The sequence below is a fragment of the Cetobacterium somerae genome, from assembly GCF_022430525.1.
In the GTDB taxonomy this organism is placed as follows: Bacteria; Fusobacteriota; Fusobacteriia; order Fusobacteriales; family Fusobacteriaceae; genus Cetobacterium_A.
In genome coordinates, this window is record NZ_CP092519.1 from 1,153,430 (window position 1) to 1,384,115 (window position 230,686).

Sequence of the window (230,686 nt, forward strand, 5' to 3'; positions counted from 1 at the left end):
AACAATGAAAGGAACTTTAAACTCTTCTACTTCCATTAAAGGTTTTAAAAATTTTTCTCCTCTAGCTTTAGTTATAATAGCCATATCAAAATTTGGATTTAATTCACAAAACTTTTTTAATACAGTTACATTTAATTGAAAGTCCATACACCATGGTTCTCCTGAAACTAAAAAATTTATTTTTTCTTCAATGTTTTTTACAGTATTGATTTCATCTTCAGTCATAGTTATTCTTGAATAATTTTTAGGAATTCTATCTCTTTCACTTTTTATTCCAGTACCCATAAAAGCATCAAAATTCATTCCTGCTGAATAAAGAGTTTTCATATCCATTAAGCTCACCCCATATTTTTTACTATTTATTTAGTATTTTACAATTTTTATACTCATTCTTTTGACCTAATCTATAAGTGCATGTTCCTGATAAAACTTTACACTTTATAGACATATAATCATCTATCATCATTCCTATTGAATTTTCACATTCAAGAGTTGGATATTTATCTAGTACCTCTTTTTTTTCCTCTATTGTTATAAAATATCTTTCCATCTTTAATCTCCTACCTTTTCATTTTATAATATCTATCTCTTAATAAGAAATAATAAGCTCCACTTAAAATATATGCTATAGACATATAATTTAGAATTCCTCTTCCCAAATACTTTAATCCAAGTCCTACTAAAAGACCTCCACTTATAAAAGAAAGAATATTCATAGCATAATATTTCATTTTCCAAGTTATCTCTCTATTTCCTCTTAAATAATGCCCTATTACAACACCTAAATCAGTTACTGTTCCTGTCATATGGGTAGTTCTAATTACCATACCTCTATAACGTATAAATAGACCATTTTGTAATCCTAAAGAAAAGGCAAGAATAAACACAAATAAAACTTCAGTATCTAAATATATATCTAACAGTTTTAATAGTACTCCAATAAATATGAAAGTATCTCCATATCTTTTTCTAAGCTCAAAATCTCTCCCTGACCCTATAATAATACCTGAAACTATTGCTCCAGCAAAAAATGATATTACTAATCCTATCATTATTTTCAAATGTGGTATATTATAATATGCTAAATCAGTTGATATTCTTGTTACGCTTCCTGTTATATGGCTTGCAGTTAGAGAAAATTCCAATATTGCAAAGGCATTCATACCTCCTCCTAAAAAAGCCAATAAACTTATCCATAAAAACAATTTATTATTGATTTGTTCCATTTCTTCCTTCTTCTTAGTACTTTATCTTAAATACTACTTTCTTTAATTCTTTAGGTTCGTTATTTTTTGCTATTAACGGCATATGAGGTTCATCTGGGAAAACTATTAAAAAGTTATCTTTAGTCATATTTAATCTATACTCTTCAGCACCCTCTAAAACTTGAAAATCACTCTCATCATTATATTCAGTTTTTTCTTTTAATGAATCTTTTAAAGAGTAACCAATTCCCTCTTCACCATCAATCACCACATGAATATCTATATATTTTTTATGTCCTTCAAAGAAACACTCTTCTAAAACTTTAGTTTTACACTCTTGAAGATTAAAAAACACATTATCTCCATCTAATTCATTTTTTCCTACTGCCCCATTTTTATAACTTCCATTCTCAATAGCTTCTATAGCCATATCTAAACCACTAGAAATTCCCTTATAAAACTTTAATTCATTCATTTGTCCAAAGATCATTTAATAATCCCCCTTATTTTTTTATATTCTTCTTTAATGATATTCTAAAAACCTTCATAAAGTCAAGCTATTATTTAATTTAGATTGATTTTTTTTGATAATTCTTTTATAATATAGTGTGAAGAAATATATTTAGAGGAGGATATTGTGTTACAAAAATTTAAAAGAAACTTTTCAATTATAGCACATATAGATCACGGTAAATCAACTGTAGCTGATAGACTACTTCAAGCTACTGGAACTGTTACTGAAAGAGAAATGAAAGAACAACTTCTTGATTCAATGGAGTTAGAAAGAGAAAAAGGAATTACAATAAAAGCTCAGGCTGTTACTTTAAAATATACTGCTAAAGATGGAAACGAGTATGAATTAAACCTTATTGATACTCCTGGACACGTTGACTTTATATATGAAGTTTCTCGTTCACTATCTGCATGTGAAGGAGCTCTTCTAGTTGTAGATGCTGCTCAAGGTGTAGAAGCTCAAACTCTAGCTAACGTTTACTTAGCTCTTGAGAATAATCTTGAAATTGTACCTGTTATCAACAAAATTGACTTACCTGCTGCTGATGTAGAAAAAGTTAAAAATGAAATTGAGGATATTATTGGATTACCTGCAGATAACGCTGTTTTAGTTTCAGCTAAAGCTGGAATTGGAATTGAAGAGCTTTTAGAAGCTATTGTTGAAAGAGTTCCTGCTCCAACTTTTGATGAAGAAGCTCCTTTAAGAGCTATGATTTTTGACTCTTTATTTGACGACTATCGTGGAGTTATAACTTATGTTAAAGTTCTTGATGGTTCTATTAAAAAGGGAGATAAAATCAAAATTTGGTCAACTGGAAAAGAGTTTGACGTTCTTGAATGTGGTATTTTTGCTCCAACTAAAAAAGAGCAACCAGAACTTAGCTCAGGATCTGTTGGATATATCATAACTGGTATTAAAACTATCCAAGATACACAAGTAGGAGATACTATTACTCATGCTAAAAGACCTTGTACTGAGCCTTTAGAAGGATTTAGAGCTGCTCAATCAATGGTATTTGCTGGATTATACCCAATTTCTACAGATGATTATGAGGATTTAAGAGAAGCTTTAGAGAAACTTCAGCTAAATGATGCTTCTTTAACATTCATTCCTGAAACATCTCTTGCATTAGGATTTGGATTTAGATGTGGATTCTTAGGATTATTACACATGGAAATTATTGTTGAAAGACTTAGAAGAGAATATGATATAGATTTAATTTCTACTTCTCCTTCAGTTGAGTATAGAATTACTTTAGAAGGAAAAGAAACTTATGTTATCGATAACCCTTGTGATTTCCCTGAAGGTGGAAGAGCAAAGTTCTGTGTTGAAGAACCATATATAAAAGGAAGTATCCTTACTCCAAAAGATTACGTAGGAAATGTTATGGAGCTTTGTCAAGAAAAAAGAGGAACTTACATTGATATGAAGTATATAGATGATAACAGAACAATGGTAATCTATGAGTTACCTCTTGCAGAAATTGTTATTGACTTCTATGATAAATTGAAATCTAGAACTAAAGGATATGCTTCTTTTGAATATGAAATGATTGGCTATAAAGAATCTTCGCTTGTTAAAGTAGATATTCTTGTTTCAGGAAACGTTGTCGATGCATTCTCATTCATTGCTCATACTGATCATGCTGCATCTAGAGGAAGAGCTATTTGTGAAAAGTTAAAGGAAATTATTCCTAGACAACAATTCGAAGTACCTATTCAAGCTGCATTAGGAGCTAAAATAATAGCTAGAGAAACTATCAAAGCTTATAGAAAGAACGTTCTTGCTAAGTGTTATGGTGGAGATATTTCTAGAAAGAAAAAACTATTAGAGAAACAAAAAGAAGGAAAGAAAAGAATGAAACAAATTGGAAACGTAGAGATTCCTCAAGAGGCATTCGTATCTGTTCTTAAACTTAATGATTAATTTAATTTTGGGTGAGCTAACTAGCTCACCTTTTATTTATTGAGGAGGGATTTTATATTTATGAAGCAGTTACACTTTATTTTAAAAAGGATTTTTCCTGACATTTTGAGTATTTTAATTTTTTTATCTGGTACCCTTATTATATTTTCAAATTCATCAAGATTTGATATAAGATATATTAAGTTTATCTATTCTGTTTTACCTGGAGATATTATAACTTTATCTCATCTTTCATCTAATATAATAGGAACTTTTCTTCTTATACTAGCTTATGGAATTTATAGACGATTAGATAGTGCTTACTATTTATCTATTATAGCCTTTATTTTTGCAATATTTTTTAGTTTTTTTAAAGGCTTTAACTATTTAGAAGCAGCTTTCTTTAGCTTTATTTTAATTTTATTAGTTCCATCTAAAGATCGTTTTTATAGAAAATCTTCAATTTTAAAAGATAGATTATCTATAAAGTGGGTGTTATTCACCTTACTTGTTATTTTACTAAGTATCTTTTTTGGCTTTTACTCTTTCAAAACAGTGGAATATAAAAAAGAAGTTTGGTGGCATTTAGTTTTAAATAGACACTATACCATTTTCTTAAGAAATAGCTTTATATCACTGTCTATATTTTGTATTTTTTTAGTTTTTAATTTTTTCAATACTGTATTAAGTGTAGAGAAAATACCTAGTTCAAAAGTTTTAAATGAAATAAAAAAAATAATTAAATCTAGCGACAATAGTTATGCTTCTTTAGCATTATTACCTGATAAATCTATTCTTTTTGACAAAGGAAAAAATTCTTTCATTATGTATGGAAATACTAATAGCAATCTAATTTCTATGGGAGATCCTATTGGTGATAAAAAACATTTTCGTGAAATTATACAAGATTTTTATAGAATTGGAAAACAAAGTGGAAAAAATATAGCTTTTTATGAAATTTCTAAAGAGCATCTTTCTGAATATTTAGAATTAGGTTTAAAAATAATTAAAATTGGAGAAGAAGCTGTTGTTAATCTAAAAAATTATGATATATCAACACCTCTATATAAAAAAATTAGGTATACATTTAATAAGTTTGAAAAAATGAATTTAACTTTTAAAGTTGTCGATTCCATCGAGGGCATTGAATCTCAATTAGAAGAAGTTTCTAATAATTGGTTAAAAAATAAAAAAGCAAAAGAAAAAGAGTTTTCTTTAGGTAATTTTAATTTAGATTACCTTAGAAATTTTAAAATAGCACTTTTATATAACGAAAACAATGAATTGATTGCTTTCTCTAATTTATTGAGTACTGATAATAAAAGTGAAGTTGCCATTGACTTAATGAGATATGTTGAGTCTGCTCCATCTGGAACTATGGAGTATTTATTTATAAAAATAATCAACTGGTCTAAAGAAAATGAATATGAGCGTTTTAGTTTAGGTATGGCTCCGCTTGCTGGAATTTATGGTGGAGAGTTAGCTCCATTATGGAATAAACTTAGTGTATTTTTATTTAACCATGGTGGGAACTTTTACAACTTTGAAGGCTTAAAACAATTTAAAGATAAATTTGCTCCTCAATGGGAATCTAAATATTTAGCATACTCTGGTCATTTTAATTTAGCTTCTCTATTAAAAGATATTGCTCTTTTAATCTCTGGAGGAATTCTTGGTATATTTAGTAAAAAATAATTTAATCAATATATAAATGAAAAAAAGGAGAGATTAACAATCTCTCCTTTAAAATCTTAGTTAGCTTTCTCAGCGTAAACTGAAACTTGCTTCTTGTCTCTTCCTAATCTCTCGAACTTTACGTATCCATCGATTAATGCGAATAGAGTATGATCTTTTCCACATCCCATGTTGTTTCCAGCGTGGAATTTGTTTCCTCTTTGTCTAACGATGATGTTTCCAGCTTTTACAACCTCTCCATCATACTTTTTAACTCCAAGGTAATTTGGATTAGAATCTCTTCCGTTCTTAACAGAACCTTGTCCTTTTTTCTTCGCAAATAATTGTATATTTAATGTAAATAGCATCTAAATTTCCTCCTTCTCTACAAGCTTTATGTGTTTAGGATAACCCTTAGATAGTTCTTTCAACATCAATACCATTGTATCTAATAATACATGAACCTCTTTTTCTTTGTTAGAAAAATCCATTCCCCTCATATCAACGTCTAAGTACCCATCGGAGTCAATTTCAAATTTTGGAGTAATATCCAAAATCTCTTGCAATCCTCCTAACGGAAATTGCATTGCCATGGAAATTGCGGCACAAACAATATCTTGCCCGTACTCAGCGTATTCAGCATGACCATTGGCTCTGTATCTAACTACTTTACCATTCTTTTTAAAAATTTCAATCTTTGTCATAAATTAATTATGCATTGATTGCAGTAACTTTGATCTCAGTGAAAAGTTGTCTATGACCTTTCTTTCTGTGATATCCAGTCTTTGGCTTGTATTTGAAGTTAACAACTTTAGCTCCTTTACCTTGAGCAACAACCTCTGCAACTACTTTAGCACCTTCAACAACAGGAGTTCCAACTTTAACCTCTCCATTGTTTGATACTAAAAGAACCTCTGTTAATTCTACAGTTGTGTTAACCTCAGCATTTAGTTTTTCAACTCTTAATACTTCACCTACTGCAACTTTGTACTGTTTTCCTCCAGTTTTTATAACTGCGTACATTCTAACACCTCCAAAAGTATAAAGATCGCTAGATTCGGTTGCTGACGACCTTATCCAAGCTTAATCTACTGTTTATCTTATCATTTTTTATATGTTTTGTCAACTAATTTATTTCAACCATTCTTGTGATAACGGTGATCCATTTCTAAAGTTTGTAATTTTTTCTAACTCACCTTTTGGAGTATAACTTCTCCATTCTCCATTTGGTAATCCACCTGCTAGTCTACCTTTTTCTCTAATTTTTCCATTATCCCAATAAGCAATCCATTCTCCATTTCCACCTTTAAAATCTTCTTGGTGAAGTATTTTTCCTGTATTATCAAACCATGTTGCTGGTCCTGATATTCTTCCTCCTGAATATGTTATTCTTGAACGGATATTTCCTGTATTTCTATAGTATGTTTCTTGAACTCCATTTTTAACTCCGTTAACATAAGGCTCTTTTAATCCAACTCTTCCAGCTTCAGAATACCAAACTTTATTACCGTTTAATTTTCCATCTCTATACTCTTCTGTATAATGTTTATGAACACCTACTACTGCTGCGAATGTACCTGTGAAAGGAACAGTTGAATTTCCATTATAAGCTATTTTATTTCTAACTTGCTTTTTTGCTATACTAACTTGGTCTATTCCATTTAAAGTAATTTCTGTTACTGCACTTTCAGCTAAAGATACATTTTGTCCTGTATGAATTATATCAGTTTGAGGAATAAACTCACCTTCAGGCATTGTCGATATACTTACATCATATGCTTGCTTAGGTACTGATGGTAACAATATTCTCTCTTCATCACTTATTTTCTTTTCTAAAGGAGTACATCCTACTAATGCTAATAACATTACTCCTATTACTATTTTCATCTTTTTCATAATAATTTTCTCCTAATAAGATTTTATATAAAAAATAAAGCCAAGGAATTTATATAAAATTTCTTGACTCAGTTGTTTATTATTGATAGGCATTAAATAAGCCGGGTTTTGTATTTGTCAATCATTTATCTAGAGCTATAATTGCTTATAGCTTCAAGCAACTTACCCTGAGAGAGGACGAGCAGCCCCTATTCTCTCCTATTTAGTCTTGCTCCAAAGGGGGTTTACCTAGCTTCTTTAGTCTCCTAAAGAACTGGTGGTCTCTTACACCGCCTTTTCACCCTTACTACAATATTGTAGCGGTCTATTTTCTGTGGCACTTTCCTTAAAGTTTCCTTTAGTAGCCGTTAGCTACCCTTTTCGCTCTGTGGAGCCCGGACTTTCCTCTTGCCAAAGCAAGCGATTAACTCTAATACCTATCACTTTTTAACTTGTATTTTCTCTTTTTTCTTTTTACCTGTATTATTCTAATAGATAATACTAAAAATGTCAACAAAATTCCTAAAAATACTTTAGTACCTAGTGTCATCTGTTCTAAATCTTTACTATTCTCTTGAGAATCAGATGTTGCTACAAATATCTCTTGTAACCCTTCAACTAGATTTGTTGCTATCAAAGTCTCATTTTTTTCGCCTACATACTCCTCCACATTTGTTAACAATAGTGATAAATCTGAGGCCATATCTTCAGGATTTAAATCTTGTGAAATTTTCAACTGTACTTTTAAAACTTCATTTTCATTATTTTTTATTAAATTTACAATAACTGTTTTTTCTTGTTCATCTGCTTCAAAACCTTCATTTTCCTCTAAAGTATTTAAATAAAGTTTATCTCCAGTTTTTTCTTGGAAAGTTTCTACAACTGTCAATAACTTTGACTTATCATCTTCTGAAAAAACATTTCTATAATCATTTATTTTTCCAAGGACCAAAGTAGAAAATATCAATGAACCTACCATAACTTTTTTTAGCATCCTATGTTCTCCTTACATTTTTTGAAATATTGGGCCATCATTATATATTGAAATTTTTATTTCAAACTCTTTTTTTAATAAAATTTCTAATAAATTTGAAAATATCCATTCACTTTCAAAATGACCTATATCAATCAAAGTAAAATTTTCTTCTCTTGCATCCATAGCTTCATGATATTTTATATCTCCTGTAATTAGAACTTGTGCTCCTAATTTTTTAGCTTTTCTCCAATAAGATGCCCCTGCCCCACTGACTAAAGATATCTTTTTAATCTCTCTTTCTTTTTTTGATCTTACTACATTTATACTATTTAAATTCAACTTTTCTTTCAATAAATTTGATAAATTTTCTAAGCTTAACTCTTCGTCTAATTTATAAATTCTTCCAATTCCATACTCTCTTCCATTACTTTCCATTGGATCTAATATTTTTCCATTTTTTAATCCTAGTATGTTTTCTCCTAAAAAATCATTTAATCCTGATTTTCCTGAATCTAAATTCGTATGCATTGAATACACTGAAATTCCATTTTCTATTAATCTTATTATTTTTCGTCCTGCTAAAGTATCATTAGTTACCTTTTTCAAAGATGTAAAGATTACCGGGTGATGCGTTATTATTAGATTTGCACCTACTTCAATTGCTTTATCAATAACACTCTCTGTTAAATCTAATGATAATAAAATTCCTGTTATTTTCGAATCCCTTTTTCCTATTAATAATCCTACATTATCCCAATCTTCAGCTAAAGAAGTTGGAAATTTCTCTTCTAAAAAATTTATAATCTTACTTAGCTTCATATTTTTAAACTTCTTCCCCCTCCTAAAGATATTTTTGTTAGAGCTTCTTCAAATAACTGCTCTCCTTCTCCTCTTTTTAAGTCTAAGGCATTTTCAATTTCAAATAAAGATTCTCTTTTATCTCCAATTAATCCATAATATCTTTTTAAAATTTCTTCTTCTAAATGAGATATTTTTTTCAGAACTGAATTATAGTCAAGTTTTTCAACTTCATTTATCTTTTCTTCGATTATCTCTGATTTTTCATCTAAAGGTATTTCATCAGTATTTTCTTCTTCTAATTCTGCTACAATTTCATGCTCTATTAACTCCTCTTTTCTTTTTGAGAAGTATCCTTTATACATATATTTTTCAGTTTCTACTTTTTCGTCTACAAATAATAACATCTCTCTTCTAGCCCATAATTTAATATATTCTAAAATATCTCCATTTGATGGTCTGTACTCTTCTAAAGCTTTTATTATTCCAATATTTCCCTCTTGAATTAAATCTAAATAATCAATTCCAGCTATTAAATAATCAAAAGCTATATTGGCAACTTCTCTTAAATTACTTTCTATTAATTTATGAGCACTTTCCTCTTCATCTAAAGTTTCTAAAACAGTTTTTAATTCTTCTTTTGAAAGTGGTTGAATATAAGAGATTTCTTCTAAATATTCTGCTACAATACCTTCTACTACATAACTATTTTCTTCAACTTTCTCTTCTTTTCTTATATCTACAGTCTCTAATTCTAGTTTTAAACTTGGATTCTCTTTTAAAAATTTTACAAAATCCTTATCATCAATACAATTTTCTAATATCTCTTTTTCAAATGCTTTTACTTTCATGTTTTCCCCTTTTCTTTTTTAATAATAAAATGGGGGATAGAAATTCTCCCCCATATTTTTTATACTTTAAAATCTTCTAGTTTCTTTCTTCTACTTGGATGTCTTAATTTTCTAAGTGCTTTAACCTCTATCTGTCTGATTCTCTCTCTTGTTACTTTAAATATTTTTCCAACTTCTTCTAGAGTTTTTGGTGCACCATCATTTAATCCGTATCTAAAGATTAAAACTTGTTCTTCTCTACTACTTAAAGTTTTTAAAACATCGTTTAATTGCTCTCTAAGTAAAGTTCTATTTGTTAATTCGTATGGATTTTGCATTTTATTATCTTCTACGAAATCTCCTAATTCGCTATCTTCTTCACTTCCAACTGGAGTTTCTAAAGATATTGGATCTTGGTTCATTTCTTGAATACTTTTAATCTTTTCAACTTCCATTCCTAGTCTATCTGCTAAAACTTCTGGAGTAGCATCTTTTCCTGTTTCTTGAAGGTATATTCTAGCTTCTTTTTTAATTTTATTAATTGTTTCTATCATGTGAACTGGTATACGAATTGTTCTACCTTGGTCAGCTATTGCTCTTGTGATAGCTTGTCTTATCCACCAAGTTGCATAAGTAGAGAACTTATATCCTTTACTATACTCAAACTTTTCAACCGCTTTCATTAATCCTATATTTCCTTCTTGAATTAAATCTAATAGCTTTAATCCTCTATTTGTATGTTTTTTGGCTATACTTACAACTAATCTAAGGTTTGCTTCTATAAGTTGTTGCTGAGAGTATTCGTCTCCCTCTAAAGCTGCTTTTGCATATCCTAACTCCTCTTCATGAGTTAATAATGGAATCTGTCCGATTTCTCTTAAGTACATCTTTATAGGTTCGTCTACTTCCATCTCTCCAGTTATACTGAATAAGTCATCATTTACTAAATCATCTTCTGTTACTTCTTCAATATCATCTGGGTTAAAGTCAAAATCATCTGAATATTCTGTACTAGTACTTTTTTCCTCTTCTTCTTCATCTTCATCTAATTCAACAACAGGTCTTTTTAATAGTGGAGTTATAACTTTTTTTACATCTTTTCTACCATCGTCTTTTCTCTTAATATTTTCCTGTTTCTTTACTTCTTCTTGGGAAATAATTTTTATTCCCTGTTCTGTCATTCCATTTATTAAAAACTCTATTCTTTCTGGTGGAAAATCTGAACTTAACTGGCTATTAATCTCTTCATAGCTTATTACTTTATTTTCCATTGCCTTTCTTAATAAAGCTAAAACCTTTTCATTTTTTATAAACTCCTTCATTAGTTGAAGCCTCCTCTATTGAATAAAATTATCTCTTAAAATTTTAAGCATTGATACTTTTAAATTCTTCATACAATGCACAAAGGTCATTGAACTCAATATGTTGTTTCAATTTATCCTCTATTTTCTTTAGCTTAATATGTTTTAACAAATTACTTCTCTCTTTTAATGCTTCTTTTAATTCTAAAATAAACCACGACATAAAAATAATTTGAAATCCTTTTTCTATATCTAATTTATTTGAGTAATCATCTATAGAAAGTAACGATATATTTACTAACTCTTTTTCTTCATCTTGAGTTAGATTTCCTGTTAATATTATATCTTTTATTATATTAGAACTTTTTTCTTGGTTTTCTTTTAAAAACTCTATATATTGAAATATTTTTTTTCCTAAACTACTACTGATCTCTTTATCTCTAAAATCTTCAAGATACTCATTTTCAGAAAGAACTAATGCTAATGTCAATTTCTCTAGATTATATAGTCCTTTTTCGTCTAAATCCTTACTTTCCTCTTTTTTTTCGTAAGTATTTTTTGTTCTTTTCTTATTATTCGTTATCAGAATAGATTTTAAAACATCTAATTCAATATTTAATGATTTTCCTAATTTATCAATATATAAACTTTTTTCTAAATCACTTTCTAAACACTGAAAAAAATCTTTAAATCTATTTATGAAATTTTGCTTTGACATATGATCTTCTAAACTATACTCAGAAGAATATCTTAAATAAAGGTAGTCAAAAGCTTCTAAAGACTCTTTTACAACTTTTAAAAAAGCTTCTTTTCCATACTTTTTCAAATAATCATCAGGATCTTTTGCATCTTTATATAACAATACTCGTATATTAAATCCAGCTGATTTTAAAATAAGTATAGATCTCTCAGTAGCTTTTTGTCCAGCTTCATCCATATCAAAAGAAAGTATCACATTATTAGTATATTTTTTTAATAAATGTGCTTGTTCCTCTGTTAAAGCTGTTCCTAATGGTGCTAAAGCCACATCAAAACCATAAGAATGACTTGATAAAACGTCCATATACCCTTCCATTAAAATAGAATAGTTTTTCTTTTTAATGTTACTTCCTTTTTGGATAAATCCATATAAGTTTTTTCCTTTTGAAAAAATAGGTGTTTCTTGTGAATTTATATATTTTGGAATCTCTTTACTATCTTCTAAAGATCTACCACCAAAAGCTATAATTTTACCAGAAACTGAGTATATCGGAAAAATAATTCTGTTTCTAAAAGCATCATAAATTCCCTTTTCATTTTCTTTAGCCAAACCTAAATCAAATATCTTCTTTTTTTCAAACCCCTTTTTTATAAGATAATCATAAAGTCCCGTCCATTCATTGGGAGCATATCCTATTTCATTTTCTTTTATTAATTTTGGGTTTATTTTTCTTCTAGATAGATATTCTAAAGCATCTCGAGCTGTATTTTTAAACATCTCCTCTTTGTAATAATTATGAGCCTCTTCCATAATTTCATAATACTCTTTATTTTCATTAACTTTACTATTTCCTACTTTTTTTATTGGAATATTATATTTATTTGCTAACTCTTCTACTGCTTCAACAAAAGATATTTTTTTATACTCTGAATAGAATTTTATAGGATTTCCACCTGCACCACATACAAAACATTTACAAATATTTTTATTTGGGCTTACTACAAACGATGGATTATTATCTTGATGAAAGGGACACAAACCTTTAAAATTAGCTCCTGTTTTCTTCAAGTCAACAAATTCTCCTACAACCTCTTCAATATGTAATTGTTGTAACAATAAATCAATATCTTCTGATTTATATTTCATCAATATTCTCCTAATCTCTTAGATTTTTTAAGTAAAAAATATTTAAGAGCAAACCGCTCTATCCTAAATTATATTATATTTTTGGTAAATATGCAATTTTTTTTTAAAATAAAAGAAGGATTTTAAAAAATCCTTCTTTTTTTCTTAATTTTCTGTATTTTGTGTACTTAACTCAATCTCTTTTAAAGCTTCTTGAGCTTTTGCATTAATATAATCTGTTTTTACTTGATTTTCAAACTCTTGGAAATCAGCTTTTTTCTCATCTGTTTGTGAGTCTTTTTTATAGATTATAAAATCTTTTTGATCTTTAATAAATCCAATATCTCCAACTTTAGAATCATAAATAGCTTTTGCTAGCTCTTCATTGTATCCTAATCCTGGAATATATCCTTCTTTTGTAATTCCATCTATTTTCTCAGAGAAAACTATATCTTTATCATTTTTCAAATCTTCAAATGTTATTGTTTTATCAGTTAAATCTTTAACGATTTGAGAAACTTGAGTATTTTTTGAATTTAATGTTTCTTCTGATGGTTCTGGAATAATTAAAATATGGCTTGCTGTAACTGTTTCAGCTTTATCATCTTTCTCTTGTACAAAAATTATATGATATCCAAATTGAGTCTTTACAACCTCTGGATAAATCTCCCCAGGAGTCCCTGCAAAAGCTGCTTCCTCAAAAGGTTTTACCATATCTCCCTTTTTAAAAGTTCCTAAAGCTCCTCCTGTAGGACCACTTGGCCCATCAGAGAAGTTTTTAGCCATGTCTGCAAAATTATTTTTATTAACCTTCTTTAAAAGATCTTCAGCTTTCTCTTTTGCCTTCTGATCATCACTTTCTGTTGGTTGAACTTTTAAAATAGCAATATTTGCATCAGCACTTTCTAATGTATCATAATTTAATTGATTCTCTTCAAAGAACTCTTTTAAATCATTTTGAGTGTATGTTATTTCTGATTTTAACTTACTATACAGCTCTTTTACAGCATTTGCAACTTGTAAATCTAATGGTAAAATAGTATCTACTTTTATTCCTTTAGCCTCAGATGCTTTTAATAACTTTATCTCTGATTCAATTGACGATTTTGCTAACTCTTTCGCTTGCTCTAAATCACCTTTCGTCATTGTTAAAGTATTTAAAACTCTTTTATCAAACTCAACGTTACTTACTTTTACTCCATCAAATTCAAATGCTTCTTTTTCTACATAAGCATCGAAGTTTTTATCTAAATCTTCTAACCTCATTTTTGCTCTAGCTTCAGATATATCTTTTGCATATACTTCAGCACCTTTTTGTAATTTTAAAGCTTGCTCTATTTGAGCTTTAACATCTTCTAATGGTTTTCCTTGGAACATTGTATATTTGTAATCAGCATAATACTCATCAATCTCTTGAGGAGTTACTTGTACTCCTTGAGTTATAGCTTCAGATGTCTTTTGTAATATTAAGTTTTCTCTAATCTCATTTTCTAAAGTTTTTGTAGTGTATCCTTGACTTAAAAGTGCACTTTTAAACTGCTCTTTATCAGGAAACGCTGCCTTTATTTGATCCATTTGAGCATCAACTTCTGATCCTGAAACTTTTACCTTTAATTTATCTGCCATCTCTAATAAAAGATTTCTATTGATTAACTCGTTAAAAGCTATCGTATTCATTAACTCTGGATCTATATTAGTTCCTAAGTATCTTTTATAATTCTCAGACATTATAGCCATAGATCTGTGTGCTTCTACCATTGTAACTTTTTTACCATTTAGTTTAAAAGCTAACTGTGTATTTGCAGAACTACTTCTAAATGACATTGCATAACCTGCTATCAAACTTATTAAAAAGAATATTGTTACTACCCAGATAACTGGTTTCATATTTTTTCTAAACTTTCTAATTGCCATTTTTAACCCCTCCGAAGAATTTTGTAAATATTATTTTGTATCTAATCCATATTTTCTGATTTTTTCATAAAGAGTTGTTCTTCCAATTCCTAAAAGCTTAGATGTTTCTTGTTTATTCCATCTTGTCTTTTGTAATGCCATTGCAATTACTACCTTTTCAACTTCATCTAAAGCATATATTTCTTGCTCTAATATATTTTTTAAAGGTCCTACTCCAATAACAGTTTTATTTTCAACTGTATCAGATTTCATTTTTATTTCTAATGGTAAATCTTCTACATCAATATTTCTATCGTTACATAAAATTACCATTCTTTCAATCATATTCTTTAATTCTCTTATATTTCCTGGGTAAGAGTACTCCATTAAGTATTTCATAGCATCTCCAGAAATAACTGGTATTTCTCTTCTTAAATCTTTTACGATTTTATTTAAGAAGTAGTTTGCTAGCATAGGAATATCATCTTTTCTGTCTCTTAAAGGTGCTACCTCAATTGGGAAAGCAGTTAGTCTATGGTATAAGTCTTTTCTGAATTTACCTTTTTCTGTTTCCTCTTTTAAATCTTTATTAGTAGATACAATAAATCTAACATCTACTCTTCTTGATTTATTTCCTCCAACTCTTCTAAATTCTCCATATTCAATAACTCTAAGAACTTTTGATTGAGCTTTTAGATCCATCGCTGATATTTCATCAAGGAATACAGTTCCACCATCTGCTTCTTCTAAAATTCCTTTTTTACTTGTAGTCGCTCCTAAGAACGCTCCTCTTTCATAACCAAATAACTCTCTTTCAATTAGATCTTCTGGTAAAGAAGCACATGAAATTGTTATATAGTTTTCTTTTCTTCTATCACTCTTCTTGAATATCTCTTTAGCAATTAACTCTTTTCCTACTCCATTTTCTCCTGTTATTAAAACAGTTAAATCACTTTCTGCTACTTTATCAATTAAGTTTTTTACCTCTTTAATTCTTGTAGACTGTCCAATTATCTCATTTTCATCTTCTGTATCAGAAAGCTTCTCTTCTAATTTTCTCTTTTCTTTTACTATTTCTAAACTTCTTAAAGCTGGTATCATTATTCTGTTCATCTCTTTAACATCTACTGGTTTTAATAGATAGTTATAGATATCCGCTTCCTTCATCTCTTGAATTAAAGCTTCATTTTCCTCATCAAGTAATCCTATTACTACAAAATCTTTTCCTATTCCATTTAACTTTCTTTTAGCTTCTGAAAAGTTAAACCATGTTAAATACTCATCTAATAAAACTACGTCAAAATCACTCTCTCTTAACATATCTAGAGCATCTAATAAGTTATTAAATGTTATTATTTCATAAACTTCTGATAAAGCTTTTCTTACTTGTTTTAATGTTTCTTTTCTTTCTGAAACTACTAATATTGATTTTTTCATCCTTTTCCTCCTACTTTCTATTTTCGATAACAATGTATTATAATTGATATTTTGTTATTTTTCAAGACTTTTTTAAAAAATTCTGTTCTAGATTATTTCAAAGAGTTTCACTCTAAACATTAGTTCAAATTTCTTCTCTTTTTTCCTTTTTATTTTGTCACATTTTCTTAGTTAATGTTTTTTTTCTATATGAATTAATTTAACATAGACTTTAAAAACAGATTATAAAACATTTCAATCTCTCTAGTTATATCAATAGTTGCATATTTTTCAACCATTCTCTTATAGCTATCTTCATCTACTACTTCTATTCCTGTCTGAGTTATTAAATATAATAAAAGAGTTGTTAGTGATGAACTTAGCATTGTTCTAATTTTTTCAATTTCACTTCTATACTCTTCTTTTATGTGTTCTTTGTTGTTATTTAAGAACTCACTAAAGATAATATCTCTTTTCATATACTCATCATATGTTAAGTTTATCTCGCCATTCTCATAAATTTTAGCAAATAAAAACAGATTATATCTATCATCTTTTAAAGTTAATCTTCTTCTAACAATCATTTTTAATTTTTCTTCAAATGGAACTTCTAAGTCTCCAACTTCTTTTAAAAACTCTTTTCTACTTATAACAGAGTTATCCATTATTTCTAACAGTAACTCCTCTTTACTTTTAAAATAGTAGTAAAATCCACCTTTTGCCATTCCTAAAACATTAGCTATATCTTCTATTTTAGTATTTCTGATTCCATTAGCTGCAAATAAAATAGTTGCGGTTCTCTTTATACGATCTCTTTTCGTCACACAATCACGTCCTTATTTTTAATTAAAATTTAAAAATATTAAATATATCGTTAGCTGTTGCAAATATAATTAACCCAAATAACATGATCATACCAATTGTATGAACTCTTTCTTCAAGTTTTTTATCAACTTTTATTCCAATTAATTCTAATATAACAAATATAATTCTTCCTCCATCTAAAGCTGGGAAAGGTAGTAAATTAAATATTCCTACATTTATTGATAAAATAGCTAATAACCAAATTAAAATTCCAGAACTACCACTTTTACTTGCATCTCCTACAACTTTAACTATTCCAACAGGACCACTAATATCCTTAGCTTTTACTTTACCTGTTACAAGCATTTTTACTCCACCTAATGTATCTTCAAATACTCCTATAAATATTTTGAAAGATTGTTTTATTCCCTCTCCAAAACCATATTTTTCAAATTTATATTCAGGAATTATTCCCATTATTGCTGGTTTTTCTTCACTAATTTTAGTCAATGGAACTACCACATCTAAAGTTTTTCCATCTCTTTCTATAACTACATCTAAAGCATCTCTCTTTTTAGAATCTTTTGCTATTGTCTCACCTATCTCAGACCATGTTGTTATTTTTGTCCCATCTATCTCTTTTATAATATCATTTTCTTTCAAAACTGTTGATGCTTTTGCCTCTTTTATTACATTTCCTACTATTGGATTAGTATTTTGAATTGCTTTTCCACTAGCAAATGTTACTCCTAGTATTACTAATAGAGCTAACATAAAATTCATAAATACTCCAGCAAATAAAACTACAAATCTTGCAAATGGTGGCTTACTGTTAAAACCATTTTCAACTTTACTTTCAACTTCCATTCCATCAATATTAACAAATCCACCTATTGGTATTATTCTAATAGAGTATAAAGTTTTTCCAGTATAATAAGAATATAGTTCTGGTCCCATTCCTATTGCAAACTCAGAAACAGGCATTTTAAAAAATCTTGCTGCTAAAAAATGTCCTAATTCATGTATAAAAATTATTAATCCTAGTAATAGTAGCGCTATTATTATATCCATTTTTCCTCCTGTTATAAAATTTCACTTACGAGCTCAAACACCTCATTTGAAATTTCTTCTATTGTTTTTAATCTATTATTTTCAACGCATTCGATCTCTTTCCAAGAGTATTTTTTTGATATTTCACACGCATTTTTATGAGATTTTTTCAAATATTCAACGTTTTTTTCATGAATATCTTTTTTGTCTTCACCAGTTATTTTATTTTTTCTTTCAGCCATTAACTTTTGAGCTGTTTCCGTTGGCATATTTAAAAAAATAACTAAATCTGGTCTTGGTATTTCCATTTTATTATATTCTAAATCTTCTAACCAAGATAAATATATCTCTTTTTCTTTAGAATTATCTATTTTAGATGCTTGGTGAACCATATTTGATGTTGTATACCTATCTGTTATAATTATTCCACCATCTTTATAAAAATTTCCCCAATCGGTTTTATAAGAAGCATATCTATCTATTGCATACATTGTTGAAGCTGGATACGGATTTACTTTTTCCGCATCAGTCCCAAATTCTCCTGCTAAATACATTTTTACTGGAGCACATGCTGGACTATTATAATTTGGAAAAGATATCTTTCTTATTTTCTTAATCTCTTTTGATAACTTTTCAAATAGCATGGCCGTTTGTGTTTCTTTTCCACTTGAATCTGTTCCCTCTATAACTATAAGCTTTCCTTTTTTAATCTCTTCCATAATTATCATAAACCCACTTTCTTGTTTCTTTATCTACATTTTTTATTATCTCTAAAGAATCTACCTCTTTTGCTTCATGAGATTCCATAGCTTTTTCTATAATTTCATATATTTCTAAAAATTTTATTTTACCCTTTAAAAATAGTTCCACTGCAACTTCATTTGCTGAGTTAAATACACACGGCATTGTTTTTCCTATCTTTCCAGCTTGAAAAGCTAACTTTACTCCTTTAAACACACTGTCATCAACTTGAGTAAATGTAAGTTCTCTCAATGATTTTAAATTTAATTTTTCTAATTCTCTACTGCTCTCTCTTTCCGGATACGTAAAAGCATACTGAATAGGTAATTTCATATCAGGTGCTCCTATTTGTGCAATAATAGAGTTGTCTATAAATTCTACCATTGAATGAATTATACTTTGAGGATGAACTAAAACCTCAATATTATCATATTCTATCCCAAATAACATATGAGCTTCTATTACCTCTAAGCCTTTATTAACTAATGTTGAGGAATCAATTGTTATTTTTTTCCCCATAGACCAATTTGGGTGTTTTAAAGCTTGTTCAACTGTTACATCTTTTAACTCCTCTAAAGTTTTACCTCTAAACGTTCCACCACTAGCTGTAATAATCAAATTTCTTACTTCTTCTTTTCTACTACCTTGCATACTTTGAAACAAAGCTGAATGCTCACTATCAACTGGAATTATCTCAGCTTTCGGATATTTTTTTAAAAGCTTATTTATATAATCTCCTGCTGCTACCATTGTTTCTTTGTTTGCTAATGCAATTCTTTTTTCTTTTTTTATCGCTTCAATTGTAGCTTCAATTCCTACAGCTCCACTTATTGCTGTTAAAACTATATCAGTATCTTCAAGAGCTCCCATTGCTTTTAATCCTTCATCTCCAAAATAAATCACTTTTTCTGGATATAGCTTTTGTAGAATTTCAGCATTTTTTTCAGTACCTATACAAAGATATTTTGGGTTAAATTGCTCTATTTGTTCTTTGAATAATTCTAAATTTGAATATGCAGACATTCCTACAACTTTAAATTTCTCTTTTTTGGCCTCTATAACTTTTAGTGCATTTGTTCCAATACTTCCTGTAGAACCCAATATAGTTATATTTTTCATATTCTTTCTCCTCAAAACATTTATATTTCTCTTCTAAAAAAATGGTAGCTTTTTAAGCTACCTTTTTCTCTAAATAAATTTTAACAAATAATATACAACTGGTACAACAAATAACATACTATCAAAACGATCTAATATCCCACCATGTTCTCCTAGTAATTTTCCTGAATCCTTAACTTTAAACTCTCTTTTAAACATAGATTCACCTAAATCACCTATTTGAGCCACTATACTTATTAAAAATCCAAATAATAAAACTACTATTATATTTACATCAGCTCCAAAAATATTAAAATACTTGTTTATCAAATAAATAGTTCCCATTGTAAAAACTATTCCTCCGATAGAACCTTCAATAGATTTTTTTGGACTTATTGAACTAAATCCTTGTTTAAATATTTTTCTACCTATTCCCATTCCTACAAAATATGCAAACGAATCACATACCCACACTAAAATTTGAATTGTTAACAACCATTTTCCACCATTTGGCAAATAATTCATTAATAATAGATGTGTAAATAGTCCTGAAATATAAATAACTCCAAGTAAAGTAATCCCAATATCTCTACTTGAATTTTCAACTTTGTTTTGTAAAACTTTTTTTCCTATTAAAGCTATTGTCAATAGCGTTATTGGCATAAGTATAAGTGTTGAATTATCTACATTTGCAAAATATATTATGTTTGGTATAGCTAATCCAGCTATATATCCTAAATTTACATCTGGTTTTTTCCCACCGATTTCTGCCATTTTATAAAACTCAAACAATCCTACTAAAATAACAAAGTTTACAAACAATAATAGCAAAAACCCTCCTTTTAACAATACTGTCATTAAAAGTGGTATTCCTATTAAAGCTACTAATATCCTATTTAACATCTATTTTACTCCTCCAAAACGCCTATCTCTTTTTTGATAACTTTCTATAGCCTTTATTAACTCATCTTTATTAAAATCTGGCCAATAAGTATCTGTTACATATATTTCAGAATAGGCTATTTGCCATAATAAAAAATTAGAAATTCTCATTTCTCCACTTGTTCTTATTAGTAACTCTGGATCTGGCAATTGATTATATAAGTATTTTTCTACAGTTTCTTCTGTTATTTCTTTTTCGTTATTTTTTACAATCTCTTTTATAGCATCAACTAACTCGGCCCTACCTCCATAATTAAAAGCTATATTCAATGTTATTCCTGTATTTCCTTTTGTTGCTTCTTCCAACTTACTAATCTCTTCAAGAAGATCTTTACTAACACCCTCTTTTCTCCCAGAAACTAAAAACTTAACATTATTCTTCATTAATAATTTTTTTTCATTTTTTAAATAAGTCTTGAAAAGAAACATCAAAGTATCTACTTCTTCCTTTGCTCTTTTCCAATTTTCTGTTGAAAAAGCATAAACTGTTAAATATTTTATACCTAACTCTCCACAAGAAGTTAATATTTTTCTTAAAGTATCTGCTCCAGCTTTATGGCCATATGTTCTAGGCATTCCTTTTTCTTTTGCCCAACGTCCATTCCCATCCATAATTATTGCTATATGATTTGGTACTCTTAAACTCATTATTTTTCTCCTCTCAATAAATCACTAAATTTTACCATATTTAGAACATTTTTTCCATAAAAAAAATGCTTACTAAGTGAACAAAAGAGGTAGTTTTTATGCTACCCCTTTTTACTTTTTGTATAGTTTATTAACTTTTATGAACTCTGCTATCTCTTTTGGTACCATATTCTCTATGGATTCCTCTCTTAAAACAGCTTCTCTCACTCTTGTTGAAGAACAATTCAAAAATGGATTTTTCACCTGTAAAAGATTTGAATCTTTTAACAAGGTAGTATATCCTTCTCGCTGAAGAACAACAACTTTAGCTAATTTTAAAATCTCTTTATAATTTTTCCATTTATGAAAATATGCTCCTGAATCTTCACCAATAATTTCATAATATTCATTATTTGGATATTTTTCAATAATTTTCAACAATGTATCATATGTAAATGAAACCTCTTTTGATTTAACTTCTATATCTGAAACTTCTATTTTCTCTTGATCTTTAAATGCTATTTCACACATTTTTAATCTCATATTCGCATCTGCTAATATATTTTTTCTATGAGAAGGAGTTCCTACAGGTATAACCAAAAGTTTATCTAATTTTAAATAATCTATAATAAACTTTGCCATATATATATGACCATTATGAATAGGATTAAAACTTCCTCCATATATTCCTATTTTCATTTTTAGCCAATCTCCGCAATTGCTTCAATTAAACATTCTGTTGTTGTACTTTCTAAAATACTTTCTCTAATTTTTTTATCTCTAAAAATTTTAGCTAATGATGAAAGTAATTCTAAATATTTTTTACTTTCACCTTTTGGTGCTCCAACTAAGAGTACTATTTTAACTTTTTCTCCGTCTAATGAATCAAAATTTACAGGTCTTTTTAATAATGCAACTGATACCACAATGTCTTTTACTACTTCTGTTCTTGCATGAGGAATTGCAACACCCATTCCAATCCCTGTAGTTCCAACATTTTCTCTCTCTAAAACTTCTTTATAGAATATATCTTTATCAGAAATCAAATCACTATTTTCAGCCATATTAGATACCATTACTTTTAATATCTCATTTTTTGAAACAGATTTATTATCTATAATGTTAATCATTTTTATATTAAAATAATTTAACACCTGTTGCCCCCTTTAAAACTTTATACTATTTAAAATTTCATCTTTAATTTGCCATTGAGTTACTTTATTTTGATTTTTAATTTCATTTAATAACATTGCTCTATATTTCTTTTCATTTTTATATGTATAGCTTTCTAATACCTTTTTATAAGCTAATAAAGATAAATTTTTAATCTCTTCAGAAATTTCTATATTTGAACTATCACTCTCTTCAGAACCTTCTAAACAACTTAAATCATATCTTTGTTTTGTAAAATAACTAATAACTAGATAACCAATTTCATCTATCCATCCAATATTATCCAAAACTTCTTTCATCGCTAAAGCCATTAACGGTTTATAAAAACTTATATTATCCATAAGAGATAAATTAAATAATGTTTTTAGAAACTCCTCTTTATCTTTTAAAGCTAACTCTTTTCCATATTTTTTAGAAAATTCTAATTCACCCTTTATTACTAATTTCATAAAATTTTCTTTTAATTTATCTACAGATATATTCGATAATCTTTCTATTTTTTTCTCTTTAATTCTCTCAATTTTATTGCTCTCTTCTTTTAAAACTCTTTCAAAAATTTCATCACTTTCACAAAATACCATTAAAGGAATTGAAAAATTCATCTCCTTTCTCTTAACTATTCCATCACAATCAATAGTTAAGTAGGCTCTTTTGTCAAGAGTATCCGCATTTTCTATTACTTTTGATACTCTTTTTTCTATTCTACTTTTCATTTATTTCACCAAATCCTTTTAAACTATTATCTTCTAACATTGTAAATTCAATTTTAAGAACAAATAAATTGTCCATTTCTAATCCTTTCGGAAGTTTTACTAAATCTTTTTCTGTTGTTATTATAAAATCTGCATCCATTGCTTTCGCTCTTTTTTTTATAACATCAAAGTCTTTCTCTTTAAAATCATGGTGATCCATAAAATCTACTCTTTCTATGTATTCTGGATTTAAAGAAATTACTGTCTTTTCAAAATTAAGTGGATTTGCAAGTCCTGAAAAAAGAAGGACTCTCTTACCTGCTACCCAAAATAACGGTTTTGCATTTCCTTTTATATCACATAACGAAGTCACTCCGTGTTTAGCAACTGAAACTGACTTCTTAAACTTCACTTTTAAAAATCTTTTCAATGTCTCTAAATCACTTTCTGATATTAAATCGGATTTCGTTATTATAAACTCACTTGCTCTTTCTCCACCTTTTTGAAAGTCCTCTCTTAAAGTACCTTTAGGTAATAACGCACCCCATCCAAAGGGATTTGTCGCATCAATCAATACAATATCTCTATTTCTCTTTAATTTTCTATGTTGAAACCCATCATCTAGTATTATTGTGTCTACTCCAAACTTTTCTACTGCTAATTTACAAGCCTCATATCTATTTCTTCCTACTATAACAGGCGTCTTTAAATTTAAAGCATGAATATAAGGTTCGTCTCCACTCTCTTTAGATGTAACTAATATTTTTTTCCCATCGCTTACTACTAAGGGATCAATTTTTCTTTTTCCTCTATATCCTCTTGATACTATAGCAACTTTTCTCCCCATTTTCAGAAGTTTTTTTGCAAAGAATTGAACTGCTGGAGTTTTTCCAGTACCTCCAACAGTTATATTCCCTATACATAAAATATCAACATCTGGTATCTCATTTATTTTAAGATACCTTTTATCGTAAAGCCAATTTCGTATTGAGGTTATTAAAAAATATATATACGATAAAAGTCTCATTTTTTCCTCTCTTTACTAAATTTTTACTTGAACTAATTTAGAAATTCCTATTTTTTTATTCATTGTTACTCCATATAGAGAATCTGATGCCTTCATAGTTTCTTTATTATGAGTTATTAAAATAAATTGAGATCTATCAGTAAACTCTTTTAATTTTCCAATTAATTTTCTAGTATTTTTTTCATCAAGAGCAGCCTCAATCTCATCTAAAAATGTAAATGGACTAGGTTTATACATAAATATTGCCATTATAAATGCTATTGCAACCATTGACTTTTCTCCACCAGAAAGTAGTGAAAGAGCTTGTCTTTTTTTATTTTTATATTTTACTGATATTTCAACACCACAATTTTGGAAATCTTCTCCATTATGAAGTGATAATTTACCTTCTGAGTTATCCAATGTTTCTATACACATCTCATTAAAGTTTTTATTTATCTCCTCATAAGCCTCATAGAATTTTTCTTCTATTGTTTGATCAATTTCTTTTATTAAAAGAGATAGACTTTTTTCTCCTTTTACTAAATCTTCTCTTTGTAAATCAATAAACTTATATTTATTATCCAACTCTTTGAACTCTTCAATTGAAAGTAAATTTACAGATTCAAAACCTCTTAATTTTAATTCTAACTCTCTTACTTTTGTTCTTGAAGTTTTTATATCTTCCTCTTTTAATGAGTATTCTTCAACTTCTACTAACTCTTCTAATTGAATTAAAATCTCTTCAATCTCTCTAGAAATACGCTCCTTTCTTTCTAGTTCTCTATTTAAAATTTCTTTTTCTTTGAATAAAGTTGTTTCAATTTCTCTTGAATTTTTTATCATATCTTTTGATTTTTCTTCTAAAATATGATCCTCTTTCTTCATATCTTTTAGTTCTTGATTTTCATTTTCAAACTTTATATTTTTATTTTTTATATCTTCTGCTATAGTATGAGCCTTTTCTTCTAATTTTTCAAGTTCTTTTTTTATTTCTATTAAAATATTTGATATTTTATCCTTTTTCTCCTGTTGCTCTCTTTGATCATTCTTTTCTTTTTCTTCTTCTTTTTCAATTTGGATAAATCTATCTTTACTATTTAAATATAGTATTCTTATATCTGAAAATTTATTTCTTAAATCATTTATCTCTGTATTTAAAATTTGAATTGTAGAATTTTCATTATCTAATTCATTTTTTAAATCTGATACTATTTTTTCAGTTATCTCTTTTTCACTTTGAGAGTTTTCAACTCTTTTAGCATACTCTTTACTATAATTTTCCTCTTCTTGAATCTCAATATCTACTACTCTTTTTTCCTTTTCTAGCTTTTCACTTCTTGATTTTAAATCTAAGTATAACTCTTCTGCTATTTTAGATTGTTTTCTTAGACTATCTTCTAGTGCGTCAATTCCACCTATTTCATCTTCGTACTTCTCAAGTTTTTTACTCATAACTTGAATTTTTTCATTCCAATCCTTTAATTTAGATGACATCTCTCTTGTGCTATCTTCTAAAGTTTTAATCTCTTTTTTTCTTTCAAAAATCTGAGCAACAATAGAGTTTGAATTTTCTCCACCTGTTATTCTTCCTCTAGAACTTAATAGTTCACCAGAAAGGGTTACTATATTTCCGCTATAACTATTTTCTTTTAATATTTTTAAAGCAACATCTGCCTCTGTTACAACTAAAATATTTCCTAATAACATATCTAATACTTTACTATATTTTTTATCTACAGTTACTAAATCTGAAGCTCTTCCTATAACGCCCTCTTTTTTAGGAACATCTTTTATTGAACCAACTTTAATTGTATCTAAAGCTAAAAATGAAGCTCTTCCAGCTTTTTTTTCTTTTAAAACTTCTATTCCTTTTTTAGCTACCTCACTTGTTGTTACAACTATATCTTGTAAGTTACCTGGAATTGCAGCTTCTATCGCCTTTTGATAATTTTCTGGTACAGTTATTAATGATATAACTGCCCCTTCTACTCCTGATATCTTAGCATTTAAAACCTCTTTTACACCTTTATAAAATCCTTCATTACTTTCTTGAACTCTATAAAGAGCTTGAAGTTTAGCTGAAGCTCTTTTTTCTTCAAATTCAGCATTCCTTACTAATTCAGCAGCTTTATTCATATCTCTACTTAAATCACTGATCTCTTGCTCTAATTTTATCTGTCTCTCTTCTGTTTCTTTTAATTCTTTTTGCTTTAATTCTTTATTTTTTAAAGCTTTTTCTAACTCTTTTGAGTTTTCTTCTATTTTTTTATCGAATCCCTCTTTCTCCTCTTTTAAAGATGAAATCTTGAATTCACTACCTTTCATTCTTCTTGTAGAACTTTCAATTTCGTTTAAAAGTTTTAACTTTTCAACTTCTAAATCCATTATTTTTCTCTTTTTTAATTCAATACTAATCTCTTTATCTCTTTTATTCGTTTCTTTTTCTTCGATAGATTTTTCAAACTCTTTATTTTTCGTCTCAATATCTAAAACTCTTTCTTTTACTCTCTCTTTTTCTTCTTTTAGTTTTACTAATATTTGGTCTTTAGATTCTATAGTTCTTTCTACAAAAATTATCTCTTCTTCTTTTTGTTTTAACTCTCTTGTATAAGATGTTATTCTTTCTCTAACTCTTATCTCTTCCTTTTCTAGTGCCTCAATTTCTGATTTTAAAGAAGTGTTACTCTCAGAAAAATTTTCTATTTTAGAGTATAACTCTTTTCTTCTATTTTCTATTAGATTAAGTTCTATTTCTAACTTTTTTAACTCATCTTCTAATGTTGAAGTTATTGTTGTTAATCGTTCTTGCTCTTTCTCTCCTGATTTTAATATTTCATCTTTAGAGTTTAAATCAAATGTTAAAACTCCTTTTTGTAAAATATTTTTTTCATCTTTTAGAGATAAATATTCAATGGCTTTTTTAGATTGCTTTTCAACTCTTGTTCTATTTTCACCAATTTCATTTAAAACTAATTCTATTTTCTCAAGTTCATTTTGAACTTTTTCTAATCTTTTTTCAGACTCCATTTTTTTCTGCTGAAACTTCTTTACTCCTGCTGCTTCTTCTATTATACTTTTAATCTCTTTATTTGAAGATGAAATTATTCTTTCTACTTTTCCTTGTCCTATTACAGAATAAGCACTTTTTCCAACTCCAGTATCTAGAAATAGTTCTCCGATATCTTTTAATCTAACTTTTTTGTCATTGATTAAATAATCATTATCTCCATTTTGAGACATTTTTCTTGTAATTTTTATACTATCCGCTTCAATTGGAAAAAAATTATCTCTATTATCTATAAAAAGAGAAACTTCTGCATAATTTGCAGGTTTTTTTCCCTCTCCACCAGAAAATATAATATCTTTACTCTCTTTAGCTCTTATATTTTTATAAGATTGTTCACCTAAAACCCATAATATTCCATCTAATATATTTGACTTTCCACTTCCATTTGGTCCAACAATAGAGGTTATCCCTCCATCAAAATCTATTCTTATTCTTTCACCGAAAGACTTAAATCCATAAATTTCTACACCTTTTAAGTACATCTTATCTCCCTAATAACTTTTGTCTTAAAAAAAGCTAACCCATTAGGTTAGCCTATATTTAATATTTTATCAATTCCATTTTTTAAAGCTTCTAAAGCTTTTGCTCTATGGCTAATTTGATTTTTTATTTCAGGCATCTCAGCAAATGTTTTATCATACTCTGGTAAATAGAAATGAGGATCATATCCAAAGCCATCTTTTCCTCTAGCCTCATCTATAATTACTCCCTCTATTTCACCTCTAAAAGAGTGATACTCTCCATTTGGTTTTCCTAAAGTTATCACAGTCACGAATTTTGCTTTTCTATTCTCTATCCCTTGTAAGTTCTCTATTAGTTTTTTATTATTTGCTGAATCATTTCCATCTTCTCCAGCGTATCTAGCAGAGTAAACTCCAGGCTCACCATTTAAAGCTTCAACACAAAGACCTGAATCATCTGAAATTGTGATCATGTTTGTAAATTTTGCTATTTCTAATGCCTTCTTTTTAGAATTTTCTTCAAAAGTATCTCCATCTTCTATAACCTCAGGAATTTCTATTCCATCTTTTATAGAAAGTATTTCAAAATCTAATCCAGATAAAATTTTTGACATCTCATCTATTTTTTTCTTATTTCCTGTGGCTAAAAATATTTTCATTACTTAGAAAACTCCTCCTCTATCTCTTTTCTTTGGATATCTATTAACTCATAAATCCCTTTTTCAGCTAAATCTAATAACTCGTTTAACTCTTTTCTTGAGAAAGTTGCTTCTTCTCCAGTTCCCTGAATCTCTACAAACTCTCCTTTATCATTCATAATTACATTCATATCTACTTCTGCCTCTGAATCTTCAGTATACATTAAATCAAGTACTGGAGTTCCTTTTACAGTTCCAACAGATATTGCTGCAATGTTAGCTATAATCGGATTTTCTGCTAATAGACCTTTCTCCATAAGTCTTCTCATAGCCATTTCTAACGCTATAAATCCACCTGTAATTGATGTAGTTCTTGTTCCACCATCTGCTTGGATTACATCACAATCGATAGTTATTGTTCTTTCTCCTAATTTCTCAAGATCAATACAAGCTCTTAAAGCTCTTCCTATAAGTCTTTGAATCTCCATTGTTCTTCCACCAAGTTTTCCTTTAGCAGCTTCTCTTTGATTTCTCTCTCCTGTTGCTCTTGGTAACATTGAATATTCAGCTGTTATCCATCCTTTACCTTGATTTTTTAAAAAAGGTGGTACCTTTTCTACAACTGTTGCAGTACAAATAACTTTTGTATTTCCAATTTCTATTAAAACACACCCTTCAGCATACATAGTGTAGTTTCTAGTAATCTTTACTTCTCTTTTTTCATTTGTTTTTCTTCCGTCTAATCTTATCATTTCTCTTCCTCTCTATATATACTGTTCTAACTCTTCAAGTTTTTGGTTTTCAATTAAATCTACTGTTTCTATAGGTTCTATTTTTCCAAACTGAATCTCGTAAAGTTTTCTGTATATTCCGTTATTTTCTAGTAATTTTTGATGTGTTCCTACCTCTTTTATTTCTCCATTTTCCATTACAACTATTTTATCAGCATTTATTATCGTAGATAATCTATGAGCTATAACAAATGTTGTTCTCCCCTTCATCAGAGTATCTAAAGCTTCTTGAACTAATCTTTCAGATTCTGTGTCCAAAGCCGATGTTGCCTCATCAAGTATCATAATACTTGGATTTTGAATTAGTGCTCTAGCTATTGCAAGCCTTTGCTTTTGTCCACCTGATAAAAGAACACCTCTTTCTCCAACCTCTGTTTCAAATTGATTTGGTAATTCCATTATAAAGTTATATGCATTTGCCATTTTAGCAGCATTTATTATTTCATCTTTTGAGACATTATCTTTTCCAAAACCAATATTTTCACCAATAGTTCCACTAAATAAGAAAGTTTCTTGTGGTACTATTCCAATATGGTTTCTATACTTTTGTAACGACATCTCTCTTATATCAATACCATTTATTTTTATACTTCCTGAAGTTATATCATAGTATCTTGGTAATAGATTTACTAAAGTTGTTTTTCCACTTCCACTTTTTCCTACTAAAGCAACTACTTCTCCTGCTTTAACATTTAAATTAAAGTTTTTTAATACTTTTTCATCTCCATCGTCATACCTAAAGTCAACGTTATTAAAGTCAATTGTCTTTATAGTATCTGGTACTTCTTTTACATCTTCTCCTATATGATCTGGCTCTAATTCTACATCCAAAATTTCAATAACTCTATCCGCAGATGGTAAAGCCTCTTGTAATTCACTATTTCTTTTAATTAAAGTTTTTAGTGGTTGCTGCATAAGTCCTATTGCAGTTATAAAAGATATTAAATCTCCTGGTGTCATACTTTGAATAACAATTATTTGATATCCACCATAACCTGCCACTAATAAAATCATTATTGTTGCTAAAACTTCATTTATAGGTGATATCTTAGCTTTTATTTTTGTCGTTTTATATATTTTATCAAACTCTTCTTGAGTTACATCCATATATTTATCAATAATTTTATCACTTCTATTAAAACCTTTTATAACTGATATTCCGGATAAAGCTTCTTGAACAAAAGCAGTTACATCTCCAACTGTATCTTGTCTAACTCTTCCCGATTTTCTAATTTTCTTTGTATATTTTTTTACCATAGAAAGTATTGCTGGTAAAACAGTTAGCGATATTAATGCTAATACAAAGTCAACTTGAAACATTCTAAATAAAAGAGCAACAACAGTTACAAACTCTTTTAACATATCAAATAGCATAAATCCTATTCTTCCAAGAGTTGTTGAATCACCTGAAAGTCTAGCCATCAAATCCCCTAGCTTATTTTGTTTAAAATATGCTATTGGTAATCTTTGCAAATGTGAAAATACATCTATTTTTATATCTCTTCTTATCTTTTCTGTTATATATCCTGATGAAATATCTGCAAAATAGTTTGTTATAACTTTCAAAATAGTAGATGCAAAAATAGCTCCAATAACAATCATCATCATTTTTGCATTTTTCTTTACTAAAACATCATCTATTAAATATTTACTTAGCCACGCAGGTACCGCACTCATCAAAGATGTTACAGTAGATAATAATATTACTCCTAACATAGCTGTTTTATATTTCAAACTATATTTTAAGAAAGTTTTTAAAGATTTATTTTTAAAAAACCCCATTATTTTCCTATCTAATTCATTAATTTTTTCCATTTTATTTTCCTTTCAATAAAAATTCAGCATATCTTTTTGTAATATCTACTCCAGAAAGCTTCTCTCTTATTCGTTGAATTTTTTCTTGAACAGAGTCTAAATTTTCTAAAACAGTTTTCATACTTTTTTCTATTTCCACAGAGTTACATTTTTTTTGTAATAACTCAGGAAAAACCTCTTCATTTAAAGTTAAATTTGGTAAAGATACAAACCCAACTTTTAAGATATATTTAGCTATAAAATAATTTATAAAATTAGTTTTGTAAACAACTATTGTAGGAATGCCCAATAAAGCTAATTCTAAAGTTACTGTTCCCGATGCAGCTATAGCTATCTTACTATCTCTTACACTATTATTCAAAGATATATCATAACAAACTTCTAAGTTAGTTAAATCTGTTAAATTTTCATCAATCCACTTTAAATGTTCTTTTGAAGAAAGTTTTAGAAGATATTTTTCATTTGGATTTCTTTTTACAAGATTTATAAAATCAGGCATTAAAGATTTTATTTCTTGTTTTCTACTACCTGGAAGTAGTAAAATTTTATTTCCAGTTCGATCTACTTTTTTGTATCTTTCTGTAAATGGATTACCGTAATATATCGCATTTACATTATGCTTTTTATAAAAATCAACTTCCCAGGGAAAAATAACCATAATATGGTCAGCTAATTTCAATTTATCAATTCTTTTTTCTCCCCAAATCCAAAGTTTTGGAGGAATATAGTAAAAAATTTCAACGTCTTTAATCTCTCTTTTCAGTAGCTCTAAAAATTTCAGATTAAACCCACCATAATCTACCATAATAACTTTTTTTATATTTTCTCTTTTTATAAAATCAAGATATTCTTCAGCTTTATTTTTTAAATAACTATATTTTTTTATCGCTTCAGTAAATCCCATAATTGCTAATTCATCAATATCTTGTATTATATTGACTCCTGCATTTTTAGAGTGTTTACCGGCAACTCCATAAAACTCTACATTTTTATCTAAATCTTTAGCTTCTTTTACTAAATAAGATAGGTGTAAATCTCCTGACACCTCTCCTGTAGAAACAAATATTTTCATATTTTCACTCCAATAATAAAGATATTATTTTTTTCTGCTAAATCTATGCAATCTTTCATATCTAAAAATAACATCTTATTTGCTTCAGCTACAATTCCCTTAGCTTTTATTTGTATAGCTCTTTTTACTGTTTCTATTCCTACTGCGGGAATATCAACTCTCATATCTTGCTGAGGTCTTGCCATTTTTATAATTATACATCCCTCGCCTGCATACTTTCCAGCTCTTTCTATTGTTTTATCTGTCCCTTCGATTCCCTCTAACGCTACAACTGATGAATTTTTACAAACAACTGTTTGCCCTGCATCTACTTCACTAAGCGCTTTAGCCGCTTCTATTCCAACTTCTATTGTTTTTTTATCTTCTTGAGAAAGTGTATTTCCAGTATAACATTTCTCCTTAAACATCATATCTCCCAACAAATGATTCTGAGGTAATACTTTTATTTTATTTAGTCTTAAAAATGATATTACACCAAACAATAAAGTTTCATCTTTTTTATCTGGTAATTTCTCCATTAATTTCTCTCCAAAGTAATCTAATTTCATTTGTTGGAATAAAATTGATTTTTCTACTTTTCCAAGCATCACAACTTCTTTTATATCATTTAATAATAAATATTTTGTTATCTCTCCTATTTCTCCTATATTGAAGTTTCTATAGTTTTTATGTTTCTTTATATCTTCTTCAATTGTATCAAAAAGTCCTATTAAGTATACCTCTATCCCTTTAGCTTCCGCTTCCTTAAGGAAATATAGAGGTAACTTACCGTTACCTACTATTATTCCAACTTTTTTCATTATCTTGTAATCCCCCTATTACTAGTCTTTATAAATTCTACAAGATACTTTATATTTTTATCCTCAGGGAATTCATTTTCAAGCTCAACTAAAGCATCTTTTAATGGATTTCCATTTCTAAAAATAATTCTATATGCTTTTTTCAAATTTGAACGATCCTCTTCTGTAAATCCTTTTCTTCTAAGTCCTACTGTATTTAATCCTCTTATAACGGCTTTGTTTCCTTCAGCCATAACAAACGGACAAATATCTTGGTTTATTGCACTTCCTCCACCAGTCATAGAGTAAGAACCTATTCTACAGAATTGATGCACTGGTGTTAATCCACCTATTATGGCAAAATCATCAACTGTTACATGTCCAGCCAAAGTAACTCCGTTTGCTAGTATACAGTTATCTCCCACTATTACATCATGAGCAACATGCACATATGCCATTAGCAAGTTGTTGCTTCCAATTCTTGTTTCCCATCTATCATCTGTTCCTCTGTGAATTGTTACAAACTCTCTAATGCTATTGTTATCTCCAATTATAGTTTTTGTTGGTTCACCTTTATATTTTAAATCTTGTGAAGCTTTTCCAATAGAAACAAAAGAATAGATTATGTTATTTTCTCCTATTTCAGTTATTCCTTCAACTACAACATGAGATTGTAATACTGTATTTTTTCCAATCTTTACGTCTTTTCCCACTATACAGAAAGGACCTATCTTTACTCCCGGTTCCAGTATTGCTCCATCCTCAACTATAGCAGTGCTATGAATTTCAGTCACTATTTTTTCACCCTACTCTCTATTTTTCCATTATAGTAAATGTAAATGATGCCTCAGTCACCACTTTATCATCTACTTTTGCTACTCCTGTAGCTTTTACTATATTTCTTCTTAATTTATCAACTTGTACTTCATATATTAACTGATCTCCGGGTCTTACTGGAGCTTTAAATTTTACGTTTTCAATTGCAGCAAAATACGGCACTTTTCCTTCTGTATCATCTAAAACTAAAACCCCTAAACACTGTGCCATTCCTTCTACTATTAAAACTCCTGGCATAATTGGATGTCCTGGAAAATGCCCGTTAAAAAACTCTTCATTTACAGTTACGTTTTTTAATCCTCTTATTTTTTGTGCCTCTTTATCCATTTCCAAAACTCTATCAACTAATAAAAACGGATATCTGTGTGGTATTCTTTTCATTATCTCCATAACATCTAACATATTTTTTCCTCCTGCTTTTTAAGTAATTTTGCAAATTCTATATCTAAAGCATGTCCTGCTTTGATAGCTATTATGTGCCCCTTTATAGGTCTATTCAATACTTTTAAATCACCTATTAAATCTAAAATTTTGTGCCTTACAAACTCATCTTCAAATCTTAAACCATTTGGATTTAAAACTCCATCTTTTTTTACAACAATGGCATTATCTAATGTTCCTCCTAAAGCCAAGTTATTTTTCTTTAAATAATCTATTTCATAATCAAATCCAAAAGTTCTTGCATTTGCTATTTCATTTTTATAAGATTCTACATCTAAAACAATCTCTAACATTTGACTTTTTAAAAATGTATGATCAAATTTAATAGTATAAGTTATTTTATACCCATCATATGGTAATGCTACTATATGTTTATCACCTACAGTTAAATTTATTGGTGTTTTGATTTCAATCTCTTTAACCTCTTCCTCTAACTCTTGAGTTCCAACACTTTCTATAACTTCTAAAAAAACTCTCGCACTTCCGTCTCCTATAGGCAATTCATTTCCATCTAACTCTACAATTAAATCTGTTATCCCAGCTATATAAAGAGCTGATAAAAAATGCTCAATTGTGTAAACTGCTGCACCAAATTCATTTTTTAAGTTTGTTCCTCTAGTTAAATCAAATGTATTTTCTATATCCATAGAAATTATATTTTTACCACTCTCTAAATCTACTCTTTTAAAGACTATTCCACCATTTTTAGCTGGAATTAATTTCATTTTTATCTCTTCACCTTTGTGAAGACCAATGCCATTATATTGAACTTCTTTATTAAGAGTTTTTCTCTTCATAAATTTTCTCTCCTTTTGACCTATGCCTTAGTTAAAAATTTTGTTGCTAAAGCTAAGGCTATATCTTTTTTCCCATCTACAAACTGTACACCTAATTTTTTTTCTGATATCTCAACTACTTTTCCTAATCCAAATTTTGTATGTATAACTTTTTCTCCCATAGCAAATGGTGAGTTCGAAATATTTTTCATCTTTTTTAAATCTTCTGCAGTTATAACATTTTTAAACCCTGTTATTTTTTTATCAGTTGTAGAGAGTTTTGATTTTGGTAATAAATTCTGAACTTTCTCTACTTTATCTAAGACTTCTACAGGAAGTTCCTCTATAAATCTTGATTTCATCTTTGTTAAAAACTCACCATAAACAAATCTACTTTTAGCATACGTTAGATATAATTTTTCCTCGGCTCTAGTAATTGCAACATAACAAAGTCTTCTCTCTTCCTCTAATTCCTCTGGATTGAAAAGCACTTTCTTTGAGCCTGGGAAAATATCATCTTCTACCCCAGTTAAGAAAACAACAGGGAACTCCAAACCTTTAGAGTTGTGGATTGTCATTAATTTTATATAATCCGACTCTCCTTCTAAATCATCTGTTGCACTAACAAGAGATATATTCTCTAAATATTCTCTCAATGTTAAAAAATCCACAGTTTTTTCCAACTCTACTATAGAGTTTTTTAACTCCTCTACGTTTTCCACTCTTCCTTCTGCTTCTGCACCATATGTTGAATTTAAATAAGAGAAATATCCCACTCTTCTTATTAATTCATCAAATACTTCACTTACGCTTCCTTCATGACTTAACTCTATTAAATCATTTAAAATTGTATACAATTCATCTAAGGCTATTTTTACACCTGACGTTAAGCCCGGGATTTCCATTCCTTTTCCAAGAGCTTCAAACATTGAAATATTTGCTTCATTTGCATAATCTCTTATTTTTTCTATACTTTTATCCCCTATTTTTCTCTTTGGAACATTTATTATTCTATTTAAATTTATTGCATCTTGAGGATTATTTATAACTGTTAAATATGCTACTATATCTTTTATTTCAGCTCTTTGATAGAATTGCATTCCACCAAAAACCTTATACGGAATATTATATTTTAATAATCCTTCTTCAAAAAGTCTAGACTGAGCATTTGTTCGGTAAAGAATTGTGAACTCTCTATAACTTTTCCCCATATTTTTTCTTTTCACAATCTCTTCAATTATGTAATTTACTTCTTCTCTTCCATCTAAACACTCTTTTATAGTGATTAATTCTCCTTGAGGTTTTTTAGTCCATAAATTTTTATCTTTTGCTGTTTTATTATTTTTTATCACTTCATTTGCTGCTGTCAAAATTGCAGATGTTGAACGATAGTTTTCCTCAAGTTTAACAACTAAAGCATCTTTATAATCTTTTTCAAAATCTAATATATTCTTTATATTAGCACCTCTAAATCCATATATACTCTGATTTTCATCACCAACAACACATATATTCCTATATTTTGATGCAATTTTAGTTACTATATTGTACTGTATATTATTTGTATCTTGATACTCATCAACCATTATGTATTGAAATTTCTCTTGAAGCTTTTCTAAAACCTCTGGAATATCTAATAACTTATGAAGATTAACCAGAATATCTGAGAAATCCATTCCATTATTTTCTTTTAAAGTTCCATTATATCTTCTATAGCACTCCAATATTATTTTATAATTTGAATCAAATCTGTTCTCTTTCTCATAATCAGACACACTTATACTATTTTCTTTTAATTTTGAGATAATTGAAACTACTGCTCCTTCTGTTAATGATTTATCATTAACAACGAGTTCTTTCATAATTCCTCTTATCACTCTTTTTTGGTCATCTGTATCATATATTGTAAAATTAGCATTATAACCTAATTTGTCTCCATATACTCTCAACAATCTTACACCAAAAGAGTGAAATGTTGAAATCATAGCTTTATGTGCATCTTCACCAATTAAAAGTTCAACTCTCTCTCTCATTTCTTTAGCTGCTTTATTTGTAAATGTAACTGCTAAAATTTTATAAGGAGAGATTCCTTTCTCATTTATCATATGTGCAATTCTATATGTAATAGTTCTTGTTTTTCCAGATCCAGCTCCCGCTAATATCAAAAGTGGCCCTTCAATTTTTTTAGCTGCTTCTCTTTGTTTTTCATTTAATTTATCTAATATACTCATAATTACTCCTTTAAAATTATACCATATAATTATATTACTATTCAAATAAAATACCCGATTTTCCAATAGTTTTTTTGGATTTTATCGGGTATCATAATCAATTATTTTTTATTCAACGTCTTCTTTTGATCTCTCTGTAAAAAACTTTGTTAAATTAACTAGTATATAGTAACAAGTAACTATAAACATGCTATATTTAAGCGTTACTAGAATTAAAACAATAAATGGTATTGTCAGCTTTTTAGGAACAAATCCAAATACTTTATCAGGTGTTTTAAATGGAATTGTACTTACCATTAAAATTGCTGCTAATAGTGTTAATCCTACAAAAACCTCTATTGAAAATAAATTCATTCCAAAATTTGTTTTAACTACTTCTACAAATAGTAAATACGAACATACAACCGATGCTCCAGATGGTATTGGCATTCCACTAAAATCATCTTTTTCACTTGATGCTGTTGTTACTATATTAAACTTAACTAATCTCATAACTCCACACAGCGCGTATATGAATGATATTGGAATAACAAAAGATTTCATTCCATCAGAACTTTTTAGCACTGAATAAACCAGTATACCTGGTGCTAATCCAAAAGATATTGCATCGCAGAAAGAATCAAACTCCTTTCCAAATTCACTAAATGCATCTAGTTTTCTCGCTGTTTTTCCATCTAATCCATCACATACCATAGCTAATATTATAAACCAAATAGCTTTTGAGAAATCCCCCGCTATGGAAGCTGTGATACTTAGATATCCTAAAAACATATTCGCTGCTGTAATTGCATTAGGTGCAATATACTTTCTTTCTACCATTTTTAATCATCTCCCTATTTTTACAAATCTATTTGATTTTATCATATATATGATATAAAATCAATATATCTATACTTTTCAAAATAATCCAGTGAAAGCGAGTAATATATGAATAAAAAATATTTTTTCAATCTATTTCCAAATGAAGATGAATTTCTCATTGCATCTATTTGGGAAGACTTATCATTGTGTTTAGACATCGATTACCCTGTTTATGGTTCTATTTTTTTACCACCACAAATTTGGACAAAACTTTACGATGTTTGTACTTCAATCAATTTAGAGATTTACACTTTAGGATTAACTCCTGATAGTGAAAAGAAATTAGTAATTTTCACCCCAAAATTTTTCGATTCTTCATCTTTAGAAGAAGTTGTTACTTATTTTAAAATTGACGCTTCTAATAAATTTAAAACATTACAACACAAAGACTTTTTGGGGACAATTATGGGACTTGGATTTAAACGAGAAATTTTAGGCGATATTATCGTTAAAGATAATATTGGTTATTGCATAACTACAAAGGATATTTTTAACATTATAAAAAATAATCTTAGCCAAATAAATACCATTCCTATAAATATTAGTACCATCAGTACTTCTCAAATTCCTCAATTAGAATTTAAAGAAATTACAGATACTATTTCATCTTTTAGACTTGATTCTATTATAGCTTCTATTGCAAATTCATCTAGAAACATTAGTACAAATTTAATCGAGAGCGGAGATGTTTTAGTTAACTATAATATTGAAAAAAGTAAAAATAAAATAATTAATATCGGTTCGGTAATTACAATTAGAAAAAAAGGTAAATTTATTTTAGAAAAAAATTTAGGAGAAAACAAGAAAGGTAAATTTAAAATTCTTATAAAACAATACATTTAGGGAGGGTTTTTATGAAAACTGTTAAAACTGTTGATGCTTTAGGTATGATTTTATGCCATGATATCACAAAAATTGTTCCAGGTGAATTTAAAGGAGTAGCTTTTAAAAAAGGGCATATCATAAAAGAAGAAGATATTCCAGAACTTTTAAAACTTGGAAAAGACAATCTTTATGTATGGGAACATCAAGAGGGGACTCTTCACGAGAATGATGCTGCCATAAGAATAAAAAATCATATTGCTGGTGAAGGATTGGATTTTTCAACAATTAAAGAAGGGAAAATAGATTTTATTGCAAAAAATGATGGACTATTAAAAGTTGATGTAGCTGAATTACTAAAAATAAATAGTCTAGGTGAAATTATTGTTTCTACTTTACACAATAACACTCCTATAAAAAAAGGGATAAAAGTAGCTGGAACAAGAGTTATTCCTTTAGTTATTAACGAAGATAAAATTATAGAGATGGAAAGCATCTCAAAAGAAAACATTATTAAAATTTTGCCAATCAAGCCAAAAAAAATAGCCATTATAACTACTGGAAACGAAGTTTTTTATGGACGAATTCAAGATAAATTTGGTCCTATTCTAACTAAAAAAGTTGAAGAATATGGGTGTAAAGTTATTTATCACGCATTTTCTTCAGATGAAAAAGAAATGATAAAAGATAAAATACAAGAAGCACTAGATAGCGATGCAGAACTTATTCTTTGCACAGGTGGTATGTCTGTAGACCCTGATGATAGAACTCCTCTTGCTATAAAAGAAATGGGAGGAGAATTAATCACTTATGGATCTCCTGTTTTACCTGGAGCTATGCTACTTTTAGCTTACCATGGAGAAAGAGCTATTTTAGGTTTACCTGGTTGTGTTATGCACTCTAAAAGAACTGCTTTCGATTTAGTTCTTCCTAGAATTTTAGCAGACGAAAAAATAACTTTTGAAGACATTGCTTCATACGGCCACGGTGGACTATGTCTCGACTGTCCAATTTGTACTTTTCCACATTGTTCTTTTGGAAAATAATTAATAAAAACACTCCTATACAAAAAATAATCTCTGTATAGGAGTGTTTATTTTAATAAAATCTTATTATTTGTGAATATTTTTTTTGCTCATTTGAATTTAATCTCTGAATCTCTTTTTTATTTTCAACTTTATTAGAACCATTTGTAAAATCTGTTATTCCAGCCCATGGCTCTAAACAAATAAATTCACTTGAATCCGTACTTGTCCATAAAGTTAATATTGGTAAATTTTCAAATTTAAATTCAACTCCATGAGAAGAGTTTAAATGTTTTATATCTATTTGTTTATTTTCCATTCCTACAAATACCAATGCATCTTTAGCAAATTTATCTTTCGATAAATTAAACTTCTCACATATTGTTACCTTCTCTGGAATATCAAATAAAAAAGAGTTATTTCTTTCATCAATTTTATATAATTCACACTCTTCTTCTTTTAATTCTAAATAGTAATTCTCAAAAGTTTTGTCATTATTATAGTTACAATAAAACGCTGTATGTCCACCTATATGATAGTACATTTCAACTACATCATTATTTTTAACTATATAATTATGATGTAAAGTATCCTCTACTAATATGTATTCAACTATTAAAGAGAAGTTATACGGATATCTTTCCTTTGTATATGAATTTGGCTTCAATTGAAATCTTGCTATACTATTTGTCACTTCTAAAATTTCAAACTCCAAATCTCTAGCAAAACCATGTTTTGTCATTGAAAGAGTAACTCTTTCATTTTTTCCTAAAGGATAATCTATTTCTCCATTTAAAATATTTCCAATAAAAGGAAATAAATTTGGAGCACTTTTTTTAAAGCTTCCTTCAGTTCCTGGCCAAATATATTCAATTCCATTCTCTTTGTTTATAACACTTTTCAATTCTGCACCAAACTTATTAATTAGTACAGTTAACTTTTCATTCTCTATCTTTACCATGAGAATTATCCCCCTATTTTTAAATTAGTATTGTACTAAATTTGGAAATTGAGAATCTAAGATTTCATCCATTTGAGCTGTGAACTCAGCATTTTCCTCATTTTTTAAGAACTCTTCTACATCTCCTGTAATTTCAATTCTCTCAATGATATCTCCTTGCTTTACTGAGTCTACAACTTTTTGGTCAGCTTCAGATACAACTTCACCAAAAATTGTATGCTTGTAGTTTAACCAAGGTGTCTCAACATGAGTTATAAAGAATTGTGATCCATTTGTTTCTGGTCCAGCATTAGCCATTGCTAATATTCCTTTTTTATCAAAAACTACTCCTTCTTTAAACTCATCTATAAATTGATATCCTGGTCCACCTGTTCCTGTTCCTGTTGGATCTCCACCTTGAATCATAAAGTCTTCAATTACTCTATGGAATTTAATACCATTATAGTATCCTCTCATTGCTAAGTGTGCAAAGTTTAATACTGTTACTGGTGCTACTTCTGGGAAAAGAACTAAGTTAATATCTCCTCTTGGTGTAACTATTTTTGCGTTTAATTTTACTTCTTTCATATTTCTTACCTCCATATTTTTTCCTAAAACAACTCTTGGTTTTGCAAACATCTTTTTCGAAAGAAAAAAGACAATAAATACTGCCAATAAAATCAAAATCTGTTTGAATCCTTTTTCCATTCTTACTAGTCCTCCATTTTAAAAGCTTCTTTATATGTTTCTAAAAGTTCCTCTTCTGAAACAACCCCGTAAATTTCATAAGGCCATTTAGATTCTAACTTCTTTTTTAATTGATTGATATCTTTTTCAACAACTAAGTACTTATCCTCTGTATCTCTAAGTTTTTCTCTCACTGGTTGCAGCTTATAAATTATATCAAATTGTTCCTCTTCTTGTATAGTATCTTTTAATAAGTTTTCTAAATTTTGTTCTTCTGTTGCTAGCTGATTGTATCTGTTAAGTATTTTATCTTTTTTGTCCAACAATCTATTTAAATTATATTTAAAAAATCTTTTTACAACTATAGCTCCAGACTTATCTTTTAACTCCATTCTCTTTTTTAAAGTCTCTTGAATTTTTTCAAGCGGTAATCTATTCTTCTCTCTTATCTCTTCTACCATCTCTTTAAAAGAATTGAATTCCTCTTCGCTCATTTTATCTACTTTCATCTCTAAAAGTGCTCCATATATTTTTTCATAAGGTAATAAAACTTTTTCAGTTAAAATTTCCTCCCCTGAAATATCTCCCATTTCTCTTAATTTATCCAATTGAGTAGAAGTAATTTTTAAAACTGTTAAAATTACTTCTTGAGCATAACTTATAAATTCCTCTTTTTTCATTATTCTCTCTCCTTTTTTCTTATAGATTTTCCAGCTAAAACTCCAGTAGAACATGCTGCTTGAATATTATATCCACCTGTATCTCCATCTATATCTAAAAGTTCTCCAACTAAATAAAGACCTTGAGTTTTTTTAGACTCCATCGTTTTAGCATTTATTTCATCTAAAGAGACTCCACCTCTTGTTACCATAGCCATCTCAAAACTTCCAACTTTTGTTATCTCCATCTTATTTGAAGTTAATAGTCTTACTAAATTCTCTCTTTTCTCTTTTGAAAGTTCTGCTATTTTTAATTCTTCACTTATTTCTAAGATAGATAATATAGTTTTTATAAATCTTTCAGGTAAAAAATAATAAGATAAAACTTTCTTTATAGTTTTTTTACCATCTTTATTCATTTCTTCGATTAACTCTTTGTTTAAAACCTCATACTCTTTTCCAATATAATTAATTTCTAGCTGACTTTCACTTTCAACGAATCTAGAATTATCAAGTATTCCAGGACCACTAAAATTCGTATGTGTCAACAATACAGCTCCTTTTTTTTCTATAACTTTTTTATTTTGTCTCCATATAGTAATCTTAACATTTTGAAAACTTATTCCAGAAAGTTCTTGAAAATAATAATCTCTCACATATATAGGACTTAGTGCTGGTTTTGGGGGTATAATTTTATGACCTAGCTCCTTAGCCATCACATATCCATCTCCTGTTGTTCCAACTCCAGGATAAGATTTTCCTCCTGTTGCTAGAACTAGACTATTACATTTATACAATCCTTTATCTGTTAAAATTGAAAATATTTCTAAGTTTTTTTGAATACTTTCTATTTTTATTCCCTCTATTATTTTAACACCTAGAGTCAACATCTTTCTTTTTAAAAGATCTACAACATCTAAAGAGCTAAATGTTTCAGGAAAATATTTTCCAGTTTCTTCAACTAAAACTAAAGGTAACCCATTTTCTTTAAAAAACGTCTTTAACATCTCTGGAGAGTATTTATTCAAAGCCTCTTTTAAAAATTTTCCATTTTGTCCATATTTATCAGAAAAATCTTTAGGCTTTCCAGTATGAGTTAAATTACATTTTCCGCTCCCTGCTACCAATATTTTATTTCCTATACGTTTATTTTTTTCTAAAAGAGCTACTTTAAAGCCTCTTTCTGCTGCTGTAATAGCTGTAAAAATTCCTCCTGGTCCTCCTCCAACTACTATTAAATCAAATTCATTCATTATCTAGCTCCATAATATTGATAATAGTGACATTTTATTCCACCATTATATAGCTTTCTATTTTTTGTGGCCTTTTTCCCAAATACTTTTTCAAAATTTTCATAAGATGTAATTATATAGTAAGACCATTTTGGGAATCTCATTTGGAAAATGTCTCCCATAAGACCATACAATCTTTCTACAGCGTCTTCATCTAATAAACGATCTCCATATGGTGGATTTGATACTATGCACCCTTTTTCTGCCATTGTTTCTAACTCTAAAAAGTTCATACATTTAAATTCAATCTCTTCTTCTACCCCAGCTCTTATAGCATTTAATTTAGCTACTTCTACTGTTTCAGAGTCTATATCAGAAGCATATATTTTCACTTCTTTATCATAATCTTCCCTTGAAAATGCTTCATCTCTTAAATCAATCCATAAGTTTTCAGGTATTATATCCCACTTTTCAGATGCAAAGTTTCTATTTACTCCTGGGGCTACATTTCTTGCTATCATAGCTGCTTCTATTGCAATAGTTCCTGTTCCACACATTGGATCTAATAGAGGTCTATCTCCACCTTTCCAACGACTTAATAATACTAAAGCTGCTGCCATTGTTTCCTTCAGAGGCGCTTCATTTATTAAGTTTCTGTACCCTCTTTTATGCAATCCTTCACCACTTGTATCAATCATAACTAAAAATATATCATTATGCGCTTGGATTTTGACTCTATAATGAGCTCCTGTTTCAATAAGTCTTTCTGTTTGATATGCTACTTTTAATCTTTCAACTATCGCCTTTTTTACAATTTTCTGAATATCAGATTTTGAAAAAAGTTTGCATTTTACTGAACTTACCCAACTTATTGGAAATTCTCCATCTATTGAAATTATATTTTCCCAAGGTAATCTTTTTATATTTTCAAATAAATTATCAAAAGTTAAAGCTTTAAATTCTCCCATTTTTATAAAAACTCTGTCTGCACATCTTAAGTGTAAATTAGCTTCTACAATGTCTTTCTCATCTCCATCAAATTCAACTCTTCCATTAAATGTTTCAATATTTTCAAATCCTAATTCTTTACACTCATCCTTAACAACGCTCTCTAAACCCATTGTTGCTGAGGCTATTAATCTATACTTCTTACTCATCTATTCACTCCTTTTTTTTAAACACTCTAAATATATAAATTTTATAATTACAAATACTGGCACTCCCAAAAACATTCCTAAGGGTCCAAAGAAACTTCCACAAACCATTACTGCTACAATGGTCCAAAAACTACTCATTCCAACAGACTCTTCCATTATTTTTGGACCAATTATAAATCCATCTACAGCTTGTCCAACTCCTATAGCTATAAAAAGATACACTACTTTTAATGGTGCTGCTAATAATATTAAGAATGTAGCTATAGTTCCAGCTACTATTGATCCCACATACGGAATCATATTTCCTATTCCTACCATAACTCCACTTAAAAGAGCATATGGTACTTTTGCTATAAAAAGAACTAAAAACACTAAAAACCCTACAACTGCTGATGTTAATATTCTTCCTAAAATATATTTTAAAAATACATCATTTACTTTTCTAACAAAATCTACACCATATTTCGCTTTTGATTTCGTAGTAAAAAGCAATAAAATATTTTCTAAAAACTCCATAAAATATTCTTTGCTATACATTAAATAAAGAGAGATAAAAACTCCAATAAAAAAGTTAATCACTCCCATTAAACTTCTTAAAACTCCAGCTCCCAATCCAAATGCTAAATTTTTAAAATTTCCTAAATTAGTTCTTGTAAATTTTATCAAATTATTTTCTATTTCTTTAGGATCAAAGAAAAGCAAATCTTTTTCTTTCAAAAAATTTATTAAATGCTCAGTATTAGAGCTTAGACTTGCTAACATTGTTGGAAATTTATCAATTAAATCAGTTACACTATTTATAATATTCGGAACTATAATCAAAACCAATTCAATTATAACAAGAAAAACTATCATTAAACTTATTCCAATCGCCCATGCTCTTCTCATTTTTACTTTATTTTCAAAAATTTTTACAAGAGGACTTACTAATATAGCTATAAAAATAGCGTAGATAAATGGTGTTATAGAACTTACCATTTGCCCCACCATAGAATTGAAAGCTTCGTTATATTGAAAAAAAGTTTGAATTAAAATTAATAACAATCCAACTATAAAAAAGTGTAGATATCCTTTTTTCATTACTTTACTCCTTTCTTTAAATTATTTTATTATAAAGTCTACATCATCTGATCTTTCATTTGTTTTTCCAACAACCTTAATTATTAATCGATCAGGAACTCCAATTATAACTTCTCCCGGCTGACCTATCCAACCTTGTTTTACATTCAGTTTTAGAGGCGAATTTGAAGTTGTGACTCTTATTTTTTTATCTTTTATTTTTACATTTACTCCACCTATATCAGTCGGAACAAAAATATCTTTTTCTTCTATTTGTAATGGATATACATACTTCAGTTGATTATTTACATAAACTTCAGCACTTGCAGCATCTGAAGCTTTAAATTTTGTTATTTGAAATCCTAGTACAGAAAATATACTAATAAGTATTGTATAAACTATTACATCTCCTTTTCTGAAATATTTTTTTTGTTTTTTCACAGATACACCTACTTAGCTTTTCCTATTTTTTCACCCATATATACTTTAGTTTCTAGACCTTTACTACTATTTTCTAAAATATCTTTGTCAAACTCTACTTTATTTTCTTGAAAAAGCAGTACACACGATGATCCTCCAAAGAAGAAGTATCCTTTTTCTTCTCCTTTTTTTACTAAAGTATTAGGGCTGTATGTTTGCTTTATGCCACCAACCATCGTAGCTCCAATCTCACTTAAAACTATTTCACCAAACTTTTCAGTTTTTAAAATTGAAACTTCCCTTTTATTTTCGCAATAAATTCTAAAGTTCTTTTTTATTGCATAAGGAGAAACAGAATAATAATAGCCATCTATTAATTTAGACTCACCTATTATCCCATCCGCAGGAAAATGAAATCTATGATAATCTACTGGTGCAAGTCTTATAATTACCATTGTTCCACCTTTAAATTTTTTAGCTTCCTCTTTATCCATTAAAAATTCTTCTAATGTGAATTCGTCTCCTTTTAAAAAAAACTTTGTTGTTTCTTTTAAATTATTGAAAATTAGTATTTTTCCATCTGCAGGAGAAACTAACACATTCTCATCTCTAGCTATTTCTCTTGCTCCCTCTTTTAGCTCTCTTATAAAAAAATCATTAAAAGATGTAAATTCTTCAACTCTTTTTTTTGACTCATTCATATTTATAGAATTTTCTTCTACAAAAGGCTTTATTTTTTCTATAGATGATTTTTCAGACATCTTTTTTCCATAATAATCTGTTAAAAATTTTTTTCTAACAACTAAATTTAGAGGTAATTTTCCTAATGGATTATAATATAAAAACTTTAAAAATCCTTCTCCTGGTGGAATTTCTGTTTTTATTTCCCCAGTTTTCCTCTCAATATAATTAATTTTATCAAAATTCATACACTTACTCCTTTTATATATTAATTTTTTATTGTATAATGATTGTAGTAAAACTTATGGAGGTCAAAATGAAAAAAATAGCATTAATCGCTCACGACAACATGAAACCAGAAATGGTTAGCTTTGCGAAAAAATATGAGCACATCTTGGCAAAATACCCTCTTGTTTCAACTGGTACAACTGGACTTAGAATTATGGAGGCAACTAACTTACAAATTCAACGCTTCAAATCAGGACCTATAGGTGGCGATCAACAAATTGGTGCCGAAGTAGCCACTGATAATATCGCAGCTGTTTTATTTTTTAGAGATCCTTTAACATCTCAACCGCACGAACCCGATATCTCAGCACTTATCAGAGTTTCTGATGTTCATAAAGTTCCAATTGCTACAAATTTAGCTTCTGCTGAATTGCTTATTGTTGGTTTAGATAAATGATTATAATAGGCTGACTTATGTCAGCCTATTTTTAATTTATTTGACTTTTAATCTCTTTGATTAAATTATATTTTAATTCAAGCAAATCTTTAGATAAATCTATTTTATATTGATGTGGATTTTCTAATCTTTTTCTTTCATCAGATATTTTATTTAAAGAGTCAAGATAATAATCTCTTGAATTTAATACATCCATAAGCTGAGAGCTCTCTTCCATTACAACACCATTTTTTACAAATTCACGTGTTATCTTTTTATATGTATATTCTCCCTTTTTCAATAAGCTTGATTTAAACTCATATTTTTCATCTCTGATTAATAAATCTTCTCCTCTTAGTAACTTTTCTTTATCAGAATCATTATTTACAAGAGTTATTAAATCTGCGTATGCAAATCCCTCTCTATCATAAATTCTATATACCTCTTTAAATCCAGGGTTGGAAATTTTTATAACATCTTCAGAAAGTTTTATAACGGGTTTATAATCAATTTCTACAATTTTATAAACTCCTCCGAAACACGGATTAGATTTACTTACAGCAATAGCATCTCCCACACCAAATATATCTACACAAGCTCCTTGTTCTTTTAAAGATTTTATTAAAGATTCATTTAAAGAGTTTGTTAAAAATATTTTTGCTTTTTTTAATCCTGCAGCATCTAACTCTTTTCTACATTTTTTTGATAAATATGCCAAATCCCCTGAATCAATTCTTATTCCATAATTCCCTTTATAAGAATCATCTATTCCATTATCTTTAAAACTTTGAATTGCATTTTTTAATCCTATTCCTAACGTATTATATGTATCTATTAATAGTATTAAAGAGTTAGCTTTTCTTTCTCTTCTATGCTTTATAAAAGTATCAAATGCCTTTTTTTCAGCTAAAGCTCCAACACCAAAAGCTTGTATAAATGAGTGAGCCATTGTTCCAACACTCTGAACTCCATATTTATATTCTGTAACTATATTTGAATGTGATAAGCATCCACCTATTATTGAGGCCTTAGTTCCCGATACTGCACTATCAAAACCATGAGCTCTTCTACTTCCAAAAGAACTTACAGGAATTGGATGGGCTGCTCTTGTTATTCTTGAAGCTTTTGTTGCTATAGCTAATTGCATATTCATTAAATTTAAAATTGGTGTTTCTAAAATTTTAGCTTGAATTAACGGTGCTTTTATTGAAATTATAGGCTCGTTTGGATAAACTATTTCTCCGTCCCTCATTGCATAAAGATTTCCCGTAAATTTCATTTTTACTAAATATTCTAATAGATGTTTTTCCTCTATTATCTTAGAGAAATATTCTCTTTTTTCATCCTCGCTCGTTTCATTTAAAATTTCAATTAACTCAATTACTTCTTGTACTCCTGATACAACAGCAAAACCTCCATCTTCAGTTTTTCTAAAGTACATATCAAATATAGCTTCTTTTTCTTCCATGTTTTCCATTAGAAAAATATCACTTTCTGTATATTGATACCTATCAGAATTAATAACTTTTGCGAAATCTGTTAAAACTCTTTCTCTCCCCATATTGTACCTCTTCATAAAATATTAGTTTTTAATTTTTCTTAATAATTATATCACTTTTATGATATAATTACCAATAAAAATAGAAAAGGAGTTGCTTTATGAGAGCTGTTATACAAAGAGTTAAGCACGCAAGCGTTAGTGTTGATAATCAAATCACTGGTGAGATAAAACAAGGATTTCTTGTACTTTTAGGTGTCACTCATACCGATACTGAAAAAGAAGTTGACTGGTTAGCTAAAAAAATAACCGATTTAAGAGTATTTAATGATTCTGATGACAAAATGAATTTAGGATTAAAAGACGTTGACGGTGAACTTTTAATCATTTCTCAATTTACTCTTTATGGAAATTGTATTAAAGGACGTAGACCTGCATTTATTGATGCTGCTAAACCCGATATAGCTAATGAATTATATGAAAAATTTCTAAAAAAATGTAAAGATCTTGGATTTAAAACTGAGGCTGGTATTTTTGGAGCGGATATGAAAGTTGAACTTTTAAATGATGGTCCAGTTACTTTAATAATCGATACAAAAGATTGTTCAAAATAAACATTTTACGGGAGGAAAAAAGTGGATATAAAAGAGATTAAAAAAAATGCAAAGGAAAGAATGAAAGATTTTTGTATATTATGTCCAGAGTGTAATGGTCGATGGTGTGCAGGTAAAGTTCCTGGAATGGGTGGAGCTATTAGTGGTGGAAGCTTTCAAAGATCTTATGAAAAATTAAAAGAGGTCAAAATTGCAATGAGGACTCTACATGGAGTCACTGACCCTAAATTAAAATGTAATTTCTTTGGAGAAGAATTATCTTTTCCAGCTATGATTGCTCCTATAACTGGAACAAAATTCAATATGGGTGGATATGTCAGTGATGAAGAATACTCTAACGATATTGTATTTGGAGCTATCGACGCTGGTACTATAGCTATGATTGGAGATACAGGAGATCCTAATTGTTTTCAAGTAGGAATTGATGCAATAAAGAAGGCTAATGGTAAAGGTATTGCCATAATTAAACCTAGAGAAAATTCTGAAATCATAAAAAGAATCAAACTAGCTGAAGAAGCTGGAGCGATAGCTGTTGGAATTGATGTAGATGGTGCTGGTCTTGTTACGATGAAATTATTTAACCAACCTGTAGGTCCTAAAACTTTAAATGATTTAAAAGAAATTATTTCATCAACAAAGCTTCCTGTTATTATAAAAGGAATTTTAACTGTTGATGAAGCTAAAATATGTGTTAACGCAGGTGCCTCTGCTATTGTTGTTTCTAATCACGGAGGTCGTTGTTTAAATGAAACTTTTGCTCCTGCTGAAGTTTTACAAGAAATATCTAAAGCTGTAGGTAATGATATAACTATCTTAGCCGACGGAGCGGTGAGAGAAGGAGTAGATATTCTTAAATATCTAGCACTTGGAGCTGATGGAGTTTTAATTGGTCGTCCTATAATTTGGGGATCTATTGGAGGTAGACAAGAAGGAGTTAAAATTACTCTTGAAACATTCAAAAGTCAACTTTATCAAAGTATGATACTAAGTGGTGCTGATGATGTTAAAAATTTTAAAAGTTTTTCTTGCATTTTATACACTAAAAAAGTATAATTTAAATACAAAATTTAGGAGGTTTTATCATGGAAAGAAAAGACGTTATTACATTTGGTGGAAGTCCTTTAACATTAGTTGGAAAAGAGGTTATTGTTGGAGATGTTGCACCTAACTTTACTGTTACAAAAACTGATTTATCACCTCTTTCTCTAAATGATTTAAAAGGAAAGACTGTAGTTATTTCAGCTATGCCATCTATTGATACACCTGTTTGTGAAATGCAAACTATCAGATTTAACAAAGAAGCTGCAAAATTAGAGGATGTTATTATCTTAACTATTTCTATGGATTTACCTTTTGCTTTAAACAGATTCTGTGGAGCTAAAGATATTAAAAATGCTATAACTACTTCAGATTATAAAGATAGAGAGTTTTCACATAACTATGGACTATATATTAAAGAACTTGGATTAACTTCAAGAGCTGTAATTATCATAGATAAAAATGGTAAAATAGCTTACACTGAATATTTAAAAGAGATTACTGAAGAGCCTAATTACGATGCTGCTTTAGAAGCTTTAAAAAAATTATAAAATAAAAAAGCCTTTTTAAGGCTTTTTTTATTTTATAAACAACGTTTCTACTATTTGTACTAAAGAAACGATTATTATACCAACTATAAAGTTTAAAGTATAACTTCTATATTTGTTAAGCAGTATATTTATTCCCTTAGAAACTAAAATTAATCCTATTCCTGTTCCTACAGCAAAAAAACCTAATGGTAATATATTAAAACTTTTTATATATCCTAATATATTATAATATTCTCCCATTATCATAAGTAATAAAGATCCTGAAATTCCAGGTATTACCATAGCTCCTGCTGCTATTATCCCACAGAAAAAAAGTTTAATTCCATAAGATATTGTAAAAATAGAAGCTGTTGTTCTCACAACTTCTTCTCCTGCAAACAATTTCGTTATATATATAAAAACTCCTGTAAATATAACGCCTGCGAAAAAGGCAAAAAGATTATCTCTTTTAAAAAATTTTTCACCTTTTAATATTACTGGAATTGACGGAAGTATCAAAAATAGAAAAACAATTGTTGTTCCTCTAGGATATAACGTATACATTTTAGAAATAACTCCTGCAAATGCAACAATTCCAATTACTGCTCCCAACCCTATTTGTGATAAAAATTTAGCATATTCTATTTTTTTTTCCATTGAAGCTGTCAAAAAATTCCCAACTGCTTCTGTTAATTTATCATAAATATTTAACACTACTGCTAGTGTTCCCCCTGAAACACCAGGTAAAACATTTGCAACTCCTATTACTATTCCTTTTAAAAAATTTTTAAACATGCACACTCCTAGTATTTATTTTATTATTTTAGCTTTATCAATAAATATATCCTTCATGTAAACATCAACTCTTTCTATAGAAAACTCATTATAGAATATATCTACAACAGAGCCCTCTTTATCTTTTAACAATGAACTACTATATATATTATTTTTTACTCTAACTGTACTATTATAAACTTTTCTTTTATACTTATGTAAAAAATATAAAAGTTTATATTTCTCTTCACTATTTAAACCTTCTATTTTATTATCTTCTATAAATAAATATTTTTTTATAAACAATGAAATTTCTTTTATATTCTTGGGTTTTTCTTTGTTAAATTCTTTCAAAATATCTGTATCAATATATCTAACGAATCCCATCATATTTTCGTCAGCTTCTTCTTGAATTAGACTTATTTTAGTTTTAAAAAATATTGTTCTTAATAAGTTTTTAGAAACTCCTTGAATTCGTTCATCCAAAGATATATTTTTAGGATAAGCTCCTTCTATTATAATACTTTCTTGAATAAAATTAAATAGTTTTATTAATTCTCTTTTCTCTTCTTCAAAAATAAAATTTATTATTTTATAATTCTCTTTATTATAAAAAATAGTCAAATAAAAAATTTTATTTTTATTATTAAAAAAAGGAATTGGAATCGCTTTTTGTATAATAGCATATTCGTACACCCTATCTTTTTTTACAGATTTTATAGAATTTTGTTTAATATTTTCATCTAAATTGTTTATTATTCTAAAAAAAGTTGGGTAACTTATCATACTATTATAAGAACTGAGGGTATTTTTAGCTTTATCATACAGTTTTGTTACTGGTAGTGTGTGGTATTCTTTATACAAAGCTTTTAAGTGTTCCATTACATCTTCATTTACTTTTTTAAAAGTATTCTTATCTACCCTAGTTTTTTTTACTAATCCTTTTTCTCCTGAATCTTTATATTGACTTACCCATCTTTTTAATGTGGCATAAGAGATTTGAGTTTCTTTTTCTATCTCTCTTAATTTTTTCTCCTTCTTAAAAAAGGGTTCAAGTATCTTATATTTTCTATTTTTTTCATCTGTTTTCATAGATGTTTTACTCCCTTTTAAAAACTTTTGTTAAATTATAACACAAATTATGCGTAAAAAAAAGGCTCATTTATTTTGATAATTTTCTTGACTTTTTTTAAAATAAAATGTATTCTTTTAGTGAATTAAACATTCTTTATTATCAATCTTATGGAGGAGTTTTATGAAAATATTTGCTGAAGTTCAAAAAATCGGTAAAGCTTTGATGACACCGGTTGCAATTTTACCAGCTGCTGGTATATTCCTTGCTGCTGGAAATAAGTTAGGAATACCTTTAATGGAGCAAGCTGGAGGAATAATTTTTGGTAATTTACCACTTTTATTTGCTGTTGGAGCTGCTATTGGTTTAGTAGGTGGAGACGGTATTGCCGCTCTTGCTGCTATTGTTGCACTTTTGATTATGAATACTACTATGGGAACACTTACAGATGCTGCTAATGGTATTGCTGCTGGAAATCCTGCTTTCGCAGAGGTTTTAGGAATCCCTACTCTTCAAACTGGAGTTTTCGGAGGACTTATCGCAGGTATTATTGCTGCTATTTGTTACAAAAAGTTCTATAAAACAGAGTTACCAGCTTTCTTAGGTTTCTTTGCAGGAAAAAGACTTGTTCCTATTATGACTGCTGTATTAGCTTTCTTAGTTGGTTTAGCTATGCCTTATATTTGGCAACCAGTTCAAGCAGGACTTGCTCAATTATCTTACTTAGCTAATGAAACAAATACTAATATCTCTACATTATTATTTGGAATTACAGAAAGAGCTTTAATTCCATTTGGATTACATCATATTTTCTACGCACCTTTCTGGTATCAATTTGGTGAGTATACAAACAACGCTGGTCAAATCGTTAACGGAGACCAAGCTATTTGGTTTGCAATGTTAAAAGATGGAGTTCATTCATTCTCATCAGCTACATATTCTGGAGCTGGAAAATTCTTAACTGGTAAATTCCCATTCATGATGTTTGGACTACCTGCTGCTGCTCTTGCAATGTACCACGAAGCAAGAAATGAAAATAAAAAAATGGCTGCTGGAATTTTATTCTCTGCTGCTCTTACTTCATTCTTAACAGGAATAACTGAACCTTTAGAGTTCTCATTCTTATTCGTTGCTCCTGTTTTATACGGAATCCACTGTATCTTCGCTGGACTATCATTTATGTTAATGAACATGTTTGGTGTTAGAATTGGTATGACATTCTCTGGTGGAGTTATTGACTATATTATGTTTGGAGTTCTTCCTGGAACTGAGGGATTTGAAACTAACTGGCCAATGGTTATTATTGTCGGTTTAGGATTCTCTGTAATCTATTACTTCGGATTCAGATTCTTTATTAGAAAATTCAATTTAGCTACTCCTGGAAGAGAAGTTGGTACTGAAGTTGATGATCAACCTAAAGCTGAAGGTAGTGAATTAGCTACTCTTGTTCTTGCTGCTCTAGGAGGAAAAGAAAATGTTATTTCTGTCGACGCTTGTATCACTAGATTAAGACTTGAAGTTAAAGATACTGCTCTTGTAAACGATGCAGAATTAAAAAGACTTGGAGCTTCTGGAGTTCTAAAAGTTGGACAAAATGGAGTTCAAGCGATATTTGGTGCTAAAGCTCAATTTATAGCAAATGATATAAAAGCTTTATAATATTCATAAAAAAAATATGAGTGCAGAGTTAATTCTCTGCACTCATATTTTTTATATTCATTATTTTACTAAAATAATTATCAATTTCATCTTGAGTTTTTTCATTATAATCTTCAAGTTGTTTCTTTACAAGATTTTCAATATATTTTATTTCTTCTTTAACAGTTGGATAATATAGAGGTGATTCTTTTAAAGGAGTTGAATAAAACTCTAAATTTTTTCCTTTTTTCTTTCCTATATAATTAAACCATGAAAAGAAAATTTTAGAGTTTAAGTATCCTAAAATATAGTATAAATTAATCTCTTCTGTTTTTGCAGTTAAATAATATATATCCGCACTTCCATAAAACTCTTTTTCTGTATAGGCGAAATTATTAGTTTTACATCTTTGTCTAACTATAATTTTAGGTTTTAAAAAAATATCTTCATCCCTAGCCCATTGTAACTCCCACCAATTTATTCTATTATTTATAACCTCTCTTCGCATAGATAGTTTACTCTTATAATCCAATAAATAATTTGTGACTACATCATCTAATTTAGACTTGCCATTTAAATACATAATCCAAAATGGTGGTTTTTTTGATATTTCATATTTACCTATATCTCTATTTTTATAAAATGGTTTTAAATATTTTTTAAACTCCTCTTTATACTCATCAAAAACAAAAACCTTATCCGCTCCACTCACTATCCCTTGATTAATATTTACAAGGTCACCTAAAATAACATTACTTTTTTCTCTAATTTTCTTTATATTTTCTTTCCAAAAAGGAGGAATTAATGCAATTTTACTATGTTCCTCTGTAAAAATATTTTCTTGTTCAATAGAATACTCGATATCATCATCATTTACAGATATCTCTAAGTTTTCTCTATTTTTCTGCCAATAAAAAATTATATTGTGTTGTCCAATAGCATCTTTAAATATTGAATAACTATAATTTTCCAATCTAAAGAAACTACCTTCTAACTTCATTTTTTCTCTTATTCCTTCTGCACTATCAGCTTTTAACCAATAATTAGTAGTTAAATATACTAAAATACCTCCGTCTTTTAATATATCAATACCTTTATCTATAAAGAAATAGAAATAATCCATTTTCGGTTTATAGTATTTTTTTCCAAAAGCGGTTTCTTTTATTGTGTGAAAAATTTCTTTATGATTTTTTTCTCCTAAATATGGTGGATTTCCTATTACTATATCATACTTTTCATCTATTTTTTCATATAATGAATCACACTCTTTTAGATTTAATTTCCCAAATACCCCATATTTAAAGAAAAGAGCCTCAGCTCTTTTTTCTAATAGTTTTAATGCATTTAAATCTACATCAAATCCCGTTATCCAATTTTCACTGTATCTATACTCTCCAAAAATTTCTTTTGAAATTTTTAACAATTCCTCTAATAATGCTAATAAAAGATTTCCAGAACCACATGATATATCTATTACTTTTATATTTAATATATCTTCTTTTGAATTATTTTCTAAATATTTCTTCAAAGCTACTTTACTCATACTACTAGCATATTTTTCTGGTGTGTATATCTTATAATTGTATTCCACTTAATCCCTCCTAAAGAGCTTTAAGTTACCTTCACCCTCTATCAATATAATCCCATCTCTATATAAATCTAATATCGCTAAAAATATATATACCAAATGTGTTCTATTCTCTGCTCTTCGGAAAAGATCTACTACAACCTTTTCGGAAGAATAAAGAATAACCTTTATTCTATCCATCTCTTCTTTCAAGGAATATCTTTTTTCAACTTCAATTTCTAAATATTCCTCATCTTTTGGTAAATATTTTACATAACTATTAAACATATCTTGAAGTTTTAAACTAGTTAAATCAAACTCTTTGGGAATATTTTTGGTTATTTTTCTCCCCTCTTTTCTAGTATAAGAAATATTATATTCACATTCAATACTTGATATCACTTGTGCAACTTCTTTAAATACTTTATAATCTTCTAATCTTCTTTTTAGATCCTTTTCTTTTTCCTCTTCCTTTTCAACACTTAGTATAGATACTGCTTTTATCTCTAATAGTTCCGATGCAATTTCTAAAAACTCCACCTTTACACTTAAACTATCACTTTGTGCTTTCTCTATAAATTGAAGATATTCATCTATTATCTGAGATATTTTTATTTCAGATATTTTCATTTTCTTCTTTTCTATAAGATGTAGTAAAAGGTCTAAAGGGCCTTCAAAGTTATCTATTTTTAATACAATCTCCATCTGCTTTTACCCTTACCTTTTCTTTCCAATTTAAAACATCATTTTTTATTGTTTCTTTTAATTCATCCATTGAATTAAATTTTTTTTCTTGTCTTAAAAACTCTATTAAAGAAACATATATTCTTTTCCCATATATATCTTTATCAAAATCTAATATATGAACCTCAATACTTCTTTCATCAGGTTTCAATGTTGGATTTTTTCCTATATTAATAACTGCATGCCACCAATTTTGTTCACCTTCTATTTTAACTCTTCCTCCGTATATACCAAAAGGAGGATATATTTTATTTAATATTTTTAAATTTGCTGTAGGAAACCCCATTATTCTTCCTAACTTTCTTCCATGAACAACTTCACCAATAATTAAAAATGGTTGACCTAAACATCTATTAGCTATATCCAAATTCCCCGTTGCTAACATTTCTCTTATAAATGTTGAACTTATAATCTGCTCTTTAATTTTTACAGGCTCTATTATATTTACAAAAATTTTATATTGCTTTCCCAATTGTCTTAAATTTTCAACTGTACCTTTTCCTCCCTTTCCAAAAGAAAAGTTAAACCCTACATATATTTCCTTTGCTTTTAATAAATCTGCTAAAACTCTTTCTACAAATATCTGAGGGGTCATATTAGAAAATTCTTGAGTAAAAGGTTGAAGTATTAAATAGTCTACTCCTAAAGATTCTATTATATGAACTTTCTCTTCTAAAGAGCTAATTAATTTAGGTGCTTTTACTCTATTTGTTACTTCCATTGGATGATTTAAAAAAGTAAAAACAACTGATTCCCCACCAGTTTCTTTAGCTTTTTTTACGGCTTGAGAAATTAATTCTCTATGTCCCATATGAATTCCATCAAAAGCACCTATAGCTACATATGTATTTTCAAATTTTTCTTTAGTTAGCAAAATATCCTCTATTATTTTCATTGTACTCCCCTTATGCTTCCCTTTCTTTTTCTAAAAGTTCATTATGTATTTCTTCTAATCTCCTAAATCTATTTCTAATTCCAGATTTAGATATTCCTATCATCTCTGCTAACTCTTGTAATGAAGCCTCTGGATTTTCTAACCTTAAAAATGCTATCTCTTCCAAAACTGGACTCAATTCATTCAATCCAATTTTATATCCAATATAGTTTATCATTTTTACCTGTTTTCTAGCTGTATCCAAAGTTTTAGTTTCGTTGGCAACTTCCCAGTTCATCTCTCTAATAGTTTTATTTTTTAAATCTTTTATCATGGTTGTCTCTTCATAATTATAAAACTCTTTCATCGAACCAATTAAAACTATTATATCCATAATATCCTCTGCATTTCTCATATACACAAGAGGTTTATTTCTTTTTATTGTTTTATAAACTTTTTTTTCAAGTTTCACTAAAAGATTATATAACTCATCTGCTAATTCATCACTATCAACAAAAAAATCTAAAGCATACTCTTTTTCAGGAGATTTTATATAACCACATCCCAAAAACATCCCTCTTATAAATCCTTTTTCAACCTCTTCACTCACTTCATCTCCATTAGATGAATATTTTTCTAAACTTTCAATAAACTTTTTTATTCCAGGTTGTGATGGAATACTTATTACATAAGTGTTATGCTCTCCAAATTTTTTACTTTTAGAAAATTTTATAAAAATCTTTAAGTTTGTTAACTTTTTTAGCATAAAATAAATTCTTTCAGCTATCTCTTTATTTTCTAATTTCAACTCTATGCTGTTTTGATTAATAGCATGTTTTAATAAGAGTATCGCTCTTATCTCGGCGTATTTTTCATCTTCATTCAAGTCGCAACGATGAAGTATTTCATTTTTAACTTTATAAGTATACGACACAATCTCCTCCTACTTTGTTTCAGCCCAATTCTGTCCTATAGAGCTATTTACTTCTAATTTAACTTTAGAGAATTGAATACTTTCTCTCATTATTTTTTCTATTTTTTCCTTGTATTCTAAAACCTTTTCTTTTTCTACCTCAAATATCAATTCGTCATGAACTTGAAGCAACATATGTATATCTTCTTTATCTTTTAATAAGTCATATAAATTTATCATAACCTTTTTTAAAACTTCAGCAGCAGTTCCTTGAATCACTGTATTCACAGCCATTCTTTCTGCTTGATTTTTTATAACTCTATTTTTCGAGTTGATTCCTTCTATTATTCTTTTTCTCTTAAAATATGTCTCAACATATCCATGTTCTTCAGCATATTCAATTATCTCTTTCTCTAAATGTTTAACTGCTGGATACTGTTCAAAATATCTTGTTATATAATCTGAAGCTTCTTTTGGTGTTATTTTTAATTCTTGAGATAATCCAAAGGCTGTCTTACCATATATTATGCTAAAGTTCACTGTTTTAGCAGCATCTCTTTGCTCTCTTGTCACTAAAGCATCTTCTGATAAGTCAAAGATTTTTCTAGCTGTTAAGCTATGTAAATCTAAATTCTCAGAGTATGCTTCTATTAAATTTGTATCTTGTGATATTTCAGCTAAAACTCTTAATTCTATTTGAGAATAATCTATTCCCAATAAAACAGAGCCATCTTTGGCTATAAATCCTGCTCTTATTTTCATTCCCTCTTCAGTTCTCACTGGAATATTTTGAAGATTTGGGTCTGATGATGATAATCTTCCTGTTGCTGTACCTGTTTGATTAAAAGTTGTATGTAATCTATTATTTTCATCAACCATTTTTGGAAGAGGATCAACATAAGTTGATTTTAATTTACTTAATTTTCTAAACTCTAAAATAGATTTAGCTATTTCATACCCTTGTTCAGCCAATTTTTCTAAAACCTCACTGTCAGTTGAGAATCCTGTTTTAGTTTTTTTCACTGGGGGAATATTTAAATTAATAAATAAAACCTCACCTAATTGTTTAGGTGAATTAATATTAAATTCCCCTTCTGCTTCCTCATATATTTTTTTTGTTAACTCATCTATTCTACTTTCTAATTCTAAGCTATATTTAGAGAAATATTCTGGTGATATTTTTATTCCCTCAATTTCCATATCAGCTAATACTCTAATCAAAGGCATCTCTGTTTCTTTTAAAACATTATATAGATTATTATTTTCCAATTCTTTTACAAGCTCTGGGTAAGCAACAAGCATTCCCCTTGTTCTTTTTGTAAGAAACTTTCCATAATCTTCATCAGATATATCCTCTATTTTTGTTTTTCCAAAAACTTCACTATACTTTTCTACGTCCTCTTCTATAACATTTTTTAACATTACTTCAATCTCTTCTCTAGTTTGAGATGTTAATAAATGATAAGCTAACATTGTATCAAAATCCATATTTTTTACAAAATATCCATGTCTTAAAAAGTTTTTAAACCCATATGATATAAATTTATTATTTGAATTTAAAACTTCCTTAAAATAATTTTTACTTTCTTCATCTTTTAACGGCAAAAAGTAATCTTTATTTTTTAAAGATACTGCCGCACCTTTTTCTCCCCAATAAATAGATATTTCACTATCTGAGTTTAATTTTTCTTTTATTTTAATTCCTTCTAATACAAAAAATCCTTTTTCCTCAAGTATTTCAGGTGCCCCTTGAAAACTAAATAATCCTAGCTGCATTCCATTCTGTGAAACTGGTTGAGCTATTACTTGACTTTGTCCATCCTCTAAATTCATCTTTTTTATTAGAGATTTAAATTCTAATGTTTTAAAGAGTTCTAAAAGTTTTTTATCATCTTTTTTATACTCTAATTCATCTGCCTTTATACCTAAATTTAATAGTTCAATTGTTGCTAGCTCACGACTTATAAAAGCTAACTCCTTATCCTCAATTAGATTATTTACTAAAGATTTTCCTATTCCAGGAAGTTCAGTTAAAAAATCTATATTTTCATAAATTCCTTCTAAATTCCCATATTTCTCTAACATTGGAATAGCTTTTTTAGAACCAATTTTTCTTACTCCTGGAATTCCATCACTTGTATCTCCAATTAATCCAAATAAATCTGGAATCATTTTTGGTTTTACTCCTAGCTGTTCAATAACATCCTCTTCAGTAGATAGTATTTTCAATCCTCCACCATCACCTTTTCCTAAAAGAGCTATGTTCACATGCGAATCTAAAATCTGAGATAAATCTTTATCTCCTGTTATTATATAAGATTCAATACCCTCAGCTCCTAACTCTTTAGCCAAGCTTCCCAATACATCATCTGCCTCATATCCATCTATCTTAAATTTTTTTATTCCAAAACAATCTAAAAGCTCTTCTATTCTAGGTATTTGAGCCACTAAATCTTCTGGCGCAGCATCCCTTTGAGCTTTATATTCCTTATATATTTCACTTCTTTTTAAAGTGGCTCTTTTTACATCAAAAGCAGCCCCTATATAATCAGGATTTAATTGATTTATAATACTCATAAGAGTATTCACAAATCCATATACCGCTCCCGTTGGTTCGTTTTTAGTTCTAAAATTTAAATTTCCATAAAAAGCTCTATACATTATTGCACTCACATCTAATAAAACTGCTTTTTTCATTTTTTCCCCTTTCTATAATTTACATTTTTCATAATATTATACCATATTCAATACCTTAGTTAAAAAAATTATTTTATAAATAAATATTATTTTTTTTATTTTTCTGTTATAATCTCTGTGTATAAACTAAAATGTAGGAGGTATTTATGAATCTAGTTGTATTAATTGGACGTTTAACTAGAGATCCTGAACTTAAATTTGGTCAAAGCGGAAAAGCATACTCAAGATTTAGTTTAGCAGTTGATAGACCTTTTTCTAAAGGAGAAGCTGACTTTATTAACTGTGTTGCTTTTGGAAAAACAGCTGAACTTATCGGTGAATACTTAAGAAAAGGTAGAAAAGTTGCTGTTAACGGTAGACTTCAAATGAATAGATATGAGGTAAACGGAGAAAAAAGAACATCTTATGATGTACTTGTAGAAAGTATGGAATTTGTTGAAGGAAGAGGAGAATCATCTGCACCATCTGATTTTGCTCCAACACCATCTTATTCAGCACCTAAAGTTGCTGAGCAATCTTCTAACGATGACTTTGGTGGATCATCTTTTGATGAAGATGAGTTTCCATTCTAATAATTGAATAATATTTTAAACTACTAGGGGTGCCTTTTGGCTGAGATTTACCCTTAGAACCTGATCTAGTTAATACTAGCGTAGGGAAGTAGTTAATTATCACTTTTATTTTATAATTGTGGATATAAGCTATTTTCCTATTTTTTGGAAGATAGCTTTTTTTATTTATAAAAATTTTAATAGGAGGTTTTTTATGTTTTCAAAAGAATTATATAAAAATGCTAAAGAAATTTGGGATAGTTACTATTCTCATCCATTTGTAAAAGGTATTGGTGAAGGATCTCTAGAAAAAGATAAATTTAAATTTTATATTATTCAGGATTATATTTATCTTCTTGATTATGCAAAACTTTTTGCATTAGGTGTTATTAAAAGTAAAAATGAAAATGATATGAAAAAATTTGCCTCTCTTACAGATGGTATATTAAATTCTGAAATGGGTATACATCGAGTTTATATGAAAAAATTAGGAATTACTGAACAAGATATTATTTTAGAAAAACCAACTCTTGATAATACATCATATACTAGTTATATGCTTTCAGTTGCCCATTGTGGTGATATAAAAGAAATAGCAGTTGCAGCTCTTTCTTGTATGTGGAGTTATGAAATGATTGGACTAAAGTTAAAAGAAATTTACGGTTCTAATGATGACTTCTATGGGGAATGGATTGAATGTTACTCATCTTCTAGATACAAAGAATTAACTAACTGGAACATTGAACTTGTTGAAAAGTATTGTCAAAATATATCTGAAGAAGAAAAAGAACACTTAAAAACTATTTTTATTAATTGTAGTATTTATGAATATAAATTCTGGGATATGTCATATAAGGGGTCTTTTTAAAATGTACATACTTGAAGCAAAAAATCTAACTTTTAAATACGATAATCATAACTATATTTTGGATAATCTTTCTTTTAATATTCAAAAAAATGAACTAATTAGTATTGTGGGGGGAAGTGGTTGCGGAAAATCAACAATCATCAAAATATTGGCTGGAATCGAAAAAGATTTTAATGGTATTGTTCAACTAAAAAGTACATCCTATATGCCTCAATCTGACACTCTACTTCCTTGGAGAACTATTTTAGAGAATATTCTTTTACCTATCGAGATAAAAAAGGGAGATAAAAAAAAGGAAAGTGAAAAAGCTAAATCTCTTTTAAAAAGATTTAATTTATTAGAGTATTCAAATAATTATCCAAAAGAACTTTCAGGAGGAATGAAGCAACGTATTTCACTTATTCGGACACTTATGAGTGATAGTGATCTACTTCTTTTAGATGAGCCTTTTTCCGCTTTAGATGCTATTACGCGGGAAGATTTGCAAAATTGGCTTTTAAATACAGTTTCAATATTAAATAAAAGTATGATTTTTATTACTCATGATATTGATGAAGCAATTTTTCTTTCTCATAGAATTTTTGTTTGTCAAAAAAAGCCACTTTCAAAATTTAAAGAATTTTTTGTACCGAAAAATATAACTCTTGAAGAAAAGTTAAAATTACGAAAAGAAATTCTTTCTATTATTAAGGGAGATGATTTTTATGAAAAAAATTAATTTTTCCCTTCTCTCTTTATTTTCTTTTATTATATTATGGGAGATTGTAGGGAGATATATTAATAAAGGATATATCCTCCCTACTCCTTTAAATATACTAAAAAAAATTTGGATTCTTAAGGAAAGCCTTTTCTTTGTTCACTTACCGGCTACACTTAATATTGCAATTATTTCTTTAATTTTTACTATTTTATTAGGAATATTTTTAGCTATTTCTATGGATTTTAGTCATATAGTATACAGCTGTATTCATCCTTTAATTATAACTAGTCAAACTATTCCTATTACTGCTTTAGCACCTATTTTTATTCTATGGTTTGGCTACTCTATTTGGAGTAAAGTTATAGTTTCTGTAATTATATCTTTTTTTCCGGTTACAATAACTATATATAACGGCTTACAAAATATAGAAAAAGATGAGATTAATTATTTCAAGAGTCTCAACGCAAGTAAATCTCAAATTTTTTTTAAATTAAAACTACCTCGAGCTCTTCCCAGTTTTTTTTCTGCTCTTAAAATGAGCATTCCTCTTGTTTTAATCGGAGCAGCCATTGGTGAGTGGCTAGGTGCTACATCTGGTCTTGGATATTTTAGTAAAAGAATGATGTCTCAATTAGACGGTGCGGGAGTTTTTGCACCAATAGTTATAATCTCTTTACTTGCTATCGGTTTAGTGCAAATTATAAATATATTTGAAAATACAATATTACATTGGAGGAATAAATGAAAAAAATACTTACTATTTTAATAATGATTATTTTATTGGTTAGTTGTAAATCAAAAAAAGAAAATAATTTAAAAGAAGTTTCTATAATTTTAGATTGGTATCCTAATGCTGTTCACTCCTTTCTTTATACCGCTATTGAAAAAGGGTATTTTAAAGATGAAGGAATAAAACTAAATATAATTTATCCATCCTCACCTAGTGACTCTTTAACTTTGCCTGCTGCTAAAAAAGCAGATATAGGAATTTCCTATTTAAATAGTGTTATTATGGCAAGAGCTAATGAGAATGTTCCTATAAAATCATTCGGAGCAATACTTCAGAGATCTGTTAATACAGTTATCTCTTTAAAAGAAAAAAATATAACATCTCCAAAAGATTTTCAAAATAAAATTGCAGGTACTAGCGGTGGAGTTCTTTCAGAAACATATTTAAAATCAATGATGAAATCTCAAAATTTAGATCCTAACTCTTTAAAAATTACTGATGTAGGATTTGAACTTTTAACATCTATGATTACAAATCAAGTTGATTTTACAATTGGAAATATGATTAATCATGAAGTTCCTGTCATTAAAGAAAAGGGTATAGAAATAAACTATTTTTTAATTGACAACTTTGGAATACCTCAAGCATACGAGCTTGTCTTAGTCGCTAACGATGAGCTTTTAAATCAAAATAAAGAAACTTATACAAAAGTTCTAAAAGCTATGCAAAAAGGATTTGAAGATGTTAAGAATAATCCTCATGATTCTTTAAATCTTCTTCTTTCAAAACAAGCTGTTGATCAATTTCCACTAAGTGAAACTGTAGAAAAGGAAAGTTTGGAAATTTTATTACCAATAATGGAAACACCTCAAAATAAATTTTTAACTCAAACTAAGAAAATTTGGGAAAATAATGTTAATTGGTTATATGAAAACGGCATCATTCAAAAAAAACTTCCAGCTGAAAATTTTATATATCAATTTTAAATTTTTTAATATATAATACCCTTTAGAAATAAATTTTTGGAGGGATTATTTTGAAACAAATTCGCTCTCTTTGGAGAGAAAATAGAAGTGAAATTCTATCTATTTTTACGATTGCTTTACCTACTATTGTAGATATGTTTGTACAAACGTTACTTGGTTTTTTTGATTTAATTATGGTTGGACGATTAGGACCGGAAGCTATTGCTTCTGTTGGTTTAGGAACTGCTCCAATTCTAACTGTTATTCCAATATTTTTTGCAATCAGTGTTGGGACTACGGCTATGGTCAGTCGTGCATTTGGAGCTAAAAATTATAATGAAGCTAAAGAGGGGATGAGTCAAAGTTTAATCTTAGGAGTTCCTGCTGCTTTTATTGTTACTTTTATCTTTATTATTTTTGGTAAAAATATTCTTGGAATTATTAGTAAAAATCAACCTATCACAGACGCTTTAAGTTATTTAAAAGTTGTCTCTTTAGGAATTCCTTTTTTATGTTTTAATATTATTTTTTCATATGGATTTAGATCTATTAATAAAGCTAAAATCCCAATGATTAATAATACAATTAGTATTTTTTCTAATATATTACTTAATTATATCTTTATCTTTGTTTTAAATCTTGGAGTTTTTGGTGCTGGAGTAGCTACAACAATATCTAGAGGAATAGTTACTTTAATATTTTCTTTCTTAATAATATATAAAAAAAATTATTGTATTGCATTAAGTAAAAAAGATTTTAAAATAAATAAAGAGATTTGTAGACGACTTTTAAAAGTTGGATTACCTTCTGCTGGAGAACAAGGAATATTCAGAATTGGAATGCTTATTTTTGAAGCTATGGTTATAAACTTAGGAACATTACAATATGCAGCACATAAAATAGCTTTAACTGCAGAGTCATTTTCTTTCAATCTAGGACTAGGATTTTCTGTTGCTGGTACTGCTCTTGTTGGACAGCACTTAGGAGCAAAACAGTATCAAGAAGCGAAAAAAGCTGGCTATTTAAACATGTTTTTAGCTATGGGAGTTATGACTGCATTTGGATTTATTTTTATGATTTTTCCAAAATTTGTAATTTCAATGTTTACAAAGGAACAATCTATAGTTCCTATGGCTAGTTCTGCTCTTAGAATCGTATCTATTGCTCAGCCTATTTTAGCAGTTTCAATGGTTTTAAGTGGCGCTTTAAGAGGAGCTGGAGATACTAAATCTGTTCTTTGGATTACATCTATTGGTATGTTTTTAGTCAGAATTCCACTTACATATCTATTCTTATATGTATTTAACTTTGGTTTAAATGGTGCTTGGATGGTAATGATTGTAGATTTAACATATCGGGGGTTAGCGTGTTTGTATAGATTTAGACAAGGTAAATGGAGGTATATTGAAGTATAATTATGATAATACAAATTTTTGGAAAAAAGAACTGTAACGAAACTAAAAAAGTTCAAAGATTTTTTAAAGAAAGAGGAATTAAAACTCAATTTATTGATTTACTTGAGAAAGCTCCCTCAAAAAAAGAATTTGAAAACTTCTTAAAATACTATGATTTAAATGACTTTTTAGATACTGAAGGAAAAGAGTATAAAAAAAGAAACCTAGAATATATGGTTTATGATACAATGGATCTACTTCTAGAGAGTCCTATTCTTTTTAAAACTCCTATTGTTAGGTCAGATAAAGGTGTTATTTTAGGATACAATCTCGAAAAATTAAAAAATATATAATAAAAAATCCTCATTAAAGAAACTATCTTCAATGAGGATTTTTTATTACTCATATTTAATTAAAGCTTTTCTATATTTCTCTTTAAACCACGTTCTTAACTCTAGCGGTTCTAATATTTCAACTTCATCTAAAAAAAAGCTAAAATATCTCTTTGCTTTTTCATGTGAACATTCCAATATATATTCATCTTTATCAATTTTTATAATTTGTGGTCTGTTTGTTTCTATTTCATTAAATATCTTTTTTCCAGCTGTTGTTAATTTAATCTTAATATACTGTCCAAAGGATATAAAAGGATCAAAATTCTCTTTCATTTTATCTATAAACTCTTTATCCCTTAACTTAAAAGATGTATTTTTTATATAAATTGATTTTATATATTTAATCTTATAGTTTTTCCATTTTGCTTCTCTCAAATTATAACAAAATAGATAATTCATAACCTCTAGCTTAGAACTTTCAATCAAATATGGTTCAACTTCAATATTTTTTTCATCTCGAAAAACTATCTTTATTATTCTTTTCTCTTTTATTGAATAATTTATTCTTTCAACTATGTCTTTAAATAAAAAATATTCTCTCTTTTTCTTTCCTAAACTAGCATATTCAATTAAAATTTCTCTAAAAAACTCCGATTCATTTTGAATATTATTTTCCTCTAAAAAATTATAATACCCTTCTAAATTTTTTTTATTTAAATTAAATTGAATAACAGAAGTTTCTCCTTTATAAGGATAAACAAATTTTTTCTGCTGATTTTCCTTTATTTTTTCTGCATATATATAATTTAATAAAGTATTTTTTTTTATAAAAAATTCTTCAATATCATTTTCTAAAATTTCAACTATTTTTCTAGGTAATGTCACTCTTATTTTTTTTTCCATATTTCACTCCAATGAAATCATTATATAGTCGCTATTATATCATGAAAATAACTATTTTTTTATAAATTTATTTATGATATAGTTATAATATAAATATTCTAGGAGGTTTTACTTTGGATATCGTATATGAAATAAAACAAAAATACAATAGTTTTTCTCAAAAAGAAAAATATGTCGCTGATTATATACTTAAACATAAAGATAATATTGAAAATATATCAATTACCAACCTTTCAAAAGCAACAGGAGCATCTACCTCTACAATAACTAGATTTTCTAAAAAAATTAATTGCGATAGTTTTGTTCAAATGAAAATTAAGTTAAATACAACTTTTAACAACTCTCTTCCTAAAGAAAGTGATCTTTTCTCAGCTGTTCATAATTATTATACGGAGGTAATCGAAAAAACAAACCAATTAATCAATAAAAAACTTATTTTAAAAGTTGTTGAAGAGATAAAAAAAGCTAAAAGAATTTATATATATGGAGTGGGAAGCTCTGGACTTACTGCACATGAATTTATGCAAAGACTTTTAAGAATGGGATTTAACGTTTCTAGTATCACTGATTCTCATATGATGATTATAAATAGTGCTATTGTTTCAGCTGATGACCTTGTTATTGGAATATCTATTTCTGGAGAAACAAAAGAGATTATAGATTCTTTGAGAGTTTCTCAAAAAAATGGTGCCCATACAATTGGAGTTACAAGTTTTCCTAATAGTTCTATTAAAAAATTTTCCAACGATTTAATTTTGATTTGTGCTTCAGATTTTATTCATAAAAGAGATTTTATTAACACTCAATTCTCAACTATGTATCTTTTTGACCTAATCTCTACAATTCTTTTATCCAACAAGGATTTAAGAAAAAAAATGCAATTAACAATTGAAGCAATTTTAAAATAAACAGCTTAAAAGCTGTTTTTTTGTTGTAATTTTAATATTTATGTGATATATTCATACTATAATTAATGAAAATTATTTTCATATATGTATATTTGTATGAAAATAATTTATGCAACAGGAGGTTACTATGTTTAAAAATTTACAAAAAATTGGTAAATCATTTATGCTTCCAATAGCTATTTTACCAGCTGCTGGATTACTTTTAGGAATTGGAGGAGCTCTTTCAAACGCAAACACTGTTAATGCTTATCCTTTCTTAAATATACCAATTCTACAAGGTATTTTACAAGTTATGTCTGCTTCTGGAGAAGTTATTTTTGCTAATCTAGCTCTTATTATGTGTATTGGACTTGCTATTGGATTAGCTAAAAAAGATAAAGGAACAGCTGGTTTAGCTGGTGCTGTAGCTTTTTTAGTTATGAATGCTTCTATTAAAGGATTAATTACAGCATTTAAACCTGAAGTAGGGTCTATCGACACAGGTGTTGTTGGAGCTATTGTTATAGGTTCTTTAGTAGCTTACCTACATAATAAATATAGCAATATTAAACTGCCTGCTGTTCTTGGTTTCTTTGGTGGATCAAGATTTGTTCCTATTGTTTCTTCTTTTGCAGCAATCGGAATTGGTATAATATTTTTCTTAACATGGCCAACATTCCAAGGATGGCTAACATCTGCTGGAAAGTCAATTGCCAGTTTAGGAATTTTTGGAACTTTCCTTTATGGTTTTCTTTTAAGACTAAGTGGAGCTGTTGGATTACATCACATGATTTATCCTTTATTTTGGTATACTGAGCTTGGCGGAACTGCTCAAGTTGCTGGAAAAACTATTGTTGGAGCTCAGAATATTTTCTTTGCTCAATTAGCTGATCCTAATCATACTGGTCTATTTACTGAGGGAACTAGATTTTTTGCTGGACGTTTTGCTACTATGATGTTTGGTCTTCCAGCTGCTTGTTTAGCTATGTACCATTGCACACCTCTAAATAAAAGAAAACTTGTTGGTGGATTATTTTTAGGAGCTGCAATTACATCTTTTATCACAGGAATTACAGAACCTATCGAATTTATGTTTTTATTTGTTGCTCCTTGGTTATATGGAGTTCATGCATTCTTTGATGGTTTATCTTTTCTTGTAGCTGATTTATTAAATATATCTATTGGAAATACATTCTCTGGAGGTTTAATAGACTTTACTCTTTTTGGTGTTCTACAAGGAAACGAAGCGACTAATTGGATGTATGTTTTAATAATTGGAGCGATCTGGTTTGCTCTATATTATTTTTCTTTTGTATTCTTAATTAAACGTTTCAACATTGCAACTCCCGGTAGAGAGGGAGATGATGAAGAGATTAAAATAGTAACTAAAGATTCTCTTTTTGAAACATCTAAAGAAGTTTTAGCTGCTCTTGGTGGAAAAGAAAATATTGATGATGTTGATGCTTGTATAACAAGACTTAGAGTATCTGTTAAAGATGTATCTAAAGTTGATAAAGCTAAATTAAAAAGTCTTGGTGCGACTGGAGTTTTAGAAGTACAAGGTGGAATTCAAGCTATTTTTGGAGCTATGGCTGATCCTATTAAACAAAAAATAAATGAGATTATAGAAAATAACAACTAGGAGGATTTTATGAAAAGAGGTCTTATTGTATCATGTCAAGCACTAGAAACCGAACCTTTACACAGTTCATTTATAATGGGTAGAATGGCTGTTGCTGCTCAAATGGGAGGAGCTGTTGGAATTAGAGCAAATGGAGTAGAGGATATTCTTGAAATAAAAAAAGTAGTTGATTTACCAATCATTGGTATCATAAAAAAAGATTATGAGAATATGGTTTCTTACATTACTCCCACTGAAAAAGAGTTAGAAGCACTTATTGCTACTAATATTGATGTCATTGCTCTTGACGCTACTATAAATGCTGATTTAAATCTTTTAAAGTCTTTAAAAGTTAAATATCCTAACCAAAAATTTATGGCTGATATCTCTACTACTGAAGAGGGAGTTCGTGCAGAAGAATTAGGTTTTGATTATATTGGAACAACTTTAGTTGGATATACTGAGCAGTCTAAAGGCTTAAATAACTTTGATGTTCTTAAAGAATTAATATCAAAATGTAAAACTCCTATAATTGCTGAGGGAAATTTTGATACTCCAGAAAAGTCAAAATTAGCAATGGAATTAGGATCTTATGCCGTTGTCGTTGGTGGAGCTATCACTAGACCTCAACTTATAACTAAAAAATTTGCTGATGAAGTAAATAAAGTTAAATTTTAATAAAAAAAGATAGAGTTTATTCTCTATCTTTTTTATTTACAAAATTAATAAATCTATCTATTGCTTCATTTAAAATTTCTTCATCTTTTACTAAAGAAATTCTTATATAATTATCCATTCCAAAGGCTATTCCAGGAACAACTGCAACTCTTTCCTCTTCTAAAAGACTCTTAGCGAAATCTAAAGAGTTTAGTTTTGTAATTCCATCTAAGGATACAAATATATAGATTGCTCCTTTTGGTTTTATAACAGATATTTGTTTTTCTTTTAACTTTTTATATACACTTTCAGCTCTTTTCTTATAAATTTCAACTTGTGAAGATATATCTTTACACTCTTTTAAAGCTATTAATGCTCCTTTTTGAGAAATTATACTCGCTGATGTTACTGCATATTGATGTACTTTTACCAAATACTCTCTCATTTTTTTACTTGCGATTATATATCCTATTCTCCAACCAGTTAAAGAATGTGATTTTGAAAAACCATTAATCAAAATAACATTTTCTCTATACCCATCTTGTAAAAAACTATTATGTTCACCCTCAAATATAATTTCACTATAAACCTCATCGCTTATTATATACAAATGATTCTCTTTAACAAATTTTAATATCTCATCTCTATTTTCTCTAGATATAGTTATACCTGATGGATTTGATGGATAATTTAAGATAATAGCTTTCGTCTGAGGAGTTACATAATTCTTTAAAACATCAACAGTTAATTCAAAATTATCTCTTGATGTATCCATTTTTATTAACTTAGCTCCAGCTAATGTTATTAATGGCTCATACCCAGGATAAACAGGTAAAGGAGTTAGAACCTCGTCTCCTGGCATAATTATAGTCTTTATTGCTGTTGATAATCCTTCTGTACTACCGACAGTTATAATTATTTCATCTGGTTCTATATTTAAACTATATCTTTCTTTATAATATCTTCCAATCTCTTCTCTTAATTCAATCATACCACCTAACTGCGGATAACCTAATTTAGCATCTTTCATGTACCCAATAGTTTCATCTATTATTATTTTAGGTTGTGGTAAATCTGGTTCTCCTATTGTTAGATTAATCAGTGGTTTTTCACCCCCTTCATATTCTTTACAAACTTCTGCTATCTTTCTTATAACAGATATCTCAATTTTATCTAAATTTGGATTTACTTTTAGCATATTTTCTCCTCTAGTTATTTTTTCATTAAAATTTCTGCAATTTGCACTGCATTTGTTGCTGCTCCTTTTCTAATATTATCAGCTACAACCCATAAATTTAATCCTTTTTCTATGCTAAAATCTTTTCTTAAACGCCCCACATAAACTTCATCTGTTTCATTAGCTTCAGTAGCTAAAGGGTATCTATTATTTTTCACATCATCTTCAAGCACAATGCCTTTTGTTTCTCTAAATTTTACTTTTAGCTCTTCTAGATTCGCTTCTCTTTCTAACTCAACATTTATTGATATAGAATGTCCATTTAAAACTGGTACTCTAACACATGTTGCAGTTATTGGAAGATTTTTTTTATTTAAAATTTTACGAGTTTCATTTATCATTTTTTCTTCCTCTTTAGTATACCCATTCTCTAAAAAAGAATCTATATGAGGTAAACAATTATTAACTATCGGATGAGGATATGTTTTTGGTTCTTCTCCTTTTAATCCTCTTTGTAAATCCTCTATTCCTTTTATTCCACTTCCCGATACAGCTTGATATGTTGAATAAACAACTCTTTTTATACCATATAGCTCATCTATTATTTTTAATGGAACAACTGATTGAATCGTTGAACAATTCGGGTTAGCTATTATACCATTATTTTTAAATATATCCTCTGGATTTACTTCTGGTACAACTAGTGGAACATTTTCGTCCATTCTCCAAGCACTACTATTGTCAACCACTATTACACCTTTTTCACTTGCAATTGGAGCAAATTTCTTACTAATATCTCCTCCAGCTGAAAATAGTGCTATGTCTATCTCTCTATCAAAACTATTTTCTGTAAGCTCCTCTATCACTAAAGTTTTTCCTTTAAAAACAACCTCTTTTCCAGCTGAACGAGCCGAAGCAAAAAGATATAAATTTTTTATTGGCAAATCTCTCTCCTCTAAAACTTTTAAAAAAGTTCCACCTACCAATCCGCTTGCTCCTACTATTGCTATATTATACATTTTAGTCCCTCCATTATATTGAAAATACTTCTGCTAATTTTTCTACTACTTTTATTGTATCAGATTCTTTTATAATTAACGAGATTGAAATTTCTGATGTAGTACATTGATAAAATGATGAATCAATCTCTGCTAATACTTCAAAAACTTTTGCTGCTACGCCAAAATTACTTATCATTCCTATTCCTACTAAAGATATTTTTACAACTCCTGTTCTTTTTGTAACCTCTATATCTGGAATCTCCTTAGCAATCTCCTCTAATGATCTATTTAAAAAGTGCTCATCTGTCAAAGGACAAGTAAATCCTATACTTCCCTTAACGTTTTCAACTTCATTTTGTGATATCATATCAACATTAACACTATGCTTAGCTAAATTATTAAAAATGATTGCTACATTTTTAGGAATTGCTAAAAAGTTTTCTAAATTTACCATTATAACATTTTTATTTATAGATATTCCTGTTACAGCCTTTTTTTCAATTATTTCACTATTATCACATATATATGTTCCTGTTTCAACTCCTAAAGTTTGTCCAACGTAAATCTTAACACCATACTTTTTCCCTATTTCAACTGCTCTAGTTTCCATTACTCCTGCACCTAAATTTGCCATCTCCATCATCTCCTCGTATGAAATTTTTTCAAGTTTTTTAGCATTTTTATAAACTCTAGGGTCTACACCATATATTCCTGTAACATCTGTATATATCTCACAATCACACTTTAATGCTGCAGCTAAGGCAACAGCACTCGTATCAGATCCACCTCTTCCTAATGTTGTTATGTCGCCATCTTCATTTACCCCTTGAAATCCAGCAACAATTACAATTTTTCCATCTTTTAAATGTTTTTCTATTCTATCAATTTTTATACTTTCGATTTTATTTTTAGTATGTGTTCCACCTGTTCTTATTCCTGCTTGAGCACCAGTTAAAGAGATAGCCTTACGTCCAATTTCTTTTAATGCCATACTTAAAAGAGAGATTGATTTTTGCTCTCCTGTTGATAATAATGAATCAAGTTCTCTTACATCTGGAGTTTCTGAAATCTCTTTAGCTAACTTTATCAACTCATCTGTTGTTTTTCCCATAGCTGAAACTACAATTACAATTTCATCACCATATTTATAGTTTTTAGATATATCTTTAGCTATATCTTTTATTTTTTCTATTGTTGCAACTGAGCTTCCTCCAAATTTTTTTACTACTCTCATTAGTTCCTCCTTAGATGATTTTAATAATAAAAAAAGCGATAGTCAAAAAAATAACCATCGCTTAAAACTCTCATTTCAACTATGTTAGCTTAAAATAATCCACGATAGCACAACACCAATTTGGTGACAGTTACATAAATATTCTTTATGTACCCAGCTTAAATTTTTAGTAGAAAAACTTAAACTTCGGCAAATTTTCCTTTTAACAAACATCTTTGATCTACTAATCTCAGTTTATTTACTAATAAAATTTGCAACCTCTATCAAAATATTAATTTAAGGCAGAATATCACATTTTTTTTCAAATGTCAAAAGTTTTTTCTTAAAAGTGCTTCTATTTTAATCGGTAATCCAAAAAGATTTATAAATCCTTCTGCATCTTTTTGATTATAAACACTATCTTTTTCAAAAGTTGAATACTCCTCTGAATATAATGTAAATGGAGATGTCGTTCCTGCTAAAATAATATTTCCTTTATATAATTTTAGCTTTACTTCTCCCGTCACGAACTCTTGAGTTATGTCTACAAAAGCTGTTATAGCTTTTCTTAAAGTTGTAAACCATTGCCCATTATAGACTAATTTTGAAAAATCATGTGATAGTTTTATTTTTTCTTGATACGTATCCTTATCTAAGCATAATCTTTCTAACTCTTCATGAGCAAAAAATAAAATCGTTCCTCCTGGAGTTTCATAAACTCCTCTTGATTTCATTCCAACCAATCTATTTTCAACCATATCTAAAACACCAATGCCATGATTTCCACCAATTTTATTTAATTGTTTTATAATTTCTACTCCACTCATTTTTTCTCCATTTATCGCAACAGGAACTCCTTTTACAAATTCAATATTTATATACTCAGATTTTTCATTTGCTTCTTCTAGAGTCTTAACCCATTGTAAAACATTCTCATAGTTAGGCTCTTTCGAAGGACATTCTAAGTCAAACCCCTCATGACTTACATGGAATAAATTCTCATCTCTACTATAAGGAGATTTTTTATGAAACGGAAGTGTAATTCCATTTTTTTCTAGGTATTCAATCTCTTCCTCTCTTGATTTTATATCCCAAATTCTCCAAGGAGCTATTATTTTCAAAGATGGATCCAAAGCTTTTATAGCTAATTCAAATCTTACTTGATCATTCCCCTTACCCGTTGCTCCATGAGCTATATATTTCGCCCCTTCTATATGAGCCACCTCAACTAAAGCTTTTCCAATAACTGGTCTTGCCATTGATGTTCCTAATAAATATTTATTTTCATAAATAGCACCTGCTTTTAGTGTTGGAAATATATATTCTTCTACAAATTCATGAACTTTATCTACCAAATAAAATTTACTTGCACCTGTTAAATATGCTTTTTCTTCAATTGCTTTAAAATCCTCTATTTGTCCTACGTTTACTGCCACTGCAATGACATCATAATCATAATTCTCCTTCAGCCACGGAATTATAACTGATGTATCTAATCCTCCTGAATATGCTAAAATAACCTTTTCCTTCATCTCTCTCCTCCTAATTAAAATGTTTTATTATTAATTCATCATAAATACCCTCTGCTTTTATCTCTTCCAAAGCTTTATTTACTTTTTTAATAAGGTTTTCATTATTTTTTTCTGCTGCTATTGCATATTTTTCAACTTCACTACCTATTTCTATTATTTTTAAACCTTTATTTTTTGCCACATAACTTTGGGCTGGAGCTGAATCTAATATCATTGCATCAATATTACCACCTTTTAAAGCCATAATAGAAGATGGTGCTGAATTGTACTGAACTTTGTTAACTCCTTGAATTTTAGATACTATTAAGTCCCCTGTGTATCCAAGTACCACTCCTACTTTTTTATTTTTTAATGAATCCATATTGATTATAGTACCTTCATTTTCTGGAACTATAATAACTTGATTAGCTACAAAGTAATCATTTGAAAAATTTACAAACTTCTCTCTTTCTTTTGTTACTGTCATTCCTGCAATTATTAAATCTATTTTATTTGTTTGAAGTGCTGGCAATAATCCATCAAAAGCTATATTCTTTATTTTTATCTCTTTTCCAATTTTTTCACCAATTTTATTTATTAAATCAATATCAAACCCTACAATCTCCCCATTTTCCATATACTCAAAAGGTGCAAACTCTGCATTTGTTCCAACATATAAGACTTCTTTTGATAATACAATTGCTCCCATTAAAATAAATAATAAAGTTCCTAATATTTTTTTCATAATACCCTCCTAAATATTTTTTTGTATAAAAAAAGCCAGTGCTTTAAAACACTGGCTCAAATAACATAAATTTATAGAATAATAAAAAAATTAAACTATAATAAAATACCTTAGATTGCTTTCTTGGCACACAAAAATTCTATTCTTTTTGTTATAGTTATTGTGTGTCCTTAAAACTCTTCTCATAGTCATTTTATTCCCTCCTATTTTTTTATTTGAAATGATAATAGCAAATTTAATCCCTTATTGTCAAACTTTTTTTCAAATTTTATAAAATAAATTGCTGAATTTTTTTAAAAATACTATAATAATACTAAAATAAAAGAAAATAGAGGTATTTTATGAACTTAAACAAATTGTTACTCATTAATCTTTTTAGTAAATTAAAATCAGAATCTCTTTTTTTAATAGCAACTTTTTTTGCTATTATTACAAGTTTTATTATTCTTCCTAAGTTTTCATATATTGATACACATGTATTAATGATTCTTTTTAACCTAATGGTTGTCGTAGAACTTTATAAAAAAGAAAATGTTTTAGATTTTATAGCTATTAACTTTTTGAAAAAATATAATAGTCAAAGAATTATATGTGCTGCATTAATTATTTTAGTTTTTTTCTTTAGTATGTTTTTAACTAATGATGTTGCTCTTATAACTTTTATTCCATTAACTATTATAATTGGAAAGAAATCTAATTTTTCAACTTTAAAAATAGTTATTTTAGAAACTATTGCAGCCAACTTAGGAAGTGCACTAACTCCTATGGGGAGTCCTCAAAACATCTATTTATATTCTAAATTTGCTCCAGCTCCAATTGAATTTTTTAAAATTACTTTTGGTATATCTACCGTTGGTCTTATTATTTTATTACTTATTAATTTTTTTACTCCTAAAGATGAGTTAATTTTTGAACTTGAAACTCCTATATTCAAAAAAAATATTAATGTTTTTGTTTCAACAGCTATATTTGTCTGGGTTTTATTAAGTATATTTTTTAAACTTCCAATTATTTTTATCACAATTTTTAATATTGGGTATTTAACTTATAAAAAAGAAAATATTTTTCAAAAAATAGATTGGATTCTTTTAGCTACTTTTATTAGCTTTTTCATTTTTGTTGGAAACTTATCAAATATTGAATTAATAAGATCCTGGATGTTTAATTTATTATCTGAATCAACACAGGTTTATTTCACAGGAATTATTCTAAGTCAATTTATAAGTAATGTTCCTGCTGCAATTTTAATATCTGAATTTACAACTAAATGGCAACCTCTTTTACTTGGAGTTAATATCGGTGGTCTTGGAACTTTGATCGCTTCTTTAGCTAGTTTAATTTCATATAAACTTTATATTAGTGAGTTTCCAGAAGAAAAAAGAAAGTTTTTCATTCTTTTTTCTATTTTAAATTTTTCTATTTTAATTCTTATGGGAAGTCTATTTACATTCTTTATTTAAATAAAAAAACTAGCTTTAAGGCTAGTTTTTTTAAAATTCTAATGATTCTCCTTGAGTTGGAAAATAATATTTTACACCATGTATATTATTATTTAATAGTTCTTTTTTTATATTCTCTCTCGTGTTCTCACTCTTTTTTAAACTAGGTTTTATATGAGTTATAACCACATTTAATCCTTTTAACGTTCCCTTACCTGAATATTTTTCTAAAACCTTAAACTCTTCATTTATCCATCTTGGTGATAGGTGACCAAATAGTCCTTTATCATCTTTAGAGTTATCAAAAGATGATTCTATCATTATTACTTTCAATTTTTTATCTTTTATCAAAGGTCCTAATACTTTGAAACTTTCTTCTAATCCATTACTATTTTCCACTTTATCTGGTCCAACGTCTCCATAATATGCCATGTATTCCCCATTATTTTCCAATAAAAACATTGTTGATTCATAATTACTATGACTTAATGGAAACGCAGTAACATTTAAATTTGTATCATTTAGATTTTTAATTTTATTCGGTTCTAATACCTGATATTTATACTGATTTAATTTAAATCCCTCACCTTCATTTGAAAAATTTGGCCAAAGTTTCCAATTAAATACATTGTTTTTTAAAGTTTCAATTGTACTATTCAATCCATAAATATCCTTTGTAGTATCTTCTGTTGATGATATTACTAATCCTGATATATGATCTAAATGTCCATGAGATATCAGATATCCTTTTATTTTCTCTCTAAAAATATATCCAATATCACTCCACTCTGTATCTTGAGGTATAGTTATATTCTTAAAACTCTCTTTTTCTAATCCACTTTTTATTCCAGGAAGTACTGTTCCTGCATCTAAAGCTATAAAATTTTCCTCATTTTTATCTCTTATAAGATATCCAGAAATATTTCCATCCATTACTCCACCATCACTTCCCAAAGTAATAATTTGAAACCCTTCAGCATAAGACACTAATGATGAAATAAAAAAAATTGTTGATAATAATTTTTTCACTAAATCCCTCCAAAATATTATTAATAAAAATATTATAAATTTATTTTAACATTATTAAAGGAAATTTAAAACCTAATAAGAAGAATAAATTAAAGAAAATTGAAGAGGTGATTTTTATGTCAAAATGTTGTAACAAGCCTAAAGTTGAACTTCCTAAAACATGTGTATGCTCTACTCAAAAAAAAGAGACTCCACCTGCTCCAGATATATTAGATCCAAATATTGAAGCTGAAGCAAGTGAAGTTAGAGGCGAAGAAGATCAAGAGAAAAATGATTAAAAAAGAGGACACTCGTCCTCTTTTTCATTTATACTGTCTTCAAATAATTAGCTGCATTTATTCCTGCTATTGTTCCATCTGAAACAGCTGTTGCAACTTGTCTTATATCTTTACAACATATATCTCCTGCTGCAAATACTCCATCTATATTTGTTTTCATTTGAGAATTTACTTTTATAAATCCATTTTCTAATTCTAATTTATTATATTTTTCTGTATTTGGAGTTGCACCAGCATAAATAAATACTCCTGCTCCACCACATTTTATCTCTTTTACTTCTTTTGTCTTCTCATCAGTAATCTCTAAACTTTCAATTTTATCTTTACCTTTTATTTTTGTTAATCTTGAATGTAAATATAACTTTACATTTTCTAGTTTTTCTAATTTATTTTTAAATTCAGCTATTGTTCCTAATGAATCTTCAAAATGAATAATTGACAACTCTTTTGCAAATTGAGCTAAATAAATAGCTTCCTTTATAGCTCCATCTGCGCCTCCAACTACAAATATATCTTTTCCTGCATATTCTTTTCCTTCTTTCCAAGGATTTGAACAAACACCCTTTCCTTTTAATTCATTTTCTCCTAAAACTCCTAATTTTCTTGGTGTTGTTCCATTTGCAAGAATAATTGTTTTACCTAAATAAATATTTCCAGACTTTGTTGACACTTTTTTTAACAAATTATCTAAATCTATTTCTGTAACATCTTCTTTTAATACCTCTATATTATAAACTTTTAATTGACTTTCTAATTTATTTTTAAAAGAATCTCCTGTTTCACAATTATCCACAGATAAGTAGTGCGTCACTGAAGAAACTTTTCCTACTGTTCCACCAATTTCATCTTTTTCTAAAATTACAGGTTTATATCCACGACTTGCAATATATACTGCAGCACTTACTCCAGCGGGTCCTCCACCAATTATAATTGCATCATAGAAATTTTTTGTTTCATTTGTCATTTTCAACACTTCCTTTTAATCTCTTTTGTAAAAATATCTTTCTTAAGTTATTTATATCACATTTTGAATCATGAGTCAACTTTTTTAAAAAAATTTGTATGGTTAAAAAAACCATACATTTAATAATATAAATCGATAATATTTATTTCGCTAGTACTGTTTACTCTGTATGGTATTAACCACGAGCTAAATCCTGCACTTACTATTGTATGAGTTATCCCAAATACTTTATATCCGTGATAATTTTTATACATCTTTTTCACTATTAAGTTATAAGGAAAAAATTGTCCTCTATGAGTATGTCCACAAAGCTCTAAGTCAATTTTATTTGTAATTGCCTCATTTATTGAATTTGGATTGTGATCCAATACAATTGTTGGTAAATCTGTATCTATCCTTTTTCTCAAATATGCTATCTTTTTTCTTTTTTTATTTGTTATATCATCTCTTCCAATAATATTTATTCCTTCAATTTTTAAAACACTATCCCTCAAAATTTTTATTCCTAGATTTTCAATATATTTTATATTTTCCTCTATTCCTCCGTGATATTCATGATTTCCTAAAATCGCGTACATTCCGTACTTAGGCTCAATCTCTCTAAAACTAGCTGTAAAATCTGCTTTTATATCTTTACAACTAAAATCAACTAAATCTCCTCCGATTAATAATATATCCGGTTCTTCCTCATTCATTCTTTTTAATGAGTTTTCTATATTCTCTTTATTAGTTAGAGCTGATAGATGTACATCTGATATAAATGCTATTCTCAATTTTTTACCATTTTTATATCTTTCCAATCTTATCTCACTTTTTATTACTTTTGCCATTGAAAAATTATAGTACGCATATATAAAAAATATTGGAAGTACTATAAATGCTATAGTTACTATATTTAATTTGCTTAATCGATAAAAGTAGTTTACTACACCTAAAATTACTAATAAAAAAAATATATAATGAGCTATAAAAATATAGTTTCCTAAAAATCTACCTAAAAAAATATTTCTCCTAAAAAAAGTTCTTCTAATATAAAAAATTGGTAAAATTGCCAATAAAAATATAAAGTTTATTAAAAACAATTGTTCCATAATTTCTCCTTATAGAAAATGACTAATAAAAGCTTTAAGTCCCATTAAAACTAATATTCCTCCTCCTAGATACTCTGTTTTATAACTTATTAAATGCCCTACTTTATGCCCTAGATAAACACCTAAAGAGGCTATCAAGAAAGTTATTACTCCTATTATTTCTATAGAGTAATATATATTTAAATTTGGAACTAATGAAAAGGAAAAGCCAACAGCTAAAGCATCTATACTTGTTGCAAATCCTAATAAGAGTAAGTTTGAAGCCATATCACACTTTCCTTCTTCTTCACACTCTTGCTCTTTCCAACCATCAAAAATCATTTTTCCACCAACAAATAATAATAATATTGTTGTTATTATATAATCATATTGTGATATTTTTTCTGCAAAAACACCACCTATCCTCCACCCTATATACGGCATTAAAGCCTGAAATCCTCCAAATACAAGTGCAATTTTAAAAATATTTCTTTTTCTTAACTTTTTCATTGCTAATCCTTCAGTTAGAGATACAGCAAAGGCATCCATAGCTAATCCTATAGAAATTAATACAAGTGATAATATATCCATCATTTCCTCCAATAAATTTTTTCAATTTTTATATTATACATTTTCTTTTGATTTTTCTCAATTTATTTAATAAAAAAAGAAGAGAGTACCCTCTCTTCACAAATTTATACTATTAAATTTAAAATTGATAATCCACCTATTACCCATAAAGCTATATTTATTTTTTTTATCTCTCCTGCTGCAACATGAGTTATTATATATGCAACAAATCCAAAACTTAAACCTATACTAATACTATAAGTTAAAGGCATCATTACAATTGTTATAAAAGCAGGAATTGCTAGTTTCATATCTGTAAAATCTATATTTCCAATAGATTTAAACATAAATACTCCCACCAATACTAAAGCTGGAGCTGATGCATATCCTGGTACTATTCCAACTAATGGTGTAAATAATAAAGCTAATAAAAATAATCCACTTGTTACTAAAGAGGCTAATCCTGTTCTAGCTCCAGCAGATATTCCTGCTGCTGATTCTGCAAATGAAGTTACTGTACTCGTCCCTAAAACTGCTCCAATTAATGTTGATGATACATCAACTTGTAGCATCCTCTTTAAACCTTTAGCACCTTCATCCCCTTGTACTAATCCCATATTTTTGTAACAAGCCATCATAAATCCAAGAGAATCGAATAGGTCTATAAACATAAACGAAAATATTGAACCTATTAAAGATATTTTTAAAGCCCCTAATATATTTACTTTCATAAAAATTGGACTTATTGATGGAGGCATTGAAATAATTGCTTTTGGAATATCAACAATTCCAAAAAACATCCCTATAAGTGTTGTTGCTGCAATACTTATTAAAATACCACCTCTTACCTTTTTTATTTCACAAATAGCCATAATTGCTAACCCTAAGATCCCTAATACAGTTGGTATTGAAAAATCTCCTAAACCTACAAATGTAGCTTCATTTGCAACTATTATTCCCATGTTTTTTAAACCTATAAAAGCTATAAATAACCCAATCCCTGAAGTTGCTGCTGTAGAAACTACACTAGGAATAGCATTAGCTATTTTTTCTCTTATTCCACCCAATGTCATAATTAAAAAGAATAGTCCTGATATGAATACAACACCCAATGCATCTTCCCAAGAAACTCCTTGTCCTAAAACTAATGTATAAGTAAAAAATGCATTTAATCCCATACCTGGTGCTAAAGCAAAAGGGGCATTTGCCCATAAAGCGGCAATTCCTGTTCCAATAGCTGTTGCTAAACAAGTTACTGTTATAAGAGCACCTTTATCCATCCCAGCTGCAGAAAGAATTGCAGGATTTACAAAAACTATATATGCCATTGTTAAAAATGTTGTAAGACCACCTAAAACTTCTGTTTTTATTGAACTTCCTCTTTCTTCAATTTTAAAAACTTTTTCTAATATATCTAATGAAATATTTCTTTTTATTACTATTTTTTCCACTTTATAATCCTCCAACTATATTATATCTACTACAGGAAATCTATTTGGTAAAACTATTTTTGCCTTAGTCTTTATCTCCTCAGATTTTATTTTCACTTGCTCAATTAAATCACTCTCGTTTAAAACTAAAATTTCTCTATTTTTCATTAACCATTTTCCATTACACATTGTAGATTCAACATTTTCACTTGACATTGTATAAACAATATTAGCTATTGGATCATGAAGTGGTAAAGAATGAATTGTATTTGGATTTAAAATTATTAAATCTGCTTTTTTACCTACTTCTAGACTTCCTATTTCTCTTTCTAATAACGCGCACTTAGCTCCATTTATAGTAGACATTTCTAATACTTGTTCTGCTGGTATAACTTTTGGATTTAATGTTCTCCCTTTATGAATTAAAGAAGTTAGATACATCTCTCTCATCATATCCATTCTATTGTTTGAAGGTGCACCATCTGTTCCAATAGATACGTTTAACCCTTTTTCAAGCATTTCTGGTATTCTTGCAAATCCTAATACAACTTTCATTGCCGCTGCTGGATTATGTGATACCTTTACATCATATAATCTAAATAAATCTATCTCTCTATCTGTTAACCACACTGTGTGGACAGCTAATAAATTTGGTCCTAATGCCCCTAACTTATGAAGGTGTTCAACAGTTGAATTTCCTCTATTTATTTTCACATAATCATTTTCTGCTGCTATTTCAGCTATATGCATATGAATTCCTGTATTCAATTCATCTGCTATTTTTTTAGTTTTAATTATTAAATCATCTGAGTTATTAAAAATAGTTCTTAAACCAAACCAAATTTTTATTCTTCCATCTGCTGTATTATTATATTTATCAAATAGTTCTTTTTGTACTTGAATCTCTTCATCCGCTGTTTTTATCCAATTTGTAGGTAATCCAATCCCTTCATCCATAACTGATTTTGATAAAGCTGCTCTTATTCCTGTATTTTTTACCGCCTCAGCCATTGCTTCTACATACTGACCTCCTGCCTCTAAAAATGTTGTGACTCCAGACTTTATCATTTCTACACAACAAGCAGTTGAAGAGATTAATGAACTCTCATAATCAAAGTTACTCTCATAAGGCCAAACTCTTTCTCTTAGCCAAGTTAAAAGATCTACGTCATCAGCTATTCCTCTTCCTAGTTGCTGAGATAGATGAACATGTGTATTTATTAAACCTGGTAATATAATTTTCCCTTTTGCATCTATAATTTCTGCAGTATCTAGAATTGATTTTTCATCAACTTTTCCAATTGCCTTTATTAAATCGTTTTCAATTAAAATTGAACCATTATTATATATCTCTCTTTTCTCATTCATTGATACTACATATGCATTTTTTATTAAGATTTGTTTCACAAAAAACCTCCATTTTTTAAATAAAAAAAGTGTAAACTCTATCTGGGATAGAATTTACACTTAAAATTAAATTTAAAATATTTAACATATTTTAAAAAATTATAGTATAAGCTCTTCCCATAGCGTCCTGATTTAAGGTTAGGACGTAGAAACTTTTGGACCATATTACCAAAATATATGAGTAAACTTTTTATTTTAATAATACCATATTTGTATTTAAACTTCAATATTCTTGTGAAAAATTATCTATTATTTTTTTTGTTTTATATATGTTATAATCTAAATACATTTTTATATTAAAAATAAAGGAGATTTTTATGAAAAATTTATCTTATATTAAATATATTGGTATCAGTTTTATTTTAAGTTTTCTTTTAGGCTGTAGTGCTATAATGACATCTATTGGGAATAATAAAATTTCTAATGCTATAAATATATATAACTCTCGAGGAACGACAACAGACGGAACCTTAGAATTAATATCTGGATTAGACTACTCTTCTGAATCTCAAATTGGAATATCTCAGTATCAAAAACAATATTTTGAAATAACAAATACAAAAAACAATATTTTAAAAAATAAATATTTTACTAAACAAGATATAAACACACTTAACTTATATCTTCTAACTATTGAAGAGTTTAAAAAGATACATACTAAATTTCCTACTATAAAGATTGATTATAATGATTTTAATAATTCCAAAGCTAAAATTACTAAAATTTTTGAAGATTTTGTTTTAAAAGATGAAAAGCTCTACATAAGTCGTAATCAAAAAATTCAAAATATAAATTTTTATAAAAAAATAAATAAGTATATAAATAGTTATATCATTAATAGTACTATTTCAAATTTAGAAAATGATGTAACTGTAAACCTTTATGTAGGATCATCTTTTAGAGGATTTTCTCAGCTTGATTATCTTCTTACAAACACCTTGATGCATGCCTCTGATATAAATATAAATAGAAACCTTGGTAATTATATAATTTTTAGAGGTTTTAACTCTTTTTTAAAACCTAATTTTAAAAATTATTTTATAGATTTTAACTTTTCTAATGTATATACAAGAACTCTAGAAACAAAAGAGGAAATCAAAGAAAAAGAAAAACTTTTTATTGTTCGAAAAAAAATTACAGTTAGTGGTTATTATAAAATTTACAGTCAAAATTCAGCCCCACATACTAAATATTTTGAATTTAGTGAAAATTATACTCTTAAAATGAGGGAATATAATAATTCTACTTTTTACGATGACGAAAGAGATATTTTAAAAAATATTTTAGAAGATAAATTCTCAAATATTATTCGTTATGATTTAGATAATTTAATAAATATCAATTAAAAAAACCAGATTTCTCTGGTTTTTTTTTACTAATATATTGGAAGATAAATCTCCTCATACTCTTTTTTTATTTTTAAACTTTCTATAGTCCCTAAAATTTTTTGTTTTAAATATTTAGAATCTATATTTAATATCTCTATATCTTTAGATACTTCATCATAGTTATTTAAAGAATTCTCTAAGACTTGAATCGCACCTTTATAATTTTTATTTCTCCAATGATATAAACCCACAGCTATTAACAAGAGATTTATTGATACATGTTTTCTTGTCTCACATTTAGTTTCTTCTATCCAAATTTCTTCTAGGATTTCATGACATTTAAAAAAATCTCTTTGAATTTGAAAAGTATCCATAAACTCTCTATATTTTTCTTTATTTTTCATTTAATATTTCACCAAAATTATTTCTTATCCATACTTCTAATTTACTTTTTATTTCTTTAAGCATAAATATTTCATCTAAAGGTAAGCCAACAAATTTTCCATCAACAATTGCGCTACTTTTTACGAAATCATAATCTTCAACTTCTGTAAATCCAACTATATTAGCATTTCTTTTAACCAAAGCGTCATATACTGGTTTCATTCCATTAACAAAAGTAGCTGCATAAAATCCTTGATTTCCTCTTCCTATAATTCCAACTGATTTATTTTCAAAATTAACTTTTGAAATAACCTCAATTCCATCTTTCCAATCTTCATGGGGTTCTCCAAAACCATAAGTTGGAACTATAAAAATTAAAGCTTTATATTTTTTTAAATTTTCAATAATCCCTGTATCTGCTATCTTGTATATATCACAATTTTCTTTTAATAAATCTTTTATCAAAGTAGCTGTAAACTCACTCTTTCCTCTAGCGCTACTATAAAATACACCTATCTTCATTTATCACACCTCCATCTACACTTTATAAGTATAGTATTTTAAATGTGATTTTTCAATAGTTTAATTTAAATTTTTTCACTTTTTTCTTTATTTACTTTAAACTCGTTTAGAACTTCATTAAATAATTCCTTATTAGTGATTAAATCATATGCAGTTCCAGCTAAAATTTTTGCTCCTAATATTATAGCATTATGAGCTTCTTCACTTTTTCCTGCACACAAAAATTCATCTGAATGAGATGAGGTTCCTCGAGGTACAAAGGCTACTCTTATACAAGATCCAGGCACATGATACATTACGTTTCCAAAATCTGTAGACCCTGTTTTCTCTCTAGGGGGAGATAATCTAGGAGCATTAACCAATTCGGCATTATCCATAAGGATTTGATTAAGCTTCAAAACAGGTATTTTATTATTTAACCTTTTTGTTTCTATAATCTCATAATCTGTTTCCGTCATAAGAGATGCACCTTGTACCACTTTTTTGAACCTTTCAATAACATGATTTAAATAAGCTCTATCATAAGATCTTATACTAAACTTTGCTTCAGCATATTTAGGAACAACATTTGCAGGTCCTCCTGCATTTGTTATTGTATAATGCATTTTTACATCTTCTCTTACATGCTCTCTTAAAAATTCAATACCTTGAAATAAAAGAATTAATCCATCTAATGCACTTCTACCTTTTTCTGGAGCTAAAGCTGCGTGAGATCTAACTCCATGAAATTTAACTGTAAAATTTGAAAGCGCTAGTGATTTTACATCTGTTGTTGTATCTGGAGCACCATGCATCATTAAAGCAACATCTATATCATTAAAACAACCATTTTCTAACATTTTTACTTTTGCGCCTATTGTTTCTTCAGCTGGTGTTCCATAAACTACAATTTTATAATTTTTATCTTTTAATTGATTTTTTATACTTAAAGCAGCTCCAACTATACTTGGTCCTTGCATGTGATGAGCACATGCGTGTCCCATTCCTTCTAAAGCATCATATTCACATAATAAACCAATAGATGGTCCATTTTGTCCAACTTCATAAACCGCTCTAAAAGCTGTTTCAAATCCACCTATTCCAGTTTCTATTTTAAAGTCATTCATTCTTAAAATATCAATTATCTTTTTTGAGCTTTTATATTCTTCTAGTCCAATTTCTGGATTATCAAAAATTAAATCCCCTAAATCAATTAAATTACTTTTTAACTCCTCAACATTTTGTAAAATCTCTTGCTTCATAACTTTCTCCTTTAATTAAAATGGACCATATCCTATCCAATTTGCGATTATTATAAGTATTGATCCTGTTACTATCCATATTAAAAATAATTTTCCCATATATTTCATCCAATCTTCATAAGATACATTAGCTATTGCTAAGAATCCCATCAATGCTGACGATGTTGGAAGAACATAATTACTAAATCCATCACCGAAATTAAATGCTAACACGGCTGTTTGTCTTGTCATTCCTATCATATCTGCTACTGGTAGCATTATTGGCATTGTTACTGCTGCTTGTCCACTTCCTGAAGTAACTAAACCATTTATAAATAATTGCATTAAGAACATTCCAATAGACTGTAATACGTGCGGTAAAGATGCCAACATATTTCCTAAATAATAAACAGCTGTATCTAAAATTTTACCATCATCTAATATTATAGAGATTGTTCTTGCTATTCCTATTATTAAAGCACCAAATACTAAAGCTTTTGCTCCACTTACAAACTCTTTTGCAATTGTACTAGGTGAAAATCCATAAGCTAATCCTCCTAGAATAGCCATCCATATAAATAGTGCCGCACTTTGATTTAGTCCCCAATGCCATGCTGCTCCACCATATATTAATAATCCAAATAATCCAATTACAATTGCCAATACTAAATAGTGTCTTTTTTCTATTTCTGGCATAACATTTCCACCATTTTCAATGTTATTTTCTAATTTTTCTAAATCTCTAACAACACTTAATTCTGGATTTTTCTTAATTTTTTTAGCATAATTTAATATATAAATATTTGTTACAACTAAAAATACAACTAAACAAAAAATTCTATAACCTAATCCAGAAAACATTGGTAATCCTGCTAAGGCCTGAGCTACACCTGTTGTAAAAGGATTAAATGTTCCTGTACTAAATCCAATTGCTCCTCCTAAAGCTACCATAGAGATTCCTACTATTGCATCATACCCCATAGATCTTGCTAAAATTATTGCAACTGGTGCAAATCCAATAAATGTATTAACTCCCATACTCATACATGCTACTGCAAACACTGTTGTAAAAGCTGGTATTAATAACTCATCTTTATTAGAAAACACTTTAGTTACTTTAGCTGTTAATGCTTGGAACATACCTGTTTTTATAATTACATGGAATGCTCCTCCAACTATTAAAACTAAAAATATTATACTACTTGATTTATTTAGTGCATCTACAATTTTAAATGGAATATCTAAAAAACTAACTGGTGTATTTTCTATAAAAGCAAATTGATCTGCAACAATAACAGTCTTTCCTGTTACAGCATCCTTTATTCTTGGGAAATGTCCTGCTGGAACAACCCAAGTTAATAACGCAGCAAAAATAATTAATCCAAAAATAATTACATACGTATGTGGAAAGCTCATTTTACTTCCACTTTTTTCTTTTTTACTCATTTTACCCTCCAAAATGTTTTTTAAAAATTATTTTAAATAAAAAATGTTTATTTACAATCATAAATATACTACGATATTTTTTTATAGTCAAGTTTTTTTTGAACTATATGTTCTATTTATTCGTATTTTTTTCAGGATTTTACATATTTATATATTTTAAAAAATATGGTAAGCTATATTATAAATATTTTTTAAGGAGATTCCTATGATTGATTCTTTACAAAAAAGAGTTGCAAATAAAAGTTTAACAAAAACTGAAACTATTATTGCAGATTTCTTTTTCCACAATGAAAATAGAATATATTTTCTAACATCTAGCGATATTGCAAAAGAATTACAAATAAGTGATACTTCAGTAATTAGATTTGTTAAATCTCTAGGATTTAATAATTTTAAAGAGTTTAAAGATAGTTTAAAGCAACAAGTAAGCGATAAAATTCTTACTCCATCTGAAAAATTAAGTTTAAACGAAGAACTTTTAAAGAAAAATAATTTAATCGAAACATTTACTAACTCAATCTTTAAAAATATTGAAGAAACAATAAATATAAATTCCTATGATAAAATTTCAAAAATAATTGATATACTTTTTAACTCTAATAAAAAATATATTATAGGTTTTAAAAGTGTCTCTGGAGCCACATCATTTTTCGGCTTACGTTTAGGTTTTATATTAAAAAATGTTATTACACATAATCAAAATAATTCTGAACTTATAAAAAATATAGTTGATATTCAAAAGGATGATTGTTTGTTTTTAATTGCTCATCCTAAATATTCAAAAACTTATCCACTATTAATTGAAATTGCAAAAAAAGCTGAAGCAAAAATTATTATAGTTACTGATAAATCAACATCACCTGTTGCTAATACTGGAGATATAACTGTATTTACAGATATACGAGGTATTAGTTACTTTAATTCAATTATTTCTACTCAAGCACTACTAGAATTTATACTAACTTCTATGAGTAAAAATTTAGATGATGACTCTAAAAAGCGTCTAGCTTATATTAATGAACTTTTAAATGAAAATAAATAATTTGGAGGATATATGAAAAAATTAATACTTACAGGATTTTTGCTTAGTAATTTAGTTTATGCTAACTCATTACTTATAAATCAAGAACAATTAAAAGAACAACTTATCCCTTCTTTAAGAAATAGTATTGTTTTTGAAAAATTCAAACCTATTTTAGCTAGAGAAGGAAAAATAGGAGAAACTATAAAAACATTCACTAAAGATGGGTTAGAAACAATAAATCAAGTTACAGTTCCTAGCTATATTGTTAAAAATACAACAGATGCTAAAGAGGAATATATTGTAACTAAAGAAAAATTTGAACAAAGATATACTTTTTTAAAAAAAGAAAATAAAACTTGGAGCTTTTTTAAACCTGTTGGAGAAATTAAAGTTGTTAAAATTAAAAATAATAATGATTTTTTTATTATAGCTCCATGGGGAGAAAAAATGATTGTTAAAAAAGATGACTTTTTAGTTTCTCCTCTTGATTATTCTGAGATATATAGAATTGCTAATAAAGAATTCTTTGAAACATATAAACCAAAAGATATTTTACAAAAATAAAAATTATAAAAGGATTTTTTTCTTTTTTTAGTATTTCATTATATAATTTAATTTTAAGAGGTGATTTTTATGTGGAAAAATTTAGGACCTATTGTCGCTTTATATCCTACTCCAACCGTTATTGTTGGTATGATTGATGAGTATGAAAAAGTTAATTGGATCAATATTGCTCATATTGGTATAATTGGAAATGACTCTATTTTATTAAGTGTACATAAAAATCATTTTAGTAATGAAATTATCAAAGATAAGCTTGCTGTTTCTGTTAATATTGTAACAGAAGATATGCTTGAAGCTGCTGATTTCGTTGGAATTGTTAGCGGTAGAAAAGTGGATAAATCAAATGTTTTTGACTATACTATAGGAATAAGAAACGTTCCTATGATAAATATTTCTCCTATTGTTATGGAATGTGAAGTTACTGACAATTATGAAACAAAGGAACATAATCAATATATTTTAAAAATCAGACATACTCATATTAAATCTGAAGTTCTTGATTCTGAAGGAAATATTAATTATGATATTTTGAAACCTATTCTTTTTGAAATGCCTACTAAATCCTATTATAAATTAGGAGAAAAAGTTGGTAAGTGTTGGAAATTAGGAGAAAATTTTTCAAAATAAAAAGCCCTTTTGGGCTTTTTTTATTTTTTAAATGTATCTTTTTTAGATTCAAAAGCTTTTAGAGTATTTCTAAGCTCTCCGTTTACACTATTTGCATGAAATGTTGACCCTGCTAAAGAATCGATTGGTAACTCCTCTGCATTTTTTCCTTTATATTTATTTATCCATTCTTTATCATGGACATTTTGATGTTTATCATTTGCATCTGGTAAATAAAAACCTAAAAGTTTTCCTTCTGGTGAAATAATTGTTATTAATGCCTCATGTTTATTGTATGATTTTACATGTGTTAATCCTGCATATGCAACTACTTTTCCACTATTTTCGATTGTTGTAAAATTATAATACCCTAGGTTTGGTGCTTCATAAATTTCTCCTAATTTATCATATTTTACTCCCGAATCTTTAATAGCTTTTTGAATTTGAAGATTATAGTTCTCTATTGAATACTTTGATAAATCCTCTGATTTAGCTTTATATGCAAAAGCTAATTGTGACAAACAAAAAATCATAAACAATACTTTTTTCATTTTTTCCTCCCGTTTTTAATATGATCTGATCTATTATAACATAAAAAATATAATGTGTAATTTTTATATCTCTTTTTCTTAAAAGCTATTTTTATAAAATAGTTGAATTAATATTCAAAAAGTTGTAAAATACTAAAATCGGATATGTTCGAATAAAGGAGATAGAAAATGGAAAGAATCACAAAAAAACTGAACGAAATTGAAAATCAATATTTAGAACTTGAAAACGGTATTATCGATTATACTAATAATATCATTAAGTCACCTGATTTAAAGAAAAAAGGTTCTAAATTTGGAATTTACGAACAAAAAGGTAAAAAAATGATGTTAAGACTTAAAGCTGTTGGTGGAGAACTTTCTACACAAAATTTTAAAGATTTAGTAGATATTATGTTTAAACAAAACATCCCTTTTTTACATCTTTCAACAAGACAAAATTATCAACTACACGAAGTTGATTTTGATAAAGTTAAATCTACTATTGAGCTTTGTAATAATAAAGAGATGTATTTCAGAGGTGGTGGAGGAAATACTTTCAGAAGTATTTTAGTCTCTACATATACAGGTGTTGATAAAAAAAGTAATTTTGATGTTATTCCTTATGCTAAAATGATTGAAAATGAAGTTTTTTTTATTGATAAAGCTTTTGATTTTGGAAGAAAATTAAAAATTGGATTTTCTAATAGTTCAGATGATGAATTTGTAATGGCTGTACAAGATATGGGATTTGTAGCTAAAGAAATTAATGGTAAAAAGGGATTTAAAGTTTTTGCTGGTGGAGGTATGGGAAGAGGAAGTAAAATTGGACATATTTTACTTGAATTTTTACCTGAAGAGGATTTATTAAAAGCAGTTAAAGCTATGATTGAACTTTTTTACGATCGTGGTGATAGAGTTAATAGGATGCAAGCTAGACTTAGATTTTTAGTTGAAAAGATTGGAATAGATGGATTTAGAAAACTTTTCTTAGAATACTTTAATAAAGAAACTACTGAAAATGGTATTATTAAAACTATTGATTATGCTAATTTTATTCCTAATTTAACTAAATTTGAAATAAATAATACTGATGAAAACTATAACCAATGGATTGACCTATGTGTAAAAGAAACTAAATTTAAAGATATTGTTTCTTTAGTTCTTTATGTAAAAAATGGAGATTTATCAAAAGAGCATGCTCAAAAATTAGCTAATCTTTTAGATAATATAAATTCTCCTATTGTTAGAGCTACTATTAATCAAAATCTAGTTGTTCCTATGGTACATAAGTCAGCTTTACCATATATTTATGAGTTTTTAAATAATGAAATTCCTGAAATTGTAAGTGAATCTTTTTCAATAAGAGGTCAAATTAGAGCTTGTGTTGGATCTACAGTTTGTATGATTGGAGTTCAAGATTCTGTTTCTATAGCTGATTCAATTGCTGTTGAATTAGATAATTTAGCTAATCTTTATCCACAATATAGAAAAATTATATTTAAAGAAGCTAAGAACATAAGAATCTCAGGATGTCCTAGTTCATGTGCTGGTATTCCCGTTGCTCCTTTAGGATTTATTGGTTTAAAAAAGAGAATAAATGATGTTTTAACAGACTGTATGCAAGTTTATATGGGTGGAATTTTAACTGAATCTATTCAGTCTCTTGCATTTGAAATACCTAACTTAATTATTCCTATTGATGAAATTCCATTACTTGTTAGAAGATTATTTGAAGACTATCTAGAGATGTTACAAGTTTATGATTTAACTTTCACACAGTATATGTATGAAAGAAGACTAGAAGAATTTTAAAAAATAAAGAGAGAGTGCGCTTTCTCTTTATTTTTTATTCTTTTTTGAAAAATTTTTTTTATTTATATTTTTATTTAAAATATTTTTCTAAATTATCTTGACTTATATATTTTTTTAATTTAAAATTACATTAAAAGAAATTTAAGAGGTGATTATTATGTTAGCTGAACATTCTAAAAGTAAAAAAATTTTCGATAATGGTTTTCAAATCGCTAAAAATGCTGATTTAGCATCTAAAATATACGGTAAAGAAAATGTAATTAATGCAACTTTAGGAATCTTTTATAATGATAATGAAGAAATGCACACTTTAGATATTGTTAATAATGAATATAAAAATTTATCAGACAAAGATCTTTTCAATTATTCTTCAAGTATAAATGGTGAAGAATTATTTATCGACGCTGTTAAGCAATATATTTTTGGTAAAAATCATATTAATATTCTTAAAAATAATTTTTGTGAAGTCATTGCAACACCTGGTGGTAGTGGTGCTATATATAATACTTTTAAAAATTATATAAATCCAGGTGAAGTGGTTCTTCTCCCTAACTATATGTGGAGCTCTTATAAGCTTATGAGTAAAGAAGTTGGTGGTGGATATCAAACTTACTCTCTTTTTAATAAAAAAGGGAAATTTGATTTAATTAATTTTAAAAATTCAGTTATAGAATTAGCTAAAATTCAGAAGAATTTGGTTGTTGTTCTTAATAATCCCTGTCATAATCCTACAGGATATACTTTATCATCTTATGAAATAAAATCTCTTATGAATATTTTAAAAGAGGCATGTACTCTTTGCAATATCATTTTAATTAATGATATTGCCTACATGGATTTTAACAATAAAAAAAATGATTTAAGTGTATTTTATCAAAATCTTCCCACTAATCTTCTTATGATGATTACATTTAGTATGTCAAAATCTTTTTGTTGTTATGGTTTAAGAGTTGGAGCACAAATAGCAATCTCTTCATCAAAAGACACTATAGATAATTTTACAGATGCAAGTCTTTATACTTGTAGAAGCGTTTGGTCTAATATCTCAAAAGGAGGAATGACTCTATTTAGTAATATTGTCTTAAACAAAAAAAAATACAAACAACTTTTATTAGAACAAAGCTATATGAAAAATATGATTAAAGAACGTTCTGAAATCTTTTTAGGTGAGGCTGCAGCTGTTGATCTTAATATTTTACCTTATAAAAGTGGATTTTTCATAACAATACCCTTTTCAAAAGGTTTAGAAAAAGAAATTGAATTAAAATTAAAAAATGAAAATATTTTTGCAATAATTATTCCAGGTGGTATTAGAATAGCTATTTGTAGTATACCAAAGCATAAAGTTTATAATCTCGCAAAAAAAATAAAAATAGCAATTTCTTAAAAATAAAACAGGAGATAGTTTTTAAATTATCTCCTGTTTTATTTTATATAATTATTTTATCTGGTTCTTTGTTTACTTTAGCGTTTTTTAAACTAATAACTATCAATGCCAAAATAAAATTTAAAATTCCTATACTATATACCAAGTACATATTATCTAATTTTAATCCTTCTGGTGCAACTAAAAAATAACAAGTAATCATTGCACTCATAAAAGCTGCTGGTATCCCTGCCACCCAATAATTTCTTTTTTTCTCTATAAAATAATATGTACATGTCCATAAACCTAATGTTGCTAGCAATTGATTTGTAGATGCAACATATCTCCAAAGAGTATTAAATCCAAATTGTGATAAAAAACCAGCTAATAAAAATAATGGAGTAGCTACTATTAATCTATTTTTCAATGAGCTTTGATTATAATTTAAAACTTCAGCAATTGTAACTCTTGCACTTCGAAAAGCTGTATCTCCTGTTGTAATAGGTAAAGCAATTAGCCCAAACAGTGTAAATACAAGTCCATATTTTCCTAAAAGTCCAGTGATCATTTTGCTAACAGCTACCATTCCCCCTCCACTTCCTGCTAACCCTTCTACTCCATTAAAAAATCCTAAAGATATAGCTGCCCATGTCAAAGCTACAAAGCCCTCTAAATACATAGCTGCCATAAATGATTTTCTTCCATCGTTCTCGTTTTTTAAACATCTTGCTACTAAGACTGATTGTGTCGAATGAAATCCAGAGATTGCTCCACATGAAATAACAACAAACATATAAGGAAATATTGGTAATTTTTTAGGATGCATATTTTCTAAAGTTACTTCTGGTATTTTTACTCCTTTTATTAGCATTGCTCCAATTAATAAAAACATCATTAAAACTAAAGCTCCTCCAAACAAAGGATATACTCTTCCTATAATTTTATCAATAGGTAGAAGTGTTGCTACTATATAATACCCTACAATCAAAGTTAACCAAATCTCTTTGTTAATTCCTGTAAATGATTGTAAAATCTCTGCTGGACCTGTAATAAAAGCTACTCCAACTATAATTAATAATATAATTAAAAAATATTTAGTAAAAAGCTTTGCTCTATTTCCCAAATATTTTCCAATTAACTCCTGCATATTTTCACCATTATTTCTCATAGAAATCATTCCCGTATAATAATCATGAACTGCTCCTGCAAAAATAGTTCCAAATACAATCCATAAAAAAGATGAGCTTCCCCACATAGCTCCTGCTACGGCTCCAGTAATTGGCCCTAAACCTGCTATATTTAAAAATTGAACTAGAAAACTTTTAATCCAATTCATTTGTACAAAATCTACTCCATCAGCCTTTAATAAAGCTGGTGTCTCTCTATTATCTACCCCAAAATTCTTTTCCAAATATTTTCCATATGTTAAATATGCAACAATTAAAATAACTACACCAATAAAATAACTTTTCATAATTTCATCCTCCTTTTTACTCAACTATAGTTAACCACTCTCGATACTTTTCATTTTCGCCCTCAACTATTTTAAAAAACTCCTCTTGAATTTTTTTAGTTATCTCACCTCTACTTCCACACCCAACCTTTATATTATCTACAGAACTAACTGGTGTTATCTCCGCTGCTGTTCCTGTCAGAAATATTTCATCAGCTAAATATAAAAATTCACGAGGTAAAGTTTCATATTTTACTACTAAGCCTAAATCTTTAGCTATTTTAACTACTACATCTCTTGTTATTCCTGCTAAAGATGAAGATGCCATTGGTGGTGTTAAAAGTTCTCCATTTTTTACAAGAAAAATATTTTCTCCACTTCCTTCACTTATATTTCCAAAATAATCTAATGCTAAGCCCTCTTCAAACCCCATGTCTAAAGCTTCCATCTTTATCAGTTGAGAACTTAAATAATTTCCAGAAGCTTTAGCCAAAGCTGGTAAAGTATTTGGTGCCGGTCTTCTCCATGAAGATACACATACCTTTATTCCATTTTTCAGTCCTTCCTCGCCTAAATAAGCACCCCACTTCCAAGCTGCTATTATAGCCTCTACTGGATTACATGTTGGATTTACTCCAAGTTGATTATAACCTCTAAAAATTAGTGGTCTAATATACCCAGCTTCTAATTTATTTATCTTTATTGTATCTAAAACACCTTTTATAAATTCATTTTTAGTGTAAGGAACTTCCATTTTATAAATTTTACAAGAATCATATAATCTATCCACATGTTCTTTTAATCTAAATACCGCTGACTTTCCATTCTTTAATTTATATAATCTTATTCCTTCAAAACATCCTGAACCATAGTGCAGCACATGTGATAATACATGCACTTTTGCATCATCATGCTCTTTTAATTCTCCATTAAACCAAATTTTTCCTGTCTCAATCATATTAACTCCTCCCAAATTTTATAAATAATAAAAAAGGCTTGAAATCTATATAGACTCAAGCCTTAAAATACTTTTTTTATCGCTCAAGCCTTAAATTTGTACTAAAATAAGGCTTGAATACTTAGAAGAAAAATTTCGTCTAACACCAAACCATAGAGCTTATTATTATTATCAGTATTAATAAAAAGTTTATTTTAAATTTAGTGTTCATTTTTTTCCTCCTTTTGTTTTTTTTATTAAGACAAATAATAAACTATTTTTTTATAATTGTCAACTTTTTTTGAAAAAATATTTTTATTTTTATTTTAACTATAATTTTTTTGTTATTTTTTTAACAATATCTTGCACAAAAAAGAATTTCTTGATATTATTTATTTAGCTCATATATACCTCAAATACGGTGAGGAGTCTCTACAATCAACCTTAAATTGATTACTATGGCTTATTAATATAAAAGTTAATAACTATTTATGTAGAGTTTTGGGTATACTTTATTTAGGAGGCAACACAAAACTATGAAAAAATTTATCACAACTTTTTTACTACTATCTTCAATCACTTTTTCAAAAGAAACTATTTTAATTCAAGGTGCTATGGATATGGAGGTTGATTATTTAATAAAAACTCTAAAAAATCCAACTAAACAGCATATAGGTTCTTGGACATTTTGGAAAGGAAACCTTGGAAAACATGAAGTTATTGTTTCTAGAACAGAAGTTGGCTTAGTTAATGCTGCAGCTGCTACAACTATTGGTATTGAAAAATATAAACCAACAATTATAATTAATCAAGGAACTTCTGGTGGACATGATTTTTCTTTACATACTGGAGATATAGTTTTAGGAACTGATATTATAAACATTGGAGCTATTCGAACAGAAAGAAAAGAAGAGGGCGTTCCAGAAAATATAAGAGATGGGATATTTTTTGATGTAGTTCAAAGACTTAGAGATTCTAATAATAATCTTGTTACATATAAAAATTTTTCAAGCAACTCAAATTTAATTGAAATTGCTCAAAAAACTAGTTATTCTAATGGAAAAATCTCTTTAGGTGTTATCGGTTCCGCTGATCAATGGAACAGAGAAATCGAAAGAATTAAATATTTAAATACAACATTTAAAACTCAAACTGAAGAGATGGAGTCAGTTGCAGTAGCTCAAATTGCGAAAGCTTATGATATTCCTTTTTTAGCTATAAGAGTTTTATCAAATACAGAAATACACAATGAAGAATTTAATCCTAAGACAGCTCTTTGGTGTCAAGAGTTTACTGTTAATGTTATAAATAATATACAATAAAAAAAGTCGCAATTGCGACTTTTTATTTTATTATTATTTCATTTAATTTTATTTTTTCTATTATAACTTCTAATTTTTTTAAATTCTCGTCACCTATTATCTCTTTTGTATTTCTAAAATCTGTTGTTCCTACACCATTTTCGGATAATCCGTAATAAGAATCTCCTCCTTGAAACTCGTTATTCAAGATAGATTTAACTGTATTATAAACTGCTATATCTACATTTTTCATCATAGATGTTAACACTGTTCCTTTTATAAAATCATCTTGATCTGAGTCAACTCCTATAGCATATATGTTATTATCTTTAGCTGCTTCTAAAACACCTAAACCACTTCCACCAGCGGCATGGTATAATACATCTGCTCCTTGCTTTATTTGAAGGGTTGCCATCTCATTTGCCTTCAAAGGATCATTAAAAGCTGTTGTTCCACCAATATATGCACTCAAAACTTTTATATTTGGATTTATATACTTTGCACCTTGCTCATAACCATTTTTAAATTTATTAATTAAAGGCATATCTATGCCTCCCACAAAACCAATTACATGATTCTTACTCATCATGGCTGCTAAAGATCCCATTAAAAAAGAACCTTCATTCTCCTTAAATAATAAATTTTTAATATTTTTTTCATTTGTTGTATTATCAATCATCGCAAATTTTATATCTGGATAGTCTCTCGCTACATTTTCTACAGCATCTTTCATAGGAAATCCTACTCCTATTATAAAATCATACTCTGCATCTGCATATTCTCTTAAAAACTCTTCATCCTCTAAAGATGATTTTGGCTCAACATACTTAAAATCTATTCCTAAATCTTTTTTAGCTATTTCTAACCCTCTATATGCTGAATCATTAAAAGATTTATCTCCCAATCCTCCTGTTGATAATACTAATCCAACTTTTATATTAGCAAAAATCTCAGTTTTTTGCCATGTAAACACAATAAAAACAATTAATAAAAGCTTAAAAATATTTTTCATAAAAATAAAAACCTCCAATATTGATTTAATCCATAATTTATATGAACTTAAATAAAAATTGAAAGTTTTCAACTTTAAAATAAGCCCATAGTAAGTTATTTACGGTAACTTGTAGAGACGTTTCACCATATTTGAAACATATATAGGATTTGTTATTATTATATATTATATTTATAAAAAAGTATAGTATTTTAATATACTCAATTTTTGTTAAATTATTTTTATTTTATTTATTTTTAAAAATATTTTTTTATTTTTTCTTGACTTATTGAGTTTTTTTTCATAAAATTTAACTAACCAATATATCTTAGGAGGATTTTATGAATCAAGAAATTTTTATAGGTAGAAATAGTGCGATTTTAAATTTTTCAACAAAATATTGTGATACTTCTGAAAATCTTTTATCAAGCTTAGCTTTTAAAAAGGTTCTTTCTAAATATATATATCTAATTAACACTAAAAATACATCTATTTATCAATTTTTGAAAAAAAGTTGTGAAGATGATATCAGTGAAACTCTAGTTAAATTTTTTAAACTTCTTATCGTTTTAGATAAATCTGAAGTTTCTAAATTAAACCCAGTTTACGCTAATCTTTTATTAAACGAAACAATTCTTTTTGAATTTATTGAAGGTCTATATTCTTATTGGAGAAAATTTGAAAGATATGCTATTATTCGTAATAAAAATACAAGCTTAGGATTACAAAATATTAATTTTATTGACTCTATGAATAGTTTTACAAATTTAATTTTAAAAACTTACAGATTAGTTGAACAAAATATTTTAGGTGAAAATCACAGAGTTTATAGACAACTAAATGCAGGAGTTAATGCAGGACTTATCTTAAATAACGCTCCTTGGAAATGTCCTAAAGAATATTCTTTTTTAGAAAAAATTCCCTTCACTGAATCAATAGTATTACAGCCACCTTTTATAACTTATCCTAGAAAAAATACACGAAAAGGTATTTTTTGTGAAAATAGAGAAAATCCTATTGAAAATTTAACTTTAAATTTAGATAATTGGATTTGCTTTCCCGCTAAAGTTGGTGAATTATTAGCTTTTGTATATTTTGATATGAATTTTATGGCTCAAGGCGTTACTCTTTGTAATCTTTTTGAATTAGCTAAAAAAGAGGAATATCTTAATAAAAAACCCGATATTATATATATGTATGGAGTTAAAGACTTCCATGCAGAGATGAGAACTGAATTTTTTAAAGATTCACAAAATGATATTATGATTGGATATGTAAATTTTAATGAAGGTATTGATTATTTTGGGTATATGAAAAAAATGATTTTAACACTTCATAATTTAAAAATGATTGATGCTGGGTATCTTCCAGTACATGGTGCTATGGTAAATTTAACATTTAAAAATGGATTAGAAAAAAATGTTATTATTATGGGAGATAGTGGTGCTGGAAAGTCTGAAAGTTTAGAAGCCTTTAGAAAATTAAGTGAATCTTATATCAAAGAAATGAAAATTATATTTGACGATATGGGAGTCTTAAAACTTGATGAGAATACTTTAACTGCTTCTGGAACAGAGATTGGAGCTTTTATACGACTTGACGATTTAGATATTGGATATCCTTATAAAGAAATTGATCGAAGCATTTTTATGAATCCTGATAAAATAAACTCTCGGATTGTTATTCCAATATCCACCCACTCTGATATTATAAAAAAATATAAAGTTGATATGTTTTTATATGCTAATAATTACGAAGATGGAGAAATTTTAGAATTCTTTAATTCCTCTTCTATTGCTAAACCTATATTTATTCAAGGTGCACGAAATGCTAAGGGAACTACTAATGAAATTGGAAAAGTAACATCTTATTTTGCTAATCCATTTGGGCCTCTACAAAGAAAAAATGAAACCGATATATTAATTAATAAATATTTTGAAAAAATGTTTGAAGATAAAATTTTAGTAGGACAGATTAGAACATGTTTAGGTATTCATGGACTAGAAAAGGAAGGACCTGAAAAGGCAGCTAAAAAATTATTTGAGTTTATTATTAAATAATTCTTGCTTTTTTATAAAATTTGAATTATAATTCAAGTGTTGAATTTTAATTCAGTTTTGTCTTGAATTCACATTGTTCATTGTTTTTGGGGTTATGTAAATAACCCCTTTTCTATTTTTTGTAAAAAAAAAGTAGATACTTTTCTTGTATCTACTTTTTTATTTTTTAGATTTTAATTTTTTCTTCTTTATTTTCTAAAGAATGGTATGTATCATGATCTAATTTCCCCTCACTTTTTGAAACATACACTGCTATAGCACTATCTCCTACAACATTTAGTGATGTCAACAACATCTCTAATGGTCTATTTATTCCTAAAATTATTGCATAAGCTGATACCGCAATTTCATTACTATATCCCATTCCTGTTAAAATAGTAAATAGAATTATAGCTCCGCTACCTGGTGCTGCAGGTGTTCCAATTGATGCTAATAATGCTAATAATGATATTGTTGCTAAATTAAATACTGTAATTTCATAACCTGCTACTCCTGCTATAAATAAAGTTGCTAAAACTTGCATTATTGCAGTTCCATTCATATTTACAGTCATTCCCATTGGTAATACAAATGACGTCGTTGTTTCATCTACTCCCAATTTTTCAATTGTTGTTTTAGTATTCAATGGTAATGATGCCGCTGACGATGATGTTGAAAAAGCAAACATCGCAACATTAGATATTTTTTTCATAAAATGAATTGGATTTAATCCTGTTGAAATCCATATGATAAATGAATAACCCAATATAAGGAATACAATTAAAGTTATAGCTGTTAAAACAAAATATATACTAGCAATTTGTAAATATCCTATTCCATAAATTGCAAATGTTCTCATTAATAATGAAAATATGGCTATTGGAGCAAATTTATTTATTATAAATGTTAAGAATATCTGTGATATTTTATTCAATTCTAATATCCCTTTTTTTACAACTGAATTTTCATCATTCATAGTATTTAAAACTAACCCTACAGAAATTCCTAAAAATACTGCCACTAAAACATTTCCATTATTTGATAATCCCGCTATTATATTTTGTGGAATAGCTTTTATTATTATTAATAATGGATTTGATGATGTTGCTCCTCCAGCTCCAGAAACTTTATTTATTGCTACTGAAAATAAATTAGCTTTATAAGCTACCATTCCTACTATTGATGCATATAGAAGAGCTAACACAGAACTTAATCCAAATCCTAAGAAAGTTTTATAAGATATTCTTTTTAAACTTTTCGAATCTTGAATACTTGTTACAGCAATAATTATTGATGTAAATACCATTGGTATAATAACTAATTGTAACGCATTTATAAATAATTGCCCTATTATATAGAAAATTCCAAAAGATTTAGCTCCCTCTGTTTTTGTTATATCTTGGAATAAAATTGAATTTATAGTATTCCAAACACTTTCTTTTCCTTGAGCAATTAAATTTTCTCTTAAAAAAAGAAATGCAACTCCCATAGTAACACCTAAAACTAAAGCATAAAATATTTTTTTTGTTAAATTATTTTTTTTCATTTTCACTCTCCTATTTTTTCTAAAAAAAATAGGAATAGCAACTATATAATATAGTTACCATTCCTATTTATAAATATATAATAATTAAAAGAAAAGAACAAAGAATTAAAAAATGAAAAAAATGAAAATGATGTAATTTTTCTTTTCTTTTTTAGCCTTTTTCTTAACATTGTTCCCTCCTATTTTTTTACACTTTTGTTATTTTAGCATATTTTTTATTTCTTAGCAACTCTTTTTATTTTAAAAGGAAATTTATTTTTTTTAAGAATTAAATACTATAGAGGTGATTTTATGGAAGAACATTACAAAGGATTTTTAGCACAAGTTATGTACACTTTTACAAACGAAGAGTTTTTAGTTAATTTAACTAATAGTCTTATAATATTTTTTTTTAGATTTGCTATTGCTTTATTATTCTTTATAATTGGACGGAAGATTTTTAAAAGTTTTTTATCTAAGTATTATCAAACTCATGCTTTTAAAGCTATCGATTCATCTTTTAGAACTTTTTTATCTTCAATTATAGATACTGGTTCTATTGTCATACTCCTTATTATTTCACTACTTATAATGGGATTTCAACATACATCCCTAATAGCTTTTCTAGGAAGTATCGGAATAGGTGTAGGATTAGCCTTAAAAGATAATCTTTCAAACTTTGTTGGTGGATTAATAATTTTAATTTTTAAAACCTACTCTGTCGATGATGAAGTAGAAGTCATTGGTAACTATGGTCTTATTTCATCTATTGATGTCTTCTCTACTACCATTACTACTTTTAGTGGTGATATCGTAACTATTCCAAATGGAAATGTTATAACTAATCAAGTTATTAATTATTCAAAGACGCCAAACCGAAGAATGAAAATTGTAATTTCTGTAGCTTATGAAACAAATATTGATCAAGTTTTTCAAGTTTTAAATGATTTAGTTAAAAATAATAAAAATATTTTAAAAAATCCTGCACCCTTTATCAATATAGAAAAATACAATAACAGCTCTATTGATATTGCATTAAAAGTTTGGACAAAAAATGAGGTTTATTGGGATACATATTTTGAAATTTTAAAAAATATCAAACCTTCCCTTGATTCAGTTAATATTGTTATTCCATTTCCACAAATGGATATTCATATTAAGCATCAAAACCTATATAATAATAAAAGCAGCTAGTAATATAGCTGCTTTTATTATTATACATAGTTACTTCTCTCTAAATAATTTGTATCATTTCCATATACAAATAAAACTGAACCATTTTTTATCATATCTATTGCTTTTTTTGAGATATCCTTTGGCAATGCTGGGCATCCTAAACTTCTTCCTAATCTTCCTTGTGATTTAGCAATTTTAGGATTTGCATAATCTGCTCCATGTATTACTATATATCGATCTTTTGCTTTATCATTAATCCCTTTTTCTAACCCATTCAAAACTAATGAATACCCATTTCCACCCATATATGTATTCTCAGTTAAAAAGAATCCTAAAGAACTTTTATATGAACTAACTTTATTTGAAAAAGATGTTGCTATGTTTCCACCACTGTTTTTACCATGAGATACATGTGAATATACAAGTAGTTCTTTCTTATCCATATCAATTACAAAAAATCTCTTTTCTGTTGATGGCTTTGAATAATCTATTATTGTTAATAACTCTTTTTTTCTTCCATCAATTTTGTTATACCCATTTAAAGCTGTTTTGAAAACATCATAATTTAATTTTCCATTTAATCCAATCTCTTCATATAATCTTTTTTCATTATCTTCTAATACTGCTTTTGATAATTTTAACTCTGTTTTTGTAGGATTCTTTAATGTAAAACCAAATGATGTTGTTGATATTGAACCTAAAATAAGAGCTAACATTAAATACTTTTTCCCTAACACAAAAACCTCCATTTAATACTTTTTTCCTAATAAAACCCATTTTATTCTATCATTTTACATAAAAAAAGTCAAGAATTTCACATTCTCGACTCTATTTATGTCTTTTATTCAATTACTATAACTAATCCTTTATTTGTCTCTGCCCACTCATAAACATACTTAGCATGAGAAGTTGCATTTCTAACACACATATGAGATCTTGGAGTCGTTCCTAATGTTGGACTATATTCAATCATTTCTGTTCTTGGCAAATTAACTGGAACTCCATGAATATATCCACCACCTGAAAATCTACTTGCATATGGTGCATATCCATCAATCTCTGTATGACTTCCATCTTTTAGATATTCCATCTTATATTTTTTTCCTTGAACTACAAATACACCAAGAGGTGTCGGTAATTGATAAGGAGGTCTATCAAGTCCTGTAGAAGCCGGATTCATACTTCTTACTTTCCAAACATCTCCAACTTTTTCCAAAGTTGCTATATTTTGATTTTTTCTATCTACAACCACTACTCTTGGAAAACTATTTGCTTGTATCTCTTTTACATATCTAGCTGGAACTATCCATTCTCCATCCATATTTTCAACTTTAATTTTATAATTTTCTAAATCTCTTGATATAATAGAAATTAAAGACCCATCTGGAGCATATCTTTCTGGTCTATCCATCTGTCCTTCTATATATAATGGTATTCCTTGACTTCTTCTATTACCAAATTTATCTTTTACTGAAGGTCTTGAACCATCACTATATTTCTCCATTGCTATTTGTCTTGCTACAGGTGGTAATCCATTTATATTTTTGTAATTTTTTAACGTTCCAAATCTAATATTTTCCCCTTGAAAACTATCTAATCGATCTAAATATCTAGATATTTTATCCCATTGAAATTCTCTCGTAGTTTTGCCATACTTATAAGTATCTTTCAAAGTATACTTATTATAAGTCAAATCCTTTTCAATAGTTGCTGCACTAGATATTAAAAAGCTAAAAATAGAAAACATTCCTAAAAGTAAATATCTAAATTTATTTTTCATAACATACCCCTCTAATCAATTTTTATGAAACTATATACTAGATATACTTTGAAATTTTCTTTTTTCCTACTTCATAAACATAAAAGAGTACAGGAATTAAAATTAATGTTAATAATGTTGAGAAAATTAATCCAAATATAACTGCTATGGCCATTCCCTTATACATTTCACTACCTTGCCCTATTCCTAAAGATAAAGGAACCATTCCAAACACTGTTGTCATTGTTGTCATAAAAATTGGTCTTAATCTTGTTTTTCCTGCTTCTACTATAGCCTGATCTAAAGGTAACTCTCTTTCTAAAAGAATCTTTATATAGTCTATTAAAACTATTGCGTTATTTACAACTATTCCCGCTAACATAATGATTCCAACAAAAACCATCGTATTTGTTTTTTGTCCCGTTACTAATAATCCACTATAGACACCTATTATTGACAACGGAACAGTTCCCATTACTATTATTGGAAGTATATATGATTCAAATTGAGCAGCTAATATAAAGTAAACTAAAAACATTGCAACCATAAATGCAAACTTTAGTTGTTCATTTACTTCTGCCATATTTCTTCCACTTCCACCAAAAGAATATGTTATTGTTTTTGGTAGCCCTACCTCATCTAAAATCTCTTTTATATACTTTTGACCTGTTACTAAATCTAAACCATTAGAAGCATTCGCGTCAATAGTTACCATTGTAATTTTATCCTCTTTATCAATTCCATATGCTCCTTCACCAATTTCAAAAGTAGCTATATCTTTTAATTTTACAACTCCACCATTTTGAGATTTTATTCTCATCTCCTTTATTTTTTCAGGTGAATTTCTAAACTCTTCAGCAAGTCTTAAACTTACATCTACCTCTTCATTTGCTGTCTTTATCTTTATTGGAGCTCCACCTAAGATTTGATAACTTACAGAAAGTGTTAAGTCATTAACTTTAACTCCATAATACTCCATTTTTTTTCTATCTAAAAGTATTCTCACTTCTGGATTTCCGTTAACCATAGAGTTATTTATATCTGTAAACCCTGGATTTGCTGCCATTTTTTCTGAAATTACTTTCGAAACATAGCTTAATTGATTTAGATCATCAGATTTTAAAATTAAAGATATATCTCTTCCTGTTCCTCTTCCAAAAGCCATTCTAGGAACTAAATTTAATTTTACATCTGGAATATGTGATATCTTTTTTCTTGTCTCTCCCATTATTTGTTGCACTTTTTTATCTCTATCACTTTTAGGTCCTATATCTACAATTATTGAGACCGCTTCTTTCCCTACTGAAGATATAAATTTTTTCGTTTGAGAATCCTTTTCTACAATAGATTCCAACTCTTTTGCTACTCTATTAGCTTTTTCAATCTCCATTCCACTTGGGAGTTCAGCTATAATACTATATATTCCATCATCAGTTGTTGGCATAAACTCTCCACCAATATTTCTAGCTCCATATCCTACAACTCCTATAAATAAAGCTATCATACTTATAATAACTATCGCTTTATGTTTTAAAGAATTTGATAATATCTTTGAATAATATTTTTTTATGTACTTTAAAATTCTTCCTTCTTCATGTACTGTATTTTTAGATTTTAAAATTCTACTTGATACCATTGGTACAAAAGTTATAGCTATTATCAGCGATGCTAATAAAGAAAATGTTATTGAATATGCCATATCTTTATAAATCTCTTTCGCTCTTCCCTCTCTTATAACTATAGGAATAAACACAGCGATTGTTGTTGCTGTTGAAGCTATTATTGGAATAATAACTTCTGTAGCTCCATTTTCAGATGCTTCCATTCTATCTTGCCCTAACTCAGTTAAATGTCTAAAGATATTATCTAAAACAACTATTGAGTTATCAACTAGCATTCCCACACCTAAAGATAATCCCATTAAAGATATTATATTTAACGTCATTCCTTTAGCTCCAAAGAATCCAAATGTTGCAATTATTGAAACTGGTATAGCCACTGTTACAACTAACGTTGCTCTCCAGTCTCTTAAAAAAATAAATAGTATTATTCCAGCTAATACAAGGCCTGTTATAGCATTATTTTCAACTGTATTTATAGATTTCGTTATATCCACAGCAGAATCTCTATTTATAGTAAAAGATGCCCCTTTAGGTAAAAGTGGCTCCATTTTTTTTAACTCCTCTTTTGCTACCTTAGATATTTCAACAGTATTTCCAACATCACTTTTCTCTATATTTATTATTATATTTTCAATTCCATCAGTTCTACCATAACTACTTCTATCTTTTATTCCTAAATTAACATCTGCTATATCTGTTAAATATAGGGTATCTCCATTTGAATTTTTTAAAACTATTTCTTGAATATCTTCTAAAGTTTTAGCTTCCCCTGATACTTTTACCAAGTATTCTTTATCACCTTCTCGTATATATCCAGATGGAAAGTTTAAACTAGCACTTTTTAATGTGCTATACAAATCTGTAACTGTAAGATTATATGCCTCTAATTTCTCCGGATCAATATTTATACTTATTTCCTTTTCTAAACCACCAAAAACACTTACAGTTCCGACACCTTCTATTCTTTCTAATCTTGGTATAACAACATTATCTGCAAAGCTTTTTAAGTTTATTAAATCATCTCCTCTTAATCCAATAAGCATTACTCTATCTCCAGAAGATGAAGTTTTTCTTATAATTGGTTCATCAATATCATCTGGTAAACTGTTTCGTATTCTACTAACAGCTGTTACTAAATCATTAACTTTATTATCTATAATAACACCGTATTCGAATTCAACTGTTAGTGCTGATTTTCCCATGGTAGATTTTGTTGTTATTCTTTTTATTCCTTCCACACTTGTTAAACCTTTTTCAATTTCTTTTGTAACTAACTTCTCCATATCATCTGGAGAGGCGCCTTTCCAACTTACTCTTATAGCTGCCATCGGCATATTATAATTTGGCATAAGTTGTGTTTTTAAGTTAACTAATGTTAATATTCCTAGTATAACCATTGATATTATTATCATCATAGTGACAACAGGACGTTTTATTGAAAATTGTGCTATATTCATCTGTTCCCCCTACTCTATAATATTAACTTTATCTCTATCTTCTAATAAAAATTGTCCCTCTGTTACAAGTTTCATATTCGAATAAAGCTCATCACTTATTATCTCTTGTTTTTCATTATTTGAGTATCCTCTCTCTACCTTTATCCTCTTAGCCTCTCCATTTTCTACTACGAAGATATATGAATATAGTTCCTTTATAACAATCGTATTTTTAGGAACTAGGTATCCTCTTTTACTTCCTGTTTCAACTAAAACCTTAGAGTACATTCCTTTTTTTATTTTCCCCTCTGGATTTTCAATTTCTACCTTTATTTGATATTTTTTATTATCTTTATTTGCTACAGGGTTTATTTCATATACATTACCAAAATAGTTATTTTCAATTCCTTCTAAATCTATTTCTGCTTTATTCCCAACAGATAATTCACTTATTTCATGGACTGATACTCCAGTTTTTACAAGCATTTTACTGTCATCAACAACTGTTACCAAATCACTATTTGGTGTTATTTTTTCATAAAGCTTTAAATCTAAATCTGTAATAATTCCATCAAATTTAGATTTCACAACTAAGTCTTCAAAATCTTTTTTAGCTGATAAATACGTTGCTTCTGAATTTTTCAAAGCACTTTCTCCTTGAAGAAAATTAATTTTTTTCACTAAATACTCCTCTTCAGATATAAGTTGTTTTTCATAAAGTTGCTTAAATTTTTCATAATTTTTTTTCTTTATTTCAAAATCTGCCTTATTAGAGATATATGTTGCTTGAGCTTTTAAATAAGCTGATTGCACTTCTTGATCCTCTAAAACTAATATAATTTGACCTTTTTTTACTTTATCTCCATTTTTAAAGTTTATCCTTTTTACAGTTCCACCCGTTTTAGTTATAACTTTAACCTCATTTAAAGGTTCCGTTACTCCACTTGATATATTTAGACGTACTATTGATTCTGGTTTTATCTCAGATATTTTAATATTTTTTCCTAGCTTTTCTTTTGATTTCTGTTTTCCATTGCTACTACCACATCCAAATAATATTAATGATATTGATATTATCAGTAACTTTTTTATCACTTTTTTCCTCCACCTATTATTATTTTGTATATAAAACTATTTTATCATATTTCATATTTATTTGCATCGCTTATATTCAATTAATATTATACTATATTTTAAAAAATATATTCACTTTTATCAACCAAATATAACTTTTTTTATATTGTTATGTTATAATAATAAACATACTATTAGGAGGTACTTTTTATGAATCATATAAATCTTTTAATCAAGCCATCGTCAAGTCTTTGCAATATAAATTGTGATTACTGTTTTTATAGTGATGTTGCATTTAATAGAGCTCACCCAAGTTTTGGATTTATGAGTATAGAAACTTTAGAAAAATTAGTAAAAGAAAGTTTCTTTACCGCAAAGAATTCTATTACATTTTCTTTTCAAGGTGGAGAGCCTACTTTAATAGGAATTGATTTTTATAAAGCATTTCATAATTTTATAAAGAAATACAATACAAATAATATTTCTGTTAACTTTTCTATTCAAACTAATGGAATTTTGTTAAATAAAGAATGGATTAATTTATTTAAACAAGAAAAATATTTAGTTGGTATTTCTTTAGATGGATATAAAGAACTACATAATTTTTTTAGAAAAGATAAATTAGGAGTGGGAACTTTTAGTCAAACTTTTAAGAATATTAAGCTATTACAAAAAAATAATATCGATTTTAATATTCTTTGTGTAGTTAATAAAAAAACTGTTGAAAATTTAAAAGATATCTACCTTTTTTTTAAAAACTCTAAGTTTAAATACTTGCAATTTATTCCTTGTTTAGATAAACTTGATAATTCTACTGGAGATTATTCTTTAACAGAACAAGAATATGGATTTTTTTTAGATGAACTTTTTAAATTGTGGAATAATGATTTAAAAAATAAAAAATATATTAGTATTCGTTTTTTCGATAATTTATTAGCTATTATTTTAAATAATCAAGCTGAATCTTGTGATATGAACGGACATTGTAGTGTTAATACTGTCGTTGAAAGTAATGGTAATATCTATCCTTGCGATTTTTATGTTTTAGATGAGCTTCTATTAGGAAATATTCATTCTACCTCTTTAAAAGAGATTCTTACTTCTGAAAAAGCTTATAATTTCGTTAAGAGTTCATTAAAGTTTGATTCAGAATGTAAAACTTGTAATTATTTCAATCTTTGTAAAAGTGGATGTAGAAGACATAAAAATTTTCAAGATGGAACTTTTAAAAATAGATTTTGTAATTCATTTAAGTATTTTTATTCTAAAAATATAAAACAACTTTTAGAGATTGCTCATTCGTTTTAATATTTCTAACTAAATTGAGAAGGAGTTTATATGAAAAAATATAAAAAATTTGAAAAAATTTTATTTTTATTTTTTATTCTTACTAATATTTTAATTATATCTTTAGTTTATAAAAAAGAAGAAAAAAATTATAACAAATACTTAATAAGTCAAATTGAAGAAAAAAAAAGAATATTTCAATTAAAAACTGATTTGTTATATTCTTCTATTTTAGATTTAAAAAATGAAAATACTTTTTTAGAGTATGAGTCTAATCCAACACCATATAACCTTCTAAAAGTTTTTAAAACTTTAAAAATTAAAAATAGTTTTTTTAGTAAATTTGGTTATAAAATTTCCTTTGGAAATAGTGACTCTAATATTTTTATTACTCCTGAAGAAACTGTAAATAAAAATGATTTTTTTACTACTTTAAAGTTTCAATTAAATTCAAAGGATAATCTTCAAATAACTGATGATGAGTCTACAATGTATCTTCTCAATTTTCCATCTAAACTTGAAACTTTACAAAAAAGTTTATGGTTAATTACTATTGATAAAAGCATCTTTTTTTCTGATATTAAAACAAAAGATATTGGACAATGGGCAATCGAAAAAAATAATAATTTTTATTCAATTATGCCATCTCTTGAAAAACTTAAACTATCAAATAAAAAAAAATTATATATTTTCAAAGATAATGCTTTTGACTTTAATTTAATTTTTCAACAAAAAAAACATAATCTATTTCCAAATATTTTTTTTGATATTCTTAAAATATTAATTTTGACTACAGCTATATTTATTTGTATTCTTAAAATATTTAATTTTTTTCAAAATCCCATTATTTATATCAATCAGCGAAAAAATCTTAAGGATTATATTTTAGGAATTAAATCTGTTAAAGATATTGATAGTTTTACTGAAAAATTTGAAAACTTAAAATTCCCACTAAGACTGGTTTTAATTGAACTTTTTGACTCTGATACCCCTGAACTTTATACGGATACTTTACCTATTGTTAAAGATTATCTAATAACCTCTTTAAATAACTCTTCTCAATATGAATATGTTGACATTGATTATAAAAGTATTCTTTTTATAGTTTCAGAAGAAGCATTAACAGATATTGACGATGGATTTTCATTTTTATTAGAACATGTTCAAAAGAAATATAATTTAAAATTAACTGCTTCTGTATCCAATGAAATTTTATATCTAGATACACTTCCTAAAGAATATATAAAATGTAAAAGAATATTAAATTTTAAATTTTTATATAGTAGTTATTTTGTTATTTTGGAATCTTTTACAAATAAAAATAATCCAAGCTTCTTTTATTCTATTGATATTGAAAATAAACTAGCAAATAGACTTTTAAATGGTAATTTCTTAGGATGTAAAAAAATAATTGATGAGATTTTCGAAGATATCGATTCTAATTTAGATAAAAATAAAGTGAACGATTTCTCCTTACTTTTATGCAATACTTTAGGAAGAGTTACTTCACAATTAGGCGAGTTTGATATAAATAATAAAATAGATATTCATATAAAAGAAACTAGTATTCCAAATTTAAAAAATACATTTTTAAAATTTTGTAAAGATATTTGTGATCTCAAACAAGTAGAAGAGAATTCTACTAATATTGAAATTAAAAATAAAATTCAACAATATTTAGAAGATAACTATTCTAATGATTTCTCTCTTGAAGATTTATCTGAATATTTAGGTTTCTCTTTTAGATACACAAGCTTACTTTTTAAAAAAAATATGGGTGATAACTTTAAAAATTATCTTAATCTTTTTAGAATAAACAAATCTAAAGAGATTATTCAAAATAATAAAAATATTAAAATTAAAGAAGTTGCTGAGTTAGTTGGATATAACAGTTCCAACACTTTCATTAGAATATTTAAAAAATATGAAGGAATCTCTCCTGCTAGATTTTTCTTAGAGAATATAACTGATAACTAAAATAGAAAAGGAGATAATAATATCTCCTTTTTTACTTATTTTGCTTAAGACTGAACCCTATCATATGCTCTTTGATTTATTTCTATAAGTTCTTTTAAACCTAATTTATTAACTCTTTCTACAAATTTTTCATAAGATTTATCAAAATCTTCTGCACCTAATACCCATTTCTGACTCATCTCATCTAAAGCCATTGATATCTGTGAGTTAATTTTTTGTACTTTCTTTGCCTCTTCTGGAGTATATTTAAAAAGTGGAACTTGATCCATTATATAACCATTTGCCATATACATCTCAGACCATTCAGTTGCTTTTGGATCTCCCCAAGCTTTTTCATATTCATAATCTTGTCGCGCTCCCATTTTAAATTGTAATCCATTATCTCTTAACACTTGTAATGCATTTTTTCCTGGAGCTTTCATTACTTTATCTGTATAATATTTTTTTCCATTTTCGTCCTTTGCGAAAGTATCTCCTTCAACTCCCCAGTTATAAAGCTCATATCCTTTATCTGAGAACCAATAATCCATATATTTAATTATTGTTACTGGATCTTTAGCACTTGCAGAAATTCCCCATCCACCTAAAGATGTTGTTCTTGCATCTGGAGCATAACTCTTCCCTTTATATTTAGGCGGTGCAATTGCTATAAATTCAAATTTTTCATTTTGTTTTTTTAATTCTTCATCATTATTATATCCTGTTGTACTTGCAAACCAATCAAATGTCACTCCTCCAATATCATTACGTAACATATAATCTCTTCCACTAAATCCTCTTGTATAAATTTCCGGATCTATAAGTCCCTCTTTATACCATTTAATTACTTCAGGCATAGCCTCTTTAAATCTTTCTTGAGTGGGACCATATTTTACTATACCATTATCTAGATAAAAGCCATATTCAGCTCCAAATAATCCAACTAACTCTTTTGTTGCAAATTCAATAGTTCTATCAAAATATGGAATTTCGTCTGCTTTTCCATTTCCATTTGGATCTTGCTCTTTAAAAGCTTTTAAGACTTTATAAAAATCATCCATATTTTCTGGAGTTTGTAATCCTAACTTATCTAGCCAATCCTTTCTTATAAACAATCCTTGTGATGCTTTCATGGCATACCAATCATAATAGCATGGAATATAATATATTTTTCCATCTGCAGCGACAGCATCCATTTTATATCTTGGATATTTATCAAAAAAGGCTTTTATATTTGGAGCATGCTTATCTATTAATTCATTTAAAGGCACCATACCCCCTGCCATACCTAAATTTTCAATTTTATCTGGATATGCATAAGATATAATATCTGGTAAATTGCCTGAAGATACTGCTAAATTAAAAGCTTGAACTTCGTCAGTTAAATTTTTAGATGTTGCACTTTCTAATTTTATATTTGTATCTTTGAACGCTTCTTTAAATACTAGCCAATTCTCATCAAAAACTTTTCCATTTTGAATTGCTAAAATTGACAATGTCACTGGTTTTTCAGATATTTTATAATTTTTATTTTTTTCATTAACATCACTAGAAAAGCTTTTTAATCCTAATAAGGCTAATGATAAAACTAACATAGATTTTCTTCTATACATATTTTAGACCTCCCAAAAATCTTTCTTATTTTCAGTATACCTCTACTTACTTTTGTTTTTCAATGGCTGTTTTTCCAACTATATGCTTTTTTCCTGTTTTGAATATACTATTTTTTAATATTGAAAACTGTATATTTACTTTTTTTATAACTAAATGTATTATTAATTATATAAAAGAATTATTACTTATTAAAAAGAAAAAATTCTTTTAAAATACTATAATAATGGTAATTTTTACTTGTATTTAAATATTCAATTGAAAAAGTAAAATTATTTAATTAACTGGGAGGAACTATGAAAAATGAACTATTCAAAGAGAATAGTAAAAAAATAATTGAAACTTGTGATTTACTTTGCAAAAATACATTTATTTTTAATCATAAGTGGGATATGGAAGTTTGTAAAGTTCCATATACTTTTTCTGAAGAAATTATTTGGAACAAAATTCCTTTTGAAGATCCTGAGTGGACATTTATGCTAAATCGTCATAAATTTTGGATTTATTTAGCTAAAGCTTATACTTTAACCTCTGAAAAAAAATATTTCGACACTTTTATCTCACAGGTTAACTCATGGATTAACACTGTAGATGTTTTCAAAGATGAATATTTCAATTGTTCTAGAACTATTGAAATAGGAATTCGATGTTTAAATTGGATAAAAGCTATTAAAATTTTTAAAAATAGTTCTTGTAATTTAAACTTTATTGAAAATAAAATGATTGAATCCCTTATATATCAATGTGAAATTCTAATTAAAACTTATGATGATTTTAGAACTCTTAGTAATTGGGGAGTTATGCAAAACTGTGGATTAATTTCTCTAGCTTTAAATTACCAAGAACAATATCCTATTCTTAAGAAACACTTAGTTATCGGATTAGAACGTTTGGAGCATCAATGTAAAATTCAAATTTTGCCTGATGGAGTTCACTGGGAGCAATCCCCTATGTACCAAAATGAAGTTTTAAATTGCCTACTTGATGTTGCATTTGATTTTGAAAAATTAAATTTAGATATACCTACTTTTATTCTATCTAGTATAAAAAAACTAGCTTATAGTAATGCTTATATGAAAAAACCAAATCATAATCAACCTATGCAAGGAGATAGTGATGAGACAGATTTAAGAGATATTATTACTCGATCAGCTTATATTTTAAAAGATCAAAATTTAAAATACTTTGGATATAATTTTGTAGACTTTGAATCTATTTGGGATATTGGAGACTCTAATGTTTCTAGATATGAAGAATTACCAACTAAAAAACCTAATTTTACTTCAATCGCTCTAAAAGAAAGTGGAAACTTTTATCTAAGAGACTCTTTTGAAGAGAATAGTAATTATCTTTGGTTTAGATGTGGAGCTCTTGGTAGTGGTCATGGACACGGAGAACATCTACACTTTGATTTAGTATCTAATGGAGAGGATTTTATAAGTGATCCTGGAAGATTTACTTATGTTGAAGGCAATAGAGATCGAGAGTTTTTAAAAAGTTGTTTTGCTCATAATACTACTATTGTTGACAATCTTCCATTTAGTAAATTTAATGGAGCGTGGGGTATTGTTGAATCTGCTTTAACTCTAAATACACACCACTCTTTTAATACAAACTTTGATTTTGTAGAAGGTGGACACTTGGGGTATATCTCTTTAGAATCTCCTGTTGTTACTAATCGAAAAATCTTATATTTAAAAAATGATTTGTGGATTATTATTGATGAATTTTTAACTGAAGGTGCTCACGAATATTCTCAAATCTTTAATTTTTATCCAGATAAAAAACCTACTATAATTAATAATCAAAAAGCTTTTATTAAAGGAAAAAATAGCAATCTTTTCATGTATTGGATCGACAAAAACTTAGACTTAAATTTAAAAAATAGTATTTTTTCTACTGAATATAATAAAAAAAATTCTAATTTTCAATTAGTTAGCTCTATAAAAAGCGATAAAAGTAAAACACTATTTACTGTAATATCTTCTAAAGAACTTACTATCAAAGAGACTTCCATTTTAAGAGGAGACGGATCTTTTGTTCCCTCTTATGAGGCTCAGGCAATTGAAATCACTTTAACTTCAAATAATAAAATCATTGTTTTTAACTCAATGATTGATATAAACAATCAGAAAAAAAGTTATTTAGTTGATAATATTTTATTTTATGGAAAAACTGGATTTATTAAAAAGTGTGACAATACTACATCTTTTGAAATTATTAAATATTAAAAAAGTATCCCTTAGAATAATTCTAAGGGATACTTTTTATATTTTCTCTACTTTTACTTTATCAAATAATTCCTTAACAACACCTAAATCAATATTTCCTGTTTCATCCATCATTGCATTAGATATTCCACAAGCCATTGCTAATTTTAATATTTCCTCTATTGATTTCTTTTTATTTAAACCATATGCAAATCCAGCAATTGTCGAGTCACCACTTCCTACCGGATTTTTTATATTTACTGTAGGTATATTTACTCTATAGATATCATTTTTCTCATCAATGAAAATAGCTCCATCTTTTCCTAAAGAAACTAATAAATTTTTACAACCTCTATTTTTTATCTCTTTAGCACCTTCTAAAAGTTCTGAAAAAGTTAACAGTTCTCTTCCTAACATTCCTTCTAGCTCTTCTTTATTAGGTTTTATAAGGTATGGATTCCCTTCGATACCTTTTAGTAAAAATTTACCACTTGTATCAAGTATCACTTTTTTATTATTAGCTATTTCACATAAAATTTTGTAAATATCATCTTGAACTCCTTGAGGAGCACTTCCACTAATACAGATTGTTTCAAATCTATCAAAATTATTTTTAAAGAACTCTAAAAATTTATCAATATAATTTGATGAAATTTTTTCTCCAGGTTCTAATATTTCAGTTTGTGTCCCTTTTCCTAATACGGCTATACAACTTCTTGTTTCTACATCTGTTTTTATAAATCTATCTTTAATTCCTATACTTTCTATTTTACTACTTATCCACTCACCACTATTTCCACCTAAAAAACCACTTGCTTCAACATTTTCTCCAAGTAATCTTAAGACTCTTGAAACATTCAATCCTTTTCCACCAGCTGTTTTAGATGCTTTTCCTCTAAAAATACTATTTATTTCAAAATTATCTATTTCATATCTTATATCAATTGCAGGATTTAAAGTTATTGTTAATATCATGATTATCCTCTGTTATCACTTTTACACATAATTATTTTATCTACAACAACCTTTTTCATAGCTTCTTTTGCTGGAATTAAATATTTTCTCGGATCGCTTTCATTTGGATTTTTTAAGAAAAATTCTTTTAAACTCTCTGCAAATGGTATTTTTAATTCTGTTGCAATATTAACTTTACAAATTCCATCTTCTATTGTTGTCCTAACTGAGTCAAAAGGTACTCCTGATGCTCCATGTAAAACTAATGGTATATCCACTAATTTTTTTATCTCTTTTAATCTATCATAATCTAATTTTGGTTCATTTTTATATAATCCATGAGCTGTTCCTATAGCTACTGCTAGTGAATTTACCCCAGTTCTTTCAACAAACTCTTTAGCTAATTTAGGGTCTGTATATGAAGACTGTGATTCATCAACTATTAAATCATCCTCTTGTCCTACTAACTTACCTAATTCTGCTTCTACACTTACATCATATCTATGAGCAAAATCTACAACTTCTTTTACTATTTTCACATTTTCTTCAAATGGATGGTGTGATGCATCAATCATAACTGACTTACATCCTAATAAGATAGCTTCTTTTATACTATTTACATCTTCATGGTGATCTAAATGAAATGCTATTGGTATATCATACTTTTCACTTGCTGTCTCTATCATTTTTATCAAATACTCAATACCTGCATATTTAACTGTACTTGGTGTTGCAGCTAATATAACTGGTGATTTTAACTCGTTTGCTGTATCTACCACTACCTGAATTGTCTCTAAATTATGAATATTAAAAGCTGGTACTGCATACCCTCCTTTTTGTGCATCTAATAACATTTGGTTTGTTGAAACTAACATTGTGATTCCCCCTTATAATCGTATATTATAACACCTTGTACAACTCTGTTTACTTCTCCTGTTGGACATGGATTATCTGGATTTATTCCAAAACTTTTTGATTTATAAAATGCAAATAATTGAGCAAAATATATATAACTAAACATATTGAATACATCTTCTGCATTGTTGTCATCATTATTAAATGTGTAGTAGTAATGTGAATTTTTTCTAGCTTCATCTGAATTTTTCATATCTAAAGTTACTAAAACTTTCTTCTTATTTTCATTGTACATTTCTTTTAATAAATCTAATTCATACTTTCTTGTATAATCATTATTTGAAAGCAATGTAATAATCATTGTTGTATCATTTATAATTGACTTTGGTCCATGTCTAAACCCTAATGGTGAATTATAGTGTAGACTCATATGACCTGCTGTTAACTCTAGACACTTTAATGCTGCCTCTTCTGCTACACCTTTTAAACATGAACTTCCTAGATATACAATTCTTGATATATCTAAAGTTATTAATGAATCAATTAATGACTTCATATCTTCATCTTTTATCTTTTCTATTTGATTTTTCATTATATCTTCTATCTTTTCTAGAGACTCTAAATTAAATATTAAAAGTCCTGTTAAAGACATACAAGTAAAGCTACTTGTCATTGCAAATCCTTTATCATTAGATTCCTCTGGCATTAAAAGAACAAGTGCTTTTTTATCATCTTTTTTATTTGTTGCTAACTTTCCATCTTTATTACAAGTTATTAAAATATGACAAACATCATCTATTATCTCATCTGCTAACTTAACTGTCGCCACACTTTCTGGACTATTCCCTGAACGAGCACATGAAATTAGTATTACTTTTTCTTCTTTTTTTAAATAATTTTCTGGATTAGAAACTATATCTGTTGTAGCTATTGAAAGAACATTTCCTCCTAAAGCTGGAGTTATACTATTTCCTACAAATTCTGAAGTTCCTGCACCTGTAAAAATAATCTTTCTATTTTTAAAATCATTTTTATCTAAAAATGATTTGATTTCTTCTTTTTTTTCTTTCACTAGATTTATTGTTTCTAACCATAATCTTTTTTGTTGTTCAATCTCTTTTAATGTATAAAAATCTTTCATTTATTTATTCTCCTCCCATAATTTTAATGCATAAAGTGCTGATCCATAAACTGGTGTGTATTTTGGTTCAAGTATTACCGCATCAATTTTATTATTTTTTAAATAATTTTTTAAATTATCAAAAATATATTTCGAAGCTTTAAATACACCACCTACATAAGAAACCTTTATTGGCTTTTCAATAAAATCTATTTTTTCAGATATAGCTTTTATCATAAGCCCGATTTCTATTGATGCTTCTTTAAATATTTCTATACAATATGGATCATTTTTTTCTGCTGCTTTATAAACTATCATTGATAATTGAGCTATTTTTCCTCTATCAAGAGAATATTGATTGTAAATTAAATCTATTAAATCAAAATCTTCTTTTAAATTTAATTCATCTCTCATAGTAGTATATAAAGTTGTTTTAGGATATCTTCCATCTGCTTGTTTCGTAAATATTTCAATTCCTTTTTTAGCAATCCAATAAGCCGATCCTTCATCGCCACATGCATGCCCCCAACCACTTGTTCTTGCTTCTTCCCCTAATTCATTTATTCCGTATCCAATAGCTCCTGTTCCAGCTATTATATTAATTCCTGGGTTACACCCCAACGATCCAGCCCAACCAGCTTTCATATCATTTCCTAATTGAAATTTTATACTTCTCCATGATTTTTTAGCAACATCTTCAATTATTTTTTGATCCTCTTTTATTTCTCCATACCCTGGAATACCTGCAAATATATAACCTATATCGTCTTTAGTTATATTTAACTTTTCTAAAACTTCCTCTAATATAGATATCAATAGTTCTTCTAATCCATTGAAACCAATTTGTAAATAATGACCAGTTCCTTTTTGAAAACTCAAAACCTCATTTTTATCTTCATCTATAACTGAAACAGCTGTTTTTGTTCCACCGCTATCTATTCCTATAAAAAATTTCATTATGTACCACCCCAATATTTTTTTACTGGTACATACCAGTTAAGATGATTATAGTTAATTTTTTTTATTTTGTCAATTATTTTTATGAAAAAAGTCTTAGAAAATTTCTAAGACTTTTTAATACTATATTCCATCATCGTTTTGAAAATTATCATTTAGCTCTTTTTTTTGAAATGTAACTATAGATTCTTTTCCATGATTTATTATATCACCTACTGTTTTTTCTAAACTTTCTTGGTCTCGATATTCTATCGCTGCTAAAATTGTAGGAATATTTATACCACCTAACACATATATATCTTTCATACTTTGAGACAAAGTTACTGCTGTTGAAAACGGAGTTCCACCTGCTAAGTCTGTTAAAAAAAGAGTTTCTCTATCTTCATTCTTTAAAACAGATTCAATATATCTTTCCTCTAACTCTTTAATTCCCATTCCATTATTAAAGTTTATATAGTCTATATTTTCTTGTTTACCTATAATATACTCTAATGTTTTTTCGATAGCAGAAGCAAACTCTCCATGACCACTTACAATAATTTTAAACATATTCATCTCCCTGTAATTTTTTAAAGTATTCCTATCAAACTTCCTATTATTCCAATAGCTAATGTCAACATAATTAATGTTATTGGTGTTTTCTTTTTCTTTAATAAGTAAAACATAAGAAGAGTATATAATAAAGGCAGCATATTTGGCATTATCTTATCAATTACATCTGTTTGAATATTTACTGTTGTATTACCCATTTCTATAACGTACGGTATACTTAATCTAACAAAAGAAGCTATTAATCCACCTACAACTGTTAATCCTAATATTAACGAACCTTTTGTTACATACTCTGTATCTCCTTGCAATTTTTCTATAGCCTCTACTCCCATTTTATAAGAATAATGCATTAAGAAAAATCTTAAGAAAATATGAACCGAGTTAAATATCAATAGAAAAATAATAGGTCCTGCTATACTTCCTTCTAAAGATAAAGAAACTCCTATACTCGCAGCTATTGGTAATAATGTAAACCAAAATAAAGCGTCTCCTATTCCACCTAAAGGTCCCATAAGTGCAATTTTAATTCCCCGTATAGCCTCTTGACTCTCTTTATTTTCTTCCATTGCAGTTACAATTCCTTGTACAAAAGTTACTAGAAATGGGTGAACATTGAAAAACTCCATATGTAATTTCATTGATCTAGATAAATCTTCTTTATTTTTATGAATTTTTTTCAATGCTGGTATCATGCTATATAACCAACCACACGCTTGCATTCTTTCATAGTTAAATGACGCTTGTAATAAAAATGATCTCCAAACCATATGATTTAAATCTTTTTTTGTTATAACTTTTTCCTGACTACTATCTACATATCCATTATTATTATATTCCATCGCTATAATCCTCCTCTGTAGAAGATGTTAAAGATAATTTTTTAATTTTATCAACACTTTTACTCTTCTGATAATCATATATAGCTATTATAAATCCTATTGCTGCAATGGCTATTACTGGTAAATTTAAATATGTTGCTAGTATAAATCCCAATACAAAGAATATTATATATTCTTTTTTAAACATTATATTTAATAAAAGAGCAAATCCTATTGCTGGCATCATTCCACCAGCTACTCCAAATCCTTTAATTAACCACGGTGGTAATAAAGAAACAATTCCTTGAGCTGCTTCCGCACCTATTGATATTGGTAAAAATACTACTGTAAAGTAAAAAATAAATAGAATACCCATTCCTAAATAGTTTATTCTCTCAATTCCTTTTGTATTACAACTTTCTGCATACTTATCTGCCTTATGCATAACTGGAGAAAAAAATGTAAATAATAGTGTTATACATGCTTGAACTGCCACTGCAAAAGGAATGGCAATTCCAACAGCAACAGTCGGATCTTGCTTAGCCATAATTGCAAACGCTGATCCAATTATTCCTCCTACAACTACATTTGGTGGTTGAGCTCCACCAACAGGAACAGCTCCCATCCAAACTAGTTCTAATGTTGCTCCTGCAATTAATCCCATTTTCATATCACCTAAAATCAACCCCACTATTAATCCACTTACTAATGGTCTATGAATATGTGATAGTCCATCAAATAAATCTATTCCAGCTAATCCTGCATAAATGGCAACTAAAAAAGCTTTTAATAACATCTACACCCCTCCTATTTTATCAATTCTAGAATATTTTCCTTTCCTTCTGTTGGAACTCTTTGAATTTCCAATTCAATACCTAATTCTGATAATTTTTTGAATGTTGATATATCATTTTCATCTACACAAACAGCTTTAGATATTTGTTTTTTTCCCTCAGCCATATGCATATTTCCAATATTTACTTTTTTTATTGGCACTCCCCCTTCAACTAACTTTAATACATCTTGAGGTGTTTCAGCTATTATTGCTATAAGTTGTCTCGGTGCAGCTTTATGAATAATATCTATAGTTTTTTGGATAGAAAAATATCTTGTTTGAGCTCCTTTAGGCGCGGCTAAGTTCATTAAACTTTGTCTTGTAGGATTTTGTGCTACATCATCATTTGGAACTAATAATAGATTAGCTCCTGAATGTTGAGCCCACGCAGTTGCAACTTGTCCATGAATTAATCTGTTATCAATTCTCACTAAAACAATATTTGGTTCTGACATAAAAACACCCCTCTTTTTTATTTTTTGTACGTACCACTTTTATTGGTACGAGTATACCTTATTTTTTTTCATTGTCAATATTGGATTTTATTTTTATTTTGTCATTTTTTTATATTCCCCACTAATAAGCATTTTATAAAAAAAAATTTAATAAATATTTTTTCAAGACAAATTCTCATAACTTTGATATAATTTGAAAAAATTAAACTTTATTAAGGAGGTAGTATAGTGATTGATAAATCTTCTACAATACCACTGTATTTACAACTAGTTGAAATAATTTTAGAACAAATCAAAACTGGTCTATACACTGAAGGAGAGAAAATTCCATCTGAAAGAGAGTTATCAGAGATTTTTAATATTAGTAGAGCTACTGTTCGACAAGCTTTATCTGAACTTGAAAAACAAAAAGACATTTATAAAATACATGGAAAAGGAAATTTTGTGTCAACTCATAAGATAAATCAAGATTTAAATGGCTTTTATTCTTTTAGTGATGAAATGATTAAATTAGGAAAAATTCCTGGGAATAAAATTTTAAATTTAATTTTAAAAGAAGCTGGAAATGCTATAGCTACAAAGTTAAATATTCAACCTCATGAAAAAATTTTTATTTTAAATAGAGTTCGTTTAGCTAATAATGAAGCACTTATGTATGAAACAACATATTTGCCTCAATGGAGATTTGAAAAAATTTTAGAAAGTGATATTGAATTAAACGGATTGTACAATCTCATGAAAAATAAATATAATGTTTCTATTTCATATGCAGAAGAGACTTTTTCTCCATGTATTTTAAACGAAAACGATAGTTTATTTTTAAATGCAGTTCCTGGCGATTGTGGTATGATTCTTGAAAGATATACATTTGAAAAAAATAGTATTATTGAATATACAAAATCAATAGTTAAAGGAAATAGTTTTAAATATAAGGTTCGTCTTAATAATTTTATTTAAAATATATTTTTACTTCTTCAAGGATTTATATGTTTTTACTTGTAAAACCATTATATTTTAGTCTTAATTCTATGGTTTTTTAAGGAGGAAATTAAATGAAGAGTAAAAATATATATACTGTAGCCTCTATTGTTGGTATGGCTGGATTTATATTTGTATATGATTCCGCTAATTTGGGAGGATCTGTTAAATATATTCAACCATATTTTAAATTAGGTCCTAGTCAAGTCGGAATTCTTGTTGCCATATCTCTTATTGGAAACTTTTTCGGAAGTTTACTTGCAGGATATTTTAGTGATAAAATTGGACGGAAACTAACAATGATTTATGGAGTTATCGTTGGAATAATTGGCCTTTTATTTGCCTCATTCGCTCCATTTATTATTATTTTTTATATTGGAAGAATTATTTTTGGTTTTTCTATTGGATTAATATTTGTTGCAGCTCCAATGTATATTACAGAAGTCGCACCTGCTCCTAAAAGAGGTCGAGCTGGCTCTATTCGTCAACTGCTTTTAGCTTTTGGATTAATATTAGGCTATACTATTGGATTTATATTTAACTATTATTTTTCTTTAGAATGGAATATTAAATTTGGATGGAGAGTTCTAATCTTTATTGAAATTGCGTTATTAATTATTATGCTATTTAGTATGCTCACTCTTGTTGAGAGTCCTCGTTGGCTTATAATTAAAGGTCGAGTTGAAGAAGCGAAAAAAAGCTTGGAAACTTTTATCGATTCGAAAGAACGGGTAAATATAGTTTTTTCAGAAATGCTTACCAATAACTCTCCAGAAATATCTGGAAAAAAAATAAAAATTCGTGGTGGTCTTATTTACGCTCTAACTCTTTGTGTTATCTTTCCAATATTTAGGCAACTTTCTGGAGTAAATGCTATCACATATTATGCTCAAAAAATATTTGCAACGATTTCTAGTGATACTCCTAGTTTAGCTTATTTCCAAAGTATATTTATTGGTGTTTCAGAATTATTAGGTGCTATTTTTGTAGTTACATTTGCTGATAAAATGGGGAGAAAAATTCTTTTACTTATTGGTGTTGCTGGAATGTTTTTTTCTGAAGCTTTTATAGCTTATTCTCTATATAACTCCCAAGAAGGAATAATATTGTCTTATTTTATATATATTTACAATTTTTTCTTTACTATATCTGCTGGTGCCATGCTTACTGTATATATATCTGAAGTTCTTCCAACTGTTATCAGATCAAAAGGAAGTTCTCTTACAGGTATGATAAATTGGATTGTTGATGCTACTGTAATTTATTCTTTTCCATTACTAAATGCTAATATATACTTAACCGAAAAATTTCATGGTTCAATTTCATTTATCATATTTTCTGTATCTATGTTAATATTTTTTATTATAATTTTATTTCTTCCTGAAACAAAAGATAAAACACTTGAAGAGATTGCAGATTATTGGAAAACAAAAGGTGATTGGGAATAAAAATGGGCTAATTAGCCCATTTTTAATTTATTTTAAAATTTGATCTTTATCTTTTGAATCGTACTCTATTACTCTTCCTAAAGAATCCCCAGGTTCACTAAAAGGATAATCCTTAACACTTGCTACAATTCCATCATTAGGTGATTCATAATTTTTTAAAACTTTTCCAAAAGCATCGTATTGAATAAATAAAATATCTCCTTTTTTTACTTTATCCATTACATTAACTTTTGCTTCTACAAAACCACCTTTTTCAGCTCGAATACGACTCCATGAATTTCCATAAAACGTTTCTATTTCAGGTGTAATTTTTTTTCCACTTAAATTATCCCAATAAATAAGATTATTTATAACTCCATTTGTTGCTCTTTCTACTATTAAAGCTTCTTGTGTTTCTGAAGATCCTAATTCAAACGTAATACTTGGAATTCCCAACTCCACAAAAGATGTTTCAACAGAACCTTTTTCACCATTATCCATTTTTACAACATCCGCTCTTGTTAATTCTGCCATCTTTTTAATATCTGGATTTCTGAAGTCAGCATAAACAAATAATGGGAATTTACTTCCTTTTCCACTTGTATGTAAATCTATTACTTTATCTGCATTTTTTGATAACAAATTATTCCAAAGTAATGTTGAATATTTTTGATCTGATGTTGCTGTCTTTCCCGAATCCATTTGTCTATTCAAATCTGATGTACTTTCAGAACCTCCTCCAAATGTATAACCTCTATTATTATTTAACAATCCAGGTATATTCATCCCATGAACTATTGTTATTGTTCCCTTCAAATCTTGTGGTTTTAATTTCTCTTTTATCTTATAAGTAGTTAAAATCGGATTTAATTCATTTCCATGAACACCTGAATTAATCAAAAATTTCTTACCAGATTTTTCTCCTTTAATTACTGTAACTGGAATATACCATGGATTTCCTAAACTATTCTCTGTTCCTTCAAAGAAAAATTCATATGTTTTTCCATTCTCTAAATCCTCTACATCTAAATTTGTTATTACATCTTTCCCAAGATATTTTCCTCCAGTATACTCAGTTTTAGCAAGTACTAGTGTAGTTAATGATAAAAAAGTTAATAAAAAAGTTTTTGACATTTATATCCTCCCAAATTTTAATGTCTACCCCAAAAGAAAAAGACATACCAAAATTGGTATGCCTTCGAGAACTTAATTACAAACTAATAAGCGTATTGTTATGGCAGCGTCACAATACTTAATTCACAGGGTCATAAAGATTATCGCCGTCGGCCTTAGGCTCCTTTTATGGAAGTGAACTAACCTCTCTTCTATTGTTAGAAGGAGTATACTATAAATAAAAATTTTATGCAACTATTTTTTATTTTTTAAAAGGATTTAGATTGATATTTTGTAATAGTAGTAATATAATTGAAATTATTTAAGGAGGAAATTATGAAAATATCAATAATTTTAGATTTTGTATGTCCATATTGTTATGTTGGAGAAAAAATTTTAGAAAAAGCTTTAAAAGAAAAAAATTTAAAACCAGAGTTTAGATTTTTTCCTTATGAGCTTTCACCTGAACCAAAACCACAACCAATAGTTAACGAAGCTAGCAAAGAATATTTTGAAAAAAATATAGTTAATTGGGCAAAAGAGGAAAATATTGAAATTAACTTTCCAACAATTAATCCAAAGCCTAGAACATCACTAGCTTTTGAAGGTATATATACAGCAGAGAAATATGACAAAGGAATCGAATATGTTAGAGCAGTTCTTGAAGCATATTGGCTACACAATAAAGATATCGGAAACGTTGAAGTTTTAATTGAAATTGCTGATAATTTATTAATACCAAAATTTGAATTTGCTGATGCTTTATTATCTGGTAAATTTAAAGAAGCTCATCAAAAACTAAATGCTGAAGTTTCTGAATTTGATTTTGACGTTGTACCTACTTTCTACATCAATGATACTCAACTTGAAACTTTTCCTAGAACAACTGAAAAATGGTTAGAATTATTAAAATAATAAAAATAATAAAAATGGCTATCTAAAAGATAGCCATTTTTTTAATACATTCTATAACCCATATTTGTTAATTTTTCTCTTACTTTTTCTTGATGCTGTTTATCGAAACATTCCAATACAAAAGTTGCTTCTTGAGAAGTTATTCCTAAATTTTGACTATACATAGTTTGATTTATACTTAAAATATTTGCATTCATTTCACAAATAGTAGCTACAACTTTTGCCATCTCTCCAACTTTATCTGAAAGTTCTATTGAAAATGCAAATCTTCTTCCTTCAAGTATAAGAGCCTTATTTAAAACTCTTTCAACAAGATTAATATCAATATTACCACCTGATATTACAGCACAAACCTTTTTATTTTCAGCTTTTATTTTTCCAGCTAAAATTGCTGCAACTGTAGTAGCTCCTGCTCCTTCAGCTACAACTTTACTTTTTTCCATAAGGAATAATATTGCTTTTGCTATTTCATCTTCTGTTACGGTTACAATTTCATCAACACATTCTTGAACTATTTTGAATGGCTCACATCCTGCTTTTCTTACTGCTATTCCATCTGCAATTGTTGGTTTTGTTGAAATTTCACAGATTTCTTTCATAGCAACAGCTTCTGCCATTGATGCTGCATGAGCTGCTTCAATTCCAATTACTTTAGCCTCTGGTCTTAATGATTTTATAGCTTTTGCTATACCACCAATAATTCCTCCCCCTCCAATTGGAACTAAAACAATATCTACATCTGGGATATCCTCTAATATTTCTAAACCTATTGTTCCTTGTCCTGCCATTACAAATTTATCATCAAAAGGGTGTAAAAAAGTGGCTCCAGTTTCTTTTTGAATTTCACAAGCTTTTCTGTAAGCATCATCATAAACTTCACCTTCTAAAATTACCTCTGCACCATACGATTTTGTAGCTGCAATTTTTGCTAATGGAGCTGTTGCTGGCATAACTATTGTAGCTTTTATTCCTTGAGCTGCTGCTCCTAGCGCTACTCCCTGAGCATGATTTCCTGCTGAAGAAGCTATAACACCTGCTGCTCTTTCCTCTGGTGAAAGACTTGCTATTTTATTTAAAGCTCCTCTTAATTTAAACGAACCTGTTTTTTGAAGATTTTCTAACTTAAAATACACTGCATTTCCAGTCATCTCTCTAAGAGTTGGACACTCTACTACAGGTGTTCTTTTTAATGAATCCTTTATAGTTTCATTAGCCTTTAATATATCTTCTAAGGTAAAATTACAATCCACGGTTTAACCCCTCCAAATTTCATTATTATATAACTTTTTACAACTTTATTATATATTTTTAGAACATTTTTTTCAAGAATTTTTTAATTTTTTTGATTTCTTGTAATTTTATATATTGTAAATAATAATATACCTGCACTTATAAACTGAACCGATGTTAACAATCTTCCATTAAAAATATAATCAAATACTATTGATGAAACTGGAAAACACAATTCACACATAGTAGCAATATTAGCTTTTATATATCTAAGACCTATATAATAAAGAAGTACTGCTCCACTTCCTGTTGTTAATCCTATAATAATAAAAATCATCCATTGATGTGGAGTCGTTTTTAAAAACCATTCTAGATTACCATTAGCTACCACTATTAAACCAGTTATAACTGATGTAAACAAATACCGTGTATACAAGGCCGTTCTAAAAGTAGAGTGAGCCAATATTTTTTTACCAAATACCGTGGAACTACCAAAAGAAAAGGCAGCTAACACAGCGTACATACTTGCTAATCCAATATTATCACCAACTTCAAAATGTGGTAATGAAAATTGGAATGTTAATAAATATCCACTCATTAATGCAGCTATTGCCCAAAATATAAAGTTTTTTCCTACTTTTTCGCCCAATAATACTCTCGCAAGAATTATAGCAAAAACTGGTTGCAATTTCTGTAAAAGAGTAACTACTGTCAAATGATTAAAATTAACTAAGAACAATGCTTTTACTATAGATAGCGTTCCTAATGTTCCTCCAAATAAAGCTATTAAAAAATAAAAAAATAAATCTTCTTTGCTCAATTTTTTTATATTTGTAATTTCAGATTTCCCAAATAAAATACTCATACCTATTAAAGGTAGTAGATGTAATACAAATACAACATATGCTACGTTTAATTGATATAATCTAGGAGTTAACACTATTCCGTCAAATCCCCACATTGTTGCTGCTAAGCAAACTAACCCTGCTCCTAAATATTGCTTTTTTATATTAAACACTTTTCCTCCTAGAAAAATAAAGTCGTCTGATTTGTTTCACTTAAAGACTCTATACAATTAAATTCCTTTAATTTATCTACAGTTGTTTGAGATGTTTTGGTTCTTCTTTTAAAATCTTCATAAGATATGAATCTTCCTAATTCTCTTTCTCTGACTATATTTTCCATTACTGATGCTCCTAATCCATTTAATCCCATTAATGGAACTCTTATCTTTCCGTCTTCTATTATAAACTTAGAACCATGAGATTTATAAACATCTAAATTTAAAAATTCAAACCCTCTTGCATGCATCTCTACTATTATTTCACACACTGCTAATTGAGCTTTTTTCTTAACATCAAGCTTTGGTTCTCTATTTAATTCTTGAATTTTTTCTTTAACTTTTACTAAATCATTCATTAATTCAAAATCAAAATCTTCAACTTTTCTACTTAAGTATGCTGCATAGAAAGCCAATGGATAATGAACCTTAAAATAAGCTATTCTCATTGCCATCATAACATATGCTACCGCATGTCCTTTAGGGAACATATACTTTATTCTTCTACATGACTCTATATACCACTCTGGAACCCCATGACTTTTCATCAAGTCAGAATACTCTTTCCACTGTGCAACATTTTTACTTGGTTGTCCTTTTCTTACAAACTCCATAATTTTAAAAGCAGTTCCTTTTTCAATACCTTGATCTATTAAGAAGTTCATAATATCGTCTCTAACCGATATCACTTGAGATAAAGTTGCTTTTCCTTCTCTTACAAACTCTTGAGCATTATTTAGCCATACATCTGTTCCATGTGATAACCCTGATATTCTAACTAATTCTGCAAAAGTTGTCGGCATTGTATCAACTAGCATTTGTCTAACAAATCCTGTTCCAAATTCTGGAACTCCATATGTTCCTACAACTGAACCTATCTGCTCTTGAGTAACACCTAACGCCTCTGTTCCTGAAAAAATCTTCAATGTTTCAGGATCTCCTAAAGGTATATCATAAACGTCAACTCCTGTATACTCTTGTAATATCTTTATTGTAGTAGGATCATCATGTCCTAATATATCTAACTTTACTAATTGTTCGTCCATTACGTGATAGTCATAATGAGTTGTTGTTGAGTCACTATTTTGATCATTTGCAGGTCTTTGAACTGGACAAAATTCATATATAGAATTACCTTGAGGAACTACAATCATTCCTCCTGGATGCTGTCCTGTTGTTTTTTTAGCTCCTTCACATTTTTGGGCCATTCTCATGACTTCAGCTCTTCCTGAGAATATACTATGATCTTCAAAGAATTTCCTTACGTAACCTTCAGCATTTTTTTCTGCTAAAGTAGAAATTGTACCAGCTTTAAATACATTTGATTTTCCAAATAACTCTTCACAATATCTATGAATTTCCGATTGATACTCTCCTGAAAAGTTTAAATCTATATCTGGAACCTTATCTCCATTAAATCCCATAAATACTTCAAATGGAATTGAATGTCCATCTTTTTTCATTTGTATCCCACATTTTGGACAAATTTTATCTGGTAAGTCAACCCCTGCTCCTTCTCTTTCAATAAATTCTGAATGTTTACACTCCGGATTAGTACATAAATAATGTGGATAAAGGGCATTAACCTCTGTTATTCCCATCATGTAGGCTACAATTGATGAACCTACTGATCCTCTTGATCCAACTAAATATCCATTATCTAAAGATTTTTTAACTAGTTTTTGAGCTGATAAATATAATACTGAGAATCCATTTCCTATAATTGCTTTTAACTCTCTTTCTATTCTTGCCTCAACATTTTCAGGCAAAGGATTTCCATACAGCTCATAAGCTTTTGCATAAGTCATTTCTCTAACTATATTTTCTGCATTATCTATTTTTGGCGGATAAAATCCACTTGGAATAGGTTGAACTTTTTCAATCATCTCGTTTAACTTATTTGTTGCCTCAACAACAATTTCTTTAGATACATCTTCTCCTAAATAATTAAACTCTTCTAATAACTCATCTGTAGTTCTAAAATAAAAACCATTGTCTACTCTATATTGGTTTTCTCTAAATACGCTTCCACTTCCATAAAGAAGTATTGATCTTATTTTATGATCCTCTTTTTCTAAATAATGCACATTTGATGATCCCGTAACTAACTTTCCTCTTTCTTTCCCTAAATCATAAAGATATCTATTCATCTTTTCAACATCTTTGAAAGAAGCTATGGCTCCAGTTTCATCATTATCTAAAAATTCTGAGAATCCAATCCTAGGTTGAAGTTCAATATAATCATAAAAATCAATTAATCTTTCAACTTTTGATAGATCATTTCTAAAATACGCTTCAGACAACTCTCCACTATTAGAAAAATGAATTGAAGTTGGAGCTCCAATAATCAATCCTTCTCTATTTTCATTTAAAACAGTTTTCAAAATTCTTGGTTTTTTACTTCCAAAATAATCAATATGTGCCTGTGAAACTAATTTATATAGATTTTTTAATCCTACTAAATCCTTAACCAAAACCATTACGTTTCTTATGTCCTGTTTTCTATAATTCAAAGGAAAAGCTCCTGTCATATCCAACTGATTTGTAATTCCATTTTCTAGATACTTTTCTAAGAATATAGCAAACATAGCTGCTGTAGCTTGCGAGTCATCAACAGCCCTATGGTGATTTTCAAGAGCTACTTTTAAAAATTTTGTCATAGGTTTTAATCCGTATCCTTTTTGATCAGGATATAAGTCTCTAGCCATTTGCAAGGTATCTATTACAGCCGGATTATAATCTATTTCCATATATTTTTTTATATCTCTTTTTAAAAATCCCATATCAAATGGTGCATTATGAGCTACTAAAGTAGCATCCCCTATAAACTCCATAAAATCTGGTAATATTTTATCTATAGTTGGCATATTCTCAACTAATGCATCATCAATTCCTGTTATATCCTGAATTTTCTTTGGTATTTTTTTTCCTGGATTAATAAGCTGTGAATATCTATCTACTATTCTTCTTCCTTGTAACTTTACAGCTCCAATCTCTATAATTTCATTTTTATGAGAATTTAAACCTAAAGTTTCTAAGTCAAATACAACATATGTTTCTTCATCTATCAAAACATCTTTAGCATTTTGAACCATTGGCTGTGTATCATCTACCATATACATTTCACATCCAAAGATTATCTTTATATCTTTTCCTTTAGCTGCTTTATATGCAAATGGGAAAGCATGAACAACACCATAATCTGTTATTGCAACAGCTTTATGACCATATTCTAAAGCTCTTCCAACTATCCCTTTTACATCTTCTACTCCACACATTTCACTCATTTTTGTATGAGTATGAAGTTCTACCATTTTTTCATCAGCTGAATCTATTTTTTTAGACTTTACCTTATCTAACTTATTTAATATATTTACTAAAATTATCTCTTCATTATTTTCAAAACTATCAATTTGTTTCTTTCCACTAATTTTTATAAAATCTCCAACTTTAACATCAAAATCTTCTGGACTGTTTAAAAATATTTTAGCCGTTATTGAATCTTCTCCATCAGTTATTCTTAAAACTTGAAGAATTTTTCCAGTTCTTAACTCTCTTCCTTCTGTAGCAAATAGTTCTCCTTCTACAACTGCTATCTCATTTTCTATTAGCTCTTTAAACTCTGATATTGGCATACTTGGACTTTTTATATCTTTCTTTTTACTAAATCCACCTCTTCCCATAGGCACAGCTGACTTAATTTCAACTGGTGGAGCTGGTACTTTTTCTGTTGGTACTTTCTCAGCAACTTTAGAATTTAAAGTTATTATTTTATTTTCTATTTCAGTTTCTATCGATTTTATCTCACTATTAAAATCTCCTGATATGAAATTTACTCTAAACCCTCTAATTCCATAGTTTTCTAAAAGAGTTTGTATTTTTATATCTAAATTTGAACTATACAGTGTTTCTACCGCCATCTCATTTTTCAATTCAATATCAATTACTTCATTTTTTATAGATATTCTATATAGATATAAAAACGATTTTGAAATAGCATTAGTTCTCTTTAATTTTTCAATAACTCTTTCAATAATTTCTAAAAAATTTTCTTTTGTAATCTCTTTCGTCAAATAATCTATTTTAAAATTAATATCTAACTCATTTCCAAACTTCTTTTTTAAATTTTCATAAGCCTTATCTAATCCTTTTAAATCCTGAGGAGTAGAAACTACACAGATAAGATCCATTTTTTTATTTCTTTCACTAAAAACAATCTCTGTTATTTCTATATTTTCAATCCCCATATCTTTAAAAATATTTCTTTGAGGTCTTATTCTAATTTCTCTTCTCAATTAATTTTCTCCTAATAATCTATCTAAAATTATTGAAACTGCTGATCTAACAGATAAATGATTATATTCTGCATTTCCTCTAATCGGTTCTAATATATAATCTGACATTTCCATTACTTCATCTATTAATCCCCAACCTGTTCCAAATAATATTAAATATGGCTGATCATCATTAATCATTTTTTCAGATAAATTTTTATAACTTATTGAGTTTGGAAATATTTTTGCCGATGTTGTTATTATTAGAGGTTTTTTTCCCTCTCTTTCTTCTATTTCAAAAATACTTTTTTCTATTGATTCATAAACTCTTGTTCTACCAAAAGCTTCCTCTCTATCTCTATTATATCCTGTTCCAAATCCTTCTTGCCAATATCCAATAATTCTTTCTGTAAGTTTTTTTTGTGCATCTACAGATACTATAATATGATACTGATTTACATCGTATGTTCTACAAGTTCTTGAAATATCATGTATATCAAAATTTGTTACCGATGTACAAACCACATCTCCTCTTTTATTGTAAACTGGTGAGTGAACTAGTCCTAAATATATTGCTTTTCTCATTAATCTTACCTACCCTATTCTCTCTAATTTTTTGTACATTTCTATTTTTTCTAAGTAAACTTTATTAGCGTACTTTAAATAATCTATATTTTTATCAGAAAGTTTTTTTACTACTTTTCCAGGAGATCCTATTATTAAATCTCCCTCTTGTGCTTCTAACTTATCAGTCACTAAACTTCCTGCTCCTACAATACAATTCTTAGGAATTTTAGCTCCATTTAATAAAATTGACCCCATTCCTATTATGACATTATCTCCTATTTCACATCCATGTATAATACAGTTATGTCCTATTGTCACATTTTCACCTATTACTACAGGATATGGTGTATCTCCATGAACTGTTGTATTATCTTGGATATTCGAATTATTTCCAACTGTTATTTTACTCATATCAGCTCTTAAAACAGTAGAAAACCAAATACTTACATTTTCTCCAGTCTCTACATCTCCAATTATAGTAGCACTATCAATAATAAGGTTATTTTTCCCAATTTTTGGAACTAACTCTCCTAATTTATATATCATATCTTTTGCTCCTCTTTTATCTCTTTTAAAAGTTTTTTTTCAAGTTTACTAAACTCTCTATTCTTTAAAAGTTCTGGTCGTCTTTTCAAAGTTCTTTCCAAACTTTGTTTTAATCTCCACTCATCTATATTTTTATGATGACCTGACATCAAAACTTCCGGGACTTTTAAGCCTTCAAATTCAGCTGGTCTCGTATAATGTGGATAATCTAATAATCCATTATAAAAAGAGTCATTTTCATAAGATTCTTTTTTTATAACTCCAGGAATAAGACGAATTATTGCATCTGATATTACCATAGCCGGCAATTCACCACCTGTTAAAACAAAATCACCTAAAGATATCTCTAGATCCACTTTACTATCAATTACTCTCTCATCTATCCCTTCATAATGACCTGCTATTATAGTTATCTCTTTTTCAGTAGATAATTCACATGCTAACATTTGATTTAATTTTACACCTTGAGGAGAAGTATAAATAACTTTTCCTTTATTTTCTTCTAGAGCTCTTAATAACGGTTCAGGCTTCATAACCATTCCAACTCCGCCTCCAAAAGGTATATCATCACACTGCTTATGTTTCCCTTCAGCAAAATCCCTTATATTAACTATATTAATTTCTACTTGCTCTCTTTCCACAGCTCTTTTTATAATACTGTGCTCTTTAAAAGAATTAAAAAACTCTGGAAATAGTGTTAATATATTTATTTTCACAACATTCTCCTTAATCTTTCTTTCTTTCTCTCATTCCTTCAATTAAAGAAACCAATATCTCTCTTTTATTGAAATCTATATTCTTTATAAAAACTTCTACATCTGGAATCATTGTTTCAAACTCTTCATCCTCTATAACATATATATCATGAGCTGCAGTTTCATAGATATCTACAACTTCACCTATATCTTCTCCAGACTCTGTTATTACTTTCATTCCCATTACATCATTAGCTAAAAACTCATCTTCCTCAATTCCTAAAAGATCTCTTCTTACTTTTATAACTCCATTTTGAATTAAGCTAGCATCCGTTTTATTTGTTAGCTCTTCAAATTCTACAATCCATTTTTTATCTATCATACTAGACACTTTTTTTATAGTTAAAATTTTTACTTCTCCTGATGGTAGCTCAATCATAACTTTATTTCCACTTAAAATCTCTAAATTATCTATATTCGAAGTAACTTTTATTGCTCCCTTTAAGTGGTGAGTTCCCGAAACTCTTCCAACTGATAATAACTCCATTAATATTCTCCTTTAATTCTCTTAAATTTTAGTCTACAAATTCAACATTTACATTTAATCTGTCTTTAACTCCAGCTGCTTGCATAACTCCTCTTATTGCATTTGCTGTTAACCCATTTTTACCAATAACTCTTCCCATTTCACCTTGAGCAACACTCACTTTAAAAGTTACAGTATCATCTATTAAATCATAACTTATTCTAATTTCCTCTTTTGTTTCTACTAATTCTCCTATAATATAATTAATTAATAACTCTAATTTTTCCATAAATATATCCTCCTGAATTTTTTTTTATAACTCTCCTGACCAAGGTCCTTCCCAAACTATTTCAGCTTTTACCCATTTTCTATTTAAATCCTCAACAATCATTCTAACATCATCTTTAAAATCTGTCGTAGAAACTATTGTTAAATCTCCTTCATCAGCATTTTTGGTCCTTACAATTCCAACACCCTCATATGCTTCCATTATTTTATTAATAAAATCTATATCTTCACGCTTTGTTTTTATTTTAAATTCATAACTGTCCATTTTTTACTCCTTATTTAAGCTAAAAGGAGGCTTTCAAAAATTAGGAATCCCCTTCTTTTATCCATGCCTCACTTATTAAAAGTTTTATTCTTCTTCAAATATCTCAGCTAAATCTATAAACTGTTCAATTGTTAAATTTTCAGCTCTTTCTGTCTCTAATATTCCTAATTTTTCTAATTTTTCTCTTATAAAATCTTTAGAATATCCCAAAGTTGTTAGATTATTTATGATATTTTTTCTTTTGTTTGAAAAAGCCGCTTTTACATATTTAAAAAACAGACTCTCTGAAATTCGATCCTCATATCTTCTATCATTGTAAAACTTTATTGACATAAAAGCCGAATCTACCTTTGGTGGTGGTGTAAAAAACGCTTTTGGTATTGTAAACAAGTATTCTGCTTCTCCATAATACTCTACGGCTAATGTCAATACACTTCTCTCTTTTCCTGATTTTGAGCATACTCTTTCTGCAACTTCTTTTTGAACCATTATAAACATTTCACTTATTATATCTCTATTTTCTATGATTTTATTTATAATTGGTGATGTTATATAGTAAGGAATATTAGCAACTACTCTTCCTTTACTTAATACATTTTTTAAATCTACTGTTAAAACATCCTGCATTATTAAATTAAATTTAGGATTTGATGCATATTTTTTTGTAAGTATCTTTTCTAAATCAGTATCAATTTCAATACATGTTACATTTTCAGCTTTTTCTAGTAATAAAGCCGTTAATGCACCTTCTCCTGGTCCAATTTCAATTATATGCTCATCTTCTTTAACATCTGAAACTTCCATAATTCTATTCAAAACATCATTTTGATCTGTTAAGAAGTTTTGCCCAAATTTTTTCTTATGTTTAAAGGACATCTTTCCTCCTTTTACTTTTTTACTTTCTAACTACTTTTCCAATATAAGGAAGGTTTCTATATAGCTCATCGTAATCTAAACCATATCCAACTACAAACTCATCTGGAATTTCAAATCCAATATACTCTCCAACCATTTCTACTTTTCTTCTACTTGGTTTATCTAATAAAGAACACACTTTTAAAGATTTTGGTTGTTTTGACATTAAGAATTTTTTAACTGATTCTAAAGTTAAACCTGTATCGATTATATCCTCTATAATTAAAACATCTTTTCCTGTTAAATCTTCATCAACATCTTTTAAAATCTTTACTACACCTGTACTATCAGTTCCTCCATGGTAACTAGAGACTTTCATGAAATCCATAGCTAAATCTAATTCTACATTCTTTAGTAAATCTGCCATGAACATGATTGATCCCTTAAGTAGACCTACACAAATAAGATCTTTTCCTTCATAATCTTTTTCAATCTCTTTTGCAACCTCTCTTATTCTAGCTTGTAAATCACCCTCAGAAATCATTTTCTCTATTGTGTAATCCATTTTACCCTCCTAATTTTCAAATAATAGTTTACAAAATATTCTATCATTTAAGCTACTATTTATCAAGTAATTATTGATATTTTAGTGCCACTATGATATTATTTTATAAGTATTTAGAGTATTTTATTATTTAATTTCATAGCACCACTTTAGGAGGAAAAATGAAAAAATATTTAGCATATTTGCTATCATGTATACTTATTGTTTTTATCTGTTTTTTTAGTTTTAATATATTCTTAAAAACATATTTTAACAAAAGTTTTTATTCTTTACCAAATCTTGTTGGAATGAATCTAAAACAGATAGAAAAAATACCATCTATTGATAAAGTAAATGTAATCGTTGCAGGAAATGATTTTTCTGATTTACCAATTGGAACTATCTTCAAACAAAATCCAGCTCCTGAAAAAGTTGTAAAAGAGGGAAGAACTGTTAGAGTTTGGTTAAGCAAAGGTAAAGATGACTATATTATGCCTGATTTTACAAATAAAAACCTTATCGAAGTTTCAGCTAAACTCCAAGAAGAAGGAGTTAAAATAAAAAAAGTTTCTTATACATCTTCAAACTTACCATACAATACTGTTTTAGCCACAACTCCATCTTTAGGCCAAAACACTCAAAAAAATAAAGGAGTATCTCTTTTATTAAGTAATTCTAATTCTGTTGCTTCTGTAGAAGTTCCTGATACAATAGGATTTACATATGAAGAGGCTACCAACGAATTAATTTCAAAAGGTCTTATTGTTGGTGTTGTTAAAGAAAAAGTAATTCCTAATTTAGAAAAAGGAATTGTTATTGAAACTACTCATATTGGTGAAACTGTCCCTGCTGGAACTATCATTGATATTGTTGTTAGTTATTAATTGAAGGAGAGTGAATTATTATCGAAGGAATTGTTATCAATAAAATTCAAGGATTTTATAATATTGAAAGTGAAGGAAAAGAATATCTTTGTAAATTAAGAGGGATTTTAAAAAGATCGGACAAAAGGGAAAATTGTACAGTGGGAGATTACGTTGTTTTTGATGCAGATGGCTTTATAACTGAAGTTAAGCCTAGAAAAAATCTTTTAAGAAGACCTTTAGTTGCGAACATCGATTATGGTGTTATTCAATTTGCTGCTAAAGATCCCGCTATTGACTATGAAAAAATAAATATTTTAATATTAAATAGCTTATATAATAAAATTAGTCCTGTATTAATAATCAATAAAATAGATCTTTTATCAGAAGAAGAATTAGAGGAAATTAAATCTAATTTAGAATACCTATCTAAAATAGATATTCCAGTTTTTTATATATCAACTTACAAAAATCTTGGTATGGACGAATTAAAAGCATTTTTAAAAGATAAAGTTACTGCTTTTGGTGGTCCTTCTGGAGTTGGTAAGTCAAGTATTTTAAATTTATTACAAGATTCAAAAGAATTAAAAACAGGAGAAACAAGCAAAAGATTAAGAGCCGGAAAACATACAACTAGAGATAGTAAACTTCTTACTCTTCCGAGTGGAGGCTTTGTTATTGATACCCCAGGATTTTCATCTGTTGATTTACCTCCTACTAGCGATGCTCAAGATTTAATATCACTTTTCCCTGAATTTCATCAATTTGGAGATGAATGTAAATTTAATAACTGCGTTCATGTAAATGAACCTCAATGTGGTGTAAAGTCTGCTGTTGATTCAGGAAAAATTACAAAAGAAAGATATGAGTTTTACAAACGTTGTTATGATAAATCTAAAAATGAAATTTGGAATAAATATTAGAGCAATTATTATTACTTAAACTATTACACAAAGGAGTGAAATTTTAAATGATAAAAAAAGATATCAAAATAGCACCATCAATTCTTTCAGCAGATTTTAGTCAATTAGGAAATGAAGTTATAGCAATTGATAAAGCTGGAGCCGACTATATACACATTGATGTTATGGATGGAATGTTTGTACCAAACATAACTTTTGGAGCACCTGTTATAAAAGCTATTAGAAATAAAACTAGTTTAATTTTTGATGTTCACCTTATGATTGAAGCACCTGAAAGATATATTGAAGATTTTGTTAAAGCCGGTGCTGACATAATTGTTGTTCATGCTGAAGCTACAAAACATCTTCATAGAACTATTCAATTAATTAAGTCTTTTGGAGTTAAAGCTGGTGTATCTTTAAATCCTGCTACTCCTGTTGAAGCGATAAAATATGTTATCGATGATTTAGATATGGTTTTAATTATGTCTGTTAATCCTGGATTTGGAGGACAAAAATTTATTGAAAATTCAATCCAAAAAATTCAAGAAGTTCGTAATTTAAATAATACTGTTGATATTCAAGTAGATGGTGGAATAACAAATGAAACAATTGGAAAATGTATAGATGCTGGAGCTAATATTTTTGTTGCTGGTTCTTATGTTTTCTCTGGTAATTATGAGGAGAGAATTAAATCTTTAAAGGAGAGATAATTATGAATAATATAAATAAAGTAAATGATGTCTTAGAAAACTTTTACAAGCTTTTCTACGAAACAGAAGATTTAGCATTAAAAAGAGGTATTAAATGTATAACTCATACCGAGTTGCACATAATTGAAGCTATTGGAAAAGAATCACTTAGTATGAATGAACTATCTGATAGACTTGGAATTACTATGGGAACTGCCACAGTTGCAATCACAAAACTAAGAGAAAAAGGATTCATTGATAGAGTTCGTTCTGATGCCGATAGAAGAAAAGTTTACGTTTCTCTATCTAAAAAAGGTATTGAAGCATTAAACTATCATAATACTTATCACAAAAATATAATTTCAACTATAACAGAAAATATTCCAGAAAAGGATTTAAATCATTTTACTGAAACTTTTGAATTGATTTTAAAAAATTTAAAAGATAAAACAGAATTTTTTAAGCCCCATTCTGTTACAGAGTTTCCTGTAGGAACTGTAGTATCTATTAATGAGGTTAAAGGAACACCTATTATACAGGATTATTTTGCTAATAATGGAATTGAGCATTACTCAACAGTAAAAATTGTAGAATCTGAAGAAAAAGATAAGGTAGCACTTGAAAAAGAGGATGGTTCTATTTTAAAAGTTAATCTTTTAGATGCAAAAAATCTTATTGCTATAAAGGTTGAAGAATAATGTTGTACCTTGATGGTATATCTTTAAATAAAATTAAAACTGAGCTAGAAACTTCTTTAAAAGGAAAAGGTGTGAATAAAGTAGTTCAAACTAGTTCCCTTGCTGTAAGTATTAATTTTGGGAAACAGAGATTTATACTCTCTTGTTTCCCTTCTCTTTCATTATGCTACCTATCAGATACAAAAGAGGATAATTTATTAGAAGAAAATAGTTCTTTTGCCTTAAACTTAAAAAAATATATTGTTGGTTCAACATTAATATCTATTAATCAATTAGGATATGACCGAATTCTTATTTTTACTTTTTCTAAACTGAATGAACTTGGAGAAGTAAAAATTTATAATCTATATTTTGAGATGATGGGAAAGCACTCTAATCTTATTCTTACTACGAAAGAAAATAAAGTACTAGATTCTATAAAACGTTTTTCTATTGAAGAGAATCCAAGTAGAGTATTATTCCCTGGAATTGATTATTCAACACCATCTCTTGAAAAAAAACTTTCTCCCTTAAACTTAAACGAGGAGGAGTTTCTTAAAGAGAAAAATGAAAAATCACTTCTTAAAAACATAGAAGGGCTTGGAAAAACTCTTGCTAATTCACTTACATCATTTGAAAATCTAAAAAATATTTTAAAAGATGAAATAGCTCCTAAAATATTTTTTAATGAACATAATGAAATTATCTTAGCTACTGTTTTAAATATAGCGCCTAAAGAATATGACACTGTAATTACATATAATTCATTCCAAGAACTAATAAATTTTTATTTAAACAATCAAAATTTATCTAATACTTTTAAAATTTTAAAAGATAAACTTACATCTTGTATAAAAAAAGAGATTAAAAAATCTGAAAAAGTAATTATTTCTATAAAAAAAGATCTTGAAGAGAAAAAAAACTTTGATAGATATAGAGAGCTTGGAGATATATTAGCTGCCTCTTTATATTCTTTAAAAAAAGGCATGACTGAAGTAGAACTTTATGATTTCTATAATGATTGTATGTGTACAATTCCTTTAGATCCATTAGTTACACCTCAGATAAATTTAGAAAAAATATATAAAAAATATAATAAGTTAAAAAAAGGTATGGAGTATAATCAAAAAAGATTAATTGAAATATCTGATAATTTAAAATATTTTTTAGGTGTCGAATCTTTTATTAATAATAGTGATTCTAAAGAAAATCTAAAGTTAATTGAAGAAGAACTTTCTAGTCAAGGTTATTTAAAAGTTCCTTCTAAAACAAAACATAAAAAAAATATTAAAAAACAAGTTATTAAAACTTTTAATTTTGGAGAAATTACTATTGATGGTATTTTAGTTCGATATGGTCGAAATAATTTAGAAAATGATGCTCTAACAACTAAGTATTCTCATAGAGAAGATATGTGGTTCCACTGTAAAGATATGCCTGGAACTCATGCTGTTGTAAATTCTAATGAATCATTATCTGAAAAATCTATTTATAATATTGCTGTATTTTGTGGTCAACAATCAAAGTTGCCTAAAGGAACTAAACTTACAGTAGATTACACACAAATTAAATATTTAAATAAGCCTAAAGGAGCTAAACCTGGGTTTGTTACTTACAAAATTTTTAAATCAATTGTTGTTACTTTATAAAATATAATAGGAAAATTCTTAGTAAGAATTTTCCTATTTTTTTATTTTTTTCTCTACTTTTTGACCTATTTTTTGCTATAATAAAAAAAACAAAATTCTATTTTTTCAGGAGTGGTTTATGAAACAAAAATTATTATTATTATTTTTTATTCTTTATATGACTGTTTTTAGCTCTACTTCATCTCTCTATAAATCATTGGAACTAAAAGATAAAATGAATTACAGTGTCTTCAAGCATGCTATAAAGGGAGCTTCTAAAATTAAAGGAAAAACCTTTCAATTTTTAACAGTTATTGACTTTACTAAACCCTCTACTGAACCAAGATTCTCAGTTATTGACTTAAAGAAAAAAAAGTTACTTTATTATACTTATGTTTCTCATGGAAAAAACAGTGGAAAAGTTCTTGCTACAAAATTTTCTAATGCACCTAACTCTTTCCAAAGTTCTCTTGGATTTTTTATTACTGATACAAAGCCATATTTTGGAAATTACGGTTATTCTTTAAGATTAAAAGGCCTAGAAAATCGTTTTAACTCTAATGCTTATGATCGAGCAATTGTAATACATGGTGCTGATTACGCATCTAAAAAATATATTGATCAAATGGGATTTTTAGGAAGAACTCTTGGATGTCCCGCTATTCCAACTGAACTATCTAAAGAGGTTATTGATCTTTTATCTAACAACTCAATAATTTTTATAGCTGGTGATGACACTAAATATTTAAAAGAAAGCACATTTATAAATTAAAAAAGGGGAGAATATAATATTCTCTCCTTTTAATATTGATTAATTGTTTTTAACCAATTTTCTTCATTATTTAAAAACTTTTCCACATCTAGTTCTCCACTCTTATTCATCTTAAAATTTACAACTCCATCAATTTGCTTTTCATTTACTAGAATAGAAAATTTATGAGTTACCCCTTTTAAATCAAATACTACTTTTTTATTCTTCCCTATTTTTTTATCTTTCTCTCCAGAAATTTTTATCACTATATTTGTACTCATATCTTTATTTTTATAATTATTATTTACAATTAGAGTGTGCTCTTGACCTGTTGAATATAAAATCCAGCCAATTAAACATACAAGAGATAAAAATATCAATATGCTTAATTTTTTTCTCATATAGTTTCCCCCTTGCTATCAGAGATTTCATTTGCTCTTTCTGCCCGCTTTTCTCGTTCTCTTCTCCATTCATGCATCACTAAAACTAAAGCTATTATTCCATATGATACAAACACTCTAAAATACTCTCCTATTTGAGCTGATCCCATCAATTCTTTTCCTGCCACAGGAGAAATAATAAACATCATATGAAATAAAATAATTCCCGTTATTGCATTTGGAATACTTGCTTTAACAGCTGATGCTCCTCCAATTAATAAAGCAGCAATAGAAAACATCCCTATTTGTTCATGACTATTGTAAGTATTCATAGTTCCTATATTTTGCAAATATATAATCTGTCCAAATCCTGCAAGTACAGTTGATATTACAATAGCTAAAACTCTTGTTCTATCCACATTTATCCCTGCTGCTCTAGCTATTTCAATATTTTGCCCCACTGCCCTCATATCTTGTCCTAACTTAGTTTTTCTAAACCAAACTATAAATATGCATAAAAGACCTACTAATAAAAATGTTGCTACAGGTATTTTTTGTCCTAAAATATCTATTTCTAATAGGTTGTCTAATCCTCTTCTAATACCTTGTAAATCTATGGCATTTCTTATTCCGCTTCCTCTTGAAAGTATCAATTTTGGATTTGATATTTTTATTATGCTTCCCATTCCATACAAAACAACTAATTGATAAATTCCATTCATAAATAATCCTAAAATCATGGAAGTTATCATCTCTTTTCCTTTAGATTTATTTAATATATTTCCACTAAAATATCCCAATGCCATTGCTATAGGAGTTGATAAAATCATAGCTAAAAATACTCCTTGATACCCTATTATTCTATACTCTGTTATAAAAATAAGAGCTATTTGTCCCGCCATTGCTCCTAAAACAATACCAAAGTTTAAACCCATTCCAGCTATTATTGGTATTAACAACGATAGAACTAAGAATAAATTTCTATCTAATCTTAATATCATCTCTTGAATTAGGTATTGAGGAGTTAATTTAGATATTGGAATTATTGAAGAAATAAAGATTAAAATAAAAATTGGAACTATATTTTTTTGTAAAAAACTTTTTATTTTTTCCATTATCTTTCCCCTCCTTTTCTAGTTAATGCATAGATTATCATTCCATTTGATATTATAACCCTTATAGTTTCTGACATATCTGTTTTTATCAATCCACTTATTACTATTGGAGTCATTGTTATCACTCCTTGAAACAAAACAGTTCCAACAATAACATTAAATATAGAAGCTTTTCTCACTGAAGCTCCCCCAATTAAAATAGCTGCTATAGCGGGAAATGCCATATAAAAAGGTGCTAAATACAATTGTATAAATCCAAAACTTTGTTGGTAAACAATTATTCCAATACCTGCTATCATAGTTGACATTATAACTGAATTTATTCTCGCTTTGTTAATATCAACACCTATTGATCTAGCAAATTTTTCATTAGCTCCAACAGCTTTCATAGCTAATCCATTTCTACTTTTAAAATATTCTTTTATTAAAAATGCCAATAATAAAAAGAATACTATCTCTCCAATATAACTAAAATTTCCTGATGAAGAAAATATTTTACCTAAAATTTTATTCCAATATCCTTCAACACTTATTGTTGTTCTTAATCCCTCTCCACCATATGCCCAAATCATATCAGGCTTTTTAAAAGGTAATACAAGCCACATAATGCACATAAATGCAACTGATGAAAATCCAACATATGTTGCTATCATCATCTCTCCACCTTTAACTCTATTTAATATAGAACCATATCCATAACCAAATAATATTGATATTGGTAATGATATCAATATTGCACCTAAAAATCCAAGTAGTCCAGTTAAGCCTAGCTCTATACTTAAAACTGCTCCGAGTAATCCTGCTTCTACACCTAAAGGCATACCAAAGTTTAGACCTGTCCCTCCTTGAATCATTGGAATAAGAGACAATACTAATATTATATTCATTCCTACTCTAATTAAAGTATCTTGAAAAGCTACTTTCAAATTAACTCCCACAAAAGGTGCTAGTGTATATAGAGAAAGTAGAAACAAAGCTATTATTATTCTTGGTAATCCTATCTCTTTTATTTTTTTTACTATATTCTCATTCATTTTTATCCCCCTTAACTCCTGTCATTAATTTTCCAAACTCTAACAGGTCATCCTCTGGAGATAAAATACCTGCAATTTCACCCTCCGTTACTATTGCGATTCTATCGCAAACTGTTCTTAACTCTTCTAATTCTGATGAAGTTAAAATTATTGTCATTCCACTATTTTTATTATATTCTTTCAATGTTTCAAGAACAATTTTTTTTGCTCCAATATCAATTCCTCTTGTAGGTTCTGATATAAAAAGTATGTCTGGGTTTATTGTAAAAGCTTTTGCTAAGCATACCTTTTGTTGATTTCCACCGCTTAGTTCTCCTACCCTTTGACTTCCACTCATACATTTAATCTCTAATTTTTCAATGTAGTGTTGACTATTTTTATCTATTTCTTTTTCATCTATACTTTTTAATAATCCAAAATATCTTTCTTTTAAAAATTTATTTTTTATATATATTGATGGATAAGCTATATTCATACTTATCTTTTCTTCAAGTATAAGTCCCACTTCTTTTCTATCTTCAGATACAAAATACATCCCCTTTTCCAAAGGTATTTTGGGATTATTTAAATTTATTTTTTCATTTTTATATATAACTTCTCCCCCTGCTGGATAAAGTCCCATTACTCCATTAGCTATTCCTACTTTTCCTTGACCAGCCATTCCTCCTAATCCTATTATTTCACCTTTTCGAACTTTTAAATTTATATTCTTAGCTTTTTCTCCAGGCATATCCACCCACAACTTTTTCATTTCTAAAATAATTTCTGGGTTATTCTCTTTTTTTTCTTCTTTTTTAGCTTTTTCTCCTATCTCTCTACCAATCATTAATTTTGTAATTTCATCTACATTAGTTTCTGATGTTTCTAATTCACTCATCATAATACCATCTCTTAAAACTATAATTCTATCTGAGACATCCATAATTTCATTTAATCTATGAGTTATAAATATAATTGCTATTCCTTCACTTGCTAACCTTTTCATCGTTTTTAACAAAATTTCAGCTTCTTTTTCTGTTAAAACTGCTGTTGGTTCGTCTAAAACTAATAACCTTACATTTTCTCTCTCTATTTCTCTTGCAATCTCTGTAAATTGCATATGTGCTACAGGCATCTCATTAACTTTAGTATCTACATTCAAATCAACTCCTAAATGTGATATTGCAACCTTTGCCCGTTCTCTATCTTTTTCAAAATCTATTTTACTTATTCTTTCTCCAAATATCTCTTTTACAAAAGATTTCTTTAAACTTTCTCTATTTAGAACTATATTCTCTGAAGCCTTAAATCCTGGAATTAAAGAAAATTCTTGATGAACCATTCCTATTCCCGCATTTAAAGCATCAAAAGAACTTTTAAAATGTACTTTTTTACCTTGAAAAATCATCTCTCCGTTATATCCCCCAGTTTCTTCTATTAGAGACATTCCAAAAATTATCTTCATTAAAGTAGATTTTCCTGCACCATTTTCTCCAACAAGCCCTACTATTTCTCCCTCTTTTATTGTAAAATTTATATCTTTTAATACTATGTTTTCTCCAAAACTCTTAGATACTCCTGACATTCTTAAAAGTTCTTTTTGCATTATATCACTCCCTTTTATACCTCTATCAAAAATTTTGACCACTAGTCAGGTAAAGTCTAGTGGTCAAAAATTTCAATTATTTTATTGAAAAATATTTTTCTGGCACTTCTAGTTCTGTCATTTTTAAATAACCTTTTCCTAAAACATATGTATCTTGGTATAATAAATAGAAATTCTCTCGCTCTACTCCTCTAACATCTACATAATTACTTCCATTCCACTGAGCTCCTGGAGTATTTTTTGCTAAAACTTCTTTTAAAGCATCAAAATCATCTATTTGAGCTTTTCCATCTAGTACTTCTTTTGCTAAATCAACTAAAGAAACTGTAACAGAGAAATTGTATGAATAAGCCCATGTTCCCATTCTTTTTGCTCCACCTTTTTCTCCCACAGTTTTTTCAACTTTTTCTAAAATCTTTGGCCAATTTCCTTTTTCATCCTCTGTAAATTGTATCCCTAAAGCTCCAGGATATCCCATTGTAGGCGATGGTAAATCTGCCTCAACAAAGTATCCACCCTTTTCTGCAACTCTTTTTAATAAAGGCTCTGTATGAGCATCATTTGTTGCAAAAAAAGCTGTTTTATCTCCATATTTAGTTATCCAATTTGGAACTTGCTCTAAGATAAATTGTTGTGCTCCTGCTACTCCTACATCACTTACAGGATCTGGAGCTGTCATTTCAATAAACTCCATTCCTAAATCATTTGCAGCAACTTTCATTACATTTCTTCTTTTTGACAAAAGCTCATAGCTCATATGTCTAGGAAATGAAATATGCATAAACTTATCTGCTCCCATCTCTTTTGCTGCTTTTACTATTAAATAACCTCTTGCTATACTATCTGGATTTACAACTAAATCCGAAACTTCACCAATCATCTCAGGATCTTCGTGCGGTGAATTTGCTAAAAGTAAAATGTCTGGTCTTTTTTCTCTAATTCTTCTAAACGCTTCCACTGTTCCTGGAATTGCTTCTCCTACAACTATAGCTTTCATTTTAGGATCATCTGCTAAGCTTACCATTTGAGATATTGTCGTTTCCATCTCTTGCATAAAATTATCTGGATAAGTTACATGTACTATCTCTCCACCCTTATCTGCTGCTCCATATAATTTTATGGCCTCTTCAGCTCCTCTTAGTCCATCTTCTGATTGAGAAACTGTCCCTGTTATTACTCCAATATGATATGGTGCTTGTCCCATACTAACTATTGATAATAAAAAACTCATTAAAATTAAAAAAATTTTTTTCATAAATTCTTATCCCTCCCTAATAATTTTATTTTAATTTTTATTATTTGAATTAATATATTTTATATTGTATTTTTTTAAAAATATATTTTTATAATGTATGTATTAATATCATATATAATTATTATTAATATAGATTCTAATTTTTCTCACATACTATTTTTTTAGTATTTTTGTCTATTTTTTGATTTTACAAAAAATAAAAAAACTGCAACACTGCAGTTTTTTCTTACACTTTTATTTTGCTAAATCATATATTGCTTGAACATATATTTTTAACCAAGTATCTAATTTATCTAATTCTAAATACTCATTTTTTTGATGCATATTATCCTCTTGATCTTTTAATAAAGCTCCAAATGCAACTCCATTTGTTACAGCTCTAGCATAAGTTCCTCCACCAATAGAAACTGGTTCTGCACCTACGTCACCAGTTATATCTTTATATATATCCATTAATGTTGTCACTAAGAAGCTATCTTTAGGAACATATAGTGGATTCTTTGCTGATCTTACTGTCACATTTAAATTTTTACTTTTTGCTCTTTTTTCTACTTGATCAATTACTTGTTCTTTTGTAAATGTAACTGGATATCTAATATCAAATCCAAACATTACATTTTTACCTTCACACTCAATTTTACCAATAGTTAATGTTAATACTCCAGACGGTTCATCTTCAAAATTAATTCCTAATCTCTCTCCTGAATATTCCATCTTTATATACTCATTGAAGAATTCTACTAAATTTTTTAGTTTTTCATCTTCAATTTTTAAAGTTGACAAGAAACTAAATAAAGCTGATATTGCATTATAACCATTTGCTGGTCTAGCTCCATGAGAAGCTTTTCCTAATGAAACTATTTCTATTTTTTCATCTTTTTCAGTTGCTGTTATCTTAAATTCTTTTCCTTTATTATATTTTTCTAAATTTAAAAATATTTCATCTTTCATTGACAATGGGAATAAACCTATAGCAGAATCTGGAACTGAATTAAATGCTACTCCACCTTTTATTGAAAAACTTAATTCTTCTTGGTACTCTTGACTCAGCATTAAGTGTAAAATTCCTTTTTCAGCATAAGTTACAGGAAATGACGAATCTGGAGTAAACGCCATTGCTGGTTGTGGCATATTTAATTTTCCAAAATAATGGTTCATACATCCCCACCCAGTTTCTTCATTAGCTCCTACTATCACTCTAACTTTTCTATTTAATTTAACTCCTGAATCTTTAATAGCTTTTAATGCATATAAGGCAGCAATTGTAGGACCTTTATCATCTAAAACTCCTCTTCCATACATTTTCCCATCTACTATTTTTGCTTCATATGGTGGATAATCCCATCCCTTTCCTTCAGGTACAACATCCACATGTCCAAGAATCCCTATCATCTCTTCATCTGAACCTACACCAAAATCAATATGACCTGCATAATTATCAAAATTTTCAACTTCAAAACCTAATTTTTTTCCTAAATCTAACATATGCTCTAGAGCCTTTGCAGGTCCTTCTCCAAAAGGCATTCCTTCTAATGGTGCCTCTTGCACGCTTTTAATTCTAACTGACTCCTGAATTGATTTAACAACATCATCTTTGTAATTTAGTACAAACTCTTGTAAATTCAAAACTATTCACCTCTCCCCTTTACTTTTACATCATTTACATCTATTAATGTATCTCTATATTTAGTATAGAAATATCTTACATACTCATATTCAAAAGGACTTCCAGTCCCATAGTATCTAAAATTCTGATTTTCTTTTCTTGCATTAATTGCTCCCATCGTAGTAACTCCTGGGTTATTAACATCAAAACCAACAGGTTGATCATATGGATTTATCTCTGAAACACTTACTATTCCTGCTGCTTTCCCTGCTGTATCTCTAAGATTGGATGGTCCAAAACCAGGTAATACCAAGTATGGTCCATTTCCAACTCCATATTTTGCTAAAGTTAATCCAAAATCTTCGTATGTTTTTGGTAATTCCAAAGCAGAAGCCACATCAAATAATCCTAAAATACCAATTGTTGAATTTATTCCAAATCTAACAAAAGTTATTGTAGCTTTTCTTCCTTCAAGTTGTAATATTGAATTTATAAACGTATTAATTTCTTGTAAATTTGAAAAGAAATTAGACACACCTTTTTGAACAAATTTTGGTGCTATAAATTCATAAGTATTAACAGCAGGAATTAAAATATACTTATCTAAATAATAATTAAAATAGTATATTCTTCTATTTAAAGGCTCTAACGGATCATAAACTTCTATGAACTTAGTTCCGTTTATTTCTTTCTTTTCTACAACTTCGCTTCTTATTCCCTCTGGTTGATATACAACCTCTTTTCCATTTCCTAACTTTAAGTATTCATTACTCTTTAGGTGCGTATGCTGGTTTAAACTTTCCTTTTTTTCAATCTTTTTTTCAGAAATATCATTTTTAGTTTTTAAAGGAGAACAACTAATAAAAAATATACAACCTGTAATTGTAATTAGCTTTTTATAATTCATTGTTGAATACCCCCTTTTCTAAAAACTCTAACATTTTATCTACGTTAGTTTGATAAAACATATTTCCACAATGACCACCATAAGGATAAATTAAACTTCTTTCTTTAAAAACATTTTTTATAAAATTTCTATCTTTATCAGATAAAATAAAATCATCTTCATTAGTTACCGCTACTATTTTATTTTCTTTCTCCAAATAGCTTTTAATTATTCTTAAATCTCCATATTTTAAAACATCATTAAAAGTTAAATTTCCACCTAATATTTTTAAGTAATATGGATAAGCTAATTTATTTAAATAATCACTAAAGTTTGCAAAATTAATACTTTCAAAATAAGGATACATTTTTGAAAACTTTCCTGGAGTTGTATTTGAATATACATGAGTACCATTTATTTGGTCTACAATATAGTTTAAATCAATTGATGTTAAATTAAATGCAAGCCCAATTAATCTTTCCATCTCTTTATTAGACAATTCTTGCTTTTCAAAAATTGAATATATACCTTCCTCCGTTATTTGTAAATCACTAGGTGAAATATTCTTTTTTACTACTTCCATTACTTCATCAATAATTTCCACTATTTGACCTTTATTTTCTATATTTTTTGACAACATATTATCTAAAGTAGTTGCTGAGTAATATAAATTAATTGATGGATTAACCATATAAACTCTTTTAAAATTAAAATCTTTTCCTTGTGAATCTAAATAAGATAAAATAGCTGAGTGTGTTGCTCCCATACTATATCCCATTAAATAAGTATCTGTTACTTCAACCTTTTCTTCTCTTTTTACTTTATCTAACATATCACCCATAATATTATATAAATCTAATCCATCTTGAATTAAAACTCCTGGAACTTGACTATTTGATACGTTCAATATAAAATTTGAATTAAATACTGAAGTCACTGTTAGTACATGATATCCCGCATTATAAAATATCTTCTGAAAGTTTTTTGTTCTTGTAGAGTTATACGCTGATCCTGTTCCTGATAAAACAAAAATTAAAGGTGCTTTTCCTTTTTGTTTGCTCAATGAAAAATTGAACCCTTTATCAAACCACATATTTGCAGGCACTTTATTACTTCTTTCTAACATAATTTTAAAATCTTTAGTTGGAACTTCATTCGGTACTCCTTTAGTCATAATCTTAGAGCTTCCAACTATTGTTGCTACATATGGATTTTTCATTGGAAATTTATATTCAGCAAAAATATTTACCGTCAGAATTAGCATGAATATTACTTTTATACATTTATTCATTATAATATTTCCCCTCCTTAAAATAAAATTAAATAATTTTTTTCAATTCTTCTAAAACTCCATTCTCATTATTACTTCCTGCTATAAAATTCGATATTTTTTTTATTTCTTCATGTGCATTTTCCATTGCAAAACTATACTTTCCCTTTTTTAACATTTCAAAATCATTTAGATAATCTCCAAAAATCATAGTTTCTTCATATTTCACTCCTAGTTCTTTTTGAAGAGCCTCCAATGCTATTCCTTTATTAGATTCTAAATGACTTATATCTAGCCAAATTTCACCTGAAACTACAATTTGACAGTCAACTTCATCTTTTATATAAGGATAAACATTCTTTTCTGTTCCACTTAAATCACAATAAGTAATTTTTATTATTTCATCATCAATCACATCTAAAAGATTTGAAACAACCTTTCTTTCTTCATAATACTTTTCTACTTCTTTTACAAACTCTACCTCAGTTGATTCAATATATGCAGATTTCTTACCACATAATACCACATTTGTCGTAGATATCTTTCTTCCAACTTCAACATATTTTTTTATTACCTCTTTAGATAATATTCTTGAGTATATCTCTTTTTCTTTTTCTATAACATAACTCCCGTTTTCCGCAATAAAAACTATTTTATTTTTTATTCTATCAAAATTTTTTCTTAAATTTTGGTATTGTCTTCCACTAGCTACAACAAACTTAATTCCTTTTTTTTCCATCTCTGAGTGAATTTCCCAAAACTCATTTGAAAACTCTTTTTTATCATTTAAAAATGTTCCATCCATATCTGTAACAACTAGTTTTATCATTAAAATCTCTCCTAATACTTATTTATTGTCTAATCTATTTCTTACATCATATAAAATAATTCCTGTGGCCATAGCTACATTTAATGATTCTGCACTTCCATAAATCGGAATTATTACTTTCTCATCACTTTTTAACAATATATTTTGAGAAATTCCATCACCTTCATTTCCAAATATAAATGCATTTTTTTCTTTTAATTTCATTTTTGTATATGGAATAGAATCTTTTTCTAAGGCTGTAGCTATTATTTTATACCCTTTCTCTTTCAATAGGTGTACAGTATCTTCCTCTTCTAAATAGTATATATTTATACTTAAAATTGATCCCATACTGCTTCTTACAGTTTTTTCATTATAGCAATCTACGCTTCCCTTAGTTAAGATTATATCCTTAAATCCTGCTGCATCTGCTACTCTTATAATTGTCCCTAAATTTCCGGGGTCTGCTACTCTATTTAAGACAACAATATTTTTATCTAAATAATCCAATTTTTGTTCTTTAGAATTATAGCAAATGATAACTCCTTGAGAATTCTCTTGTGAACTTAACTCTTTAAATAATTTTTCGCTTAAAATTATTTTTTTACATTGAAATTTTTCAGATAATTTTATACTTTCTTCTGAAACTCCTTCTTTAAATATTATTACTTTAGGAATCTCTTCAAATTCCAAAAATTTTCTTCCTTCTGCCAAAAATAATTTATCTAGTTCTCTATATTTTTTTGCTTTTAACTTTTTTAAACTCTTGAAAAGTTCATTATCTTTACTTGTTATTATATCCAATATTATATCTCCTAAAACTAATTATATTTTACATAAGATTATACATTAATTTTGTTCTATTTTCTAGTTAAATAATCTTTAGCTGTAATTATTCTTGACTATCTTTAAAAAATATAATACAATTTTTAGCGGTTATATAATTTATATTTTAGGGAGGTTTAAGTGAAAAAAATAATAACTTTATTATCTTTAGTTTTCCTACTACTTTCATGTGGTAACGAAAAACAAAAAAATGAGAATGTTCTTTATCTTTATGGATGGGCTGATTATATTCCCACTAAAATTTATGAAGATTTTGAAAAAGAAACGGGTATTAAAGTAATTGAAGATATTTATTCATCAAATGAAGAAATGTTTGCTAAAATTAAGGCTGGAGGATCTGGATATGATATCTTAACACCTTCAACTGACTATGCTGAAATTTTAATGAATGATGGAATGCTTGAAAAACTTGACAAGTCTAAATTGCCATCATTAAATAATATAGATCCTATGGTATTTGAAAAACTACAGTACTTTGATTCTAATAACGATTATGCTTTTCCTTTTGCAATGGGGGCTACAACTATAGCCGTAAACACTAAATACGTTAAAGATTTTCCAAGAGATTTCACAATTTATAACAATGCTGAATATAAAGGAAAAATGACTTTACTAGATGATATGAGAGAGGTTATGACTTCTGCTTTAGGAACTTTAGGATATCCTCAAACAACTGAAGATGAAGCTGCTATATCTCAAGCTGCTAATCTTGTAAAAGAGTGGAAAAAAAATATAGCTAAATTTGATTCTGAATCTTTTGGTAAAGGCTTTGCTAATGGTGATTTCTGGGTTGTACATTGCTATCCTGATAATGTTTTAAACGAATTAACTCCAGAACAGTTAGAAACAACTGAATTTATAATTCCAGAAAAAGGTGGTACAGCTTATATTGATTCGTTTGTTATCCCAAAAACTGCACCAAATAAAGAAGCTGCATATAAGTTTTTGGATTTTGTACAAAGACCTGAAAATTATAAGTTAATTGCAGAACATTTAAGAATTCCATCTATAAATATTCCTGCTAGAGAACTTATCACTGTTGAACCTCTATATTCAATTGATGATTTAAGACATACTGAAATTTTAAGAGATATTAAAAATACACTAGATCTTCAAAGTAAATATTGGCAAGAAATTCTTATTGATTAATCCTAAAAGTCTAACTTAAAAATTTAAGTTAGACTTTTTTATTTCTTGTAACACTCTTATTTATAGTGTATAATTTTAGAAAAGAATACAATTAGGAGGACCCCCTATGAATTTTAATATTAGAAGAAATGAACTAGTTGAAATTTTCTCTGAATTTATTAATATTTTAAAAGATAATCCAATTAAACCGATTATTTCTGGTTTAAAAATAGAGTCAAATAACGGTAAGGTAACATTTACAGGTACTAACCTTGACATTAACTATATAAAAACTATCTATTGTGAAACAATTGAAGATGGCGTAGTTATTTTCAAACCAAATTTAGCTTTAGAATATATTAAACTTTTAGATGATGAAACTATTAATCTATCGTCTAAAAATGATATTCTTTCTATTCATTTAGCTGAGTTTACTTTATTATATAACGATAATTTTCCTGAAAATTTAAAGCTTCCACTTGTTGATGAAATTGCAAAAATTTCACCTCAAGAACTTTATAAAAGTTTTGAAAGAACAAAATTTTCGGTTGCTCCTTCAACAGAAAATTTAGCAATCAATTGTATTAGAACTCTTTTTAGAGAAGATAGAATCTCTTTTGTATCAACAGATTCATATAGATTAACTTATTTAAAAACGGATAACAAATCTCTTTTAGAAAAGGATTTTTCAATTCCTCTTGAATCTGTTAATATTTTATGTAAATTAATCAAAGATTTAAATGAGGATATAACTATTGGTTCAAATGGTGAGAACCTTATTTTCTTATGGAAAAATACTTACTTCCTTACAAAAGTAACTACTCTTCCATTTCCTAATTTTGATGCTATCCTTTGTGGAAATAGTTTCAGTAAAGAGATGGAGTTTAATTACAATGATTTCAAAAGTGCTTTAAAAAAAGTTTTAACAGTGGCAAGAACTAGTAATGAGTCAAAAAATGGCGCTATCTTAGAATTCAAAGGAAAAAAACTTTCTATTTCTGCTTCTTCTGGTAAAGCAAAAATTAATCAAAAAGTTGATATGATTAAAAATGGAGATGATTTTAAATGCTCTCTTAATATAAAATTCCTTTTTGAATTTGTTGAAAATTTAAATAATAATGTTTTTATTAAAGGAAATACTTCTTCAGCTATGTTTGAAATTACTGAAGGAGATAACAGTTCTTATAAATATATTTTAATGCCTCTTGCACTAAGAGACTAACACTCAATTTTAGGCGGTTTTTTATGATAAAAATTTACAAAAGTCATAATGATATTTTAGAAAAAAAACTTTTCTCAATTTCTGAAACACTTGAAGTTGAAAAATTAACTGAAAAAAATACATGGATTCATCTTTCAAATCCTACAGAGGAAGAGATTAGAGTTGTTACTAATAGCTTTGATATTCCTGAAGAACATATTCGAGCAGCTCTTGATGAAGAGGAAAAAGCTCGTTTGGAAATTGATGATGATATTATATTAGTTATTATTGATGTTCCTATCCATGATGAGAATAATCGTTGTTCTTTCACTACTGTTCCACTTGGAATAATTTTATTGAAAGATCATATTTTAACTGTATCCACTGTCAAACTCTCTCTTATTGAAGAGTTTGTTCAAGGAAGAATTAAAAGTTTTTTTACATTTAAAAAAACAAGATTTATTTTACAAATGCTTTTTAGAAACTCTACATATTTCTTACTTTACCTAAAACAAATTGGAAGAATAAGTGATAATATCGAAAGGCAACTAAAAAATAATCTTAGAAACCAAGAACTTATGCTTCTTCTTGAATTGGAAAAAAGTTTGGTTTATTTTACTACATCTTTAAAATCAAATGAAGCAGTTCTTGAGAGAATGATGAGAACTGAAATTGTAAAAAGATATCCAGATGATTTAGAACTTCTTGAAGACGTTATAATAGAAACTAAACAAGCAATTGAAATGGCCAATATTTATTCAAGTATTTTAAGTAGTACTCGAGATGCTTTTTCTACAGTTATGTCGAATAACCTTAATATAGTAATGAAAAAACTTACTTCTATTACAATTGTGTTTGCTATTCCTACCGTTGTTTCTGGACTTTGGGGAATGAACGTAGGTGGAGTTCCTTTTGCTTCAGATACCTATGGTTTTCTTTGGGTTCTACTTGTAGCATTTGCTTGTGGAATTATAATAACATGGATTTTATTTAAAAAAGAACTATTTTAATTGAAAAGGCTCTGTTAATCAGAGCCTCTTTTATTACTTATTTTTTCTTATTTCTATTATTTTTTGTGCTAAATTTTCTTGAAGCTCCTCATATTTTAAAAAGCTATATTCAAATCTTCCTCTACCCTGAGTTAATGATTTTAAATCTATTGCATATTTTAATATCTCGCTTTCGGGAACTTCTACAGTTAAAAGCTGCTCAGAGTAAGCTTTTGGTTCCATTCCTAAAATTCTTCCTCTTCTTTTATTCATATCCCCCATAATATCTCCTATATATTCATCAGGAGCTACTATTTCCATTTTTACAATTGGCTCTAATATAACACACTTAGCTGTCTCCATTCCTTTTCTAAAGGCTAATATGGCTGCTTGTTTAAATGATATTTCATTTGAATCTACAGGATGATAAGATCCATCATACAGTGTTGCCTTTATATTTATTACTGGATATCCTGCTAATTTACCTTTATTTTTTGCTTCCAACAATCCCTTTTCTACTGCTGGAATGTAAGTTTTAGGAACTACTCCACCATGAATATTATCATAAAATCCAAACTCATCACTATTAGGTTCGAACTTTATAAATACTTCTCCAAATTGTCCTGCTCCTCCTGATTGTTTTTTATGTCTACCTTGAGCTTCAACACTATTTTTAATTGTTTCTCTATAGGAAACTTCTGGTTCTTTCAATAAAGCATTCACACCAAATTTATTTTCAAGTTTATTAAGAAGTATATTCAGATGTTTTTCTCCTTGTCCACCAATTATTAGCTCTTTTGTTTCATAATTTCTTCCTATTGAAAAAGAGGGATCCTCATCCATTAACCTTTGAAGAGCTCCACTTAACTTATCATCATCACTTTTTTCTTTTGGAACAATGGACATATATAAACATGGCTTTGGAAACTCTATTACTTGATATAAAATGACATTATCTTTATCACATAGGGTATCTCCCGTCTGAGCCTCTTGAATCTTTGTCATAGCACCTATATCTCCTGCTCTTACCTCTTCTGCTGGTAATTGTTTTCCACCTCTAAAGAACGAAATATTTCCTACTTTAACTTTTACTCCTTTATTTGAAATTAATACTTCATCATCTTTTTTAATAACTCCTGAATTAACCTTAAATAATGATATTTTTCCCATATATGGATCTACTATCGTTTTAAATATAACTGCAGAGAACGGCTCATCAACTGCAACTTTTCTTGTTAGCATCTCACTTTTATTTGTCGTATAACCTATTTTAATACCTCCATTTACCTCTAAAGGTGTTGGTAAATAGTTATATAGCATTTCAAAAAGAGTTCGAACACCTATTCCATTACTTGCTGATCCAATGATAACAGGAACAATTTCTCCACTAACAACACCATTATGTAACCCCTGCTTAATTTCTTCCTCAGTAAAATCCTCTCCTGAAAAATACTTATTTAAAAGATTTTCATCAGTCTCAGCAATTGCCTCTAATAAAAGATTTCTTACTTCTGCCACATCTATATCTTCTGGAATTGGAGCATCTTCACATGACTCACCATTAAAAATTCTCCCTTTTAAATCCACAACATTTACAAAACCTTTAAACTCCTCTTCAAATCCTATTGGTATACAAAATGGTGCTACTTTTTTACCAAATTTTTCTTTCATATCATAAAGAAGTTTCTCATAATTATGGACTCCTTTATTCATCTTATTAATAAAAATAACTCTTGGAATACCAGCTTCTTCAAGCAATCTCCAGGCTCTCTCTGTTCCTACTTCCACTCCTGCTGCACCATTGATAACCAAAACTGCTCCTCCTGAAACTGCCAAAGCTGATGAAACCTCTCCTGAAAAATCTGAATATCCTGGTGTATCTAGTATATTGTATTTATGTCCTAAATATTCAAGAGGTATAACTGACGTATTAATTGAAAATCCCTGTTTCATTTCCTCTTTATCAAAATCTGATATACTTGTTTGAGAGTCAACACTCCCCATTTTAGGGGTTGTATTAGATATGTATAGCATGGCCTCTACTAAGCTACTTTTTCCACTTCCACGATGCCCCAAAAGAGTTATATTTCTTATCTCACTCATTTCATAACTAATCATAATTGTTCCTCCTATTTTAAGAGATTTTTTACGTTAGTACTTATATAGCTAATATTTCTTAATAAGTCAATAGCAATTTCTAAAACATATAAAAAAAGCCGAGAATTAATCTCGGCTTAAATAACTAAATATTAGTTCATTTTGTCTACTAAAGACTTTCCAGCTTTAAACTTTACAGTTTTCTTAGCTTCTATTTTAATCTCTTCTCCAGTTTTAGGGTTTCTTCCAGTTCTTTCAGGTCTTTCAACTACCTCAAATTTTCCCCATCCGATGAAGTTGATTTCCTCTCCAGCTTGTAAAGTCTCCTCTATTGTAACTAGAACTGAATCTAACTTTCTTTCTGCTTCAGCTTTTGAAGAGAATACACCTTTTTCAAATAATACTTTTGCGAATTCTTTTTTTGTCATTATATTTTCCTCCTAAAATGCTTCTATTATTGTAATTAAGTACAGTCATTTATATCATATAAACCAATTAATTTCAAATGTTTTTTAGGTTTTTTTGGATTTTTTTGACAATTTGGTATATAATCAAATCATACCAAAGGAAAGGATGTTCTTAATATGATTAAAAAAATAGTTTTTTTGTTTTTAACCCTTGTTTTATCTTCGTGCACATCGCTAAAATACAGTGTTAATTCGTCTAAATACAAATCAAAATCTTATAATGAAAGAGTTAGATTTGTTATTTTACACTACACTGCTTTAAATGATGAACGTTCAATCACTGCTTTAACAAAAAATAATGTTAGCTCTCATTATCTCGTTACTCAAGAAAGGTATGATTCTGTTTACTCTTTAGTTCCTGATACTCAAAGAGCTTGGCATGCTGGAACTAGTTCCTTTGATGGTTATAAAAATCTAAACGATAATTCAATTGGAATTGAAATCTCTAATTTAGGTTATTCAAGTGCTAGCAAACAAAAAACAGCAAATTTAAAAGAGGGTATTATTGATACAACTATGTTTTATCCATATAATGATGCTCAAGTTTTTAAAATTGGAATGTTATTGAAAGAACTTACTGCTAAATACAAGATTAATCCTAAATATATTTTAGGACATTCTGATATTGCTCCTACTAGAAAGTTTGATCCTGGTCCTAAATTTCCATGGAAACATCTTTATGACCATTATGGTGTTGGTGCTTGGTTTGAGAAAAAAGATTTTAATGCTTTTTATTCACAAAATCTTTTTAATTCATATTCAACTAAAGATTTAAAAGATGAATTACGTAAATATGGATATGATATTAATTCCACTGACAATTGGGATTTACAAAGTAAAAAAGTGGTTTCTGCATTCCAGATGCACTTTAGACCTAGAAAAGTTGATGGTGTTTTTGATCTTGAAACTTTTGCTATTATAAAGGCATTAAATAAAAAATACAAATAATTTTATTGACAAAATAACTATTGATGTTTTATAATCAAGTCAACAACAATAAAATATGATAGATAAACTTCAGGGCAGGGTGAGCTTTTAATTAGCAATTCCCGACCGGCGGTGATAGTCCGCGAAACCTTCGGGTTTGATTTGGTGAAACTCCAAAACCGACAGTATAGTCTGGATGGAAGAAGTGTTTTTTTTATGCACAATTTTCTAATTTATTTATTTTTAAGCCCGAAGTCTATCTTCGGTTTTTTTTTATAAAAAATTTGAGGAGGACTAAAAATGGTAAAAATTTATGAAGGAAATTTTATAGGTGAAAATTTAAAGGTAGGTATCGTTTGTGCTAGATTCAATGAATTTATTGTATCTAAACTTTTATCTGGTTCAATTGATGCTTTAAAAAGACATTCAGTTAACGAGGAAAATATACATGTTTCTTGGGTTCCAGGAGCTTTTGAAATTCCTCTTATTGCAAAAAAAATGGTTGAAACTAAAAAGTTTGATGTTGTTATTGCTCTTGGAGCCGTAATTAGGGGAGCTACTCCACATTTTGATTATGTTTGTTCAGAAGTTTCTAAAGGTGTAGCATCAATATCTTTAGATTCTGGAATTCCTGTAATTTTTGGTGTATTAACAGTTAATTCAATTGAAGAAGCTATTGAAAGAGCTGGTACAAAAGCTGGAAATAAAGGATTTGAAGCTGGACTTTCTGCTATTGAAACTGTTAATCTTATTAGAAGCATTTCAGAGGAATAATTATGCATAATTACTTTATGGAAATAGCTATTAATGAAGCTAAAAAAGGTATAGGCACTGTTAACCCTAATCCGCTTGTTGGAGCTGTTCTAGTTAAAGATAATGAAATTATAGCAATGGGACACCATGAGTTTTATGGTGGCCCACATGCTGAAGTTAATACTTTAAATAAATCTAATGACACTGAAGGATGTACTCTCTATGTTACTTTAGAACCTTGTTCTCACTATGGAAAAACACCACCTTGTACTAAACTTATTATTAGCTCCAAAATAAAAAGATGCGTTATTGCAACTTTAGACCCTAATCCATTAGTTAGTGGTCGAGGTGCAAAACAATTAGAGGAAGCTGGTATTGAAGTTATCATTGGAGTCTTAGAAAATGAAGCTAAAAATTTAAATAAAGTTTTCTTTAAGTATATAGAAAATAAAATTCCATATATTTTTATAAAAGCTGGGATAACACTTGATGGTAAAATAGCCACTCAATCTTTTTCTTCACAATGGATTACAAATTCTTTAGCCCGAAATAAAGTAGAAAAATATCGAAACTTTTTCTCTGGAATTTTAGTTGGAGCAAATACTGTTATTCAAGACAATCCATCTCTTAGATGCAAAACTCTGGGTAAACGTAATCCTTATAGATTAATTTTGGATAAAAATTTAATTATCTCAGAAAAATATAGTATAATAAGTAATAATGAGGATCAAAAAACTTTTATTATTACATCTGAAAAAAATATCCATCTAGAAAAATTTCAATTATTTTCAGAGAAATTTTTAATTAAATTTATAACTTTTTCAGAAAATGAAAACTTAGAAGATATTTTAAAAAAAATCGGTTCTTATAATATTGATTCTATATTAGTCGAAGGTGGTTCAGGAGTAATCTCATCTTTTTTTAAAGAAGATATTTATGATGGTGGAGAAATTATTATTGCTCCTAAAATACTAGGAGATAATCTTGCTATACCATTTTTAAATGGTTTTTCTCCTAATATGATTGATGAAGGAATTACTTTGAGAAATATTAAAATAAACATTTATGATGATAATATTGGATTTGAGTTTTATAAGGAGGAAGGATGTTTACCGGTTTAATTGAAGAGCTTGGAAAAGTTGTTTCTATTGATAAAACTCCACAAGGTGCAAATATAACTATCTCATGTAATAAAGTTTTACAAAAGGCAGCTATTGGAGATAGTATTGCTACAAACGGCGTTTGTTTAACTGTTGTTAAACTATCTAATACGACTTTTACAGCTAATATAATGAATGAATCTTTAAAAGTTTCATCTTTAAAAAATTTAAAGATTGGAGATTTAGTCAATTTGGAAAAATCTTTAACTTTACAATCCTATTTAGGCGGACATCTTGTTACAGGAGATGTTGACTGTTGTGGAAAAATAATCTCAATATCCAATGATGGGTTTGCACAAAAATATACAATTGAAATCCCTTTAGAGTTCATGAAATATGTTGTTTATAAGGGACGTATTACTATTGATGGAGCTAGTTTGACTGTTGCCTCATTAAATGATTCAACTTTAACAGTTTCATTAATTCCTCATACACAAAAATCTATAACTTTAGGTTTCAAAAATGTTGGAGATATTATAAATATTGAAACTGATTTAATTGCAAAACATCTCGAAAAATTACTCCTAAGTAGAGAAAAAACAGATGAAAAATCTAGTTCAAATATTTCCAAAAGTTTTTTAGCTGAAAATGGATTTTTCTAATATTAAGGAGGTTTAACATGTTTAATAAAATAGAAAATGCTATTAATGATTTAAAAAATGGAAAGTTAATAGTCGTTGTTGATAATGAAGATAGAGAAAACGAGGGAGATCTTGTTGGTGTTGGAGATATTATCTCTAAAGAAAATATTAATTTTATGATAAAATATGGAAGAGGTTTAGTTTGTGTTCCTCTTGAAGAAAAAAGAGCTAAAGAACTTGACTTAACTCCTATGGTTTTTAATAATAGTGATTCTCATCAAACTGCTTTTACAGTTTCTGTAGACTCTTTAGCTGGAACTACTACTGGAATCTCTGTTGAAGATAGATATAATACTATAAGAGATTTGGCTTTTAATTCTAAATCTGGCAATGATTTTAAAAAACCAGGTCATATATTTCCTCTAATAGCTAAAAATGGCGGAGTAATTGAAAGACCTGGACATACTGAAGCTTCTGTTGATCTTGCTAAATTAGCAGGTTTTAACGGTTGTGGTGTTATTTGTGAAATTATAAAAGAAGATGGTGAAATGGCACGTGTTCCTGACTTAATTGAATTTTGTAAGCTTCATGATCTAAAGATGATTACAATTGAAGATTTAATTGAATATAGAAAAAAAAATGAGTTCCAAACTGAATTAGTTTGTGAAGCTCCTTTACCTACAAAACATGGAACATTTAGACTAATAGGTTTTTCAAACACTATTGACTATAAAGAACATGTTGCATTAGTTTATGGAGACATTACAAATCAAGAAAATGTACTTTTACGTGTTCATTCAGAATGTTTGACAGGTGATGCTTTTGGTTCATTAAAATGTGATTGTGGTAGCCAATTAGATAAAGCTCTTGAAAATATTGTTAATCACGGATCTGGGGTACTTTTATATATGAGACAAGAAGGTCGAGGTATTGGGCTTCTTAATAAAATAAAAGCTTATAATCTTCAAGCTCAAGGTAAAGATACTGTTGAGGCTAATACTTTACTAGGATTTGATCCTGATTTAAGAGATTTTGCTGTTGCTGCTCAAATGATAAAACTTTTAAATATAAAAAGTATTGATTTAATGACTAATAATCCTAAAAAAATAAATGATTTAGAAAAATATGGCATTAAAATTAATCACAGAACACATATTGAATTTCCTTCAAATAGTTGCAATTCTAAGTATCTAAAAACAAAAAGAGAAAAAATGAATCATTTATTCAAAATAAACTAAAAAAAGGCTTGAGTTTTTAACTCAAGCCTTAATCTTTTAAGTCTTCTAAAACCATCAAATAATATTCTATACTATTTTCTAATTTTTCTTTTTCTTTTTTTGAATAATCACTAGCTGAAACTTTTATTTTTAAGTCTTTAAATTGTGTTTCTAACTCTTCTCTTTCTTTTTCTCTAAAAGGTTTTGCTACCATATCATAAAAATCATTTTGATAACTCTTATATTCTCCTTTTATCCCTAAAGAAAAACATCCTGTAAATAACAACATACTCAATAATAATAAGTATTTCATTATATCTACTTCCTTTTTTTTGTTTCTTCTGTAAAAAACACTAAAAAATTGTATATATCCTTTGATATATATTCCCATGTGTGGTATTCGTTTTCATAAATTTTCCCTTTAAAATCTAATCCATACTTCTTAGCTCTACCTACAACATCTAACCATTGCTGAAGCATTAAGTAAGGCTTTTTATCTTCTGAGCCAACACTTAAATAAAACTTTTTCCCTTTATATTTTTCAGGATTAGTCTTTTTTATAATACTATATGGATCATTTTTTAAAATTTTATATCCCCAAGGACTAAATACTTTCATGAAATGAGCTTTATTTACATCATTAAATAAAAATTGAGGCACATATAAATATCTAAAAATTCTCATAACTCTACGATTTATACTCATTCTTATTAAACTTATAGCTCCTGAAAAACTAGCTATAACATCATATGATTCTAAATTTTTAAGTCCAATTTTTAATGCACCATAGCCACCCATAGAAAATCCTCCAATTCCTTTTTTAGAATTAGGATATTCTCGCTCTATAAAATTAGTTAAATCCTTTGAAAAAAATTCTTCATACTGGTGAGACTGATCTTTATAAAAATTTGTATACCAACTTTCGCCATTATATCCCGAGTCCGGAAGAATAAAAATAATATCCTTTACTCTTCCACTTTTTTTTAAGCTTAAATAATTTTCACGTAATTTTGCTTTATAAATCCAGTCTTCGGCTTTATCTCTTATTCCATGAAGTAAAACTAAACATAATGGAGTTTCAGATATTACCTTAGGTCTCAGGATTAATACTCTCATATTTTCAGTAGTGTATTTAGTTTTTAAATATTTTTCTTCTATTATTAATTCTTCAAATAATTCTTTATGAGAAAATTCTTGATACCTAATTTTAGGATTCGCAATTTTCTCAACTTGATTAAAATTAAGAACTCTTTTTAATTTTCTATTTAATTTAAAATTATATGGGTATGTTACAGTGTAAAAAAGTAACGAAATAAAAACTAGAAAAAATAGTATTTCTAATATCATCCTTTATTCCTCAATAATTAAAATTCAGCATTATTTGGAGTTCTAGGGAATGGTATTACATCTCTTATGTTTGTTATTCCTGTTACATACATAATCATTCTTTCAAATCCTAATCCATATCCTGAATGAGGAAAACTTCCAAATCTTCTTAAATCTAAATAGAATCCATAATCTTCTGCACTTAATCCTGCTTCTGCCATTCTTTCTTCTAATACATCTATATTATCTTCTCTTTGAGATCCACCAATTATCTCTCCAATTCCTGGAGCTAATAAATCCATGGCTTTAACTGTTTTTCCATCTTCATTTAACTTCATATAAAAAGCTTTAATTTCTTTTGGATAATCTGTTACAAAAACTGGTCTTTTGAAATATTCTTCTGATAAGAATCTTTCGTGCTCACTTTGTAAATCAATTCCCCACTTAACAGGGTAATCAAATTTCTTTCCTGAATTTACTAAGATATCAATAGCTTCTGTATATGTTACTCTTCCAAAATCATTATTTAATACATTATTTAATTTATCAAATAATCCTTTTTCAATAAATTGATTGAAAAATTCCATTTCTTCAGGACACTCATCCATTACATATTTAATTATATACTTTACCATTGCTTCTGCTAATTCCATATTACCATCTAAGTCTGCAAAAGCTATTTCCGGTTCTATCATCCAAAACTCAGCAGCATGTCTTGAAGTATTTGATTGCTCCGCTCTAAATGTTGGTCCAAATGTATAGATATTTCTAAATGCAGAACAATAAGTCTCTCCATTTAATTGACCACTTACTGTTAAATTTGTTTCTTTTCCAAAGAAGTCTTTTGTTACATCAACCTTTCCTTCTTCAGTTTTAGGTACATCATTTAAATCAAGAGTTGTTACTCTAAACATCTCACCTGCACCTTCACAATCTGATCCTGTAATAATTGGTGTATGTGTATATACAAATCCATTCTCTTGGAAAAACTTATGGATTGCATAAGCTAAAACCGATCTTACTCTAAATACTGCAGAAAATGTATTTGTTCTTGGTCTTAAGTGTGCAATTGTTCTTAAAAATTCAAAAGAATGTCTTTTATTTTGTAATGGATAGTCTAAATCAGCTTTTTGGAAAATTTCAATCTCTTTAGCTTGGATTTCAAAATTTTGTCCTGCACCTTGAGACTTAACTACTATACCTTTTACAATTATTGACGATGATATTGAAAGTCTTGAAATTTCGTCAAAATTTGGTAAATTTGTATCAAATACTATTTGTACACCTTTGAAAAAACTTCCATCATTTAATTCTATAAATCCAAAGTTTTTTTGTGATCTTATTTTTCTTACCCAACCTGATAATTCAACTTCTTGGTCTAAATACTTCTCTGTTTCTCTATAAAGAGTTTTAACTAATTGTTTCATCATTTGCCCCCTATATCATCTTTGATTCATCGACAATTTCGATGCTGTCTAATTTTTGTTTTACTTGTGCTTTAAATTGCTCTAAATATAACTTTCTATATTTTTCTCTTTCAAGCTTCTCTTCAGCTGTTAGCTCTCTCTTTTTTGCTTGATCAGAAAAATAATTAACCATCTCTATAATATCTTTCATTTCCATATATTTCCTCCAAACTACATAAGTATATAGCCTTATTAAACTTTTAGAGTAATTATACCGCTTATTTAATATTTTGTCAATTTGCTTGTATCGCTAAAAAGAATATTTTTCTTGTATTAATTTTATGTAAAAATTGATATAATCTAAATACATTTTACTAAAGGAGTTGAAATTTTTAATGAATTATTTCCAACCAAAACCAATAACTAATTTCAATGTTACAGTTGATATTCCCGGTTCGAAATCAATAACGAACAGAGCTCTAATTCTTTCAGCTCTTTCTGGAAAAACTGTAGTTTTAAAAAATATTCTCTTAAGTGATGATACTAAATATATGATCGATGCTCTAAGAGCTTTAAATAATAATATCGAAATTGATGAAGTGAATAAGATTCTTAAAATTACAGGAAATAAAAATCCCAAATATGAAAATTTAAATTTATATATTGGAAATGCTGGAACTGCAATGAGATTTTTAAGTTCTTATTTAGCAACTGGAGAAGGAACTGCTACATTATATGGCAATAATCGTATGAATCAAAGACCTATTAAAGACCTCGTTGACTCTTTACTTCAACTAGGGGTTCATGTTGAATATCTAAATAATGAAGGATATCCTCCAATTCGTATAACTTCTAAAGGAATTTTTACAAATTATGTTAAGATTGATGGCAGCAAAAGTAGTCAATATATATCTTCGATTCTTATGGCTGCTCCTAATTTTAAGATTCCTATAGAAATTGAATTAAGTGGAAAAATTGTATCTAAACCATATATAAATATGACTTTAGCTATGATGAATAATTTTGGAATTAAATATAATTTTGAGAATAACTCAATATATATATCCCCACAAGAATATAATCTAAATGAATATTTAGTTGAAGGTGATATGTCTTCAGCCTCGTACTTTTTAGCAATGGCTTTAATTAGTAACTCTACAGTTACATTAAATAATTTTTTTAAAAATAGTATTCAAGGTGACTCTAAATTTTTAAATATTTTAAAAAAACTTGGATTAAAAGTATTAAAATTTAGTGATACTTCTATAACTGTAAAGGGAGTTCCAACATATAAAGGCATTGAATTGAGTATGAATGATATTCCAGACGTAGCTCAAACTTTAGCTGTTGTAGGTATTTTTGCAACATCACCTACTAAAGTATGGGATGTTGAGAATATGAGAATAAAAGAAACTGACAGAATATCAGCTTTAAAAAATGAAATTTTAAAAATTAATGGGGATTTTATAGAATTTAACGATGGTTTCTTAATCATTCCAAAATCTTTGGAAAATTATCAAGGTAACTCTTTAGAAACTTATGATGATCATAGAATGGCTATGTCTCTCTCTTTAATTGGTCTGAAAGTTCCAAATATAAAAATTTTGGATCCTGATTGTGTTTCTAAAACATTTCCTAATTTCTTCAAAGAATTTAGTAAGATTTATAAGGAGGAGTGATGATTAAAAAGATTCTTTTACTATTTTTATTAACTTTTATCAATATATTTTCAAGTAATTTTTCTCACTCCCCTGAAGATGTTGAAATTGAAAAATTAAAACAAGAAATAAAACTTCTTCAAAACAAAATAAAAAAACTTGAAAATAAAAAAATTGAAAAATTTAAACAAGAAGAGAAGCAACCTAAAATTGGACTTGTATTAAGTGGAGGTGGTGCGAAAGGATTTGCTCATATAGGTGTTCTTAAGGTTTTAGAAGCTAACAATATTAAGATTGATTATATTACAGGAACAAGCATGGGAGCTCTTATTGGTGCTTTATATTCCGCTGGTTATACACCGAATCAAATTGAAAAATTAGTTCTTGATATCAATTGGCAAGAAACTTTCAATGATAGCCCTAATATAACCGATATTTCTATAGATCAAAGATCAATGATGAAAAATTATAATCTTTCTTTAAAATATGATAATTCCTTAAACTTTGCTCTACCTAAAGGAATTAGGAATACACAAAAAATATACCTTACTTTAAAAAATCTTCTTTGGAATGTTGAACAAACAAGAGATTTTAAAAAATTACCAATTCCACTTGAAATTATTGCAACTGATTTAAACACAGGAAAAGCTAAAGCATTTAATAGTGGTGATTTAGCTCAAGTTATTACTGCAAGTATTTCAATTCCTACGATTTTTGACCCCGTAAAAATTGGAAATAATTATTATGTAGATGGTCTTTTATCTAGAAATTTTCCAGTTGAAGACGCTTTTAACTTAGGAGCTGATATTGTTATTGGTGTTGATGTTGGAACTTCTCTTCAAAAAAAAGAAGACTATGATATTTTAAGCGTTGCTGATCAAATCGTTGCTATTCAAAGTACAGGTTCTACTAAAAAGCAGAGAGATCTAGCTACAATATTAATTGAACCTGATATTTCAAATTTTAAAACAACCGATTTTAGTAATTTTAAAGAAATTGAAGCCTTAGGAGAAGCGGCTACAAAAGAACAACTTCAAAAGATATTAGATTTTGGACCTAAACCAAATAAAAGAAAGAGCTCTCTTCAATATAAAAATAATTTTGTTTTAGAAAATATTGATGTTTTAACTGAAACTAAAAATAATAATCATAAAGAAATAATTGAATCAATCTTTAAGGATTCTATAGGAACTAATTTAAATCCTGATACACTTGAAAAATTAATGTTAAAGACATATAGTTTAAATTTTGTTAATAAAATATATTACTCTTTTAAAAACAATACTTTAAAACTTCAAGTAGAAGAAAATCCTACTAATATAGTTGGTCTCGGAGTAGATTATCAAACTGATTATGGAACAACTTTCTCTATCGGAACTGATATTAGTTCATTTGGTAAAATCGGTAGTTTATCAACTATTGAAGCTACTTTTGGTGATTATCTTGGTCTTGATTTGAAAAATTTTTCATATTATGGAGTTTCAAATAAAGTTGGAATTTTAAGTAGTATTAGTTATGAAGAAAACCCATTTTTCATATATCATAATAAAAATAAAATTGGTAGTTATAAAAGTCAAGTTACAAAATTAGAAGGAGCTTTTGTTACACAATACTCTAACTTGTTTTTATTTTCATATGGAGCTTCTTTAAATTATGCTAATTTAGATCCTGAAATTAAAAATATATTTGACTCCTCAATACAATATTCAAAAAGTTATGGCGATATTTTTCTTAATATTAATTGGGATAAAACAAACTCTATAGCATTTCCTACAAAAGGTTTTAAGGGCGAAGTTTCTCAAAGATGGGGAGGAAATTTAGGAAAAGATAATTTAAACTTTTTATCTACTAATTATTTATCCTCAAATTATTTACCTATAACTGAAACAACAAGTTTAACTGCTAAATTTTTCGGCGGTAATATTACTGGCGATGACATTCTTCCAGATAAATACATCAAACTTGGTGGTTTGTCTGACGATTTATCTCATAATACTTTTGCTTTTAGCGGTTATTATTTCCAAGAAAAATATTTATCTTCTCTTTTTGGAGTAAGTTTTGGAGTTCAACAAAAACTTATAGAAAATTTATATATTGGAGCAAATTGGGATTTTGCAACATATAAATTTGCCAATGAAGTTTTTAATGATGATAAAAATTCAATTCTTTGGAAAGACTATTCTCAAGGAGCCGGAATAACTCTTAGTTATTTAAGTCTAATTGGTCCTGTTAAATTTAACATTTCTAAAGCTCAAGAATCTCATGATTTTCTTTTCCAATTTAGCTTTGGATATAAGTTTGATTAAAAAAAACACCCTAAATAATTAGGGTGTTTTTTGCTCCATTTTTTTGAGCTAATTTTTCCAATTCTTCTAATTCAATACCAGTTGGAGAGAATAAGTTGCTCTTCATCTCTTCTCTTACTCCAAAATGTCTGTATTTTATTATCTTATATCTAATATCTTTATTAGATATAGCTTTAGCAACATTTTCAACAATTAATCTATTATCTAATCTATTTTCAACTATAACACTTCTTACTTCAAATAGCTTTCCTATATCTCTTAAAAAATATAAGTTTTTTATAACTGAATTAACTTCTTTTCCTGTTAAAAGTAAATGTTCACTATTATTCCAAGCTTTTACATCTAACATAAAAAAATCTGTATTTTCTACTAACTCTTTATATTCAATATTATCTAAATTTAAACTTCCATTTGTATCCACAAAACAAGTTAAATTAGGCCATTTCTTTTTTACTTCAGAAAAAAGTCTAGCTATAAACTTATACTGTAAAGTACTTTCTCCGCCACTTACTGTTATTCCTTTTATAAAAGCTTTTACTTTACCTATTTCAGCTAACAAATCTTCAACCGTATACTCATTTACTTTAGGAGATGAATCAAATTTACAAATTTTTGTACATTGATCACATTCACAGCATAAATTTTTATTCCAAATTATTTTAGAATTATATATTTCTAAAGCTTTTGATGGACAAACTTCAACACATTTATAGCACTCTTTACAAATATTTATTGTCTCTGGATTATGACAATATTCACAATTAAAATTACATCCTTGGAAAAATATAGCCATTCTATTTCCTGGACCATCAACATTGGAAAATTTTATAATTTTATTTATTTTTGCCTTCAATCCCACATTACTCACTTCTCAATTTTCTTCCTAAAGCTTTAGCATTATCTCTAGCACCTTTTCCTAAAATAGTTGTATCTCTTAATACTTGCTCACCTTTATCTAACTTTTCAATTTCTGATTTTTTTACAAGGTATCCTGTTACTCTAACTACATCACAAGTATCACTATACAATGAGAAAAATCTCATTTCAGTTTCAAAAGCTCCCTTTATTATATCTAAGATAGCCTCTGGATTTGACTTATATGTCTCATCAAACACAAATATATCGCCAATTCCACTTGGACAATATTGATGGAATGGAGCTGATTGAACTATGTGATCAAATATTTCTGGTTCCTCTCCAACTGGAATTCTACATCCTGGACTTTCATTTCTATCAGTATCTATTCCAACTTGTGAGTGTAGTAAATGAGTATTTCCAAAGAACTCTCCAGCATACTTTGTCTTATGAGCTGCTATTAGTTTTGACATAGCTTCTACTATTTCAAGTCCTAATTTATTTGCTTTTTCTGAATATCCAAATCTATCTTGTTTTTCTGTTGCACCTAAAAGATTATTTACACATTCAGCTAATCCAACAAAACCAAATAATCCTGTAAATTTTTCCTTTTCTAAAAGTCCCTCTTTTATTAAGAAACTACTTTCATAAAATCCACTTTCTTCTATAATAAATTTAGATCTTTCATCTATATATTCTAACATTTCTTTTGACACTTCAGGTAAAACTCTTGCAAAAAAGTCCTCTTTTGAATTAGCTAGCTTTGATAGAGCTCCTAATCTTACCCTAACTAAAGTATTCGCTCCACCACCTACTTTTAATCCATTATAGCAACTAACGATTCCGTATTCTCCTTTAAAATCTGCTCTAAAGATTTTATCATTAGCAAAACTTGGTTTAGCTGTTACTAATGCTGTTTTAATCGCTTCTACTGCAATTTTATCTGTTGTTTCTTCAGTATATTTTATTGTTAAATTTGGTGTTGGTAATTCAAGCTCTCTCATAGCTCTTAATATTAATATTCCAGCCTTTGTTTCTTTCGGTCCAATATTAGCATGACAAAATGAATCAGTTATTGTTGAATCTATATGTTTTAAAAATAATTTTATTGCTAAATATGCTTCCACTTCATCTTTAATAAAAGGTTCTAATAAATAGTCAATATTCCCTAAGTAAACAGGCATAGTCGTTATCGATGGAACGTGTTTATAAAGAATTAGTAAACCATGTATAGCTTCCCATATATTTGTTGGCTTTTCTAAGTTTAAAAACTTACTTCCTTGCTCCATAAAAATATTATAATCTGGAACAATATATCTTGGTCTATAAGGTGCATTACCTTCAAATAAATCACATATAATTCCATCTTCTATATATTTTTTTAAGGCTTCACTTTTATTCAAAACCTCTATACTACCTTCGGCTAATCTTGCTAGGGTCACAACTTTTTGCTCAAAAGTTATTTTTTGACTCTTTATTGTTTCTAATATCATTACTTTCTCCCTTTAGTTTAAATATAAATTTCACATATTATATTCAATTTCTACCACTTCTGTCAACTTTTATTATACTTTTCTAAAAAAATAACAACTTTCTTTTTAATCCTCTGAATAGAATTATCTATCGCTTTTGGCTCCTTTTCTAACTTTTCAGCTATTTCTAAATATCCATACCCTTTCACCATAAATTTAAATACCTCTTTTTCTAAACCACTTAGGTTATCTTTTAAAAATTTTTTTAAAAGTTTCATTAACTCTTTTCCAATAACAATTTGTTCTGGTGTATAATATTTTAATGATGGACTACTATATCTTATCAAATCTTCTAATTCTGAATACCCTTCTCCTTGCATTGCACTATTTAAGTTTTTATTTTTTTCAGAGTTATAATTTTTTACTGCCGTTATAATTTGTCTTTTTATACAAAGAGATGCAAAGGTACTAAAACACGCACTTCTATTTTCATCAAAAGATCTTATAGCTTTCATTAACCCTATCATTCCTTCTTGAACTAAATCCTCTCTCTCTGCACCTTTTAAAAATAAAGTTTTATTTCTTATATATATAAGATTTCTATATTCTGTTACTATCTTTTCTATGGAATCTATATCTCCTTGTTTAGCTAATAAAATATCCTCTTTGTTAATCATAGTACCCCCTTGTCCTAAAAATTAAACAACATTTTCTACTAATATAGATAATAATAACAAACTTCTCTTTCATATTTTATATACCTCCAATATTACAAAAAATCAATTTTTTATTTTAATTTATTGACCTTTCTTTTTTCATTATTTTAGGGTACAATTGTATTAATGAGATATTTTTCTAATTTATCTTAGAACACTTTATTTTTCAAGGAGGGGTCTATGAAAACAGATATACAAATTGCACAAGAAGCAAAATTATTAAAAATTTCTGAAATAGCTTCTAGGCTGAATATTACTGAGGATTATTACGATACTTACGGAAAATACAAAGCTAAACTTAATCTTTCTTTATTAGATGAACTTTCTAATAAAAAAGACGGAAAACTAGTTCTTGTTACTGCTATTACACCTACACCTGCAGGAGAAGGTAAATCTACTGTTACAGTTGGTTTAACACAAGCTTTAAATAGAATCGGTATTTCTTCAGTTGCAGCTCTTAGAGAACCGTCTTTAGGGCCTGTCTTTGGAATGAAGGGTGGAGCTACTGGTGGAGGTTATTCACAAGTTATACCAATGGAAGATATCAATTTACATTTTACTGGTGATTTCCATGCAATTGGAGTCGCTCATAATCTTGTTTCTGCTTGTATTGATAATCATATTACTCAAGGTAATTTTTTAGGTATTGATAATACTAAAATTACTTGGAAAAGAGTAGTTGATATGAATGATAGAAATCTTAGAAATATTGTTATTGGACTTGGAGGTAAAGCCAATGGATACCCAAGACAAGATTCTTTTCAAATAACTGTTGCTTCTGAAATTATGGCAACACTTTGCCTTTCAAATTCTTTAAAAGAACTAAAAGAAAATATTGGTAAAATTGTTTTTGGTTACGATTACAATGACAAACCGCTTACAATAAATGATTTAAAAATTTCTGGTGCTGTTACAGCACTTTTAAAAGAAGCTATAAAACCAAATTTAGTACAAACACTCGAAAATACTCCTGTTATAATTCATGGGGGACCATTTGCTAATATTGCTCATGGATGTAATTCATTACTTGCTACAAAACTAGCTCTTAAACTTTCAGACATTGCTGTTACAGAGGCTGGATTTGCTGCTGACTTAGGTGCTGAAAAATTTTTAGATATTAAATGTAGAAAGGGTGAATTAAATCCTAATTGTGTTGTTATTGTCGCTACGGTTAGAGCGTTAAAGCATCACGGTGGTGCTAAAATTCTTAATGAAGAAAATTTAGATGCTTTAAAATTAGGTTTAGCTAACTTAGACAAGCATATTGAAAATATGAAAAAATTTAATTTACCAGTTGTTGTAGCAATTAATAAATTTGTTACTGATACTGATGCTGAAATTAGCTTAATTAAGTCTCACTGTGAAAGTTTGGACGCTCCAGTGGCTTTATGTGAAGTTTGGGCTAAAGGTGGTGAAGGTGGTGAAGAACTTGCCAAGCTAGTTCTTGAGAAATTAGAAGAAAATAATACTAAATATAAACCTCTATATAATCTAGATTTACCTATAAAAGATAAAATTTCAAAAATATGTACAGAGATTTATGGAGCAAATGGAGTTACATTCTCTAGTGCTGCTAATAAAACAATAAAACAACTAGAAGAACTTGGATATGGATTACTTCCAATTTGTATGTCAAAAACTCAAAAATCAATCTCTGATAAAGCTAATCTTCTTGGAAGACCTAATAACTTTATAGTTGAAATTGATACTATCAAATTAGCGGCTGGTGCTGGCTTTATCATTGCTATGGCTGGTGGAATTATTGATATGCCAGGTTTACCAAAAGTTCCTGCTGCTGAACTTATTGATATTGATGAACATGGTGTTATAACTGGATTATTTTAAAAAATATTTTCCCTTACTTAAATACTAAGTAAGGGTTTTTTATTTTTATAAAATATAGTATAATATATTATAAAATTCTACTACATATGAGGAGTAAATATGAAGATTGGTAAACTTACTATTTCAGATTTAAAAGATTTAATTTTTAATAATATTAAAAATAACAATGATAAAATACTTTCTTTTGGAGAAATTGGTAGTGACTGTGCTGCTATTGAGGTTGGAGATAATATTGTTTATTTATCAACTGATCCAATTACAGGTAGTAATAGTGGTCTAGGTAAGTTGGCTATTAATATTAACTGTAATGATATTGCTACAGAGGGAATCGCTCCTATTGGAATTATGCTTACAATTTTAGCTCCTCCAGAAACAAAAAAGGAGGAAATTGCTGAAATTATGAGAGAAGCTCAGCAAGAAGCTGATAAGCTTGGTGTTTCTATAATTGGTGGACATACTGAGATTACCGCTGCAGTTAATAAAACGATAATATCTGCTACCTCAATTGGTATTGGGACAAAAGATAATTTTAAAAAAAGAGAGCACATTACTGCTGGTGATAGATTAATTATAACAAAAGGAGTTGGAATTGAAGGAACTGGTATTATTGCCTTTGAAAAAGAAAGTGAACTTCTCGATACTTTTTCTAAGGAGCTTGTTGATGATGCAAAAGCACTTTTAGATTTAACTAGTGTTGTAAAAGATGGTATTATTGCCAATAAATTCTCAAAAGGAATGCATGATGTGACTGAAGGTGGCCTTTTAGGTGCGCTTTGGGAGTCTAGCTGTTTTTATAATTTAGGCGTTGAAATTTCATATGAGAAAATATTTATACCTAAATGCACAAAAGAGATTTGTAATTATTTTAAAATTAACCCTTTAAAGCTTATATCAAGTGGAACTATGCTTATAGTAGTTGGAAAAAATAATGCTATTCCTTTAATTGAAAAATTGAAAGAAAACAACATTCCCGCTTTCGATATTGGAGAGTTTACTACTTCTAAAGAAAAAGTTCTTGTAAAAAATGGTAAGAGGTTGGAAATTATGCCTCCTCAAAGTGATGAGTTATATAAAGTTATATAGTTAGGAGATGTTATATTGAATATAAAACAAAGAATTATTGGTTTATTAAGCGAATTTGAAAAAGGAAAATATTCAAATATTCTTTTAAATGAATATTTTTCAAAAAATAATTTAAGTAAAGGAGAACGTGGTTTTATAACTGAAGTTTTCTATGGAGTTATTAGAAATGATATTTATTTAAATTACCAATTAGAAAAAAGAACTAAAGCTATTAAAAAAAATTGGATTAAAAATTTATTAAAAATCTCTATCTATCAAGCTACTTTTATGAATAGCGATGACAAAGGTATTGCATGGGAAGCAACTGAATTAACTAAAAATAAATTTGGAATACCTGTTAGCAAATTTGTCAATGGAGTTATCAGAAGTTATTTAAGAGATAAAGAGGACGAAATAAAAAAATTAAAAGACGAGGATAAACTTGATATTTTATACTCTTATCCTAGATGGTTTTATGAGAAAATAAAAAAAGAGTATGGAGATTCTACTGAACAAGTTTTAATATCATTAAAAAAAGTTCCATACATGAGTATTAGAGTAAATATTCTAAAGTACTCTGAAAAAGAGTTTGAAACTCTTTTAAAAGAATTAAAAATTGACATTATTAAAAAAGTTGATACTGTTTATTATATTGATTCAGGAGTTATATTGCATACACCTGAATTTAAAGATGGAAAAATCATTGCTCAAGATGGCTCTTCATATTTAGCTGCAAAAATTCTAAATCCTTTACCTGGAGAAAAAGTTGTAGATACATGCAGTGCTCCTGGAAGTAAAACAGCAGTTTTAGGGGAACTTATGAATAATACTGGAGAAATTTTTGCACTTGATATTCATCAGCACAAAATAAAAATAATAGAAGAAAACTTACATAAACTAGGACTTAGTAATGTAAAACCAATTAAATTAGATGCTCGTAAACTTAAAGAGCAGGGTCAAAAATTTGACAAAATTCTTGTAGATGCTCCATGTAGTGGATATGGTGTTCTTAGAAAAAAACCTGAAGCACTATATAATAAAAATATGAATAATGTTCATGAATTATCTACACTACAGTACGAAATTCTTGATTCTGCAGCTTTCTCATTAAAAGTTGGCGGAGAACTTGTATATAGTACTTGCACTATATTTTCTGAAGAAAATACAGATAATATCATTAAATTTTTAAATAATCATAAAAATTTCTCTGTTTTAAAATTTGACCTTCCTCAAAATGTAAACGGACATTTTGATTCAATTGGAGGTTTCTTAATTGATTATACTGAAGAAATTTTAGATAATTTTTATATTATTAAACTAAGAAAGGATTTTGAATAATGTTAGACGAATTAAAAGAAGCTAATGAATATGTTGTTAGCAAAATAGAGGAAAAGGATCCTTTAATCTTAGAGATGGAAGCCTTTGCAATTGAAAATAATGTACCTATTGTTACAAAAGAAGTTGCTAAATATCTTGATTTTTTAACTTCTAGTCACAATTTTAAAAATATACTTGAAATAGGAACTGCTATTGGATACTCTGGAACTATTATGGGAAGAGTTGCAAAAAAAAATGGTGGTAAATTAACAACTATCGAAATTGATGAAATTAGATATAATCAAGCTCTTGAAAACTTTAAGAAAGGAGAGCTTTTAGATTCAGTTAATCTAATTTTAGGAGATGGTGTTGAGGAAGTTAAAAAACTTAATGAAAAGTTTGACTTTATTTTTATAGATGCTTCTAAGGGACACTATATGGAATTTTTCACTGATTCTTTTGAGAGACTTACTGATGATGGGATGATTTTTATTGATAATATAATGTTTAGAGGTTATCTTTATAAAGAATATCCAAAAAGATTTAAAACAATTGTAAGAAGACTTGATGAGTTTATAACTTATCTTTCTAAAAATCACAATTTCGTTTTACTTCCATTTGGAGATGGAATTGGTCTTGTTCGTAAATAATTAATTAAAAAGTAGGATTATAATAATCCTACTTTTTTTAAACTCTTTTTCTTTTTTTTAAACTTTTGTACTCACCACTTAATATCCAATTCCAAACCAAAGCTATAATAACTCCTACTATAGTGGTTAGAATTCTTTTTCCAGCCCAAAAGTAAGGATCTCTCCCTTCCATATTAGTTGCTATACCTAAGAAAACAATACATGCTATTGTGCTTGACGCTGGCTTCTTCAAAATATAAGTACATCCAAAAATTATTATAATCATGGATAAAGCCATTATTAAACTTCCTTTAAAATCATTAGCTTCTGTTGTTATAAAGTAGATTGCAAACAATCCTACTACACCACCAAAGATAGTTCCGATTACTCTTTCTACACCAACTTTAAAAGAATCTTTTATTGTCCCTTGTAAGCAAGATACTGCTGCTATAGCAGCATAAAATGGATTTACATTAAATAACACTTTTAATAAAAAAACACACCAGAAAACAGAAATAGATATTTTTAAGCTTTTATTTAAGGTTTCATTATATTCTTTTTCCATAGTTACTTCCTTTTATGTGTATAATTTAGCAATAATATAGAAACTATACTTTTCTATTAAATACTTTCCTTCTTTAATATTTTTCTTGCTATTTTTCTAAATACTATTATATCTAAAAGTAAATTTTCCATCAATATATTTTTTATTACTTTATTACTAAAAAATATAATATTATAATAGATTAAAATATTTTCATAGAAAAAAATACTAAAATAATGTATAATTATGAAAAAGAATATATTGGAGGTATTTTTAATGAAAATTAAAGCCTTTCCTTTGGGAAGCTATATGACGAACTGCTATTTGGTTTGGAATGACAACAATGAAGCTTCTCTTTTTGATTGTAGTGATTCTAGATTAGAAAATATTGTATCTTTTATAAAAGATCATAATTTAACTCTAAAAAATGTTATTCTTACCCATGGTCACGGTGATCATATTGGTGGAATAAATGAAATAAAACATCTTTTTCCTAATGTTCACATTTATATTGGAAAAGAGGAAGAAAAATTTTTAACTGATGCATCCTTAAACTTGTCTTATGCTATTCAAGGATATGATTTTGTATATACAGGTGATTTTACTCCTATAAAAGAGGGAGATTCTATTTTTGGTTTTGAAGTTATTGATACTCCTGGTCATACAATTGGTTCTAAATGTTTTTATAACAAAGAATCTAATTTTATGATTTCTGGGGATACACTATTCAGAAGAAGTTATGGTAGATATGATTTACCTACTGGTAACTTATCACAATTACAAAGAAGTTTAAAAAAGATTTGTGAAACTTATCCAGAAGATACTATAGTGTATAGCGCCCATACTGAACCTACTATTTTAGGTGAGGAAAAAAGAGTATTAAAATCCCAAGGAATGTTTTAGGAGGAATTAATATGGAAAACAAAGTTTATGATGTTGTTATTATCGGTGCTGGACCAGCTGGTCTAACTGCAGCACTTTATGCTGGAAGATCTAATCTTTCAGTTTTAGTTATTGAGAAGCCGAATACTGGAAGTCTTCTTATGGCCCATAAAATAGAAAACTATCCTGGTATTTTAGGATCACCTACTGGAAAAGATATCTATACTCTAATGAAAGAGCAAACACTTAAATACAATGTTGAATTTGTCAATGCTACATTTTTAGCATTTGATTTATTTGGAGAACATAAAATTATAAAAACAGATATCGAAAATTTCCTAGGAAAAACTGTTATAATTGCAAGTGGATGGGCAAAAAATGGATCGAAAAAACTTCCTGGAGAAGAAAAGTATCTAGGAAAAGGAGTTTCTTACTGTGCAACTTGTGATGGTGCTTTTACAAGAAATATGACTGTTTCTCTTTTTGGAAAAGGTAAAGAAATTGCTGAAGAAGCTTTATTTTTAACAAAATATTCAAAAGAGATTCATATGTTTATAACTGATAACTGTGATGACAGTTGTGATAAAGCTCTTATGGAAACATTAAAAGCCAACGAAAAAGTTAAAATGTATTATTCAAGTGAACTAGTTGAAATTAAGGGAGATGAATTTGTTGAGGAGGTTATTGTTAAAATCAATGGTACTCATGAAACTTATCCTACTCAATTTGCTTTCTTATACCTAGGAACAAAATCGCTTAAAGAACTTTATGGTGAAGTAGCATCTTTAGATGAACACGGTTACATTATTACTAATGAAGCTATGCATACATCTATTGAAGGAATATATGCTGCTGGAGATGTTAGATCTAAACATATCAGACAAGTTACTACAGCTACATCAGATGGTACAATTGCTGCCTTAGAAGCGATTAAACATGTTTTAAAGAAACATAATTTAAAAGCACAATATAGCTAAAAAAAGTCAGAGTTTTACTCTGACTTTTCTATTTATTATAATTTAAATAACATATCTTCGTAAGTTGGTACAGGCCAAACTTTCTTTTCAACTTGATGCTCTAATAAATCAATAATATCTCTTAAACATTTAAGTAATGGGATTATTTCTTTATTTAAATAAACTACTTTTTCATATAAATCTTCAATTTCATTAGCTACTACAAGTTGTGACTCTAATTGAGCTAAGTAATCTTTTAAACGATTTTTTCCAGCTAATAGTTTTACTAAATGAGCTTTATCAGCTATCAAGAACTCGTCATCTCCTAAAACTTCTCTCAATGCTAAGATACTATTTGATATCTTAGCTGCATATTCCATTAAAGCTGGATATATCTCATTCCTAGCTATTCTAACCATTGAGCTTCCTTCGATATTAACTTGTTTAATATAACGCTCACAATAAACCATATATCTTGCCTCCAGCTCTTCTGGCGACAATACCTTAGCATTTTTAAATAATTCTACTATATTCTCTTGTCTGTATATTTTCAATCCTTCTAGTGTATTTTTTAAATTTTTCAAACCTCTTTTTTCCGCTTCAATTCTCCAGCTTTCATCATAACCATTTCCATTGAATATAATTCTTTTATGTTTTTCATATCTATCTTTTATAAGTTCGATTATATCCTTTTTTAAGTTCTTAGAATCTCTTCCTTCTAAATAATCAGCATATTCTTTTATTATAGTTCCAATAATTGTATTTATTATAAATGTTGGTGTCGATGCCGATGCACTTGAACCTGGCATTCTAAACTCAAATTTATTTCCTGTAAATGCAAAAGGTGATGTCCTATTTCTATCTGATATATCTTTTGGTATTTTTGTGAAGTTTTTTACACCAAACTCCATATTTTCTTGTGCTTCGTTTACAGGAACTATTTTTCCTATATTTTTTAATATTTCTTCTAACTCTTCCCCTATGAAAACCGAAATTATTGCAGGTGGTGCTTCGTGTCCACCTAATCTATGGTCATTTCCAGGAGTCGCACAAGAAGCTCTCAAGACATCTTCATATCTATCAATTCCCTCTAAAACTGCTGTTAAAAATACTAAAAACTGAAGATTATTTTTTGATAAAGAAGATGGATCTAATAAGTTTTCTCCCAAATTTGTTGATAATGACCAGTTGCAATGTTTTCCAGAACCATTAACTCCTTTAAATGGTTTCTCATGTAATAATGCACTTAATTTATGTCTATCTGCAACCTTCTTTATTATATCCATAGTCAATTGATTCTGATCAACAGCTACATTTGCTGTTGTAAACATCAATGCAATTTCAAACTGATTGGGAGCTACTTCATTATGTTTTGTTTTTGCCATTATGCCTATTTTCCATAATTCCGTATCTATCTCATTCATTACTTTTTCAACTTTTTCTTTTATACTTCCATAATAATGATCATTTAACTCTTGACCTTTTGGTGGTAAAGATCCAAATATTGTTCTACCTGAAAGCATTAAATCTTGACGTTTTTCCCAAAATTTCTTCTCTATTAAAAAATACTCTTGCTCTAATCCTAGAGTGTTCGTTATTGACGTTACATTTGATTTAGGGTCTAGTATCTTTTTTAATCTTAGTGCTTGCTCTGATATAAAGTCTATCGATCTTAATAAAGGTACTTTTTTATCTAATGCCATCTGATTATATCCAATAAAAGCTGTTGGAATATATAGTGATTTAGATAATCCCTCTCCTCTTAAAAACATTGGTGATTTACAATCCCACGCTGTGTATCCTCTTGCTTCAAAAGTTGATCTAACTCCTCCATTTGGAAATGATGATGTGTCAGCTTCACCCTTTATAAGCTCCTTCCCAGAAAATTGCGAAACACAAGTTCCATCAGACGACATAGAAATAAATGAATCATGCTTTTCAGCAGTCAATTCTGTCAATGGTTGAAACCAGTGTGTAAAATGTGTAGCTCCATTTTCAGTAGCCCAATTTTTAACTGCATTTGCTATTGAGTCAGCAAGTTCTATAGATAACTCTTTCTCTCCATTTTGAACTTTTTTAAACTCTTTAAAATACGATTCTGGTATTCTGCTTTTTAATTTATCCTCTGTAAAGCAAAATTGTCCAAAAATTTCCAGCATGTTGTTCATAAATCCTCCCTTTTTTGTTCTACATTGTCGAACGTCATTCTTCAATAAAAAATTGTTATATTAACAATATACTATTTTTATTTTTTTGTCAATAGGAAAATAAAAAAGAGGAGTTCTCACTCCTCTCGTGCTCCTAATTCGAACGATATTTTTTTACTCATAGCAACCATCTTTGGTGCCAATTTAGGTAAAATATTCATTAATTTTTCTCTTGTTGCCATTATTGATGCTGTTCCAACAAAAACATTATTAACTTTAAAAATTGGAACTGATATACAATAAATTCCTAATTCAACCTCTGATCGCTCTAAAGAATATCCATCTTCTCTAATCTTATAAATCTCTTCTATCAATGTTTCTCTATCTATTATTGTACTATTTGTATATTTGTATAATAGATTTTTACTAAATATTTTATCAATATTTACATCCTTAGAATATGCTAATGCCAACTTTCCAGAAGCTGATGCATTTAAAGGAATTTTAGTTATCGATGTACTAATTGTATAATACATCGAGTCAGATTGTACTCTATCAATTAATTTTAAATGCTCTCTCTTAAATAAAAATAAATTCACGGTCACTGAAAACTCTTCTGATATCTTTACTAAATACTTATGCCCAATATTCTTTATTAAAACATCCTCATTTACAATAAAGCTTTTTTCTATAAAGGCTGGTCCTAATGAATAGTTGCTATTTTTTTCATTTTGCTCTAAATACGAGTTTTTTAAAAGTGTTGATACAATTCCATGTACAGTACTTTTACTTAGATTAACCTTTTCACTAATCTCTTTTAATGAAAGTTCATGCACATTTTCATTAAAGCAGTTCATTATATCTATTGCTCTTTGGATAGATTGTATAGTTTTCCCTTCCATAAAATCCCCTTTTATTTTAATCTAAAGAATCCTTCTTCAGTTTTTTCAATTTTCCCCTCTTTTAAAAGTTTTCCTATAGCTCTTTTGAAAGCTTTTTTACTTATTCCAAAATACTCTTTTATAGCTTCTGGTGAACTATCGTCATTAAATCTAAAGTGTGTTTTTAATATCTTCATTTTTCCTAAAATACTTTCTGCATCTTTATCCATCTGAACAAAAGCTAGCTCTCTCATTGCTAAGTCTAACTTTCCATCCTCTCTAACTCTGATAACTCTAGCTTGAATCTCTTCACCTACGTAGAACTTTTTAAAACACTCACTATTTGGAATTAATCCAAAATATCTATTGTCCACTGCTACGAAAACACCAATCTCAGGATTAATTCTATATACTGTACCTTCTACAAAATCATTTTTTTGATAATCTTTATTTGGCATTAAAAAGCTATATATTTTCATTGTTGCAGATAGTCTTCCTTTACTATCCTCATATATTCCAACTAAAACCTCATCTCCTGGTTTAACTTCTCCTACCATTTGGGCATGTGGTAATAGTAACTCTTTTTTTAATCCCCAATCTAAGAATGCTCCCAATTTTTCATTTGTATCTGTTACATAAAGCTTTCCTATTGTTCCAACTGTTAAAGCTGTTTTTCTTAAAGTTGCTGTTAATCTATCTTCCGAGTCTCTATATATCATTACATCTAGCTCATCACCAATATCTAAAACTTTACCCTCTAACTCATTGTTAGGCAGAAGAATATTATCTTTTGAGTCTCCTGTTCCTGCATCTAAATGTGCTCCTTTGCTGCTGAAGTTATTAATCTTCATTGTTTGTCTTTTTCCTACTTTTACCATTTTACCTTTCTCCTTACTATTTTACTCCAAATAGTTTCCAAATAAATTAAATTTCTCTTCCATTTTATGAGGATAGTTTTTATAATAATACTCAAAAAGTTTTATTACAGGTTTAAAATCCTCATAATTTTCTAATATTCTTAAATACTCTTTTTCTATACTAATTAAAGAGTAATAATCACTTTTTTCAAACATTTTAAATAGTCTATTAATTATATCTATTACTTCTTTAAGAGGAACTTCTATTCCTTTTCCTATTATAAGTGCCTCTATATAAAAAGTTCTACTTTCATTTTTTTTCTCAAAGTACTCTGATAATTTCCCTAGATTATATAATAGTTTAAATTTCTCTTCATTATTTTTAATAATTTTCTTTTCATAAATCTTATTTAATTTTAAATAAATATTTTTTAATTCATTATTTTTTTTAGAATTAATTAAAATTTTTCCTAAGCTATAGAGCGTATGTAATTTTTCCTCTAAAGTTACTACTTTTTTCAAAATTAAAAAATATAATTCAATTCCTTTTTCTATATCGGTCTCTATATAAATTTCTGCTAAAATATTCAGACAATTATTTTTTATAACTCTATTCTTTATAATTTTTAAATACTCATTTATTTCATTCTCTATATTTAAATAGTTTTTTTCTTTATCTTTATAAAGTGAAAACAGATATAGATAATATATTTTATCATTCCTCTTTAAAATTTGATTTGCTAAAATATCATCTTTATATTTATTAAACAGTAAAGATATTATCTCATACTTTTCATGTTTTGCACATAAATTTATAAAAATTTCGAATTCTTTTTCATATTTTTTAATTTCTGTAATTCTTTGAAAAAGTTTACTATACATTCTTCTAGCTTCATTTGTATTTTCTAGTTTTAAATACATCTCTGCTAAATCAATTATATATTTAATTTGATCTATTTTTGATACCTTTAAAATTCCTTCTTCAACTAACCATTTATTATTTATTTCTCTATCTTTTATAACTTTATCTAAATATTTTTTAGCTTGTTCTTCAGAAGTTTCTATAAAACTTTCATAAGTTATTGTAAACTCTTCCTCTAACTCTTCAATTATTCTCTTTAAATTTTTATAAAAAATAACACTCATTTTTTTACTTAAAGATTTTCGACCACTTTCAACCATTCCTAAATATGTCTTAGAAACTTTATCCCCTGTTATATCTTCTTGTTTAATTTTATAATGTTTTCTATATTTTAGTATCTTTTCTCCTGGTGATAAAAACATACTATTCCCCCTTAAAATAAAAAACTGTTTATTATAGAATATCAAATTTTACATATTTTTACAATAAAAAATACCTTAGATTAGTCCAAACTCTAATCTAAGGTATTACTTTACTCTTTTTCTAATAATACTGTTTTATTATTTTTAATGTAAATTTCTTCATAATCATCTAAAGAATCTAATGCTATTTTAGACATTGGAACTATTGCAATGATATTAAATACTGTCATTAATGCCACTCCCAAGTCTCCTAATTCCCATACAAACAGATACTGAGCCATTCCACCTACAAACATCATAATTAATGCTAAAATTTTATATGCATCTTGAGCTTTCATTTTATCACCAAATAAAAATGCTACATTAGATCTTGCATAGAATAATATTCCCAAAAATGTACTAAAACTAAATAAGAATAATATTACTGCAACTAAAGGTGTTCCAATACTTCCTATATGATAATCCATACAACTTTGAAGTAAATCCATCCCCATTTTTCCATCTCTAATTGATTGTGGTGCTAGAAGCATTGTAAATGCCGTACAACTACAAACAACTAAAGTATCTATAAACACACCTAAAGCTTGAATTAACCCTTGTTCTACGGGATGATCTCCATCTGCCGCTGCCGCTGCACATGGAGCTGAACCACTTCCAGCTTCATTTGAAAACAAACCTCTTTTTACTCCTTGCATTAATACTGCTCCAAATCCTCCTGCAACTATTTGTCTAGCACCAAAAGCCTCTTCAAAAATTTCTAAAAACATTCCTGGAACTGAACCAATATTTGCTTCACCAACATTAAATAATATTATATCACCCCATAAAAACCCATTCAATGCACTAACTGCTGTTTTCAACGGTGATAATAATGAATCTATAAACCCCATCACATACCTCCTAATTTTTATTTTAGTAGAAAGTTTTATGTAGGTATTTCTAGATTAAAATATCCTAAAGTTATCTTTAGGATATTTTAATTTTTATTATCTATTTCTGTGAAAATCTTCCTGTAAAAAATCTTAAACAAGCTGGTTCGTACTCCCACTTTAATCCTTTTATTTGCTCTTTATTTTTATACAGTTCTATTATTGTATCTGCTACATAATCTAAGTGAGCATATGTGTAAACTCTTCTTGGAATTGTTAATCTTACTGTTTCTAATTTAGGATAATGATTTTTTCCTGTTTTTACATCTCTTCCTGCTGATATAATTCCTCTTTCCATTGTTCTAACACCAGAATGCTCATAAATAGATGCTGCTAAAGCTTGAGCAGGAAAATCATCTTGAGTTAAATGTGGTAGAAATGCTCTCGCATCTAAGAAAATTGCATGTCCTCCATAAGGTTTTACCATAGGTACTCCTGCTGCATCTAGCTTTTCTCCTAAATATCTTATTTGATTAACTCTATGACTTATATATTCATAATTTACAGCCTCTCTAAGTCCAATTGCCATAGCTTCCATATCTCTTCCTGCCAATCCACCGTAACTAGGCATTCCTTCAAATTGAACTACTGTAGCTGTCGCTTGTAGATATAATTCATAATCATTCATACATAAGAATCCACCGATATTAGTTAAACAGTCTTTTTTTCCACTCATTGTACATCCATCACCATATGAAAACATCTCTTTTACAATATCTTTTATAGATTTATCTGCATACCCTTCTTCTCTTGCTTTTATAAAATAAGCATTTTCTATACAACGAGTTGCATCATACATAATCTTAATTCCATGTTTATGAGCTAGTTCTGAAACAGCTTTTATATTAGCCATTGATACTGGTTGTCCTCCAGCTAAGTTAACTGTAACTGCCAAACAAACATATGGTATTTTTTCTGCTCCCACTTCATCTATTAATGCTTGTAATTTCTTTAAATCTACATTACCTTTAAATGGTAAATCTATTTGAGAATTATGAGCTTCATCTATTATAATATCTCTGAAAGTCGCCCCATTTCTTTCTTGATGAAATCTTGTAGTAGTAAAATACATATTTCCTGGAACATAGTCCCCTGGCTTAATTGTTAATGTTGATAAAATATTTTCTGCTCCTCTTCCTTGATGAGTTGGAACTACATATTTAAATCCAAAAAGTTCTTGTACTGTTTTTTCTAAATGGTAGAAGTTTCTGCTTCCTGCATAGGCTTCATCTCCCAACATTAATCCAGCCCACTGAGCATCACTCATAGCATTAGTTCCAGAGTCAGTTAGTAAGTCTATATAACATTCATCTGATTTTAATAAAAAAGTATTGTATCCAGCTCTTTCGATAGCCTCTTTTCTCTCTTCTTTAGTCATAATAGCCATATTTTCAACCATTTTTATTTTATATGGTTCTGGTGCAAATCCTTTTGACATAATAATTCCTCCTCATTTGTTTTTTCTTGTTAATAACATATATACTTTATTTTCTTTTTTATGTCAATAACGCTTATTTTAGAACATTTTCCATTTGCTAAAAATATATTTTTCATTATAAATGTAGAAAGATTCTTTGACTATATTTAAAATAAACCTTTTTATGGTTTTTTTATAAAAAAATAACAATTCTTACTCTTTCTAATTTCACATAAAAATAACTATTCTTATTTGTAATGATTTAATTTTTAAAAATAAAAAAAATTTTTTTTATTTTTTATATAAATTTTAATAAAAAAAAATTAATTAATTTTATTTTTTTATTTTTTATTTTCTTCAAACCTTTTAAAGGTTTATTTTTTACAAAATTTGATTTTTATATAATCTTTATGGTAAACTCCTACTATATTTAATATCTAGGAGGAAGTATGATAAGAATTTTATTATATATTTTCATTATAAGCTGTGGATTTTTATTGAGCAAATACCAATTAATACCTTTAAAATTAAAGATGAAAACTGCTATTTTACAATCCTTTTCTCTTTTCTTTTTATTAGGAGTTATGGGTTATAAAATTGGTAGTGATAACAAAATTATAAAAGAATTTCCAAATCTTGGATTACAAGCTATTGTTATTGCATTTTTTTCTATCTTAGGAAGTATTTTTATCACTAAATTTTTCTTTAGAAAAAGAGGTGACAAATAGATGCTCGGAATTTGTTTATCAATTATTTTTGGCGTTATTATAGGATTATTTTTTCAAACTCCATTTTTATCTAATTCATCAGATACTTTTATCGATTTAGGTCTCTGCTTACTTTTATTTTTTGTTGGAATCGATATTGGAGATAACTCTTCTGTATTTTCTGATTTAAAAAAATATGGTAAAAAAATATGGCTTCTTCCTATCTCCACAATTTTAGGTTCTCTTTTAGGTGGAGTTATTGGTTCTTTATTTCTTCCTATTTCTATTGGAGAAGGTCTTGCTGTTTCTTCTGGTCTTGGCTGGTACTCTCTGTCGGCCATTGAATTAACTAAAATAAGTCCTGAACTTGGAAGTGTTGCCTTTTTAAGTAATGTTTTTAGAGAAGTTCTTGCAATTTTAACAATTCCTCTTATTGCTAAATCCATTGGAAGTTTCGAGTCTATATCTACAGCTGGTGCTACAGCTATGGACACTCTTCTTCCAGTTATAAATAAAAGTAATAGTTCTGATATATCTGTTATCGCATTTTTTTCAGGCGTTGTTCTAACTACATCAGTGCCTGTACTAGTTCCACTAATTGTAAATATATTTAAATTATAAAAGGACATGAAATTCATGTCCTTTTAAAATAATATTAAATCATATATATCTTGTATTCTATATGGACTAGGAAGCTTTGTCTTCAAATTTTCCCAAACTTTCGAAAAAGTTTCTTGATCCATATCTTTTATTTGATTATATGCTTGAGATTTATATAAAATATCCTCTCCACATTTTTTTATCGCATTTAAAATTTGAGATTTTATTTTTTTATAGTTTAAATCTGTTATTAAAATTAAACTGTAATAATCTGCTAATAGCTCTTTCTCAACACAATATTCAAGAGTTAATATTTTTCTCACAATTGTTCCTAAATAACCAATTGATAAATTTTTACTAAACATTCCACATCTTTCACCTTCAACTTCAATAAAAGGTAAAAATATATCTTGGTAGTGGTAATCTTGAACTGATTTTGTAAAAAATAAAAAACTAGAAAAAATAGTTTTTTTCTTTATCTCTTTTCTTAAAAAACCTTTATCAACTTGATATACAGCTCCTACATGAGGAAAAAGAGATACTGTCAAATCTTCAGAATGACAAAAATTAACTATATTTTCTTCATATACTTTATTAGCCTTAATTTTTCTAATAAAATAATCTGCTTGGAAAAGTTCATTCGTTAAATTATCCACTTTAAATAAGGCATTAAAAACTCTATTATTATCTAATAAAGTATTTTTTGTATCATTTGATAATTTACTTAATAAATTTTCAAATTTTGTACTCTTTACAAAATTTTTTATAAATCCATCATCTATTTCAGGAGATATCTCAACATTACTTTCAATTAATAAAGTACTACTATCTTTTATTACCTTACCTTTTTTTAATTCTTTTAAAAAAAATGCTAAATATTCATTTTTAAACTCAACAAAATATTGCTTTTCAATATCATCCAAATTAAGTTTATCTAAAATTTTATCATAGTTAAAAAAATCTAAAAGATTTATAATACCATCTCTATTTATTCCTACAGCATTCCAAGTACATGTATATGGAATAAATCCCCTCTCCTTATCAACCATAATACTTACAAACTGAGCAATTCCACCACCTAAAGAATGTCCTGTTATTGATATCTTTTCTTTAGGAATTTTAAACTCATCATAAATCTTATTAAATACCTCTAAGCCATCATAAAATTGTACAGGTTTAACACCTAGTCCAATTTTTAAATCATTTTCTATAAAGTCTTTATAAGCATCTTCTATTGGATATTTTTCACTCCCTCTATAAGAAATTACATATTTATCATATTTGATATTTCGAAACACTACACTATAAAATCCTGTTGAATCTCTTTCTAAATCAGAAGCTCGTTTACTTTCTACATAAAATATCTCCCAATTATGAAGAATATCCTTAAAAAAATTATAAAATAAATATCTAGTGTTTGAATTTGAAAAATAAAATCCATCGCTATCTAATTTTAATGAATCGTTCTCTCTGTAAATTTGATCTAAATTTTTTTTATAATCCTCTTGAGAAAAATTACAATAAGAGAGTACACTAAGCAACAGATAATCTTTAGCTCTTTGCATTATATACCTCCTAGTATTCTAAATTTTTAATAGAGATAGAAAAAGATATGTTACACCCATTCCTATTGCGGCGCCTATTATGGTTTCTAAAACTGTGTGTATTTTTCCTTCTACTCTTGATTGTAAAACTAAAATTAAAAGAAATAAAGAAAGATAAAATACTCTAACATCATGTGTTAAAAAAAATATTCCCATGAAAAGCGCTCCACCGAGAGCGCTATGTCCACTAGGAATTCCTCCTCTCAAAGGAGTTCCTTTTTTGAAAATACTTTTAATTGCTATTACTAGTACCACTATAAATATAATTATAAATACAATTACATTTGCATAAGATTCTTTTAATAAATCAAAAAAGTTATCAAACTCGCCTGCTATTCTTTTATGAAAAACTAAATAACCAACTATCAAAGCATTACTAGCTGCTATAAATACTGCACCTGCTCCAACATCTTTAGCTCTTTTTGCTAAAATATTATATTCTGGTGAAACTAAATCTACAAAACTTTCTATGGCAGTATTTAAGAGTTCTGCTGCTAAAACAAGGGACATACTAATTGATAACACAATTAATTCCATTCTACTTACACCTAGAAAAATTGAAATCATCAAAACTAATATCGTGCAAAATGCGTGAAATTTCATATTTCTTTCTGTTCTAATAGTTTCTATTATTCCTTCTATTGCTACATTAAAACTTTGTGTTACATCTTGTTTATTATTTCCCTTACCCCTCATCAACTCCTCCTTAATCTCTAGTATGACCAAATTTTCCTAAAATTTCTTCCTCTCTAGCTCTCATCTCTTTTTTATCCTCTTCTTCTATATGATCATACCCTAAAAGATGTAACATTCCATGAGTTAAAACATAAAAAAATTCTCTCCTAAACGAATGATTATACTCATTGCACTGCTCTTCAACTCTTTCTAAAGATATTATTATATCTCCCAACGTATCATACGGACCAATCATATAGTCTTCTGTTTCATGATATGCAAAAGATATTACATCTGTAGGTCTATCTTTATCTCTAAAATCTCTATTTATTCTTTGAATCTCTTCATTTCCAACTAAAGCTACAGACATATAAACTGGCTTTTCTGATTCAAACTCATCGTTTAATACTTCACAAATGTATTCTTTTACTTCTTCCTCATTTATAAATTCATTATATCCCTCTATTTCTAGAGAAAAATCTAATACTACTTCCATATTAACTCCTTTTACTTTTGTCCTGGATATTTTATTCTAACGTGATGAATACTCATTAAAACTTTTGTAAATGTTTTAATAATTATTTCTATTTCTTTAAATGTCAATGCCGCTTCAGATAATTGATTATCCTCTATTTTCGAATTAATAATTTTTCTTAACATATTTTCAATAGTTATTGGTGTCTTTTCATCTAATGATCTAACAGCTGCCTCTATTGAATCTGCCAACATAATTATAGCCGACTCTTTACTTCTTGGAATTGGTCCTCCATATTTGAAATCCTCCTCTATAACAGTTGGATCTAATTGCTTCGCCTTGTTATAAAAATATGCTAACATTGTTGTTCCTTGGTGCTCAAACATAACATCTCTAATCTCTCTTGGAATTTTATATTCTCTTCCTAATTCATTACCATCTTTAGTATGAGATGTTATTATTAGAGTACTTAAGAATGGAGATATCTTTGAATGAGGATTTTCTCCTCCTTCTTGATTCTCTACATAAAATTTAGGTCTTTTCATTTTTCCTATATCATGATAATACGATGCTACTCTTGCAAAAATAGCGTTTGCTCCAATTGCTTCAGCTGCTGCTTCTGATAAAGTTGCAACCATCATTGAATGATGAAATGTTCCTGGTGCCTTCATTGATAAAAGCTTAAGCAGAGGATGGGACAAGTCACCTAATTCTAAAAGTCTAAATGTTGTTAAAATATTAAATGTTCTTTCAAAATATGGTAACACCGCTATTGCTAACATTCCTGAAAGTAATCCTGAAACAACTATTTCTCCACTTTGGAGTACAATTAAATTTTGTTCTCTTCCTATAAAATAAGTTAATAACAGATATAAAAAGAATTTTGTTACTGCTAGCTTCATTCCTAAAGCTATCAATTCTTGTCTTGTTGTTACTTTTTCTATTAGATAAGATCCCATTAAACAAACCAAGAAAGTTACAATAATAAATACTGGATCATAGCCTACAATTGGAAATAAAAAAGTAGTTGCCATAAGCGTCGCTAAAAAAGCAAAATCTTTAGCAAAAAGTATTGCCATTAAGAAGTACATTGTTTCAAATGGAACAAAATATATATGATCAGGTTTTGTAAATCTATAAGCTAAAAAGCCTATTGTAAATATCAAAAATAAACTTCTGTATATACTTTTATTTAATATATTTTTCTTAAATTTATTTGCTAATAGCGGATAGAATATAACTGTCAAAATAATCGTATATAAAAAATTTGCCATAGAAAAACCTAAACTCTTTTTATAAGAATAAATTCCAACAGCTTCTAAAAGTTTAGCCCTACTATCAGTTATTATATCACCCTTTTTGACAAGTAAAGTTCCCGCTTTTATATCTAAAATTTGGTCATCTATTTGTGAGATCTTTTCTGCAATGGAGTTTTTAGTTTTAGTTTCATCATATATATAATTTGCTGTTAAAAAATTTTCAACAATTTTCTTATCAAATTCTGGAAGCTCTAAAAATAACTCGTCATTAGGAGGAGAAATTGTTAGACTCCCTTTTTCTCTTATAATTCCTGTTGCATAGGCTTTTGTTAAAAACCCAATAACTCTTTCTTTTGCTTCTAATAACTCTTTTTTGTTTAATTGTGTTAATTCTGTTATTAGTTTTGGAGGTAACTGCTTTCCTATTATATCTTCAACTCTATCTAAATATAACTTGTTTTTTTTGAAATTTTTCTTTAATATTTCATCAAATAGATATTCTGCTCCTGATATATAAACTGTTCCCGCTTGTGGTACATATATATACTCTTTTTTAGAATTTTCCATAAGATTCTTTATTATGTCTTGCTTCTTATCTCTATCATTAAAAAGAATACTTTTAGGTGAATAAATATCATTTATTGCCACATCACCTACATCATACTTTTGTCTATTTACTATATAGCCACTCTTTGAACTAATAACTATTAACATTATCATTAAAATTAAATAAAATATTTTTTCTTTTAAATGATGATCCTTAGTATATAATTCAGCATCGTCTGCATTTTTCCTATTAATCTTAAAAGTTAAACTTAGACCAAATAGCTCAATTTTTTTCATATTAGTTACTCCTTTTAGGTTTTAGAAATATCTTTTAAAATCTCTTCTTTACTTAGTATCTTTATATTTTTAGTAGGAATAGCTTCTTTAAAATATTTTCCATAACTTTTTGTTATTACTCTATTATCTAATATTGTAACAATTCCTTTATCACTTTTACTTCTAATTAATCTTCCAATTCCTTGCTTAAATTTTATTACAGATTCTGGAATTTGATACTCTACAAATGCATTTTTATTTTGTTGTGTTATATTTTCAATTATTGCTTCTGTTACTGGATCACTTGGAACTTTAAAGGGTAATTTTATTAAAACTACTGAACTTAACTGTTCACCTTTTATATCCACACCTTCCCAAAAAGAATCTGTTCCAAATAAAACAGGATTTTTTATATTTTTATATAAATTTACAAGCTGAGTTCTTGGAGCTTGTCCTTGAATCAACAAATTTAATCCAGCCTCTTCTAAGTCATCTTTTATCATATAATACATGTAATTTAAGGTACTATACGAAGTAAATAGTATAAAACATTTTCCTGAAGTTTTCAATATCAAATTTTTTAAAAAATCTTTAATACTATCAATAAATTTAGGATCACTTGGGTTTAGTAAATCTTTAGGTAAATATACCGTCATTTGATTATCATAATCAAATGGAGAGTGAATAACCTTCTCTAGAGTTTTTTCTTTTAACCCTATACTTTCTTTAAAATAAGTAAAATCATTTCCTATTGCTATTGTTGCAGATGTAAAAATCATCTGTTTCAAATTTGCATATAGATTTTTATCTAATTCCCCATCTATTTTTAAAGGAGTAGCAACTAACTTTGAATTGCTTTTTTTACCATTTACTTCTGCCCAGTATATAAACTTATCATCATCTAGCGAATTTATAAATTTCAAATTTTCAAAAAAACTATCCAACCTATCTATATATCTAGAAAAATCACTTATATATCCCTCTTTATCTTCTATATCTTTAATTTTTCCTAAAATTGTTCTAACTTTTTTTAAATAAGATGATAAATCTATAACAAATTCGTCTTTTAAATTATCTAATTGATTGTAAAAAACTGCTTTTTCAAATTCATTCTTTTTTAGTCTATAAGTTATGCTGCTCATTTGTCCTTTAGAAAAAATTTCAATTATAAAATTAAAATATGCTCTACCTGAGTTAAATAAATTTCGATGTCTCAATTTTATATCATTCTCTAAATCTGACTCAATTCCTTTTTTTCCATCATAGTCACAATTTTTTAAATAATTTATAAAAACATCTAAACTTCCTGTACCTCTTTTTTTAGATTTTTCCATTGTGTATATTTGATTCATAGTTTTAGTAAAGCCATATTTAGAAATCTCATATGAAAAATAATCTCTTGCAACTTTTTCAACATTATGTGCCTCATCAAATACTGCTAATTCATATTCTGGTAAAATTGAATACTCTGTATTAAAACCTATTTCTTTTCTTATTGCTAAATCAGAAAAATACATATGATGGTTAGTTATTAGTATATCCGCTTTTTTCTTTTCATCTCTTGCTTTTAAAAAATAACATTCTGATTTAAATGCACATTTATTTCCTGCACACATATCACTTTCACTTTGAAAATGTTCCCAAATTGAATAATCTACTTCAAATGGAAGCTCTGCCTTATCTCCAGTTTCAGTTTTGCCACCCCATTTTAAAACCTCTTTAAATTGAGATTTTTGACTTTGACTATATTCTTCAAAATCTACAATATCTCCTGTAGCAACATTATGTAATTTTCTATTGCATAAATAGTTTCCTCTTCCTTTAACTAAAACATAGTTAAAATCTCCTTGAATAACTTTTTTAGCTATTGGAATATCTTTATTTAAAAGTTGTTCTTGTAAATTTATTGTATTAGTACTTATAACAACTCTTTTTTTATTCTTTATACTCCACTCTATAGCAGGAATTAAATAACCTAATGTTTTTCCTGTTCCTGTTCCTGCCTCAACAATTACTTTTGTTTCTGTATTTAATCCATTTTCAATGACTTCAGCCATTTCTAACTGCTCATTTCTATATTCAAACTCTTTAAATACATTTGCTAAAAGACCATGTTTTTCAAAATATGGTTTTATATCTATCTTTATATTTTTCTTTTGAATCAGTTCAACAATCACATATATATCAGATAAATTATTATCTACAATATAAGATCCTCCATCTAATTTATTTGAATATATTGCAGCAATCTCTACATCTGGATCAGATGGATATAAGTGTCCTGATGGGTGATTATGTATTATTACTTCACCTTTTCTCATTCCTTTTAATATAGCAGGAACTGAATATTTATTGCCTCTTGCTAATACTTCGACTTCTGTTACTACTCCTTCTTCATCTGGAAGTCCTCTGAAAAATACTTCGTTACCATCGACTTTTTCTATCTCTAGCTTCATTTTCTCTCTAGCTTCTAAAGATATTTTTTCTTCTATATTCATTCTTATCCTTTCTTTGTTTCTCGTATTCTCACTATAATATAATACTCTTTTTTTGAGAAAATATAAATTATTTTTTTATTTATCTTCTTTTTTTATAATAAATATGTTAAAATATTCTAGGTCCATTGTAAATATTGTGTCTCTTTTTATGCTTACCTGTCAAATTAAAATACTTATACTGAGTACGATATACGTATTGACATAAAGCGTTATTTATGTTATTATGTTATGAAAATTTTATTTAAAATTAAAGGGAGGTTTTTGATTTGGCACATTCAAAATCAGCAAAAAAGAGAGTTTTAGTAGCAGAGAGAAACAGAGAGAGAAATCAAGCTGTAAAATCTAGAGTAAAAACAATGCTTAAGAGAGTTTTAGTAGCAGTAGAAACTAAAGAGGTTGAAGCTGCAAACGCTGCTTTATCAGTAGCTTATAAAGAGTTAGATAAAGCTGTAAGCAAAGGAATTATGAAAAAGAATACAGCATCTAGAAGAAAAGCTAGATTAGCTGCAAAAGTTAACGCTTTATAATCGATGCTATTAAAGTAAAACTGGGGACATCCCCAGTTTTATTTTTTATTTTTGAGGAGGCTTTATGATTAAACTTATTGTTTTAGATGTTGACGGAACTCTTACTGATGGTAAGCTTTATGTAACAAATCTTGGTGATGAAATGAAAGCTTTTAATGTTAAAGATGGATTAGGAATTACCCAAGCTATTTCTCAAGGTAAAGAGGTTGCTATCATCACCGGAAAAACGTCTCAAATAGTTACCAAACGTTGTCAAGAACTTGGAATAAAAGAAATTCATCAAGGAATTAAAAATAAAATAGCAACTCTTGATTTAATATTAGAAAAATATTCTATTTCTTATGATAATGTTGCTTATATGGGTGATGATCTAATTGATTTGGCAGTTATGAAAAAATGTAAACTAACAGGAGCACCTAAAGATTCAGTTGAAGAAATTCTTAATATTTCTGATTTTACTTCAACTAAAAATGGTGGAGATGGAGCTGTTAGAGAATTTATAGAATATATTTTAAAAAAAGAAAATTTATGGAATAATGTAGTTAATCACTTTGTTCCCACAGAACAATAAAAAAATAGCTGAGATTCAGCTATTTTTTTTTGTAAATATAATACAACATAGATATGAAGTTATAGGTACTGCAACTAAAATACCTATACTTCCTGCAAAAGCTCTTATAATATCAGCTGCTACTGATTCAAAATTTAAAATTCTAATTAAAGGAAATTGTTCTTTTTGTAAATATATAAATAATGTTGATAATATTCCACTTCCTATATAAGCTAATATTAACGTGTTTACCATTGTTCCTATAATATCTTCACCTATTCTCATACCTGATTCAAAAATGTCCTTTTTAGCTATATCAGAGCTTCTCTTTTTCAATTCTGTAAGAGCTGATGATATTGACATAGATACATCCATTACTGCTCCCATACTTCCTAAAATAACTCCAGCAGATATTATTTCTCTAATTTTTATTCCTTGAAGTAATGTTGAATAATTTAATGCCTCTACTGAAACAAAACCTGTCATAGCCATTTTATATGAAAAATACATTGATACTATTCCTGCTATTACTACTCCTGAAACTGCTCCTAGTATTGCTACTAATCCTTTCTGAGAGAATCCTGTTGTTAAAAATATTGTAATTGTTGAACATAATAAAGCACATAAGGTTGAAATCAAAATTGGTGAATATCCATTTGATATCATTGGTAAAAAAATATTATATATTATACCTACTACAATTACTAAAGATAAAATAGCTTTTATTCCTTTATATCTAGCAATTATAAATGTTAACAATACAAATATACCTACTATTAAAAATATAGAGTCTCTTTTATCTATATCTACTATATAGTAAGTATTATCACCTAATTCTCCAGGCTCTTTATACAATACTACATTTTCATTCTCTCTTATAAAAATATTATAAGCTTTTTCTAAATAAACTGGTGATTGAATTAAAATCTCCTTATTTTTATCGTCACCTTCTAAAATTTTTACCCTATACTCTTCAATCTCCTTTATTCCATCTTGTCCACTATATCCACTTTTTTTTGTGCTCTCTAAATATAAAATTTTACCTTTTACATACTCTTCTTGAGTTTGATATTTATCATCATAATTTATTTCTTGTGGAAATATTTCAATAGAAAATATTATTAAAAATAGTATATAAATTTTTTTCATACACTCTCCCCTTTTATTTTATAAAAAAAAACGAGGAAGACTTCCTCGTTTTAATATTACTTTCTGATTCCTAATTTAGCAATAAGAGCTCTGTATCCTTCGATATCTTTGCTCATTAAGTAGCTTAAAAGTCTCTTTCTTTTTCCAACCATTTTTAATAATCCTAATCTTGAGTGGAAGTCCTTCTTGTGAGTTCTTAAGTGATTAGTTAAGTGGTTGATTTGTGCAGTTAAGATAGCGATTTGAACCTCTGTAGATCCTGTATCTTTCCCGTCTTTTCCGTAAGCGCTGATGATTTCTGCTTTGTTTATAGCCATTTTATTTCCTCCTGAATATTTAATATCTAAGCCAAGGTTTACGGGGCTTAATCGTAAATCCTAGCATAGATTGTTATTATTATAACACAATATCTTATTTTAGTAAAGTCTAATTTTCTACCTTATCCTCTTTTTGATCTTCTAAAACTGATTGAGAAGCTTTCTGCTTTAATTCTTCCCTTAACTTATTTTCTTCTTCTTTTAAGTCTGCTAATTTTTCTTCTATTCTGTTTTCTTCTTCTAATCTTTCAACAGTTTTTCCTTTTAACATCTCATCTAACTCTTCACCTGTTATAGTTTCTAATCTTAACAATGCCTGAGTTATCTTCTCTAATGTTTCTCTATTTTCAGTTAAAATCTCTTTTGCTTTATTATAAGCTGTCGTTACTAATCTTCTTATTTCATCATCTATCTCTTTTGAAGTTGTTTCTCCATAAAGCTTTTGTTGGAACATATCTCCATCACGAGTAGCATCTAACATTATTGGTCCAAATTTATCACTCATACCATATTTAGTTACCATAGCATGAGCTATTGCTGTAGCTCTTTCTATATCGTTACTAGCACCTGTAGTTATATCTCCAAATACAACTTCTTCTGATGCTCTTCCTCCTAAAAGTGTTACAAGTTCTGACAAAAACTCATTTTTAGATTTTAAATATCTATCCTCTGTTGGAAGAGTCATTGTATACCCAAGAGCAGCCATTCCTCTAGGAATTATTGTAACCTTATGAACTGGTTCTGTATGTGGTGATAATCTTTGAGTCATAGCATGACCAACTTCATGATAAGCAACTATAATTCTTTCCTTTTGAACTGCCATTCTTGATTTTCTCTCTGGTCCTATTGTAACTTTTTCAGAAGCTTCTTCTAAATCAGACATATTTATTTCATCTCTACCAGCTCTCGCAGCCAATATAGCCGCTTCGTTTAACATATTTGCAATATCCGCTCCTACAAATCCTGGCGTTTTTCTTGCTATTACATCAAAATCAACATCTGATGCAAACTTTTTATTTCTTGAATGAACTTTTAAAATAGCCTCTCTTCCCTTTATATCAGGTCTATCAACTACTACTTGTCTATCAAATCTTCCTGGTCTCATTAAAGCTTTATCTAGTATTTCCGGTCTATTTGTTGCAGCTAATACTATTATTGTTTCATCGCTTCCAAATCCATCCATTTCTACTAGAAGTTGGTTAAGTGTTTGCTCTCTCTCGTCGTTTCCTCCACCTTGACCACTTCCTCTTTTTCTACCTACTGCATCAATCTCATCTATAAAGATTATACATGGAGAGTTTTTTCTAGCTTTAGAAAATAAATCTCTAACTCTTGAAGCTCCAACTCCAACAAACATTTCTACGAATTCTGATCCTGACATACTAAAGAATGGAACCCCAGCTTCTCCAGCTACAGCTTTAGCTAAAAGAGTTTTACCTGTTCCTGGAGCACCTAGTAATAAAACTCCTTTTGGAATCTTAGCACCTAAATTTTTAAATTTATCAGGCTCTTTTAAAAATTGAACAATTTCCTCTAATTCAACTTTCGCTTCATCTATTCCAGCTACATCAGCAAAAGTAACTTGAGATACATTTTCACCATTTTCTTTAGCTTTAGATTTACCCATATTGAAAACTTGTGGTCCTCCACCGCTTCCTTTATTCATTTTATTAAGCATAAAAATCCAAATTCCAATTAACAATAACATTGGGAACCAAGATGCTAGCATATTTAATAAAAATGGTAACTCTTGTGGTGGTAAAGATTGTATTTGAATATTTTTATTCTCTATTAAATCAACTAGTTGTAAATCTCCACCTAGTCTATCTGTTATCATTCTAGCTTTTACTGCAGATGCATCTTTTTCAGCAGTATATCCATATATATACCCTTCTCTTTCATCTACTCTAACTAGTTTGTTATCTTTTACATCTTGTAAAAAATCTGTATAACTTATTGTTTTTACATTTGTTGAATCTGACTTAGAAAACATTGTTGGAAGAGATAAAATTATTGTTACTATGAATAATAACATCACAAATCCTTTCAAGTTAAATCTTCCACCTAACTCTCTTGAATCATTTGAATCTTTATCTTGTTTTCCCTTATCTATACCCTCTTTTAATTTTTCTTTAATTTTTCTTTTTCTTTCCTCTAACTCTTCTTTCTCTTTTTCCTCATTTGATTTTTTGTCATTGTTTTTCTCAGCTTCATCATCGTCGCTTTCATCTTTTTTTGGCTCCTCTTCAATGAAGTTATACAATGCCATTTTTTCATTATCTTCTCTATTCTTCATCTTGCCTCCTTATGATTAGCTTAATTCCCTTTTTATTTTCTTCACCCTTAAAACTCTCGCTTTTTTTTACGCCTGAAGCCCAAACGATTTCATCGTCTTTTAATATTAATGGTATTTCTCCCCTTAAATCTTTTGGAACTTTCTCATTTATAAAAATATCTTTTAATTTTTTATATGATTCCATTCCTAAAGGTCTTATCTTATCCCCATCCTTTCTCATTCTAATCTCTATAGTGTCACCTATTTTTAAATTTGTTAAAAATTCATTTTTACCAAAACTTTTATTATCTTCCATAGCTTCTACTATATAGCTATTAAAAATGATTTTAAACGGTATTTTTTCTGTAACTACTTTATTAACTTTTTCTAATTTATCTTTTTTTTCCTTTTCTATCCAAATATTTTTATATTGTTTTTTCAATATAAAACCTTTTTCTAATTTTATTACCTTACTTCCATTACTATTCAATAATTTTATAATATTTCCTATTTTTTCTCTTGAACCTTCTAAATTATATTTTTTTAAATACTCATTAATTATCTTTCTTTGAATATAATTTTCTTCTAATTCAATTAAGTCTATATTTAAAACCCATCTATTATCTTTAAATTCTTCATATTTTTTTAAATCAATTTCTAGAATCTTGTTCACTTCTTTAATTTCTGAAATTAAATTAAAAATTTTATCTTTAAAATTATTATTGTATCTTTTTTCAATCCAAGGTATCAAATCTAATCTTATACTATTTCTTGTAAAGTCATTTTCAAAGTTAGTTTCATCTATTCTATATTTAATTTCATTTTCATCTAAGAATTCTAAAATATTATTTTTATATACCTCGTTAATTGGTCTGATAATATTTTCTCTATTTGGAATTCCTTCTAAACCTTCTAAAGATGAACCTCTAATAAGTCTAAATAGAAATGTTTCGATTTGATCGTCTAAATTGTGAGCTATTGCTATTTTATTACCTGAAATCTTTTTCAATATATCTTTAAAAAATGTATACCTAATAAATCTTCCAGCTTCTTCTAAACCTATATTATTCTCTTTAGCAATCTCTTCTATTGAAGCTCTTTTTACAAAAATTGGTATATTTAATCTTTTGCTACATTCAATACTAAATTTTTCATCTGTATCTGAGTTTTCTCCTCTTAACAAATGATTAACATGAGCTAAAACAAACTCAAAATTTATCTCTTTTTTAGCATAATTTAGAGCTTCTAATAAAAATACTGAATCTGGTCCTCCTGAAAAACCAAGAACTATTTTATCGCCTTCTTCTATTAATTTTTCATCTTTTATTTTTTTCAAAATTTTTTTTAACATAATTTTTATCCTTTAAAACAGTATTTTATAGAATTATACCATATAGAGCCTCTTTTTAAAACTCTTTTTACCTCTTATTTTTAACTAAAAAGTTTCTAAAATTGTTTTTTTCTTTGCATAGTTAAAAAATATTTCAATCTCTCCGTTTTTGTTATTTAATACATCATAATTAAATTTTTCAAACTCAGTCTTTTTATATCCCTCTCTTGAAGATATAAAATTTTTTTCAATTATTATATTATTATATTTTTCTTTATCTTTATTAGAAATGAACCATTCAGGATATACCCCTGGCTTTCCTAAAAGTAAATAATCTAATTTTAAATACTCTATAAAAATATTTTTTCCTTGAAAATTTTTCTCTTCAAAAAATTTAACTAAATTATTAAAAATACTCACAACTTTATGTCCTAATCCTAATAAATTTTGTCTATCATAATAATTTGAAATATCTTCAAAAAAGTCAAATGGTCTATTATAATAATTTTCTATTATAAACTTTACCGAATACTTAAATTTCTCAGAATTATAATAATAATCTAACATTTTTTCTACATTTTTTAATTTTACTAGCTCTTCATACTTTATAAAACAATTAGACAGTACTTCATATGGAGGAAATTCTATATATTTATAATCATACTTCTCTATTTCACCAGCTATTTTTGTTCCACTTAAAATTTTTAAGAATCCAAGTTGAATCATTTCAGCATCTAGATCGTATACATAGTCAAACGAATCTTTAAACGTATCATATGTATCATATGGTAATCCTGCTATTAAATCCACGTGTAAATGAATATTTTTAGATATGGCTTTAATATTATTTTTTAATCTCTCTAGCAGATTTCTTCTATTTATACTATCCATTGTTTCTTTGTTAATACTTTGAACTCCCACTTCAAATTGGAAATATCCATCTGGAACTTTCTTTAAAAAATCAATTATTTCCTCATCAAAAATATTAGCATTTATTTCAAAGTGAAATGTTACTCCCTCTTTATAATTCTCTAATAAATATTCCCAAATTCCTAAATATCTATCTTTTCTTAAATTATAAGTTCTATCTACAAATTTTACTAATTCTACCCCAGAATCTAAAAATCTTTTTAGGTCACTTTTTACTCTCTCTAAAGATAGATATCTAACACCTTTATCTATAGATGATAAGCAATATGAACAACTAAAAGGACACCCTCTACTTGATTCATAATATAAAATTTTTATATTTTCTTTTAATTCTTCATCATTATATGGAAATGGTATTGTATCTAAATCTTCTATTGGAAATTCATCACCTAAGTATACAAACTCTCCAGACTTTAAAAAAGCTACTCCTTTTTGATTCTTATTTTCATTAGTTAAAAAATTTAAAAGTACTCTTTCTCCCTCTCCTACTAAAACAAAATCAATACATTTATTTGCTATCAATGATTCCTTTGCATTATAACTAACTTCTGGTCCTCCAAGAGTTATTGTTATGTGAGGCATTATCTTTTTTAGTTCTTTTATAATACTAAAAACATATTCCTTGTTCCATATATATGTTGAAAAAATATAGTGATCTCCATTTAATCTAAAAAGATCTGTTATTATACTTTGAATTTGATTATTTATATTGCTTTCATATAACTCTATTTTTAAACTACTATATTTTTCAACGTAATTCTTTAAATATCTAATTGCTAAGTTTGTGTGAATAAACTGACTATTTATTCCAACTAAAACTACTCTTTCCATAATTTATATCTCTCCTAACTACTTATTACTTTTTTTCTGAACCTCTAGATGTTCCTTATATGTTTTTGTAAATGTATGTTTTCCATTACTAGTTACCACAAAAAACAAATAATCCGTCTTAGCTGGATTTATTGCTGCCATAACGGAGTTATAATCTGGATTAGATATTGGCCCTGGTGGTAATCCTTTATACATATATGTATTATATGGAGAATCTATCTTCAAATCTTTATAATACATTCTTCTTTTAGTATAATCATATATATAGTTTACCGTTGCATCCGAACCTAAATTCATCCCTTTTTTTAAACGATTATAAAAAACTGATGACATTAAAGGCTTTTCATCTTTTAATTGTGCTTCTCTTTCAATAATCGATGCCATAATTAATTCCTGATAAAATTTTTTCTTATCAGGATATTTTTCTGGAGGAAACTTTTTTAAAAACTCTCCTATCATTGCTTTTACTATCTCATTTTCATTAGTATCTACTGAAAGATAGTAGGTTTCAGGATATAAATACCCTTCATAGTTCCCATTTGGTGTTAAATATGGGAAATCTTTTATATTTTCTAACGCTTTTTTTAATCCTTCCTCTGTTCCAATACCTCTATCTTGAAGTAATTTACCTATCTCTTTTATTGAATATCCCTCTGGAATTGTTAAAATAGTATACTTAACTTTCCCCTCTTCCATCATTTGAAGTATATCTTTATATGAATATTTTCCATCAAATTCATAAAATCCAGCTTTTATATTTTTACCTGAATTTTTTTCATATTTTAAAAATATTTTAAAAATCATTGATTTGTCAATTCCTAATTTATTAAAAACGCTACTTAAACTTGTACCTTGTTTTAGATTAATTTGAACTTTATAATCTCTTTTCTCCTCTATTTTTATTGAATAAAATTTAAAAAGAGCCACTGGTATTGTTAATATTAAAAATAACAATATTAAGATTTTCTTTTTCATAACACTCTCCCATTTTTATGTTGAAAAAAGCTGTACTTTGGTTTCCCTAGTTACAGCTTTTTTATTTTTATTCAATTACTTTCTTGATTGTTTTGCCTTTTCGATTAAAGGTTTCTTTCCTTTTCTATCTTTTTGGAAAATATCAACTATTGTTTCAGCTTCAACGAATGGAACAGAAACAAATGAGAAGTTCTCATATACTTCTACACCTTTTAGTTTTGATTCGTGAACTTTAGTCTTTTTAGATATTAAATCAACTAACTTTCTAGGAGTCATTTTATCTTTCTTACCAAGAGCTATAAATAATCTTGTCTTTCCTGTTTTATCAAGTGAAACACTCTCTATATCAGAGTAGTTTGTTTCTTCTAATTCCTCATCATAGAAATTCTTTAATATAGCTGCTATAACTTCAATTGGAGTTGTCTCTTGAGTTAATAACTCTTTTGCCATATCATAGTAAGATTCTGCATCTCCATTTGATATAATGTTTCTAACACTATCAAATAATCTAGTTTTCTTAGCTAAGATTACATCCTTTACTCCTGGAACTTGCTCTTTTTTAATCTCTGTTTTTGTTATTCTTTGAATTTGAAGTAACTTTCTATACTCAGATGGAGTTATAAATGTTATTGCTGTACCTTGCTTTCCAGCTCTTCCTGTTCTTCCAATTCTATGTACGTAACTTTCTGCCTCTTGAGGAATTGCATAGTTTATAACATGTGTTAAATCATTTACATCTATACCTCTTGCTGCTACGTCTGTTGCAATAAGAATATTTAAGTTTTTATTTTTAAATCTTCTTAAAGTAACTTCTCTGTGATTTTGACTGATATCTCCGTGTAATCCTTCAACATCATATCCTCTATCTTGTAATTTTCCTACAAGTTCATTAACATCATTTTTAGTTCTACAGAAAACAATTCCATAGAAATCTAACTCGATATCAATTATTCTACATAAAGCCTCAAATTTATCTTTCTCTTTTACTTCAAAGTAAATTTGCTCTGTTAAGTTTGTTGTTAATTCTTTTTTCTTAACTGCTAATACTTCATGCTCTCTCATATGAGATTTTGCTATTTTTAAAATTTCTGCTGGCATAGTTGCTGAGAAAAATAACATTCTTTTATCTTCGTTAGTTTGAGTTAAGATATGCTCGATATCCTCAACGAATCCCATATTTAACATCTCATCTGCTTCGTCTAATATGAAATAATCAATGTTATTTAATTTTAAAACTTGTCTGTTCATTAAATCCATTACTCTTCCTGGAGTACCTACAACAATATCAACACCCTTGTTAAGTTGTCTTTTTTGTTGCTCTAATGATTGTCCTCCATAAACTGGAATTATTTTTAATTTTCTTCCGTGTGCTAATGAGTTCATCTCTTCAGCTACTTGAACCGCCAACTCTCTTGTTGGTGCTAATATTATAGCTTGTACATGTCCTGTACTTTTCTCTATTTTTTCAAGAATTGGTAAAGAGAACGCTGCAGTTTTTCCTGTTCCTGTTTGTGCTTGACCAATTATGTCCTTATCTCCGTTTAGTAATGCTGGTATAGTTAAAGCCTGTATTGGACTTGGCTGTTCAAAACCTTTTTTTTCTAGAGGCTTTAAAGTTTTTTCAGTTAAACCTAAATCTCTAAATGTTAATATTTTTTCCATATTCACTTCCTTAAATTATTTATATTCATTCATTAGATTATAACATAGATTTATAAAAATGTGTACTTTTTTTAAATTTTTATTTATTAGTTATGATTTGTTTTTTTACATGTTCTTATTCTGTAAGAATTTTTACTATATTAAGATATTGATTTTTTAAAAAAAATATAGTAATAAAGTATTAATCATATTTTTATAGGAGGCGGTCTTTTATGGTTATTGATAGAAAGAATGCAAAAAGAGTAGTTATATATATTAATGATTCTCAAAAAAATAATTTACAATCATTTTTACATTCAATTGGTTTTCATTACTATACTATTCAATCAAAACTTGAAGGTAGCTGGGAGCATGGAATTAGACATTTAAATAATCATGTTTGGCCTGGTTCCGAAGCTGTTTTTCACCTTATCGTTTCAGGTTCTAAAGTTGACTTACTTTTAAGGAAATTAAAGGGTTTTAGGATAGGACTTCCTGATAATGTAGTTATGGCTGTTTTAGTTTGCCCTCTAGATGATTTTATTTATAATATGATGAGTGTTGATATTGAACCAGATAATTCAAACGAAAAAGTCCATTGGTTAAAAGACGAAGAATAATAAAAAGGAGTAATTCGTAGAATTACTCCTTTTTATTTAGAACTAATGTTTACATTTATCTTTTAAACTACAACTTCCATTTTTACCTTTTGAACAATTGCAACCACTTTCGCCCTTAAGCATTTTATATAAGCTTTTCAAGGCTATCCCTCCAATTATTGCAACTATTCCTATCAAAATTAAAGTTTTCATATTCGCCTCCTCAATAGAAAAGTTAAAAGAATAACTTTCCAATTTGGAATACAAGTGTTGATACAACATACGGAACTACTAATAACATTCCTATTATAAATCCTGTGAACTTATATCCAAATTCTTGTTTTATAGCTCCCAAAGTTACAACACAAGGAACTACCAATAAAATAAATACCATAAATGAATATGCTCTTAAAGGAGCTAATTCATCTGTCCATAACATTTTTGTTGCTGCTACAACACCGCTTCCTTCCTCTTCAATCTCGGTTTCATCAGGAACACTAAACAACCCTTTAACGTCTAAACTAACAACCCCAACTATTGAGTCTTTTATAGCTACTCCAAGGCCTGCTAATTGATCAACTGTATCCTCTACAAATGTTGTTTCATGGTTTACTTCTTCTTCTATTTCTTCAGCATTTTTATCGCCTACCAAGACTTGAGCCATAAATCCTACTACAATCTCTTTTGCTGCTAAACTAGGTGGTATTGCTGCAACTGTTTCCCATCTATCTGCAAATCCTGTTGGTTTTAGAACTCCTTGGAATGTTTTTCCAAATTTGGCCATATAAGAGTTTGCTGTATCACCATTATTTGGAAAATATGTTAATGCCCATAGAATCATTAACATTCCCATTATAATTGTTGTAGCTTTTTTTAAATAAGATCCAGTTCTAGTTAGTGTTGATTTTACAATTACTCTTAAACTTGGTACTCTATATGGGGGTAACTCTATTAGCAATGCTCTTCCTTCAGCTTTAAACATTTCAAAATTCTTTAAAACTAATCCTGTTAAAATAGCTACTGCAATTCCTAGTACGTATAGAGACATTACAACCATTCCAGCTTTAGCACCAAAGAATGCTGCTGTAAATAATCCATATACTGGAAGTCTAGCTCCACACGACATAAATGGTGCCATTGCTGCAGTTAGTCTTCTTGATGATTCATCTTCCAAAGTTCTTGTAGCATATATCGCTGGAACTGTACATCCAAATCCTAATACCATTGGAACAAAGGCTTTCCCATTTAATCCTAATTTTGTCATTATTTTATCCATTAAAAAAGCAACTCTAGACATATAACCACTTTCTTCTAATATTGCTAAGAAGAAATATAAGTATAACATAAGAGGAACAAACACAACTACTCCTCCTACTCCTCCTAAAATTCCATCCATAACTAATGATGCTAACCAATTTGGGGTATTTTCATCTATTAACATACTTACATATTTACCTATATAATCATTTACAAACCCATCAACCCAATCGATTAAAGGAGCTGATCCATTAAATACAGTTCCCATTAATCCTACTATTATTAAGAAAAATATTGGTAACCCTAAATATTTATTTAATAGAACTCTATCAACCTTATCTGTAAAATCCAATCTAGATTTTATTGAAGTTGTAAATGTTTTAGCTAATATTCCTTTAACTGTTCCATATCTTCCTTCTGCAAATATAGTTTCAATATCTTCATCATGATCATCTTCAAGCTGTTTTGTAATTTTTAATATACTACTATCCTCTTCATATTTATACTCTGTTTTTAAAATTTCTAATAAATGCTTATCTTGCTCTAATAATTTTATTGCTAGAAAGTCCATTCCAAATTTTTCAGAAGCTTTTTGTAACTTTTCATCACAATTTATTTTACATTTAACTTCTCCAATAGCTTCCTCTAAACATTTATCAAATAATAGTGTGTATTTCTTATTTTCTTTAGATTCTTTTGCTATAACTAACGCTTTATCAAGCAACTCTTGAACCCCTGTTCTTTTTGTTGCAGATGTCATTATCACATCCATCTCAATCATATCTACAAATTTTTTAACATCTAGTTTATAATTTAACTTTTCAAATTCATCATAAAAATTTAAGGCCATAATCATAGGTTTTTCTAATTCTTTTAATAACATTGTTAAATATAAGTTTCTCTCTAAGTTTGTAGAGTCAACTATATTAATTATAACGTCTGGTTTTTCATTAATTATGAAGTCTCTAGTTATAGTTTCTTCTAAAGTATACGGACTTAAACTATAAACTCCTGGCAAATCAATACATTGAATTTTTTCACCTTTATATTCAAACTCAGCCTCTTTTTTCTCAACTGTTACACCAGCCCAGTTTCCTACTTTTAAATTTGAACCAGCTATTGCATTTATTAATGCTGATTTTCCTACATTTGGATTTCCTGTAAATGCTATTTTTATCATCTTTAATCTCCTATCCATCTATCTCTATTTCAATATTTTGTGCATCTTGTTTTCTTATAGCGATATTTGTTGATTTTACAATAAACTCTTGTGGGTCTCCTAAAGGAGCATTTCTTTCAAGTTTTATTATCTCTCCTGCTGTTACACCCATATCAACTAACCTTTTTTTTAATTCGCCAATTTTCCCAATTTTGACGATTTTAGCTGATTCTCCTCTTTTTAACTCTGTTAATTTCATTCCAAGCCTCCCAACTTATTAGTTATAAATATATTTTGAAACTCAAAATATATTTGGAAAATTTAAATCACAGTAGAAAACTGTGATTTAATATTATTCATTGTCAATTATTATCTTATTTGCTAATCCAAAATTTAAAACATATTTAGTGTCATTTATTTTTACTATATAGTTACTTTGATCATCTCTTAGTAAGCATATTTTATTTCCTATACAAAATCCTTTTTCTGTTAGTCTATTCTTATCTTTATCTCTTCCCTTTATCTCTTTTATAACAAACTCTTTATTTTGTTCTGCAAAAACTAATGGCGTCATAGAATAAACCTCCTAGTATTATTTGTTATTTATACATGAATTATATTCCACTAAATAACATTTGTCAAGGATAAAACTTTAATAATCAAAGTTTTCTTTAAACAAATAGATCTTTTATACTATTTAACATTACACTTCTTACATTTGGACTATCTTTTGCCAATTCCTCTATCATCTTTTTTACTTTTAAACGTTTTGAATTATCACTTGTTTCATATGGACAGTCATTATGCAAAATTGGTAATCCTAATTTTTTTGCATATCTGATTGTTTCTTTTTCTTCCACATATGCTAAGGGTCTAATAACTTTCAACCCATACTCCTCTGAATGATAAGCAGGTTTCATTACCCCCATATTTCCTTGATATAAAACATTTAATAAAAACGTTTCTATTATATCATCTTTATGATGACCTAATACTAACTTATTTATATTTTGTTTTTTCATCTCTTTATACAGAAGTCCTCTTCTTACTCTTGCACACATAAAACACGGATTTTTTAAATCTTCATTAGTCAAAATACTTTCACCTATTGATGTCTCTATTACTTGTAATTCTACCCCTAATTTAGAGCAGTAGTCTTTTATATCACCATATTTTCCACCCTCTTCAACTGGATGAATGTGAATTGGAAATAATTCAAAATTTATTCCCGATATTTTTTTTATTCTTATTAAAGCATTTAAAACTGTTAAACTATCTTTTCCTCCTGATATTCCAACAGCAATTCTATCGCCCTCTTCAATCATATTGTAATCATGCATCGCCCTTCCTATTGGGCTCCATAATGTTTTTTCAAATCCCTTATCTTGAATAAACGATAAAATTTCTCTATCATCCAATTTATTTAAATTTATTTTTAATCCTGTTTGTTTATAAATTTTATCAATTAATTTTATTATTTTATTTTCAGTATAAGTTATCTCTATTTTTATTTCATCTTTTAAATTATTAATTAAAACTATATTTTCTTTAACTTCAAAAGTAAAAGATTGAAATGTGTGGCCATTTAACTCTTTTATATTATCTATTTTTAACACACTACTCTCCTTTTTTTGCTTCAGATACATATCCTAATACATAATCTAAATTTATATTTTTCATCGAATTAAATATACTTTGCTTTATCTGAGGGTTTGTTTTTTCTAAAGTTGATAGTAGATTTTTAATCTCCTTTCTCTTTGAATCAACTTTCCCAGATTCAATTGGGCAACCACAAGCCATTGCCATAATTTCATTTTTTTTCGTGAAATTTATAATATCATTTTCTTTTATATAAATTAATGGTCTTATTAACTCTAATCTTCCACTTGTTGATTTTACTTTAGGAATCATTGTTTTTGTAGTCCCTGCATAAAACATATTTATTAAAGTAGTTTCTACTAAATCATCAAAATGATGTCCTAAAGCCAATTTATTATATCCTAACTCCTCTACCTTGCTGTAAAGAACTCCTCTTCTCATTTTTGCACATAAAAAACAAGGACTATCAGGAGACGATTCAAAGGCCACTTCCCAAACATTTGCATCAAATATTTCACATGGAATTCCAAGCTCTTCTAAATTAATTTTAAATTGCTCTAAATCCATAGATCCAAATCCTGGATTCATTGATATGAAGGCTACTTCAAAATTTTTACTTTTATCTCTTTTTAATTCTTGAAATAATTTTGATAACAACAAGCTATCTTTTCCTCCTGATACTCCAACAGCTATTTTATCTCCATCCTGTATTAAATCAAAATCTTTTATTGCCTTTGTAAATTTTGACCATATCTTCTTTCTATAAGTACTTCTTATTGAGTATTCAACCATCTCTCTTTTTGTTTCAAAAACTTTTTCTTCCATTAATCCTCCAACAATATAGTATAGACTTTTACTCCATTATATCATGCTTGCAAAAAAATTAACAATTCTTTTTTTTTGTGCTAAAATGTATTATTCAGACAAATGAGGTGATTAAATTTATGAATAATATAGAAAAAAATGTTTTAGACTTTTTAAAAAGTGGAATGGTTTATAGTGATGGTGCCATTATGAAAAACTTAGGTATTAGCTCTGCTGAACTTAAAGAAATATATATATCTTTAACTAACCAAGGATATCTCGAAAATTACGAGGATTTTCTTAAAAGAAATCCCGATTATGAAAAAGGAGAGGAAGAAAACTCTTGTGGTGGTTGCTCTTCTGGAGGATGTTCTTCTAAAGGTGGTTGCTCTTCTGGGGGATGTTCTTCTAAAGATGAAGATATCGATTATTCTAAGATTAAAGTTTTAACTGAAAAAGCTTTTACTTACACATATTAAGAATTTAAAAGGAGAACTCTATAGTTCTCCTTTTAAGTTAATTCCAATTCTATTCGATATAAAAAATTATGTAATTTATTGTAAAACTTGCAGTATCCCCATGTAAAAATTAAAAAAAATGTTGAAACTATAACAACCTCTTTAGTTACATTGTTATTTTTTATTGAAAATAATAATCCAAAAACAAATAATAAATAATAAATAACTGAGAACTTTTTTAAAATCTCATATAAAATTTCTGTAAAAATTCTAAAAATTGAAACCGCAACCAATCTATATTTTCTTAATACCATAATTTCCCCCTTTATGATATAAATTTATAATACTTTACTCCTTTATCAACTATTTTTCAAATTGATTTTATTTATACTAATCATTGACACCAATACTTTTGAATAATATAATCAATTAGGTATTCTATTTTAAAGGAGTGTTTTATGAATAAAAAAGTAACTTATGTTAAAGGACAGTTAAATTGTGCTGAATCTATTATTGATTCATTTAATAAAAATAACAATACTGAAATTCCTGTTGCTTTAGGAAGTGGTATGGGAACTGGAGTAACTATTGGTAGCCTTTGTGGTGCTGTTAATGCCGCTGTTCTTGTTATTGGTTATCTTAAGGGTAGAGAAACTTATCAAGAAGAGAATCAAGCTAGATCTTTGGCTAATGATTTATTAAAAGAAATTAAAAATAAGTTTAATTCTGAACTTTGTGTCGATTTGAAAAAATCAAATGTTAGTTGTAATGAAATTGTTAGTTTCACTTATGAAAAATTAGAAGAGATTTTAAATAAAAATTAAAGGAGTAGAATATCTACTCCTTCTCTATTTTAGTTAGCAACTTTTTCTTTTATTGCATCTACACCCTGATCTATCTTATCTTTTGCTTTATCTCCAGCCTTATCTAACTCTTCCCCAATTTTATCAGTTGCTTTTTCAACAGTTTCAACTGCTGATTTAGTTGCATTTTCAGCATTTTCTGTTACAGCTTCCTGAACCGCATTCTCTGTAGATGGCTTTTCTGTCATTTTTTGTGCATTTTCATCAGTAGAAACTTTATCTCCTGGAACTGATGTTGATTCTGTTGTTGTAGGCGTTGCTGCTGGTTTTGCTTCTTCTTTTTCACCTGAACATGCTAATATAAATACACTTAATGCTAATAATGAAATCAACTTTATTTTTTTCATTTTAACTCCTCCTTAAATTTTAAAGTGTTATATACTATTGTTGTTCAAACAGATTACTTTTCCTTTTTATTTTAAATATTTTTCTACATATTTTTCTATATCAAACTTTCTTTTCAATCCATCGCTATTCATATATCTAACTTTACCAAATATCTCCCTCTCTTTCCATGCTCGATCATGCTTTCCAAAACACCAAGCAACTCCTGCATAAGAGTTAGGATCTCTTCCATCATAAAAGTATTTATTATTAAGCTTTATTGCTATTTCATATGCTTTTTGGGGAGTAACACTCCATTCTAATATTTTTTTACACCAGTACATCCTCATATAACTATCCATATATCCCATATCTAACATCTGCTTTTGACACGCATTCCAATATTTATCGTGTGTTTTAAACTCTTCCAACTCTTTTTCACTATAAATATATTCTCTTTTATCATTTTCATGTTTTTCTAATGTTTTATAAGCCCACTCATATGTTATTCCTAGCCAATTATCATAATTTTTATTATAGTAGACAAAATTAATTGCTAATTCCCTTCTTATTATAACTTCTTCTAAAAAACTATTTTTTTCATTAATCAATTCTTTACTTAATTTTTCAATATTATGTTTAATTTCTACAGGAGATATTTGCCCAAAATGTAAATAGGGTGATAATTTTGAACTTCTTTCATTATCAGGTCCTTTATTTAAATAAAATTTTAAATCATTTTTTATAAAACTTTCTAAAATTTTTACAGCTTCTCTCTCCCCTCCTAAAAAACCTCCATCTAAAGTTTTTTTTATCTTTGGTATATATTTATCAGAACAGTCTAACTCCTCTAGAACATTACCCAAATTTTCTATAAAAAAATATTTTTCTTCATTAAAAGTTTCTTCGTTAAAAGTTTCTATTTTTCTATATTTATCTCTTAAAGTTTTTGCACTGTACTCCTCTTTAGTACTAACCAACTCCACAGGAATGACAACATTACTTTCAATCTCTAAAATTGTACTATCTATACATTTTAGCAATCTCTCTTTTACTTCCCTTTGATTTTTCAAATAACTTTTATCCCAAATAACAACTTTTGCTTTTTTACAAACTTTAATTATATTTTCTAAAGGATCTCCTTCTAATAAAATAAACTTGATACCTTTTTGATCAAGAGATTCTTTAACATCTTTTAAACCTTGTAGCATAAAATCGTAATGTCTTTTAGATGCTTCAGGATAACTATTTAAATAATTAAATACAACATAAAGAGGTATTTTATTTTTTTTAGATAAATATATTGCTTCATTTAAAGCAAAATTATATCTCGTTCTTTGACTTTCTTGCATCCAATATATTATATGTTGTCCTTCTACTTTCTTATTATTTTTTAAATATTTTATTCTTGAATCTTTAAATAAACTCATATGCACACCTCATAATATCTATATTATAAAAAGATTTTTTCTAATTCATTTAAAAACTCTTGAGAGAACCTTGCTACCTTTTTCTTTCCATAATCAAAAGCTACAATGATTGTACTCCCCTCTAATACGATTCCTCCCTCTTTTTTCTCTACACTATATATAAAATTTAATGATGTTTTTTTTATATCTATATTTTTTATTATTATTGTTAATTCATCTCCTAAGTATACCTCCCCTTTATAATAAACGTGTGCATCTTTTTGAATTGTACCAACATTATCTCCAACATTTATTTCCGTTACTCCCAAACTTTTAAAAAGTTCTATTCTAGATTGTTGAAATAGCAGTAATGCTCTTTCATTCCCCATATGTCCTCCATAATTTATATCTGATATTGTAACTTTATAATTAACTGAAAACATAATGCTCCTCCTTAAATATTTTTTTATCTATTATAACAATTATTTTCTCTCATTTGTTAATTTTCTTTTTTATATGATATAATTAATATCATAATTTTGAGGTGTTTTAATGTTTGAATTAGCTCATAAACTTTTCAATACCCTTGGGTATATAATAGCTATCGCTTTTTTCTTCTCTCGATTTAAGAGTGCTCGTAGTATTTTTAGTAGAGAAAAATATACAAAAAAAGATATGCTTCTACTCTCACTTACTTTTTCTAGTTTAGCTATCTTAGGAACTTATATTGGTGTTGATTACAAAGGAGCCATTGCCAATACAAGAAATATTGGTGTTGTCGTTGGCGGGATGCTTGCGGGTCCTGAAGTTGCTATAATATCTGGTATTGTTGCTGGTATCCATAGAGCTTCTGTTGGTGTTAGCAGACTAACAGCTATTCCATGTGCTATAGCTACTATTCTTGGGGGATTTATAACAAGCTATTTATATAAAAAAGCAAACTCTAATAATAGATCTCTTTTGGGATTTTTTGCTGGTGTTTTTGTAGAAAATTTAAGTATGCTTTTTATACTTCTTTTTGCAGAAGATAAAATTCTTGCTATGGATATTGTAAAAAATTTATACCTTCCTATGATCTTTATAAATGGAATTGGAGTCGCTGTTATAATTATAATTACTGAAGAAATTTTAGAGGAGAAGGAAAGAGAGGCAGGAACACAAGCTAAACTAGCTCTTGAAATTGCTAATAAAACTTTGCCCTTCTTTAAAAAAGGAGAGTCTCTAGATAGTATTTGTAAAATTCTTTTAGAGTCTTTGAAAGCTGAGATTGTAGTTATAACTGATAAAGAAGTTATTATTGCTAATGCTTCTAAAAATAACAATCTTTGTCTTAAAGATAGAGAGATTCAAAGTGAAGGCACAAAAAAAGTTTTAAGTTCTGGTGAGATTTTAATTTTTGATAGAAATAGTGAATTTAATGATTTCTCTTATTCTGAAGAAGGCATCAAGTCTTGTATAATCGCTCCTCTTTTTCAAGATGAAAAAGTTTCTGGAACTTTAAAAATTTACTTTAAAAACGAAGAAAATATTACAGCTCGAAAGAAATATTTAGCTATTGGTTTATCTCAACTAATTTCAACTCAATTGGAAATTAGTAAAATGGAAAATTTAAAAACTATGGCTAGAGATGCTGAATTAAAAGCTCTTCAAAATCAGATAAATCCACATTTTTTATTCAATGCTTTAAACACTACTGCGTCTTTTGTAAGGTTCAATCCAACTAGAGCAAGGGAAATAATAATAGATTTATCAACTTATTTAAGATACAATCTTGAAAACTCTGTTAATTTAGTTCCAATAAAAAAGGAATTAGAACAAGTTAAAGCTTATATCAATATTGAAAAAGCACGTTTTCATAATCGATTTGAAATTATTTATGATTTTGATGAAGATTTAGATACAATAAAAATCCCTAGTTTAACAATTCAACCTCTTGTTGAAAATAGTATTAAGCATGGTATTTTAAAACAAAGAGAGAGTGGAATAGTTAAAATTTCTATAAAAAAAGTTTATTTGAAATGTTTAGTCTCCATCGAAGATAACGGAATCGGAATTGATCAAGATATTATTAATAATATTAATAAAAAAATTGAAAAAAATATTGGTCTAAAAAATGTTCACAATCGTTTAAAACTTATATATGGTAAAGGTTTATTAATTGAAAAACTTGAAAAAGGAACTAAAATATCATTTTATATAAATCAGGAGGAATAGATGCTTAATTGTGTAATTATCGAAGATGAATTCCCTGCTAGAGAGGAGTTAAAATATTTTATTAATAACAATAATAATTTCCAACTTAATAAAGAGTTTGAAAATCCCATAGATGCCTTAAAGTATATTGAGGGCAATAATGTTGATGTCGTTTTCTTAGATATAAATATGCCAGAATTAGATGGTATGAGTTTAGGTAAAATCATACATCGATTTAATAAAAATATAAAGTTAGTTTTTATAACAGCATACAAAGATTTTGCAATAGATGCCTTTGAAATTAAAGCTTTTGATTATATTCTAAAACCTTATTCTGAAGAAAGAATCATAAAAGTTTTAAATAATTTAGTAGAAGAACTTAATAAAAATGATAATGAAAATTTAATTAAAGATTTTAATATCAAAAAAATAACTGTGAATCTAGATTCTAAAATGGTTGTTTTATCTACTGATGATATACTCTATATTGAAGCCGATGAAAAAGAAACTCATATTTTTACAGCATCTAATATGTATACGTCTAAATTAAAAATCTCACAACTTGAAAATATTTTATCAGAAAATATCTTTTTCAGAGGGCATCGTTCTTATATTGTAAATATTGATAAGATTGTTGAGGTAGAACCCTGGTTTAATGGAACTTATATCTTGAAAGTTTCAAACTGTAACTTTAAAATTCCTGTTAGTAGAAATAAAGTTAAAGAACTTAAAGAGATCTTAACTATAAAATAATAAAAAGGAGCTTTTTAAGCTCCTTTTTATTATGCTTTAATAGCCTCTTTTTTATTTATTTTCTTTAAGAATAGTCCTAAAGCAATTACTGCTCCTGCTATACCTACTACATATCCTATTGTTTCTGATAATCTAAATCCTTCTGGTGCTATTAATATATATGTAGTAACGACTGCTGTCATAAATACTCCTGGAATTGTTGCAATCCAGTGATTTTTTCCTTCATTTGCTAAATAAACTGCTCCTGCCCATAAAGCTATTGTAGCTAATGTTTGATTTGCCCAAGCAAAATATCTCCAAATTATTGCAAAATCTATAAAACATAATCCAATTCCCACTGCAAATAATGGTATTGCAATTATAAATCTATTTTTTACAGGCCCTTGCTTATAATTTATTGCATCTGCAATAGCTAATCTAGCACTTCTAAAAGCTGTATCTCCAGATGTTATTGGACATGCTACAACTCCTAATAGTGCTAAAGCTCCTCCAACCTTACCTAAAATACTATTTGATATTGTATTTACTACAACTCCTGCTGGCCCAGCATTCATTAATCCTTCTGTTCCTCCAAAGAATGTCATCGCTGCTGCTGCCCAAACTAGTGCTATAACTCCTTCTGCTATCATTGAACCATAAAATATTCTTCTACCTTCTTTTTCATTTTTCATACATCTAGCCATCAACGGAGATTGTGTTGCATGGAATCCTGATATTGCTCCACAAGCTATTGTTATAAATAAATATGGATATATAGATGTACCTTTTGGATGAAGATTTACCATTGAAATTTCTGGAATATTATATCCTTTTAAAATTAATCCTCCACCAATTCCAATTCCCATTATTATTAATGATGCTCCAAATATTGGATAAATTTTTCCAATTAACTTATCTACAGGAAGAACTGTTGCTAACATATAATAAGCTACTATTACCGCTACCCATGTCAATGTATTTATACTTGTCATACTTGCTAAAATTCCTGCAGGTCCATTTACAAATACAACTCCTACTAATACTAGTAAAACAACTGAGAATACTCTCATTATTTTTTTTGCATTATCTCCTAGATAATGACCTACAATCTCTGCTATTGTTGCACCATCATGCCTAACAGATAACATACCTGATAAATAGTCGTGTGTTGCTCCTGCGAATATACATCCAAAAACTATCCATAAAAATGCTGCTGGTCCCCATAAAGCTCCTGCTACTGCACCAAATATTGGTCCTAATCCAGCTATATTTAAAAACTGAATTAAAAAAGCTTTCTTCCAATCTAATTCAACATAATCTACTCCATCTGCTAAACGCACTGCAGGAGTTTCTCTGTTTTCACTTACTCCAAATACTTTTTCAACATACTTTCCATAAATTACATAACCTAAAATCAAAGCTATTAATGATCCTATAAAACTAATCATTTTAAACCTCCCTTTTTTTATTTCTTTTCACAATAGATTATAATACTGTTTCAGAAAAAAAATAACTTTTTTAGAATAAAATGATTATTTTAATACTTAAAAAGCTTTTTTTTATTCCTTAATTACATTTTGGAGCTTCAAAATTTTCAATGTTGTCATTGTAAAAGCGACAATACTAATAATAGGTCCTATAACTATACCTATAACGGGAATAAAATATATCAATGTAAATATTCCTCCTCCTAAAGTAAATACAATTCTGTTTTCTTTCATAAATTTGGCACTCTCTTCTGGAGAAAATCTACGCCTTTCTAAAGTGTAATCTACAAAGTTATAAGATATAAAATAACTTTGTATTAAAAAAATTAAAATAGGAACGATTAAATTTACTATAGGTATAAATCCTAACAAAATTACAATAAAAGTATAAATTATTTCCTTTACAAAGCTTTTACTTGCTATTTTTATACCCCTAAGTATAAAATTTAAATTTTCTTTTAAAGTAAATTTATATTCAGTTCCTTCTTGATAATTTTCAATTTTTTCTGAAATATAGCTAAAAAATGGGGCTAGTATCCCTAAAAGAATCGTTTTAAAAAAGAAATATTCAATAGCTATCATTATTGTTCTAATTATAAAAATAATAAGCCATCTAAATAATCCCGCATAACTCTTAACATCAAAAATAATATTTATTCTATTAAAAATCCAATCTCCAATATAACCAGAAAGCCAATAAAAAAATATTAATATTATTATTCCTACAACTCCTCCTATTAAATATCCCCATGATAACTTTAATTTTTTTATAATTCCGGGAGCTTTTAAATAACTTTCTAACATTAATCTTATTTTCTCCAATTTAACTCACCTTCTCTTTTTTATATATCTACTATTTTTTTTAAAGTTTCTTCTACAAATTAAAAAAAGGCTAAAAAGCCTTTTCTTTAATTATTGTTGGTATATATTTATTTCTACTCTTCTATTTAATGCTCTTCCTTCTGGAGTAGCATTTGAAGCAACTGGATTTCTATCTCCATAACCTATGCTAGAAATTCTATTTGGTGATACACCTTGTGCTGCTAAATAGTTAGCTACACTTTGGGCTCTTTGTAGTGATAAATTTAAATTTGAGTTAGGATTTCCTGTGTTATCAGTATATCCTGAAACTTGAATTTTTGTCTCTGGATATTTATTCATAATATATGCTATCGAATTTAATGGTGCATAGAATCCACCGTTTAAAACAGCACTACCACTCTTAAATGATGATTCTCCTGGTAATCTTAAATTTATATTATCTTTATTATTAGTAACCGTTATATTTGTGCTATTTAAAGCATTTAAGAACTCTTTATATTGAGCGTCTTTGTATGCTCCCCATCCTAGTCCTGCTAAAGCTCCTATTCCAGCTCCTATTAAAGTTCCCTTTGTATCTTTTCCAACTAGTTGACCTATTAATGCACCTGCTGCTGCACCTTTTACAGTACCACTAGTTTTTTTATTTGTTGGTGTTGCCGAGCTACATGCTCCTAATAAAGATGTTGTTAATAATAACATAGCCATTATTTTTTTGTTTCTCATTGTTGTTCCTCCTGTAACTGATACTATACTCTATTATCTAATATCTCTAGTTACATGTCAAGAAAGTAAATTATTTTTATTAACTCTATCTATTTATATGTTCTACTTCGCTCCTAATGCTGCCATAGTAATATAGTTGTATGGTTGATTAAAATGAGGTAAGAAGAATATGTCTAATAATTTAATCTTATCTATTGTCACTTTTTCTTGAATAGCTAATGAGAACATATGAATTCCCATAGAAATATCTTGTCTTGATGCCATTTGAGCCCCTAAAACTCTTCTTGTGTTTTTATCATAAACTATTTTCAAAAACACTTTATCATTATCATGCTCTATAAATCCAGGTTTTTGCAAATCTGCAAACTCTGTGGCTACGGCATCATACCCTAATTTTGTAGCTTTTTCTAGTGTTAATCCTGTTGAAACCATATTTAATCCATAAATTGAAATTCCATTTGATCCCTGAACTCCTATACTTTCAAGTTCTGTTCCACACACATTGTGAGCTGCAACAATTCCTGAACGAACTGCATTTGTTGCTAAAGCTATATAATTTGTATCTTCTATAGAATTATCATATATTGTCGCACAATCTCCTATAGCATAAACATCATCTAAACTTGTTTTTTGAGTTAAATCAACTTTATAAGCACCGTTTCTGAATAACTCTAATGATTCTTTTCCTAAAATATTATTTGGTATAAATCCAACTGCTAAAATGACCATATCTGCTTTATATGTTTTTTTATCAGTTATTACTTCTTCTACTTTGTCTGTTCCTTTTAATTCTAAAACTTTCTCTCCAAAATTTACATTTATTCCATTTTTTACAAGATTTTCTTTCATCATCTCTCTAAATTCTAAGTCATAATATCCTGATAAACAGCTATCACTTAAATCAACTAACTCTACATTTTTTCCACATCTTTGGAAAGCTTCCGCTAATTCAACACCTATATATCCTGCTCCAACTACTACAATGTTCTTTAAATCTTGATTTTCTAATTTTTTTATTACATCTTCAGCGTGTTGATATAGTTTAACAAATTGAACATTTTTTAAATCTTTACCTGGAATTGGTAAATCTATAGGTAATGAACCTGTTGATAATATTAATTTGTCATAACTCTCTGATACCTCAACACCATCTTTATTTATTCCATATACAACTTTATTTTTAAAATCTACTTTTTTAATTTCAGTTTCCATATGAACTTTAGCACCATTACACTCTAATTTTTCTTTAGAAGAGTAGAATAATCCTTCAGGCCCTGATATTTGTTTTCCAATCCATAACGCCATTCCACATCCTAAAAAACTGATGTTTGAATTTTTATCAAATACTACAACCTCTTCATTTGGATAGTTTGATAAAATTGTGTTGATTGCTGCTGTTCCTGCATGATTTGCTCCAACTACTACTATTTTACTCATCTCTTTTGCCTCCTAAAATTCATTTTATTTGATATTCAATCAAAGTATACCTTTTCAGTATTATAAAGTCAAATTTTTTTAGTGTAAAATATGACCCGTCATTCTAGTATTTTTTAATCAAAAAAACACAGAAGGATAAACCCTCTGTGTTTTTTATTAAATTAATCCTAAAAATTGTGATACTGAAATTAATATACATCCTGCTGCTAACATTGTTATAAATATCTTTAATACAAATTTTAAATATCTATCATATGGAACATTAAATAATTCTAATGTTCCCATAGTTGTTGCACTCGGATAAATTCCAGACATAAAATTTATACCTAACGTAAATGCTGATATCAACATTATCTGTCCACCTATAACTCCTACATTAGAATTTTGGAATAATGCCATTGCAACTGCTCCAAGTATAGGCATTGTTATTCCTGCTACTCCACTTGTTGATTGTAAGAAACACCCAATTCCAACATATGCTAAAATCGTAGCAACTGAGAATGCCCACGCTGGGATTCCTTGTAATGCTGATTGAATCCAATATACAAACGTTACTGACATTCCTGAAGTTTTACTTCCCATTAAAACAGATATTCCATTAGCTATTGCTAAAACTAATACAACCCCTAATAAATCTTTCGCACCTGATGCAAATTCTTTTACAAATTTATCTTCAGGAATTTTATTTATAAATCCTATTAAAATCGATCCTAAAAAGAACACAAAAGAAAATTCTCCAAAATACCAATCTCCAAGAGGAGTTATATACTTAGCTCCTAATACATCTCCTAGTAATGGTATTTTTGCTAATAAATATATTGGTGCATTTATAATATCCTGAAAGTTAGATCCATCTGCAAACTTGATTTCATACCAAGGCATATAACCTAATATTAGTAAAACTATAATTCCTATTAATACCATAATTGACCAAAATCTTTTCTTAGTTAATTCAGGAAGATGTCCTTGCTCGTGAGTCATAGTTTTTACATCAACATCAGCTACAAGAGATTTTTCTTTATTTTTTTTAACTTCATTTGCATACTTAACTGTAAAAAATAGTCCAATGGCATAAAGAAGCACAAATAAAATTAATCTCAATACCATTCCACTTCCTAAAGAAAGTTCTGGATTTCCAATTGCACCAATAGCTGCTCCTGTTGAAAATGGATTTACAACACTCGCCATATTACCAGCTGTTGCTCCAACTGTTAAAACAGCCAATCCTGTTATCACATCATATCCTGCCAAAACAAATAAAGGTACTATAACAATTGAAAATGCAGGTATCTCTTCCCAAAATCCAAACACACTACCAAAAACAGCAAAAACAAACATTAAAATTGCTATTAAAGTAGTTCCTGTATATTTTTTTAGCAACGCTCCAATTCCAGCATCCATTGCACCTACAGAGTTTATTAATCCTAAAAAAGCTCCAGCCATTAAAATTGCAATACTTACTGAACTTGATTTTTCAAATCCTTGTATTGGTGCCATTAAAATATTCCAAATTCCTGCCGGCTGACGACCTAACCCTTTTACTACTTCTCCAGCATCATTAACAATAGCGTTATAGATTACTTCTTTTACACCATTATTACTTACAACAACTGATTGTGGAACTATCCAAGTTAAAGCCCCTGTTATTACTAAAAATATAAAAACAATAGTATATGCACTAAACATCTTTCTTTCTTTTTTCAATGTTCTCAATCTCCTCTAGCAATATTTTTTAAACTCTAAATTTTTCAAAAGCTTTCATATATATTTTCATAGCCATTTTCATATCATCTAAAATTATATATTCATTAGGTTGATGCTCCGTCTTAGGACTATTTGGTAAAACATATCCAAATGCTACACAATTATTTATCGCTCTTGCATATGTTGCTCCACCTCCAGCTATTGGCTGAGATTCCATATCGCCAGTTACTTCCTGGTACGCTCCCATTAGTGTTTTTACTAACTCTGAATCAAGAGGAGTATATATAGACTTTAAATAATCATGTTGAGAATACTCAAATCCATATTCCTTTGCTTTTTCAGTTAAAGTCTTAACAATTACTTCTTTATCATAAGTAACAGGAATTCTCATATCTATACATAAAATCTCATTCTCTGGTGTAAATTCAATTTTACCAACATTAAATTTCAACTCTCCTGAGTGTTCATCTTTAACTTCTCCAAATATTGGCTCTGCAAAGTTATGTCCAATTAAATTCTCAACTATAAATTTACCTGATTTTGTTTCTATTCCACTTAAACTCAAAGCATGTAGATATCTATTTATAGCATTTACTCCAGTTTCAGCTACTTGAGCATGAACACTTTTTCCTATAATTTCAATTTTATTATCTTTTTCTGTATACTCGTATTTCAAGTTATCCAAAGCTTCTGCTAATCCTGCTGTTTTTTCAACTAAAATACTTGAAGGAACCGAGTTAAAAGCATCTCCACCTTTAAATATCATTCCGCTTTGATTTTTTGCTGTTAATTTACATTGTAGTAATCCTTTTTCAGCATATATTAAAGGAAATTTAGAATCAGGTGTAAATCCAACTGTAGGCATCTCCTCTTTTTCAACATATCTAGGCATGTCTCTCCATAAATTTTCTTCATCCGTTCCAAATATAAATCTTACTCTATAGTTTAAATTAAAACCACAATCTAAAAGTGTTTTTAAAGCATAAATAGCTGCTAATGTTGGACCTTTATCATCTTGTGATCCTCTTCCATAATATTTACCATCTTTTATTATTGGCTCAAATGGAGGATTTTCCCACTTATTTAAATCTCCTGGAGGTACAACATCTAAGTGTCCTAAAACCCCAACTAATTTTTCTCCTTCTCCAATTTCAGCATACCCATAATATCCTTCTGGATCTATAAACGTCTTTAACCCCAACTCCTTACAAATATCCAACATTGTTTCTAGAGCTTTTTGAATATCCTCGCCAAAAGGGAATCTATCATCGTTCTCTTTCAAAAAACTAGGAATTGAAACTATTCTGTCTAAATCCTTTAAAAATTTAGGAAAATTTTCTTCCATCTTCTTATACAATCTTTCTTTTTCTTGAATTTTTGTGTTCATTTTTCCTCCTATATGCATTTTTATTTGTTGTGTGTTACTATTTGTAGATATTTATTATATCTGCTATAATTATATAGTATAAAGTATACTTTATAGTCAAGGGGGTAATTTATTGAAATTTTATAAAATTAGTGAAATTGCTAAAACATTTAATATAAGCAGAGAAACTCTTATCTATTATGATACTATAAATTTATTTAAACCAGCATATATTGATCAAGAGAATGGTTATAGATACTATAATGATGAAAACATCTCTGATTTATACTTTATAAGTATGTTAAAAAAAGCTAACTTTTCTTTAAAAGAAATTAAAGACTATATCAACTGTAAAAATACATCTGATAGTATTGAACTGCTTAATAAAAAACTACAACAAATTAAAGATAAAATATCAATTCTTCAAAATTCAGCAGAATTTATTTCAGACAAAATTCAAGAGATTGAAAATATATCTAATCAAGATGGCTGCACTCCTTTTCTTGAAACTTTAAACGATATCTTTGTTTTTCAAATAGAAATTTCTGAACCAAAATCTGAAAAAGAGCTCATTGAAGGAATTCATACTTTAAATGAACTTCGAAAAAAATATAGTTTAGAAAAAGCTAAAAGAATAACAATTTTAAAAAAAGAGGACATTTTAAAAAATGAATATTTTAAAATAGATCGAATTGGAGTTATTGCATCTAGTGTTTCTAATCATTATATTGACTTCAATTTAGTAGTTTCAATTTATCATAAAGACTTCACTCAAAAAATAGGTGAAAGTTACTTCAAACTATTAAAATTTATAGATGAAAATAACTTTAAAATTTTGGGTGATTCTATTGAAACCTTTAATGATGTAATTGTTAATGCTGGAAATTGCATGGGACAAACCATAAAAATATCAATACCAATAGAAAGCTAGTTCGTTATGAACTAGCTTTCTATAAATATATTTTTTTAAATTTCTAATTTACTTCCTGTTTGAATTTCAAAAACTTGAAATCCACTATTTTTTTCAAGTTTTTTAATTCCAAATTCACCAGTACAATGACATGGAAAAATAGTATTTATACTTGTTTTATTTAAGTATTCTATCAAATCATCTATATATTTCTCATTTTTATTTAAACTAGTTCTACTTGATAGATGAAGCCCACCTATTATACTATGTATCTCTACTTTTTCTGTTTTACATTGCTCTAAAATATTTTCTATTCCTATATGTGCACATCCAACAAGTAGAGTATTAGTATTATTTTCTTTTATTATCATATGTAACTCATGTTTAAAACTATCTTTTTCATACTCACCATTTTCATTTTTCATATAAAGATTTTCATTAATTGGATTATCACTTTTCTTATCAAAACAATGAAATAAATATATATTCTCTA

Annotated in this window: 221 protein-coding genes, 1 other RNA gene and 6 riboswitches (2 of these 228 cut by a window edge); of the genes, 68 read left to right on the forward strand and 154 right to left on the reverse strand. The window is 28.1% G+C overall.

All coding sequences use genetic code 11. The features are described 5' to 3' along the window. The 4 genes in view from MKD34_RS05225 to MKD34_RS05240 are tightly spaced (at most 22 nt apart) and all read right to left on the reverse strand, a layout consistent with a single transcriptional unit that may run on beyond the window. Window positions 1–333, reverse strand: the 5' portion of a protein-coding gene (locus MKD34_RS05225) for a thioredoxin family protein (protein ID WP_240218568.1). The gene continues 159 nt to the left of window position 1, outside the view; 333 of the gene's 492 nt are visible here — the first part of the coding sequence; its start codon is at window positions 331–333; its stop codon lies beyond the left edge, outside the window. 22 nt (window positions 334–355) lie between these two features. Beyond that, on the reverse strand, window positions 356–550 hold the full coding sequence (locus MKD34_RS05230; RefSeq protein ID WP_240218569.1) for a hypothetical protein: 195 nt from the start codon (window positions 548–550) through the stop codon (window positions 356–358). Between the two features lie 10 nt (window positions 551–560). Continuing rightward, on the reverse strand, window positions 561–1,226 hold the full coding sequence (locus MKD34_RS05235; protein ID WP_240218570.1) for a YoaK family protein: 666 nt from the start codon (window positions 1,224–1,226) through the stop codon (window positions 561–563). A 13-nt stretch (window positions 1,227–1,239) separates the two neighbouring features. Continuing rightward, window positions 1,240–1,695 carry a YhcH/YjgK/YiaL family protein gene (locus MKD34_RS05240; RefSeq protein WP_240218571.1) on the reverse strand — a complete coding sequence of 152 codons (456 nt, stop codon included), beginning with the start codon at window positions 1,693–1,695 and terminating at the stop codon, window positions 1,240–1,242. Window positions 1,696–1,842: 147 nt separating this feature from the next. Between MKD34_RS05240 and lepA the strand changes: the two genes are divergently transcribed. Both lepA and MKD34_RS05250 read left to right on the forward strand, forming a co-directional pair. Beyond that, a complete protein-coding gene (gene lepA, locus MKD34_RS05245) occupies window positions 1,843–3,645 on the forward strand; it encodes a translation elongation factor 4 (RefSeq protein ID WP_240218572.1) in 1,803 nt (600 codons plus the stop codon). 60 nt (window positions 3,646–3,705) lie between these two features. Continuing rightward, on the forward strand, window positions 3,706–5,319 hold the full coding sequence (locus MKD34_RS05250; RefSeq protein WP_240218573.1) for a phosphatidylglycerol lysyltransferase domain-containing protein: 1,614 nt from the start codon (window positions 3,706–3,708) through the stop codon (window positions 5,317–5,319). Between the two features lie 56 nt (window positions 5,320–5,375). Here MKD34_RS05250 and rpmA read toward each other — a convergent pair whose 3' ends face one another. The 33 genes from rpmA to pssA form a co-directional block, all read right to left on the reverse strand. Further along, the gene (rpmA, locus tag MKD34_RS05255; protein ID WP_023049937.1) at window positions 5,376–5,666 is read right to left on the reverse strand and encodes a 50S ribosomal protein L27; all 291 of its coding nucleotides are present in this window, start codon (window positions 5,664–5,666) and stop codon (window positions 5,376–5,378) included. Further along, window positions 5,667–6,002, reverse strand: coding sequence for a ribosomal-processing cysteine protease Prp (locus MKD34_RS05260; RefSeq protein ID WP_240218574.1), 336 nt, complete (start codon window positions 6,000–6,002; stop codon window positions 5,667–5,669). A 7-nt stretch (window positions 6,003–6,009) separates the two neighbouring features. Next, entirely contained in the window at window positions 6,010–6,321 is a 312-nt protein-coding gene (rplU, locus tag MKD34_RS05265; protein WP_023049935.1) for a 50S ribosomal protein L21, read from the reverse strand. A gap of 108 nt (window positions 6,322–6,429) precedes the next feature. Then, complete coding sequence (locus MKD34_RS05270) at window positions 6,430–7,194, reverse strand: toxin-antitoxin system YwqK family antitoxin (protein WP_240218575.1); 765 nt, start codon at window positions 7,192–7,194, stop codon at window positions 6,430–6,432. 81 nt (window positions 7,195–7,275) lie between these two features. Further along, an RNA gene (gene rnpB / locus MKD34_RS05275) (RNase P RNA component class A) lies at window positions 7,276–7,614 on the reverse strand. Beyond that, window positions 7,604–8,167, reverse strand: coding sequence for a hypothetical protein (locus MKD34_RS05280; RefSeq protein ID WP_240218576.1), 564 nt, complete (start codon window positions 8,165–8,167; stop codon window positions 7,604–7,606). The genes rnpB and MKD34_RS05280 overlap by 11 nt, the downstream gene beginning before the upstream one ends. Before the next feature lie 12 nt (window positions 8,168–8,179). Next, complete coding sequence (locus MKD34_RS05285) at window positions 8,180–8,968, reverse strand: Nif3-like dinuclear metal center hexameric protein (RefSeq protein WP_240218577.1); 789 nt, start codon at window positions 8,966–8,968, stop codon at window positions 8,180–8,182. Next, window positions 8,965–9,798 (reverse strand): sigma-70 family RNA polymerase sigma factor, encoded by an 834-nt coding sequence (locus MKD34_RS05290; RefSeq protein WP_240218578.1) that lies wholly within the window; start codon window positions 9,796–9,798, stop codon window positions 8,965–8,967. Before MKD34_RS05290 ends, MKD34_RS05285 begins: the two co-directional genes overlap by 4 nt. A gap of 59 nt (window positions 9,799–9,857) precedes the next feature. Next, window positions 9,858–11,099: an RNA polymerase sigma factor RpoD gene (gene rpoD / locus MKD34_RS05295; RefSeq protein WP_240218579.1), complete on the reverse strand. Its 1,242-nt coding sequence runs from the start codon at window positions 11,097–11,099 to the stop codon at window positions 9,858–9,860. Window positions 11,100–11,142: 43 nt separating this feature from the next. Then, window positions 11,143–12,924 carry a DNA primase gene (gene dnaG / locus MKD34_RS05300; RefSeq protein WP_240218580.1) on the reverse strand — a complete coding sequence of 594 codons (1,782 nt, stop codon included), beginning with the start codon at window positions 12,922–12,924 and terminating at the stop codon, window positions 11,143–11,145. Window positions 12,925–13,068: 144 nt separating this feature from the next. Continuing rightward, a complete protein-coding gene (locus MKD34_RS05305; protein WP_240218581.1) occupies window positions 13,069–14,817 on the reverse strand; it encodes a peptidylprolyl isomerase in 1,749 nt (582 codons plus the stop codon). Window positions 14,818–14,847: 30 nt separating this feature from the next. Beyond that, window positions 14,848–16,233 carry a sigma-54 dependent transcriptional regulator gene (locus MKD34_RS05310; RefSeq protein WP_240218582.1) on the reverse strand — a complete coding sequence of 462 codons (1,386 nt, stop codon included), beginning with the start codon at window positions 16,231–16,233 and terminating at the stop codon, window positions 14,848–14,850. Between the two features lie 194 nt (window positions 16,234–16,427). After that, entirely contained in the window at window positions 16,428–17,036 is a 609-nt protein-coding gene (locus MKD34_RS05315) for a TetR/AcrR family transcriptional regulator (RefSeq protein ID WP_240218583.1), read from the reverse strand. Between the two features lie 22 nt (window positions 17,037–17,058). Then, on the reverse strand, window positions 17,059–18,087 hold the full coding sequence (locus tag MKD34_RS05320) for a M50 family metallopeptidase (RefSeq protein WP_240218584.1): 1,029 nt from the start codon (window positions 18,085–18,087) through the stop codon (window positions 17,059–17,061). An 11-nt stretch (window positions 18,088–18,098) separates the two neighbouring features. Further along, the gene (locus tag MKD34_RS05325) at window positions 18,099–18,794 is read right to left on the reverse strand and encodes a dTMP kinase (protein WP_240218585.1); all 696 of its coding nucleotides are present in this window, start codon (window positions 18,792–18,794) and stop codon (window positions 18,099–18,101) included. Beyond that, a complete protein-coding gene (dxr, locus tag MKD34_RS05330) occupies window positions 18,772–19,926 on the reverse strand; it encodes a 1-deoxy-D-xylulose-5-phosphate reductoisomerase (protein WP_240218586.1) in 1,155 nt (384 codons plus the stop codon). Before dxr ends, MKD34_RS05325 begins: the two co-directional genes overlap by 23 nt. Before the next feature lie 69 nt (window positions 19,927–19,995). Then, window positions 19,996–20,808 carry a phosphatidate cytidylyltransferase gene (locus MKD34_RS05335; protein WP_240218587.1) on the reverse strand — a complete coding sequence of 271 codons (813 nt, stop codon included), beginning with the start codon at window positions 20,806–20,808 and terminating at the stop codon, window positions 19,996–19,998. After that, window positions 20,809–21,495 carry an isoprenyl transferase gene (locus MKD34_RS05340; protein WP_240218588.1) on the reverse strand — a complete coding sequence of 229 codons (687 nt, stop codon included), beginning with the start codon at window positions 21,493–21,495 and terminating at the stop codon, window positions 20,809–20,811. Between the two features lie 111 nt (window positions 21,496–21,606). After that, window positions 21,607–22,173: a nicotinate (nicotinamide) nucleotide adenylyltransferase gene (nadD, locus tag MKD34_RS05345; RefSeq protein ID WP_240218589.1), complete on the reverse strand. Its 567-nt coding sequence runs from the start codon at window positions 22,171–22,173 to the stop codon at window positions 21,607–21,609. Between the two features lie 2 nt (window positions 22,174–22,175). Beyond that, a complete protein-coding gene (locus MKD34_RS05350; RefSeq protein ID WP_240218590.1) occupies window positions 22,176–22,628 on the reverse strand; it encodes a PTS sugar transporter subunit IIA in 453 nt (150 codons plus the stop codon). A gap of 12 nt (window positions 22,629–22,640) precedes the next feature. Next, on the reverse strand, window positions 22,641–23,360 hold the full coding sequence (locus MKD34_RS05355; protein WP_240218591.1) for a hypothetical protein: 720 nt from the start codon (window positions 23,358–23,360) through the stop codon (window positions 22,641–22,643). Beyond that, window positions 23,350–24,366 carry a tetraacyldisaccharide 4'-kinase gene (lpxK, locus tag MKD34_RS05360; protein WP_240218592.1) on the reverse strand — a complete coding sequence of 339 codons (1,017 nt, stop codon included), beginning with the start codon at window positions 24,364–24,366 and terminating at the stop codon, window positions 23,350–23,352. Before lpxK ends, MKD34_RS05355 begins: the two co-directional genes overlap by 11 nt. Window positions 24,367–24,381: 15 nt before the next feature. Further along, on the reverse strand, window positions 24,382–27,897 hold the full coding sequence (smc, locus tag MKD34_RS05365) for a chromosome segregation protein SMC (RefSeq protein ID WP_240218593.1): 3,516 nt from the start codon (window positions 27,895–27,897) through the stop codon (window positions 24,382–24,384). Window positions 27,898–27,944: 47 nt separating this feature from the next. Beyond that, window positions 27,945–28,535, reverse strand: a complete 591-nt coding sequence (locus tag MKD34_RS05370) for an XTP/dITP diphosphatase (protein WP_240218594.1) — start codon at window positions 28,533–28,535, stop codon at window positions 27,945–27,947. Continuing rightward, on the reverse strand, window positions 28,535–29,266 hold the full coding sequence (rph, locus tag MKD34_RS05375) for a ribonuclease PH (protein ID WP_282441574.1): 732 nt from the start codon (window positions 29,264–29,266) through the stop codon (window positions 28,535–28,537). The genes MKD34_RS05370 and rph overlap by 1 nt, the downstream gene beginning before the upstream one ends. Window positions 29,267–29,278: 12 nt before the next feature. Beyond that, window positions 29,279–31,120 (reverse strand): ABC transporter ATP-binding protein, encoded by a 1,842-nt coding sequence (locus MKD34_RS05380; protein WP_240218595.1) that lies wholly within the window; start codon window positions 31,118–31,120, stop codon window positions 29,279–29,281. A gap of 1 nt (window position 31,121) precedes the next feature. Beyond that, window positions 31,122–32,192, reverse strand: coding sequence for a lipid-A-disaccharide synthase (gene lpxB, locus MKD34_RS05385; RefSeq protein WP_240218596.1), 1,071 nt, complete (start codon window positions 32,190–32,192; stop codon window positions 31,122–31,124). Further along, entirely contained in the window at window positions 32,189–32,992 is an 804-nt protein-coding gene (locus tag MKD34_RS05390) for an LpxI family protein (RefSeq protein ID WP_240218597.1), read from the reverse strand. The genes lpxB and MKD34_RS05390 overlap by 4 nt, the downstream gene beginning before the upstream one ends. Next, on the reverse strand, window positions 32,992–33,765 hold the full coding sequence (gene lpxA / locus MKD34_RS05395) for an acyl-ACP--UDP-N-acetylglucosamine O-acyltransferase (protein WP_240218598.1): 774 nt from the start codon (window positions 33,763–33,765) through the stop codon (window positions 32,992–32,994). The genes MKD34_RS05390 and lpxA overlap by 1 nt, the downstream gene beginning before the upstream one ends. Before the next feature lie 19 nt (window positions 33,766–33,784). Beyond that, on the reverse strand, window positions 33,785–34,210 hold the full coding sequence (fabZ, locus tag MKD34_RS05400) for a 3-hydroxyacyl-ACP dehydratase FabZ (RefSeq protein ID WP_023049909.1): 426 nt from the start codon (window positions 34,208–34,210) through the stop codon (window positions 33,785–33,787). After that, the gene (lpxC, locus tag MKD34_RS05405; RefSeq protein WP_240218599.1) at window positions 34,204–35,046 is read right to left on the reverse strand and encodes a UDP-3-O-acyl-N-acetylglucosamine deacetylase; all 843 of its coding nucleotides are present in this window, start codon (window positions 35,044–35,046) and stop codon (window positions 34,204–34,206) included. Before lpxC ends, fabZ begins: the two co-directional genes overlap by 7 nt. A gap of 20 nt (window positions 35,047–35,066) precedes the next feature. After that, window positions 35,067–37,256: an ATP-dependent helicase gene (locus tag MKD34_RS05410; protein ID WP_240218600.1), complete on the reverse strand. Its 2,190-nt coding sequence runs from the start codon at window positions 37,254–37,256 to the stop codon at window positions 35,067–35,069. 108 nt (window positions 37,257–37,364) lie between these two features. Beyond that, window positions 37,365–38,075, reverse strand: coding sequence for a CDP-diacylglycerol--serine O-phosphatidyltransferase (gene pssA / locus MKD34_RS05415; RefSeq protein WP_185891333.1), 711 nt, complete (start codon window positions 38,073–38,075; stop codon window positions 37,365–37,367). 108 nt (window positions 38,076–38,183) lie between these two features. On the opposite strand from pssA, the gene MKD34_RS05420 reads away from it, so the two are divergent. After that, the gene (locus tag MKD34_RS05420) at window positions 38,184–38,960 is read left to right on the forward strand and encodes a YlmH/Sll1252 family protein (RefSeq protein WP_240218601.1); all 777 of its coding nucleotides are present in this window, start codon (window positions 38,184–38,186) and stop codon (window positions 38,958–38,960) included. Between the two features lie 11 nt (window positions 38,961–38,971). Beyond that, window positions 38,972–39,985, forward strand: a complete 1,014-nt coding sequence (locus MKD34_RS05425) for a molybdopterin-binding protein (RefSeq protein WP_240218602.1) — start codon at window positions 38,972–38,974, stop codon at window positions 39,983–39,985. Between the two features lie 52 nt (window positions 39,986–40,037). Here MKD34_RS05425 and MKD34_RS05430 read toward each other — a convergent pair whose 3' ends face one another. The 8 genes from MKD34_RS05430 to MKD34_RS05465 all read right to left on the reverse strand — a co-directional run bounded on the left by MKD34_RS05430 (window position 40,038) and on the right by MKD34_RS05465 (window position 47,047). Then, window positions 40,038–40,925: an aldose epimerase family protein gene (locus MKD34_RS05430; RefSeq protein ID WP_240218603.1), complete on the reverse strand. Its 888-nt coding sequence runs from the start codon at window positions 40,923–40,925 to the stop codon at window positions 40,038–40,040. Window positions 40,926–40,949: 24 nt separating this feature from the next. Beyond that, window positions 40,950–41,492, reverse strand: coding sequence for a peptidylprolyl isomerase (locus tag MKD34_RS05435; RefSeq protein WP_051364123.1), 543 nt, complete (start codon window positions 41,490–41,492; stop codon window positions 40,950–40,952). A 125-nt stretch (window positions 41,493–41,617) separates the two neighbouring features. Next, window positions 41,618–42,271, reverse strand: coding sequence for a hypothetical protein (locus MKD34_RS05440; protein WP_240218604.1), 654 nt, complete (start codon window positions 42,269–42,271; stop codon window positions 41,618–41,620). After that, entirely contained in the window at window positions 42,271–43,503 is a 1,233-nt protein-coding gene (locus MKD34_RS05445) for a BaiN/RdsA family NAD(P)/FAD-dependent oxidoreductase (RefSeq protein ID WP_240218605.1), read from the reverse strand. The genes MKD34_RS05440 and MKD34_RS05445 overlap by 1 nt, the downstream gene beginning before the upstream one ends. Beyond that, window positions 43,503–44,639: a THUMP domain-containing class I SAM-dependent RNA methyltransferase gene (locus MKD34_RS05450; RefSeq protein WP_240218606.1), complete on the reverse strand. Its 1,137-nt coding sequence runs from the start codon at window positions 44,637–44,639 to the stop codon at window positions 43,503–43,505. Before MKD34_RS05450 ends, MKD34_RS05445 begins: the two co-directional genes overlap by 1 nt. Then, window positions 44,640–45,719 (reverse strand): AI-2E family transporter, encoded by a 1,080-nt coding sequence (locus tag MKD34_RS05455; RefSeq protein ID WP_240218607.1) that lies wholly within the window; start codon window positions 45,717–45,719, stop codon window positions 44,640–44,642. A gap of 21 nt (window positions 45,720–45,740) precedes the next feature. Continuing rightward, entirely contained in the window at window positions 45,741–46,139 is a 399-nt protein-coding gene (locus MKD34_RS05460) for a NusG domain II-containing protein (protein WP_240218608.1), read from the reverse strand. Between the two features lie 8 nt (window positions 46,140–46,147). After that, window positions 46,148–47,047 (reverse strand): phosphatidylserine decarboxylase, encoded by a 900-nt coding sequence (locus MKD34_RS05465; protein WP_240218609.1) that lies wholly within the window; start codon window positions 47,045–47,047, stop codon window positions 46,148–46,150. A 68-nt stretch (window positions 47,048–47,115) separates the two neighbouring features. On the opposite strand from MKD34_RS05465, the gene mgsA reads away from it, so the two are divergent. Beyond that, window positions 47,116–47,484 (forward strand): methylglyoxal synthase, encoded by a 369-nt coding sequence (gene mgsA, locus MKD34_RS05470; protein WP_040406271.1) that lies wholly within the window; start codon window positions 47,116–47,118, stop codon window positions 47,482–47,484. Between the two features lie 31 nt (window positions 47,485–47,515). Here mgsA and MKD34_RS05475 read toward each other — a convergent pair whose 3' ends face one another. Next, entirely contained in the window at window positions 47,516–49,024 is a 1,509-nt protein-coding gene (locus tag MKD34_RS05475) for a nicotinate phosphoribosyltransferase (protein ID WP_240218610.1), read from the reverse strand. A 98-nt stretch (window positions 49,025–49,122) separates the two neighbouring features. On the opposite strand from MKD34_RS05475, the gene dtd reads away from it, so the two are divergent. From dtd to tpx, 3 genes are read left to right on the forward strand one after another with little or no spacing between them, the layout of a single operon-like run. Then, window positions 49,123–49,575 (forward strand): D-aminoacyl-tRNA deacylase, encoded by a 453-nt coding sequence (gene dtd / locus MKD34_RS05480; protein WP_240218611.1) that lies wholly within the window; start codon window positions 49,123–49,125, stop codon window positions 49,573–49,575. Window positions 49,576–49,596: 21 nt separating this feature from the next. Beyond that, window positions 49,597–50,628, forward strand: a complete 1,032-nt coding sequence (locus MKD34_RS05485) for an alpha-hydroxy-acid oxidizing protein (protein ID WP_240218612.1) — start codon at window positions 49,597–49,599, stop codon at window positions 50,626–50,628. A 29-nt stretch (window positions 50,629–50,657) separates the two neighbouring features. After that, window positions 50,658–51,164: a thiol peroxidase gene (gene tpx / locus MKD34_RS05490; protein WP_023049891.1), complete on the forward strand. Its 507-nt coding sequence runs from the start codon at window positions 50,658–50,660 to the stop codon at window positions 51,162–51,164. Window positions 51,165–51,191: 27 nt separating this feature from the next. Here tpx and MKD34_RS05495 read toward each other — a convergent pair whose 3' ends face one another. Both MKD34_RS05495 and MKD34_RS05500 read right to left on the reverse strand, forming a co-directional pair. Then, window positions 51,192–51,938: a DUF368 domain-containing protein gene (locus MKD34_RS05495; RefSeq protein ID WP_240218613.1), complete on the reverse strand. Its 747-nt coding sequence runs from the start codon at window positions 51,936–51,938 to the stop codon at window positions 51,192–51,194. A 15-nt stretch (window positions 51,939–51,953) separates the two neighbouring features. Further along, window positions 51,954–53,009, reverse strand: coding sequence for a Mu transposase C-terminal domain-containing protein (locus MKD34_RS05500; protein WP_240218614.1), 1,056 nt, complete (start codon window positions 53,007–53,009; stop codon window positions 51,954–51,956). 163 nt (window positions 53,010–53,172) lie between these two features. On the opposite strand from MKD34_RS05500, the gene ptsG reads away from it, so the two are divergent. Continuing rightward, window positions 53,173–54,648 carry a glucose-specific PTS transporter subunit IIBC gene (gene ptsG, locus MKD34_RS05505; protein WP_240218615.1) on the forward strand — a complete coding sequence of 492 codons (1,476 nt, stop codon included), beginning with the start codon at window positions 53,173–53,175 and terminating at the stop codon, window positions 54,646–54,648. 28 nt (window positions 54,649–54,676) lie between these two features. On the opposite strand, the gene MKD34_RS05510 is transcribed toward ptsG, so the two are convergent. The 5 genes from MKD34_RS05510 to polA are packed head-to-tail and all read right to left on the reverse strand — an operon-like array spanning window position 54,677 to window position 61,422. Continuing rightward, on the reverse strand, window positions 54,677–56,218 hold the full coding sequence (locus tag MKD34_RS05510; RefSeq protein ID WP_240218616.1) for an Eco57I restriction-modification methylase domain-containing protein: 1,542 nt from the start codon (window positions 56,216–56,218) through the stop codon (window positions 54,677–54,679). After that, a complete protein-coding gene (locus MKD34_RS05515) occupies window positions 56,219–56,899 on the reverse strand; it encodes a segregation and condensation protein A (RefSeq protein WP_240218617.1) in 681 nt (226 codons plus the stop codon). Continuing rightward, window positions 56,874–57,833: a bifunctional riboflavin kinase/FAD synthetase gene (locus MKD34_RS05520; RefSeq protein ID WP_240218618.1), complete on the reverse strand. Its 960-nt coding sequence runs from the start codon at window positions 57,831–57,833 to the stop codon at window positions 56,874–56,876. Before MKD34_RS05520 ends, MKD34_RS05515 begins: the two co-directional genes overlap by 26 nt. 10 nt (window positions 57,834–57,843) lie before the next feature. After that, entirely contained in the window at window positions 57,844–58,746 is a 903-nt protein-coding gene (gene whiA, locus MKD34_RS05525) for a DNA-binding protein WhiA (protein ID WP_240218619.1), read from the reverse strand. A 9-nt stretch (window positions 58,747–58,755) separates the two neighbouring features. Next, the gene (gene polA, locus MKD34_RS05530) at window positions 58,756–61,422 is read right to left on the reverse strand and encodes a DNA polymerase I (protein WP_240218620.1); all 2,667 of its coding nucleotides are present in this window, start codon (window positions 61,420–61,422) and stop codon (window positions 58,756–58,758) included. A 146-nt stretch (window positions 61,423–61,568) separates the two neighbouring features. Between polA and MKD34_RS05535 the strand changes: the two genes are divergently transcribed. From MKD34_RS05535 to MKD34_RS05565, 7 genes are all read left to right on the forward strand, one after another. Next, window positions 61,569–61,994: a single-stranded DNA-binding protein gene (locus MKD34_RS05535; protein WP_240218621.1), complete on the forward strand. Its 426-nt coding sequence runs from the start codon at window positions 61,569–61,571 to the stop codon at window positions 61,992–61,994. A gap of 15 nt (window positions 61,995–62,009) precedes the next feature. After that, window positions 62,010–62,098, forward strand: a riboswitch (TPP riboswitch). An 89-nt stretch (window positions 62,099–62,187) separates the two neighbouring features. Then, the gene (tenA, locus tag MKD34_RS05540; RefSeq protein ID WP_240218622.1) at window positions 62,188–62,841 is read left to right on the forward strand and encodes a thiaminase II; all 654 of its coding nucleotides are present in this window, start codon (window positions 62,188–62,190) and stop codon (window positions 62,839–62,841) included. Window position 62,842: 1 nt separating this feature from the next. Next, on the forward strand, window positions 62,843–63,559 hold the full coding sequence (locus MKD34_RS05545) for an ATP-binding cassette domain-containing protein (protein WP_240218623.1): 717 nt from the start codon (window positions 62,843–62,845) through the stop codon (window positions 63,557–63,559). Next, a complete protein-coding gene (locus MKD34_RS05550; RefSeq protein WP_240218624.1) occupies window positions 63,546–64,286 on the forward strand; it encodes an ABC transporter permease in 741 nt (246 codons plus the stop codon). The genes MKD34_RS05545 and MKD34_RS05550 overlap by 14 nt, the downstream gene beginning before the upstream one ends. Further along, a complete protein-coding gene (locus MKD34_RS05555; RefSeq protein WP_240218625.1) occupies window positions 64,283–65,257 on the forward strand; it encodes an ABC transporter substrate-binding protein in 975 nt (324 codons plus the stop codon). The genes MKD34_RS05550 and MKD34_RS05555 overlap by 4 nt, the downstream gene beginning before the upstream one ends. 50 nt (window positions 65,258–65,307) lie before the next feature. Next, complete coding sequence (locus MKD34_RS05560) at window positions 65,308–66,651, forward strand: MATE family efflux transporter (RefSeq protein WP_023052165.1); 1,344 nt, start codon at window positions 65,308–65,310, stop codon at window positions 66,649–66,651. A 2-nt stretch (window positions 66,652–66,653) separates the two neighbouring features. Further along, a complete protein-coding gene (locus MKD34_RS05565; RefSeq protein ID WP_240218626.1) occupies window positions 66,654–66,983 on the forward strand; it encodes an arsenate reductase family protein in 330 nt (109 codons plus the stop codon). A 45-nt stretch (window positions 66,984–67,028) separates the two neighbouring features. Here the strand turns inward: MKD34_RS05565 and MKD34_RS05570 are convergent, their stop codons facing one another. Next, window positions 67,029–67,868, reverse strand: a complete 840-nt coding sequence (locus MKD34_RS05570; protein ID WP_240218627.1) for a WYL domain-containing protein — start codon at window positions 67,866–67,868, stop codon at window positions 67,029–67,031. Window positions 67,869–67,981: 113 nt separating this feature from the next. On the opposite strand from MKD34_RS05570, the gene MKD34_RS05575 reads away from it, so the two are divergent. From MKD34_RS05575 to MKD34_RS05585, 3 genes are all read left to right on the forward strand, one after another. Beyond that, window positions 67,982–68,776, forward strand: coding sequence for a MurR/RpiR family transcriptional regulator (locus MKD34_RS05575; RefSeq protein WP_240218628.1), 795 nt, complete (start codon window positions 67,982–67,984; stop codon window positions 68,774–68,776). 127 nt (window positions 68,777–68,903) lie between these two features. Then, window positions 68,904–70,397 carry a PTS transporter subunit EIIC gene (locus tag MKD34_RS05580; protein ID WP_040406447.1) on the forward strand — a complete coding sequence of 498 codons (1,494 nt, stop codon included), beginning with the start codon at window positions 68,904–68,906 and terminating at the stop codon, window positions 70,395–70,397. Window positions 70,398–70,406: 9 nt separating this feature from the next. Beyond that, window positions 70,407–71,054: an N-acetylmannosamine-6-phosphate 2-epimerase gene (locus tag MKD34_RS05585; RefSeq protein WP_240218629.1), complete on the forward strand. Its 648-nt coding sequence runs from the start codon at window positions 70,407–70,409 to the stop codon at window positions 71,052–71,054. Between the two features lie 16 nt (window positions 71,055–71,070). Here MKD34_RS05585 and MKD34_RS05590 read toward each other — a convergent pair whose 3' ends face one another. The 5 genes from MKD34_RS05590 to MKD34_RS05610 form a co-directional block, all read right to left on the reverse strand. Next, on the reverse strand, window positions 71,071–72,231 hold the full coding sequence (locus MKD34_RS05590) for a pyridoxal phosphate-dependent aminotransferase (RefSeq protein ID WP_240218630.1): 1,161 nt from the start codon (window positions 72,229–72,231) through the stop codon (window positions 71,071–71,073). Window positions 72,232–72,245: 14 nt separating this feature from the next. Continuing rightward, window positions 72,246–73,229, reverse strand: a complete 984-nt coding sequence (locus MKD34_RS05595) for an aspartate-semialdehyde dehydrogenase (protein WP_240218631.1) — start codon at window positions 73,227–73,229, stop codon at window positions 72,246–72,248. 13 nt (window positions 73,230–73,242) lie between these two features. Then, a complete protein-coding gene (locus MKD34_RS05600; RefSeq protein WP_240218632.1) occupies window positions 73,243–74,445 on the reverse strand; it encodes an aspartate kinase in 1,203 nt (400 codons plus the stop codon). Window positions 74,446–74,542: 97 nt separating this feature from the next. Beyond that, window positions 74,543–74,716: riboswitch (Lysine riboswitch) on the reverse strand. A 37-nt stretch (window positions 74,717–74,753) separates the two neighbouring features. Next, window positions 74,754–75,956: an argininosuccinate synthase gene (locus tag MKD34_RS05605; RefSeq protein WP_240218633.1), complete on the reverse strand. Its 1,203-nt coding sequence runs from the start codon at window positions 75,954–75,956 to the stop codon at window positions 74,754–74,756. A 10-nt stretch (window positions 75,957–75,966) separates the two neighbouring features. Then, entirely contained in the window at window positions 75,967–76,680 is a 714-nt protein-coding gene (locus MKD34_RS05610) for a basic amino acid ABC transporter substrate-binding protein (RefSeq protein WP_240218634.1), read from the reverse strand. A 341-nt stretch (window positions 76,681–77,021) separates the two neighbouring features. On the opposite strand from MKD34_RS05610, the gene MKD34_RS05615 reads away from it, so the two are divergent. After that, the gene (locus MKD34_RS05615) at window positions 77,022–78,140 is read left to right on the forward strand and encodes an SLC13 family permease (protein ID WP_240218635.1); all 1,119 of its coding nucleotides are present in this window, start codon (window positions 77,022–77,024) and stop codon (window positions 78,138–78,140) included. A 30-nt stretch (window positions 78,141–78,170) separates the two neighbouring features. On the opposite strand, the gene MKD34_RS05620 is transcribed toward MKD34_RS05615, so the two are convergent. Next, the gene (locus MKD34_RS05620) at window positions 78,171–79,148 is read right to left on the reverse strand and encodes an MBL fold metallo-hydrolase (RefSeq protein WP_240218636.1); all 978 of its coding nucleotides are present in this window, start codon (window positions 79,146–79,148) and stop codon (window positions 78,171–78,173) included. 116 nt (window positions 79,149–79,264) lie between these two features. Between MKD34_RS05620 and MKD34_RS05625 the strand changes: the two genes are divergently transcribed. After that, complete coding sequence (locus tag MKD34_RS05625; protein ID WP_240218637.1) at window positions 79,265–79,426, forward strand: hypothetical protein; 162 nt, start codon at window positions 79,265–79,267, stop codon at window positions 79,424–79,426. Window positions 79,427–79,454: 28 nt separating this feature from the next. On the opposite strand, the gene MKD34_RS05630 is transcribed toward MKD34_RS05625, so the two are convergent. The 5 genes from MKD34_RS05630 to MKD34_RS05650 all read right to left on the reverse strand — a co-directional run bounded on the left by MKD34_RS05630 (window position 79,455) and on the right by MKD34_RS05650 (window position 84,867). Beyond that, window positions 79,455–80,390 carry an NAD(P)/FAD-dependent oxidoreductase gene (locus tag MKD34_RS05630; RefSeq protein WP_240218638.1) on the reverse strand — a complete coding sequence of 312 codons (936 nt, stop codon included), beginning with the start codon at window positions 80,388–80,390 and terminating at the stop codon, window positions 79,455–79,457. Between the two features lie 119 nt (window positions 80,391–80,509). Continuing rightward, the gene (locus tag MKD34_RS05635) at window positions 80,510–81,481 is read right to left on the reverse strand and encodes a metallophosphoesterase (protein WP_240218639.1); all 972 of its coding nucleotides are present in this window, start codon (window positions 81,479–81,481) and stop codon (window positions 80,510–80,512) included. Window positions 81,482–81,490: 9 nt separating this feature from the next. After that, on the reverse strand, window positions 81,491–82,051 hold the full coding sequence (locus MKD34_RS05640; protein WP_240218640.1) for a manganese efflux pump MntP: 561 nt from the start codon (window positions 82,049–82,051) through the stop codon (window positions 81,491–81,493). Window positions 82,052–82,155: 104 nt separating this feature from the next. Then, on the reverse strand, window positions 82,156–83,481 hold the full coding sequence (locus MKD34_RS05645) for an NCS2 family permease (protein WP_407933851.1): 1,326 nt from the start codon (window positions 83,479–83,481) through the stop codon (window positions 82,156–82,158). A gap of 15 nt (window positions 83,482–83,496) precedes the next feature. Further along, a complete protein-coding gene (locus MKD34_RS05650; RefSeq protein WP_240218641.1) occupies window positions 83,497–84,867 on the reverse strand; it encodes an amidohydrolase in 1,371 nt (456 codons plus the stop codon). Between the two features lie 100 nt (window positions 84,868–84,967). Then, window positions 84,968–85,068, reverse strand: a riboswitch (purine riboswitch). 116 nt (window positions 85,069–85,184) lie between these two features. Here MKD34_RS05650 and MKD34_RS05655 point away from each other — a divergent pair. Next, complete coding sequence (locus tag MKD34_RS05655; RefSeq protein WP_240218642.1) at window positions 85,185–86,213, forward strand: hypothetical protein; 1,029 nt, start codon at window positions 85,185–85,187, stop codon at window positions 86,211–86,213. 29 nt (window positions 86,214–86,242) lie between these two features. Here the strand turns inward: MKD34_RS05655 and MKD34_RS05660 are convergent, their stop codons facing one another. The 4 genes from MKD34_RS05660 to MKD34_RS05675 all read right to left on the reverse strand — a co-directional run bounded on the left by MKD34_RS05660 (window position 86,243) and on the right by MKD34_RS05675 (window position 89,767). Then, window positions 86,243–86,599 carry a DUF309 domain-containing protein gene (locus tag MKD34_RS05660; RefSeq protein WP_240218643.1) on the reverse strand — a complete coding sequence of 119 codons (357 nt, stop codon included), beginning with the start codon at window positions 86,597–86,599 and terminating at the stop codon, window positions 86,243–86,245. Then, window positions 86,589–87,101, reverse strand: coding sequence for a flavodoxin domain-containing protein (locus MKD34_RS05665; RefSeq protein WP_240218644.1), 513 nt, complete (start codon window positions 87,099–87,101; stop codon window positions 86,589–86,591). Before MKD34_RS05665 ends, MKD34_RS05660 begins: the two co-directional genes overlap by 11 nt. A gap of 65 nt (window positions 87,102–87,166) precedes the next feature. Continuing rightward, window positions 87,167–88,342 carry a M20 family metallopeptidase gene (locus MKD34_RS05670; protein WP_240218645.1) on the reverse strand — a complete coding sequence of 392 codons (1,176 nt, stop codon included), beginning with the start codon at window positions 88,340–88,342 and terminating at the stop codon, window positions 87,167–87,169. A 15-nt stretch (window positions 88,343–88,357) separates the two neighbouring features. Next, window positions 88,358–89,767: a YfcC family protein gene (locus tag MKD34_RS05675; RefSeq protein WP_240218646.1), complete on the reverse strand. Its 1,410-nt coding sequence runs from the start codon at window positions 89,765–89,767 to the stop codon at window positions 88,358–88,360. 205 nt (window positions 89,768–89,972) lie between these two features. Here MKD34_RS05675 and MKD34_RS05680 point away from each other — a divergent pair, with 205 nt between their 5' ends. The 3 genes from MKD34_RS05680 to MKD34_RS05690 all read left to right on the forward strand — a co-directional run bounded on the left by MKD34_RS05680 (window position 89,973) and on the right by MKD34_RS05690 (window position 91,982). Beyond that, window positions 89,973–90,809 (forward strand): MurR/RpiR family transcriptional regulator, encoded by an 837-nt coding sequence (locus tag MKD34_RS05680; protein WP_240218647.1) that lies wholly within the window; start codon window positions 89,973–89,975, stop codon window positions 90,807–90,809. 12 nt (window positions 90,810–90,821) lie between these two features. Continuing rightward, on the forward strand, window positions 90,822–91,355 hold the full coding sequence (locus MKD34_RS05685) for a hypothetical protein (RefSeq protein ID WP_240218648.1): 534 nt from the start codon (window positions 90,822–90,824) through the stop codon (window positions 91,353–91,355). A 69-nt stretch (window positions 91,356–91,424) separates the two neighbouring features. After that, window positions 91,425–91,982: a flavin reductase family protein gene (locus MKD34_RS05690; protein WP_240218649.1), complete on the forward strand. Its 558-nt coding sequence runs from the start codon at window positions 91,425–91,427 to the stop codon at window positions 91,980–91,982. A gap of 20 nt (window positions 91,983–92,002) precedes the next feature. Here the strand turns inward: MKD34_RS05690 and MKD34_RS05695 are convergent, their stop codons facing one another. Next, window positions 92,003–92,512 carry a hypothetical protein gene (locus MKD34_RS05695; RefSeq protein WP_240218650.1) on the reverse strand — a complete coding sequence of 170 codons (510 nt, stop codon included), beginning with the start codon at window positions 92,510–92,512 and terminating at the stop codon, window positions 92,003–92,005. A 168-nt stretch (window positions 92,513–92,680) separates the two neighbouring features. Here MKD34_RS05695 and MKD34_RS05700 point away from each other — a divergent pair, with 168 nt between their 5' ends. Together MKD34_RS05700 and MKD34_RS05705 are read left to right on the forward strand one after the other, a co-directional pair. Beyond that, a complete protein-coding gene (locus tag MKD34_RS05700; protein ID WP_240218651.1) occupies window positions 92,681–94,303 on the forward strand; it encodes a nitrite/sulfite reductase in 1,623 nt (540 codons plus the stop codon). 157 nt (window positions 94,304–94,460) lie between these two features. Further along, a complete protein-coding gene (locus MKD34_RS05705; RefSeq protein ID WP_240218652.1) occupies window positions 94,461–95,690 on the forward strand; it encodes a pyridoxal phosphate-dependent aminotransferase in 1,230 nt (409 codons plus the stop codon). Window positions 95,691–95,733: 43 nt separating this feature from the next. On the opposite strand, the gene MKD34_RS05710 is transcribed toward MKD34_RS05705, so the two are convergent. Then, window positions 95,734–97,143 (reverse strand): carbon starvation CstA family protein, encoded by a 1,410-nt coding sequence (locus tag MKD34_RS05710; protein WP_240218653.1) that lies wholly within the window; start codon window positions 97,141–97,143, stop codon window positions 95,734–95,736. Between the two features lie 16 nt (window positions 97,144–97,159). Next, window positions 97,160–98,080 (reverse strand): branched-chain amino acid transaminase, encoded by a 921-nt coding sequence (locus MKD34_RS05715; protein ID WP_240218654.1) that lies wholly within the window; start codon window positions 98,078–98,080, stop codon window positions 97,160–97,162. A 360-nt stretch (window positions 98,081–98,440) separates the two neighbouring features. Beyond that, window positions 98,441–98,538, forward strand: a riboswitch (purine riboswitch). 57 nt (window positions 98,539–98,595) lie between these two features. Here MKD34_RS05715 and MKD34_RS05720 point away from each other — a divergent pair. Then, window positions 98,596–99,381, forward strand: a complete 786-nt coding sequence (locus tag MKD34_RS05720; RefSeq protein ID WP_023052197.1) for a 5'-methylthioadenosine/S-adenosylhomocysteine nucleosidase — start codon at window positions 98,596–98,598, stop codon at window positions 99,379–99,381. Window positions 99,382–99,403: 22 nt separating this feature from the next. Here MKD34_RS05720 and MKD34_RS05725 read toward each other — a convergent pair whose 3' ends face one another. Next, complete coding sequence (locus tag MKD34_RS05725) at window positions 99,404–100,372, reverse strand: BMP family lipoprotein (RefSeq protein ID WP_240218655.1); 969 nt, start codon at window positions 100,370–100,372, stop codon at window positions 99,404–99,406. Between the two features lie 68 nt (window positions 100,373–100,440). After that, a riboswitch (purine riboswitch) is annotated at window positions 100,441–100,538 on the reverse strand. Between the two features lie 154 nt (window positions 100,539–100,692). Here MKD34_RS05725 and MKD34_RS05730 point away from each other — a divergent pair. Continuing rightward, entirely contained in the window at window positions 100,693–102,411 is a 1,719-nt protein-coding gene (locus tag MKD34_RS05730) for a phosphoenolpyruvate carboxykinase (ATP) (RefSeq protein ID WP_240218656.1), read from the forward strand. A 166-nt stretch (window positions 102,412–102,577) separates the two neighbouring features. Here MKD34_RS05730 and MKD34_RS05735 read toward each other — a convergent pair whose 3' ends face one another. Then, a complete protein-coding gene (locus MKD34_RS05735; RefSeq protein ID WP_240218657.1) occupies window positions 102,578–103,936 on the reverse strand; it encodes a dicarboxylate/amino acid:cation symporter in 1,359 nt (452 codons plus the stop codon). Between the two features lie 291 nt (window positions 103,937–104,227). On the opposite strand from MKD34_RS05735, the gene MKD34_RS05740 reads away from it, so the two are divergent. Then, window positions 104,228–105,109: a mechanosensitive ion channel family protein gene (locus tag MKD34_RS05740; protein WP_240218658.1), complete on the forward strand. Its 882-nt coding sequence runs from the start codon at window positions 104,228–104,230 to the stop codon at window positions 105,107–105,109. 20 nt (window positions 105,110–105,129) lie between these two features. On the opposite strand, the gene MKD34_RS05745 is transcribed toward MKD34_RS05740, so the two are convergent. The 4 genes from MKD34_RS05745 to MKD34_RS05760 form a co-directional block, all read right to left on the reverse strand. Next, complete coding sequence (locus tag MKD34_RS05745; protein ID WP_240218659.1) at window positions 105,130–105,828, reverse strand: murein L,D-transpeptidase catalytic domain family protein; 699 nt, start codon at window positions 105,826–105,828, stop codon at window positions 105,130–105,132. A 104-nt stretch (window positions 105,829–105,932) separates the two neighbouring features. Continuing rightward, the gene (locus tag MKD34_RS05750) at window positions 105,933–106,871 is read right to left on the reverse strand and encodes a L,D-transpeptidase (RefSeq protein ID WP_240218660.1); all 939 of its coding nucleotides are present in this window, start codon (window positions 106,869–106,871) and stop codon (window positions 105,933–105,935) included. A gap of 37 nt (window positions 106,872–106,908) precedes the next feature. Continuing rightward, window positions 106,909–109,929, reverse strand: a complete 3,021-nt coding sequence (locus tag MKD34_RS05755; protein ID WP_240218661.1) for an efflux RND transporter permease subunit — start codon at window positions 109,927–109,929, stop codon at window positions 106,909–106,911. 9 nt (window positions 109,930–109,938) lie between these two features. Further along, entirely contained in the window at window positions 109,939–111,003 is a 1,065-nt protein-coding gene (locus MKD34_RS05760) for an efflux RND transporter periplasmic adaptor subunit (RefSeq protein WP_240218662.1), read from the reverse strand. Window positions 111,004–111,192: 189 nt separating this feature from the next. Here MKD34_RS05760 and MKD34_RS05765 point away from each other — a divergent pair, with 189 nt between their 5' ends. Next, a complete protein-coding gene (locus tag MKD34_RS05765; RefSeq protein WP_240218663.1) occupies window positions 111,193–112,290 on the forward strand; it encodes an anaerobic sulfatase maturase in 1,098 nt (365 codons plus the stop codon). Between the two features lie 30 nt (window positions 112,291–112,320). After that, on the forward strand, window positions 112,321–114,246 hold the full coding sequence (locus tag MKD34_RS05770; protein WP_240218664.1) for a helix-turn-helix transcriptional regulator: 1,926 nt from the start codon (window positions 112,321–112,323) through the stop codon (window positions 114,244–114,246). A 44-nt stretch (window positions 114,247–114,290) separates the two neighbouring features. Here MKD34_RS05770 and MKD34_RS05775 read toward each other — a convergent pair whose 3' ends face one another. Then, window positions 114,291–115,838 carry a type 2 periplasmic-binding domain-containing protein gene (locus tag MKD34_RS05775; RefSeq protein ID WP_240218665.1) on the reverse strand — a complete coding sequence of 516 codons (1,548 nt, stop codon included), beginning with the start codon at window positions 115,836–115,838 and terminating at the stop codon, window positions 114,291–114,293. Between the two features lie 294 nt (window positions 115,839–116,132). Between MKD34_RS05775 and MKD34_RS05780 the strand changes: the two genes are divergently transcribed. Next, a complete protein-coding gene (locus tag MKD34_RS05780; RefSeq protein ID WP_240218666.1) occupies window positions 116,133–118,067 on the forward strand; it encodes an alginate lyase family protein in 1,935 nt (644 codons plus the stop codon). A gap of 36 nt (window positions 118,068–118,103) precedes the next feature. Here the strand turns inward: MKD34_RS05780 and MKD34_RS05785 are convergent, their stop codons facing one another. The 8 genes from MKD34_RS05785 to agaV all read right to left on the reverse strand — a co-directional run bounded on the left by MKD34_RS05785 (window position 118,104) and on the right by agaV (window position 124,592). Continuing rightward, window positions 118,104–119,021 carry a 1-phosphofructokinase family hexose kinase gene (locus tag MKD34_RS05785; protein WP_240218667.1) on the reverse strand — a complete coding sequence of 306 codons (918 nt, stop codon included), beginning with the start codon at window positions 119,019–119,021 and terminating at the stop codon, window positions 118,104–118,106. Window positions 119,022–119,023: 2 nt separating this feature from the next. Continuing rightward, a complete protein-coding gene (locus MKD34_RS05790) occupies window positions 119,024–119,875 on the reverse strand; it encodes a tagatose bisphosphate family class II aldolase (RefSeq protein ID WP_240218668.1) in 852 nt (283 codons plus the stop codon). Next, the gene (locus MKD34_RS05795; RefSeq protein WP_240218669.1) at window positions 119,869–120,996 is read right to left on the reverse strand and encodes an SIS domain-containing protein; all 1,128 of its coding nucleotides are present in this window, start codon (window positions 120,994–120,996) and stop codon (window positions 119,869–119,871) included. The genes MKD34_RS05790 and MKD34_RS05795 overlap by 7 nt, the downstream gene beginning before the upstream one ends. Continuing rightward, window positions 120,997–121,932 (reverse strand): N-acetylglucosamine kinase, encoded by a 936-nt coding sequence (locus MKD34_RS05800; RefSeq protein WP_240218670.1) that lies wholly within the window; start codon window positions 121,930–121,932, stop codon window positions 120,997–120,999. It lies immediately after the preceding gene. A 123-nt stretch (window positions 121,933–122,055) separates the two neighbouring features. After that, window positions 122,056–122,481: a PTS sugar transporter subunit IIA gene (locus MKD34_RS05805; protein WP_240218671.1), complete on the reverse strand. Its 426-nt coding sequence runs from the start codon at window positions 122,479–122,481 to the stop codon at window positions 122,056–122,058. A 20-nt stretch (window positions 122,482–122,501) separates the two neighbouring features. Continuing rightward, window positions 122,502–123,323, reverse strand: coding sequence for a PTS system mannose/fructose/sorbose family transporter subunit IID (locus tag MKD34_RS05810; RefSeq protein ID WP_240218672.1), 822 nt, complete (start codon window positions 123,321–123,323; stop codon window positions 122,502–122,504). Next, on the reverse strand, window positions 123,313–124,098 hold the full coding sequence (agaW, locus tag MKD34_RS05815; RefSeq protein WP_240218673.1) for a PTS N-acetylgalactosamine transporter subunit IIC: 786 nt from the start codon (window positions 124,096–124,098) through the stop codon (window positions 123,313–123,315). The genes MKD34_RS05810 and agaW overlap by 11 nt, the downstream gene beginning before the upstream one ends. 11 nt (window positions 124,099–124,109) lie before the next feature. Then, entirely contained in the window at window positions 124,110–124,592 is a 483-nt protein-coding gene (gene agaV, locus MKD34_RS05820; RefSeq protein ID WP_240218674.1) for a PTS N-acetylgalactosamine transporter subunit IIB, read from the reverse strand. A gap of 228 nt (window positions 124,593–124,820) precedes the next feature. Between agaV and MKD34_RS05825 the strand changes: the two genes are divergently transcribed. Both MKD34_RS05825 and MKD34_RS05830 read left to right on the forward strand, forming a co-directional pair. Beyond that, a complete protein-coding gene (locus MKD34_RS05825) occupies window positions 124,821–125,549 on the forward strand; it encodes a GntR family transcriptional regulator (protein WP_240218675.1) in 729 nt (242 codons plus the stop codon). 95 nt (window positions 125,550–125,644) lie between these two features. Next, window positions 125,645–127,018, forward strand: a complete 1,374-nt coding sequence (locus tag MKD34_RS05830; protein WP_240218676.1) for a sugar porter family MFS transporter — start codon at window positions 125,645–125,647, stop codon at window positions 127,016–127,018. 27 nt (window positions 127,019–127,045) lie between these two features. Here MKD34_RS05830 and MKD34_RS05835 read toward each other — a convergent pair whose 3' ends face one another. Next, window positions 127,046–128,131, reverse strand: a complete 1,086-nt coding sequence (locus tag MKD34_RS05835) for a M14 family metallopeptidase (RefSeq protein WP_240218677.1) — start codon at window positions 128,129–128,131, stop codon at window positions 127,046–127,048. 315 nt (window positions 128,132–128,446) lie between these two features. On the opposite strand from MKD34_RS05835, the gene MKD34_RS05840 reads away from it, so the two are divergent. Then, window positions 128,447–129,025: a DsbA family oxidoreductase gene (locus MKD34_RS05840; protein ID WP_240218678.1), complete on the forward strand. Its 579-nt coding sequence runs from the start codon at window positions 128,447–128,449 to the stop codon at window positions 129,023–129,025. Window positions 129,026–129,066: 41 nt separating this feature from the next. On the opposite strand, the gene ilvA is transcribed toward MKD34_RS05840, so the two are convergent. The 11 genes from ilvA to hpt form a co-directional block, all read right to left on the reverse strand. Next, window positions 129,067–130,275 (reverse strand): threonine ammonia-lyase, encoded by a 1,209-nt coding sequence (ilvA, locus tag MKD34_RS05845; protein WP_023049850.1) that lies wholly within the window; start codon window positions 130,273–130,275, stop codon window positions 129,067–129,069. 83 nt (window positions 130,276–130,358) lie between these two features. Then, window positions 130,359–131,264, reverse strand: coding sequence for a DMT family transporter (locus MKD34_RS05850; RefSeq protein WP_266187401.1), 906 nt, complete (start codon window positions 131,262–131,264; stop codon window positions 130,359–130,361). Between the two features lie 17 nt (window positions 131,265–131,281). Next, the gene (locus MKD34_RS05855) at window positions 131,282–135,562 is read right to left on the reverse strand and encodes a PolC-type DNA polymerase III (RefSeq protein WP_240220076.1); all 4,281 of its coding nucleotides are present in this window, start codon (window positions 135,560–135,562) and stop codon (window positions 131,282–131,284) included. Between the two features lie 48 nt (window positions 135,563–135,610). Beyond that, entirely contained in the window at window positions 135,611–136,174 is a 564-nt protein-coding gene (locus MKD34_RS05860) for an RNA methyltransferase (RefSeq protein WP_240218679.1), read from the reverse strand. A 9-nt stretch (window positions 136,175–136,183) separates the two neighbouring features. After that, window positions 136,184–136,702: a gamma carbonic anhydrase family protein gene (locus MKD34_RS05865; RefSeq protein WP_240218680.1), complete on the reverse strand. Its 519-nt coding sequence runs from the start codon at window positions 136,700–136,702 to the stop codon at window positions 136,184–136,186. After that, window positions 136,699–137,418, reverse strand: a complete 720-nt coding sequence (trmD, locus tag MKD34_RS05870; protein WP_240218681.1) for a tRNA (guanosine(37)-N1)-methyltransferase TrmD — start codon at window positions 137,416–137,418, stop codon at window positions 136,699–136,701. Before trmD ends, MKD34_RS05865 begins: the two co-directional genes overlap by 4 nt. A gap of 10 nt (window positions 137,419–137,428) precedes the next feature. Then, the gene (gene rimM, locus MKD34_RS05875; RefSeq protein ID WP_240218682.1) at window positions 137,429–137,944 is read right to left on the reverse strand and encodes a ribosome maturation factor RimM; all 516 of its coding nucleotides are present in this window, start codon (window positions 137,942–137,944) and stop codon (window positions 137,429–137,431) included. Window positions 137,945–137,972: 28 nt separating this feature from the next. Then, window positions 137,973–138,212 (reverse strand): KH domain-containing protein, encoded by a 240-nt coding sequence (locus MKD34_RS05880; RefSeq protein WP_240218683.1) that lies wholly within the window; start codon window positions 138,210–138,212, stop codon window positions 137,973–137,975. A gap of 24 nt (window positions 138,213–138,236) precedes the next feature. Beyond that, window positions 138,237–138,476 (reverse strand): DUF4911 domain-containing protein, encoded by a 240-nt coding sequence (locus MKD34_RS05885; RefSeq protein WP_240218684.1) that lies wholly within the window; start codon window positions 138,474–138,476, stop codon window positions 138,237–138,239. 84 nt (window positions 138,477–138,560) lie between these two features. Continuing rightward, a complete protein-coding gene (rsmA, locus tag MKD34_RS05890) occupies window positions 138,561–139,352 on the reverse strand; it encodes a 16S rRNA (adenine(1518)-N(6)/adenine(1519)-N(6))-dimethyltransferase RsmA (RefSeq protein WP_240218685.1) in 792 nt (263 codons plus the stop codon). Window positions 139,353–139,371: 19 nt separating this feature from the next. After that, window positions 139,372–139,896 (reverse strand): hypoxanthine phosphoribosyltransferase, encoded by a 525-nt coding sequence (gene hpt, locus MKD34_RS05895; protein WP_023049840.1) that lies wholly within the window; start codon window positions 139,894–139,896, stop codon window positions 139,372–139,374. A 161-nt stretch (window positions 139,897–140,057) separates the two neighbouring features. Here hpt and MKD34_RS05900 point away from each other — a divergent pair, with 161 nt between their 5' ends. The 6 genes from MKD34_RS05900 (at window position 140,058) to MKD34_RS05925 (ending at window position 145,409) form a co-directional block, all read left to right on the forward strand. After that, window positions 140,058–140,759: a PASTA domain-containing protein gene (locus MKD34_RS05900; RefSeq protein WP_240218686.1), complete on the forward strand. Its 702-nt coding sequence runs from the start codon at window positions 140,058–140,060 to the stop codon at window positions 140,757–140,759. Between the two features lie 35 nt (window positions 140,760–140,794). Further along, entirely contained in the window at window positions 140,795–141,661 is an 867-nt protein-coding gene (gene rsgA / locus MKD34_RS05905; protein ID WP_266187402.1) for a ribosome small subunit-dependent GTPase A, read from the forward strand. A gap of 50 nt (window positions 141,662–141,711) precedes the next feature. Then, complete coding sequence (gene rpe, locus MKD34_RS05910; RefSeq protein WP_240220080.1) at window positions 141,712–142,353, forward strand: ribulose-phosphate 3-epimerase; 642 nt, start codon at window positions 141,712–141,714, stop codon at window positions 142,351–142,353. 2 nt (window positions 142,354–142,355) lie between these two features. Continuing rightward, complete coding sequence (locus MKD34_RS05915; protein ID WP_023049836.1) at window positions 142,356–143,030, forward strand: MarR family winged helix-turn-helix transcriptional regulator; 675 nt, start codon at window positions 142,356–142,358, stop codon at window positions 143,028–143,030. Continuing rightward, window positions 143,030–144,658 (forward strand): Rqc2 family fibronectin-binding protein, encoded by a 1,629-nt coding sequence (locus MKD34_RS05920; protein WP_240218687.1) that lies wholly within the window; start codon window positions 143,030–143,032, stop codon window positions 144,656–144,658. Before MKD34_RS05915 ends, MKD34_RS05920 begins: the two co-directional genes overlap by 1 nt. 118 nt (window positions 144,659–144,776) lie before the next feature. Next, entirely contained in the window at window positions 144,777–145,409 is a 633-nt protein-coding gene (locus MKD34_RS05925; RefSeq protein ID WP_240218688.1) for a murein L,D-transpeptidase catalytic domain family protein, read from the forward strand. Between the two features lie 29 nt (window positions 145,410–145,438). On the opposite strand, the gene MKD34_RS05930 is transcribed toward MKD34_RS05925, so the two are convergent. The 10 genes from MKD34_RS05930 to MKD34_RS05975 form a co-directional block, all read right to left on the reverse strand. After that, entirely contained in the window at window positions 145,439–145,789 is a 351-nt protein-coding gene (locus MKD34_RS05930) for a DUF6672 family protein (RefSeq protein WP_240218689.1), read from the reverse strand. Continuing rightward, window positions 145,786–146,883 (reverse strand): ABC transporter permease, encoded by a 1,098-nt coding sequence (locus tag MKD34_RS05935; protein ID WP_240218690.1) that lies wholly within the window; start codon window positions 146,881–146,883, stop codon window positions 145,786–145,788. The genes MKD34_RS05930 and MKD34_RS05935 overlap by 4 nt, the downstream gene beginning before the upstream one ends. Continuing rightward, entirely contained in the window at window positions 146,883–147,917 is a 1,035-nt protein-coding gene (locus tag MKD34_RS05940) for an ABC transporter permease subunit (RefSeq protein WP_240218691.1), read from the reverse strand. Before MKD34_RS05940 ends, MKD34_RS05935 begins: the two co-directional genes overlap by 1 nt. Then, window positions 147,910–149,502 (reverse strand): sugar ABC transporter ATP-binding protein, encoded by a 1,593-nt coding sequence (locus tag MKD34_RS05945; RefSeq protein WP_240218692.1) that lies wholly within the window; start codon window positions 149,500–149,502, stop codon window positions 147,910–147,912. Before MKD34_RS05945 ends, MKD34_RS05940 begins: the two co-directional genes overlap by 8 nt. Before the next feature lie 76 nt (window positions 149,503–149,578). After that, complete coding sequence (locus MKD34_RS05950) at window positions 149,579–150,733, reverse strand: DUF3798 domain-containing protein (RefSeq protein ID WP_407933861.1); 1,155 nt, start codon at window positions 150,731–150,733, stop codon at window positions 149,579–149,581. A gap of 258 nt (window positions 150,734–150,991) precedes the next feature. After that, window positions 150,992–152,383 carry a dipeptidase PepV gene (gene pepV, locus MKD34_RS05955; protein WP_240218694.1) on the reverse strand — a complete coding sequence of 464 codons (1,392 nt, stop codon included), beginning with the start codon at window positions 152,381–152,383 and terminating at the stop codon, window positions 150,992–150,994. A gap of 2 nt (window positions 152,384–152,385) precedes the next feature. After that, entirely contained in the window at window positions 152,386–153,270 is an 885-nt protein-coding gene (locus MKD34_RS05960) for an MlaA family lipoprotein (RefSeq protein WP_240218695.1), read from the reverse strand. Then, window positions 153,260–154,540: a serine/threonine protein kinase gene (locus MKD34_RS05965; RefSeq protein ID WP_240218696.1), complete on the reverse strand. Its 1,281-nt coding sequence runs from the start codon at window positions 154,538–154,540 to the stop codon at window positions 153,260–153,262. The genes MKD34_RS05960 and MKD34_RS05965 overlap by 11 nt, the downstream gene beginning before the upstream one ends. 28 nt (window positions 154,541–154,568) lie before the next feature. Beyond that, complete coding sequence (locus MKD34_RS05970; RefSeq protein ID WP_240218697.1) at window positions 154,569–155,348, reverse strand: Cof-type HAD-IIB family hydrolase; 780 nt, start codon at window positions 155,346–155,348, stop codon at window positions 154,569–154,571. A gap of 18 nt (window positions 155,349–155,366) precedes the next feature. Further along, on the reverse strand, window positions 155,367–156,131 hold the full coding sequence (locus MKD34_RS05975) for a TrmH family RNA methyltransferase (RefSeq protein WP_240218698.1): 765 nt from the start codon (window positions 156,129–156,131) through the stop codon (window positions 155,367–155,369). A 162-nt stretch (window positions 156,132–156,293) separates the two neighbouring features. Here MKD34_RS05975 and MKD34_RS05980 point away from each other — a divergent pair, with 162 nt between their 5' ends. The 3 genes from MKD34_RS05980 (at window position 156,294) to MKD34_RS05990 (ending at window position 159,512) form a co-directional block, all read left to right on the forward strand. Then, entirely contained in the window at window positions 156,294–157,322 is a 1,029-nt protein-coding gene (locus MKD34_RS05980) for an extracellular solute-binding protein (protein ID WP_240218699.1), read from the forward strand. 106 nt (window positions 157,323–157,428) lie between these two features. After that, window positions 157,429–158,523 (forward strand): DNA polymerase III subunit beta, encoded by a 1,095-nt coding sequence (locus tag MKD34_RS05985; RefSeq protein ID WP_240218700.1) that lies wholly within the window; start codon window positions 157,429–157,431, stop codon window positions 158,521–158,523. A gap of 23 nt (window positions 158,524–158,546) precedes the next feature. Next, entirely contained in the window at window positions 158,547–159,512 is a 966-nt protein-coding gene (locus tag MKD34_RS05990; RefSeq protein WP_240218701.1) for a magnesium transporter CorA family protein, read from the forward strand. Window positions 159,513–159,545: 33 nt separating this feature from the next. Here MKD34_RS05990 and fusA read toward each other — a convergent pair whose 3' ends face one another. Both fusA and MKD34_RS06000 read right to left on the reverse strand, forming a co-directional pair. Next, on the reverse strand, window positions 159,546–161,609 hold the full coding sequence (gene fusA, locus MKD34_RS05995) for an elongation factor G (RefSeq protein WP_240218702.1): 2,064 nt from the start codon (window positions 161,607–161,609) through the stop codon (window positions 159,546–159,548). 131 nt (window positions 161,610–161,740) lie between these two features. After that, window positions 161,741–162,016 (reverse strand): HU family DNA-binding protein, encoded by a 276-nt coding sequence (locus MKD34_RS06000; protein WP_023049818.1) that lies wholly within the window; start codon window positions 162,014–162,016, stop codon window positions 161,741–161,743. A gap of 156 nt (window positions 162,017–162,172) precedes the next feature. Between MKD34_RS06000 and MKD34_RS06005 the strand changes: the two genes are divergently transcribed. The 5 genes from MKD34_RS06005 (at window position 162,173) to MKD34_RS06025 (ending at window position 166,714) form a co-directional block, all read left to right on the forward strand. Continuing rightward, on the forward strand, window positions 162,173–163,003 hold the full coding sequence (locus MKD34_RS06005; RefSeq protein WP_240218703.1) for an N-acetylmuramoyl-L-alanine amidase: 831 nt from the start codon (window positions 162,173–162,175) through the stop codon (window positions 163,001–163,003). A 61-nt stretch (window positions 163,004–163,064) separates the two neighbouring features. Then, a riboswitch (FMN riboswitch) is annotated at window positions 163,065–163,194 on the forward strand. Window positions 163,195–163,282: 88 nt separating this feature from the next. Continuing rightward, window positions 163,283–163,756 carry a 6,7-dimethyl-8-ribityllumazine synthase gene (gene ribH, locus MKD34_RS06010; RefSeq protein WP_023049816.1) on the forward strand — a complete coding sequence of 158 codons (474 nt, stop codon included), beginning with the start codon at window positions 163,283–163,285 and terminating at the stop codon, window positions 163,754–163,756. Between the two features lie 2 nt (window positions 163,757–163,758). Beyond that, window positions 163,759–164,856, forward strand: coding sequence for a bifunctional diaminohydroxyphosphoribosylaminopyrimidine deaminase/5-amino-6-(5-phosphoribosylamino)uracil reductase RibD (gene ribD / locus MKD34_RS06015; protein WP_240218704.1), 1,098 nt, complete (start codon window positions 163,759–163,761; stop codon window positions 164,854–164,856). Continuing rightward, window positions 164,841–165,497 carry a riboflavin synthase gene (locus tag MKD34_RS06020; RefSeq protein ID WP_240218705.1) on the forward strand — a complete coding sequence of 219 codons (657 nt, stop codon included), beginning with the start codon at window positions 164,841–164,843 and terminating at the stop codon, window positions 165,495–165,497. Before ribD ends, MKD34_RS06020 begins: the two co-directional genes overlap by 16 nt. A 17-nt stretch (window positions 165,498–165,514) precedes the next feature. Continuing rightward, window positions 165,515–166,714 carry a bifunctional 3,4-dihydroxy-2-butanone-4-phosphate synthase/GTP cyclohydrolase II gene (locus MKD34_RS06025; protein WP_240218706.1) on the forward strand — a complete coding sequence of 400 codons (1,200 nt, stop codon included), beginning with the start codon at window positions 165,515–165,517 and terminating at the stop codon, window positions 166,712–166,714. 28 nt (window positions 166,715–166,742) lie between these two features. Here MKD34_RS06025 and MKD34_RS06030 read toward each other — a convergent pair whose 3' ends face one another. Genes MKD34_RS06030 through MKD34_RS06045 form a run of 4 tightly spaced genes read right to left on the reverse strand, consistent with a single transcriptional unit; the run spans window position 166,743 to window position 169,642 of the window. Then, complete coding sequence (locus MKD34_RS06030) at window positions 166,743–167,006, reverse strand: hypothetical protein (protein ID WP_240218707.1); 264 nt, start codon at window positions 167,004–167,006, stop codon at window positions 166,743–166,745. A 5-nt stretch (window positions 167,007–167,011) separates the two neighbouring features. Further along, window positions 167,012–168,040, reverse strand: a complete 1,029-nt coding sequence (locus tag MKD34_RS06035; protein ID WP_240218708.1) for an alpha/beta hydrolase — start codon at window positions 168,038–168,040, stop codon at window positions 167,012–167,014. Between the two features lie 17 nt (window positions 168,041–168,057). Further along, window positions 168,058–169,449 carry an asparagine--tRNA ligase gene (gene asnS, locus MKD34_RS06040; RefSeq protein WP_240218709.1) on the reverse strand — a complete coding sequence of 464 codons (1,392 nt, stop codon included), beginning with the start codon at window positions 169,447–169,449 and terminating at the stop codon, window positions 168,058–168,060. A 7-nt stretch (window positions 169,450–169,456) separates the two neighbouring features. Further along, entirely contained in the window at window positions 169,457–169,642 is a 186-nt protein-coding gene (locus tag MKD34_RS06045) for a DUF896 domain-containing protein (RefSeq protein ID WP_240218710.1), read from the reverse strand. A gap of 178 nt (window positions 169,643–169,820) precedes the next feature. Here MKD34_RS06045 and aroA point away from each other — a divergent pair, with 178 nt between their 5' ends. Beyond that, a complete protein-coding gene (gene aroA, locus MKD34_RS06050) occupies window positions 169,821–171,104 on the forward strand; it encodes a 3-phosphoshikimate 1-carboxyvinyltransferase (RefSeq protein ID WP_240218711.1) in 1,284 nt (427 codons plus the stop codon). Continuing rightward, the gene (locus MKD34_RS06055) at window positions 171,104–173,389 is read left to right on the forward strand and encodes a patatin-like phospholipase family protein (protein WP_240218712.1); all 2,286 of its coding nucleotides are present in this window, start codon (window positions 171,104–171,106) and stop codon (window positions 173,387–173,389) included. The genes aroA and MKD34_RS06055 overlap by 1 nt, the downstream gene beginning before the upstream one ends. Window positions 173,390–173,399: 10 nt before the next feature. Here MKD34_RS06055 and MKD34_RS06060 read toward each other — a convergent pair whose 3' ends face one another. From MKD34_RS06060 to MKD34_RS06070, 3 genes are all read right to left on the reverse strand, one after another. Next, a complete protein-coding gene (locus MKD34_RS06060) occupies window positions 173,400–174,248 on the reverse strand; it encodes a YjjW family glycine radical enzyme activase (protein WP_240218713.1) in 849 nt (282 codons plus the stop codon). Window position 174,249: 1 nt separating this feature from the next. Next, window positions 174,250–175,737, reverse strand: a complete 1,488-nt coding sequence (locus tag MKD34_RS06065) for a YjjI family glycine radical enzyme (RefSeq protein WP_240218714.1) — start codon at window positions 175,735–175,737, stop codon at window positions 174,250–174,252. Between the two features lie 62 nt (window positions 175,738–175,799). Continuing rightward, the gene (locus MKD34_RS06070) at window positions 175,800–176,393 is read right to left on the reverse strand and encodes a sigma-70 family RNA polymerase sigma factor (protein WP_240218715.1); all 594 of its coding nucleotides are present in this window, start codon (window positions 176,391–176,393) and stop codon (window positions 175,800–175,802) included. 219 nt (window positions 176,394–176,612) lie between these two features. Here MKD34_RS06070 and MKD34_RS06075 point away from each other — a divergent pair, with 219 nt between their 5' ends. The 4 genes from MKD34_RS06075 to MKD34_RS06090 all read left to right on the forward strand — a co-directional run bounded on the left by MKD34_RS06075 (window position 176,613) and on the right by MKD34_RS06090 (window position 181,306). Further along, on the forward strand, window positions 176,613–178,277 hold the full coding sequence (locus MKD34_RS06075; protein WP_240218716.1) for a formate--tetrahydrofolate ligase: 1,665 nt from the start codon (window positions 176,613–176,615) through the stop codon (window positions 178,275–178,277). A 99-nt stretch (window positions 178,278–178,376) separates the two neighbouring features. Next, window positions 178,377–179,360, forward strand: a complete 984-nt coding sequence (locus MKD34_RS06080; RefSeq protein ID WP_240218717.1) for an AIR synthase family protein — start codon at window positions 178,377–178,379, stop codon at window positions 179,358–179,360. Between the two features lie 15 nt (window positions 179,361–179,375). Beyond that, entirely contained in the window at window positions 179,376–180,677 is a 1,302-nt protein-coding gene (gene rsmB, locus MKD34_RS06085) for a 16S rRNA (cytosine(967)-C(5))-methyltransferase RsmB (protein ID WP_240218718.1), read from the forward strand. Continuing rightward, window positions 180,677–181,306, forward strand: coding sequence for an O-methyltransferase (locus MKD34_RS06090; RefSeq protein ID WP_240218719.1), 630 nt, complete (start codon window positions 180,677–180,679; stop codon window positions 181,304–181,306). Before rsmB ends, MKD34_RS06090 begins: the two co-directional genes overlap by 1 nt. Before the next feature lie 37 nt (window positions 181,307–181,343). Here MKD34_RS06090 and MKD34_RS06095 read toward each other — a convergent pair whose 3' ends face one another. Next, on the reverse strand, window positions 181,344–181,850 hold the full coding sequence (locus tag MKD34_RS06095; protein ID WP_240218720.1) for an FUSC family protein: 507 nt from the start codon (window positions 181,848–181,850) through the stop codon (window positions 181,344–181,346). A gap of 255 nt (window positions 181,851–182,105) precedes the next feature. On the opposite strand from MKD34_RS06095, the gene MKD34_RS06100 reads away from it, so the two are divergent. After that, a complete protein-coding gene (locus MKD34_RS06100) occupies window positions 182,106–182,732 on the forward strand; it encodes an MBL fold metallo-hydrolase (protein WP_240218721.1) in 627 nt (208 codons plus the stop codon). Between the two features lie 11 nt (window positions 182,733–182,743). Then, a complete protein-coding gene (locus tag MKD34_RS06105; protein WP_240218722.1) occupies window positions 182,744–183,688 on the forward strand; it encodes an NAD(P)/FAD-dependent oxidoreductase in 945 nt (314 codons plus the stop codon). Window positions 183,689–183,723: 35 nt separating this feature from the next. On the opposite strand, the gene MKD34_RS06110 is transcribed toward MKD34_RS06105, so the two are convergent. From MKD34_RS06110 to MKD34_RS06135, 6 genes are all read right to left on the reverse strand, one after another. Further along, entirely contained in the window at window positions 183,724–185,835 is a 2,112-nt protein-coding gene (locus tag MKD34_RS06110) for a glutamine synthetase III family protein (protein WP_240218723.1), read from the reverse strand. A 116-nt stretch (window positions 185,836–185,951) separates the two neighbouring features. Further along, window positions 185,952–186,716 carry an IclR family transcriptional regulator gene (locus tag MKD34_RS06115; RefSeq protein ID WP_240218724.1) on the reverse strand — a complete coding sequence of 255 codons (765 nt, stop codon included), beginning with the start codon at window positions 186,714–186,716 and terminating at the stop codon, window positions 185,952–185,954. Between the two features lie 11 nt (window positions 186,717–186,727). After that, window positions 186,728–187,573 carry a CvfB family protein gene (locus tag MKD34_RS06120; RefSeq protein ID WP_023049783.1) on the reverse strand — a complete coding sequence of 282 codons (846 nt, stop codon included), beginning with the start codon at window positions 187,571–187,573 and terminating at the stop codon, window positions 186,728–186,730. A 21-nt stretch (window positions 187,574–187,594) separates the two neighbouring features. Next, window positions 187,595–188,836 carry a hypothetical protein gene (locus MKD34_RS06125; protein ID WP_240218725.1) on the reverse strand — a complete coding sequence of 414 codons (1,242 nt, stop codon included), beginning with the start codon at window positions 188,834–188,836 and terminating at the stop codon, window positions 187,595–187,597. A gap of 110 nt (window positions 188,837–188,946) precedes the next feature. Next, window positions 188,947–189,726, reverse strand: a complete 780-nt coding sequence (locus tag MKD34_RS06130) for an alanine:cation symporter family protein (RefSeq protein WP_240218726.1) — start codon at window positions 189,724–189,726, stop codon at window positions 188,947–188,949. 100 nt (window positions 189,727–189,826) lie between these two features. Next, complete coding sequence (locus MKD34_RS06135) at window positions 189,827–191,203, reverse strand: tyrosine phenol-lyase (RefSeq protein WP_023052256.1); 1,377 nt, start codon at window positions 191,201–191,203, stop codon at window positions 189,827–189,829. Between the two features lie 428 nt (window positions 191,204–191,631). On the opposite strand from MKD34_RS06135, the gene MKD34_RS06140 reads away from it, so the two are divergent. Both MKD34_RS06140 and MKD34_RS06145 read left to right on the forward strand, forming a co-directional pair. After that, a complete protein-coding gene (locus MKD34_RS06140; protein WP_240218727.1) occupies window positions 191,632–191,910 on the forward strand; it encodes a LysO family transporter in 279 nt (92 codons plus the stop codon). Next, complete coding sequence (locus MKD34_RS06145) at window positions 191,911–192,510, forward strand: lysine exporter LysO family protein (protein ID WP_240218728.1); 600 nt, start codon at window positions 191,911–191,913, stop codon at window positions 192,508–192,510. It begins immediately after the preceding gene. A gap of 23 nt (window positions 192,511–192,533) precedes the next feature. On the opposite strand, the gene MKD34_RS06150 is transcribed toward MKD34_RS06145, so the two are convergent. From MKD34_RS06150 to MKD34_RS06170, 5 genes are read right to left on the reverse strand one after another with little or no spacing between them, the layout of a single operon-like run. Next, complete coding sequence (locus MKD34_RS06150; RefSeq protein ID WP_240218729.1) at window positions 192,534–194,054, reverse strand: alpha/beta hydrolase family protein; 1,521 nt, start codon at window positions 194,052–194,054, stop codon at window positions 192,534–192,536. An 18-nt stretch (window positions 194,055–194,072) separates the two neighbouring features. Continuing rightward, window positions 194,073–194,789 (reverse strand): diacylglycerol kinase, encoded by a 717-nt coding sequence (locus tag MKD34_RS06155; RefSeq protein ID WP_240218730.1) that lies wholly within the window; start codon window positions 194,787–194,789, stop codon window positions 194,073–194,075. 10 nt (window positions 194,790–194,799) lie between these two features. Further along, window positions 194,800–195,264, reverse strand: coding sequence for an rRNA maturation RNase YbeY (gene ybeY, locus MKD34_RS06160; RefSeq protein ID WP_240218731.1), 465 nt, complete (start codon window positions 195,262–195,264; stop codon window positions 194,800–194,802). 11 nt (window positions 195,265–195,275) lie between these two features. After that, window positions 195,276–197,345, reverse strand: coding sequence for an HD family phosphohydrolase (locus MKD34_RS06165; protein ID WP_240218732.1), 2,070 nt, complete (start codon window positions 197,343–197,345; stop codon window positions 195,276–195,278). A 14-nt stretch (window positions 197,346–197,359) separates the two neighbouring features. Continuing rightward, window positions 197,360–199,822 (reverse strand): ATP-dependent DNA helicase, encoded by a 2,463-nt coding sequence (locus MKD34_RS06170; RefSeq protein WP_240218733.1) that lies wholly within the window; start codon window positions 199,820–199,822, stop codon window positions 197,360–197,362. A gap of 266 nt (window positions 199,823–200,088) precedes the next feature. Here MKD34_RS06170 and rpsT point away from each other — a divergent pair, with 266 nt between their 5' ends. Both rpsT and MKD34_RS06180 read left to right on the forward strand, forming a co-directional pair. After that, window positions 200,089–200,349 (forward strand): 30S ribosomal protein S20, encoded by a 261-nt coding sequence (rpsT, locus tag MKD34_RS06175; protein WP_023051107.1) that lies wholly within the window; start codon window positions 200,089–200,091, stop codon window positions 200,347–200,349. Window positions 200,350–200,413: 64 nt separating this feature from the next. Further along, complete coding sequence (locus MKD34_RS06180) at window positions 200,414–200,920, forward strand: KdsC family phosphatase (RefSeq protein WP_240218734.1); 507 nt, start codon at window positions 200,414–200,416, stop codon at window positions 200,918–200,920. A gap of 15 nt (window positions 200,921–200,935) precedes the next feature. On the opposite strand, the gene MKD34_RS06185 is transcribed toward MKD34_RS06180, so the two are convergent. The 7 genes from MKD34_RS06185 to MKD34_RS06215 form a co-directional block, all read right to left on the reverse strand. Then, complete coding sequence (locus MKD34_RS06185) at window positions 200,936–202,048, reverse strand: YibE/F family protein (RefSeq protein ID WP_240218735.1); 1,113 nt, start codon at window positions 202,046–202,048, stop codon at window positions 200,936–200,938. Between the two features lie 56 nt (window positions 202,049–202,104). After that, entirely contained in the window at window positions 202,105–202,365 is a 261-nt protein-coding gene (gene rpsO, locus MKD34_RS06190; RefSeq protein ID WP_023051110.1) for a 30S ribosomal protein S15, read from the reverse strand. A gap of 109 nt (window positions 202,366–202,474) precedes the next feature. Then, a complete protein-coding gene (gene ftsH, locus MKD34_RS06195; RefSeq protein ID WP_274722527.1) occupies window positions 202,475–204,661 on the reverse strand; it encodes an ATP-dependent zinc metalloprotease FtsH in 2,187 nt (728 codons plus the stop codon). After that, on the reverse strand, window positions 204,651–205,991 hold the full coding sequence (gene tilS / locus MKD34_RS06200) for a tRNA lysidine(34) synthetase TilS (RefSeq protein WP_240218736.1): 1,341 nt from the start codon (window positions 205,989–205,991) through the stop codon (window positions 204,651–204,653). Before tilS ends, ftsH begins: the two co-directional genes overlap by 11 nt. A gap of 84 nt (window positions 205,992–206,075) precedes the next feature. Further along, window positions 206,076–207,731, reverse strand: a complete 1,656-nt coding sequence (locus MKD34_RS06205; protein WP_240218737.1) for a B12-binding domain-containing radical SAM protein — start codon at window positions 207,729–207,731, stop codon at window positions 206,076–206,078. A gap of 18 nt (window positions 207,732–207,749) precedes the next feature. Continuing rightward, a complete protein-coding gene (mltG, locus tag MKD34_RS06210) occupies window positions 207,750–208,706 on the reverse strand; it encodes an endolytic transglycosylase MltG (protein ID WP_240218738.1) in 957 nt (318 codons plus the stop codon). Between the two features lie 75 nt (window positions 208,707–208,781). Next, complete coding sequence (locus MKD34_RS06215) at window positions 208,782–210,368, reverse strand: DEAD/DEAH box helicase (protein WP_240218739.1); 1,587 nt, start codon at window positions 210,366–210,368, stop codon at window positions 208,782–208,784. A 212-nt stretch (window positions 210,369–210,580) separates the two neighbouring features. On the opposite strand from MKD34_RS06215, the gene MKD34_RS06220 reads away from it, so the two are divergent. Continuing rightward, the gene (locus MKD34_RS06220; protein WP_240218740.1) at window positions 210,581–210,967 is read left to right on the forward strand and encodes a PG0541 family transporter-associated protein; all 387 of its coding nucleotides are present in this window, start codon (window positions 210,581–210,583) and stop codon (window positions 210,965–210,967) included. A 42-nt stretch (window positions 210,968–211,009) separates the two neighbouring features. Here MKD34_RS06220 and MKD34_RS06225 read toward each other — a convergent pair whose 3' ends face one another. The 6 genes from MKD34_RS06225 to MKD34_RS06250 form a co-directional block, all read right to left on the reverse strand. Beyond that, window positions 211,010–211,159 (reverse strand): FeoB-associated Cys-rich membrane protein, encoded by a 150-nt coding sequence (locus tag MKD34_RS06225; protein ID WP_240218741.1) that lies wholly within the window; start codon window positions 211,157–211,159, stop codon window positions 211,010–211,012. A gap of 22 nt (window positions 211,160–211,181) precedes the next feature. Further along, complete coding sequence (gene feoB / locus MKD34_RS06230) at window positions 211,182–213,383, reverse strand: ferrous iron transport protein B (RefSeq protein ID WP_240218742.1); 2,202 nt, start codon at window positions 213,381–213,383, stop codon at window positions 211,182–211,184. A gap of 10 nt (window positions 213,384–213,393) precedes the next feature. Next, window positions 213,394–213,621, reverse strand: coding sequence for a FeoA family protein (locus MKD34_RS06235; RefSeq protein WP_023050073.1), 228 nt, complete (start codon window positions 213,619–213,621; stop codon window positions 213,394–213,396). A 93-nt stretch (window positions 213,622–213,714) separates the two neighbouring features. Then, window positions 213,715–213,936 carry a FeoA family protein gene (locus tag MKD34_RS06240; protein ID WP_023050074.1) on the reverse strand — a complete coding sequence of 74 codons (222 nt, stop codon included), beginning with the start codon at window positions 213,934–213,936 and terminating at the stop codon, window positions 213,715–213,717. A gap of 97 nt (window positions 213,937–214,033) precedes the next feature. Next, a complete protein-coding gene (locus MKD34_RS06245) occupies window positions 214,034–214,978 on the reverse strand; it encodes a tRNA 2-thiocytidine biosynthesis TtcA family protein (RefSeq protein ID WP_240218743.1) in 945 nt (314 codons plus the stop codon). A gap of 1 nt (window position 214,979) precedes the next feature. Next, window positions 214,980–215,786, reverse strand: coding sequence for a tRNA lysidine(34) synthetase (locus tag MKD34_RS06250; RefSeq protein WP_240218744.1), 807 nt, complete (start codon window positions 215,784–215,786; stop codon window positions 214,980–214,982). A 119-nt stretch (window positions 215,787–215,905) separates the two neighbouring features. Here MKD34_RS06250 and MKD34_RS06255 point away from each other — a divergent pair, with 119 nt between their 5' ends. Further along, a complete protein-coding gene (locus MKD34_RS06255) occupies window positions 215,906–216,244 on the forward strand; it encodes a hypothetical protein (RefSeq protein WP_240218745.1) in 339 nt (112 codons plus the stop codon). Between the two features lie 32 nt (window positions 216,245–216,276). Here the strand turns inward: MKD34_RS06255 and MKD34_RS06260 are convergent, their stop codons facing one another. Then, window positions 216,277–216,537, reverse strand: a complete 261-nt coding sequence (locus MKD34_RS06260) for a hypothetical protein (protein WP_240218746.1) — start codon at window positions 216,535–216,537, stop codon at window positions 216,277–216,279. A gap of 144 nt (window positions 216,538–216,681) precedes the next feature. Between MKD34_RS06260 and MKD34_RS06265 the strand changes: the two genes are divergently transcribed. After that, on the forward strand, window positions 216,682–217,047 hold the full coding sequence (locus MKD34_RS06265) for a C-GCAxxG-C-C family (seleno)protein (RefSeq protein ID WP_240218747.1): 366 nt from the start codon (window positions 216,682–216,684) through the stop codon (window positions 217,045–217,047). A gap of 29 nt (window positions 217,048–217,076) precedes the next feature. Here the strand turns inward: MKD34_RS06265 and MKD34_RS06270 are convergent, their stop codons facing one another. From MKD34_RS06270 to MKD34_RS06280, 3 genes are all read right to left on the reverse strand, one after another. Then, the gene (locus MKD34_RS06270) at window positions 217,077–217,433 is read right to left on the reverse strand and encodes a hypothetical protein (protein WP_240218748.1); all 357 of its coding nucleotides are present in this window, start codon (window positions 217,431–217,433) and stop codon (window positions 217,077–217,079) included. Window positions 217,434–217,499: 66 nt separating this feature from the next. After that, complete coding sequence (locus tag MKD34_RS06275) at window positions 217,500–218,840, reverse strand: deoxyribodipyrimidine photo-lyase (RefSeq protein WP_240218749.1); 1,341 nt, start codon at window positions 218,838–218,840, stop codon at window positions 217,500–217,502. A gap of 23 nt (window positions 218,841–218,863) precedes the next feature. Beyond that, window positions 218,864–219,262, reverse strand: a complete 399-nt coding sequence (locus MKD34_RS06280) for a thioesterase family protein (RefSeq protein ID WP_240218750.1) — start codon at window positions 219,260–219,262, stop codon at window positions 218,864–218,866. 109 nt (window positions 219,263–219,371) lie between these two features. On the opposite strand from MKD34_RS06280, the gene MKD34_RS06285 reads away from it, so the two are divergent. Both MKD34_RS06285 and MKD34_RS06290 read left to right on the forward strand, forming a co-directional pair. Beyond that, window positions 219,372–221,033, forward strand: a complete 1,662-nt coding sequence (locus MKD34_RS06285; protein WP_240218751.1) for a LytS/YhcK type 5TM receptor domain-containing protein — start codon at window positions 219,372–219,374, stop codon at window positions 221,031–221,033. Next, the gene (locus MKD34_RS06290; RefSeq protein WP_240218752.1) at window positions 221,034–221,765 is read left to right on the forward strand and encodes a LytR/AlgR family response regulator transcription factor; all 732 of its coding nucleotides are present in this window, start codon (window positions 221,034–221,036) and stop codon (window positions 221,763–221,765) included. A 29-nt stretch (window positions 221,766–221,794) separates the two neighbouring features. Here the strand turns inward: MKD34_RS06290 and MKD34_RS06295 are convergent, their stop codons facing one another. The 6 genes from MKD34_RS06295 to MKD34_RS06320 form a co-directional block, all read right to left on the reverse strand. Then, window positions 221,795–223,192, reverse strand: coding sequence for a carbon starvation CstA family protein (locus tag MKD34_RS06295; RefSeq protein ID WP_240218753.1), 1,398 nt, complete (start codon window positions 223,190–223,192; stop codon window positions 221,795–221,797). A gap of 111 nt (window positions 223,193–223,303) precedes the next feature. Next, window positions 223,304–224,053, reverse strand: a complete 750-nt coding sequence (locus MKD34_RS06300; RefSeq protein WP_240218754.1) for an EI24 domain-containing protein — start codon at window positions 224,051–224,053, stop codon at window positions 223,304–223,306. Window positions 224,054–224,143: 90 nt separating this feature from the next. Beyond that, window positions 224,144–224,776: an OmpA family protein gene (locus MKD34_RS06305; RefSeq protein ID WP_240218755.1), complete on the reverse strand. Its 633-nt coding sequence runs from the start codon at window positions 224,774–224,776 to the stop codon at window positions 224,144–224,146. Between the two features lie 102 nt (window positions 224,777–224,878). Then, window positions 224,879–226,213 carry a H2O-forming NADH oxidase gene (gene nox, locus MKD34_RS06310; RefSeq protein WP_240218756.1) on the reverse strand — a complete coding sequence of 445 codons (1,335 nt, stop codon included), beginning with the start codon at window positions 226,211–226,213 and terminating at the stop codon, window positions 224,879–224,881. 156 nt (window positions 226,214–226,369) lie between these two features. After that, window positions 226,370–227,917 (reverse strand): YfcC family protein, encoded by a 1,548-nt coding sequence (locus tag MKD34_RS06315; protein ID WP_240218757.1) that lies wholly within the window; start codon window positions 227,915–227,917, stop codon window positions 226,370–226,372. Between the two features lie 28 nt (window positions 227,918–227,945). Beyond that, on the reverse strand, window positions 227,946–229,304 hold the full coding sequence (locus MKD34_RS06320) for a Sapep family Mn(2+)-dependent dipeptidase (protein ID WP_240218758.1): 1,359 nt from the start codon (window positions 229,302–229,304) through the stop codon (window positions 227,946–227,948). 112 nt (window positions 229,305–229,416) lie between these two features. On the opposite strand from MKD34_RS06320, the gene MKD34_RS06325 reads away from it, so the two are divergent. Further along, complete coding sequence (locus tag MKD34_RS06325) at window positions 229,417–230,214, forward strand: MerR family transcriptional regulator (RefSeq protein WP_240218759.1); 798 nt, start codon at window positions 229,417–229,419, stop codon at window positions 230,212–230,214. Window positions 230,215–230,249: 35 nt separating this feature from the next. Here the strand turns inward: MKD34_RS06325 and MKD34_RS06330 are convergent, their stop codons facing one another. Further along, window positions 230,250–230,686: the 3' portion of an MBL fold metallo-hydrolase gene (locus tag MKD34_RS06330; protein ID WP_240218760.1), read on the reverse strand. Its footprint extends 310 nt past the window's final position; 437 of the gene's 747 nt are visible here — the last part of the coding sequence; its start codon lies off the right edge, out of view; its stop codon occupies window positions 230,250–230,252.

What these genes read in the sequence shown, in the direction of transcription:
- MKD34_RS05440 (WP_240218604.1), bottom strand. Translation starts at nt 42,271, where the DNA reads ATGAAAAAAGAGGAATTTATAAGTTATGCTCAAGAAGTAATTTTAACA.
- fabZ (WP_023049909.1), bottom strand. Translation starts at nt 34,210, where the DNA reads ATGTTAGATGTTATGGAGATAATGAAAAGAATACCACACAGATATCCG.
- MKD34_RS06110 (WP_240218723.1), bottom strand. Translation starts at nt 185,835, where the DNA reads ATGAACAACATGCTGGAAATTTTTGGACAATTTTGCTTTACAGAGGAT.
- MKD34_RS06020 (WP_240218705.1), top strand. Translation starts at nt 164,841, where the DNA reads ATGTTTACCGGTTTAATTGAAGAGCTTGGAAAAGTTGTTTCTATTGAT.
- MKD34_RS05915 (WP_023049836.1), top strand. Translation starts at nt 142,356, where the DNA reads ATGAATAATATAAATAAAGTAAATGATGTCTTAGAAAACTTTTACAAG.
- MKD34_RS05705 (WP_240218652.1), top strand. Translation starts at nt 94,461, where the DNA reads ATGTTAGCTGAACATTCTAAAAGTAAAAAAATTTTCGATAATGGTTTT.
- MKD34_RS06295 (WP_240218753.1), bottom strand. Translation starts at nt 223,192, where the DNA reads ATGATTAGTTTTATAGGATCATTAATAGCTTTGATTTTAGGTTATGTA.
- MKD34_RS05770 (WP_240218664.1), top strand. Translation starts at nt 112,321, where the DNA reads ATGAAAAAATATAAAAAATTTGAAAAAATTTTATTTTTATTTTTTATT.
- MKD34_RS05590 (WP_240218630.1), bottom strand. Translation starts at nt 72,231, where the DNA reads ATGCTAAAAGTAAATCCAAATTTAGATAAAATTGAGATATCTGTTATA.
- MKD34_RS05880 (WP_240218683.1), bottom strand. Translation starts at nt 138,212, where the DNA reads ATGGAAAAATTAGAGTTATTAATTAATTATATTATAGGAGAATTAGTA.
- MKD34_RS06265 (WP_240218747.1), top strand. Translation starts at nt 216,682, where the DNA reads ATGAATAAAAAAGTAACTTATGTTAAAGGACAGTTAAATTGTGCTGAA.
- MKD34_RS05900 (WP_240218686.1), top strand. Translation starts at nt 140,058, where the DNA reads ATGAAAAAATATTTAGCATATTTGCTATCATGTATACTTATTGTTTTT.
- fusA (WP_240218702.1), bottom strand. Translation starts at nt 161,609, where the DNA reads ATGATTAGTTATGAAATGAGTGAGATAAGAAATATAACTCTTTTGGGG.
- rplU (WP_023049935.1), bottom strand. Translation starts at nt 6,321, where the DNA reads ATGTACGCAGTTATAAAAACTGGAGGAAAACAGTACAAAGTTGCAGTA.
- MKD34_RS06045 (WP_240218710.1), bottom strand. Translation starts at nt 169,642, where the DNA reads ATGGAAATGAAAGATATTATAGAGATGGTTAATTATTTTTCTGATCAA.
- MKD34_RS06140 (WP_240218727.1), top strand. Translation starts at nt 191,632, where the DNA reads ATGATAAGAATTTTATTATATATTTTCATTATAAGCTGTGGATTTTTA.
- smc (WP_240218593.1), bottom strand. Translation starts at nt 27,897, where the DNA reads ATGTACTTAAAAGGTGTAGAAATTTATGGATTTAAGTCTTTCGGTGAA.
- MKD34_RS05370 (WP_240218594.1), bottom strand. Translation starts at nt 28,535, where the DNA reads ATGAAAATATTTTTAGCCACAGGAAATAAGAAAAAAATAGATGAGATG.
- pssA (WP_185891333.1), bottom strand. Translation starts at nt 38,075, where the DNA reads ATGGTAGAAAGAAAGTATATTGCACCTAATGCAATTACAGCAGCGAAT.
- MKD34_RS05625 (WP_240218637.1), top strand. Translation starts at nt 79,265, where the DNA reads ATGTCAAAATGTTGTAACAAGCCTAAAGTTGAACTTCCTAAAACATGT.
- MKD34_RS05950 (WP_407933861.1), bottom strand. Translation starts at nt 150,733, where the DNA reads ATGAGTTTTTTATTATCAATAGTTAGTATGGGACAAGCACCATATCAT.
- polA (WP_240218620.1), bottom strand. Translation starts at nt 61,422, where the DNA reads ATGAAAAAAGCAGTTTTATTAGATGTGAGTGCAATAATGTATAGAGCT.
- nox (WP_240218756.1), bottom strand. Translation starts at nt 226,213, where the DNA reads ATGAGTAAAATAGTAGTAGTTGGAGCAAATCATGCAGGAACAGCAGCA.
- MKD34_RS05775 (WP_240218665.1), bottom strand. Translation starts at nt 115,838, where the DNA reads ATGTATAGAAGAAAATCTATGTTAGTTTTATCATTAGCCTTATTAGGA.
- MKD34_RS05930 (WP_240218689.1), bottom strand. Translation starts at nt 145,789, where the DNA reads ATGAGAAAAAAATTAAGCATATTGATATTTTTATCTCTTGTATGTTTA.
- ybeY (WP_240218731.1), bottom strand. Translation starts at nt 195,264, where the DNA reads ATGGAAGTAGTATTAGATTTTTCTCTAGAAATAGAGGGATATAATGAA.
- rpsO (WP_023051110.1), bottom strand. Translation starts at nt 202,365, where the DNA reads ATGGCTATAAACAAAGCAGAAATCATCAGCGCTTACGGAAAAGACGGG.
- MKD34_RS06180 (WP_240218734.1), top strand. Translation starts at nt 200,414, where the DNA reads ATGATTAAACTTATTGTTTTAGATGTTGACGGAACTCTTACTGATGGT.
- MKD34_RS05710 (WP_240218653.1), bottom strand. Translation starts at nt 97,143, where the DNA reads ATGAAAAGTTATTTTATTGGTGTAGTTATTTTAATTGTTGCATATTTA.
- MKD34_RS06260 (WP_240218746.1), bottom strand. Translation starts at nt 216,537, where the DNA reads ATGGTATTAAGAAAATATAGATTGGTTGCGGTTTCAATTTTTAGAATT.
- MKD34_RS06215 (WP_240218739.1), bottom strand. Translation starts at nt 210,368, where the DNA reads ATGGAAAAAATATTAACATTTAGAGATTTAGGTTTAACTGAAAAAACT.
- MKD34_RS05795 (WP_240218669.1), bottom strand. Translation starts at nt 120,996, where the DNA reads ATGAAAGATTTTTATACATTAAAAGAGATTGAACAACAAAAAAGATTA.
- MKD34_RS05780 (WP_240218666.1), top strand. Translation starts at nt 116,133, where the DNA reads ATGAAAAATGAACTATTCAAAGAGAATAGTAAAAAAATAATTGAAACT.
- MKD34_RS06000 (WP_023049818.1), bottom strand. Translation starts at nt 162,016, where the DNA reads ATGACAAAAAAAGAATTCGCAAAAGTATTATTTGAAAAAGGTGTATTC.
- dtd (WP_240218611.1), top strand. Translation starts at nt 49,123, where the DNA reads ATGAGAGCTGTTATACAAAGAGTTAAGCACGCAAGCGTTAGTGTTGAT.
- MKD34_RS05865 (WP_240218680.1), bottom strand. Translation starts at nt 136,702, where the DNA reads ATGATATATAAATTAGGAGAGTTAGTTCCAAAAATTGGGAAAAATAAC.
- MKD34_RS05240 (WP_240218571.1), bottom strand. Translation starts at nt 1,695, where the DNA reads ATGATCTTTGGACAAATGAATGAATTAAAGTTTTATAAGGGAATTTCT.
- MKD34_RS05695 (WP_240218650.1), bottom strand. Translation starts at nt 92,512, where the DNA reads ATGAAAAAAGTATTGTTTATGATTTTTTGTTTGTCACAATTAGCTTTT.
- MKD34_RS05970 (WP_240218697.1), bottom strand. Translation starts at nt 155,348, where the DNA reads ATGATAAAACTAGTTGTTACAGATATGGATGGAACATTTTTAAATGAT.
- MKD34_RS05600 (WP_240218632.1), bottom strand. Translation starts at nt 74,445, where the DNA reads ATGAGAGTAGTAAAAAAATTTGGAGGAAGCTCAGTTGCAACAATAGAA.
- MKD34_RS06305 (WP_240218755.1), bottom strand. Translation starts at nt 224,776, where the DNA reads ATGAGAAACAAAAAAATAATGGCTATGTTATTATTAACAACATCTTTA.
- MKD34_RS06105 (WP_240218722.1), top strand. Translation starts at nt 182,744, where the DNA reads ATGGAAAACAAAGTTTATGATGTTGTTATTATCGGTGCTGGACCAGCT.
- MKD34_RS05340 (WP_240218588.1), bottom strand. Translation starts at nt 21,495, where the DNA reads ATGAGTTTAAGAGTACCAAATCATATAGCAATAATTATGGATGGGAAT.
- MKD34_RS05445 (WP_240218605.1), bottom strand. Translation starts at nt 43,503, where the DNA reads ATGAATGAATTTGATTTAATAGTAGTTGGAGGAGGACCAGGAGGAATT.
- MKD34_RS05720 (WP_023052197.1), top strand. Translation starts at nt 98,596, where the DNA reads ATGAAAAAATTTATCACAACTTTTTTACTACTATCTTCAATCACTTTT.
- rph (WP_282441574.1), bottom strand. Translation starts at nt 29,266, where the DNA reads ATGATAAGATTAGACGGAAGAAAAACAAATGAAAAAAGAGAAGTAAAG.
- MKD34_RS05750 (WP_240218660.1), bottom strand. Translation starts at nt 106,871, where the DNA reads ATGAAAAATAAATTTAGATATTTACTTTTAGGAATGTTTTCTATTTTT.
- MKD34_RS05325 (WP_240218585.1), bottom strand. Translation starts at nt 18,794, where the DNA reads ATGATAATTATGGAAGAGATTAAAAAAGGAAAGCTTATAGTTATAGAG.
- MKD34_RS05860 (WP_240218679.1), bottom strand. Translation starts at nt 136,174, where the DNA reads ATGAGAAAAGCAATATATTTAGGACTAGTTCACTCACCAGTTTACAAT.
- MKD34_RS05515 (WP_240218617.1), bottom strand. Translation starts at nt 56,899, where the DNA reads ATGGAGATTGTATTAAAAATAGATAACTTTGAAGGCCCTTTAGACCTT.
- lpxB (WP_240218596.1), bottom strand. Translation starts at nt 32,192, where the DNA reads ATGAAAATATTTGTTTCTACAGGAGAGGTGTCAGGAGATTTACACCTA.
- lpxK (WP_240218592.1), bottom strand. Translation starts at nt 24,366, where the DNA reads ATGAGACTTTTATCGTATATATATTTTTTAATAACCTCAATACGAAAT.
- MKD34_RS06165 (WP_240218732.1), bottom strand. Translation starts at nt 197,345, where the DNA reads ATGAAAAAAATTGAGCTATTTGGTCTAAGTTTAACTTTTAAGATTAAT.
- MKD34_RS06290 (WP_240218752.1), top strand. Translation starts at nt 221,034, where the DNA reads ATGCTTAATTGTGTAATTATCGAAGATGAATTCCCTGCTAGAGAGGAG.
- MKD34_RS06225 (WP_240218741.1), bottom strand. Translation starts at nt 211,159, where the DNA reads ATGAAAACTTTAATTTTGATAGGAATAGTTGCAATAATTGGAGGGATA.
- MKD34_RS05545 (WP_240218623.1), top strand. Translation starts at nt 62,843, where the DNA reads ATGTACATACTTGAAGCAAAAAATCTAACTTTTAAATACGATAATCAT.
- MKD34_RS05680 (WP_240218647.1), top strand. Translation starts at nt 89,973, where the DNA reads ATGATTGATTCTTTACAAAAAAGAGTTGCAAATAAAAGTTTAACAAAA.
- MKD34_RS05615 (WP_240218635.1), top strand. Translation starts at nt 77,022, where the DNA reads ATGAACTTAAACAAATTGTTACTCATTAATCTTTTTAGTAAATTAAAA.
- MKD34_RS05670 (WP_240218645.1), bottom strand. Translation starts at nt 88,342, where the DNA reads ATGAAGCAAGAGATTTTACAAAATGTTGAGGAGTTAAAAAGTAATTTA.
- MKD34_RS05410 (WP_240218600.1), bottom strand. Translation starts at nt 37,256, where the DNA reads ATGAGTATATTAGATAAATTAAATGAAAAACAAAGAGAAGCAGCTAAA.
- MKD34_RS05425 (WP_240218602.1), top strand. Translation starts at nt 38,972, where the DNA reads ATGAAAACTGTTAAAACTGTTGATGCTTTAGGTATGATTTTATGCCAT.
- MKD34_RS05700 (WP_240218651.1), top strand. Translation starts at nt 92,681, where the DNA reads ATGGAAAGAATCACAAAAAAACTGAACGAAATTGAAAATCAATATTTA.
- MKD34_RS06120 (WP_023049783.1), bottom strand. Translation starts at nt 187,573, where the DNA reads ATGGTAAAAGTAGGAAAAAGACAAACAATGAAGATTAATAACTTCAGC.
- MKD34_RS05805 (WP_240218671.1), bottom strand. Translation starts at nt 122,481, where the DNA reads ATGTTTAAAATTATTGTAAGTGGTCATGGAGAGTTTGCTTCTGCTATC.
- MKD34_RS06115 (WP_240218724.1), bottom strand. Translation starts at nt 186,716, where the DNA reads ATGGAAGGGAAAACTATACAATCTATCCAAAGAGCAATAGATATAATG.
- MKD34_RS05835 (WP_240218677.1), bottom strand. Translation starts at nt 128,131, where the DNA reads ATGTCAAAAACTTTTTTATTAACTTTTTTATCATTAACTACACTAGTA.
- MKD34_RS05740 (WP_240218658.1), top strand. Translation starts at nt 104,228, where the DNA reads ATGGAAGAACATTACAAAGGATTTTTAGCACAAGTTATGTACACTTTT.
- MKD34_RS05285 (WP_240218577.1), bottom strand. Translation starts at nt 8,968, where the DNA reads ATGAAGCTAAGTAAGATTATAAATTTTTTAGAAGAGAAATTTCCAACT.
- MKD34_RS06185 (WP_240218735.1), bottom strand. Translation starts at nt 202,048, where the DNA reads ATGAAAAAAATTTATATACTATTTTTAATAATATTTTCTATTGAAATA.
- MKD34_RS05630 (WP_240218638.1), bottom strand. Translation starts at nt 80,390, where the DNA reads ATGACAAATGAAACAAAAAATTTCTATGATGCAATTATAATTGGTGGA.
- MKD34_RS06030 (WP_240218707.1), bottom strand. Translation starts at nt 167,006, where the DNA reads ATGAAATACTTATTATTATTGAGTATGTTGTTATTTACAGGATGTTTT.
- MKD34_RS06055 (WP_240218712.1), top strand. Translation starts at nt 171,104, where the DNA reads ATGATTAAAAAGATTCTTTTACTATTTTTATTAACTTTTATCAATATA.
- MKD34_RS05855 (WP_240220076.1), bottom strand. Translation starts at nt 135,562, where the DNA reads ATGGGGATTGAAAATATAGAAATAACAGAGATTGTTTTTAGTGAAAGA.
- MKD34_RS05380 (WP_240218595.1), bottom strand. Translation starts at nt 31,120, where the DNA reads ATGGAAAAAATTAATGAATTAGATAGGAAAATAATGGGGTTTTTTAAA.
- MKD34_RS05465 (WP_240218609.1), bottom strand. Translation starts at nt 47,047, where the DNA reads ATGAATTTTGATAAAATTAATTATATTGAGAGGAAAACTGGGGAAATA.
- MKD34_RS05765 (WP_240218663.1), top strand. Translation starts at nt 111,193, where the DNA reads ATGAATCATATAAATCTTTTAATCAAGCCATCGTCAAGTCTTTGCAAT.
- dxr (WP_240218586.1), bottom strand. Translation starts at nt 19,926, where the DNA reads ATGAAAAATATAACTATATTGGGTTCTACAGGAAGTATTGGAACAAAT.
- MKD34_RS05735 (WP_240218657.1), bottom strand. Translation starts at nt 103,936, where the DNA reads ATGAAAAAAAATAATTTAACAAAAAAAATATTTTATGCTTTAGTTTTA.
- MKD34_RS05520 (WP_240218618.1), bottom strand. Translation starts at nt 57,833, where the DNA reads ATGAAAATAATAGAGGATATTTTGCTAACTAAAGAAAAATTTGAAAAT.
- MKD34_RS05965 (WP_240218696.1), bottom strand. Translation starts at nt 154,540, where the DNA reads ATGAATAAATGTATAAAAGTAATATTCATGCTAATTCTGACGGTAAAT.
- MKD34_RS06280 (WP_240218750.1), bottom strand. Translation starts at nt 219,262, where the DNA reads ATGTTTTCAGTTAATTATAAAGTTACAATATCAGATATAAATTATGGA.
- mgsA (WP_040406271.1), top strand. Translation starts at nt 47,116, where the DNA reads ATGAAAAAAATAGCATTAATCGCTCACGACAACATGAAACCAGAAATG.
- MKD34_RS06255 (WP_240218745.1), top strand. Translation starts at nt 215,906, where the DNA reads ATGAATAATATAGAAAAAAATGTTTTAGACTTTTTAAAAAGTGGAATG.
- MKD34_RS05535 (WP_240218621.1), top strand. Translation starts at nt 61,569, where the DNA reads ATGAATCTAGTTGTATTAATTGGACGTTTAACTAGAGATCCTGAACTT.
- MKD34_RS05940 (WP_240218691.1), bottom strand. Translation starts at nt 147,917, where the DNA reads ATGAATGAGAATATAGTAAAAAAAATAAAAGAGATAGGATTACCAAGA.
- rpoD (WP_240218579.1), bottom strand. Translation starts at nt 11,099, where the DNA reads ATGAAGGAGTTTATAAAAAATGAAAAGGTTTTAGCTTTATTAAGAAAG.
- agaW (WP_240218673.1), bottom strand. Translation starts at nt 124,098, where the DNA reads ATGTTATTAAAAGCTTTTTTAGTTGCCATTTATGCAGGATTAGCTGGA.
- MKD34_RS06100 (WP_240218721.1), top strand. Translation starts at nt 182,106, where the DNA reads ATGAAAATTAAAGCCTTTCCTTTGGGAAGCTATATGACGAACTGCTAT.
- MKD34_RS05430 (WP_240218603.1), bottom strand. Translation starts at nt 40,925, where the DNA reads ATGGTAAAGATAGAGAATGAAAAGTTAACTGTACTAATTAATAAGTTT.
- rsmA (WP_240218685.1), bottom strand. Translation starts at nt 139,352, where the DNA reads ATGTCCTTTAAACATAAGAAAAAATTTGGGCAAAACTTCTTAACAGAT.
- MKD34_RS05280 (WP_240218576.1), bottom strand. Translation starts at nt 8,167, where the DNA reads ATGCTAAAAAAAGTTATGGTAGGTTCATTGATATTTTCTACTTTGGTC.
- MKD34_RS06095 (WP_240218720.1), bottom strand. Translation starts at nt 181,850, where the DNA reads ATGGAAAAAGAATATAATGAAACCTTAAATAAAAGCTTAAAAATATCT.
- MKD34_RS05660 (WP_240218643.1), bottom strand. Translation starts at nt 86,599, where the DNA reads ATGAAAAATAAAGAAAAATATAGAGAGTTTATGGATACTTTTCAAATT.
- MKD34_RS05785 (WP_240218667.1), bottom strand. Translation starts at nt 119,021, where the DNA reads ATGATATTAACAATAACTTTAAATCCTGCAATTGATATAAGATATGAA.
- MKD34_RS05690 (WP_240218649.1), top strand. Translation starts at nt 91,425, where the DNA reads ATGTGGAAAAATTTAGGACCTATTGTCGCTTTATATCCTACTCCAACC.
- MKD34_RS05990 (WP_240218701.1), top strand. Translation starts at nt 158,547, where the DNA reads ATGATAAAAATTTACAAAAGTCATAATGATATTTTAGAAAAAAAACTT.
- asnS (WP_240218709.1), bottom strand. Translation starts at nt 169,449, where the DNA reads ATGATGAAACAATTAGTTAAAACTCTTTATAGAGAAACAGAGAAGTAT.
- MKD34_RS05730 (WP_240218656.1), top strand. Translation starts at nt 100,693, where the DNA reads ATGAATCAAGAAATTTTTATAGGTAGAAATAGTGCGATTTTAAATTTT.
- MKD34_RS06285 (WP_240218751.1), top strand. Translation starts at nt 219,372, where the DNA reads ATGTTTGAATTAGCTCATAAACTTTTCAATACCCTTGGGTATATAATA.
- MKD34_RS05565 (WP_240218626.1), top strand. Translation starts at nt 66,654, where the DNA reads ATGATAATACAAATTTTTGGAAAAAAGAACTGTAACGAAACTAAAAAA.
- agaV (WP_240218674.1), bottom strand. Translation starts at nt 124,592, where the DNA reads ATGTCAGAACCAAATATTGTTTTAGTGAGAATTGATAACAGATTAATT.
- MKD34_RS06250 (WP_240218744.1), bottom strand. Translation starts at nt 215,786, where the DNA reads ATGGAAGAAAAAGTTTTTGAAACAAAAAGAGAGATGGTTGAATACTCA.
- MKD34_RS05475 (WP_240218610.1), bottom strand. Translation starts at nt 49,024, where the DNA reads ATGGGGAGAGAAAGAGTTTTAACAGATTTCGCAAAAGTTATTAATTCT.
- MKD34_RS05610 (WP_240218634.1), bottom strand. Translation starts at nt 76,680, where the DNA reads ATGAAAAAAATATTAGGAACTTTATTATTTATTTTAATGGGAGCAATT.
- MKD34_RS06150 (WP_240218729.1), bottom strand. Translation starts at nt 194,054, where the DNA reads ATGCAAAGAGCTAAAGATTATCTGTTGCTTAGTGTACTCTCTTATTGT.
- MKD34_RS05420 (WP_240218601.1), top strand. Translation starts at nt 38,184, where the DNA reads ATGAATAAAAAATATTTTTTCAATCTATTTCCAAATGAAGATGAATTT.
- MKD34_RS06135 (WP_023052256.1), bottom strand. Translation starts at nt 191,203, where the DNA reads ATGTCAAAAGGATTTGCACCAGAACCATATAAAATAAAAATGGTTGAA.
- MKD34_RS06205 (WP_240218737.1), bottom strand. Translation starts at nt 207,731, where the DNA reads ATGGAAAGAGTAGTTTTAGTTGGAATAAATAGTCAGTTTATTCACACA.
- MKD34_RS05985 (WP_240218700.1), top strand. Translation starts at nt 157,429, where the DNA reads ATGAATTTTAATATTAGAAGAAATGAACTAGTTGAAATTTTCTCTGAA.
- MKD34_RS05960 (WP_240218695.1), bottom strand. Translation starts at nt 153,270, where the DNA reads ATGAATTATAAAAAGCTAATTACAATTACAGGTTGTATATTTTTTATT.
- MKD34_RS06025 (WP_240218706.1), top strand. Translation starts at nt 165,515, where the DNA reads ATGTTTAATAAAATAGAAAATGCTATTAATGATTTAAAAAATGGAAAG.
- MKD34_RS06220 (WP_240218740.1), top strand. Translation starts at nt 210,581, where the DNA reads ATGGTTATTGATAGAAAGAATGCAAAAAGAGTAGTTATATATATTAAT.
- MKD34_RS06320 (WP_240218758.1), bottom strand. Translation starts at nt 229,304, where the DNA reads ATGAACACAAAAATTCAAGAAAAAGAAAGATTGTATAAGAAGATGGAA.
- MKD34_RS06240 (WP_023050074.1), bottom strand. Translation starts at nt 213,936, where the DNA reads ATGACGCCATTAGTTTTTGCAGAACAAAATAAAGAGTTTGTTATAAAA.
- aroA (WP_240218711.1), top strand. Translation starts at nt 169,821, where the DNA reads ATGAATTATTTCCAACCAAAACCAATAACTAATTTCAATGTTACAGTT.
- MKD34_RS05885 (WP_240218684.1), bottom strand. Translation starts at nt 138,476, where the DNA reads ATGGACAGTTATGAATTTAAAATAAAAACAAAGCGTGAAGATATAGAT.
- MKD34_RS05290 (WP_240218578.1), bottom strand. Translation starts at nt 9,798, where the DNA reads ATGAAAGTAAAAGCATTTGAAAAAGAGATATTAGAAAATTGTATTGAT.
- MKD34_RS05230 (WP_240218569.1), bottom strand. Translation starts at nt 550, where the DNA reads ATGGAAAGATATTTTATAACAATAGAGGAAAAAAAAGAGGTACTAGAT.
- MKD34_RS06005 (WP_240218703.1), top strand. Translation starts at nt 162,173, where the DNA reads ATGATTAAAAAAATAGTTTTTTTGTTTTTAACCCTTGTTTTATCTTCG.
- MKD34_RS05335 (WP_240218587.1), bottom strand. Translation starts at nt 20,808, where the DNA reads ATGTTAAATAGGATATTAGTAGCTTTAATAGGAATACCACTTTTAATG.
- tpx (WP_023049891.1), top strand. Translation starts at nt 50,658, where the DNA reads ATGGAAAGAAAAGACGTTATTACATTTGGTGGAAGTCCTTTAACATTA.
- MKD34_RS05390 (WP_240218597.1), bottom strand. Translation starts at nt 32,992, where the DNA reads ATGAAAAAAGTTGGAATAATAGTAGGTAACGGTAAGTTACCTCTATAT.
- MKD34_RS05945 (WP_240218692.1), bottom strand. Translation starts at nt 149,502, where the DNA reads ATGCAAAAAGAACTTTTAAGAATGTCAGGAGTATCTAAGAGTTTTGGA.
- MKD34_RS05320 (WP_240218584.1), bottom strand. Translation starts at nt 18,087, where the DNA reads ATGGATATAATAATAGCGCTACTATTACTAGGATTAATAATTTTTATA.
- MKD34_RS05655 (WP_240218642.1), top strand. Translation starts at nt 85,185, where the DNA reads ATGAAAAATTTATCTTATATTAAATATATTGGTATCAGTTTTATTTTA.
- MKD34_RS05920 (WP_240218687.1), top strand. Translation starts at nt 143,030, where the DNA reads ATGTTGTACCTTGATGGTATATCTTTAAATAAAATTAAAACTGAGCTA.
- MKD34_RS05305 (WP_240218581.1), bottom strand. Translation starts at nt 14,817, where the DNA reads ATGGCAATTAGAAAGTTTAGAAAAAATATGAAACCAGTTATCTGGGTA.
- hpt (WP_023049840.1), bottom strand. Translation starts at nt 139,896, where the DNA reads ATGGATTACACAATAGAGAAAATGATTTCTGAGGGTGATTTACAAGCT.
- MKD34_RS05665 (WP_240218644.1), bottom strand. Translation starts at nt 87,101, where the DNA reads ATGAAGATAGGTGTATTTTATAGTAGCGCTAGAGGAAAGAGTGAGTTT.
- MKD34_RS05635 (WP_240218639.1), bottom strand. Translation starts at nt 81,481, where the DNA reads ATGGAACAATTGTTTTTAATAAACTTTATATTTTTATTGGCAATTTTA.
- ribD (WP_240218704.1), top strand. Translation starts at nt 163,759, where the DNA reads ATGCATAATTACTTTATGGAAATAGCTATTAATGAAGCTAAAAAAGGT.
- MKD34_RS05595 (WP_240218631.1), bottom strand. Translation starts at nt 73,229, where the DNA reads ATGTATAATATAGCAATAGTAGGAGCAAGCGGATTGGTAGGTGGAACT.
- MKD34_RS05725 (WP_240218655.1), bottom strand. Translation starts at nt 100,372, where the DNA reads ATGAAAAATATTTTTAAGCTTTTATTAATTGTTTTTATTGTGTTTACA.
- MKD34_RS05800 (WP_240218670.1), bottom strand. Translation starts at nt 121,932, where the DNA reads ATGAAATTTTTTATAGGAATAGATAGCGGTGGAACAAAAACAGCTGTT.
- MKD34_RS05580 (WP_040406447.1), top strand. Translation starts at nt 68,904, where the DNA reads ATGTTTAAAAATTTACAAAAAATTGGTAAATCATTTATGCTTCCAATA.
- MKD34_RS06170 (WP_240218733.1), bottom strand. Translation starts at nt 199,822, where the DNA reads ATGAATATAGAAGAAAAAATATCTTTAGAAGCTAGAGAGAAAATGAAG.
- MKD34_RS05455 (WP_240218607.1), bottom strand. Translation starts at nt 45,719, where the DNA reads ATGAAAAAAGGATATCTACACTTTTTTATAGTTGGATTGTTATTAATT.
- MKD34_RS05605 (WP_240218633.1), bottom strand. Translation starts at nt 75,956, where the DNA reads ATGAAGGAAAAGGTTATTTTAGCATATTCAGGAGGATTAGATACATCA.
- MKD34_RS06235 (WP_023050073.1), bottom strand. Translation starts at nt 213,621, where the DNA reads ATGAAATTAACAGAGTTAAAAAGAGGAGAATCAGCTAAAATCGTCAAA.
- MKD34_RS06275 (WP_240218749.1), bottom strand. Translation starts at nt 218,840, where the DNA reads ATGAGTTTATTTAAAGATTCAAGAATAAAATATTTAAAAAATAATAAG.
- MKD34_RS06145 (WP_240218728.1), top strand. Translation starts at nt 191,911, where the DNA reads ATGCTCGGAATTTGTTTATCAATTATTTTTGGCGTTATTATAGGATTA.
- MKD34_RS05435 (WP_051364123.1), bottom strand. Translation starts at nt 41,492, where the DNA reads ATGAAAGAAGTAAAATTAAACGCAAAAATAGTTACACCAAGAGGAGAT.
- MKD34_RS05260 (WP_240218574.1), bottom strand. Translation starts at nt 6,002, where the DNA reads ATGACAAAGATTGAAATTTTTAAAAAGAATGGTAAAGTAGTTAGATAC.
- ribH (WP_023049816.1), top strand. Translation starts at nt 163,283, where the DNA reads ATGGTAAAAATTTATGAAGGAAATTTTATAGGTGAAAATTTAAAGGTA.
- rimM (WP_240218682.1), bottom strand. Translation starts at nt 137,944, where the DNA reads ATGGAGTTATTATCAGTTGGAAGAGTTTCGGGAACTCACCACTTAAAG.
- MKD34_RS05310 (WP_240218582.1), bottom strand. Translation starts at nt 16,233, where the DNA reads ATGAAAAAATCAATATTAGTAGTTTCAGAAAGAAAAGAAACATTAAAA.
- lpxC (WP_240218599.1), bottom strand. Translation starts at nt 35,046, where the DNA reads ATGAAGAGAAAAACTCTTAATAAAGAAGTTCAATATAATGGCATTGGT.
- ptsG (WP_240218615.1), top strand. Translation starts at nt 53,173, where the DNA reads ATGAAAATATTTGCTGAAGTTCAAAAAATCGGTAAAGCTTTGATGACA.
- tilS (WP_240218736.1), bottom strand. Translation starts at nt 205,991, where the DNA reads ATGTTAAAAAAAATTTTGAAAAAAATAAAAGATGAAAAATTAATAGAA.
- MKD34_RS06035 (WP_240218708.1), bottom strand. Translation starts at nt 168,040, where the DNA reads ATGATATTAGAAATACTATTTTTTCTAGTTTTTATTTCGTTACTTTTT.
- MKD34_RS05755 (WP_240218661.1), bottom strand. Translation starts at nt 109,929, where the DNA reads ATGAATATAGCACAATTTTCAATAAAACGTCCTGTTGTCACTATGATG.
- MKD34_RS06070 (WP_240218715.1), bottom strand. Translation starts at nt 176,393, where the DNA reads ATGATTAACAAAGAGGATATTTTATTAGCTAAACAAGGAGATATAGAT.
- MKD34_RS06155 (WP_240218730.1), bottom strand. Translation starts at nt 194,789, where the DNA reads ATGAGGGGTAAGGGAAATAATAAACAAGATGTAACACAAAGTTTTAAT.
- MKD34_RS05250 (WP_240218573.1), top strand. Translation starts at nt 3,706, where the DNA reads ATGAAGCAGTTACACTTTATTTTAAAAAGGATTTTTCCTGACATTTTG.
- MKD34_RS05935 (WP_240218690.1), bottom strand. Translation starts at nt 146,883, where the DNA reads ATGGAAAAAATAAAAAGTTTTTTACAAAAAAATATAGTTCCAATTTTT.
- tenA (WP_240218622.1), top strand. Translation starts at nt 62,188, where the DNA reads ATGTTTTCAAAAGAATTATATAAAAATGCTAAAGAAATTTGGGATAGT.
- dnaG (WP_240218580.1), bottom strand. Translation starts at nt 12,924, where the DNA reads ATGAAATATAAATCAGAAGATATTGATTTATTGTTACAACAATTACAT.
- MKD34_RS05715 (WP_240218654.1), bottom strand. Translation starts at nt 98,080, where the DNA reads ATGATTGAGACAGGAAAAATTTGGTTTAATGGAGAATTAAAAGAGCAT.
- feoB (WP_240218742.1), bottom strand. Translation starts at nt 213,383, where the DNA reads ATGATAAAAATAGCATTTACAGGAAATCCAAATGTAGGAAAATCAGCA.
- MKD34_RS05550 (WP_240218624.1), top strand. Translation starts at nt 63,546, where the DNA reads ATGAAAAAAATTAATTTTTCCCTTCTCTCTTTATTTTCTTTTATTATA.
- MKD34_RS05570 (WP_240218627.1), bottom strand. Translation starts at nt 67,868, where the DNA reads ATGGAAAAAAAAATAAGAGTGACATTACCTAGAAAAATAGTTGAAATT.
- MKD34_RS05555 (WP_240218625.1), top strand. Translation starts at nt 64,283, where the DNA reads ATGAAAAAAATACTTACTATTTTAATAATGATTATTTTATTGGTTAGT.
- rpmA (WP_023049937.1), bottom strand. Translation starts at nt 5,666, where the DNA reads ATGCTATTTACATTAAATATACAATTATTTGCGAAGAAAAAAGGACAA.
- MKD34_RS05585 (WP_240218629.1), top strand. Translation starts at nt 70,407, where the DNA reads ATGAAAAGAGGTCTTATTGTATCATGTCAAGCACTAGAAACCGAACCT.
- MKD34_RS05235 (WP_240218570.1), bottom strand. Translation starts at nt 1,226, where the DNA reads ATGGAACAAATCAATAATAAATTGTTTTTATGGATAAGTTTATTGGCT.
- MKD34_RS05500 (WP_240218614.1), bottom strand. Translation starts at nt 53,009, where the DNA reads ATGAAAACAGATGAAAAAAATAGAAAATATAAGATACTTGAACCCTTT.
- MKD34_RS05675 (WP_240218646.1), bottom strand. Translation starts at nt 89,767, where the DNA reads ATGAGTAAAAAAGAAAAAAGTGGAAGTAAAATGAGCTTTCCACATACG.
- MKD34_RS05840 (WP_240218678.1), top strand. Translation starts at nt 128,447, where the DNA reads ATGAAAATATCAATAATTTTAGATTTTGTATGTCCATATTGTTATGTT.
- MKD34_RS05640 (WP_240218640.1), bottom strand. Translation starts at nt 82,051, where the DNA reads ATGGATATATTATCACTTGTATTAATTTCTATAGGATTAGCTATGGAT.
- MKD34_RS05270 (WP_240218575.1), bottom strand. Translation starts at nt 7,194, where the DNA reads ATGAAAAAGATGAAAATAGTAATAGGAGTAATGTTATTAGCATTAGTA.
- MKD34_RS05925 (WP_240218688.1), top strand. Translation starts at nt 144,777, where the DNA reads ATGAAACAAAAATTATTATTATTATTTTTTATTCTTTATATGACTGTT.
- MKD34_RS06270 (WP_240218748.1), bottom strand. Translation starts at nt 217,433, where the DNA reads ATGAAAAAAATAAAGTTGATTTCATTATTAGCATTAAGTGTATTTATA.
- MKD34_RS05450 (WP_240218606.1), bottom strand. Translation starts at nt 44,639, where the DNA reads ATGAGTAAGAAGTATAGATTAATAGCCTCAGCAACAATGGGTTTAGAG.
- MKD34_RS05790 (WP_240218668.1), bottom strand. Translation starts at nt 119,875, where the DNA reads ATGTTAGTTTCAACAAACCAAATGTTATTAGATGCACAAAAAGGAGGG.
- ftsH (WP_274722527.1), bottom strand. Translation starts at nt 204,661, where the DNA reads ATGAAGAATAGAGAAGATAATGAAAAAATGGCATTGTATAACTTCATT.
- MKD34_RS06065 (WP_240218714.1), bottom strand. Translation starts at nt 175,737, where the DNA reads ATGATATTAGAAACAATAAAGAGTCAAAAAATAACTTTTGAGCAAAAA.
- MKD34_RS06130 (WP_240218726.1), bottom strand. Translation starts at nt 189,726, where the DNA reads ATGGGGTTTATAGATTCATTATTATCACCGTTGAAAACAGCAGTTAGT.
- MKD34_RS05495 (WP_240218613.1), bottom strand. Translation starts at nt 51,938, where the DNA reads ATGTTTAAAAATTTTTTAAAAGGAATAGTAATAGGAGTTGCAAATGTT.
- MKD34_RS06125 (WP_240218725.1), bottom strand. Translation starts at nt 188,836, where the DNA reads ATGTTTTTATCACCAGGAGAAAAGATACTAAAATATAGAAAACATTAT.
- MKD34_RS05685 (WP_240218648.1), top strand. Translation starts at nt 90,822, where the DNA reads ATGAAAAAATTAATACTTACAGGATTTTTGCTTAGTAATTTAGTTTAT.
- MKD34_RS06090 (WP_240218719.1), top strand. Translation starts at nt 180,677, where the DNA reads ATGTTAGACGAATTAAAAGAAGCTAATGAATATGTTGTTAGCAAAATA.
- MKD34_RS06080 (WP_240218717.1), top strand. Translation starts at nt 178,377, where the DNA reads ATGAAGATTGGTAAACTTACTATTTCAGATTTAAAAGATTTAATTTTT.
- nadD (WP_240218589.1), bottom strand. Translation starts at nt 22,173, where the DNA reads ATGAAAATAGGAATATATGGAGGAAGTTTTAATCCTATTCATAATGGT.
- MKD34_RS05355 (WP_240218591.1), bottom strand. Translation starts at nt 23,360, where the DNA reads ATGAAAAGTAGAATAGAAAAAAGAGTATCAAAAGTAATAGAAAATGCG.
- MKD34_RS05810 (WP_240218672.1), bottom strand. Translation starts at nt 123,323, where the DNA reads ATGGAATATAATAATAATGGATATGTAGATAGTAGTCAGGAAAAAGTT.
- MKD34_RS05830 (WP_240218676.1), top strand. Translation starts at nt 125,645, where the DNA reads ATGAAGAGTAAAAATATATATACTGTAGCCTCTATTGTTGGTATGGCT.
- MKD34_RS06075 (WP_240218716.1), top strand. Translation starts at nt 176,613, where the DNA reads ATGAAAACAGATATACAAATTGCACAAGAAGCAAAATTATTAAAAATT.
- mltG (WP_240218738.1), bottom strand. Translation starts at nt 208,706, where the DNA reads ATGAAAAAGAAAATCTTAATATTGTTATTTTTAATATTAACAATACCA.